The sequence below is a fragment of the Pontiella desulfatans genome (assembly GCF_900890425.1).
Lineage (GTDB): Bacteria > Verrucomicrobiota > Kiritimatiellia > Kiritimatiellales > Pontiellaceae > Pontiella > Pontiella desulfatans.
This window is the reverse complement of the sequence record NZ_CAAHFG010000001.1, coordinates 749,192-979,877: the sequence shown is the minus strand read 5'-3', so window position 1 is coordinate 979,877 and position 230,686 is coordinate 749,192. Positions and strand designations below refer to the sequence as shown.

Here is a 230,686-nt window from a genome sequence, read left to right as displayed (position 1 = left end):
GCCGCCCGGATATTCCGGCGACCAGCTGTTCTTGATATGGATCGTCCCGTCATCGGACTTCACCGGATGGTCTTTCAGATAGTTGCGGTAGCTGTTCACGACGCCGCGCAGCTTGGGGAACAGCCCGTCGCGCATGCGACCGCGGTCGCCGGCAAACTCGCAATGCAGCCAATAGTTGTGCATGATCCAGCACAGCATGTCCGGCACGCTCCCGCCCTGGTGCGCCACCAGATCCTGCGGGAACAAGGTGGCCAGCCCGGCGCTGTTTTCCCAATGATCCGGCACATTCTTGAAAAGCTGCTCCTCATGCTTGTCGAACCAGTTGCACAGGGAGGAGCCCACATCCAGCCGGTTCGCCGTCAGATGCGTCCAATACTGCAGCTCCACATTCAGATCGCCCCAAACCATCGGCCAGAAGGTCTTGTGATACCACGGCCCCATCAGATCCATCACCGGCCCGTTGCCGCGGGTGGCCGACGCAAACTTATACATCTGGATCCAGTAGAAGGCCTCCTTTTCCGGATCGTTGATCGTCAGGAAGCTCAGCGGGTAATAGGCGTTCCACCATTGGCGGTGCGAGGCGAAGAAGCTGCCGTCCTCCAGCAGCGCCCGGGCGTTGCGCAGATTCTTCTTCACGACATCCAAGCTGTCATGCCCGGGAAAACTGTGGTGAATGCTCGCAAACAGCAACTGCTTCCCGTTCGCCTTGCCCGCAACCTCCCAGCCCGTCGTGGTCTCGCCCCGGTTTTCATGCAGGGGCTGGAAACAAAACCGCATGCCGTCTTCTTCACTCAGGGTCGGCTCCGGCGGCAACGCATACGGCGCCTTGCGCATTCGGTCCCAGCTGCCCCCCTTCGGCCCGCCGCCACCCTCCAGCGTGGTGCGCACAGGCGCCTTCGGAACCTCCGGATGCCACGAAACCTTCACCGATTCGTTCTCCGCATCGGTCTCGAAATAGATCACATCATGCAGGCTGTGCGTGAAGCCCCGCACGGCATAGGACCCCTTCGAGGTTCTAACCGTCCCCCTCAACTCCGCGTTCCATAGATCCAACCGCAGGTCGGCTTCCTGAATCTCACCCGCCGACTCCAGCTTAAAGTGCCCCAGCGGCAAGCGGCTGCGATAGATCCACAACAGTTCGTTGCCCTCATGCGGCTCGCGGTGGTCATAATAGTCGTGCCGGCCCGCATGGATCGAGATCACATTCTTCGCTTCGCCCTTGTCCTGGTAGAAGAGGAACCCGACATTCCCGTTGCCGGTATACGGCGAAACCTCCCAGCGATTCGGCACCCGATCCCACACCATGTCGTGCCGCCCCAGAAACGAGGCATAATCGATCTCCTCAGAAAACCCCTGCACCGCAAACATCATCGCCAACATCGTGGCCATCCATCCAAGTCTCATCGTAACTCCCGTTTAAAATTGACGCATGAATCTACCACATGCGGAAAGGATTCATATCCTGTAGATAGGGGACGCCGTGCATGCTTAAAATCCCAGACCAACACCACAAACCTCCTTCGCCAAGGCTACGGCGGTCAAGCATCGCGCAGGGAAACGCAAGAACGGGGCGGGAATAAATTCTGGTGCGGCGGGAACTGAAAGGCCACGCCGCTTTAAAAACCGGTGCGGGCGGTTTTGCTACAGGACAATTGAACGACAAGACTATTTCGGTGCGGGTGGATTTTTTGAACCACTGCGCCCGCACCGGAAATAGTCCTGTTATAAATCGTCCTGTAAAATCTCTCCGTCCGCACCGAGAATCATTTTGCTCCAAATCAATTTGCCAGAATCCTGCCCAGCCCGGCCATGAGCAGGCAAGAAAGCCCGCTCCACATATTGGAGGGCGAGGTTCCATCCGAGCCGCCGCACGGTTCTTTCGTGGAGGGGCGGACGCCGTCCGCCCAGGCGCACGGCGTGCGCCCAGCAAGGCATCGCAGGTGTTGGATGGCCACACAATTGAGCAGCAATTGCGCGCAAAATTCACAAGACAGGATAATGGAATGACAGGATCATTGGATGACAGGATGATTTTACTTGCCCGCACCGAAAATCGTCTTGTCATCAATCGTCCCGTAAAAAATCGGCATCCTCATATGGTTCTCATTTTCGTCCACTCGCGTGCATTCGCGGTTCTATTATATGCGGTTGCCGAGGTTGATGTTGGGCGTTTAAAAACATAGGATTTATCCATGTTACCCATATTAATTATCTTCTGTTTGCTGGTTGGGATTGTTGCTGCGGTGGCAGTGATGAAAACGTTGAAGCAGCGTAGGCGGGCCAAGCTGCGTTCTATTCCCGCCCCCGATTCGTGGCTGAAGATTTTGCATAAGACGCTCCCGATGGTGGACAAGCTTTCGATAGCGGAGAAAAAGCGGATCGCGGGATATATGAAAGTTTTCCTTGCGGAGAAACACTTCGAGGGTTGCGGCGGGCTGGAGGTGACCGAGGAGATGAAGGTGACGGTGGCGGCGCAGGCCTGCATGTTGCTGCTGGGCCGGGAAGACAAGGTCTACCCTCGCCTAAAGACGATCCTACTCTATCCCCACACCTACACCGACGGGGAGCAAGCACGCCTAGGGGAATCGTGGAACAGCGGCGTGGTGGTGCTTTCGTGGAACAGCGTGGTCGGCGGTGCGCGCAACTTTGCCGACGGACACAATGTGACGTTCCACGAGTTTGCGCACCAGCTCGACCAGGAAAGTGGCGCGGCCGACGGGGCGCCGATTCTCGGGGATCGGTCGGCCTATTCGACCTGGGCACACGTGTTCGGCGATGAATACAAGCATCTGGTCGATACGACCAACCACGGTCGCAAGAGCACGATGGATCAGTATGGAGCCACCAATCCGGCTGAGTTCTTCGCCGTGGCCACCGAGACGTTTTTCGAGAAGCCCCGGCAGATGAAGGAGAAACATCCGGAGCTTTACGAGGAGTTGCAGCAGTACTACAAGCTTGATCCTCTACAGTGGATATAAAGGATAAACGGGATGGTTTAGGCGAAATGGATGGGAATAGTAAATACCCTCGCTGGGTGGGCGTCGTCCTTTCCCTCTTTGTGCCGGGTTCCGCGCAGTTCCTTTCGGGAAGAAAGGGGGGTGGATTCTTATGGTTCGTTGTCCTGTCGCTAGTTCCCTTCGCGGGTTACGGAGTCGCGATCGTTCCTCGGGAAGCGTCCGTGCATGCCATGTATGCCATCAACTTCATTCTGCTTCCGTTACTTTTCATCACCATGTTGTGCGCATCCTACCGCCCGGTTCGGCGGCTCCGGCTTCGAGGAAGGATCGGCTTCGTTGCCGTTTTCCTGTCCTTGACCGTCGGCACGGCACTTCTTCGCGGTTTTCTCCCCTCCAGCCCCTTCCGCGTCCCGGCCGGTGCAATGGAACCAACACTTCGCGGAACCACCACCTCAAGGGAAAAGACCCAGGGTTCGTCCATGGAGTGGTTTTGGCACGGCAAAAAACAGGTGGAGTTCCGGGCCTCGGCCTCGGGCAGCGTGAGCCAATTGCGAATGAGCCGGAACGACATTAAGTTTTCCGTTGGTGATGTCCCGCACAAGTTGCCGGCCTACTGCATGGGAAGCTTTTGGCCGACACAAGAGCTGAAGGAAGGCGACGTCATCTGGTCGGGCACGGTGCAAGCCGGCGACCTGATCCTGGTTGACCGGCTGTCCTATCTGTTCCGCGATCCGCGCCGAGGCGACATTGTTGTGTTCAGTACGGACGGCATATCCCACAAACAGGTGCGACCGGGTTCGGTTTATGTGAAACGCATTGTTGGCCTCCCGGGGGAAACCATTCGAATCAATCCGCCCCACCTGGTGGTTGATGGCAGGACGATTCGCAAGCCCATCCCGTTCCGAACGCTCGACTATGAAAACGCCGGCCAGCTTGCCACGCCAGACGATTACATTGAGCTGGGCAAACACGACTATCTGGTATTCGGCGACAACACCGGAAAAAACCAGAGCCTGGATGGCCGCTATTTTGGGGCGATTCCACGCAGTTGCATCATTGGGCGCGTAAACACGATCTATTGGCCATTCAGCCGCATCCGCGTGGTGGAATAGTTGGCAAAAGCCAACTGACATGGCTGAGCCCGACCTGAACCATAGTCCGCAAACCATGAAGCACCCTGAATACTCCTTGAACTTCTTTTCTTTTTACTATCACAGTTCGCGAACTATGATAGCCTTTGCGCATGGAACCCCTTCGCCCTACCTTATGGAGAACCTGCCGGGTGATTGCCCAGCCAACGCGATTGACCTTGCTACGAGCCCTGATCTCCCACCCCGAGTGCACCGTGTCCGGCCTCGCCGAAGCGATCCATGTTTCCAAGGGAGTTGCCAGCACCAATTTACGCGCCATCAATGCACGCGGACTCATCACCTCCCGGCAAGCGGGCAAATATGTTTTTTATTCCGCGCAAGCCAACCCCCATGTGGATAACGCACCGGAAATCCTGGAGGCGCTTGAGGCCGCCTTTTCCGCCGGCATGAGCAACGGGCAAATCATCCATTGCGCAACGGCTTTCACCAACCGGCGGCGTATTGAGATTGTTCGTGTTCTTAGGCACGGCGTCCGGTCGCTGCGAGGACTGCTCATCGAGACGGACATCCCGCATCCGGCTCTCCATCGCCATTTACGGAAACTCACCAGACGCGATGTGGTTTTCCAGGAAGACTCCCTTTACAGCCTGAAAACGCCAGCCCATCCGTTCGCCGGGGTTTTACTCGAAATTGCCACCGCATAGCCGCACCACCCTTTCGCGAAATGGTTCGGAGAGGCCTTCCATCAACCGCGCCGTTCGATCTGCTTGATGAGGTCTTCAAAAATGAAGTGGTGGAACGGCAGGAAAATATACCAATAGGTGCGCCCCCAAAGTCCCTTGGTCTTGTAGTAGGCATTCACGGAGAGCCGGTTCTTTTCCCCCGACACGGGATCAACACGAAACTCCAGCCATGCATAGCCGGGCACCTTCATTTCGGCTCGCAGAAGCAATTGCCTATGGTAATGGATCTCTTCGACGCGCCAAAAATCAACCACGTCGTTCACGCGCAGTCCCGAGGCGCTGCGCCGGCCGCGCGTGGTGCCCACGCCCCGGAGCAACCGGTCGATCGCTCCGCGGATGCGCCACAGGAATGTGCTGTGGAACCAGCCATTGCGCCCGCCAATGTGGGTAATGGATTTAAAGAGTGCCTCGGCGGTTTTGCTCGTGACGAGTGAATAGGAGCTGGTGTAGGTCGGCACCCCCTCGATTTCGCTTAACTTGATGGCCAGCTCGTAGTCCGGCGGATAGCTATCCGACCACCGCGTTGAAACGGAATCCTGCTCCTCGCGCGAAAGCGCCAGCACGAGCGCCTCTTTGCAGGAAATGCGACGAAACGGGATGAGATCGACGATATCATTTTCCCCACAGACCACATCGTGGGTCACGCTTTCCATCAGGCACCAGGTGATGGCCGCCGGCACCGGGGTGAGCAAACTGGTTATGTAGGAATAGAAACCGATGCTAGAAATTGGGGACGGGACGAACGCCCGTTTTTTCCCAAGGATGCCGGCATGCATCTTCAGCATTTCCTCATAGGTCAGGATATCGGAGCCCCCGATGTCGTATGAATGCCCTGCTGTTTCCGTCAACTCGAGCACGCCGACCAAATATTTGATTACATCGCGCAGGCCGATGGGTTGGCACCGGGTCTTGGCCCAGGCCGGCACCAGAAAAACGGGGATCCTGCGAACCAGGTGGTTGATCATTTCATAGGAGGCGCTTCCGGAACCAATGATGATGGCGGCACGCAGGATGGTGGTCGGCACCTGGCCCTTGCTGAACTCCTCGGCCACTTGCGACCGACTGGCGAGGTGGGGCGAGAGCGTGGTTTGCGTGTCGCCTAGTCCGCCGAGGTAGATGATGCGATTCACGCCCTGCCGCTCGGCCGCCATCCGGAAATTCCGGGCGGCCCGGATATCGGCATCCTCGAACTTGTGAAGGCCAATCAACATGGAATGGATTAGGTAGTAGGCGGTGTCCACGCCTTCCAACGCCTCGGAGACCTCGTCCTCGATAAGGGCATCCGCCACGGCGACCTCGGCATCCGGCCAGCGGTCTTCATGCTCCGGCGACTCGGCGCGCACCATCACACGCACCTTGTAGCCCCGGCCGATCAGTTCGGGAACCAGGCGCCCGCCGATATAGCCGGTTGCCCCGGCCACCAGCACCCGGCCCATGTCCGGGCAAGGTTCCGTCGGCAGCTCGGCGGACACCAACTCTTCCAAATTTTCAGCCATCTATTTGCATTCCCATGTCCACAAATACTAATCATCCTGCAACAAAGCGCAAGCTCCACAAACACCGACAAATGAGCGCGGATTAGTAGTCTTTTCAAAACCTAAAAGACTGCTCGACAGGCGGCCCTCCTGTTTGCAACGCTTGTATCCAGTTATGGAAAAAAACCGTCTAGATGAACTAATTGAAAAGAGCATCGCGCTCGAACTCAACGCCGCAGGGCTCTACAAGCTTTTCTCGGAAGCCTTGCCGGACGACGCCGATTTTTGGTGGAAGCTTCACTTGGAGGAAAAGAGCCATGCCTCGCTGATACGCGCGGCCAAGGAATCCTTCCTAAAGCGCGGAAAGTTCCCCTACGACATCGTGGCCGACTCCATCGACGAGTTGAAGAAATCCAATGCCAAGACCTTGGAAACGATTGAAAAATACAAGGCCGTCAAACCGACTCGCCAGGAGGCCTGCAAAGTGGCCATTGCACTGGAGAACGAGTCCGGCGAATGCCACTACATGAAGTTCATGGAAAAGGATGCCGAAACGGTGGTCGAAACGGTTTTCCAGCAGCTCAACCGCGGCGACAAGGATCATGAACGCCGGATTCGCGAACATCTCGATTCGCTTGCGATCGAATCCTAACGGAATTCGATGAGCAAACCCGGACTCCTCCGGCTCAATCTGTTGGCAATTTTTGCGTGCCTGCTTTGGTCGACGTCGTTCGTCACCTCAAAGCATGCACTCGACTTCCAGGAACCGCTCAATCTGGCCGGCCTACGCTTCGTGCTGGCGGGCCTGATCCAGATCCCGTTGTGCGGGAGCCTCGCCGCTCCCATCCGCATGCTCCGCAAGGAATTCACCACGGTCTTGCTGGTGAGCCTTTTTCACACGATCTTCCTCTACGGCACCTTCTTCATCGGCCTCAACTGGGTGCGCGGCGCGGAAGGAGCTATCATGATCGGGGTGGGTCCATTGGCCTCTGCATTGATGGCGCACCTGCTCATGCACGACGACAAAATGCAACGGCGCACCTTGGTCAGCATCGTGTTTGGCATGGTGGGCGTGGCACTGATCAGCCTGGCAACCAAGCCCTGGAGTCCGGTCGGGCTGAAGGAATTCTTCGGCTTGATGCTCCTGCTCAGCGGCGCGGTGGTCTCGGCCATCGGCAACATTGTGGTGGCCAAGCGCAAGGGCGGCCTGCACCCGATTGCCCTCAACAGTGCGCAGATGCTACTGGGAGGGATCGTGCTGCTGCTCATTGCGCTGCCCTTCGAAGGCCCCCCGCAAATGAACCAACCCGCATCGTTCTTCGGCGCATTGGCCTGGCTTTCCATCATCTCCGCCACGGCCTTCGCCATCTGGTTCCACTTGCTCAGCAAAATCAAGGTTTCCAAGCTAAACCTCTGGAAATTCCTAATCCCGCTCAGCGGCGCGGCCTTGAGCTGGTTGCTCCTTCCGGATGAATCGCCAACCCTGCCCAGCCTGATCGGCATGGCGTTCATCATCGCCGGCATCGTGATCGGGCAGGTTGAAGGAAAAAGGGTAAAGGCTAAGTCGACTCAGACCGCTTAATCTCATCCACATCCACCTTATCCTTAAGGCGATCAGTCGAAGATTTATTCAGCAGCAAATCCTCACGGCCGATCACCCGAATCCGCACATCCCCATACTTCGCAAAAATCGTATGCGCGGCGGCGTTGGCGTACTCAACTCCACTGATTTGATTCAGCAAGTCAATTTGGCACGGTGGAACACCGAACTGGATCACAGTACCCTCTTCGGAAAATAGCTCGTGCTTAAGTTGTTCCGCCGGGAAGCCGAAATAAAGCATGGCCCTTTTCAAGAGACGTCATATTTTTCTAACAGCCGTAAGAACTCGCAGAAGTCTAGCTGGATATTCATATATGAACTTTCCGGCTTCGAGACGCAATCTCTCCACCTCATCCAAGCGCTCTTCGGGAGTCGTGGCCTTGAAAAGAGGCCGCATGTCGTCGAATCCCTTCGATACGTTGACAATCATCTTTTGCATATGAACAGCCTAGGCAACAGGTGCCACCGTCTAAATAGATTATGCAGGGAAACGCGGGGCAATGAATACCGGCGGGTGCATGTAGAGCGGCTCAAAGGGTTCGGATTGGGTCCCGCGCTCCAACCGCCCGGCAACCAGTCCACCCAGCTTGCCCGCCGTCGGGAAAACAGGCACGGGTTTCTCCATCGTCCTAAAGCCGGCCAGCAGTTCCTCCAACCGGTCATGGTCGGGACTGACAACCAGTGCGTCTTCGGGCACGAAGGCGCGGAGTTCTTCAAGTTCCATCAACTTGAATTCCTTTACCAGCTCGGATCCGTCGAAGACCCCCGCCCAAACCTTGTTGCGGCGGGCATCGCCGACCACGGCGGTTTTGGGCGCCCCCACCTGCGCGGCCAAGGCCGCGCCGCTGTTCAGGGCATAGACCGGCTTCTTCAACGGAGCGGCCAGGGCGTTGACCACGGAGAAACCGATCCGCATGCCGGAAAAGGCACCCGGCCCGCGGCCCACCGCGAAGAGATCCACGCCATTCCAGTCGATTTCCATATCCGCCATGGCATCGAACAACTGCTGGCGGTTCTTGAAATTTTCCTCCCAGCTTTTTTCGGCGACAACCTTGCCGTCTTCCACCAGGGCAACACTCCCGAAGCGGGAACTGAGTTCAATGGCAAAAATCCTCATGCGTCGGTCTCCCTGAAAATGCGGAACGCACGGGTTCCGGTATGTTCGTCGGCCTTGATTTCAACATGCAGCAAATCGGGGGGCAGCAGACCTTCGGCGCGCTCCGCCCATTCGATGGCCGTAATGCCGTTGACGTCGAAATATTCCTCGAGCCCCAGGCCCAATGCTTCCTCCGGCCCCGATAGGCGGTAGAGATCGATGTGGTGCAACGGCAGGCGCCCTTCGTATTCGCCGATCAACGTATAGGTCGGACTGGTGATGGGTTCGTCGATGCCCAGCGCGGCGGCAAAGCCCTGGATGAAGCAGGTCTTTCCCGCGCCCAGGTCACCGTGCAGGGCAATCACCGTTCCGGGCCCGATCTCGCCGGCCAATTCGGCGGCCAATTCCCAGGTTTCCTCTGGACTGTTAGTTTCAACTATCCGCACGGCTTCAACTCCTTTTCTAAAATCGCGGCCACTTCATCCATGCTTTCGACATGGAACTCGGCCTTGGTTCCTTCATCCAACGGACACACCCGGATCGTTTTACAACCGGCAAGGCGCCCGGCCTCCACATCCTTCTCGCTGTCGCCAATCATCCACGACCGCAAAAGATCCAGCCCGTGTTTTTTCGCGGCATCGTGGAACATGCCGGCCTTGGGTTTGCGGCAGTGGCAGTTGTCGGAAGCAAAATGGGTGCACTGGAAAATGTCCAGCACATCGACCCCGTGGGCCCGCAGCTGCGCGCGCATGTTGCCATGGATTCCGGCCAGCTCCTCTTCGGAATAGAGCCCCTTGGCCACGCCCTGCTGGTTGGTGATGATGACGGCGGGGTATCCCTTGGCTGCGACCGTCCTGAGCGCTGCCACAAAGCCGGGCTGAAGATGGAAATCCTCCCACCTTTCGACATAACCGGGCCCCGGCGATTCGTTCACGATGCCGTCCCGGTCAAAGAATATGCATGGTTTGTCCATTGGTTTTTCCTTAAATGCGCGGCACAACGTACCGTTCCGCACCGGCCATTTAAAGGTTTATTTATTCCCCGGAACCGCGTCCCCTGTCGCAAGGATTATGAATCGGTACTGAAGGTGATTCCGAAACTAACCGGCGGGCTGGAAACCTCCATGCCATCGGCGTAGATGGCGATGGCGCGCACCTGGTTTGGGCCTTCGCCAACCATCAGTTCATCGAGCACCAGCTCCGCATCGGCATCATAGATCTGCTCATCGAGCACCCGTTCCCCGGAAACCAGCCGAATCTTTTGGGGCATTTGCTGGCCGCCAATCTGCACCTTGATTCCGTGTTCGTGCTTACCGAGCCGGGCAAGGTTTGGACGAATGGTCACCGACCGCCCCATTTTATTGACCATGATGGGCTTATCGAACGAGGCGTTGAATTCAACCATATGCTTGATGCGCGCCACGGCCCGCAGCTCGTGGTAGCCATCGGCGAGTCTCAGCAAGCGGATATGCACGGAATTATCCTCGGAAACTTCGCGGATCTCCTTCCCGTCCAGCAGGAAGGAGTAGAGAAACTGGGCATTCTGCACTTGGCACGCGGCATTGGCAAGGTAGGTGAAGTCGTTCTCAATGTTATCCGCCCCGAGAATGTTCACGGAAAGCGGCAGTGCATAGGGCTTGGCCATCGGATCACCGAGCAGGAGCGACTGCAACGGGCAGGCGATCGACTGGTAGAAGCTTTCGAGCATCGAACACCCCGCGGCATAATGTGCATAGAAACGCGCCGAAGGAAACTTGTTGGGGTTGGAATAGGGTTCCACCACCGCTCCGGCGGAACCGGTTGCCCCGGCCTCGATCCATGCCGTGAGCTTCGTCTGCGGCTTCTGGAATTCCGCGCTCCAACTGGTCAGGTGCTCCGCCATGGCGCCCGGCCAGAACGATTTGACCTGGGACGGATCCACCTTTTCCGCCCCCATCAGGATACCCATCACATTTTCGGCACCGGCCGGAAAGTTGGTGGTCACCGTTGCGGTGATCCCCCGGTTCTTCAGTTCGTTGACGGCGGGGTAGTATTGATATTCGCGGCATTTGGAACGGACATCGTCGGATACCACGAAGTTGATCCCGCTGCGCATGCCCCGGTGGTCGGAGCGTTGGCCGCGGACGAGGGAATCGATTACGGTCTGGACGTCGTTTCCATTTTCACCGGTATAGCCCAGCATCATGCTGGGGAGCGGCATGCGCTCCCCCAGCCCCCGTTGCAGCCAGGCGGCTTCCGGCGGAACCTTGGCATCCATCCCCAATCCCTTTTTCTGCATGCCAAGCGACATGGAGTTGAGGTTGAGCTTGATCCGCTGGTTCGGGCCCGCAAAGAGCTTCGAAAGGTATTTGCCCTCCTCCACCAGGCTCAATCCGGGCATCTTGTTGCGCATGAAGGTCATGCCGCCAACGGACATTTGCTTGCGGTCGTAGGAGTCGGTCTTGACGCGGATCGGGAAGTCGACGGAATAGACCCAGGCCAGGATTTGCTGGTCGATCCCCCGCTCCTTCGCCACGGCGTTGGCCGGGGCCCAGATCAGCTCCGTGAATTGCTCCGGCGTGATGGTGGCGCTGCCGCCATAGGCACTTTCCGGAATATCGAGATAGACGACATTGCGCCGTGGAACCTGCCGCGCCGCTAGGAACGAGTTGGCCACCTTCAGCGAATCCTGCGACTGCTGGTTCACCAGCAACAGCACCTCGTGCGGCATCTGCGCCCAAGCGAAGACGGAAAACATTATAGACAGAATGATTTGGTGACAGAATAATTTCATGACTGACATGACAACTCCCGGTTAAACAGGGACAAACTATGAAGACTTGCCCTTCGGATTTCAACCCACATGCGGAAAAAGAGAGGAACCACGAAAGACTTAGCGCGGCCTAGCCGCAACCAAACCTGAACAAATCTTATTGGCAACGAATGAATGTAAAGCAACGAATATTTCTACCTGCTTCTCGATTCGTTGCTTTACATTCATTCGTTGCTACTCCTTTTCCTATGAATCCGTTGCAGATTCCAAAATTCAAAACGTGCATAAAAAACAAGAAATGCGCGGATAGTCGTACGAAACGGTGCGTACGGATTTTGGACAGAATATTTACCGGCGGAACTGTTCTCGCTTTCGTGTATTTAGTGTATTTCGTGGTTTGCCCCTACTCTTTTATCTTCACATCCACCTTGTAGAAGCCGGACTGTTCGACGGCATGGACGGTATCGGTGTAGCTGTTTTGCGGGTGGTCGATGCCCGACTCCAGTACTGAATAAGCACCTGCGGGAACGGATGACCAGAGTACGCTGTAGGTGCGCCCCGTCACCGACACCCATTCCACCACGGTTCCGAAAGGAGCACTCCAAACGTGAGCGGCCTTGAACAGCGATGCCGCATTGGTCGGATTGGTTCCGGCAATGAATTCCTCGGCATTGCTCTGCCCGTCGCCATCAAAATCGTAGGCGGCGACGGCGGCCACCGCATCGGTGAAATATTCCGCCTCCCAGACATCCGGCAAACCATCCCCGTCCGTGTCGCCGTTCATGCCCGGCAACCGAACCGCCACCATATAATACCCGCACGACTGCACCGCATGCACCCTGTCCGTGTAGCTGTTGCCAGGATAAGGAATCCCCGCCTCCAGCAGCTGGAATCCACGATCCAAATCAGGCGTCCAAAGCACATCATAAACCCGATCCTCGACCGCCGTCCACCGCACCACGAATCCTTCAGCAATCCGCTCCACTGGCTCAACACTGAAACATGACGCCGCATTCGTCGGATCCATCCCCGCAATATATTCATCGAAGTTGCTGCTGCCGTCGCCATCCGAGTCGATGTCGGCCAGACAATTGGTTGGATGCCCGAAGTAGGCGGTTTCCCACAAATCCCAAACGCCATCCGCATCATCATCCAGCATGACGACATGCACGGTTTGAGTGATGGAGAATCCACCTGAATAATCATCGTTGAACGCTGTCAGCACTACGGGATACTTACCGAAAAACCGCCACTCGTTCGTTGCAGAATAGCCATCCGCAACCATATGGCCATTGCCGAAGTCCAGTTCGAATCCGGAAACCCTGCCTATGACAACGCTGGAACAGATAAGATTCGTATGGATGGTCGTTTCCGACGGAAGGCCAAGCAACTCCAACTGGATCGAGCCGGATAGTGTCGCGGCACCATTATTCTCGTCTACCCCCATGGACGGTGGATTGAGCCAAGGCTCCCCGTCAATATCCAATCCCGACGCATAGGCGGAACTGCCCATGCCTCGGCAGGGAGAACCGTTGGCAATGTGGGAAGAGGAAATCATCATTGGATTATTGGTGATATTTCCATCAACACCATGTTCCAGATCCGGCGAACAGGAATATGAAGCACCTGCATTGTGCAGGTTTTCCCCTTCGATCCCGGCTGTGTTATGCCAAACAATACAATTGGCCGTGGTTCCTTTTATCTTTCCGCCACCTCTGGCACCTGCTGAATTCCATGTAATCGTACAGTTATGAGCCGTTCCGAGGAACATTCCGCCACCTTCATTCCCCGCCTCGTTGCCAGCCAGTAAACAGTTGAAAAGATCCGACCTGTTCGCACCGCCGCCGTCACTGGTCGCTTTGTTGCCTATGAAAAGACAGTTGTGCGCAATCCCACCACTCAAAGCGCCGCCATGTCTGTCTGCCGTGTTTTCTTTCAGAATGCAGTTATGCAGAGTCCCTTGATCAACTCCGCCGCCATTGCCCACGGCCTTGTTCCCGACAATAATGCAATTGGCGACAACCGAATTCTTGTCGCCACATGTTATGCCGCCCCCTTGATCATCCGCGTAGCCATTAGTAATGGTTAATCCATTCAACGTAGACGAACCAATCGGAAGCCTGAAGCAGCGGTTGTTGCCATCGCCAACAACCGTAGTCGATTCGGCACCACTGACGCCAACAATGGTTCGATCCTTATCCAGATAGATTTCGGATTTCACCAGATGGGTTCCGTTGGAGACATAGATGACGCCCCCCACGCATTTCTGCGCCCGAACGCCCCACCAAAGGGTTTGCTTGGCCGTTTCCCAGCTTTGGCCATCGTTGGAATCGTTTCCATCGGCCGCCACATAGGTCGCGGACTCGTGCAGTTCAGCCACCTGTACTTGCTGGGTAATGGAGAAACCAGATGGATAGTCGTTGTTGTAGGCGGTTGCAACCACGTCGTACAGACCGGTTGACCCCCACGAAACCGACATCCGGTAGTCGTTGTGAATGATGGCACCATTATCGAAATCCACCTTGAAGCCGGATACCCTGCCGACCACGGCGAGGATGCATTCGACCTCCTTGCCGACCACCACATGCGCAGGCAGTGTCATTACCAAGCGAATATCGCCATCCACGCCCGCCATACCGTTGTTTTCGTCACATCCCATCGAAGGCGGATTGAGCCACGGCTCCCCGTCAACATCCGTGCCCGACGCAGAGGCAATGCTTCCCGCGCTGCGGCAAAGCGAGCCGTTGGAAATATGCGAGGAAGAGATGAGCAAAGGATTAACAGCAATGTTGCCGTCCACCCCTGGAACCAAATCGGAGGAGCAGGAAGACACCGCTTCGACATCGTACAGGTCGCTCCCATCGCTGGCCGCGTTGCCCCATGCAATGCAGTTGGCGGCTGAGCAATCGAACATGCCCCCTCCATCGTTGAGCGCAATGTTTTCGGTAAAGGTGCAATTATATGCGTCGATCCAACGGGCACCACCACCATTGCTTCCTGCCCAGTTCCCGCTAAAAACACAATTTCTTGCACTGCCCTTATGGATGCCGCCCCCTGTCAGCCCGGCAGAGTTGCCACTGACCACGCAGTTATACGCCTTCACGTTATGCATTGCACCGCCATAGAAAACCGCGGAGTTCCCCTCAAATACGCAATTGCTGGCCACGCCGTTCATCATGCCACCTCCATGGGTGGTGGAATTATCATGAAAACTGCAATCAACGGCAGTTCCGTGGTACATCCCTCCTCCCCAATGGACTGCTGTATTGCCCGAGATTACGCAGTTGGAAACCAGCGGGATAGAGCTACTGCATTTGACGCCGCCACCGCCACCGGGAGCATGGCCATTGGTTATGGTAAAACCACTAATCCGGCACTTCCTGCTACGCAGAACGAAACAATGGCTGGTTCCGTCGGAATTGACCTCGACTGCCGATGGTTCCTTCCCTACGCCAACAAGATCAAGATCCTTCAAGAGCCCAATCTCCGATGTCAGCCTGTATATCCCATTCGAAACATACACCACGCCGCCGACATACGCCTGCGCCTCCACACCGGACGCAATGCTCGCCTTGGCCGTTACCCAGCTCTGCCCGTTGTTTGTGTTGTTTCCATCGGGTGAGACAAAGATGGCCGTATCCTCGTACTCCGCCACATGAACCTGCTGTGTCACGTAGACTCCAAGCGGGTGCTCATCATTATAGGCCATGGCAACCACATCATGGTATCCGGGGACATCCCAGAAAACCGTGGATGAGAATCGGTTTGAAACCACCTCACTATTGCCCAGATCAATCTCAAACCTCGTGGCGCGCCCCACCACGGCGAGAAGGCATTCCACTTCCCGACCGACCACCACTTTGCTTGGCACATTCAACCCAATCCACAATGCTCCGTTGTTTGTAACCGAGCCATTGTTTTCATCGCAACCGATCGAGGGCGGATTGAGCCACTCCTCCCCGTCGATGTCCGTTCCCGAAACGTGCGCACTACTGCCCGCCCCCCGACAAGGCGAGTTGGTTGAAATGTGGGACGACGACACCTGCCATGGCACATTGGTCATGTTTCCATTTGAACCATGCCCCACATCCGGGGAACAGGAATGCGCAGTCTTGCAATCATAGATATTGCTTCCCCCGACCGTAGCCCCGTTGTGCCAGGCAATGCAGTTGGTTGCCGTTCCGAACGAAAGCGCACCGCCATATCTACCAGCCCAATTCCCACTTAACGTACAACGGTTTGCCGCACCAGAATTCATTCCGCCGCCATCTTCCCCGGCACAGTTGCCCCCGAAGACACAGTTATTGGCCGTTCCGTGCTGCATGCCCCCGCCAGACAGGGCGGCCGAGTTACAGACAATGATGCAATTGTCAATTTGAGGATTCGCATTATCGCAATAAACGCCGCCGCCATTCGCCCACGAATGCCCATTCGCAATGGTGAAACCTTCGAGCACACAGTCGTTCGTTCCCAGATTGAAGCACCGCCCGCTTCCACCTCCATCGATGATCGTTGCCTGCGCCCCGTTGATGCTCTTGATGGCCACATCTTTCCTGACGAGGATTTCCGCCCCCACGGCATAGGTGCCGTTGGAAACAAACACCGTTCCCCCGGTCTCAACGACCGCATCCACGGCTGACTGGATCGACGCCTTGGCCGAAGCCCAGCCGAGGCCGTCGTTTTCATCACTACCGCTTTTGGTGACATAGATCGTTTCCGGCATCGCCACATGGACGGATTGTGTTATGGCCAAGCCATGGGGAAAATCCAAGTTGAATGCTGAGAGTACCACTTCGTAGTCACCGGGCACCATCCATACATGGGAATTAAACAGACTGTTCGAAACCACATGGCCATCTCCGAAATCGACATGGAAGCTGGAAGCTTCGCCAATCATGATTGCCAGGCATTCGATCTTCTTGCCGACCCAGGTATTCGTCGGCACACCGTCCAGTTCCAACCAAATATTCCCCGAACGCGAAGGCGTTCCATCGTTTTCGTCGCATCCCATCGATGGCGGATTGAGCCAAGGCTCCCCGTCAATGTCCGTACCCGAGGCATATGTGGAGTTGCCCGTCCCCCGGCACGGCGAGTTGGTTGAAATATGCATTGAAGAAGCCAGCATGGGTTCGTTGGTGATGCAGTTGATCACTCCATGCGGCAGATCCGGTGAACAGGAATGGGAAGCTGTATTGCCATGAAGGTCGTTTCCACTTCCGCCCGCCTTGTTATACCAGGCAATACAGTTGTCGGCAGATCCTTGGCTCTTTCCCCCGCCCGTCGAGGCTGCGGAATTCCCGATAAAGGTGCAATTGCGCGCGTCGCCATGGTATGCACCCCCACCGTCTTCACTGGAAACGTTGCTTAGCAGGAGACAGTTGTATAAATCCGACCATTCGGCACCACCACCATCCCGCCCGGCTTCATTGCCCAGGAACATGCAGTTGTGCGCGATGCCGTTGTTCAAGGCACCTCCATGCGAAACAGCGGCATTGTCCTTCAGGACACAGTTGTACAACGTGCCCCGGTCAACCCCGCCGCCTTCGTCGCCTGCCGAGTTGCCAACAATGATGCAGTTGGAAATGACCGAAGACGTGTTGCCGCAAGATATACCGCCGCCATCTGCCGCTGCATAACCATTCGTGATGGTGATTCCACTTAGGATGCATTTTCCGATTAGCCAGAAACAGCGGGAAGATCCAATTCCGTCCACAATAGTTTTTTCATGGGAACCAAATCCCACAACTGAAATGTCAGGAAATACTACAACTTCCGAATCAACCACGTAGGTGCCATTGGATACATAAACCAACCCTCCGACATATTCCTGCGCGTCCACTCCGGCCTGAATGGTTGCCTTCGCCGTAGCCCAGCTCAAGCCGTCATTGAAATCATTTCCGAATGGTGCAACGTGGATTTCTGTGTCAGTAACTTCCGCCACGTGTATAGCTTGGGTAATGGAATGTCCATGAGCGTAGTCTTCATTGAAAGCTGTTACCACCACATTGTATAAGCCTGTAGTGCTCCATGCATGGGACACGTTGTACTGATTGGAAACGACAACGCCATCACCGAAATCCACATGGAAGCCAGTCACCCTGCCGATCACCGCAATAGCACAATCGACCTCCCGTCCCAATACAACACCTGTAGGTAGACAGAGTAGCAAGTCAATCTCGCCATTGATCGCGGCAACTCCATCATTTTCATCGCAACCAATCGACGGCGGACTCAACCAAGCGTCACCATCAATATCTGCTCCAAAAGCCGAGATCGAGCTCCCCGTGCCACGGCAAGGTGACTCTTCTGCAATGTGTGCAGAAGAAACCAACAAGGGATTATTCGTTATGTTCCCATCTACTCCGTGCATTAAATCAGGTGAGCAGGTATAGGCCACCTTACTGTAATGGATGTCTTTCCAAGCATTATTAGCCGTGTTATCCCAAACGATACAGTTGGTCGTTGCGCCACCAAAGATCCCCCCGCCGTTCAGGTCAGCCGAATTCCAGGAGAGCGTGCAGTTATACACCTTTCCCCCATGCATCCCGCCGCCGTTCCGGGCTCTGTTTCCTTGAAAGACACTATTATATGCTACACCCCCACTTAACCCTCCTCCATTGTAAACAGCTGAATTTCCGACAAAGATACAATTGGACGCCACTCCACTAACCATCCCCCCGCCATATTTAGCGGCGGAATTGTTGAAGAATGTGCACCCGATGGCCATCCCCTGCTTCATGCCGCCGCCAATTTCAGCCGACGAATTTCCGATAAACGAGCAATCAATAGCCGTGCCATGATACAATCCACCACCGGCATAATCATATGCCGTATTGCCGATGAATACGCAGTTGGAGATAACCGGAACAACCCCCTCGCAATTAATACCGCCGCCCCGGTGGGCATACCCATTGGAGAAGGTGAAACCACCAACGAAGCTACGGGAACTTCGTAGGTTCATGCAGCGGGTGGTTCCATCAGATACAACCAGCGGGCCATCGGGACCGCCAACCCCTACAAGGTCAACATCCCGAACAAAATCCACTTGATTACCCACGAGATAAGTTCCGTTGGAAACATATACCACACCACCAATATAGTCCTGCGCATCGATTCCTGCTTGGATCGTTGCCTTCGAAGACAACCAGCTCCCCCCGTCATTTAAATCATCCCCGGCCGGCGAAACAAAAAGAGCCGTCGATTCACGTTCAGCAACATGCACCTGTTGCGTCACGGATATGCCCAGTGGATAAGTCCCGTTAAACGCCGTTGCAATAATTTCATGCCATCCTGGCGCGCTCCATGACGCGGCAATGGCATATCGGTTCGAGACCATTTGCCCGTTGTTAAAATCGATTTCGAACCCGTCCACTCTCCCAATCACTCTCAACAGACAAGGCACCTCCATACCGACCACCACCTTTTCCGGGACATGGATCGAGAGCAGGATCGTTCCATCATTCGCAATGGAACCATCGTTTTCATCGCAGCCCATCGAAGGAGGATTGAGCCACGTTTCCCCATCAATATCCGTTCCCGAAACCAACAATGCACTGCCCGCACTCCGGCAGGGCGAATTTGTTGAATAGGGGTATTCACTTCGCTGGACTAAGTCTGTATCTTGTGGTTTCTTCCCCTGACCGACAGGGATATTTCCTTGAACCGAACGGGTTCCATAGCGACTGCATTTTGTAGCAGACGGTAAAGCAGCATTCCCCGCGAGCGGGAAGTGCGCCGGTTGAAGCGGAACGTGTATTCGTCGAGATAGTATGCCAAATGCTCGTGACTTACTGCGCCCTGATGTGTTCCGCCAAGCCACCGCTTAAGCAAACTGGCGACTCGATGGCAAAGGGGGAGCAGGTTCGCGCCAACATCCTCGGATTTCCGAACGACTTTATGGTCGTAGCCCAAAGCTCCCAAACCATTGTACCCCTTCCACCCGTCCGTCTTCACCTGCGTACCCGGATCAACCGTTTCTCGGATGGCCCCTTCAAGGCTTTTGGATGAGGCATCGGGTATTTTTACAAGGCGAATGCGACCGACGGCCTTACCATTCTCCTTCGCCACGATTAGCACAAGGGTCTTGCCTTCGGCTCCGCGCCCCCGTTTCCCGGGCCTTGTGCCGCCTATGAAGGTTTCATCCACCTGCACGGTTCCGGCCAGTCTTTCCCGTCCCGGACGTACCATCGCCCGGCGGAGCTTGTGCAGCCACGTCCATGCGGTCTTGTAGCTTCCGAGGCCGAGAACGCGCATCAGTCCCAAGGCGCTGGCTCCGTTCTTCTGGCTTGTCACCCACCAGATCGCCCTGAACCAGGACGCCAGCGGTTTGCGGGTGCCCTCAAAGATCGTACCCGAGGTTACAGATGTTTAACGACTGCACGTCTTGCACTTGAAAAGGCCGTCTGACAGTCGCCACGACTCCCCATGGCCACAGGCCGGGCAAAGGAAGCCGTTCGGCCATCGCAATGATGCAAGATAGTCGCGACATGCTTCTTCACTTGAAAAGTTCAGTTCCAATTCTTCCAGATCCTTTGGATACGCTTCCATGAAACGTGTGTACCACAACATGTGGGTCTAGTCCATCGAAGTGAATACCCCTATTGTTGAAATATGAAAAGACGAAGCCATCAATGGTGCATTGGTGATATTGCCACTTGCACCATGCTCCAACTCCGGCGAACAGGAATGCTCGGCAGTGCAATCGTAGAGATCCGAAGAAACTTCGAAGGCTATGTTGTCCCAGACAATGCAGTTCGCAAGGAAGCTATTGATCGCCCCGCCACCGTGGCGCAACGCCCAATTGCCGACAAACGAGCAATTGGTTGCTGTGCCGAAGCTCAAGCCGCCTCCCCCCGATCTCGCCATGTTGCCTGAAAAAGCGCAGTTCCGGGCAGTTCCCCCGCGCATTCCGCCACCCGCCATGCAGCTCCAATTATCCGTGAAGATACAGTTTTCCACCAAGGGGATTCCATCATCGCAAAACACACCGCCCCCATTCCCGGAGGTATGGCCATGCGTAATCGTAAAACCTTTGACAACACACGCGCTTGCTCCCAAATCAAAACACCGGACTGTTCCCCCGCCATCAACAATAGTGCTTGCCCACCCGTTAGAGCTCACAATTACGATATCTTTGGCAACGCTAATCTCAGCCGAGAGAATATAGTGCCCATCACCCACCAAAACCGTGTCACCATCAATCGTAGCGTTCACCGCGCTCTGGATAGTGGTGGCGGCGGTTTCCCAGCTGTCGAACGGCGGGGTGTGACTGCCGCCGGGCGAAACATGGAGGGTTGCGGCTTGGCTCAAGATTGCATACATGCTCCCCATTGCAACCAAACTTTTTGTTGCGACAACGGACTGAACGATTCTCTGGCTACCCCACATGGCATTCTCCTTATTTAGAAAAAAATGGAACCAATGGCAGCACAACCCAATGGATGCCTATAAACCGATTACGCATGCACTGCGGATTTCTTTCATGGGCGCGGTGTTTTTTTTCCCGAAACCACGGCCCATACACGACCTGCACGACAGTAATAGCTTACGTAAAGTACGTAATTTAACAAGTATTTTGTGCCGATTAACTTTCGGGGCAAGAAAGGGTAAGAAATGCTGAATTTACCAACAACGGGACACGGCGAAGAACCGTGCGCCGCGCTAATGGAGGCACTAACTTAAGCAGGAATGGCTCTTCATGGAGCAGGCGGGCCGCCTGCGGTACAATTCTCCTGGCGGATACGCGGAGCCCGCAAGACGCGGGCGTTACGGCAAACGTACCGCAGGCCGCTGGCCTGCCCTAGTATCCGACAGCTTCCCTACTCGGACTTTTCGCTGAAGACAATAGCCTCGAAGACGTGGAATTCGCAACCGGATTCCCAATCATTGGCGCCGAGGCCGGCTTTCATGGCGAGGTGCGACAAAGTGGTTTCGAGATCCCAGCCCTGCTCGGGGGCGACCTGCGGGAGAAAAACGGCGGTGTGCATGCCTTTGTAGAGCACCACGCCATGCCTGCCGATTTCGATGTCTTCGTGCGACTCGACGCTGTGCGGGGCGGTGAGGGCGGAGATTTCGATATCGATCTCTCCGAGTTCATCTTCACGGAGACGGGGAAAACGCGGATCGTGGAAGGCGGCGTTGACGGCCTGTTCGGCGACGGCTTCGAAAAGCGCGCGGCGCGGGAAGATTTCGCCAATGCACCCGCGCAGCTGGCCCTGTTTATGGAGGGTCACGAACGCCCCCATGACCTCCTGCATGGCCGGGGAAATTTCGAGGCTCAGATCTGGTTCGTCCTTCCTGATCCGCTCGGCAATCTTGTGGCGGGCAAGCGCGAGCAGTTGGATCTTGTCGGAGCTGGAGAGCTGTTCTTGCGCAACGGAGCTGGAAGCCCCGTCTACATTTTTCCACCGGCCGGAGACGGCGGCCGAAAGATAGCTGACGCAATGCGACCAGTCGCCGGTGAGGTTGCCGGAGGTGTCGTATTTGAGCAGCTCCACGTTCACCCCGTCGGGCAACATGGCCAGCAAAACGGCAATGGGGCTCCGTCCGCAAATGGTGGCGCCGGTGTTTTCGATATATTGAAGGAAGTCGGGAAGCTTTTTCTCTTTGATCAACCGGAACGCCCCCAGATCCAGGCTTTCAAGATTCTGCTTGATGTCGTCCTTGAACGGCAGATAGCCGAAGGATCTTCCATAGTGCGTGAAATCGGAACTGACAACCACCAGGGTTTCGGAATCCAGGTTTTCAAGCAGTGTTTTGGCGATCCCCTTTGCCCCCGAAACACCGAGTTCGCCGCAGACCACCGGCACCAGCTTGAACTCGCCCAACGCCCGTTGCAGAAAAGGCAGCTCGATCTGAACGCTGTGTTCGCCCATATGCGCATGGATGTGCGATTGGAACGCCTCGTCCCCCCTTAGGCCGGCAACGAATTCGCGGTCGATTTCAATGCGCCCCAAGGGGGTTTCGATATGGGAAACGTCGGGAATGCTTACCGCTCCGAGCATGGGCATCCGATGGCTGGGCCCCATCACGATGACGCGGGAATAGGTCCGGGCCACCAGCTGCTTCACGCCGTGCGCGGCAACCATGCCGGAATATCGGTAGCCCGCATGCGGCAGGATGAGCGCCATTAGGTTTTCGATGGGCCTTGCCTCGGCCACTTCAAGATAGGCATCGATTTCATGCGCCAGGCGATCGGGATTGTCCGTGTACCAGGTTCCCGCCAGCTCGGATTTAAGTACTTGCGCTTCCATGGGTTGCTTCTCCGTTTCATGGAAATCTACACGCCTTCCCATGCCTGGGCAATCTCCTCGCGATGGAATCTTTCCGTTGCACCGAATGGAAATGGATTCTATGTTTCCCCCATGACCACCGGAATTTTCATTCGAATCGCAGTCTACGGGGGAGGCGTTTATCTCTTCCTGAACCTTCTTGCCTTGTTCGTCTCGGACAAGCTGCTCTTCCAACCGCGGAGCCGGGGCTATTCCCACTTGCCCAACGAGGTGAAAATCAGAACCGCGGACGGGGAACTAATCAATGCCGTCTACCACGGGAATCCTTCGGCGGAATACACCCTGCTCTTCAGCCACGGGAACGCCGAGGATCTGGGGAATGTGGAACCCTTCATGCGACAATTCCACGCGCTTGGCTATTCGGTGTTAATGTACGACTACCGCGGCTATGGAACCAGCGAAGGACGCCCTTCCTACCGGAAAATCCTGGACGATGCCGCCTCCGCCTACCGCTGGCTGGTGGAGGAAAAGAAAACCGCGCCGCAACGCATCATTGCCCATGGCCGCTCGCTCGGCGGAGCGGTCGCGGTCTGGACGGCGGCCCACCACGAGGTGGGGGGCTTGATTGTCGAAAGCTCGTTTACCTCCGCCTTCCGGGTGAAAACCATCGTCCCCCTATTGCCGTGGGATAAATTCAACAGCGTGAAATCGATGCGCAAGGTCGATTGCCCCGTATTGGTTATGCACGGCACCCACGATGCCGTCCTCCCGTTCTGGCACGGCAAGGCGCTCTATGAAGCCGCCCCCGAACCCAAGCAGCACCTGTGGATTGATTACGGCGAACACAACAACTATGCCTATGTTGCCGAGGACGCCTACTTTACTTCCTTCCACTCCTTCATGGAACGCGTGTCGGAATACCACAGCACCAGGGCGGAATAATCCATCGTTCCCGCCCCCATGCCATGCGCCTCGAATTCGAAACGGGCGCGGTTTTGGAACGGGAGGGTGTCGAGGAGGTGATAGCGATACATGGCTGCCGTGCGCGTTTGCCCGCGGAGCGGATGGCTGAACTTCGTTTCCGAACACCAGGCAAACCCGAAATAATCCTCGGTGCCCGTACCCCGCCACGCCGGGCTCCCATCCAGTTCCACGATCGGATCGCCCTCGCCCCACCACGCGTCGCTTCGGTTCTCGACCTGCACCATGCAACCGGCAATCGCCCCCCCTCCGGAAACATCGAGCAGCGTCAGCACGTTGGACTCGTCCGTCCGCAAATCCGCATGTTCCGAGAAATTCGCGTGGAAGCGGTATGGGGAAACGCAGACCGGGTCTACCGCAACAGCGGTTTTCAGATGTGCATTCCCCTCCCCATTGTTAAACAGGGAAATCCACGCACTCTCGGAAAAAGGCATAGGCCACCGAATTGAAACGCTTGCCCCCTCCACGGTTACCGGGATGGAGTCGACATCCTCGAAGCGGTCCGACACCCCGCAAAGCAAATGAAGAGGGCATGCCACGGCCTCGCCGCGTTCGTGGTCCCACCCCATTTCAATGAACAGCCCTGCCAGCTCCTTTTTTGAACGCGCTTCGATCTCCAAACACCGGATCGTTCCGGAACCATTTGTAGAGAACGCCAGACTGTCCTGCCACCTGGAAGCTATCGCTTCGCAGGTCGCGATGGAGCCCAACCGCCGAGGATCCGTCCACAGTCGGGCCAACCGCTTCAGCGCGTTTCGATTGATTGAATGGATATCGAACGATTCGATGACGGCCGAGGAATCCATGGCGTTCCAGGCAATCTGGTAGAACAATGCCCCGAGTTCGGAACGGGACTTGGCGCGGATGGAAACCTTGCAGTGTTCCTTGTGGATGATGGGAAAATGAAGGTTCCAGCCACCGGCGGTACGAGCGGCAAACGGAGAGCGAACCGGCAGCCACTTTCCGGAGAGGAATGCGGAAAAGGGATAGACGGTTTCCGTGCCATCGATCTCCAGCACCATGTCGCCGACGGGATTGGCTGAATTCATCCAGGTGATGGCCCCGGCCCCATCCACCTCCGCCAACACGGCCTCGACGCCCCCGGGAATGTCGCGGAAAGAAAGGAAAGAACCGTGGTCGATGTCCCCGTAGGTTTGCGGCGAAAACCCGGTCAGCGCCACCGAACCCGACGAGCTGGAAAACAGGCGGGTTTCGCCCTGGGAAGAGAGCCGCATTCCAGCGGCATCGGCCAGCATCGAGCGCCACGAAACAAGGTGGGCTGGCTCGGGAGAAGGTGGTTGCCTGCCGCATCCGGCAAGCATCAAGAGCAGACTGGCCAGCAAAAGGCGCATCAGCCGGCAAGAACACCCATGTAGGTTACGACCAGATCGGCGCGTCCCGTGTTGATGATTTCGTGCACCTCGCCCGGCTCAACCACAACCGTTGTGCCAGACGAGAATACATAGCCCACATCGTTCACCCGGATTTCGCCGGCGCCCGACTCGCAGGTGAAGATTTCGGTCATGTCTTCGTGCCGATGGCTTCCGGTCTTCTCGCCGGGCGGAAAGATGGCCCGGGCATGGTTGACGAGATTCTTCACAGCGCCATTCGCCACCATCACTCGCTTTTTGATTTTCGCGTTGTGCGACACTCCTTGACTGGGCAGCCCGTTGATCTTGGTCAGTTTCATTGCCTAAAGCAGAGCATAGTTGATCGGCTTTGAAAAGACTGCAAGCGGCTTAAGAATCATCGCGCAGCAGGCGCTCTTCCCCGATTCGCGCTGCGGGATCGAAGATGGTTGTCTTGCGATAGACGGTGGTTTCCGACCCCAGTTCGGCCATGAAATCGAAAGGGATCGTCTCGCCGATCTCGCCCGACTCCCCGTGTTTCGACGTCAGCAGGATTCCACGTGCGTGGAAACGCCCTTCTCCGGCGGGTTCGACTTTTACGGTAAAGTTTTTTCCGGGCATGCCGGATACCTTGGCCACTTCCTCGCCCATCAGGCATTCGGTGAACGCGGTATAGCCAATGACCGTGGCACTGGCATTGATCTGCGCCCATTGGCCCGCCTTGACGACAATCCCCATGATGGTCTCGTTCTTTTCCTCAACCGTCTTGTCCCCTTCGAGGACCGTCTTGCGGGGATGAAGGCTCACATGATAGTCGCCGTTTTTTTCGTATGGGGCGGTCTTGTTGATTTTAACCACCAACTCCTCGATTCTTGTGCAGGATTCCGGGATGGCTGCCGGCGGCGCCGGTGTTTTGCATCCGGAAAGGGCGATGAGCATTACAAACGGAATGTATTTAACCATTACAACCTCCTTTAATGGATTTGGGATCAAAAGCGGCTCAGTTCCCGAGGGACTCGACGATGGTTTCGAGCCACAGGATTTTTTTCTTCTGCAGCATGGGGCTCGGATGGGCGTTGAGCAAGGGGTGGACATCGGAGGCCACGGTACAGGTCGGCTCACCCTCGATCCGCCCCAGGCACTGTTCCACCAGGGGAAGCAAGCCCAGGTCCTGCCCCCACCCCAGCAGGATCGGGGTGCGGTTTTTCCGTTTGAGCGAGTGGGCGCACTCCTCATTCCGCTCGGGACAAAACAGGCTATGCACATGGCCGCCGATGATTCCGGCCAAGGCGTCCACCTTCTGCAGGAACTTGCCGGACTTGGGATCGCGCAGGTCTGAAAGATTGAGTACCCGGATATGCCTCCACCCCTGCGAAACCGCAACGCGCATCACTTGATACTGCGTGTTGTCGGGTTGCGTCAGTACCAGCTCCTTGCGGTTACCGCCGCCAGGCCGGGGATATTCGATCCGCCCAACCACATGCGCATCGTCCTTCGGGTGCGACGATCCCGGATTCATCATGATCACCACCACATCCGGCTCCATTTCCGATATGTCGGAGGGGGTTTCCTGGGGGATGGAGGTATCGACAATCTCGAGCACACTGCGGCATTTGGCCGTTTCCCCGTTCATGAGCACGAGCTCATAGAAATGGCCATAGCAGGTGAACTGCTTCTTCAGTTCGGCGGCATATTTAAATTCCATGCGTGGCGTACTCCGTTTTGCGTGATGCGTATTGCGTAATGCGTATTGCGTATTGCGTATTGCGTATTGCGTATTGCTAAAAGGGAACCTCATCCTCCAAGGGACTTGCAACCTGATATTCTTCCATTTCCTCATGCAGCACCCATCCGCGTTCCTCCGGAACGATGGTCAGGAGCATCTTGATGATTTCCGTTAACAACCATGCCCGATGTTCGAATACTTTTTCGCCGAGGATATGGCGTCCCCGATAATACCAGCCCCGGCTTTCCCGGGCTGAACCAAGGGAGTATTCATAGAAACGAGCACGATCTTTTGAGCTGTGTTTCGAATATCCTTCCTCAAGATTGGCCGCCACCGATCCCACGGCCCGATAGAGTTGGTTGGAAAGCGATTTCGTTCTGCCATCCTTCGAAAGCTTCGACACATCCTTCCAGGCGACGTTCGACAAAAAGAGCGAAAGTCGATAGACCTTCATCTTCCACAGCACGTCTTCCTTAATAATTGCAGGAACATTGGCCTCCCACTCCACATAATGCATCCCAGTCCCCCAATCAGAGTAATACGAAATACGCAGTACGTAATAAAGAGCTACCATTTTAGGCTTTCGGCGTTGGATATAACAAACTATCTTTTACTAGAGATCAATTTATCGGGGGTTCGTATGCATTTTGTAATCGATATCGTTGCGGCGATCGTTCTTCTTTTTTTCCTGCTGGCTGGCTGGCAGAAGGGCTTCCTTCTTTCCCTGCTGGGGATCGTTCGCGTTGTACTCGCCTACGGCATGGCCTTCCTGGCGGGGCGCTACCTGGGAGCCTGGCTGGGCGAAGTGGCCCACCGTCCGCGAATCGTTACCATCCCCGTCATTGCAGGATTAACGTTCATCGTCATCACCTTTGTCTTTCACGTCATCATGACGAACATGCGCGATGAGCAGAAGCACAAGGAAGAGAAGGAGGATTATAAACATCCGTGGCACATCGCCCTCGGCGGGAGCGCCATCAACCTCGGCATCGGCCTGTTCTCGCTGGTGTTCCTGTTCTGGCTCGGCGACCTTTTCCTGGTCGGCATGACCGGCACCTCCATCCCCGGAACTGAAAAGGCCGTTTTCGGCCGTTTTTCGCGCCGGGCGGTCTATGAAACCGCCTACGTGGTTGCGAAGCGCGATGGCAGGGAATCGCAAGCAGCGGCGACGGCGCGGGTGGTCAGCAATCCGGCCAAAGGGATGCAACACCTTGAAAACGTGATCTCCGCCGACTCGGTTCAGCAGCTCATGACCGATAAGCAGTTTGCCGAAGACCTGATCAGCGGCGATGCACGGCGCATTGAACAGAATGCTTCGCTCCAGCAACTCTTCAACGACAGGGACACCCTGGGTGAACTGCGCGAAATGGGCATTGTCTGGGAAGGCGATAAAAAGTCCGAACTCTGCCAGAAGTTGTCCCAGTTCGGAAGCAATGAAAACATCCAGAAGAGCATCCAGAGCCTGAAGAAAAAGAAGCTGTTCAGCACCGACAAGATCACCCTCCTGATCCGGGACCCGGACTTCGACGTGATCATTGGCGAGCTTTTGAAGTAGCCAGCTTGCGGTTGACCTCCCCCGTGGCAATCTATACTCTTTTGATGAGTTTCAGGACCATGCAACCCAAGGAGAGTCTGCCATGAAAAGAAGTAAACTGTTGTTCGTATTCGCGCTTGTTTCCCTTGTTGCCCTCACCGGCTGCAAAACCAAGGTAAAGCGCGTTGCCACCGACGAAGCCATTGATCTTTCAGGACGATGGAACGACACCGACTCCCAGCTCGTTTCGGAGCAGATGATCGCCGACATCGCCACCCGCCCCTGGATCGAGGAATACACGGCCAAGAACGGCAAGAAACCGGTCGTCATCGTTGGCACCATCCGCAACCTGAGTTCCGAGCACATCGAAACCGGCACCTTCGTGAAGGATCTCGAACGAGAACTGATCAACAACGGACGTGTCACCTTCGTGGCCAACAAGACCGAACGCTCCGAGTTACGCGAGGAGCGGAAGGAACAGCAGACCTGGTCGCGGGAGGAAACGCAGAAGCGACTCGCCGCCGAAACCGGCGCCGACTACATGCTGCAGGGAAGCATCAAGACCATCATCGACCAGGAAGGAAAAACCTCCGTCAAGTTCTACCAGGTCGACATGGAAATGGTTCACCTCGAATCCAACGAAAAGGTTTGGATGGGCGACAAGAAGATCAAGAAGGTCGTGAAAAAAGCCAAGATGAAGTGGTAGCGCGAAGCACGGCTCGGAGTGCGGCACTTCCTGTGCCGCTTTCCAAAGCGTTCCGCCTATTCCAAAACAATGCCCACCCATCCCAAAGATTGGCACCACGCCCCCCACCATGTCTTCGTCCCGAATACGACATACATGGTGACGGCAGGTACGCTTCACAAGCAACATCTGTTCAGAGGTAATGAACGACTCAAGCTTCTGGAAAAAACCTTATTCGACGTCATCAAATACCGGGGCTGGAAAATCCGAGCATGGGCACTCTTCTCCAACCATTACCACTGGATTGGAATTTCCCCGCAAACCGGCTCCATCCGCAAACTCATCCAGCACCTTCATTCGGAATCCGCCAAATTGCTAAACCAACTTGATGGATATCCCGGGAGGAAAGTCTGGTTCCAGTATTGGGACAAATGCCTGACCTTTGAAAAAAGCTATTTCTCCCGGTTGAACTATGTAACGAACAATCCGGTTCACCACGGTTTGGTTCCGGTTGCCAACTTGTATCCGTTTTGCTCCGCGGGCTGGAACGAACGCAACCTTGCCACGCCGGAACAAAGGAAGATTGCATCGTTCAAGTTCGACCAACTGAACGAACCTGATGAATTCAAGCCCACATGGGAGGAAAGCGGCACAGAAGTGCCGCACTCCGAAAGATAACATGCGCGCCCTCCACTCCACCGCCCTAATCTGCGTACTCCTGCTGTCCGGGTGCGCAAACATGCGTACCAGCAAATCGCACTATGCGGGAATGGATTCGATGCTGGCGAAAGCGGACTATCCCGCCGCGATCTCGCAGATCGAGAACGCCAAGGAAACCTCCTACAGCGCCAAGGACCGGGTGGTCTACTATCTCGACATCGGGATGCTCTACCACTGGAACAAGGAGTATGAAAAAAGCAACGAGTTCCTGGAGCAGGCCGAACGCGCCATCGACGACAACTTCACCAAGAGCCTGACCCGGAAAGCCTCCACGCTCATCCTAAACGACAACGCGCAGGCCTATGGGGGTGAGGACTACGAAGACATCTACGTGAATGCCTTCAAGGCGCTCAACTATCTGGCGCTTGGCCGCAACGACGAAGCCTTCGTGGAAGTCCGGCGCATCAACAACAAGCTTCTGCAGCTCGAAGACAAGCATGCGAAGATGGCAAGGAAACTTAGCGAAGCCGAGGAGGCCCACGAGGAGTTCAAACCGGGCAAAAGCCACTTCCAGGAATCCGCCCTTGGCCGCTATCTCAGCATGCTGCTCTACCGCAACGAACTCAAGTGGGACGATGTCCGGATCGACCTGGAGAAAATCGATAAGGGCTGGAAGCTGCAACCCGACATCTACACCTTCGACAAGCCCGACTTCTCCCGCTCGACCGACCGGGTTTTCACTCCCAAGGCCCGTCTTAATGTGATTGCCTTCAGCGGCCTTGCGCCCGACAAGAAAGCCAGCACGTTCAGCGTATACACGGAAGAAAACGTGATCATCCTTGCCGGCACATCCGAGAACTATCTCGGGAAGCAAAACCTTTCCGGACTCAGCATTCTTCCATGGCCTGGCGTGGAACCGGGCTACAATTTCAAATTCCAACTCCCCCACATGCACAAGCGCCCCTCGAAGGTCGGCCGCATGGAGGTGGAGATTTCCAACGGACCAACCGAAAACCTGCAGCAACTCGACAGCCTCGCAAACGTGGCCCTCGAAACCTTCAGCATCAAGAAACCACTGATCTATCTGAAAACCGTGACCCGTGCGGTGGTGAAAGGCCTTGCCGCCCAGCAAGCCACCGACCACATGACAAAGAGCATGGATGGAGGCATGGCCTTCCTCACCCGACTGGCAACGACAGTGGTGGTTAGCCAAACCGAAAACGCCGACCTGCGCATGTCGCGCTTTTTTCCGGCCGAGTCTGCCATTCGCGAAATCCACCTCGACGAAGGCATCTACGACATCAAGGTCAACTACTATTCCGCCAACGGCGCCCTGCTCCACTCCGATAACCGGCCCGGCGTTCATGTGGAAGCCGGCAAACTCAACCTGGTTGAATCCTCATACCTAAACTAGGAACCTCCAATGAAAGCAAACCCACGCCAATCGGATTCAAGCAAACACCCCCGGGTGCATCTGTGCCTATCCATGGTTCTCATGCTGCTGGCCGGATGCAAAACCTTCACCGGCGGCACCCCGAAATGGGTGGAGAACCCCAAGACCGTCTACCCCGAAAACCAATTCCTCGTTGCGGTTGGCGAAGGCGATACCCGCCGTACCGCGGAAAATGCAGCCGCCGCAAACCTATCGCGCATTTTCGAAGCGCATATCGAGTCGGATGAAAGGCTGGTCGATCAAACAACGGAAACCGCGAAGTCCCTTATACGCACCACCGATTTCACCTCCGACGTCAACATCCTCTCCGCCCAAACGCTGTTCAACATCCAGCATGCCGAGGCATGGAAAGACAGCAAAGGGCGCTACCATGCCGTTGCCTACCTCAACCGCCGCGACACGGCCGCCATCTACCGCGACAAGATCGAAGAGCAAACCTCGCGTGTCAACTTCCTGCTGGCCAGCGCAGAAAACACCGATAAGGTTTTGAAAAAATATGCCACGTTGCGCGCAGCCAATACCCATGCCAACGAAGCATCCTACCTTTTGCGGCAGCTCAAGGTGATCCACCCCCCATCCGTGGCCGACTCCACGCCCAGCTATTCCGCAAACAACCTACGCAAGGCCCTGGCCGATACCGCCAAACGAATCAAGGTACGGATCAATCTCAGCGGCGATGAAGACAAACGCATGGAAGGCACGCTTGAAGAATTCATCACCCAATACGGCTTCGTCGTTGGAAACTCCTTCGTGCTCGATTTTTCAGGAAGCGTCTCCGTCAAGGATACGGGCGAACGCAACCAAGGCCTGGTCTTTGTCCGCTATGAGCTGGCCCTTCAGATTAAGGATGACGACGGCGATGTCCTCGTTTCGGTCGGCGACAAGGGGCGCGAGGCACACAAAACGTTGGAACAGGCGCGCATTCGCTCCTTCCGAACACTCGAAAACGCCATCAAATCCAGCGGCACCCAACGGCTCGACGCCTATTTCGATTCCCTCATCGACCAGCAGTAAAACCACACAAAAAAAACGGCGCATAGGTGGGGAAGATTACCCATGCGCCGCCGGACATCCCTGGATGTCTCGTAGATTCTATTTGGCTCCCTTGCCCTGCCCTTTCTTTTTCTGGAAGGCCTCGCGGGCAGCGGCGCGCTCTTCTTCACTCAACTCGCCATCGCCATCGGCGTCGAATTTCTTGAGCATTTCCTCGCGATCCACACCCTTGCCAGGTCCGCCACGGCCACCCATTTCCTCACGGAGCGCGGAACGTTCTTCCTCGCTCAACTGGCCGTCGCCATCCTTATCGTATTTAGTCATGATTTCTTCACGGGACGGTCTCTCACCACCACGTCCACCGCGTTTTTCCATTTCCTCACGCATGGCAGCGCGTTCTTCTTCATTCAACTCGCCATCGCCATCGGCATCGAACTTCTTGATGATTTCTTCCCGGGAAGGCCGCTGTCCCTGCCCCGCACCTGCCGAGCCGCGCTCTTCCTTGAGCTTCTTGAGTTCGTCCTCGCTCAGCTTCCCGTCGCCATCGGCATCGTATTTTTCGAGCATTTCTTCGCGGCTGGGGCGCTGCCCCCCGCCTTTTTTTCCCTTACCTTCACCCGAAGCGGCTTCCGCGATCGTGAAGGATCCAATTACTGCCAAGGCCAATCCGGCCAGCTTCCATGTGTTCGTGTCCATGCCTTACCTCCTGGGGTTGCGTTTGATGGATGTTAAACGACAGGTCGGAAATAATATTGCATCAAAAGATTTCGAGGCAGGAATCGTCGGGCTCCGGGTGAAATCCTTCGACGCCCGACATCCGGGCGAAACACCGTCCACCGCAAAGGCGCGCAAATTTCAAGGTGCTGCTTGCCTGCCGCAAGCGACTAAATCAGGGATAACTCCGGATTACCGATCGTTGTGCACCCGCGTCAAAGACGCATTTTCAGAAGCCGGAACATCATACTTGCATAAGTAAGAAACTTAGTTTCATGAATGTATGCATGAACAATATAGGATTTCCTACTTATGCAAGTATGATAAAGCCACCCTGCGTCCATCCCTTTTCAAGCAGAAACGGAGGTTCAATCCTAGGCGGGGCGGGGAGAGGGCATTTGGCGAACACGCAGCGGGAGGGCGGCCAGGGCAACGTCGTCGATGGCGAGGTTGATCTGGTAGTCCGCATATTCATCAAACTTGACGTGTTGGAAGTTGAGGATCAGGTTGACGGCAACCGAGCCAACATCGGCGCCCATGCGAGGATGCACCTCGCCCTCCATGGGCTGGAACACCGGAATGCCGTCGGGATTGACTAGCTGAAGGTTCACCTTATGGACGCCCTCCTCCATCTTGTCGAACCGAAGGCGCATTGCGATGGCGCAGGCGGGATGGACAACCGGCACCTTGGCGGAATAGATCTGGTCGAATGTACCAAGGATATTCAATTTACCGTGGTTGTCGGTGGCGGCATCGCAAAGGGCAAAAACTTCAATCTTCATAGTCAATCTCCATCGACTACGGTAGGCGATGCCCCTCCAGGAAAAAAGCGAATAAGTTCCAAAGCTTTGATGTTAGCAAGTCACGGCCCCCTCGGAAGCCGGTCCCACGAGCTTGGCATATTTTGCCAGTGCGCCCGTCTTCACCTTGGGGCGAGGGGCTTTCCATGAGGACAACCGGCGAGTGATTTCGGCCTTCGGCACCCCCAATTCGATGGATCGTCTCCTGGCATCGATCAAGATCGGATCGCCATTCCTGACAATGGCCAACGGTCCGCCAACGTAAGCTTCCGGAGTAATGTGGCCAATCACGAAGCCGTGGCTGCCGCCGGAGAACCGGCCATCGGTGATCAGCGCAACATCCTGCCCCAATCCCCGGCCCATGATGGCCGATGTTGGCGCAAGCATTTCACGCATGCCGGGCCCGCCCTGGGGGCCCTCGTGGCGAATCACCACCACGTGGCCTTGCTTGACGGTTCCATCAAGAATCTTCCCGAGCGCCTGTTCCTCGGAATTGAAGACAATGGCCTTCCCGGAAAAAGAGAGTCCTTCCTTACCGGATATCTTGGCGACCGCCCCACCGGGAGCAAGGTTTCCCTTGAGCACCACCAGATGTCCCTCCTTCTTGATGGGGCGACTGAATGGACGGATGATATCCTGCTTCCGGGGGTAGGGCTTAACATGTACAAGGTTTTGCTTAAGGGTCTTGCCTGTTACCGTCATGCAGTCCCCGTCGATCAATCCCTCCTTCATCAAACGGGCCATCAGCGGGGCAACGCCTCCTATCGCGGCAAGATCCGCCATGGAATATCTACCGCTTGGCTTTAAATCAGCAACAACGGGCACTTTTTTACCTACCGCAGTGAAATCGGATAGGTTGAGCCTGACGCCCGCCGTTTTGGCCATGGCCAACAGGTGGAGCACTGCATTGGTGGATCCCCCCAACGCCATCACAACCGCAATGGCATTGAGGAACGACTGGCGCGTCATGATGTCGGATGGCTTGATTCCTTTCTCGATCAGCTGCATGACCGCGCGCCCGGCGGCGTGGGCCTCCTGCATCTTCTCGTTCTCCGCCGCCATTCGTGAAGAGCTGTTCGGCAAACTCATCCCCATCGCCTCAATGGCCGAGGCCATCGTATTGGCCGTGTACATGCCTCCGCAGGCACCCTCCCCGGGAATGGCCGCCCGCTCGATTTCCGACAGCTCGCGGGAACTGATCTCCCCCTTGGCATGCTGGCCGACCGCCTCGAATACAGAGACAATATCGACATCCTTCCCGCAGTAGCACCCGGGTTTGATGCTGCCCCCATAAACAAACACCGACGGACGATTCAACCGGGCCAAGGCCATCAGACACCCCGGCATGTTTTTATCGCACCCTCCAAAAGCAACGACTCCGTCGAATCCTTCGCAAGCAACCACCGCTTCAATCGAATCGGCAATCACCTCTCGCGAAACAAGCGAATATTTCATGCCTTCGGTGCCCATTGAAATACCATCTGAAATTGAAATGGTATTAAACAGAACCCCCTTCCCACTGGAGACCTCGACGCCCTTTTCGGCCTCCTTGGCCAGCCGATCAATATGCATGTTGCACGGGGTAACCATGCTCCAAGTGGAAGCGATGCCTATTTGCGGTTTCCTGAAGTCGGAATCGCTGAAACCAACCGCGCGCAGCATGGCTCGGCTCGGGGCTCGTTCGACTCCATCAACAACAACAGACGAATATGGACGCTGATCCTTGCGGAACGATTTCGGACTCATACACAACTCCTTCGTTGTTGGACGGCAGTTTAGGCGGCTTTCAAGGGGTTTCAATCCAATTTAAGATAATTCCTTCATAACCGGGAGGTGATTCCCCGTTAGCCCGCAAGCATCAACAGGAAGGGTTCATGAAAGAAACATTGGAAGATCACACTTATGCAAGTAAGATATCCAACCATCCGCATCTATTATTGACCAAATCGGCATTTCATACTTATGCAAGTATGATCATAGCGTTTGTAAACGCAGGACAGCATATCGACAAGGCATCCGCGCCCTTTCATCCGCAACAAATTTCTGACTGTTTGGTACGCCCGTCCTCATTCTTGGAATTGCGCGGTGATCGGTTGAAATATTCTCAATTATGGAGCACGGGATTCCGCCCTGAAGCCCGGCTTGCGGAAAATAAGGGCGTTTTTAAAGGGAAAACCATCCTTCAACAGAACTGGCCCAAACATTGCTATATATCCGAGGTAACGTAGATGAGGTAGCAATGAAAGTATGGTCCATAGTAGCAGTTGAAGTGTCGATGGCACTTACAGGAATCGCCATGATCGGCCTAATGATCGTTGTTGCCCTCTATTAACCGATCATCTCCCCGGTTCCAATGGTTGGAATATCCACTCCTCCCGGAATTCCAATCATTGGAACCTTTTTTTGACCAAATCGTCCAGGAATTCCGCCAGCTCGTCCTTCATGTCGGGATGCTTGAGCGCATATCGAATGTTGGTCTTGATGAAATCCAGCTTGTTGCCGATGTCGTGGCGCTTGCCCTCGATCCGAGTCCCGAACATGGGACGGCTCTGCGCCATGGTACGCATGGCATCGGTCAATTGGATTTCGTTATGCTTGCCGCGCCCCGTCTGCATTAGGAAATCGAATATGTCGGGCATGAAGACATAGCGCCCGGCAAATGCCAGATTTGAGGGGGCTTCGGATGGATGGGGTTTTTCGATGAAATCGTTCACCCGGAAGACGCCGTCGTCCATTTCGGTTCCATCCAGAATACCGTATCGGTTGACCTTTTCCACCGGCACCTCTTCCAAGGCAACCACCGAACCCTGGTGTTTTACAGCCACATCCATCAGCTGTCGGGTCACGGGCACACCCGAATAGGATTCGAGTATGGTGTCGCCCAGCAACAACGCAAACGGTTCGTTGCCGACGTGGTTCCGCGCATAGGATACCGCGTCGCCGAGACCATTGAGTTCCTTTTGCCAGACAAAGTGAATATTGGCCATGCTCGACACCTGCCGGACTTGGTCGAGCAGATCGTTCTTTCCCTTTTCGGCCAGCTCGTGCTCCAGTTCGAAGTTGCGGTCGAAATGCTCCTCGATCGCACGCTTGGATTTTCCGATGACCATGAGGATGTCGGTGATGCCCGACTCGACGGCCTCCTCCACCACCAGCTGGATGGTTGGTGTATCGACGATGGGCAGCATCTCCTTGGGTTGCGCCTTGGTGAGGGGCAGGAAGCGGGTGCCGAATCCGGCGGCAGGTATGACGGCTTTACGAATCATGGTTGTCCTTTCAATGAAGATTTAGGAATTCAGAATGTAGCATTGTTCCGTGGCCTTTGTGATTTTTAGGTGACACAGCTTCGTTAGACAATGTTGGGTTTGAGGATGGAGATGCGGAGTGGTTCCAGCACGCTTTTCAATTGATCAAACATGGCGTCGTCGGCATAGGTGCCGACAATCGCCCCGCCCGATCCCGTAAATTTTGCGCTCGCCCCGACCGAACGGGCCGCTTCGACCATGGCAATATTGTCTGGGTGAATGTTGTATATCCTGCGGCGGAGATCGAAATTGGCATTGAGCAATTCCCCAACGACACCGGAGTTGCCCGATAGCAGGGCATCGCGCACTTGATCCGCCAATCCTGCCCATGTTTCCATGGCATCGACCACCTGCTGGTCACCCATGTTATACCTTGCGCGGATGTCGTTGTGGAACACCTCGGAGCCTTCGCTCAGTTCGCGCTTGTAGGCGATGTATATATTGGGAAGCAAGGAAGGGTCGAGTGGCTCATAGTTCCCGAAACCCTGGGCTTTCATTGCAGCTTTGTCGAAATCCATATAGGTCAGGCCCTGGTAGACCTGCGCAACCCGGTCCTGCAAGCCTGCGCCGATGCCGAGTTCATCCGTTTCGACCGAAAGAATGATATTGGCCATTTCAGGTTTGGGGATATCCACTCCGTAAAACTGCATAAGCCCGCGGAAACACGCCGTGATGATGGCGCTCGATCCCGCCATGCCGACATGATGCGGAATGTTCGAGAAATAGCGCATGGCAAAACCTTTGCCAGACACATCGATGCCCTTGCTCCTGCAATATTCATGGAACCGCTTGAGCGAGGCCTGAAGCAAACGGATGCCGCCATAGTATCCGCACTCCCGGACGTTTTGCTCGAGATCGTCCAAGGTTCGGTAGATGGAGCGGTCGCGCCGGTTGGGCAGCAGCTCGATGTAGGGAGCCTCATACATCACCGTCTCGGCATAGAAATTGTCGAAGGTGAAGGAAATGGTCTTCCCGTTGTAGCCATCCGATGGATTGCCGATAAAACCAGCCCGGGAATATGCCCTGCTTCTAATGATGCCATTGTTTTCCATGCTACGGAGTATCTGTTTTTTGCAAACGAATGATCAAGCGTTTTTCACCATTGAAGGCCGCGAGAAGAGGGCCATCCATTATCACACCTCACAAGGTGTGATAATTCCGGGAGCAAATCTTCGGTTCATTGCGCATGTAATCACTGCGATTGGAAGCGCGACACATAGGCCTTAGCGTCTGCAACGATTTCTTCCTCCCCCTCGACACGCCCGTTCTCCATCAGGATTTCCCCGTCGCAAATCACGGTGTCGATGCAGGAGGAATCGGCGCTGTAGACGAGGTCGTCGATGAGTTGATAACCGGGGACCAGCCGTGGATTGTCCAGGTCAACGAGCATGCAGTCGGCCAGCAACCCTTCGGCAATCCGGCCGCAGTCCAAACCGAGGGCCTCCGCCCCCCTGGTGGTGGCCATGTCGAACGCTTCCGCGGCGGGAAGCACGGTGGGATCGTTGTGGACCAGCTTGGCATTGAGGGCGGCAAACTTCATCTCCTCCAGCATGCACAGGTTGTTGTTCGAAGAGCATCCATCGGTACCGAGGGAAACATGCACTCCGGCATCGCGCAGACGGGCATAGGGAAAGCGGCCGGAAGCCAGCTTCATGTTGGAAGCCGGGTTGTGCACCACCTTCACCTGGTTACGGGCAAGGATGCCGATCTCTTCGTCATCGACGTGAATGACATGCGCGGCAACCACGTTGGCTCCGAGCAACCCGATCTTTTCGAGCCATTGCACGGGCCGCAGGCCATGCAGGGCGCGGCAGTCCACCACCTCCTTTTCCGTTTCCGAAACATGGATATGGATCAGCAGCCCATGCTCATCGGCGAACGACTTCACCCAACGAAGCGACTCTTCCGAAACGGTGTAGATGGCATGTGGTCCCAGGGTGAACCCAATGCGGTCGGAGTAGCGCCCCTGCTGCTCGAACAGCTTCGCGGCCTGCTCCCGCTCGGTTGCCGCGCGGGCTTCATCGTTGAAATCGATGAACACCGAGGAGAGCATGGCACGCATGCCCATTTCCTCCACGGCGCGGGCGACACCGTGGTAATGCCAATACATGTCGTTGAAACAGGTTGTTCCCGACTTGATCATTTCCAGGCAGGCCAGGCGTGCACCGGTATAAATATCCTCCTCGCCCATCTTTGCTTCGAGCGGCCAGATATAGTTGGTGAGCCAGTCGTGCAGCTCGAGATCGTCGGCGTAGCCGCGCAACAGCGCCATGGAAGCATGCGTATGCATGTTGACGAAGGTCGGCACGATCGCCTTCCCCCGCCCGGCCACAACCCGCGCACCGTCGGCATCGAGGTTGGGCCCGATGCGCTTGAAGCGGTTGCCCTCGATCAGCACATCGGTTTCCAGTCCGCCGAGTTCAACATCCTTTATCAACAATCCCATAGCTTTAACCCGATTTGATTTTTTAATCCTTTTCCATTTATCCGCTATTCAGGATGGGAAATGCAATCCTGGTCGGAACACAACAGAACATAGCGGAACACAATTTCATTCTTTTGCCCCTATTCTTGGTTCTTCGTGGAATTTTGTGGGGGTAAATGTGCCAACGGCACAACACAATTTAGCATGGGGCGAAGCCCTATGGTTCGGGGCATCCCCTGTTTCTGCCCTGTAGGGGCACAACTGCCGTTTTGTGTTGCCCATTCAGGGCAAATATTTCTCTTTCGCCAGCCCCCTTGGACTACGTCCAAGGCTAAGTTGTGTTGTGCCGTTGGCACATGCGCTATGGATTGCTCCCATAAAAATCTACGTAGACCCCCTATTCTTTCCGCTCCCGTTTGATTTTTCTCCTTGGATTGTAGACGGAACAGAATCCGTGCCTGCACCATAAAATGGAAAATCAAACGAAGGAATCGAAATGGAGACGGGACAATCGAAAAAGACAAACCTGACGCCCCGGCAGGAGCGCCTGCTGGTTGAATTGGTCAAGACGCCGGATATTCAAGCGGCGGCCAAAGCGGCCGAGGTCGGGCGAACCACGGTGTATCGCTGGCTGGAGCAGCCGGAGTTCGCCGCCGAACTCGATCGTTGCAGGAACCAGGCGATGAACGAGGCGTTGTGCAATATAAAATCCCTAAGTTCAAAGGCGGTGCAGGTCATGCAGGAACTGCTGGACTCGGAAAACCATAGTGTCCGGCGGATGGTCTGCAAGGATGTCCTGAGGCATGCCCTCCAGCTGCGGGAGATGGAAGAGATCGAGCAGCGCCTTTCGCGGATCGAAAGGGAAATGGAAAAACTAAACCCCGGAGGACGATCATGAAAAACTACGACAAACGAATCGATAAGCTGGAGGGGCACTTGCCCGACGAGGATAACGAACCCCTGTTTGTCCAACTAGTCGGCGCCCCGTGGACGGAGACGGAAAAACAGGCGGCGCTCGCCAAATATCCGGACTGCGACTGCTTCATAAAGCCGCTCTCGATGCAGCGACCCTATGAAGAGATCGAGGAGCGGCGCCAGGCTGGCCGACCGTTCGACATGCCGGCGGAAGACTTCCGCGCCTTCCACGGATCGAGCGCATACCGGGACGCAATCCGCAGGATGGAACGGTTTCGGAATTCGGCTTTCCCTGACGAAGGGGAAATGCAATAAATATTGGGATAACAATTAGGGGATAAAGATGAAGATTTTCGTGCCAGGAAGAATCTGCCTGTTTGGCGAGCACTCGGATTGGGCCGGCGGCTACCGCCGCATCAACGCCGATATCGAGAAAGGCTATGCCCTGATCGTCGGAACCAACCAGGGCCTCTACGCCGAGGTCAAGCCCCACCCCGACAAGCTGATCATCAAGGCCTCGTTCGAGGATGGCCGCCGCAAGGGCCCCTTTGAGTTGCCGATGGATCGCGAGGCCTTGCTGGAGGAAGCCATGAAGGGCGGCTTCATGAGCTATGCGGCCGGCGTGGCCTACCAGATCGTGACGCACTACCGCGTGCGCGGCCTGGAGATCGACAACTACCTGACCGACCTGCCGGTGCAAAAGGGTTTGTCATCCTCCGCCGCCATCTGCGTGCTGGTGGCCCGCGCGTTCAACCGCATCTACGACCTGAAGATGACCGTGCGGGGGGAAATGGAATATGCCTACCTCGGCGAGATCACAACCCCCTCCCGCTGCGGACGGCTCGACCAAGGATGCGCCTATGGCAACCGACCGGTCAAGATGACGTTCGACGGGGACCGGCTGGATGTGGAGGAACTCAATGTTCCCGAAACGCTTCACTATGTCATCGTCGACCTCAAGGCCCACAAGGACACGGTTGAAATCCTCTCCAAACTGAACCGCTGCTATCCCTTCGCCGAAGACGACATCCAAAACAAGGTGCAGGACTACCTGGGGCCGATCAACCGGGACATCAACCGGCGCGCCGCAGAAACGATCCGCGATGGCGATGCCGTCGCCCTGGGCCAACTCATGAACGAGGCCCAGGCCAAGTTCGACGAACACCTGCAACCGGCCTGCCCCTCGCAACTCACCTCCCCCGTGCTGCACCGGTTGCTGGCCTACGAGCCGATCCAACCGCTGATCCTGGGCGGAAAGGGCGTTGGCTCGCAAGGCGACGGCACCGCGCAGTTTCTCGTGAAGGACAAGGAGGCGCAGCAGAAGGTCATCGAAATCATCGAGCGCGACCTGAAGATGCCGTGCATGAAACTCGACATTGAATCGCTCAATCCGCTGCGGAAAGCCGTCATCCCCGCCGCCGGCTTCGGCAACCAGCTATTCCCGGCAACCAAGACGCTGAAAAAGGAAATGTTCCCGATCATCGACCGCGACGGGCGCACCAAGCCGGTCATCATGGCCATTGTCGAGCAAGTATTGAGCACCGGGATCGAGGAAGTCGGCATCATCATCCAGGAAGCCGACCGCGAACTGTTCGAGGATTTCTTCCACCAGCGCCTGCCGGTCGAACATGCCAACAAGCTCTCGAAGGAAGACCAGCACTACATGCAGCACATCATGGATATCGGCAACAAGGTGACGCTGCTGGTGCAGGAGTCGCAGGAAGGCTTTGGCCATGCGGTGCATTGCGCGAAGGAATGGGTTGGCCACGAGCCCTTCATCCTGATGCTGGGCGACCACCTGTTTGCCTCCGACACCGACACGTCCTGCATCGACCAGCTGATCGACCTCTATGAACGCACCGGCCGCAGCGTGGTGGGCTTGCAGGAAACCCCGGAAGAAGACGTGAAGCATTTCGGCTGCGCCACAGGGGTTTGGGAAGAAGGGGGGCAGATGCTCTCGATCACCGAATTCGCGGAAAAACCGCCCGTGCAATATGCGCGGGAGCATCTCGCGACACAGAACGTGAAGGAGGGGCACTTCCTGACCATTTTCGGACAGTATATCCTCACCCCGCGCATCTTCCAGCTGCTGGAAGAAAACATTAGCCGGAACATGCGCGAAAAGGGCGAGTTCCAGCTCACGTCGTGCCTCGACAAGCTTCGGCAGGAGGAGGGTTTTGTGGGCTGCCCCGTCAAAGGGCGGCGGTTCGACATCGGCATGCCCGAAGCCTACCGCCAAACCATCATCGACTACCCCAAAAGCTAGAGCGAATCCAGCAGGTCGTGCAGCTCGTCCAAGGAAACGCGTTTCCGATCCGGCCTAACATCCATCGAAGGATCCGCCGAGGCGGGGGCCTTCGCCTCAACAACCGGGTTGAGTTGCTTTTCCAGCCACTGGATGTTCTTTCGGATGGATTGGGTGTTCCTGATGGTTGCGGCGGTCTGGAAGATCCCGAGCGCTTTTTCATATTGGCCCGCCTTGCGCAGCTCGACGCCATATCGCCACCAGACATTGTCGTTGAAAGGTCGTAGCACCGTCGCCTGCCTCAGCAGCTCCAGGCCCTGCTCCCGGTCTCCAAGAAACAAGGTGACCAGCCCCAGCAACATCGCCAGCTCGGCATCCATGGGATTGTGGAGGTATCCCTCGGCCAGCACCTCGTGCTCCACCTTGGCCACCTCCACCTTCACCTCGCGCTCCAGTATCAGGCGCCGATCCTTTGCATGCAGGTTGCCCAGATTCTTGTACGCCCGCCAGTTCATGGCATCCATCCTGATGGCATTTCCGTAGAGCGACTTGGCGGATTCCACCCGGCCGGCCGCGGCCACCCGGTCGGCCAGCGCTCGCGTGAAAGCCGATGCATGGGTTTTAACTGAAATTGCAAGGCCGGTGATCGCGACCAGCATAAGGGCAACAGCCCCCACCCGCCGAACCATGGATGGCTTTGCGGCCAGTTGCTCCTGCCGCCGTCCGCACATCGGCCCGACGGCAATACCGGCAAGCAAGCTGAACACCAGGGCATTCTGGAACACATGCATCTGGAAATCGAAGAAAGAGTGCAGCATCGTCCCCGCTGCGGTTCCCAGGAACGCCATCGCCATGAAGGCATGGTGCTCGTTCTGCGTCTTGAGCGAAAAGACCAGGATACGAATCAATCCCCAGCACCAGGCCACGGCAAACAGCCCGAACCCAACCCATCCATATTCGACAGCCAGTTCAAGATATTCATTGTGCGGATGGCCCGTTACCATACGCACAGCTTCGCACCGCTTGCGGAATTCGGGAAAGGCATAGCGGTAGCTGCCCGGGCCGAAACCGGCGACCGGCTTGGCGGCCACCATGTCCATGGAGTCCAGCCACGTGAGCGGGCGGAAATCCGTGGTCGTCGTATTCGCGAACCCCTCGGTTTTGGCCTCGACCAGGAAATCGACAACGGGTGCCATGCGCCGTTTGAACATTTCCGAAGAGTTCCATGCCGCGACTAGCAGAATGATTGCAGAAAGCGGAACCACGACAACCAGGGCCCAAAACAGTTTTTTGTTTTTCCGCAATGCCACCAACAGGGTCGTGACACCGATGGCGGCAATGGAACCGAGCATACCGGCGCGCGACTCGGTCAGCGTGATCGTAGGAACGAAAACGAGTATGCAGTAGCCGGAAAGGATGCGCAGGAACAGTCCGGCCTGGGGAATGAACAGCAGGACAAAACAGAACGGCAGGAGCATCTGCAACAGGTGCGCAAAATGGTTTGGGCAAATGTAGGTGGAGGCCAATCGCCCCGTGTAGTCGTAATACCGTTCGGTCCAGAGCACCATGTCCGGTTGCTTGAAAAAGTTGACCAGCCCATAGAAGCACCCCAGCAAGGTAAAGACGAGCAACCAGCCCAGCACCGTCCGGCTATCTCGGAACAGAACGAGGGAATTGCTGCAAAGATAAAAAACGCCCATGCATAGTCCAACCACCAACATGCGCAGCTTGGCTTCATAGGTAATGGGACAACTAAACACCAGGGCCACACCGAAGGCCACAAACAGCAGCCAGAGGTAAAACGATGGTGGAGCAACCGCGGTTTTCCATTTTGAAAAAGCAACCGACACCAACCAGCCGGATAGCAAGACATACCCGGCAATCATCAAGGGTGACAGCAGCAGGAACTTATCCTCCCCCACCACCCCATAGAAGAATGCGGCGACAAGCGGAATTGCCACCAGCCATTGCGCCAGCAGCTGGCCGTTGGGTTTCCACTCCAATTCTTTGTCGTTTTCAGCCATATCGCTTCAATCCAGTTCCATGCGTTGAACAATAGTGATAGAGGAGTTGTCTCTCAATTCAAGCCCCATCTTCCTTGCCCAGTTCCCCTGTTCGGGATAGCGGAGCATTAGGCTGGAGGGCGGATTGCCTAAATCATCGAATCCATATACCTGCCCCTGCACACCGGCTATCCGGCATTCCAGGTCGGCGGAAGCATCCACCGCGAAGAGGTAGACGACGTCGCACGGGCAGTGGTAGCGAAGATACTGGTAAAAGATCCAACTGCCGCTGGAAAGCACAAGATCGTCCGCTTCCACCCGAGCCAACAGCGGACTCGCCTTAACGGCATTGTAGTCGGCATCGGCCCTTTTCAACGGCAACATGCCAACCAGCCCATTGTGCAGCAGCATGCAGACGAGGAATAGCACAAAGGCCGCGCGCAGGTGGGGGAACCGCCCGCCCATGGACTGCAGGGAAAAAATAAACAGGAAGATTGCGGGAATGGCCTGGATCCAGAACTCAGGCGCAGCGGGATCGTAGCGGAAAACGATGAGCGCATACAGCAACAGCCAAAGCCCTGCCACCGCCGCCAAGGTTGCCGACGAACCGTGCTTTTCCGGCAAGCGCCAGCCCTTGATGGATTTAAACGCCAACCCTATTGCCGAAACGAAACAGGCAACCAGCGTTGCCGTCCCTATTACCGCGAGGCGCATCCCCAGCACTTTTCCGAAAAACATTTCCTCGGCAATCCCCATGCCGGGAAACGCCTGGGCAATCCAATGCCCAACGGTTTCCCAGGCAAAGACAAACTGGGAGGAGAGCACCCCGCTTCCAATACCCACCACCGCCCGGGGATAGCTCCTGGGAGAGAACAGGCTACCCTCATAGGCAAATTGCGAAACGTCGTGCATCCCCTCCGCATCCCAGCCCAACGCCACGAGGACGCCAACAACCGCAAGCAACACGATAACGTATGCCATCCCGTAGACCACCGCCCCCCGCCACTGCTTACGGCAAAGGCACACCACCCCCACCGCAAAAGCCGGAAGGACATTCATGATATGGATACAGGAGCCCATTGCGGCAATGATGGCCGAGACCACAGGACTCCCGATCCGACCATCGCTCTTTATGGCAACCGCAAGCAACCAAACCGCGAACATGCCGCTGAGTGCATAGATTTCGGCCTCTGCCGCGTAGCGCCAAACGCCGTAGCTCACCCCGGGAACCAGGGAGGCAACGAGAGCATCCCTTGGGCGAACCCCCAGTTGGCTATGAAGCACCCGATAGAAACAATAGAGCATAAGGGCGGTGGCCACGGAGCCGATGAAGCCGAGCACGCCCAACGCACGCGCATGCGGCACGACTGTGGAAACAACCTTCGCCAGCGGCAGGAAGAGCAGGTGATGGGCATCCAGCAAGGCCATGCCCGATTCATTTTCCAGGCGCCAGGCATACTCGTAGGCATCTTCAGCCTCCGTTCGGTTGACGGGACCGGATGCGAAATAAAAAAGAGCCAGGAGACCAACCATCCCCACGGCACGAAACCAATGCCGCCCCTCCTTGCCCTGTAGGATATTTCGACTCATGCCTTCTCCCAAACCGCCATGTAGTGGGCACTATAGGCGTTCCAGCGCGAACGTTCCAGCCAAGCCTCCAACGGGCGAAGCAACTTCCACAACCCCATCGGAACAAAGTCGGGAACAAAAGTGAAATAGTGCTTCTCCTGTTTCCATTTACCGCCATCGATCCCGGGAAGCCGACCGGGGTCGATCCACCACTCCGTCCCCTCATCGATGGCGTTCAGCACCGGGAACAGGTATCCCATGTAGAAGCGGAAAAGCGGATTGAACGGGTTCATCTCATGCACAAAGATTCTACCTCCGGAACGGAGCACCCGCCCCATCTCCCGAAGAGCTTGCAGCTGCGCCTCTTCGCTTTCCATATGGTGGAGCATGTTCACGCAATAGACAAAATCGAACCGGGCATCGGGGAATGGGAGCTTGTCTGCCGAAGCCTGCTCCCACCCGGCCTTCAGTTCCGCAGCACCGGCATTTTTCCGAGCCCACTCCAACTGGTTCCTTGACAGGTCAACGCCCACCATTCGTGCGCCCTTTTCCGCAAATTGCAACGCATAGGCTCCTTGTCCGCACCCCACGTCAAGCCCGTCCTTGCCCCCGACGCCGCCCATGCCGTCGAGAATGGCATCGATTTTTCGGTGCAGCAAATGATCGCGGATATGCCCTGGGATTTCGTCCACATATTGATCGGCAATCGCATCGAAATGGTTTCCGGATCGAGTCGCAGAACGCAACCGGGCCACCAGCACAATCAAGGCCGCCAATCCGACCGCCAAGGCAAACCATGTCGTGGCCATCCGGAACCCGGTGGTCATCCATACCGCATCCGGTCGCGCAATTCCAGCGTCCAAGAATCCACCGAGCAGGGACGACCCCGTCACCCCGGCCCCCATCGGAAGCCCGGTCAAACCACCCAGCAACGTGCTTCGGCTAAAAAGTTGCGCCATATCACGGATGCCAATTCCTCCGTCAACCATGGCATCGAACACGGCCAGCGAAACAACCGGGAGGCTCCAGGCAAGGATGGACAGCAGCACGGCAACGCTCCAGCCAGCCCGGCGCCCTCCCCGAAGGAAAAACGGCACGGCAATACACACGATGGCCAATGCCGCCAACACCGGTAGGTTGCCGAGGGAAAGAAGGCAGACCAAAGCAAGGGCGTCCGCACCGCGCTCCAGCAGAAAAATACGAACCAGGCGATGGAAGGTCGGACGGACAGGAAGCCCCAGCATCGGAATCCGCATCAGCTCCCCGATATAGAACGGGGTCAGGATGGCTGGCAACGTGGCCAGATAAACCCCCAGCCCTTTTCTGGCGGGCATGCGTATTCCATTCCGCCGGCAAAGAAAGCGCCACTTCACCCAACGAACCAGGATGTTCGCGAAGGTCAGACAAGAGGAAACCAAAACCGTGCCGAACCACCGCACGAAAGGCAGGTCGGCGCCGACGCCATCCGACCGCCACCATGCAAACGTGGCCATGCCACCAACAGCAACCGCCAAAATGAGCAGAATCAATAAAAGCCTATACAAACGCATATACAAAAAAACCAGCCATTCAAATGGACTGGAACCTTTACACGAACCTTCGGTTTGAGCAACCCATCATTCACTAGGCTTGACCTTGCCACGACTGGTCAACACCCGCCAATAAAACAGGGGGATGCCGACCACATAGCGCCGGAAATGCCGGCGGGGTTGCGCAACCAACCGGGCCAGCCATTCCAGCCCACAGTCCGTAATCCATCTGGGGGCGCGGCGTTCCATGCCCGTGTACCAGCGGAACAAGGCACCGGTCGCAATGAACACCCCCTTGTCAACATGATCCTTGGCCTGCCATGCCCAAAGCTCCTGCCGCGGCATGCCCATGCCGGTGATAATGATATCCGCGTTGGCATCCGAAACCTCGGCCACGACGCCCTTGTCCTCTAAATCAAAAAAACCATTTCGCCATCCCGCCACCTTCAGTTGAGGATGCCGTGCCACAACCGTCTTCACGAACGCTCCAACCACTTCGTCTTCATCGCCGATGAAATAAACGGAAAAACCATCCCTTTCGCACATCGAAAACAGGTCGTCGATCCAATCCGGCGGCGTCATCCGCGGCCCAAGCCGGTTGCCCGTCAGCACCCCGGCCAGTTTGACCCCGAATCCATCGCAAAAAACAATCTCGGAATGGTTCAGCACATCGCGGAATTCCGGGTGTTCATAGGCCAGGTTGCAGGCATGGACATTGACGTTGTTGACCAAGGCCGGAGTGCCGCCCCTCGCCAGCTCGGCGATGGCTGCAAGCAATTGCAACTGATCCACGACCGACACACCAATCCCCAGAACGCTCTTCTTTTCAAAACAAGGACTCATGCTAGAACACTCTTCCCCATCACAACTTTATTCCATCAACAATAAGCGAGTCGATCCGTTGAATATATGTTGTGCTAAACGCCAGTTCCTCTTCTGGACAATCCTTGTAGAACGCCTGGTTATCTTCGGGATTGGATTTTATATATTGACCATGCCGATCGCAATATCTTAGCGGATAAGTAGCGAAACCGGCATGCTCCAGGGCTTCGCACAATGAATATACCGACCATCGGCTCTTATGCTTGTCAGGGTGGGAATAGGGCAGGCACTGATTCGGATACCCCACGCTTTCCACCGGTTCGTAGGTTCTCAAGTCGGCATCTGGAACACAGGTTCTTATGAGCCCATTTGGCTTGAGCACACGATGACATTCCCGAAATAGATCAACCGCTTCATCCAGGAACAAATGTTCGAAAAAATGTTCCGAAAAAATAAAATCCACCGTTTCATCGTCAAATGGAAGACGCCCGCCTTTTTCAAAATAGAATTCTGAAAAATTGGTTTTTTCATAAAGCGCTTTCCTCGAAAAACCATGCGGCCGCCTTTCGGCTCCTCGCCGAGCAAATCGACGTTTAATAATTTCGTTAAGCTCTGCGAGGCTTAAAGCATAGAGTCTGGCCACCACCATTTCCCAAGCCAAACCGCCCTTCTGATCACTACCACTCCCCTGGCATGGTTCTCCAAGATGGATCCATGATTTATCCAGAAAGGTGTCTAGCGCCTGGGCTTCCAGATTTTCCAATCGTGAGGTACCAATCTGAACTCGCGTTACCATATGCAATCCATCCAATTTCCGATCCGATATGCTTCAGATTTCCTAAGCAATCGACTCATGCCGTTGTTTCCCCAACCAGAATGTATGATTTTGCAAAACCGCATATCCACTCCACATGAATTTGGGCATCATCGAACAACAATTCCAATTCCCTACGCGTCAGTAGACGAATCTGGTCGCAATCAATTCGAGCTTGCAGGGGATCGGATTCGGCCATCAACCATCCGAGCTTGAATCGCTGGTGCAACCACGAACGGATTCCTAAAGGAATATAAGGGAAGAAAGGGACATAAAAATGGGGCTCGATCGGGAAGCGCCGGTTCGGGGTCTGCATGATATAGCGCCGGGAAATCCGGCGGATTTCTTTAGCAAAAAGGGATTGGGAATGCAGATTACCCACATGCTCGATCACGCTGTTCGAAAAGGCAATATCGTATTCCGTTTTCCCAATCTCAAGAAGGTCGGTCACATCGGCATTGAACTCCCGGATCTCGACATCCCCGATTCGCAACACCCTGCCGGAAGAGGATTCCAGATTAAACACATCAATTTTGCCAATACGTCCCTCTTCGGCAAGATGTTCCAGGTTCATTTCCCAAAAGGAAAGCGTCCCTCCGAGATCGGCAATCGACAACGGTTTCCCGTTGGATGCGGAAATGACATCATCCAGAAAACGCATTCTTCTTTTACGCATTCGGGCGGATATGCTGCCTTTATTTGTGTGGGAAGAAACCATCTACCACCCCATTGCCATAACAGTTATATTCATAGCCGGAAAAACCCGTTGCCAACTCATCAATCACGGTCATTTTCCAGCGTTATCCTTAGCTCACCAATCAAATCAATCCATCTCCCAATGTAGCGCCCCTCAGTGAAACAAGATTGATAGTGCTGATAACCGGCATGCCCCATTGCTTTACGTAACCGGGAATCCTTGCATAACTTAACCAAGGCACCCACATAATCATCGATGCAACCGGCACGACACAATATGCCGGTTTCACCATCCTTGACAATATCGCACGGGCCACGCCAGTCGCTGGAAACAACAGGAAGGGAAAAGGCCATGGCTTCAACAACAACCATGCCTTGTGTCTCATATACATAATGGGTAGGAAAGAAGAGCACATCTGCGTGGAGATACTCAAGCCACAAGTCTTCCCCCTCCAAATGTCCGCAGAACTCTATGATCTGCTGCAGATTACAACGCTCAACCCTTGCCACCACCTCTTCTTTTTCCTTTTCAGAGCGCCAAACACCTACGCAACGAACCGCCACCTCCATACCTAAAGCGACCAAACGAGCAACGGTTTCCACCAATTCAAATATTCCCTTGCCTTCGGTGAGGATGCCGACAAATAGAATTCTATAGGTTCCCCCTCCCCTTTTTTTATGCTGGCTAGTGGTGCCAGGCAGGTCACGTCCATAGGGCACAGCCTCTATCCTGCGGGGGAAAAAGATCCGGGGTTCTTCAGCACAGGAAGGCGTGGGTACCACAGCCAAATCAGCACGGGCGTACGCCTTTCGAGCCAACCAAAGAAGAAGTGGCCGGTTTTCAAGGAAACCTGCCATACCGTAGGCATGATAGTGAAAGACCACGGCTCCGGCCAATGACCGCACGCTTAGCAAAAAAACAATATCACGGACCAAAGGAACCAGCGAGGGCGAGGCGGGCGGATAGTAAAGCACAGAATCGGGATATCGACGGAGAAGCGAACGCGTCTGCAAAATGAGCGAAACCAGCGTTTTTACCTTCCTCAAACTGAACGTCCCCATCTCCTGAACGGAAGCACTGAAATCCATCCGGACAAATTCAACATGCAAGCGCCTCTTCAATCCATCCAGCAAAACCTGAATCATAACCGATTGACCGGTTGTCGGAGGAGGAGTCTGCCCCACGAAGACAATTGTTGGATCGGTATTTATTTTGTTTGCCATGAAAAATTACCCATGATTTCTACCTGCGGAAAGAAAAGGGTATCTGAGTTGTGGGGTATGGGAGTAGCACCGAAATATCTCTAATCCAACAAGCCCCGACCCGCAAACACCATCACTCCCATACTCCCCAACTTATTACGCTCCTACTAATACGCTCCGAGAGGAAAGAAAACGACGCGGACGGTGCGGGCCATGATGTAGATATCCATCCAGACCGACCAGTTGCGCACGTAGAAATTATCCCACAATTCCATTTCCGCAAGACTGCAGTCGCTACGCCCCGAAACCTGCCACTGGCCGGTCATGCCCGGCCGCACCTTCCCCCGCAACAACCGGGCTTTTTCCGGGAGCTCCTCTTGATGGTAGTCCGGTAACGGGCGCGGCCCCACCAACGCCATTTCGCCAGCCAGCACATTGAAGAGTTGAGGCAGCTCATCCAATGAGAACCGGCGGAGGAAACGACCAACCGGGGTAATGCGCGGATCGGTCTTCAACTTGAAATAGGTCTCCCATTCCCGCCGCGCACCCTCATCCTGATCCAGGACATCCTGCAACACCTGGTCGGCCTTCGGAACCATGGTTCTCAACTTGATGGCCTTGAACGACTGTCCGGTTTTTCCAATGCGGGATTGGGAATAGAACGGGTTCTTTCCATCGGTACAGAACAAAACAAGAGCCAACACCCCCACAAGGGGAAGCCAGACTGGCAGGAAAAGAAGCACCAACATGGTTTCATAGATCCGCTTGACCAGGGTTGCAATGGGAACGAGCAGGTTGCGGGAAACCTCCAGCCCCACCAATCCATTGAAGTCGCGCGGCGTCACCCAGGCAAAGACCCGTTCATTGATATCGGGAAACAGAACGACCTTGCGGTATCCGGCGAGATCATGGTCGACAAAATCGACCAAGTCATGCTTGCGCAGATGGGCGATGGATGCCACGGCCACACCGATGTGCGACGAAGCTTCATGCAAACCGCCCAGCACCGGGATTTTCCCCACCCGGGCACCCCGCTCCAGGTCGTCCGAGAAGATGCCTGCCGGACGGTATCCAATGTTCGCTTCGGCCTTGAATACCTGAACCATCCGCTCGATGGCCTGGGTGTCGCCATAGAGCGCCACATTGCATCCCCACAAGTGCAGGCGGCCGAGAAGACGGCGGCAGGCAATGCGCCCGAACGGGAGCAGGAAGGCGGAAAACGCATAGGAACTCAGGTAGACGATACGGCTGGGCAGCATGCGGTCCTGCCCAAGCACGTAGGCCACACCGGCAATACCGAAAACGGTGATCAGCAACAATTCGATGCGCCGAAGCTCTTCGATCATTCCCAGCCCCCAACCGGGAGCTTGCCCGGAAACCAGGGCACCCACCCACCAAACCGGAACAATCAGGGCGGAATATTGAATGGAAACGGGAATCCCCTGAATATGCAATAGGAGAATATTACCCAACAGCAATCCAGCAAACAGGATGACACTATCGGTCACCAACAACCAGAATGAGTTCCAGAACTGGTGGAACGCCATTGACCGGCCTTTGAGAACGTTATTCATGTGTGTGAGCCGGAGGGGTAAGGGGGTGAAAGAGTATAGGGGTCAGGGAGTTGCGGTGTATTTGAATGTGGGGGCAAGGGAGTATGGGCGTTATGGCGTATGGGTGTAATCGTGTGAGAATGCGCAGGAACCTCTACCCCCATAAACCACAACATGCATACCCCACTACTCATCGGCACCATTTATCAGCTCCATCAATCATGGTCACTATTTGTGATATGATCCTTTCGTATCGTCGATCAAAATCCGAATACTTTGTCTGATCCATATAATTCGCTTTCAAAGAGAAATCCAGCCAGCATTGCATCTCTGCGGCTTCAGTCTCCGCATCACTCAGTTTTGCGATGAATGCAGCTTTATAGCGCCGCTTACGCTCTCCAAGCTGTATGCGAACTATATTTTGTGTTGTTGCAACCATTTTAAACGTCGCCCAAGTGATCTCTTCAGCAAAGTCTCGCACCAGCGAGCTTGATCTCTCGTTTCAAAGCTTTCCAGTGCTACAAGATGCCACACTCCACCTTTAGATGTTGATTTAACGCGCCCGAGATTATGAAGCCTAAGGCGAGCATCAATATCTTGCGTCTGGCCAATGTATACTCGCCCTGTCGAATAACTTTCAATTGCATACACAACAAACATACATATCTCTACGAGCAGGAAGCCAAGCCTCGGAAATATTGGCAGGCACGGAGCGAGAAGCTCGACGCATTTGATCCGCGAGAACGTACCGCTCTTCAGACGGGAGGGTTTTGGCAAATTCATGGATTTCCAAAGTAAGAGCCAAAGACTCCTGATACACGTCCAAATCCCGAAAACTTTTCGCAAACTCACCCATGGCTTATCTCCTACCGTCGATGTATGAGGGTAGCTGAGTATCGGGGTATGGGGGTAGCAACCGCTCGCACGTTGCCAGTACCCAAGCACTCCCACACCCCCTCACGCCCTGACCCCCACACACCCTTACACCAAACACGCCCCTAATCAAAGAACGCCCTTACCGCGTCCACGACGCCACCTACCTGCTCTTCCGTCATGGTCGGGAAGATGGGCAACGAGAGGATTTCCTTCGCGGCTTGCTCTGCAGCGGGGAAATCCCCTTCTTTCCAGTCCATGAACGCATAGGCCTCCTGCAGGTGGATCGGGATCGGATAGTGGATAATGCAGCCAATGCCCTGCGATTCAAGGTGCGCCTTCAATCCATCACGCCGGGCTGAGCGAATCACATATAGGTGGTGGACATGGCCCGCCGGGTCGTCGGAGCGCGGAAGTCGAAGGTCTCCAACCCCGGATAGACCTGCCGCATACTGCTCCACGACACGGCGGCGGCCGGCATTCCATCGGTCCAGATGCTTCAGTTTGGCCGACAACACCGCCGCCTGTACGGTGTCGAGCCGGCTGTTTTCCCCCAAGAGTTCGTGGTGGTATCGCCGTGGAGAACCATAGTTCCGGAGCGACAACAGTTTTTCGGCCAAGGCATCGTCGTTGGTGGTGACCGCCCCACCGTCGCCAAAGGCCCCCAGGTTTTTTCCGGGATAGAAGCTAAACGCAGCGGCGTCGCCCAGCGAACCGCACTTGCGCCCGTTGTAGAGCGCACCGTGCGCCTGGGCAGCATCCTCGATCACCTTGAGGCCATGCTGGCGGGCGACCGCCATGATGGGATCCATGGCGGCGGACTGGCCATAGAGATGAACGGGGATGATCGCCTTGGTCCGGGGTGTAATGGCGGCCTCCAGCAGTTGGACATCGATCAGGAAATCCGTGTCGTCCATGTCCACCAATACGGGTTGAGCGCCAACCGAAGAAACGGCCAGTGCTGTTGCAATGAACGAATTGGCCACCGTAACAACTTCGTCTCCCGCCCCGATGTCCATTGCCCGGAGAATCAGTTTCAGGGCATCCAATCCCGACGCCACGCCAATGGCGTGCCTGCAATCGCAATATGCCGCAAACTCCTTTTCGAACATCTCGACCTGATGGCCGAGGATAAAATTGGAGTCCTCGACAATCGTTTGCCACACATCCGCCACTTCGTCCGCCACCTCGGCCGACGCCGCCTTCAAATCCAAAAAAGGTACGTTCATAGTTTTCTTCCAATAAAGATGGATCCCATCTTCAGGTTTAAGGTTTTAGGTTTTCGGTTTTCATACCCAATTAAACCGATTTGTTTATTACCACAGAGGTCACCGAGACACAGGGCAATTGAACATTCCCGCTCCTCTGTGCCTCCGTACTACTATCCGTCAATTTCTTGTTTTCCTGGCAAATTTTTTTACCACCCGCTGCGCTAGAGGACTCTGAGGCACAGAGGGTTAGGATGCTCTGTGTCTCTGAGATCTCTGTGGTAAAAAATCCGTGTCTTCGGTGTTCATCTGTAGCTTCAAATAATTTGGTTGCGGCACCGCTGCTCCAAGTCCTCTGTGGTGAAACCATTCAAGTTAAGTTCATATCAGTCAATTAAATGCGGGAACCATCTGTATTAAAAAGTTTTAATGAGTCGCTAGACAACCTACTTGAATGATTTCACCCAGGTGGGGTTTATGGGTTGAAGGCGGACAGGAATGATACAGGATCCATGGCCTTGACCGGGGAATTCCGGAAGTCTTTTGTATTCCGCGTAACCACAGTCGTTGCGCCAACCAGATGTGCCGCATGAGCCAAAACAGCATCTTCAAAACCATCCATGCGCCCCCGTAGCGCTTCCTCGATTACCGGGCGGTTAACGGGAGCGATTTCAAAGAGTACCATGAGGCGTTGCAACGCTTTCTTCGCGGCCGGGCGGGGCATGGATTGGGTCAACAAATAGTCGATGGTTGTTATCGTCGTCGCGCAGAGAAACGCCTCTACCTCAGATTTTTCGATCAAAGAAAAAACATGAGCGGCGGATTCCGAAAAAGGAACGCGATCCAGTAGCAAATCCAAAACCACATTGGTATCGACCAAAATGATCACCCGTATTTTTCCCTCAGGTGCTTTTTATGCGACTCTTCCGAAACATCTGATCCCTTGAGCACACCGCGCAGCGAGGACGTCACCGGCGGAAGTTTTCCTTTCGATTTCTCTGCATGGCCAAGCACATCAATAAACTCCCCAATCATCTGCGATACCGATTTTCCGCGTTGCGCCGCCTCGGCCTTGGCCAAGGCAATCAACCCCTCATCCATGCGTAATGTAAGCTTTGAGTTCATGTGACGTACAATATGCCCACCCAATACGTCTGTCAATATGCATAACATGTCCGCTATCCTCCGTCCGCAGTCCGCAGTCCTCCGTCCTCAGTCCGCAGTCCTCAGTCCTCAGTCCTCCGTCCGCAGTCCGCAGTCCTCCGTCCTCCGTCCTCCGCCCCCTGACCTTTGATTTCCTCACAACGCCCTTACTCCACAACCCCCTCACACTCATACACCGTAGACCTCCGATTTCCATCCACAACCCCCTCACACTCATACACCGTAGACCTCCGATTTCCATCCACAGCCCACTTTACTTTTAGTATTTTTTACTACACCATGTTTTCCGTTTTTTGAACCACAGATTCACGCGGATGGACGCAGCATGCGAGGCAGTTAACAGGACTAGTTTTTGAACAGGACGAAAAAGAGAAGCGCCTATTCGTTAGTGATTAGTGAAGATTAGTGGTTTGTTCAGCCCAGAGGTAGGTTGGAGAAAAGAAACAATAGTCTTGTTATCAATTGTCCTGTGAAATACATGAATGAAACTAGGCAAAAGCGAGGGAAGGCAGAATAATTTGGAGGCAGAACCATTTCTCTCCGGCCAGCTAAGATCATTTTGTCCTACGATTTTAAAATGGAACCACTAATGGGCACTAATACTCACTAATTGATAACATGCTAGGAAAGATCGTTGTCTCACCCGGCAAGGAAGCGGCGGAATAAAGATGCTTTCAAAGGCATGTCCTGCAGTTCGTAGAGATTAGTGCCCATTAGTGAAGATTAGAGGTTTGTTCAGCCCAGAGGTAGGTTGGAGAAAAGAAACAATAGTCTTGTTATCAATAGTCCTGTGAATACTATCCACGGGGTTTATTAAGGGGATGCACCACCGATGAAGCGAAGCCGCACATTTCTATACCTGATGGCCACCGACTGGATAATTCTGGTCGGAACATTCGCCGTCGCGCTCTATTTCCGCCCCTATGACCCGGGCATGAACATTGTTTCGCGCCACCACATTGTTCCGGAAATGGTGCTGGTGTTCATCCATTCCTTCGTGATGCTCGGGGTTTTCAGCGCCCTGGGGCTCTATAAGCGCAAAACACAGCTGGTTCCGCTTCAGCACTTTGTCGCCATCATCAAGGCCATCGCAATTACATTGGCGGTCTATATTTTAGCCAAGGGATTCTCCAAATCCGACCTGTTCATCCATTCCCGCTGGGTCATGATCTATTGGGGAAGCCTGCTGCTCCCGGCCCTTGCGCTCCACCGCTTGCTCATTCTACGCATCCTTTGCACCGTTCTTTCCAGAACCGACATGCGCCGCAGGGTGGTCGTGATTGGCGACACGGCGCTTTCCGAAGAGTTTATAACCGGATGTTGCAAAAAACACGACTGCGGAATGAAGGTCGTTGGAATGATGGACGATGTTGAAAAAGCGGCCAACGTATCATCCGTGCCCTTCATTGGAAGCCCCAGCGAAATGCCCGATGTCACCGATCTCTACAACCTTGAAGGTGCGGTCATCTGCAACCCCGAACTATCGCACCAGAAGCTGATGGATCTAATCGAAAACTGCATCCGCCTATTCGGCTGGGTGGATGTCCATTCCGACAAATCAGCAGCCCTGCAACGCTCCGATAGCGCCGACGCCCACTTCGATATCCCCTTCATCCGCATGCATGGCATCCCGGGGGGATTCCTGCTCAAATCGTGGAAGCGGATTTTCGATTTTATCGCCTCGCTGATTGGGATCATCCTGCTGTCCCCGCTCCTCATCGGCACGGCCATTGCCATCAAGCTCACCTCCCCTGGCCCCGTGTTTTATACCAAGGATCGCATTGGCCGGAACGGGAAACCCTTCCCCTTCTACAAATTCCGTTCCATGGCCGTCGGCGCCGACCAGGACCAAAACCGCAACGACCAGATCAAGAATTTTATCCAGAACCAACAGGAAGGGGAAACGCTCAGCAAGGTCGTCAACACCGCCTATGTCACTCCCGTTGGAAAGTTTATCCGGAAATGGGCGATCGACGAGCTCCCCCAGCTGTTCAATGTGCTCAAGGGCGATATGGCCTTGGTCGGCCCCCGCCCCGTACCGCCGGGTGAATATGAGATGGAAGACGAATGGCACCAGCGCCGCTTTGCCATCAGCCCCGGTTGCACCGGACTCTGGAAGCTCTATGCCGCCAAAACCGGCGTCACCTTCAACGATACCGTGCTCTACGACATCTACTATGCCCGGAACATGAATCCCGCCATGGACCTGATGGTCATCTTTGGCACCGTCTGGATCATCCTTGCGGGACGCGCGGATGGCTAGCGACTGAAAGGCGCTACGCCGAAGATCAGACCCCAGAAGTCAGCGAGCAGGACTTTTTTAGCCACTAAAAGGCACAACATCCACAAAGAAACAGAAAGTGCTAGGCGTTAGGTTTTAGGTTTTATACTAAATTAAACTGATTTGAATTTTTTACCACAGAGTTCACAGAGACGCAGAGGGTGGCAGATATATTGGTTGCTCTGTGCCTCCGTGCGCTCTGTGGTGAGACTCTTCAAGTTAATTGCCTATTAGGTGCTAGAAGCGTCTGGTTCCGAGGGTCGCTCGTCAACCCGTCTGCCCAGCTTATCGACAAATCCAATCTGGCGCGCTGGGTTCCCCACCACCAAGGCAAACGGAGGCACATCCTTTGTGACCACGCTTCCCGCACCGACCAAGCAATATCTCCCAAGGGTCACGCCAGCCAGGATGGTGGAATTCGCACCGATCGACGCACCTTCTTCCAGGTGGGTTTCGACGAGCCAGTCTTCTTCAGCCAATGCCAGCTCTTTCATGAGCGGCATGCGGGGGCTACGGGGACGGAGATCGTTGGTGAAAACCACATTGGGCCCAAGAAAAGCATAGTCGGCAACGTGAACCCCCTTCCAAACCAAAACATTGTTCTTGATGGTTACACCATTGCCGATCCTCACTCCGGACTCGATAAATGCGTGGTCGCCAATGTTGCAGTCTTTTCCAATGGAAGAGCCGGACATCACATGCGCAAAAGCCCAAATGCGAGAGCCCTCGCCAATGGTCTCCGTTTCAACCAATGCTTTTTCGTGGATATAGACGTTGTTCATAAAATCGCTCCCTACCACAGCAATATTTCAGGCAAAATAATTTAGAGGCACAATTAGTATTCCTATGCCTGTTTTACAGGACGATTGATAACAAGACTATTTACTAGCGATGAAAGCAGCAGTGCCAGAATTATTTTGCCCCAATCATTTTGCCAAAACCTCATCCTTCATCGACCAACCGTTGTCCTTCAACCCCTGAGTTCTATGCGTTCTCTCGCGGCCAAATACAAATCAACCGAAAGAAAAGCGGTATCGAGCTACCGCACCAAAGCGGCTGCGCCGCATACTATAGATCCGGCGACTTAATATTGGGATTAACCGCGAAAGAACGCAAGGAACACAAAGATGCCTATTGCCAAGTTTTCTGCGTTCTATGCGTTCTTTCGCGGTTAAAAAAAAACCTGTTCAGTCACAACATTTAGTTGCCGGAGCAATATGCTGACTTCTGTCATCTGTCCTCAGTCCGCTGCATACCGCCTACGGCGATGCGCTCCCACCCAGCCCGGCCCAAGTCTTCGCGATGCGCTCAAACTCAGCCCGGTCACGAATATAGTCTTTTTCATCGTAGGTGATATTAGCCACCACCAGCAAGACCGTCCCCGGTTCGAAATCATAGAACGTGCGCCAGACGTGGGGATAAAGCAGCAAAGCTGGTTGTGTGTCGGAGTGGTTGGGTATGGGTGTTTCGGGGTTTGGGCGTATGGGGGCTAAGGCAGCGGCGTCTTTACTCCCACACTCCACTACTCCCTTACACCCACACGCAGCAAGGCGTACGCGTTCCCGCGTGCCCTTGCCATCATCCAGCTCAAAGGTGCAACCACCGCTGAGGGCAACCACGATCTCCTCGGTTTCGTGGTGGGCATGGTTGCCACGCACGTCACCGGGCTGCATGTCGGAGGAGACCAGAACCTTGCCAATGCTGAACGGCAACGCGTTTTCCGCGTCCTCACCCTGCTGGAACTGCACCAGCGATCCGCCGCAATTTCCGTGTTTTATGTCGAACGGAATTATTTTGTATAAAGTGTTCATAAATTCACGTCTGGGGGTTGTGGGGTATGGGAGTACCGGGGAAGTTGCGTAAGGGAGTATGAGTATACGTGTTTATGGGAGTGGCCGTTCTTCCATCAGACATCTCTGCACGCACAACGGTTCGAGTCGAGAGCTTCACACCTAACGACACCATTTTTCGGCTCCGTCGATCATCGTCACAAGTTGACCGATAATGCGTTCATATCGCTTATCAAAACCTTCATACACGGCCTGACCCATAAACTTGGCTTTTAAAGAAAAGTCCAGCCAGCACTGCATTTCAGATGCCTCTGTTTCAGAATCACTCAATTTAGCAATAAATGCGGCTTTATATCTACGTTTGCGCTCTCCAAGCTGTATGCGAACTATATTTTGTGTTGTTGCAACCATTTTAAACGTCGCCCAAGTGATCTCTTCAGCAAAGTCTCGCACCAGCGAGCTTGATCTCTCGTTTCAAAGCTTTCCAGTGCTACAAGATGCCACACTCCACCTTTAGATGTTGATTTAACGCGCCCGAGATTATGAAGCCTAAGGCGAGCATCAATATCTTGCGTCTGGCCAATGTATACTCGCCCTGTCGAATAACTTTCAATTGCATACACAACAAACATACATATCTCTACGAGCAGGAAGCCACGCCTCGGAAATATTAGCTGGCACGGAGCGAGAAGCTCGACGCATTTGATCCGCGAGAACGTACCGCTCTTCTATTGGAAGGGATTTAGCAAACTCATGAATATCCAAGGACAAGTTTAATGCATCTTGATACACATCCAGATCTCGGAAACTATTAGCAAATTCACCCATGTTTCACTCCGTTTCTTTTTGTATCGGAGCAATGGTGTAACATCCAAAACTCCTTACTCACTACGAGCCAGAGGAAAAAAACCGACACCTTTACTCCACAACTCCCTTACCCAAAACTCCCGTACACCCACACTCCACAACTCCCTTACTCGGCGATGCCGAGCTTCTCCTTATAAAGCCGAATGTACTCCGGAATATATTCCTTCAGCGTCGTCTTCGGTGCCCAGCCCAGGGCGCGGGCTTTTGAGCAATCGACGGAATAACGCAGATCCTGTCCGGGACGATTGGGAATGTGCACCACGGCATCCTCTTCTTTCATGCCCATGGCCTCCACCACCATGCGGACGGCATCCATCACGGAATGTTCCTCGCCGGATGAAATATTGTAAACCTGCCCCTCTTCGCCCTTTTCCAGCACGGCCAGCAAGCCTTCGCAGTTATCCTCGGCATAGATCCACTCGCGCAGATAGGTTCCGTCGCCATGCACCGTCATTTTCTTGCCGTTGAGCAGGAACTCGATCGTCTTGGCCAGCAGTTTTTCCGGATATTGGCCAAAGCCATAGTTGTTGCAGCTGCGGCAAATGATCGCCTTGATGCCATGGGTGTGGCGCCAGCCAAAAATCAACTGCTCCGCCGCCGCCTTGGTGGCGGAATAGGGATTGGACGGCAGCAGCTTGTCCTCTTCCGTGAACGAGCCGGCGTGCGCCGTTCCGTAGACTTCATCCGTCGAAATATGGAACAGAATCGGACGGTCGGTTTCATCCTTGGCACGGATCAGCTCCAGAATATTGTACACCCCGCCAATGTTGCTGTTGTAGAACGCCTCGTTGGCATGGATCGAGTTGTCCACATGCGACTCCGCCGCAAAGTTCACCACATAATCCACGCCCGGCGGAATATGGGTCATGGTCGAAATATCTTCTTCGATAAATTCATAATGATCCCGACCATCAAAATCGACATCCGTCCGCGCCGCATAGGTCTTTTTATCCACGTTAATCACGTAAAACCCACGCTTGAGCGCCAGATCCACGAAATAGGAACCGATAAATCCCAGACCGCCTGTTACCAATAATTTTTTCATATATCCCCTTCCTTTCAGCTAATTCCAGAACCACAGATCAACACCGATTTACTCAGATTGTTAACCACATAATTTAAAGTAATAACGAGCCTCTTGCAAAACCCTTCGAGTTTGCGAGGCGGTTTTTTGTTAAAAGTTATTGGTTATTGGACTAACCCGCTGGTTGCGTATGACTTGTCCTGATAACCAATAACCAGTACCTGATAACTGGAACGGCAAAACCAGAGGTTTTGCAAGTTCCTCATAACGACTTATATTTTAAAAGCATTCGAATAGTTAAAGCGGTGTCGAGCCACCGCACTCCAAAGCGGCATTGCCGCAAACTGCACTCAATCCTCTGTCAGCTGTCTTCCGACCTCGCTCAGCCCCCGTCTCTCGGGGTGTATTCTGGAACAAAGTCCCCCCGGTACCAATAGCTTTTTCATTCTCTCACTCTCCTGTTTATAACCGTTCAAAGTTGAATCGTTAAAACGATGAAGTCGACACCCGTTCAACCCCCATACGCCCTCACACCTAATCTCCCAACAACAGCCCAACGCCCATACCCAATGTTCGTTTATCTCCATGCCAACCCGGCAGAGCCAGAACCAAAATGGATTTTCTACCACAGAGACACAGAGGAACGGAGCAATACAAAACTCTGTGCCTCCGTACTACTATCCGTCAATTTCTTGTTTTCCTGACAAGTTTTCACCACCCGCTGCGCTAGAGGACACTGAGGCTCAGAGGATTAGGGTGCTCTGTGTCTCTGAGTTCTCTGTGGTAAAAAAAAATCTGTGTCTTCGGTGTTCATCAGTGGTTCTAAACAATTTGGTTGCGGCTATGCCGCGCTAGGTCCTCTGTGGTAAAAAATCCGTCGCATACTTGATAGGATTCGAATAAAGAGGGACTAAAACCAGATTATCAACCACGAAATACACTAACCACACGAAAACCAAAAGAACAGCGAATCCGTTGCACTATGGACAATTTACAATGTAAAACGGAAACGTCAGCCCCTTTTATCAAAAAACCCAGCCCTGTCATTAGGACGGTTCTGGAAGACCTGAGCCCCGTATATTGAGGCCTTGGAGCAACCCGCCTCAGTCCCCCTTTAGCAGATCTGTCCCGCGGAGGCCTTAAGGCCGTGCGATTGGGCGTGTTATTGCACGGGGCATCTTCACCTTCTGCCAAGTCGCCACAGGCCATTATGGTTCATCCAGACTGACTTGGCGTGCCTTTTCGGCGCACCCGACCAGTTCCTGTCCGAACAGCCCCATGATGTCATCATACATGATTTTTATTTCATGCGGCAGATAGTCATGCACGATCCGGTTTCTCACATCCCGCATTCTGAACCAGACCTCGACCGAGCTGATCATCTCAAGCTTTTCCATCCGATTGAGTAAATCGCGCAACGCGTCCGAATTTTCGGCGAACTGCAACCGCTCATAACTCCGGAAAAATTTGATGCCCACCTCAACCGCCCGGATAAAGCGGTCGCTGAGCGCATCATACGGCTCGCTCTCGTCGGCACTATATGCATGCTTCTCGTCGTAAGGCTTCAGCTTATTTAAAGACGCCTGAACCAGCGCAACCGCATCATTCATTTTTTGCCGGCCGTGGCGGGTAATCTCAGCTTGTTTATTCGCACTCATTGTATTGCAACGGCATCCTCCTGGATCAGCGAGATAAAACTCTTCTGTGATTCAGGGATGGAATCGGGGTTGACCACTAAAACGTCGATTTTTTCATCGCACTCCATTCGGAACCGGACAGAAATGTCTTGGGAAAGACGATATGGCGAGTCAACGCGGGCGAAAACAAGCACATCAATGTCCCCGCCTTTTTTGCTGTCATCCGTGCGCGACCCGTACAAATACACCTCTCCATTGACTCCAGCAAGCGCATGGGCTAACGCCTTCTTTTCCTGTTTCAACAGTCTCATTTCCGAGTATGTTTATTGCTTTTCAACACAAAAGCAAGCGTTTCACGCCACAGTGGCAGTTTTATATCTCCATCCCAACCCGGCAGAGCCAGAACCAAATGGATTTTCTACCACAGAGACACAGAGGAACGGAGCAATACAAAACTCTGTGTCTCCGTACTACTATCCGTCAATTTCTTGTTTTCCTGGCAAGTTTTCACCACCCGCTGCGCTAGAGGACACTGAGGCTCAGAGGATTAGGATGCTCTGTGTCTCCGAGTTCTCTGTGGTAAAAAAATCCGTGTCTTCGGTGTTAATCAGTGGTTCTAAACAATTTGGTTGCGGCTATACCGCGCTAGGTCCTCTGTAGTAAAAATCCGTCGCATACATGATGGGATTTGAATAGAGAGGGACTAAAACCAGATTATCAACCACGAAATACACCAACCACACGAAAATTAAGCGAACAACTGATCCCAGACATCTGTCTTCAGACTTCTCCTGTTTAAATCCCGTTCAACCCCCATACGCCCACACTCATACACGCCCTTCACCCAGCTTCTAGTCTCTAGTGTCCAGAACCCAGCCCCACAACTTTTTGATGTTTCTTCATGGCATACCCATACGCATGTTCAAGTTCATCCAAGATTCCATCCCATGCAAGTTCATTTTCAGCCACATGGCGGGCATTCTGCCCCATGCTCCGGGATTGATCCAAATCTTCGAGCACGTTTTTGATTCCTTCGGCAAATTTGTCTGAATCAAAATCCGTCAATATCCCAACCTGATGCTTCTGCATAAGCTCCCGCACCTCACCGACTGGATTGGAAACAATGGGACGGCCCGCCGCTAGATAATCCCCAATCTTGCAGGGCCAACGACCGCGATTATAAATCTCGTCCGCAAAGGGAAGCAGGAATACATCCGCACAGGTCAATGCCTCGACAAATTGTTCCTGCGGCAGGCGCCCCAAATGAACAAAAAAGTCTCCAATACCAAACGCCTTGGCCTGCTGCGTTAACCGCTCGGCACCATTGCCTGTCATCACCAGCTTGAACTCCGGACACACGGCATGGACTCGTTTTGCCGCACTGAAAACCAGCTCCACATCCATCACGGCATCCATCGCGGAAAACAGAGCAATTCGATCCGTTTCCAAAAAGTCGAATGCGGAACGGTGCGTAGCAGGATCGACAAAAGGTATGGCTTCCGTGTCTGCACCGATGGGAACCTTGAAGATGGAATCCGGATGCACTCCAAGCCCCTCGGCCCGATGCCCCAACGCCGTGCAAATCACGGTTGTTGCGTTGGCCAGCGTTCGGTAATGCTCCTCATAGAACGTTTCGAACGGACCAAACAGGACTTGGTACCATTTAGGGCGATTGGTGGTGATGATGCCGCCCCGCCCCCACCAGTCGATCCAGTCGATGACCAAAGGAGCAGGATGCTTTTTTAGAAATCTCAGAACAGGATATATCGTTGCCGGCCGTGTTTCAAAAACATGGACGAGGTCGAATACACCAAGCTTGCCGAGCATTGTACGGCGACGCAACACGCTTGCCGGATCCCATCCCGACCGCAAACTACCAAATAACAAATCGGGCGTTTCAATGAAACAAACACCGTCTTGCATATATTTTTTCATGCGAAACTTGGCGTGGTCGGCGATGCACAGCAGAGTCACATGATGACCCCGCTCCGCTAAAAACCGGGCCAATCGCCCTGGCCGCAGATCCGCCTTGAAACGCCTTTGGTGGCAGACGAAAAGCAAATTCATGAGCCCCCCTGCAACGTTGCCTTTTCGTAGACCTCGATTAAATTCCGATACCCCACGTTTTCACTATACCTTTGTTGATAGCACTTCCGCGCGCACTCACCCATGGATTTAGCCAGCACCTCATCCCGCATTAAACCAACACAACGAATCAAATCAGTAGCGTCACCAGGATTGAAGAGCAATCCGTTCACGCCGTCTTCCACAAGTCTCCCCAACGCCCCGATGTTCGCCGCGACAACCGGTTTTCCAGCGGAAAAAGCTTCAACCACAATCAAGCCAAACGTCTCATACCATTCGGAAGGAACAACAAGAAAAGAGCATTGCCGAATTTCCTTCATGACTTCCGCCGGATTGAGGTATCCCCGGAACTCGATATGGGTCAAATCTTTTGAGCGGCATAACTCCATTAAGCCATCCTTTAGTTCCCCATCACCAACCACAACGAGTTCGATGTCGGGAATGCGCCCCCAGGCGTCCAGAAGCGTTCGAATTCCCTTATGAGTCATCAGGCTTCCAATAAAGAGCGCACGAGGCTTGGATGGTAGGTTTGTGATTCCAGCAAAATGGTCGGCAACAAAGTTGTTTTTCACCCAAACCCGGTCCGAGGGGAAACCGGAACGCACAAAAATGTCACGGCTATGCTCGGTCAAAGCCAAATAATAGGCCGGCACATTGATTAGTTTCCTAAACCCCCGTTGCATTCGATACACAAACCATCCATGAATTCTGGAACCGTGATAACACCGTTTCAGCACCCCCTTGAGCGCGGTTCTCCCCACGCAATCCTCACAAGGCTTGCCGTCTCGCAACAACAAGGCGTTAACACAGATTGTACGGAAGTTATGAAGGGATTGCACAACAGGTACGCCCGAATCAAGGCATGCAGCATAAACCGATGGAGAGATGCTAAACCAAAAATTGTGTACGTGAACCACATCCGGTTTTTCTATTTCGCAGAGTCGCCTAAGCTCATGATAAACAGTTCGATTGAACCTGGATTGGAACAGCATTTTTATTGTCGCGAGCCTACCACGCTCCAAAACATCCAGATTGCTTTGGGCATAGGTGAGCACTTCATGGCCGTGGCGGCGGAGTAGCTCGGTCTCGGCCATGAACACCTGATGCTCTCCTCCGCCCTTCTGGCCATATTCATTATGAATCACCAAAACTTTCATGAGGTCGCCTTCTCTCCGATCCCCAATGCCACAGCAATGCCACCGGCAAAGTTTTTTGCCATGCTTGCCGTTGTATATTTTTCGCCGTCCTTGGTTGCGGCCTGCTTCATGGCGCTCAAATGTCCGGCATCCAGACAAACCTCCACCACCGAAGCAGCAAACTCCTTCGGGTCATTCCCGCACAGCCCTCCGTTGCGGCCATCCTGAAGATAAGCGATCTCAGGGGAATGGATACCGCTGTCGACTGTAAAGAAGGGCATACCCATGGCAAAGGCATCCAGGATGGACAATCCCGTCATTCCCGGATTCAGCCAAACGTCTCCCAGGGCAAGAAGCTCCACCCGCTTGGTGCCATGCACCGCCCCCGCCCAATGGCACCAGGGATGTTCCGTGCAAAAGTTTTTCACCTCATCCGCGTAGGGGCCATCACCGATAATGATCATGGTAAATCCGGGCACCCTTGCCTTAATCAGCAACAAAGCCTCCAACAAAAAAGGAATCCATTTCAGCTCGGTCAACCGGGCACAAAAGATGCCGGTAATTTCTTTTCCTTTTGGGAGCCCAAACAGCTTTTGATAGGTTGCATCCAAATCCCCATCGGAGAGCGCATTCCGTGCAACGCGCAGCTCATCGGTATCGATGGCATTGTTCACCACGGTCATTTTTTCCATAGGGAAACCGTCATTCAACACAATATCCGCTGAAAGCTGCGTATAGGCGAACCACCAATCAACCCGGGTGCTCCAGAACCTGCGCCAAGCATCCCTCATAGGGTGTGGCTTGCTTTTGTTGAGATGCGCCCCATGTCCATAAAATGCAATCTTTTGCCCCCGGTGGTGAATCCCCAACAGCAAGGGATATAGATGCAACGCCGCGTTGGCCTGCTCGAATATGACCAGATCCGCATTCTTGCACGCAGCAAGCGCGCCCTCTTCCCAATATACGTTCTTGAATAGCCTGATGTTCCGTAGTCGCGTCCCGAACGGCAACTGATCGAGAACATCAACGAAACCTTCCCCTTCCCACGGCAAACCGGCCACCAGCTCGAAGGCAATGCCCTTCTCCTGCAACCCGGCATGCAGCTGCTGGAAAAAAGCAAGGCGGTAGTCGCACGCCACCCGCTGAATCATTACAACTTTTTTCATAGTGCTCACTGGTTTTCCATCCGTGTAGAAAAGAGAATCCGGATGTAGGGTCTTGGCCAATAGAAGACCCATCTGATCCCCGCATGCTGCCGGAGGAAACGATAATAATCCCCCGGGGGAAGTCGCGTCATCATGGTTTTCCAGCGCTTATCCAACGGCATGCGCTCCATGCTATGCGCATTCTTACTACAGGTTGCCACAAATCCAGGTGCCACATAAATTGCGCATCCCGCTTTTTGCGCCCGATATCCATAATCCGTATCCCCAATGGCATGCTTAAACGACTGCAGGTTCCCGGCCTTTTGATAAGTTCCCCTGGAAACCAGCACGATATTACCCTGGAAGGTATCGCAGACCACGGGTTCTTCCCCCGGTTCAACAGGCACCAGCTTCGAGGGATGCGCTCCCGACCGCCTCTGCCCTCCATAGGTAAAACCACCCGTCGATGCATCGCAGCAAGATCCCACCACAATGCCGGCATCATCTGCACTTGAAGCGGTTTCAAGCAGGATGGATACGGCGTGGGGCTCCAGCATGGAATCATCGTTCAACCACAAGTAAAAATCAGGATCTTCCTTTGCGGCCACATCCCACGCCAATCGCATTCCGTTGCACCAAAACAGGGAACCATCGCCCTGGAGTACAGTAATATCGGGATAAGCCTTTTTAACCGCCTCGCCGGTTCCATCCGTACAGCCATCATCAACCAGATATACGTTGAAAGAGACTTCTTCAGGCAACAATTGGGCATAAAGCAATTCCAGGCACCGCAACGTCGTTTCCTTGCGGTTATGGCAAGTCATCAGTACTGCAATCTTCAAGTCAGCTCCCATACATCTCATCGCACCCCATACACATTGCCCTAATCGTCATAAACAAATTGATAACCATTTTTTTTATCGAGTCGGAAATCACCCAACGTTTATCTTCCGAATCAGACGCGCAGGATTACCTCCCCATATTTCATCGGGCGGGATAGATCCGGATACGATTGATCCCGCCGCAATAATCGAACGATCCCCAATCGTAGCCCCCTTCAGAATGATGCTGTTCGTCCCAACAAACACGTCATTCCCTATTTTGATTGGGGAAGATTTGGTGCCGTTCACATCCAATGCCCCGTCCCGACGATCCATGTAATTAAGTGAATGATAATCATGATCGAAGATGCGAACATTGCCTCCTATATTTACGTGTTGCCCGATATCAATCGAAGACCGAGAAGAAAGTATGGCAAACGAAACCCCGCTATTATTTCCAATCGTTATCCTCCCATTCTCCGTGCATTGAAGAACGACAGGATTCATTCTCCCTACGAGGTTTGCCCCAAATCGCGAATTGATCTTGCAGTTATCCCCCAAAACTATCTGACCTCGTCTCCGACAACGAACCCAAACGAATCCATCGACCTGTAGATTTCGTCCATAGCTTCCATGATGCACTCTCAGCATGATCTTGGCCCACAAGGTTCCAGCAAGGCAGAACAACTGCGACATCAGCCGATCCCAGGCCACCACAAAATGAATCGGAAAATCATATTTCCTATTAAAGCCGCTCAATTTTCCCTCACTCTCCCGCCATATTACCTTCAATAGATATCGAGACCCAAATCCTCAATCAGGGATGTTACCATTGGTCATCCAAAATTTTCTGGTAAGCCTCGAGATAACCTTCCGCCATTTTATCAAGGGTAAAGTTGCTCAAGACAAACTCTCGCCCGGCCTTTGACAACTCCCCACGTTTCGCGCCATCGTTCAAAAGTTGCAATAGAGCCCGGGCAATCGCGTCGGGTGACTGAACATCAACAAGTAAACCCGCCTGCCCATCATTCAGGACATAAGGGACTGCACCGCATCGCTCTCCAGCAACGACAGGCACGCCTAACGCCATGGCCTCGGCTATACTCATTCCAAAGGACTCCTCGAGTGCCGGATGCAAAAAAACAGAACTCCCAGCAATTTCCTCCATCAATGCAGCAAAAAGAACCTTTCCGCAGAATTCAACCCCTTCGGAGAGGCCTTGAGTAGTCGCCCAAGTACAAGCAGCACCTCCAACCTCATATCCGGTGCCGAAAATACGATATTTTGCTGTTGGAAATTGTTGCCGAACAAGTGCGAATGCCTTCAAGGCAGGCTGAGCATTCTTAAGTTTACCCCAACCGGTCATCACACTACAAATTACCGGCGGCGCCATATCTTCCTTCCTCGCACACCTTGCTATAGATGGGTCTACTCCGTTGGGAACAACCATGATCTTTTTTCTTGGCCTAAAAAACCGCTCAATGTGTTGTGCAACATATGGAGATACGGCGGTAAGATAGTTGGCGCAATGCATCACTTTTATGCCTAACATAATACGCATAATCCAATGCAAAGAACCCCGATCTCCTAGATAATATGGAAGAATGTTCAAAGGTGCATCATGTGCAGTAATCAAAGTAGGCTTTTGAGACTGCATGGCTGCTGCGGCAAACTCATATGTCCAATGCGCATGGATCAAGTCGCAGTCCGACTCTCTCATGGCCTCAGCAATGAAACGCCGCTCAGTCCGGTAAAAATCCAAGGCCATCCGTTTATGACGCCTTGGAGTTATGCACAAGAGAATTCCATCACCTTGAATCCATTGCGTCGATTCGATTTCATCACTTCCGCAAAACACTGTTACTGCATGCCCTAGCTCTATTAATTTCAAAACATAATTAGAAAGAAGAGGAAATGAATATACGTTAGGCAATACTTGACCTCTAAAGAAACCAACAAGAGGGTCTATTGCAACGGGGCCAGCGACACCAACTTTCATCATATGCTCCAATATTTGTATTGCGTATTACTTCAATGAACATACTAAGTATTCCATCGACTGGCATTCATGCATCTTCATCATTTCTTTGGTTCTACGATAATCAAGATGAATTGAGAACTCTTTGTCTACAGCCTCTCTAAAGCTACCGACTACCGCTACGTCGATTGCATAGCGGTTTGCCAAATCAATAAGGCGAGGAGCCCTTACTGGATCGGTGTAATATGCCAACAAGGGCTTCTCATACTTCAACGCCAGGACGGCCGCATGAAATGAGTCTGTATAGACATATTTAGAATTAACTAGTAAATCAAGCCACTCTCCCGGATCAGCATCCCAGATCACTATATCCGCCCAGGGGCATTTTCTAGGATGTGTAGCAGAAGGAACCACGGCAAGTACTGGTATATCGCCAAAACGTGTTCGCAGTTGCTTAATGACTTTTTCATGGCCACCTATAATTTCATCTCCTAAGCTATACATAAAAATGTAATCTTTAGGTACCTCCAAGACCTGTCTCCGGACAAAATCCAAATCACTCAACAATACTGGGTCTGCCACAACATCAACTGCTCGTCCAGATGCTCGCTCAATCCACTTCCGGGAAAATTCGTTGCGAACCGACAAACAATCAACTTGCCTAATCCACGGAGCAACGATATCCAACCTTTCCTCTGATTGCAGATCACTACCACAACAAGTGGCATAACTTATCCGCTTCCCATCAAATTTGCGTCCCCATTCCATAAAATACACAGCATCACGATTCAGATGCCAAATCTGGTCACTCCCCGCGACAATCGCATCATAGCATTCAACCATGTCGGCGACATCGGACGCTCCATAACAGCGAGAAGTTAACTGCATGAAATCGCCCCGAAAGTCATCAAACTTACGCATCATAGCAGGCCCCTTTAAAAACTGAAGCACTCGTCTTTGTGCGGTACCAGCAAATGATCCGTCTCTTAATCCCCATCCTTTCCAAAAAGGCGGCGGTTCCATGCCCTGCGGATAAAAATGTATAACCTCGACTTCGGCTCCCAGTCCCTTTATTGCTTCCTGCAGCGCAATGCATTGAAGCACTGCCCCAAAATTATAGGCATATTGATAAGTTAAAATCCCAACACGCATGATCCATATTCCCCACTATAAACGACAATAACTCGCTTGCTCCATACAACAAAAAGTGATGCCGACACTGCTACAACAGCAACGCCTCAATCTATCTCCACAAGTGTTTCAAACCAACCAATTGTCGCCACCCCAACGCCAACGCCTTGGTTTGAACCGTAAAAAGATAGCGATAGGGCCGAATAATCAAATGTGAAAAATAACCAGCAAAAATCATGGCTACGATCGTCGCGATGGCCGATCCGGCAATCCCCCAAACCGGGATGAGATAATAATTGAGCACCACACTAAAAACACACCCCGCCAGATTACGCAACACGACATACTTGTGTAGATTTTCAATAACAATCAACTGTCCCGATGCGCCAAAGAGAGCCGTTGCAAGGGCTTTCCAGGACATAATCTGCAATACCGGAATAGCCTCCAAATATTTTTCGCCAAACAGGATTCGAATCCCCGGGGCCGCTAGCAGGGCCATCGCAACCGAAATAGCAATGGAGCTCCAAACCATAATATCGACAAAATACTGTTTTTTTTCCAAATACTTTTGAGGATCCGCCTCGTGGGCCTTAACCAGAAGCGGCGTTATGGACTGGGCTATAACCATGGGAATAAAAATCGCGATTTCCGATATTTTTGCCGCTGCTGAAAACTGTCCAACCGATGCATTATCGATCATATTCCGAATCATCACTGCATTGATCCGCTGGTAGATAATTACGGCGGCTCCGGAAAGTAAGAGCGGGAACGAGGCTCGGATCAGCATTTTTGCCACACCCCAGTCAACATTCCATTCCAGAATCGTACCGACTTTCCGCCGATAGGAAAACAAATACCCCGCTCCGACCAGGAAAAAGTCAAACATACTTGCAACGATAAACCAGCCCACCGAACAATTATTTATCAGCAACACTATTTTGATCAACGCACCCAAAACCGTGCGCGATATTTCTGTCTTCACCACATATTCGTTAAGAATAATTGAGGTAAAATAGTTGCGAATAACATTGAGCGAACTAAACACCAATGAGAGCGAATAGACCATCACCATCACGAACGTAAAGTGATCTGATTCAAACGACAGCAACGTCCCCAATATCAGCAGAAGCGCCACCAGAGCAAATCCAATACGCAGAACAAACGCAGTACCCATCAGCGTATTCCGGTCAGCCCCGGTTCTGGACAGCTCCCGAACCTCAATATTGTCTAGCCCAAAAGCGGCCAATACCGAGAAGAGGGTCACATAACTGATGACATAGTTCATCAGCCCGAAATTTTCAGGCCCGAGATTCCGTGCCACCAACACGCCGACTAGCAGTCCGCTGGCAATGTTAACCAGCTTCCCGACAACGGCCCAGTAGACATTTTTGACAACTTTGCGCCGATTACCCGACAAATTAGTCCGAAGGAGGAGCTTATCAAGTATCTTCATAATGCCGATCCGTCTCCGCGCAGGCCTCAGCCTTTTTCGCCAAGCAGCAAAAGCTTAATTTTGCGAGCCAAACGACGGGGGAAGGAAACATAGAGTCGGCTATACCGATTCAGCAGATTTCGCATTCCCTTTCTAAAGTAGTTAAAATCGCCCTGAGCAACCGCATCTCTCCACAACTCGTGGCTACGAACACGAAGATCTTCACGCAGCGCATAAATCTTCCGCCGATGCTTGCCGACTGCATTGCAATTAACGGGCACTCGCTTTAATGGAGCCCATTCCCCAGCATCCCTCTTCATTGCCAGTCGAAAAGAAAGCCCATCCCGCCTATGCCTCAAACCACCGGACTGAGACTCAACAGCATCCTCAACCGAACACTCGACAAAATTTAAGCGGGTTTCTTTAAGCGCAATTTGAATAAGGTTATCAAGATCTCCCGTACGGCTAATAACAACACTGTTCCCTAGTGGATCATCCATGTATTTTGCGAGCCATGCATCACCCACCGCAACATCCGCTGTTTCGGCAAATACATCATCACAATACTCGCATGCCGAGTATTTAAAGAAACCCAGCCCCCAGTCAGTTCCGTAATAGCTTGCGACGGGAGCGGTTTTTTCAACTCCATCTCCGCACACCTTGATCCCATACTCGGAAACACGCCCCGCAGGTAGCTTAACCCGGAAATCAACCGACTCCAACTTTCCAGGTTCAATGCCTGCCTGCCAAGCCACACAATCCGCAAAGGCCTTGCTCTTAAGATGTCCGCATACCAAACCAACATAATAGCGAATCCGTTTATTTATCTCAGGATCGAGACACGCGAGATTCCGAGCGGCTTTAATAAAGCAAGGAATCCCCACAAAAACAAAACGTCCTTCTCGGGTTCGAATTTCATCCATTACCCGTGACATCTCAATTGGATAATACTTTGACTTCGCTCCCGCCAGCACCTCTTCGACAGAAGTGGAAATCGTGTACTCAAACAAGCGATCTGTTGGCGACGGACCTGCTTTTACATGAATGACTCCATCAACCAATCCCTGTTTAAGTAGTTCGGCTAATATCCATGATACGACTCCTCCCGACGAACCTCGGCTACGGTAATCCCCTTCCGTTACATGCCCTGTATATATTGATTCATAATGACCGAGATGGACATCTTTCTTGCCTTTTGGGAAAAACAATTCTGCGAGTTGATCCTCATTGGAACCTTCGTCGGCGAACGGACACACATTGAGTAATTCTTCCTCATCCAACTGTTCTGGCAACACAGGCTTAAACAATCCATACCCGTCAAATTCCATCGAAATTTTGGAAGGAATAACGGATGCACAGGCCCCACAGCCGATGCAAAAGCCCCCTTTAACAATTTGTGCTAGCATTCCCGACCCCATAGCTTTTTTCATAACAGCGTTGATCCATTACTCAATTTTCACTCGCAAAACACAGTAAGCCAGAGAACTTCTCATCAATCATAATCAGTCCGACGAGCGGCATCTGAGATAATTATAATAAAAAGGCCCTAAATTCGCCGCTCCTCAGACGCCGTAATGATATGCGAAGCCAACACGCAACCCTGCAAATAGAAGAAAATATTTAAAAGACAATCAAAAGAATCAAAATAAAACCAGATCACATAGATCAAGAAACAAGTGATTCGCCATCAACCCTATCGACATCAAGAAAGTTCTTCTTTAGTATTCGCATTTGAGCTGCAATCAAAAGCAAATCCAATAGTTGTGAATCCACGTCTCCAAAAATCAAATAGAAAGCAACGAGGTTATAGGTCATGAGCAAGGTAAGAAAGACATAGTATCGCGCTGCGAAGGAATCCAGATGCATGGCATATTGCTTAACCGTCTTCCACCCATCAACGACAACCATGATAAAGAATACCGTAAAGGAAACCGTACCTAACAAACCATAGTCCAATAACAAACTAAACGGCCCGCTATGGTAACGCCCCATATGGTAATAGAATTCATAGGTCCCATACCACGAACTACTCAACCAAGCGAAACTAGTGATATCCCTAGACAACCCGCGACCAACAAAAAAATATTTTGGTACGTTGGGAATACAATATTCCTTCCACATATCAAAGCGCCAAGTGGCTGAGCCCGTCGCGGTTCGCGCGACATCGAAATCGATCTCAAGGAAGGGAAGAAACGAAACCGCTCGCTGCATGGCTGGCGGCAGATAGGGTGCCGCAATGACCAGGACGACCAATCCTGCCACGCCGACCAGAACCCATCCCATGAATGTTTTCATCCGGTTTTTTGAATAATACATGCTGGCGAAGAAGATGAGAGTCCCAACCTTCAAAACCCGGTTGCGAAATCCCGTCATGCCTACCAACAGGACTGCCAGCACAATCAATATAAAGCGAAGCTTCGCGTTGCGACAGAGCACATAGATGATCGGAATCAGCGCGAAAGCGAAGTTGGAAAATGTTCCCCAGCGTTCGACGCCACCCTCCATACCCTTTTGCCCCAACGCATATTCAGGAGCCACGTCAAAATAAGAGGTTAGCCACCAAGACTGCCCCGGAAAATGGTACACCAGAATCTCGACGGCCATGGGCAAAATCGATGCAATAACGATTCCCATTAGAACCAGTTTAACGTGTTGATCAGACAACCGGATTCGCACCACAGAATAATAGAACAGTATTGCGGCAATCAATCCAACATAGGTCGCTCCTCCATAACTTGAGCCTCCGAGCATGCGGAATCCGGCCCCCCGAACCGCCATGATGAGAAAGATATCCAACAGGAAAACGCCCATCCAAAAATCCATCCCCGGTACATATGAGTTTTTAGCCTTCTCTTGGCGAAGTGCACTTTCCACCATTGCCCAGCCAATCATCATAAGCAGCATAAGGCGTGCAAGTGTAAGCGTACCGGGCAACCCAGGAACCATAAAGTTGCCCGAACGAATAAAAAGAATCAGAATAAACAAGGCGGCAGGACGGCTTATCAGGGCGGTAACAACGCCCAAAGCAGGAATCAACAATCCCATCCATGGCAGGTTTTTTGAAAGACCAAACCAGGAAAGATAAACCGAGACCGCAATGAGGAACAATACCAGCAAACTTCGCTTAATTCTTTCCGCATCTACCGATTGACTTGTCATTTAAACCAAAATCCTACGTTAAACATCTTATTGCTCGCGATAAGCCGTAACCTTTTCACCATGCCGCTCGAAGCGGTTGAACGACCGGGTCGCCAAATAAAAGGCGCGGTCGCACCCCATGCATATATAATCGTGGAGCTCAACCGTCATTACCTGAACGCGATCGATCCATGCACTGGAGTTTTCCAAAACATCCTTTTCGCCGCCCTCGATATCCATTTTCAGGATATCGATGGTCTCTATGCCATATTCCTTCATTAAATGCGGCATGGTGATGCATTTTGTCGCTTGTCCCATGCTTTCCGCTCCATCGACGCCATCGGCGATGGTGTAGCCCCAGGCTCCGGTTGCACGGTTTTGGATAAACTTCTCCCCCTCCGCGCCCCAGATGGCCGCCTTGATTGGAACCACATTGCCATAGCTTTCCGTATTTTTCACAAGCAGGCCATAGTTCCCGTTTTCGGGTTCGATGGCAAATACCTTTGCATGCGGATATTTCCGGGCAAAGGAGATCGCGGATGTCCCAATGTTGGCCCCGGCATCGACGATAATCCGGGGATTGGGGCAATCCAAATGGCCGTATTCATCCTCTACCAGACTACTGATGACCACGTCCAGATCCGATGATCCCGACCGAACCTGCAGATCCACGCCGTTGATGGATATGTTGCGAATCCTTTCACGACCTGCCCATTCGTCAAAAAAGAAGGTCATTCCCTCCCAAAACTTCAGCAATCGACACAGCACCACGGCCCGGTGCGCCTTAGCCAAAAATCCGTATGCCAATCTCAAAACCATTTAACCAAAAAGAAATAAGGTCTAACCACTAATATACGCTAATGAACACTAATCCTAATTGACCGCGATGATACAAAGTTGCGAAGATCTATTTTCTTTGTTTCTTAGCGTCTTTGCGGTCAAACATTCCGCTCGAGCAGAAATCGTATGCAGGACAGTTATTTGATGACTATGTACCTATGTGCCCAGTACCACTTAAACTTTCGCAAACTCAGGCTTCCGAGTTTTGGAACCACTAATCTTCACTAATCAACAGTAGTCGGTTCGTATCCTGCAAAAATTAGTGACGATTAGTGCGAATTAGTGGTTTGCATATCCGAATGTTTAAGGTTTTCTGTGTACTAGCTCACGAAAAATATGCCCACGCTTTCCTGCAAAACCTTGCCATTTTCAGGGAAAATGCTTTGAACATCCCTACGACACCAAGGGCAGAAAAACCATATCGCCACCAGTCCATGGCCAGATATCCCGTTCCCCGCACCCCGGCATCGATCCAAGCCATGCCCCTCAACAGACCGACATCCGAATCGTTAAACCGCGAAATTGCCTTAAGCTGATCAAGCCGTTCCATTTTCAGTTGCCATCCTTTGGAACCAAAGGAACCATCATCCAGAACCATCTGTTCCAATTCCGCGGAAGTTAAAGCCCCATCGCCAAACAGACTGCAATTCATTTGAACAACGGCACGTAAGGCATATTCCTGTTGCGACGCAGCCTTTGCCTGGGAAATGCTGTTTGCATGTGTTCGATATTTCAACAATACCTTCGATATGACGGTTCCCTTGGAATGCAGCAGGAATCGCCCCCACAGCTCCTTGTCCTGAGAGTGGGGATATTCGGGATTGTAGTGCAGATTGTACTGCCGAACCAAGGATCTCCGAAACATTACCGATGGATGCACCATGGAGGAGGAAAGCTGGGTTAATTCCCGCCAAACGATCTCGGGGGCCGAGGCCGCATATCCCCCAATCATGCCCAAACGCTTGCCGTTTCCATCAATCATGCGCACCAGCGATGCCACAACCCCAATCTCCGAATGGTTCTTTAAATATTCAACCTGCGTTTTCAAACGATGGGGATAGGCGACATCATCCGCATCCATGATCGCGATAAACTCACCGGTTGCCTGTTCGATCGCCGCATTCCGGCTTTGGGGTTGCCCCTGGTTCTTTTCATTGCAGATGAAGACAATGCGATCATCACGCGCGGCAAATTCCTCGATGATTCCACGGGTTCCATCGTCCGACCCATCATCAACAATGATGAACTCAAAATCCGTCCATGTTTGCTTGAGTATGCTTTCTATCGCATCGCCCACATGGGCATCGGCATTAAACGCCGTCAGTACTACGGAGACAATCGGATTCATGGCTTAACCGAATCACGCATTACCCCAAAAATCCAGACGGGTGACAAAGCGCGCCATGCCGACAGGCTGTTGATCCGATATCGGCTAAAGGCCAAGTCCTGGAAGAGGACAATCCACACCACGGTTACAACCTGGGCCCCGATGGCCCCCCAAACCCCAAACAGTTGAATCCCAAGATAGGTAAGCCCCAAACTCATCAGTGCCGACGCAACGCCTACCCACATGTTATATTGGTAGGCCCGTTGCGTGATGATGAACCAAACCCGGCCTTGACCAACACTGTAAAAAGGAAACGTGGCAGCCATCCCCATTAGATAGAAACCGGCCTTGGGGTATTCATGGCCATATAGAACCGGCACCACAAGCCATCCGACAAGCGCCAGAAGAAGGCCCAGTCCCAAACCCAGCAGCATTAGATAGCGGTAGAGCCGAACCAACTGCCTTTCATATTCTCCAGCGTCCCCTGATTCCTTGGCCTTCACCAACGAAGGAGCCAAGGATTGGGTTATAATTCCCGGAGCAAACAAAAGAAAAAACAATAGGCGCTTGGCCACCGAAAATTCACCCAAAATCTGTGAGGCCAGAAGGTTTCCCACGAAGATCGTGGATAGATTATTGATCGCGGACGTAGACATTCCACTGATGATTCGAGGCCAGCAATCGCCCAGCAATTTTCTCGCCCAACGACCGCTCCACGTCCAGCGATGCCGAAGTTGCCTGTTTTTTCTGAAGTACAGAAAAAACAATATTCCACCGGCCAACACCACCTGGGCAACGGACGCAACAACAAAATAGACCACATCCTGCTGATAGCGCACCATCAACAGTTTTGCCACCGAAGCAATGCACAAACCAACCAGGGTCGCTATCGTGACATATTTGGCTAGAAGTTGGGAAGCGAACCACTGCTGCACCATCAAAAAGAGCTGCCCGACATACATGCCACAGGCGATCAAAACCAGGATAACGGACACAGCATCGTCTGGCCGCGAAAGATATACACTCAACAACGCAACAACCGAGGCAACAACAACGCCGCAGCAGCGCAGAATGAAGGCCGTGCAAAGAATCCTTCCTTCCTCTCCTTCCGCCGCAAGCAGTTCGCGCACGAGAATTTCCTGACTCCCAAGCGTTCCGATCATTTCGAACATGGCAACAAAGGCCAAGGCATAGCACATCAAGCCATATTTTTCAGGGCCAAGGTAGCGGGCAACAACCAGGCTAACGAGAAACGCGATCGCGACCGTGCCCAGTTTTTCACCCAGCAACCATCCCATGTTTCCAACAATACGCCGAGCGGAAGGCCCAGTTTCAAGCCTGCTTTTCAGCCTCTTTGGAATGATTGTACTTAGCTTGGCCATCAGGCTAGTTTTCGATCCATGCATTTACACGTAACGAAGAAAGAAAACTCCCCCTGTAATTGCGCACCATCCGTCCGACGCGGAAGTTATCCTCGAAATGCTTTCTGGCATCATTCCCCATACGGGAACGGAGATCCGCATGATCGAGTTTTTTGAGTGCAACCAAACCCTCATCTGGATGGGCTGGATTAAAAACAAAGCCGCTCGCATCCTCCCGAACAATTTCCCAAGCGCCTCCATTCGATGACGCAACACATGGAATGCCAGCCCTGGCCGCCTCGATCAGGACGGTCGGAAGGGAATCGAAACCCGGTGTGGCATGAACAAGGATATCGATGTTCTCGAATATTTCCTCTCGCGGGCATTGCCCGCAGCATTCAACATCGGCGTAGGCCTTCAATCTTTCAACCCGACGGAGGGAACGAGCGGAGGCATTGCCATAGAGCTTCCATTCCGCCTTATCCCCAAGTTCTTTTATCCATTTTTCCACAATTGGAAACCCCTTGGCCCCCGGCATGGACATTCCCAGAAAACCGATCCTCAGCCGTTCACTGGGTGCCCTCTCGGGGACAGGGATGTCAGCAAGACCATTTCGAATCACGGTCATTTCACATTCATAGCCTTTTCGGATGCAGTCTTTCCGCACGGCTTCACTGACACATATCAACATTGAAAACCGATTCGCCACCCGATGCGCCCACTGCCATTGCCATCCCATGCGGAAAACAAATTCACCACTGCACCAAAGCATATCCGCCCATGCACTCATATTGCGAAAGTCCAGGCCTCGCAGGTCCCACAGAACCGGCCCAAGAATTTTCTTGGGAAAGGGATTATCATGCAATACGCCCATCGATGGCACCTGCCACTTTGCAGCCAACCACTCGACTGCGGGATAGGTTCGAATCGTCCAGCCAACGACTTTGTCGCATTTTTCAATGCCGGCCACAGCGGTCTTCACCGCCTTCAAGATATCGCGCATGTAGTTTCCGTTCCTTCTGATCGGAAGCTTATGCCACTCAAATCCAACAGCCTTGGCCACGGAGTGCATACGGCTATCTTCCGGTGCCAGCAGAACAAGTTGCAGCTCCTCGGATTCCCATGCCCGCAGCAGCTCTTCGAGAACCACCTCGGCCCCTCCGCCCAATCCGGGACACGGGGAAATAAGAAGTATTCGCTTCATTACAACTATTTTCTCTCACAAAGGCACAAAGAACACTAAGTATAAATTCCGTTAAGCCATTCCTCTGTGCTCTTAGTGAACTCTGTGAGATAGATTGCTCTCACGAAGGCACGGAGGACACCAAGTTTCCTAATTTATATGTTTCTTATCCAGCGGAGACCATTCCTCTGTGTTCTCGGTGAACTCTGTGAGGTAGATTGCTCTCACGAAGGCACGGAGGACACCAAGTTTCCTAATTTATATGTTTCTTATCCAGCGGAGGCCATTCCTCTGTGCTCTTAGTGAACTCTGTGAGGTAGATTGCTCTCACGAAGGCACGGAGGACACCAAGTTTCCTAATTTATATGTTTCTTATCCAGCGGAGGCCATTCCTCTGTGCTCTTAGTGAACTCCGTGAGACAAATCCGTATGGGGGGGTTCTCACAAAGGCACGGAGGACACGAAGTTAGTTTGCTATGCGGGTAATTCCATCCTTTAGCAGAACTTCATTAAAGTTAATCAGCAATCCGAGTCGACAGTCGGTCAACTTTAAATATGTCAGTAACTGTTTCTTATGAACCGGCTTCACCGCCTCAACTGATTTCAGCTCGACAATCAAACATTCCTCAACAAGTAAATCCAACCGATAGCCCATGTCATTAACAGTCTGTCCACGGTACTCGACCTGCACTGGCACCTCCACCTCCACTTTGATCCCCATTAACTTAAGCTCCAGCGCGAGGCAGCTCTGATAAACTGACTCAAGCAATCCGGGCCCGAGTTCCCGATGAACACGTATCGCAGCTCCGATTACTTTTTCCGAAAGTTCATTCAGCTTCTCGTCCATTTAGCACCTCTTTGTGCACTTTGTGACCTCCGTGAGATCACACCTATATTTCTCGCCACCCCGGAAAGCTTCTCCCACTCTTTCATCAAAATATCCACGTGCTGCTTCCACGTGAAGCGCTGGGCGTTACGGAATCCCTTCTCGCGCATGCCAGAGCGCAAATCCTCATCGCCATAGACTCGTTCCAGCTGATCGGCCAACATGTCCACATCCAACGGATCGTGGTAGAGCGCGGCATCACCGCCGACTTCGGGCAATGATGATGCATTCGAGATTACACACGGTAATCCACATCGCTGTGCCTCAACCACCGGCATCCCGAAACCCTCGTAGAGCGAGGGGAAGGCCAGTACATCGCAGAGGTTGTAGAGGGAAATCAACTCGTCTTGGTTCACGAACCCGAGATTGATCACTTCTAGGTTCTGGACACTGGATGCTGGATGCTTGGCGTTGGGTGCCGGGCTTTGAGCAGAGGGTATTAGGCTATCGGGCACCGCCTCACCAACCTTAACCAAGGTAATCGGGACTCCCCTACGCCCCAGCTCCTCCACCGCTTTGATGAGCGTTGGCAGATTTTTCCGATGAATGTTGCTTCCCACGGCCAATATCCTGAATCGCTCCTCCTGCGCTTCCCCTCTTGTCCGCCATAGGCTTGCCGAAGGAGGAAGTGCCTCAGTTCCTTTCAAGACCTCATCTTCAGATAGCTTCCGAAAAGCTGGATCCACCCCATTGTAATTAACAACAATCTTGTCCGCAGGGACACCCGCCTTTTCAACAAGGTCTTTTTTGGTATGCCCCGAAACCGCAAACACAAGGTCGGCCTGCTTTACCAGATCGATCCGCTTCTTCCATCGCTTAAACTGTGCAGGGGTATACCCCTCGGGATAGTAAAACTCCGCCACGTCATGGACGGTGATGGAAACCAGAGGCGCTGGATACTGGATACTGGATACCGGGGATTGAGTGCAGGACGGCCTGGCTGTAAGTGCTGCGGGGATTAGGTGGGCATAGCATTGGGAGCTAATGTGTACAACAGGTGGCAGGTGGCAGGTGGCAGGTGACAGGTGCTTTTTTGCTGGGTGTATTGCTTTCGAGATCAGACGGGGATAGAAGAGATTGCGGTTAAGTTTTCGGAATACCTTCCCTTTAGGCAACTCCTTATGCAACTCCCTTACTCCCGCACTCCCACACTCAAACTCCCCTACACCTCTACTCCTCAACTCCCTTACAACAAACCCGTCGCACTGCTTCAGACAAAACCAGGGATCGGAGTCTAGGCAGCCACTGAATAATAGTTTGGTAAACACCCGCCTGTCCCCAACCTACAACCGGGCATCGACTAGGTTGCGGGGCAAAATGTTCTTAATATCGAAGATGACACTCTTTTCAGCGCAAAGCATCTTGAGTTCGGGCTCCCCCATCTTCTTGAATTCGTCGTGGGCGACGGCGAGGACGACGGCGTCGTATTGGCTGGTTGCTAATTGCTGGTTGCTGGTTGCTATGGAGAGCCCATATTCATGCTTGACCTCGCCGGGATCGGCCCATGGATCGTAGACGGTGACGTTCGAGCCGTACTCTTCAAAGGCGCGGACAATATCGACGACTCGGGTGTTGCGGACATCGGGACAGTTTTCCTTGAAGGTGATTCCCAGCACCAGCACGTTGGCCTTATCGACATGGATTCGCTTCTTCAACATCAGCTTGACGGTTTCATCGACCACAAACTGCCCCATCCGGTCGTTGATGCGGCGTTGGGCGGAAATCAGTTCGGGATAGTAGCCGGCCTGCTGCGCCTTGAAGCTGAGATAGTACGGATCGACCCCGATGCAGTGCCCTCCGACCAAGCCCGGGCGGAACGGAAGAAAGTTCCATTTCGACCCTGCCGCCTCCAACACATCGATGGTATCGATGCCGACTTTGCTGAAAATCATGGCCAGCTCGTTGACCAGGGCAATATTGACATCGCGCTGCGTGTTTTCGATGACCTTTGCCGCCTCGGCAACCTTCAAGGACGGGGCTTTGTGGGTTCCAACGGTCAAGATGCTGCGATAGAGCGAATCGACATAGTCGGCCACTTCCGGCGTAGAGCCGGAGGTGATTTTTACAATATTGGTCAATCGGCGAACCTTGTCACCGGGATTGATGCGTTCGGGGCTGTAGCCGGCGAAGAAGTCCTCGTTGAATGTGAGACCGGAAACCTTTTCCACAACGGGGATGCAATCCTCTTCGGTGGCACCGGGATAGACCGTTGATTCATAGATGACGACATTGCCTTCGGATATAACCTTACCGACGGTTTCACTGGCTTTGATGAGCGGTGTTAGGTCGGGGCGGTTGGAGTTGTCGACGGGGGTTGGGACGGTGACGATAAAACAGTTACAGGTTGATAGTTGCTGAATGTTGGTGGAGTAAGTGAGGGAAACGGCTTCAGAGAGCTCCTCGGGGGAGCATTCGAGGGTGGAGTCGGTTCCGCCTTTTAGTTCATCGACACGCGCCTGATTGATATCGAATCCGATGGTTGGAAACTTTTTGCCAAACTCGACGGCCAGCGGCAGGCCGACATAGCCGAGTCCGATAATTCCAACTTTTGTATCTTCTAATTTCATACCGGCCTCTTGAGTTGTTTAACCAGGTAATTTCTAAAGCGGAAAAGCCGCAAAAAAATGCTGAATATTTTACAGGACGATTTATCGACAGGACGATTCTCCTGTTCAGGATCTGTTCAACCGAAAATTTCCAGCAAGAGTCGTTTTCATGACCGCGAAGACGCTAAGAAACAAAGGATTCTATTCTGCGAACGGGATGACACTAAGTTAACAGTTTTTTCATGGTTTTTCTGTTCGGCGGGGCAGGCGGGGCGCCTGCGATACCATTGCCGAAAAAGGGAAAAGAAAAGGGGGTCCCGCCGGCGCGTAAAGCTCTGGCGGACAAGCTGTCCTTGTGTGTTGGTGTTAGTTTCTTTGGACAAGTTGATCGCGTATCCACGCCGGATTACTGCGCATGTCGAGAATGGCTACTACCCTCGCAATCCGTCCATCGTATCCATAGTATATCGCAAAGGGGAAGCGACTGGCGAGCATACGATGGAATCCAAAATGAATCGCATGCACCCCGGCAGAGAGTCTAAGGGATTCCATATCTGAAAGCAGTGAATCGAAGAAGTAGGTTCCCAGTTCGTTCTTCCGGGCTTCGTAGAAATCGATTCCCTGATCAAGGTCGGCGGCGGCTTCCTCCAGAACGAGCAACTGTTCTGCCATCATGGACGAATCCTATTCTTGAGGTCCTCGATGGTTAAGTATTCGGCATTCCCCTCGGCGATCCGGGCCTGCCTTTTGTCCAGTATATCCTTGTGCCACTGTGGAGATTCCGGTTCCTGACCATGATGACAAAGTTCGTCCCACAGCATTTCCATAGCGAGGAGTTGTTCGTCTCGCGACATGGACTTTATTTCGGTAATGCTCATGGTTTTTTTAATAGCACAGGGTCGTGGCGGCATCCAATCTTAAAACGGGGTCAAAAAGGGGGCAAACCTTCGCCAAGGCTACGGCTCGCAAGCAAAAAAAAGGGTCAGGTCCCGTAATATAGTAATCAAAAAAAAGGTCCCGCCGTTGCTGAAGCTATGGCGGACAAGCGGAGGTCAGAGATCAGATTTTTTGTCCATTCCTATTCGCCATCGAGGAACTGTTGTGGATTCCGTATCTTGATTCCGTGGTATGGATGCAGGACCAACAGATCTTTATCGCCGGAAAGAATACAGTTTGCACCGGCTTCGAGGGCGAGTTCCAGGTATTTGTTATCTTTGGGATCGCGACAATCTTCGACAACACGGTTACCACGCACGATCCGGGATTCACGCAGCAACATCATTAGGAACTGGATTCGTTCTTCTTCATGGACATAGTTATTGAGCTTTGGACGACGCAGAACTTCGTCGAGCTCATTGACCACGGCTTCAGAAACCACAATTTCCCCATCACGAAGGACTTTATCGAATGCTTTGCGGGTCAGGGATCGAGGCAGCAACACAGCACTTACAATAATGTTGGCGTCGAGGACAAAAACCTGTTTATCCGGCATGGAGGATGGACTCCAGCTCTTCAGCAGTTAGGCCGCGTTCTTCGGCTTTATTTCCGATTTCGTCCATCAGTTTGCCAAGGGAGGAGGGGGCCGCCTGATATTCACGAATGAGCACGCCCCAGAGCACGGACAGTCGGTTTCGATCCTCAGCCGGTGCTGCTGTGTAGATGTTCGCAGTCGTTTCGTCTATTTCCATATTGATGGTCGTTGTCATGCTTTTTCCTCGGTATGTTCCGCCTTTATACGCTTTTTTTACTGATTCTGAAGCCTTTTCAGCGGCAGAAAAGGAAAAGGGTCAAGAAAAGGGTCAAGACGCTTTTCTCGTCATTTTCGGCCAAAGCCTACGGATGAATAAACCAAATAAGAGGGCAAAGTTTCATTCATCGGTTTCACTATCTGGATAATCCTCGACGGGGGTTTCGTTCCCGGTGCGGCGCTCCGTGCAGACGCCGACGATTTCGGGGACGGCGCCGCCGGCCCGTATGACCTGGATCCAATCGCCGATGCGCAAATCGAGGGCGCGGAGATGGTCGGCATTGTGCAACGTGGCGGAACGGACGGTTGCCCCGGCCATCTCAATCGGGGCAAAGTGCGCCACCGGAGTCCATTTTCCCGTTGACCCTTGCGACCACTCAACGCGCAGCAGTTGCGTGACCACGGGATGCCCCTTGTATTTCCGGGCCAATGCGCCCCGGGGATGGTGTGCGGTGGCCCCCAGCTCCGTAAAACGGTTCCGGTTGTCCACTTTGATTACAATGCCATCGGTTTCAAAAGGTAAACCACCGAGGCGTCCATTCAAGCGGGCGATTTCCCCAACAACCCGGTCGGACGGAACCTGGAGGGATTGAATCGTTGGCAACCCGAGCTCCCATAGCAGCGCCAGCGACTCCGCATGCGACTCGGGTTGCAAATCCCCATCGATCCATTCGAAGACCCGCGCGTCCAGCCCCCGGCGGGAAATCTCGGCATAATCGGTGAGCCGCACCGTTCCGGAAGCCGAGTTGCGGGCGCTCTTCAACACGGGCATCCCCTTCTCTTTCCTGCGGGCATTCAATGCCGAGAACGCTTTCTTGCCCAAAAACAGCTCGCCGCGCACGGAGAGATTGGCGGCGGCTCCGGTCAGGGCCGGCGGCACGCAACCGGCCGCCAAAACCGCCTTGGTGATATCCTGCCCGGTCGCCCCATCCCCTCGGGTCAATGCCCGCACCAGCACCCCGGACTCATACTGAAGCACCACGGTCAAGCCATCGATCTTCGGTTCAATGCAATACGTTTGGTTTGTCCCGCACGCCGCAATGAATTTTTCCACATCCTCATCGGAATAGGCCTTCTTTAAACTCAATACGGGCTGCGCATGGGGAATCCCGTTGCCTTCATCGACCGCACCGACAACCGTGTTTACCGACAATTCGGGATAGTGCTGCACCAGCTCTTCGTGGCGGCGGCGCAGAGCGTCGTAGGCTTCGTTGCCCATGATCGACTCATGCTTGTTGTAGTAGGCATCGTCGGCCTGGGCGAGGATGGCCCGGAGGCATTCGGCCTGCCGGGCGATCTCTGCCGGAACCGCAAGGCCGGGCAGCGGCAACAACAGGAGACCTCCCATCAAGAGCAGTTTATTCAGATGGAGAGACAGCGGTTTCATGTGGCAATAAGAGATGGGTGCAAGGCGTTGAAGACAATAGGCATTGAAACCGTTAAAGGCGAAAACTCCCGACCGGCTTATTCTTTCGTCAACTCAAGGGCGGTTACGACAAGCCCCGTAAATATTCAAAAACCATTGGCCTTAACTTTTCCCCAGAACAACGATCATCGGTTTTTCCAATAAGGGGCAGCACAACAGCCGTCTTGTGTTGCCCATTCAGGGCAAATAGTTCTTTTTCTCCATGCCCCTTGGACTGCGTCCAAGGCTAAGTTGTGTTGTGCCGTTGGCACATGCGCTGCGGATCACTCCACAAATCTGCGTGCAACCAGCGCCCCGATGCCAACCAAGCCGATGAATCCCATCACCGCCGGTTCGGGGATGGCCTTGAGCGTGCCGTTGACGACGAGGTCGTCGCCGGACAGGTTGCGGATGTAGGTGACTCCACTGCCGGAGGTGCTGTTCCATCCGTAGATGCGGAAGGTTACCGTACTTAGATCCTGATACCCGGAAGCCGTTAGATCAATGGGACTCCCCCATCCACTACCATCCGTATCGAAGCCGCCCGTCACACCTTGACGATTGGCCAACTCCATCATTGCATCGGCGTCACTGAATCCATCCACACTCGACAGGATGGCGACATTATCGCACCCACTTCCAGTGGATTCGCCATTCAGGTCGATGGAAAACAGATCGAATCGATAACCGGAATCGGCCACAAGCGTAAACTGGATATAGTGGTTTTCCGCGATTGCCCCGGACAGTGTCGTCTGCTCGTTGGCTTCAGACACCTTGAAGCCGTACTGCCCAGCCGTGGTGCTGGGATTGACTCCCCCTCCAAGACTCAGCATTCCCGAGATCTTTCCGGAGACGTGCGGGGTTGTTGCACCCAATCCATAGGAATCCCCCGGAATAAGACCGGCTTCAACATCGATCCCATCGACATTCCAAGCCACCAGCTGATCCGCCACCCCGGCCATGGGCAACAAAACCAGCAAAACCATGAATCCCCAGGCTCTCATGGCTAGTCGATGATGGCGCGATAGTATTCAACGTCGTTCGTGGCATTGAACACCCAGTTGGTGTCGCCGACAAAAGACGATACATTTACCCAGGCATTCGAAACCATGTTCGTGCAGGATTGCAGTATATAGTTCGTGGTGGCGGCTCCATCAAAGTGGGCAGTCACATGGGTCATATGATTCGATGGGATCAGGGACAGGAGCAATTCCCCCGATCCTCCAAGAACCGTTAAGTCGATGCCATCCAACCCTACCACGCTGGAACCGGTCGTATAGAATTCAATCTCGGCACCAGCGGCAACCACCAGGTTGGTATCGAGATAGTCGCTACCTCTATGGGTCAATTCTAGATCGTGGATCTCAAAAACGTCACCTGCAACTGAGACCGTAATGGATTCCCCTGCGGTAAACTGGTTAAAGTCCAGCCTATTAACTTGAATATCCTTGCTAAAAGAAATGATCATTCGTTCGCCAACATCAAAAGCATCCGCCACATCATTCGTGGTCAACGTATCGTTGATGCCAAAGTATGAATTATTGGCATTCAGTTGCTGATTGGTCTCACCCGAACGCGCAGAAATCAACAAACCCATTATTTCCTGGACATTGGTTGTAATCCCCAGGTTCCGAACCCCTTCCAAAAGGTCTCCCGTTGTAATGGTCGATGCATCAATCCCTTTAAAATAGACCATTTCCGCATTCACACCTAAACCCAACCCAACAACAAACAACACAACGACCAACTTATTCATGATGTTTCCCCTTCAGTGATTAGATTCAACAACCAACATTCGCAACCGCGAACAGGTAAACCTAATAGCCCAAAGTCAAAACCATCACAAACAAATTCTTACATTTTTACGAAACTCGTTGTTAGTATTTTTTACTAGATGGAAGGAAAAAGAAGCCGACCGACAGGGAACGCGGTTAATCCAACAAATCAGATCCTTCCCGAACGGTTCCATCAACGGCAGACCCGAGCAACAGGCAGAATGCCACATCGCCATAACGCGCTTGGATGACATCCGCGAGTCGCTGGACATCAAACCCGACATCGCCCGTGTGTGTATTCAAATGTGCCTTGGATATTCCCATGGAACGTAAATAGCTGTTTTACAAAGACTATTACAGATATCTCTGTTTAAAATCCTCATAGGCGCGGGCGATGCCTTCCCGCATGTCGATCTTGGGCGACCAGCCGAGGCTCATGAGCTTGGAGGAGTCCATCAATTTGCGCGGGGTGCCGTCGGGTTTGGAGGTATCCCACTCGATTTCGCCTTTGTAGCCAACAACAGAAGCAACAGTTTCGGCGAGCTCCTTGATGGAGGTCTCCTTGCCGGAACCAACATTGACGTGCGACTGCACCGTGCCGGTTTCGTCCTCGAACGCCACATCGGAATAGTCGATCTTCTCAAGCAGGAAGACACACGCTTCAGCCAGGTCGTCACTATAGAGGAATTCCCGGAATGGCGATCCACTGCCCCAGCAACTCACCTTTTCCACCCCTTGTTCTTTCGCCTCATGGAAACGGCGGATGAAGGCCGGGAGCACGTGCGAGTTTTCCGGGTGGTAGTTGTCGCCCGGGCCATACATGTTGGTCGGCATGGCGGAAATAAAGTTCGTGCCGTACTGCCGGTTGTAGGCATCGCACAACCGGATGCCGGCGATCTTGGCAATGGCGTACGGTTCGTTGGTCGGCTCCAGGGGCCCGGTCAAGAGATGCTCCTCCTTCATCGGCTGCGGCGCGAGCTTGGGATAGATGCAGCTCGACCCCAGGAACAGCAGCTTTTTCACGCCATGCTTTTTTGCTGCATGGATGACGTTCATCTCGATCATCATGTTTTCATAGATGAACTGTCCTCGGTAGGTGTTGTTGGCGACAATGCCCCCCACCTTGGCGGCGACCAGCACGACATACTCCGGCTTTTCCGAAGCAAAGAAATCATCGACCGCCTGCTGGTTGATCAGATCGACTTCATCGACCGACTTGCCAATCAAATTGGTGTAGCCATGCCGTTCCAGCGCGCGCCAGATGCCGGAACCAACGAGCCCCAAATGGCCGGCGACGTAGATCCGCGCATCGCGCGGGATGCTGGTTGTTGGTTGTTGGTTGTTGGTTGCTGAGTTCATGTCTAAGAATCCAAGTTGCTGAGTTGTTGACTTGCTGTTCAATTATCGGGAACACCATTAGCAGCACAACGCTTGAGATAGGAAATGTACCCATTAAGCACCTTCCATGCATCTTCAAGCAACACCCTTAGGGTGCCATATACTTCTGCCGTTAGATATTCTTCGTCCAAAGCTACATTCAGGTGTTCCAACGTCTCAGTTAGGGAACCACGCGCGGTACGGCAGAACTGAATATTTTCCTGATGATGGTGACGCCCATAGCCTTCGGCGATATTCGCGGTAATGGAACGGGAAGACCTGATGATCTGATCCTTGAGCCGATATTCCTCTTCTCGCGGAAGGGTTTTGCAGAACAAAGACACCTCTTTGCGGAGCTTCCTTGCCAACATATAGCACTCCAAATCCTCAAACGTATTCATTCCGAGGAACCTCCCCAGCAACCATCAACAGAACAACCGACGACTAAAAGCCCACCTCATACTTTGGATCATCCAGCAGTCGAAGATCGCCGTCGGTCATGATCTGGACGAGTTCAGCAAACTTGACCTTGGGTTCCCAACCCAGCTGGCGCTTGGCTTTCGAGGGATCCCCGAGGAGCTGCTCAACTTCGCAGGGGCGGTAGTAGCGCGGGTCGATGCGGACCACGGTCTTGCCGGTCGAGGTGTCGATGCCCTCTTCGTCCACCTCGGAGCCCTTCCATTCGATCTTCCGGCCCACGTGCTCGAAGGATTTTTCAATGAATTCGCGCACGGTATGCATTTCACCGGTGGCCACCACATAGTCGTCGGGCGTGTCTTGCTGAAGCATCATCCACATCATCTCGACATAGTCGGGCGCATAGCCCCAGTCGCGCAGGGCATCGATGTTGCCCATGTAGAGACAGTCCTGGAGACCGCGATGGATACGGGCCACGGCCATGGTGATCTTGCGGGTTACGAAGGTTTCGCCACGGCGCGGGGACTCGTGATTGAACAGGATGCCGTTGCTGGCGTGAAGATTGTACGACTCCCGGTAGTTCTTGGTGATCCAGTAGCCATACTGCTTGGCCACGGCATAGGGTGAGCGCGGGTAGAACGGCGTGGTTTCCGTCTGCGGAACCTCCATTACCTTCCCGTAAAGCTCCGAAGTCGAAGCCTGGTAGAAACGGGCATTGATCCCGGTCTCCTTGATCGCGTCGAGAAAGCGTAGCACGCCCAGCGCGTCGGCCTCGGCGGTGTATTCCGGCACCTCGAACGAAACCTGCACGTGCGATTGCGCCGCAAGGTTGTAGATTTCGGCTGGCCCGATCTGCTCGATCATGCGGTTGAGGTTGCTTGAGTCGGTAAGATCGCCATGGTGCAGGATCATCTGCGGGTTTCCTTCGTGCTGATCCTGGTAGAGGTGATCGATGCGAAGCGTGTTGAACGTACTCGCCCGACGGATGATGCCGTGCACCTCATAGCCCTTGCCGATCAAGAATTCGGTCAAGTACGATCCATCCTGCCCGGTGATCCCGGTAATCAATGCCTTTTTCATGTGTTCCCTTTTTTTTACCTAATAACGTCGTTTAACCAAGCCCAACAGGTATTGGCCATAGCTATTGTTCTTCATCGCCAGTCCCAAAGCCTTCAACTGGCCGACTTCTATGTACCCTCGACGAAACGCGATTTCCTCGATGCAGGAAATCTTCAAACCCTGCCGCTTCTCAATCGTTTCAACATAACTTGCCGCATCGTGCAAAGCATCATGCGTACCGGTATCGAGCCAGGCAAATCCTCGCCCAAGGTTGACCATATCCAGCTCACCCCATTCCATGTACCGGCGGATCAGATCCGTTACCTCCAATTCGCCGCGCGCGGAAGGTGTCAACTGTTCGGCAAGAGCCACCACACGACCATCGAAGAAATAGAGGCCGGTAACGGCCATGTTTGATTTTGGCGCCGCAGGCTTTTCCTCAATCGAAATCGGTTGCCCGGTTGCATCGAGTTCCACAACCCCATAGCGTTCCGGATCCCGAACGGGGTAAGTAAAGATGGTTGCCCCGCACTTCCTCCCGGCAGCCTCTGCCAACATTCCGGGGAAACCGTGTCCATAAAAAATATTGTCGCCCAGCACCAAGGCCACCGAGTCATCACCAATGAACTCCTTGCCGATAATGAAGGCCTGCGCCAAACCATCCGGACTCGGTTGCTCGGCGTAGCTAAACTTCATGCCGATCTTTGAACCATCCCCCAATAGCGTTTTAAACAAGGGAAGGTCGTGCGGTGTGCTGATGATCAACACATCACGGATCCCCGCCAGCATCAGGGTCGACAGCGGATAATAGATCATCGGCTTGTCGTAGACCGGCAGCATCTGCTTGCTCACCACCTGGGTCAGAGGATAGAGCCGGGTCCCCGATCCGCCCGCAAGTATAATTCCCTTCATCCCATTTCCCCCTTTATGCCTTCCCCAAACGTTCGCCCGAGTAGCGTCCCTCGCGGATCGGGCGCCACCACCAGTCGTTGTCGAGATACCATTGGATCGTGCGACGAATACCGGTATCGAAGTTTTCCTGCGCCTTCCAACCCAGCTCGGTTTCAAGCTTGGTGGCGTCAATCGCATAGCGAGCATCGTGCCCGGGGCGGTCGGCAACGAAGGTGATCAAATCCTTGTAGGAACCTTCGGTGCGCGGGCGGAGCTCGTCGAGAATGGAGCAGATGGTTTCCACGACTTCAAGGTTGGTGCGTTCGTTGCGGCCCCCGACGTTGTAGGTTTCGCCCAACTCGCCGGACGCGACCACGGCCACCAGGGCTTTTGCGTGGTCTTCAACGTAGAGCCAGTCGCGAATGTTGTCGCCCTTGCCATAGATCGGCAACGGTTTTTCATCCAGTGCGTTCAGGATCACGAGCGGGATCAGTTTTTCGGGAAAATGGTACGGGCCATAGTTATTCGAGCAATTGGTGATCACGACCGGTAGTCCATAGGTGTGGAACCAGGCCTTTACCAAATGATCGCTCGAGGCCTTGCTCGCCGAATAGGGTGAACGCGGATCATAGGGTGTGGTTTCCTCGAACAAGCCATCGTCCCCAAGCGAGCCATAGACCTCGTCGGTTGAAATGTGGTGGAAACGGAACCTCTCTTTCTTTCCTTCCGAAAGCCCATTCCAATAGTCGCGGGCACATTCCAGCATCGTGTAGGTGCCGACAATATTGGTTTCAATGAATGTCGCCGGGCCATCGATCGACCGGTCTACGTGCGATTCCGCCGCTAGGTGCATCACCGCGTCGGGTTGGTAATCCGCAAAAATTGCCGCAACGGCGGTTTTGTCGCAAACATCCGCTTTCTCAAAGCGGTAGAGCGGGCTGTCCTCGATTTCCTTCAACGACTCCGGAACCCCGGCATAGGTCAGCTTGTCGAGGTTCAGCACCTCGCATGCCTTGTCCTTCACCAGGTGGCGGCAAACCGCCGACCCAATGAAGCCAGCTCCTCCAGTTACCACTACTTTCAACACGACGGCTTGTTTCCCCTACCCTATTCCACCGTAACGGATTTTGCGAGGTTGCGGGGTTGGTCGATCTCGCAGCCGCGTGCGGCGGCGATGTGGTAGGAAAGCAACTGGAGCGCCACCACGGTCGGGATGGGGGTGATGCAGGGCGGGCAGTTGGGGACAACAATCACATCATCGAATTCATCGGCGATTGCTTCGTCGCCTTCGCTAACGACGGCAATGACCGGCGCATTGCGCGCCTTGCACTCCTCGGCGTTTCCAAGCGTCTTGTCCTTGCCGGGAATATTGTTGAGCAACGCCACAACCGGGGTGTTTTCCTGAAGCAGGGCAATCGGGCCGTGCTTGAGCTCGGCGGCGTGGTAGCCCTCGGCATGCACATAGCTGATTTCCTTGAGCTTGAGCGCCCCTTCGAGCGCCACCGGGAAGAGATACCCACGCCCGATGAAGAATGCGTTTTCGCACTGGGCATATTTTTGCGCAACCACCTTGATGGCTTCGTTCTGCTCCAGCACCTTTTCGACCAGCTCCGGCAACTTTTCGATCCAACGGGAAAGCTCTTCGCCCTCGTGCCGGGGCAGTCGACGCGTCCGGGCAATCTTAAGCGCCATCATCAGCATGACCGAAACCTGGCAGGTGAAGGCCTTGGTGGAGGCAACGCCGATTTCGGGGCCGGCATGCAGGTAGACGCCCCGCCCGGTTTCGCGCGCAATGGTGGAACCGACCACATTGCAGATGCCGGCGACAATCGCGCCCTTGTGCTTGGCCTCGCGCACGGCGGCGAGGGTGTCGGCGGTTTCGCCCGACTGGCTGATGGCCAGCACGAGGTCGTGCGGGGTGACGATCGGGTTGCGGTAGCGGAATTCGGCGGCCTGCTCCACTTCTGCGGGAATGCCGGCCATTTCCTCGAAGGCATACTCGCCCACCATGCCCGCGTGCATCGAGGTGCCGCAACCGACCACGAGAACGCGCCCGATTTGCGCGGCGTCGCGCGGGGAAAAATCGAGCCCGGAAAGGATGGCCGTTCCCATGTCGAAATCGAGGCGACCGCGGATGGCGTTACGGATGGCATCGGGCTGCTCGAACATTTCCTTGAGCATGAAGTGGTCGTATTCCCCCTTTTCGGCGGCGCCGTCTTCCCAATCCATTTTCGTGGTTTCGCGGTTGATCGGAGCGTGCTGGAGATCGAACATTTGCACGCCGTCCGCGGTGATCACCGCCATATCGAAGTCTTCGAGATAGACCGCATCGCGGGTGTGCGGGATAATGGCGGAGGCATCGCTGGCAATAACGGTTTCCTCCTTGCCCAAACCAAGGACAATCGGACTGCCGCAACGGGCCGTCACCAGCTTGCCCGGCTCCTTGTCGGTCATAACAACAATGCCATAGGTGCCCTTGACCTTCTTCAGCGCTTCGCTAACCGCCTTCTCGAGGTTGTCCTTGTAGCAATAGGCAATCAGTTGGATGAGGGTTTCGGAATCGGTGTCGGAAATGCATTCGATCCCGTTTTGCGCGAGCTTGGCGCGGATCTGCTTGTAGTTCTCGATGATCCCGTTGTGCACCATGGCGAAATGGCCGGAGGCATCGAGGTGCGGGTGTGCGTTGACCTCGTTGGGCGGGCCGTGCGTGGCCCAGCGCGTATGGCCGATGCCCAGCGTTGCTGCCCGAAGCGTCTCCACCCCGGAGGCATCCACCTTTTCCCTAAGCGCCTTGATCTTCCCGGGGTTCTTTACAACACCGATTTTCCCGCCGTGCAAACAGGCCACTCCAGCCGAGTCATACCCCCGGTATTCCATCCGCCGCAGACCGTCGACCAGAATATCCGATGCATTGCGTTTTCCAAAATACCCTACGATTCCACACATGACATAACTCCATTTGTACAGGCTTCCGCCCTCGGTCGTTCAGCCCTTTTGGCTGAAACCTTCCATGCATCCTCAAATTGTTTTGAATACCCAACCATGGGATATCCGGTGTGGCGGAATCAGTCTTCCGTCGCCACCCTGTGCTTGGGGCGGTGCTCCAAGGCTTCCGACGGGAACTCGGCTTCCACCAGTGTGCCGAGCATCTCCAGCAGAACCGCAACTCGATCCTCCGCCGGCATAACCTTGATCACCTTCACCTTAAGGCCGCGCATCGACCCTTCCAAAATCGTGGTTTCGTCGCCCACTTCGAGCGGAACACCGCCGTCCACCACATCGCCTTCGTCGAGATCGCTTTTCAGGGCTTCGATCATGGGGTCGGGAACGGGCACATATCGGTTGTTGAACTGGGGAATGTTCATGACGCCGACCGCGTAGGAAACGGCGCGCTTCATGTCGAACATGTCGAACCGCGCAAACAGATAGCCGGGGAACATCGCCTCCTGGAACCAAACGGGGCCGCGTACGGTTTTGCGGCGGAAGCGGATCTGCGGGCAGAAAACCTCCAGCCCATGCATCGAAGCCAGGTTGGCCGCCGCCATCCGCTCCTTCTTGGGCTTCGCGCGCACGCAATACCAATGCTCGCCCTTTTCAAACTGGAAGGTCTCTTCCATGGCCTAGCTACCGCCTATCAACTTCAACACGAGCGGCAGCGTCTTCCCGGCCCGGCGCTGCCAGTTTTCCAGCAGATCGATTTTTTCCAGCAAATCCTCGCGCTCTTCGCCCACATGCCGATCAAGCAATGCGCGAATGCGGTCGATGCGGTCCGCGCCGCTGGCGACATGCGGCTGGATCTGCTCGCTGGCGAAACCCGACGCAATTTTGCGCAACGAGGTTTCGGCCACATAGTAATCCTTGCGGTCGCCCGGAATATAGACCGTCCGGATGGCCCCGAACGAACGCAGGATCTTTAGCCCCTGGCTCGTCGACCCCTTGCTGATGTTCAATCTCAGCCGGCAATCGTCGAGACAGAGCGGATCGGTGGAAATGAACAGGATGCCGTAGAGCTCCCCCACCGAGCGCGGCAGGTTCAGCACATCGGCCATACGGACAAACAGAGCAATCACTTCGCTCTCGAGTTCGTTCAACGTTCGTAGGCTGTCGGTCGCACCATTCATGATGTTCAAAATTTACTGAACAAATCGGGCTTTGCAAACACAATTCCCCGACTTTTCCGCCAACCGCCTCCGAAACGGCATCAAATACCATTAATACACACTATACATTATAATTTTACTCACTTTTTACTTTACTATTCCGATCATCTATTTAGGTTATTGCCCTGTTGACACGAAAAGGACCCGAAACCGATCATGGAAAAAATTACCGAAAACCTAATCGAATCCCTGCAAAACGAGCTTTCCGAAGCATCTGCGCAGGAGATCGTCGCTTTTGCCGCCACCCACCTCGAATTCCCTGTTTTCGCGACCTCGCTCGGGGAGGAAGACCAGGTCATCACCGATATCATTGCAAAAGGCGGGTTGAATATTCCTGTTTTCACCCTCGATACTGGCCGGCTCTTCCCCGAAACCTACGAGCTGATCGCCACCACCGAGTCAACGTATGGCCTGAAGATCAAAACCACATTCCCCGATGCAAACGAGGTGGAGCGAATGGTGGCCGAGGAAGGCATCAACCTTTTCCGCAAGAGCATCGAGTCGCGCAAGCGCTGCTGCGGCGTGCGCAAGATGCAGCCGCTCCGGCGCATGCTCGGCCAATCCAGCGGCTGGATCTGCGGGCTGCGTCGCGACCAGTCGCCCACCCGCACCGGGATGCACGCAATCGAGTGGGATGCCGCCAACAACCTTCCCAAATTCAACCCGCTCATCGATTGGTCGCTCGACGATGTGCGCGCCTATATCCAGCAAAACGGCGTGCCCTGCAATCCGCTGCACGCCCAGGGCTTCGTGAGCATCGGCTGCGCCTGCTGCACCCGGGCCATCCAGCCCGGCGAGGATATCCGTGCCGGCCGCTGGTGGTGGGAAGCGCCGGAACAGAAGGAATGCGGCCTGCATGTGGCCGATGGAAAAATTGTTAGAACCAAGGATTTAAACCAATAGGAAACCATCCATGAAATATCAGCTCAGCCAGTTGAAACAGTTGGAAGCGGAGAGCATCCGCATCATCCGCGATGCCTACAGCCAGTTCGAGAATCCGGTCATGCTCTATTCGATCGGCAAGGATTCGGGCGTCATGGTGCGCCTTGCGCAAAAGGCGTTCTATCCGGGCAAAGTGCCCTTCCCGCTCATGCACATCGACTCCACCTTCAAGTTCAAGGAGATGATCCAGTTCCGCGACCAGTTCTGCAAAGACGAGGGTCTGGACCTGATTGTTCACCAGAACGCTGAAGGCAAAGCGGCGGGCGCCAACCCCTTCGAGCTGGGAAGCCGCAAATATACCGACCTCATGAAAACGCAGGCGCTGCTGGCGGGTCTGGATAAATACAAGTTCGACTGCGCCTTCGGCGGCGCCCGCCGCGACGAGGAAAAGTCGCGCGCCAAGGAGCGCATCTTTTCCTTCCGCGACCAGCATCACCAATGGGACCCGAAAAACCAGCGCCCCGAGCTCTGGGCAAACTACAACGCCCGCATCAATCCCGGCGAAAGCGTCCGCGTCTTCCCGCTCTCCAACTGGACGGAGCTCGACATCTGGCAATACATCCGACTCGAAAACCTTCCGATCGTGCCGCTCTACTTCGCCAAGAAGCGCACGGTGGTCGAATACAACGGCATGACCGTCATGGTCGACGACGACCGCCTGCCGCTCGACGGCCAAACGCCCCGCGAAGAGATGATCCGCTTCCGAACCCTCGGTTGCTACCCCCTCACCGGCGCCATTGCCTCCGAGGCCGACACCGTCGAAAAAATCGTGGAGGAAATGATGACCACCCGCCTCAGCGAACGCTCCACCCGCGCCATCGACAAAGACTCCGACTCCTCGATGGAACAGAAAAAACGCGAAGGCTACTTCTAAACCCAAATTACGCATCACTCGTTACGAATTACGTAAGGACAAAACCATGGATATCGATAATTTCTTGAACCAACACGAAAACAAAAGCCTGCTGCGCCTGCTGACCTGCGGATCGGTGGACGACGGGAAATCAACCCTGATCGGCCGCCTGCTCTACGACAGCAAGCTGATATTCGACGACCAGCTCAGCGCCCTGCACGCCGACTCCGAAAAAGTCGGCAACGCCGGCGAAGGCGAGATCGACTACGCCCTGCTCCTCGACGGCCTCAAGGCCGAGCGCGAGCAAGGCATCACCATCGATGTCGCCTACCGCTACTTCGCCACGCCCAAGCGCAAGTTCATCATTGCCGACACCCCCGGCCACGAGCAGTACACCCGCAACATGGCCACCGGAGCCTCCACCGCCGACCTGGCGCTCATCCTTATCGATGCGCGCTACGGCGTCATCACCCAGACCAAGCGCCACACCTTCCTCGTCTCGTTGCTTGGCCTCAAGCACATCGTCGTGGTCGTGAACAAGATGGACTTGAAGGATTACGACGAAGCCGTCTTCCACTCCATCAAAGCCGATTTCGAGGAATTCAGCGCCGACCTCAATCTGCCGAACGTCAGTTTCATTCCCATTTCCGCGCTCAAGGGCGACAACGTGGTGGAGAAATCCGATAAGACGGCGTGGTACAAAGGCGAGCCGCTGCTGCCCATCCTCGAGGAGGTCGATGTGGCCGCCGGACTCAACCTCGACGACTTCCGCTTCCCGGTGCAGCTCGTCAGCCGCCCGAACCTCGACTTCCGCGGCTTCGCCGGCACCGTGGCCTCGGGCACCGTCCGCCCCGGCGACAAGATCAAGGCGTTGCCCTCGCTCAAGGAATCCACCATCAAGCGCATCGTCACGGCCGACGGCGACCTCGAGGAAGCGTTTGCGTCGCAGGCGGTCACGCTCGAACTCAACGACGAGATCGACATTTCCAACGGCGAGATGATCGTGCATGCGGAAAACGTCCCGCACATTTCCAGCCATCTCGAAGCCTCCATTGTCTGGATGACCGAAACCCCGCTCAAGGAGGGTAAGACCTATGTGATCCGGCATACCAGCCGCACCACCAAGGCCAGCATTTCCGAACTCAAGTTCAGCGTCGATGTCAACACCTTGGAAAAGAATCCGACCACCGAGCTGAAGCTCAACGAGATCGGCCGCATTGTGCTGGCCACCCACCTGCCGCTCTTCTTCGACCCCTATGCGAAAAACCGCGAAACCGGCAGCTTCATCCTCATCGACCCGATCTCCAACACCACCGCCGGAGCAGGCATGATCGAAGGCCGCCTCACGGTGGACAAACCCGGCGCCGACGTCGGAGGCGAATCCGCAACCGTGGGCAGCGTCGACCGCCGCGAGTTCCTCTGGGAAAAGAGCCAGATCGATGCCGGGGTGCGCGCCAACCGCAACGGACACAAGGGCAAGGCCGTACTCTTCATCGGAAATGCCGCGAAGAAAAACGACCTGGCAAAATTCCTGGAACTCAAGTTGTTCAACAATCGCAACCAATCCTTCTACCTCGGCGTCAACAGCCTGATGGAAGGTCTCGACGCCGACCTGGAAAACAACTTCCAGAACCGGGAGGAGCACATCCGCCGCATCGGCGAGCTCGGCCGCATCCTGACCGATGCCGGCCTGATCTTCATCAGCGCACTGGATCGGATCGATGCCTATGAGTTGTCGTTGCTCAAACACCTCAACTCCCCCAACGAACTGCTGGTGATCAGCGTCGGCCAAAGCCCGGTCGATGACCACTTCATCGACCTGAAGCTTGGGGAAGAGATCGACCGCAACGACGCCATTGCACAGATCACCACCGAGCTCAACCGCCAAAACGTCTTCCCGGAATACACCATCTAGGAGACCGCGTTGAAACTCTCCACCAAGCCAAGATACGGCTTGCGCATCCTTGCGCAGATTGCCGCCGACGGGGGCGATGCCTCCCCCGTCAGCGGCAAGGAGGTGGCGCGCAAGCAAGGGATTTCGATCGCCTACATCGAGCAGATCCTGATCCCGATGCGCAACGCCGGGCTGGTGAGAACCGTGCGCGGGCGCAATGGCGGCTATATGCTCGACCGTCCCTCCGCGGAAATCACGTTGCTCGAAATCATCGAGCTGTTCGAAGGCAAACTCGAACTCGTTTCCGACCACGACACAAACACGGCCACCGAGATCTGGAACCGGCTGACCCACTCCCTGCGCAAACAGACCGGGGCCATCACCGTGGCCGATCTCGCCGAGCTCATCTCCGCCGAAAACCCGCCCATCATCGACTTCATGATCTAGCCGAAACACGGAAAATGTCATTGTTTCTTGCGGATTAATCCACATTCCCCTAAAACTCCAACTACAAAACAAAGGAGAAGCAGCATGTCGTTAATGAATGAACTGAAAACGGAAATCGGCCGCCTGGCCCGCAAGGAAATCAAAAAGGAACTCGAGCCCATCAAGCGAGTCAACGCGGCCCAACGAAAATTGATCGCCAACCTCCGGCGCGATGTTACCGAATTGCAAAGTGAAATCGCATGGCTACAAAAGGCGAGCGACAAGCCGCTTCCCGTTCAAGCCGACGATGAGTCCGCGCAAAATTTCTGGATCTCCGGCAAAGGCGTCCTCTCGTTGCGCAAGCGCCTCGGCATCACACAAATGGAATTGGCCAAGCTCGCCGACGTCTCCCACCAGACCGTGGTGCGCTGGGAAAAAACCTCGGGAAAGATTCCCTTCCGCAACAAACTCACCCCGCCGCGCATGCAGCAAATCCGCGCCATGGACAAACGCTCCGCCTGGGCCGAGCTGGAAAAAGAGCCGAAGAAAAAATAATCCAGCCCATCGAAGCGTGCCGTATTAGCAAGGGAGACCCTCGGGTCTCCCTTTTTATTGCGAACCCCAGGGTTAATCTATCCGTCAATTTCTTGTTTTCCTAACAAGTTTTCACCACCCGCAACGCTAGAGGACACTGAGTCGCAGAGGGGCTGGATGCTCTGTGGTTTAAAAAAAATGGTTGCGGCCTTTGCCGCGGCTACGTATTTCGAGGTTCATTACCGGTTTAAGGTTCACGGGTAATACGGAACTTTGCTGATAGGCAATTAACCTGAAGAGTCTCACCACAGAGCGCACGGAGGCACAGAGCAACCAATATATCTGCCACCCTCTGCGTCTCAGTGAACTCTGTGGTAAAAAATTCAAATCAGTTTAATTTGGTATGATTCCTTTTTTTACCCCAGGGGGTTCGAACACCCAGCAGCCGAAGGTTTCCAGCAGAATGGACTTGCGTTGAAAGCACCGGTCTTTATACATTCCGCCTCTTCCAAACGGAGAGATGTCTGAGTGCAGACGGCCGCGTTTGGCTCGAAGAGCCATCACGCGGGTTTAAGGCACCGCCCGATGAGCGCTTAAAATCGCACAATGCGGGCCGAGTAAAATCGACCAAGGCTTTCCGCCCTTGGGAGCGGGTTTTTCTGGAGGAACATCCAGACAGGAACACAGCGGAAAAGAGAGAGCGGTATCTCAAGTCAGGTTGGGGACGCCGTTGGCTCAAAAACAGATTTAGGAGAGATGTCTGAGTGGTTTAAGGTACCGGTCTTGAAAACCGGAGAGGCGCAAGCTTCCGGGGGTTCGAATCCCTCTCTCTCCGCCACCTTCCCTTTTTCTCTAGGAAATACCTAAAAACCTAGAGAAAAATGCGTTTTGCTACAAATTTATGCTACAAAATTTGGAGCAATTATGGTTATTACTATTACCATGAAAAACGTCATCCCACGGGGCAAGACCCTATACTTCCGACTAGCCGTTCCGGCAGACTGCCGTGAGGCGATTGGAAAGCGGGAAATCCTCCAGCCCCTGAAAACGTCAGATGAGTTAGAAGCTGCGGTAGGAGGAGGTGAAGGGAATGCTCCACCCTTCTTTTTTGCTCCAAGAAACCCAATGTCAGTCATTAGTCAAGTTTCTTATTTTTAACAATACACTTTAGCTGGTTGGTCTAATGGGCTAAATTAGAAACGAGTAGGTTTGACGCCTTGTGATTTCACTGGTGAAGGGTTGTTCGATAATTTAGTTAGGGGGAAATGTGAGGAATTTGGTATACTATTACGCACTCATGAGTGCTGAAGAGGTTCGTGAGCTGCTCATGGATATGGCCGAAGATGTTGCTGTTAGAAAGAGTGCTAGAACGGCATCCGAGAGTGAGCTGCCTACGATATTCTTTAAAGAATTGCAGACAGCTGCAAACATTTCCGACCCCACTGCTGAGCAGAGCACCATCCTGCGAGCCAGCACAGAACTTCTCATGAAGAAATTAAGGGTGCCATTTACCAGCAACCTGGATGATGAAGCCTTGTTTCGGTTGTTTCGGCGACATATTGGGGAAAAGATTATCAAGCAGGTTAAGCCCATGCTTACGGCCGGATACTTCATGACCAGATGTGATGACGAAGTTGACCAAGAGGAAGAGCGCATCCTTACGTTTTTCATTAAGAATCTGGATGTGCTCGAAGAGGTTAAGAAGGAGTTCTTAGCCGTTTTCTTTTCCGAGGCGGAAGCTTTGTATAAGAAAGCTGAGTCAAGCTCCATGGAAAAGGTTCTGGGCAAGATATGTGCATCGCAAGATGCAGGTGGCAAGGATCAGATTCTTCGGTTTACCTATTCAATGGCTTTGGCCAGCGATACTGTTAAGCGCAAGGAGTTGGCATTACACGAAACCCTTGCTCGGGTGATGAAGGTTGCACCGGATCGTGTGCTTGAAATTCGGGATGATGTTGAGGCGGAGCATGCACAGGATGAGGACGACAAACAATTAGGGAAAATCCTGGGATGCCGACACTTTAATGAACTTATTGTTTTTTCCGAAGTAACGAAGTTTTCACGGGGAGCAGTGGTTACGGGAGTGGCGGCTCTAACTGGTGTTGTCGGGATGGTGATTGCCTCAGGAGTCTTGTCTAAAGTGGATTACAAGAAGCTGAATGCAATTCTGTCCACACTCGCCCTGAAGGCCGAGGACGAGGTAAGGGAGGAGCGCATTATAGAGGTACGTAATATTTTCGAGAAACTCGCGGCGGAAACGGGTGAGATGTTGACGTTATGCTCGAACATTCACCTTTATCTGCAGAACATGAATAAAGCCTATTCTGAGGTTGCCGAGCAGGCTTGGCTCAAGGGGCTTTGGAATCAGATTTCTTCGGAGAATCGTCAAAATCTCACGGCAGGCGGTGCAATGTTGACTGTTGTAGCTCACGACGTTGGTAATCTTTTGTCGAAGATTGTTCAGCACCAGCAGACACTGACGACAGCTATCGATGAGCACTTCCGTTTGATTTCGTTGTCAGAAGAGCTTCAAGGGGCCGTTAAGCAGTTGGCCACACAAAATAAGCAGTTGGTAGAAATCGTGAAGGAAGCAGAATCCGCTGGAGTGACAGCCAACGCAGCATAAGGGGCACGCATGAGTATCGACACACGTGGAGCAGAGGGCATTGCCCCTGCTGTTTATTTCGCACACGACGCCGGGATATGGCGACATGTATCAGATCTGTTTAAACCCGAGTGGTTTCAGTTGCTCATGAAGGGCAATGGGGCTGGTTCAATCCAGACTGTTGAAGAATGGGGTAAGTGGTTGGGTGACTCCAAGAACTATGGTTCCTATCAGGGCCAAAATACCGGCCGTGTCGTCTTCGAGAAGTTAGTGTCTGAAGGGCATGCTCCTAACCTGTCAGGAGGAACTCTTTCAACGAGTGGCATTGATCAATACGTAGACTATGTTTCCAAGACGGGCGAGAATATTCAGCTAAAGCACTCTATTGGCGCTCATGTCGATCCCCAGATCCTTACAGGGAAATATAGTATCGCCAACGGAGTTGATGGGGTTGGAGTGAACTCCGAGACCTATCAGGCAATCTTAAATAAACCCGGTTTTATTGAATCATCTCCCGGCTCTGGAATCGCGGTTAACAGTGATACCGGAACCACGGTGATTGACAGTGGGATGAACAGCGATACATCGCGTGACATCCTCCTCAAGGCGCAAGATCATGCTCGCGACAATCTAGAAGCTTTCGATCTTACAGAGCACTTGGCGATCAACGCACTCAAGGCTGCGGGCATTGCTGCAGTGCTATCTTTTGCTATCAAGGGCTCGATCAACCTCTACAAGTGTTCGAAGGGAACCATGCGGAGCGATGACGCGGTGGATAATACTGTCAGTTGCTCTGTTCGTGCAGCTGTTACAGGCGGTGTCACCTCATTTGCAGTAGGTGCAACCATGGCGGCCATAGGTATCCCAACCGCAGGCCTTGGTTTGGCGGTAGCCATACCAGTCGGTGTCGCGACCGGTGCCGTAGTGGGAAAAACCGTCAATACGGCTTTTGACGCAGTGTATAACAACCTCATGGGAGGTGAGTTCATAACCATGGCTCGTAAGCAGAACGATGTATTGAACGCCATGTTTGGGAACTTAGAGCAACACTTCAGCATAGCAGAAGCCTACCAGGCTGAGCTTGATCGTAAGGCCGCGGAGTTGCCGGATGTGCCGTGGAATGAGCTTGAGTCAACAGTATTCATGGCCAAGAGCCAACTCAGTGAGACCCAAAGGTTTCTATCAAGTAGAGTTTGAGGTCATAATATGTCTCGTTTCCCAATACATGAGCTAACAGATGCAGAGTTTGAAGATTTGGTCACTCTTATATGCAGGGAGCTGCTCGGGGCAGGAGTTACCTCTTTTGCACCAGGGAAGGACGGGGGTAAGGATGCAAAGTTTGTTGGCAAAGCCTCATGCTTTCCCAGCGATACAGAGCCAGCGGAGGGTAAGTTTATTATTCAGGCAAAGCATACTTCATTTCCCTCTTCTTGTTCGGAATACGACTTTTCGACAACGATTATTAACAAAGAAATACCAAAGATAAAACGGCAGCATGAAGACGGGTTGCTAACCCATTATCTTATATTTACCAACCGCCGAAAGACTGGCGGTGCAGAGGATAAAATACCTCAGCGGATTAAAGATGAGACCGGTGTTGAGCATGTGTGGTTAAGAGGGTTGGAGGACATCGAACGCGAGTTGCTTGTTCACTCTCATATCGTAAGAATATCCGGCCTAGATAAACTCCGTTCTTCTATTCAGTTCACGCCTGAAGACATACGTGATGTGATTGTGCAGTTTCACGAACAACGGGACAACATCCCCACCTCGTTCGATAGTCAGCATGACTTTGAATATCCCGGTATGGCCAAGAAGAATGAGATCAACGGTGTTAGCGAGGAATACTACAAATACATCTGCGATGACTCGATGATGCACTTCTCAGATATACGGGCCTTTCTTAAAAACCCACGGAATCAAACAGAGGCTGACCAGTATCATGCAGTAGCTGATGAACTCAAGGGGCAGCTCATATTACACAAAGAACGTTACCCTAATTTTGATCATGCCCTCGAAGAGGTTGCCAAGCTCGTCCATCAACGCAGTCCCGAGTTGCAACCTGCTTCGAGGAGACGGTTGTCTAAAGTGTTGGTTCACTACATGTATGTCGACTGTGACATTGGAGAGAAAGAGTGATCCGGGCCGCTAAACATTTGAACTTGAATTCGTGTGTGCTACGGGCCGCCAGTATTCTACTGAAGAGCCTGCAGCGACACCGCATATGCAGTTACTCAGAGTTAAAGCAATCTCTCGAGCCGTTGGGCAACGATGGTGATGTTGTCTTTCTGCCGACGATTCACTTTCTCTATCTCCTGGGGCGCATAGAATACCACTCCCAAACCGACTGCTTTGAATACATTCACCCTAAAGGGAAGAAATGAAACTAAGTCGCCTATATACAAATCTACCAGAGTTGTTTGAACCCATCGACTTTGGGGACGGACTGAATGCGATACTTGCTCGTGTCCAATATCCTAAAGATCCGAATAAGCATTCTCACTGCCTAGGTAAGTCACTGCTGATCGAGGTAATAGACTTTGGACTGCTCTGCAATATGGGAAAGAACCACTTCTTAAAGACGCAAAGAACGCGGTTTGGAAAGTTCACGTTTTACCTGGAATTGCGTACGCATGTCGGGGGCTATATAACAATTCGCCGTTCTGTTTCAGAGCCGACGAAGATATCATTTAAACGCCACTCGTCCTCTCATCAGGACTTCTCCTGCCTAGACGATCTTCAGTGGGATCATGCCCGTATTACCTTTAAGCGTGCTCGCGTAATGCTGGATGGATTCCTAGGGCTGACATCGATTAAGCCCTGGGAGTATCGCAAGGGGGTTACGTATTTTTTAAGAAGTCAGAAAGACTACGGTGATGTCTTTCAGCTGGCCAAATTCAGTCGGGGTAAACATGCCGACTGGAAGCCTTACCTTGCGGATATACTAGGATTCAACGGAAAGCTGGTCAAAGCAAAATACAAAGCGGACGATTTTGTCTTGGAGCTTGAACAAAAGCAGGAGCAACTCCAGGCAGAAGTAACGGTCTCCGCACCTGAGTTTGAGAAACTGAAGGCTAATGTGGCCGTACTTCGTGATGGTGTTAAGGCTAAGGTCGAAGCCCTAGATCGATTTGATTTTCACTCGCAGGAAGCGGACCTTGCTAAATCTACTGCAGAGCAGGTAGAGGCCGACCTCGCAGAGGTTAACACTCTCGTTTACAACGCTCGCCACGATCTTGCTCAAATCGATCGCGGACTGCAGGAAAATGTTGAGTTCAATCTAGCTGATGTAAAGCGCGTGTTTGCTGAGGCAGAACTCGCCTTTCCTGGCCAGCTCTCTAAGGATTATGATGAACTGGTAGAGTTTAATCATCGTATCCTTCAGGAGAGGAAGACCAACTTAAAGCGTCGTGCCTCTGATCTCCGGCAGACTGTTCGCGACTATGAGGCAACTTCCAGTAAACTGTCGGAACAGCGCAGGAAGGCATTGGCGGTACTTGGTGGGACCGACAGCCTAAGAAAATATAAAGACCTGCAAAAACGGTTGGATGAAGACCGTGCTGCCCTAGCCCTTATGGAGCAAAAACTTAAGAAGGTTGCCGAGATTTCCTCGTTAAGTGAGAAGATACATAACGCTAAGATAGCCAGAGACAACCTGGCTTTCGATATTGAAAGAATGGTTGGAATGGCTCGGGGTGGCATACCGATCTACGAAGAGATCTCGCGAAACTTCAGCCGTATAGTAGAGGAAGTGCTACATCGAACAGCGGTGTTCTATGTGCAGTTGAATGGTAAGGGCAATCTGGACTTTATCGCACAGTTTACAGATCCACGATCCGAGACCACGGAAGAGCATCGGGGAAATACCTTTAAACAGATATTGTGCATGGCCTTTGATCTGGCAGTGCTCATTGCTTACAGGGAAGATCCTTTTTACCATTTCGTATACCATGATGGTGGGTTGGAGCAGAAGCAGGACAAGGTTAAACGGGCACTGCTTAAGATTGTGCGTGATACCGTGGAGAAGCATGGAATCCAGTATATTTTCAGTACACTCGATGAAGATCTACCAACGGAAGTGGGTGAAGAGGAGCTTAACCCACAGGCCTCCGAGCTGGTGCTAGAGCTACACGATGGTGGTCCCGATGGACGACTCTTTAAAATGGAAAGGTTTTAGGCTGTGTTAGGGTTCGGTAAAGAGCATGTGCGGAGAGCGGGATCTAGTCTTCATCGTGGCGGGTAACAGATCAAGCCCTTCACCGGATTCTGGAGGAGAGTGGTTCATCCCTATCCCGGGAACAGGTTGAAGAGGAATGGGACGGAGTAATTCGCGAGCGGATCGCGCGCTATCGCTGTTCCGGTCATCCATCAATCCAAACATCCACTCATCCATTTTCCATCGGTACGGTTGCGTCAAGTGTTTGTGCTTTTGGTTTGAGGGGGTTATTGCAACGTGGTAGGTATTTGCCCCATGTTTTTGCAAAATAGATATCGATGCGTCCTCGTTGCGGTGGCTGGCCTGCTGGTTGCCACTGCGTCCCATGCCAAAACCAACTATGTTGACGGTGCGGCCAAGGCCTCGATCGCGACGGGGGAATCGTGGAAAACGGCGTTCCCTTCCCTGCAACAGGCGATCGACGATGTGGCGGCGCTGGGGGGCGGCGAGGTGTGGGTTAAGGCGGGAACCTACAAGCCGGATGGCGACAACCGCCACACGACCTTTGCCTTGAAGCCGGGCGTTGCGGTCTACGGCGGTTTCCGGGGCAGTGAAACGGCCCTGGACCAGCGCAACCCCAAGGGGATCCGGACGATCCTTAGCGGCGACATCGGGCGCGCCGGTAGCAGCTCGGATAACTGCCACCATGTGGTCACCGGCGCATCGAACACGCGCCTGGATGGATTCACCGTATCGCGCGGCAACGCCAACTCGGGCGAAAACAACCAATACGGCGGCGGCCTGTTGCTTCCGGCGGGGACCGTGAACGCCACGGTGGCCAACTGCATCTTCGAAAAGAACGCCGCCATTTCGGGGGGGGCCATCCATTGCGAATCCTCGGCACTCACGGCCACCAACTGCACGTTTTTCTCCAACTCCGGCAAAACGGGGGGCGCGGTTTCGTTGTCGAAGGGTAGCTGGTTCGATTCGACCGACTGCGTATTCACCTCCAACTTTGCCCCGAAGGGTGGCGGCGCCATCGTGCTACCGACGGATTCGGAAGCCCGGATCAGCGGGGCCAGCTTTGCCTACAACTCCACCGACGCCAGCGGCGGCGCCATTCTGGCATCAACCGGCAAGAAGGCAGGCATTGCCCTGGAGCTGCATAAAACGAAATTCAGCGACAACAGCGCAAAGCTCAACGGCGGCGCCATTGCGCTCAAGGGCGAGTTTGTCCCGATCATCGCCAACTGCAGCTTTAGCAAGAACCTCTGCAGCAAGGGGGCGGGCGCCATCGGCATCGAGGCCGGCACCTCCGTCGTCGTCACCGACACCAGCTTCTTCAAGAATGCCGGAGCGGCCGGGCAGGACGACATCGGTAAGGACGATGCTTCGCGCGTCCTCCGCTCCGCCGACCGGGCGGACAAATATGCCGCCGCCAAAATAAGCGCCTCCATCCCCCGCTCAAGCTCGGCATCGCCGGCGGCCGCGCCAGCGGAATCGAAGCCCAAGCGACAGCTGGCCGATGTCTATGTGCACGATGCGCAAAACATTAAGGTGAAACTCCGTAGCATCGTGGCGGATGCCGGCCATACCGCCATTGCCCTGGGCGACCTGACCGACCCGGACTTTATTGGCCACTACCGGAATGTGGAGGCCGCCGCGCGCGACTACACGGCAAAGGGTGTCAACTTTTTCTACCTCTACCGCTTCCTGCGCCATCCCGAAAGCAATGGCTACATCGAACCCTTCATGCAACAGGAACGAGCGCGCCACGCCAAGGTGGCCGAAGAACTCCTTTTCACGGCGGTGCCGTGGTTGTACGACCTGATGGACAACCAGGCCGCCGAAGCGCTGGCCCCAGCGAACAAGAGCAACCTTTTCATCTTTTCGAATGCCGGAGAGGAAGTCTATGCCGGTGCCATTTCCGACGAAGCCGGCCTGCGCAAGGCGCTGGCGGAAATCGCCGGCGAAGTCGAGATCCCGACCACCGCGAGCGCCTTGCCCAACACCGAGCTGGGCGCCGGCTCCCCGGACAGCAAACTGGTCGAGCGCGCGAAGGTATTGATCGCCAGTGGCTTCCTGCCGCTGGAAACCACCCCGCTCGATCCCAATTCGCCCCACTATGTGAAGCTCCGCTTCGAGGGCGACAAGGAGCTGCTCGCAAGCGGCAATGGCAAGATCTACCTCGGCTTCCACATCGACCCGCTCTACGGCGTGGCCTGGAACAACCTGGGCGAACCGATGAAATATGCCCTGAAGACCCCGGTCGGGGTGGTTGCCCCGTCCATGAACAGCGCGCCCCGCGTGTCCGACCAAGCCACCGATGCCGAACCCCGCGAGTTCCTGCTGGAAGCACGCAAACTCGACCCCTCCAAACCGCTCATCCTGCAGGTCAACTATTCCGTGCACTCCCTCTCCGCGCGAAAGAACATCGAAGCCACGCAGCAATACCACATCTATCTCCAACCGGATCCGTTCGGCGGGCAGGTCATTGGACGCCAAGTTTCGGCGTCCAAGCCGGTGACCGGAGCCACCAAGACCGCCCAACCGAAAGGCAGCGCATTCGATGCCATGCTCCGGCGGTTCGATCTCGACCGCAACGGCAAGCTCTCCACCGACGAAGCCCTCGGGACGTTGCTTGAAAAATTCGGGACCATCGACGCCAATGGCGACGGGTTCATCATGGAAAACGAGTTCCTGCACTACCTCGAAACACGGCAATGACACGCTGCGGGGTTTTTTAAATCTTCGTTACGCCTTGCGCCCGGGGAGCGCCATGCCATGCATGGAGTTCCAGATGACGACGAGGTTGGAGAAGACCATCCCGACGGCGCAATATTTGGGCGAAAGCCAACCCACCCCCGCGAGGAACATGCCGACGATGTTGTAGAGAAAGGCCCAGCCATAGTTGAGGCGGATCTTGTGGCGCACCTTGCGCTGCATGAAGGGGAGATCGCACAGCTTGCCGATTTCGGGGACCATGAAGACGCCGTCGGCACTCATCTTGGCGGGGATTTGCCCGGAGAACACCGCGAGGCCGAAGTCGGCCGCGGCCAGGGCCTGGGCGTCGTTGATGCCGTCTCCCACCATCAACACGGCCTTGCCCTGCGCCTGAAGCGCGGCAATCTCGCGTTGCTTGTCGGTACTGCCCATTTCGCCATGGAAGTCGGCAATGCCCAGCTCGCCGGCCACCTGTTCGACCACCGCCTTGCGGTCGCCCGAGAAAATGTACGATTTCACCCCCTGCGCCTTGAGATCGGCCACCAATTGCTTCGACTCATCGCGCACGGTGTCCTTGAGGCCAACAATGCAATGGCAGCGCTCGGCATCGCCAAACATGACGATGGTCGACTCCTTCAGATCGGGAGGAATGCCGACATCCGGAAACAGGTCGGCACTGCCGGCCAGCCAGTGCTTTCCGTCCACCTTGGCGGAAACCACGGTACGGGCGATGGTGCGGTCGGCCACCGGGTACGGCGTTCCAACCAGCGCCAACGCACGGGCAATCGGATGCTCGATGCCGTTTTCGAGCGAGGCCAGGATGTCGAGCTGCTTCTGGTTCTTTTCAACCAGCCAAACCACCTTGTGCACTTCGGGTGCGCCGCGCGTGAGCGTACCGGTTTTATCGAAGACCGCCACCGCCGGCTTGAGCGCCAGCACGGTGCCATTGAAGATCTGGATGCCTAAGCCGCGCACCTTTTCGATGGCGGCGGTGAGCACCAGCGGCTCGGCGATCCCGAATGCGCAGGGACAGGCGACGATCAACACGCTCAGCATGCGGATGATCGCGTCGCCGCGGTCGCCAATGACGAGGTTGCCGAACAACACCACCAGGGCAACGCCGACCACGATGGGGACGAAGTATTGGCTGATGCGGTCGCCGAACGAAAGTTGCTCCTTGCGGGTATTGAAGGCTTCGATGGTGCTTTCGACAATCTTTTTGATGAGGTTGCTCTGGCCGGATGCCGGAACGGAAAGACGCGCATCCTCGGAAAGCAGCTTGGCCCCGGCGCCGACATAGTGCCCCTGCTCCAGCGAAACGCCGTGCGACTCGCCGGTGATCAGGCTGAAATCGAACTCGGCCGGAGCCATCAGGATGCCGTCGGTCGGAACAAACTCGCCGCGCTTCACGAGGAACTCCTGCCCCGGGCTCAGATCCTCAACCGCCGCATAATCCTCATCAACATCGATGCTTTCAACCCGCGCCTTTTTCGGCAACTGCCACGAGAGGGAGCTGACGCGGCGGCTGAGCTTTTTATAGAACGAGCCGGAGATCAGGTTGCCGGTTTCGATGAGCATCAACAGGAGCGTCACGACATCGAAATAGAGCCGGTGGAAATCGCCGGTGACCATGGAATAGACCGAATAGATCCACGCCGCCGTGGTGGAGAGCACCACGAGGCTCTCCATGCGGTATTGGCGCATCATGATTTGGCGGAAGCCATAGATCATGGTGGTGCGGGCGGCATAGAGCGGAACGAGTGTGCCGAAGACGGCGAGCAGGATCGAGCAGACCAGCTGCATGGCAAAGGGGACATCCCAGGTCTCGGCGGAATAGACCACGAACGAGATCATCATGTTGTTGAGCGCAAAGAACCAGCCGGCGCCGAAGCGGAAATAGTCGAAACCATCGCGCCTGGCATCCTCGCCCTCGTAGTATTTATAGCCGAGTCTTTCGACGTTCGAATGGATGTCGTCCTTGCCGATCTTCATCGGGTCGTAGGTGAGCGTGCAGGTTTCGGCGATAAAGTTGAGGTTGACGTTCCCCACGCCGTTGAGCTTCCCGAGGCTGTTGTGCACCAGCCACGAGCAGGCGGGGCACACCATGCCGCCGACGAGGAAACAGAGTTCCTGTCCATTTTCGATTTCGGCTTGCTCGGCATCGGCTTCCTCCCCTCCGGGAAAGACGCCCTCGAGCAGCTGGGCAATGCGCTCGTCGCGCTCGGAGCCATCCAGCCCCATCTTGCCGACGATCGTGTAGACCGCCGCGCAGCCCGGGCAGCAAAACTCGCCTTCCCCGCCGGGAACACTCCGATTACAAACTATGCAACGATCCGCCATTTTTTCTAACCACAAAGACACGAAGGTCACCAAGTTGCACAAAGCTGAATTCTTCGTGTACTTAGAGCCTTCGTGGTGTAAATTATCCCGTCGCCTCGGCAGGAATGAGCTTGAGGACAAACAAGACGCAATAGACAACACCGATAACCAAACAGATCCAGGGGAAGGCCTTTTCGAAGCGGGCGCCCCATTTCTTGTCGACCAAGCGACCGAGGGAAATGCCGAGCTGCATGACGAAGGTCTGGGTGACGACGAAGGCGAACATGAAGCCGCCGCCTTTCCACCAGCTCCCCTGTCCGACCGCCATGGCATAGGCGGCGTAGAGCATGCCGCAAGGGATCAGCGACGAACAGACGCCGCCGACCGTCAGCTTGCCCAAACTGCCGCTAAAGAGCTTCGACATCCAGTTGGTCTTGGGGGCCTTCAGTCCCTTTTTCCGGAAGGCATAGAACGCGATGAAAAACATCATGACACCGGGAAACAGCAACGAAAGCAATGCGCCGCGCAATGGATACTGGCCTTGCTGGCAACAAAAGTGCGCCGGGCCAATGTTGACGAATTCGCCAAAGGCGCCAAACAGGAACCCGGCCAGCGTATAGCCAACAATCCGACCAAGGTTGAACAGCGACAACGCCTTAAAGCTTTTCTCTCGATGAAGCGCACAGACGGAAATATGCAGGGGTCCGCACATGGCGTAGCAATGTGGAATGGCGACCCAGCCCAAACCGGCTCCTAGCATGATGGCGGCAATGAGTTCTTTCATAATTGCGTGTTACCCTATCACCTATCAGAGCAATTGCAATTCGAACCCGCACAAAAAGGACTATTCAGGTACTGAATGGCAAAATCAACGCCCGGCTTCCCCACTCTCAACCTGTGGATCGGTGAGGAGGAAGAGGGTGTTTCCTTCGCCGAGCTCGGAGGTGCAGGCCTCGGCGCAGAGGTTGCAGTTGGTGCAGTCGGTGCCTTTGCTCTCGAAACGGGCGCGCAACAGCATTGGGCAGACATCGTCGCAGCCCCGGCAATTGGTGCAGGTTTTTTCGGGGTTGGCGAATTCCATGTAGCGCGTGGTGTCGGACTGCAGCAGCATCTGGATCAGTGCGTAGGGGCAGCCCTTCTTGCAGAAGTGCTCCTGGTAGTGCACAAACAGGCCCAGGAAGCCGAGGAACAGCGCGGATGCAATCCCGATGATGGGCAAGTGCCCGGAGGCGATCAGCCGGAGCTGGTTATCCAACGGTTGGAAAAACGACAGGATGACCTCGACGGAGAGCACCGCAAAAAAGACCGACCAGCCCCAAACCTTTGCCGGACGCGAAGCCGCCGTTTTGTTTTTCGGGCTATTGACGATCTCCAAAAAGAGATGCATCGGGCAGAGGTGCGAGCAGAAGATCCGACCCTTGCTCATCCCCCGGAACACAACGAAAAGGATCAGCGCCACGATCGTGAACAACGGATAGAACATGGTGGAGAGACCAAAGCGCGCGCCGAAGACGCGGATGCATTCATTCTCCAAATCAAAGCAAACCAAGCGGAGCGGGATGCTCAGGAGCATGATCATCGCCACTGCCTGGATGATCCGTCTCCGGTTCGTGTATTTGGACTTAGCCATATTGATTGCAACGCATGAATGGAAAGCAACGAATCTCAACGAACGAACATTCGCGGCCTTCCATGCATGCGTTGCCAAATCTTAAGGATTGAAGTTGAGGATCAGATAGACGATGCAGACAATCGTCAGGACCACCTCGACGGCAATGTTGAACTTGCCGATATCGGCATGGCCTTGCTTGATCTCGGTGGTGGACTCGAGTTCGTATTGTTTCTCTCCCATTGCAAACCTCCATACGTGGATTTCTATTAACCGCGAAAGAACGCAGAGAACGCAAAAGCAGAGCAAGAAATAATTCCAGATGGTTTCTTTGCGTTCCTTGCGTTCTTTCGCGGTTTCATCACATTCGCCTGTTTATTACTGCTCGTAGTCGTTGAGCGGGTTGCCGTCTTTATCGACACGCCAATCCTTGTTGCGGCCGAGCGTCTGGATGTAGGCGGTGAGATCCTTGATCTCCTCGTCGCTGAGATAGTCGAACGCGGGCATGATGGAAACCTTTTCATAGATCCCTTTGCGGTCGGGAAACTTTTCGCCCATGTCGCGCGGGTTCTTGAAGTGGGCCCAGTGCCACTCGGACGAATATTTCCCCCCCACGCGCGCCAGGTCGGGCCCGCTGCGCTTGGTGCCGAGGAAATGGTATTTATCGTTCACATATTCCCAGGCCTCGGAGTCGGGCGCCTCCACCAGCCGCCAGCCATAGCGGCGGCGGTCGGAATCGAGCTGGCGAATCTGCTGGGTGTGGCAATAGACGCACCCCTCGCGCTTGTAGATTTCGATCCCGCGCTGCTCCTGCTCGGTGTATTCATGCACATCGTATTCGGACGTCCACAGCGTCTTGTCGACGATCGGCGGAACAATGGTGGTGAGCACCGCGCCGATGGCAAAGAGGATGAACGCGCCTGCGGCCGTCCAGATCAGGCTTTTTTCGACATCGATTTTCATTATTCCGCCCCCTCTTCAGCAGGATATTTCCCGAAGAATGTCATTAGGATGTTGTACAGGAACAGGAAGTAGGCAATGAAAATAACACTGCCGGTCGAGAAGCGCATCCAGTGCGCATGCTTGAGCGCTTCCAACGTTTCCACAAACGTGTTTTCCGGGTTGAGCCAGGCATAGCCCTGGATCACCCCACCAATCCAAAGGACGGCGAAGAACGGAATGCTGGCGAGCGTCATCAGCCAGAACTGGAGATCGCCGAGCTTTTCGGAATAGAGCTTGCGGCCGGCCATTTTCGGGGCCACGTAGCAGATGCCCGCCATGGCATAGTATGAAAATGCGCCGAACAACGCCATGTGCGCGTGGCCGACCACCCAGTCGGTCTTGCTCACGATTTCGCTCACCGAGCGGATCGACTGGAAGGGCCCCTGGAGGCAGGTGAAGATATAGTAGACCGTGCCCATCATCAACAGCTTGGGGATCGGCCCCTTCATGCGCGTATGGCGCGGCGCCGTGGCAAAGGTTCCGAAAAAGTTGGTCACCACCGCCATCACCGGAATGATGAGGCTGAACGAAAAGACGCTGGCCACGGTTTGCAACCAGTTCGAGATGGGGCCGTTGAGCATGTGGTGCGCCCCCGTCCAAACATAGACGAAGGAGATCACCCAGAAGCCGACCATCGAAAGCTTGTGCGAATAGATCGGGGTGTCGAGCTGCTTCGGGATCATGTAGTAGGCGATCGCCACACCCAGCGGGGTAAAGATGAGACCGACGGCGTTGTGCACGTAGAACCAGATCAGGTTGGCCTGGTTGATGCCGGTGACCATCGGCATCTGGCTGAGCATGTTGCCCGTGATGTAGACGAACGTCGTCCAGATCACCGCGCCCAGCGTGTACCAAACCGTGACGTAGAGGTATTTCACCTTCCGGATGGCCACCGTACCGAACACGTTGATGGCGAACATCACCCAGCAGACCGCGATCAGGTAGTCGAACGGTGCCGGGATTTCGCCATACTCGACGTTCTTCACGTTGCCCATCACAATGGCGGCGAAACCACCGAGCACCGTCAGGTTGTAGAGCACGCCCATGGCCATCCCAAGCTTTTCGGAGAAGAGCCGGGTGTGCAGGATGCGCGGCAGGATCCAGAACAGGATGCCCATGTTGGCCTGCAGCAGCCAACCGAACAGGTTGATGTTCGTGTGCAACATGCGCAGGCGCGGCATCGATAGGTATTCGATCTCCCCGACCGTCGGCACCACGAACTTCAGCGCCGTCAGGATTCCCATCGTGAGCGCCAAACCGAAGTAGACGCACGATGCAATGACCATCGTTTTTGCAGCAGTATCTTGTTTCATTATTCGGCTTCCTCGGTGTTGGCCCGGATAAAGGCGATGATATCCAGAATGGTCTGGTCTTTCAGGTGGTCGTGCGGCGGCATCGAGGTATCCGGCACGCCCAGCAGGATCGACTGGTAGAGGCGCTCATCCGAGACGGCCACTTGGTTCATGAAATCCTGGTTGATCAGGTTGCGCGGCAACGGATGAACCAACGTGTAGGCGTTCGGCCCCTTGCCGTTGGCGAGCTTGCCATGGCAGGAGGTGCAATATTTCTGGAAGGCCTCGAAGCCCTCTTCCGGATCGCCCGCTTCCAGCAGCGTTCCCTTGCCCTTGAAGTCGAGCCGTTCCAGGTCGCCGGTCTTCGGCAACGCGACCTGCATGCGCGTGTAGGATTTCTCGGCGGCATGGCTCTTTTCCTTGATGAAGGCCACCAGCGTTCCAACCTGTTCATCGCTCAGGATGTTTTTCCAGGCGGGCATCGAGGTTCCGCCCACACCTTCCATGATCGAATCCGTGAAGCGCGTTTCATAGGAGCTGACGAACCGGCCCTTGCTGAAGTCGCGCGGCAATGGGTCGAGCATGGGGGCCAGCTTTCCGCGTCCGTTCAGGTCGTCGCCGTGGCAGGAGACGCAATAGGTGTCGTAGAGCTTTTGCCCGTCGGCCTCGCCCAGCTCATAGTCGAGCGTGGAGAGATACGAAACCACGCTTTCGAGTTCGGCATCGTTGTAGTCCTTGAAGGTCGGCATGATTGAATCGGCCACGTGCGAACGCGAATTGACGATGTGCTCCTTGACATAGTCGCGCCCGCGCTGGCGGATCGTCCACGTCAGCTCCGGGCCGATGTTGCCGCCGGCCAGGTTGCCATCGGAATTGCGGATGGCATGGCAGTTGACGCAGCCGCCCTTGGCCACGGAACCCTCGAAGGGCGCGCCCGCGAAGAGGCTCATGCCGGCCGCCACGCTGGGCTCGGTGATCCGGGCCAGCTCGGACTTCGGCTTGATGTAGCCGATCGGAGCGCTCTCGGCGGAACGAAGGCGTTCTTTCTGCTGCCCTTTCAAATAGGTTGCAATGGCGGCAACGGTCTCTTCGTCGTGCGCCCAGTCGAACAACGGCATCTTCGAGTTTACGTCGTTGGCCTTAGGGTCGACGATCGACTCGACCAGGTATCCATACGAAAACTTGCCGCCCGCATCGGTCAGCTCGGGGGCCTGCGACGAGGAGGAGATCCCTTCGATCGTATGGCAGCCCCAGCAGGCCTTTTCAAGGAAGAGGGTGCGGCCCTTTTCGTAGAGCTCGGCGCCGGCCAGATGGCCGCTCTCCATGGCATGGCACCGGACGCAGTTGGCCTGCGACAGCTGCCCGGAAAGCAACGGGGCCGGCCAGCCATGGTATTCGCCATGGGCATCGTGGATCTCCACGGCGCGACCGTTTCCATCGTGGCAGACGGTGCAGCCGATCTTGGCAAAGTCGTGCGGATCCTCTTCCGCTCCGGGCACGATCGGCGGATGTGTGGTCAAGGGTTGCGCAAATCCGGAGGCATCCGGATTCGATGCCCCGACGTGGCACGTCTGGCAACGGTCGATCATGATGCCTCCCGACGTCTTGACGTTGATCTGCTTGTATTCCATCCCCGGAAACTCTTCGCCCAGCTCGGCATAGTAGGCCTTCTGGTGCTTCACGAATTCCAGATCCATCGACTTCATCATCGAAAGGGCGAAGAAGATGAAGCCGGCGAAAGCCAATGCGGCAAGTATGCGATAGTCCTTAATCATTAGTGACCTCCCCCCGACACGTCATGCACCCACGGATAGATTACGTCCCAGTTTTCGCCGCGGAAATAGACCCCGATAATGATCAGCGTCAACATGAACAGATACATGCCGATAAAGAGCACGTTGAGCAATCCACGCTCGCGGGCGAACCAAACGCCCGGAACGTTGGTTTTCCAGGTTTTGGTGAACGTCTCGAAAAACATTTCAATGTAGGGAAGCACCATCACGCCGCCGGCCAGGATGCCGGGGATGACAATGCCGCCGATGAAGCCGTGGTAGGAAACCAGCTCTTGCAGGCCGAGGAAATACCACGGGGCCTTCGACGGGTTGGTCGGGTGGTTCGGGTCGGCCGGCCCTTCGAGCGGCGCATCGAATAAAACCGAGATGGCGCTTAGCACAGCCACCACGCCAAGCAGCACGATCAATTCGCGCACGATCAGCTTGGGCCAGGCAAACATCATTTGATCGACCTCCTCGTTCACCTTGGGCTCCTTGCCCTTGACGATCTCCACCAGCTTGTAGCTGCGGGCCGTCTTGAAAACGGAGTTGTTTTTCACATCGCCGAACTCCTCATCGGGAATCTGTTTTTCCTTCGAGGTATCCGCCGGCTTGGCCAGGCCGCCATCCTTGCGGATGCGGAAAAAGTGGACGGCGATCAGGAAGCCCATCACGGCCGGCAAAACGGCGACGTGCAAAACGTAGAAGCGGATGAGCGCCTCGCCGCCGACATCGGTGTCGCCCAGCAGGATGCCGCGGATCAACGCGCCGCCAGGTGCGATCTTGGCGATCTCGGTGCCGACCTTGACGCCCCAGAAGGCCAGCTGGTCCCACGGCAGCAGATAGCCGGTATAGGACAGGAAGACGGTCAAGAGGCCGAGGATGCAGCCGATCACCCAGTTGAATTCGCGGCCGCCGCGGTGCGCGCCGGCGAGATAGACGCGCAACATGTGCAGCGCCACGAAGGCCACCATGCCGTGCGCCGCCCAGCGGTGCATGTTGCGGATGAAGCCGCCCCAGAAGACGTTCGAGCGCAGGTTGAGCATGCGGCTGTAGGCGTCCGGCAACCCGTCGGGGCCGATGGCGGTCGATGGCACATAGTGGAACATCAGCAAAATCCCGGTCAGGGCCAGGATCAGGAACAGATAGAAGGTAATCAGCCCCAGGCCCATCGTGGTTTTGAACTTGACCGTGCGCTTATGGATTTTCACGGGCTGGATATGCAGCAGCACATTGCTGAACATGATCTTGGACTTGGTCAGCCCCGTGTTGTCGAATCGATGCCGGAAGATCGAGTAGTAGAGCTTGTTCCCGAACTCCTTGGCCTGTTGAATTAGTTCATTCATCCACTTCCCCTTGTTAAGCGACTTCGAAGAAACTGTTTTCCGGCAGCGAGGTGCCCGTATCGATCTCGATCTGCCCGCCGGGAACGATCTTGATATCCAGCCAAGGCAGCGTTTTCGGGGCGGGGCCACCGACCACGATGCCGTCGGAATCGTATTGCGAACCGTGGCACGGGCACAGGAAACCGGTCTCCACGCGGTTGACCGTGCAGCCTAGGTGCGTGCAGACCAAGGAGATGGCGGCAACTTCCTTATCGGTCTGCCGACGGACCACAACCTTCATGTCGTCGAAAATCATCTCATCCCCGACATCCGGCAGATCTTCGACCGGAACCAGGAATTTTTGCGGTGTACCATAGGAAACCACGGGCATCATGTATTTAAACAACGCCCCGGCCGATCCCAAACCCGCAATCCCCATCAAGCCGAAGGCCGATCCCAATGTAATCAGCTCGCGGCGACTCCTACCGTCTTTCTTTTCCTTATTCGCCATATCCTATCCTCCAAATTGAACCCCGGCTTAGTGCCGTTAGTGCCTTTGTGGCTTAACGCCCTTCCCTGCTTCATCTTCCCGGAAAATCACATACTTCGCCTCTTCGGGATCGTCGAACTGGCCATCCTTCACCGCCCAGCGGAACAACACGAAAAAGATGCCGCCCAGCAGGGTTGTCGTGATTAACAGAATGATCGTCAGCCAAATCATGCAAAGCAGTCCTCGAAACTATTCACCGACATTTTGCAGGCACCCGTCGGGCACTTTTGCGCGCACATGCCGCAACGAATGCACTTGAGCGGATCGAACAGCATGACCGACCCTTCCGCTTCCGCCACTTCCATGCTGCCAAATTCCATTTCGGCCAGCACCTTCAACTCTTCGCCGCCATCGACGCGATCGACCGTCTTCATGGAAAGGCAATAGGACGGGCAGACATCCACGCAACCGCCGCAGAGGATGCAGATGTCGCCCTCGAACGTCGGGTGGATGTGGCATTCGAGGCAGCGTGCGGACTGCTCTTTCGCCTCTTTTTCGGGATATTCGACCGTCGTGTTCAACTCGGGCTGTTCGGCGGTCTTGACGGGAAGCTCTTCGCGCTCCTCGCGTTCTTCGTCCACATAGACGGAACCGCGTCCATAGTCCGGTAGATCGGTAAAGGTGAGCTTGCGTTTGAGCGACAAGGGCTTGCTTCCGGAAATGTAGGCGTGGATGCCCTGCGCCGCCTTGCTACCGGAGGCCACCGCATCGATGAACAGCTTCGGCCCATGGGCAATGTCGCCGCCGACAAAAACGTTCGGTTTGCTGGTCTGCAGCGTTTCCTCGTTTTCAACCTTCACCCAGCCCTGCGGCGTCATTTCAACGCCTGAGTTTTCGAGGAAGGCGAGGTCGGATCCCTGCCCCACGGCGAAGAAAACGGCATCGCCTTCGATCAGGCGGGTTTCCTCTTCCATCTGCGGGGAAAACTTTCCGTCTTCATCAAAAACGCGGATCACCTTGCTGACGACCAACCCCTTGATCTTGCCGTTTTCAACGACAATCTCGCGCGGTCCCCAGCCATCGTTGATCACCACGCCTTCGCGGCGGCCGCCTTCGCGTTCATCAACCGAACCGGTCATTTCGTTGAGATGCTCCCGCTCCAAGCAGGCCAGCTGCACTTCCGGCGAACCGCAGCGCAAGGCCGAACGGGCAACGTCGAACGCCACGTCGCCGCCACCAATCACGATCGATCGCCGGGTGCTCAGATCCCACTTTTCACGCATGTTGAAATCAAACAGGAAGGCCAGGCCGATGTGGACCTCGTCGTGATCGGCTCCCGGCAACGGGATTTTCTTCCCTTTTGCAAGGCCAACACCAACGAAGACCGCATCGTGTTTTTTCTCCAACTCGGCGAACGTGATATCCTTGCCGACATCGACGCCATTCTTGACTTCGATATTGTCGAACAGCTCGATGGAGGCGAGTTCGTCGGCCACCACCTTGCGGGAGAGTCGGTTGATGGGAACGCCCTGCACCAGCTGCCCGCCGGATTTTTCCCAGCGCTCATAAACCGTAACGCTGTAGCCCAGCCGGGCGAGGTCGTGCGCGGCGGTGTAGCCCGCGCATCCACCGCCAATGATGCCAACGGATTTTCCGTTCAGTTCCGGCTCAAGCGAACCGGGGGCGATGGAATAGGTCAGCGGGGTTTTAAGATCCCCGGCTTCCGGGCCGTGCTTGTCGGTCAGGTATCCTTTGATGTTGCGGATGACGACAGCTTCGTCCACATCCGAACGGCGGCAGCCCTTTTCGCAGGGGGCGCCGCAGACCTTGCCGCAGATGGAGGCGAACGGGTTCGTGGCGCGGGAAATGGCGTACGCTTCTTCATACTTTCCGGCGACGGTGGCCATCAAATAGCCTCGTGCATCCGTCCTAACCGGACATGAATTACGGCATTTCACCTCGGCTTCATAGTAGTCGGCGGTGGGTAATTCGACCTTGATCCTCTCTAATGCCATGGTGCGCGCCTCCTTGGTTGCAGAATACCCTAATAAACGTGCGCACTTTAATCACGTCTTTATTGGTGCGTTTTATCGCACCACTTCGGTTCAACATCAATCTTAATTTGGTATTTATATACCGATTTGATGGCCCGGACCGTTTCCAACCGGATGCCCAGGGCCGATCCCACGGCTACGCGCGGCCTTTCCCGAAAGGAAACCCTAACAAAATAAAGCAAAAACAGTTCTCGCAATTCGTCTTTTGCCTCTTTAGCCTTTTATTTGTATTAAATACAATACGCCCCTCCGGGGATGAGTAATGAACGACCGGTTCTTTAAGGGGGATTGGTCAAAGAAGAAAGAATGGCCGGCAACGGCCCGTTTAGGAGCAAAGCAAGTTATGTCAGACCAGCTAGAGACCGGTACCGTAAAATGGTTCAACGACGAAAAAGGATATGGATTCATTGCCCGCGAAAGCGGTGAAGACGTATTCGTTCATTTCACAGCAATCCAGGCCGAAGGCCGCCGCACGCTGCTCGAAGGCCAGAGCGTCCGCTTTGAAGTTGAAAGCGGACAGAAGGGCCCGCAGGCGAGCAACGTCAGCATCATCGGCTAACCACCGCTGATCCCCATTCTCAATGTTCCAAGGGCTGAGGCCATGCGCCTTCAGCCTTGGAATTTTTAGTGCCCTTCAAATACGCAGCTGGCACTAAAACTCCAGCGCTTATTCAGGAGTAGGCGGCGGATCCGGCGGTACTGGATCCGGTGGAGGTGTTGGCCCTCCACCATCATCACCCCCGCTACCGCTGGCCAGCGCAGCCGCCACCACAACGCCAACCACTACCGCTTCGCCCAGCAGCACACGTCCGGTTCGGCCGGCATCCTCGTTCCAGGCCGCCGGATTCATCCATGAAAGGCTTCCGCCGGTTTGGGTCGGTTTTTTCCAACGGGTTGGAGCGAATAGCGCAACAAAGTCGCCCCCGGTCGAAAACTCAACCCCCACTTCCGCATAATGCGCGCCGGACGGGGTGCTTCGGCCCGATCCAACCAGCCTGGGGCCGTTCGCCCCGCCTTTCGGCCCGGTGGAGGCGCACCCCGTGAGCATTGCAATCGATATGATAAAGCTTGTTGCCTTGATAAGCGTCATGTGAATTTCCTCCCAAATCAACCAAACCCTACTATTCCCTGCCGACAAGACAATCCATTTCAACGGGTATCAAGAGAAAGATTGCCCTCAAACAGGTATTGTGTTACCTATTTGATGCGTTCAAGCACATGCATCCGAGGTTTTAATGAAAACAACCCTTCCTGTAATTGCGGCACTATCGCTCCTCGCCCCCCTCTGCCAATCGGAAAACGAGCTGGGCCAGACGGTTTCAAACGGCCAATTCGCGGTCATCCTCCCTTCGGCGGCAACCTCCAACCAGCTCCGGATGGTCGAATGGTCGACGGACTTGGTCAACTGGGAACCGGTTGCCCGCGACTATGGCTTCGACTGGGGCAACGCCTTCCCCCACGCCCTGCCCATTTCAACCGGTGGCGTCCACCAGGTGCTGTCCGATCCTACCAGCGGGATGAGCCGGTTCTACCGCGTGGTCAGCTCCGCCACCAGCGGCCTGGACAACACGAACTCGGTATCGCGCTTCCTTCAGCAAGCGACCTTCGGCCCCACGCGCTCATCGATCGCCGGCTTCCCTGGGCTCGATGATCCGAATCTCAATGATCCGCCCTACACCAACTACCTGGCCTGGATCGACGACCAAATGGCCCTGCCCACCAACTCCCACCGCGCGTTTTGGCGGGAACGGAGCAACCCGGCCTTCACCAACAATCCGGCCAATGCCCCCCTTTATGAAATCGGGCACAACACCAGCATCGGCCAACAGTTGACCTACTATTGGAACAACGACGATGGCAACGGATCCATTCCCTACAAGGCGGACACAAACGATGCCATTGCCGTTGGACGAAAATACAACGACGTTGAGTTCAACACCGAAAACACCAAAAAGATCGTCTGGTACCAGATGGCGATCACCGCCGAGGACCAGCTGCGCCAGCGCATGGCCTGGGCGCTGAGCCAAATCTTCGTGGTCGGGGAAAACGGGTCTAACCAGGCCAGCTACACGGGACGCTGGGTGACCTATTACGACATCTTCGTGCGGAACGCGTTCGGCAACTTCCGGGACATCCTGGGGGAAGTGACCTACAGCCCGCACATGGGGCGCTACCTCACCTTCGATAGCAACAAGAAAGCCGACGAGTCGGCCGGAACCTTCCCCGACGAAAACTATGCCCGCGAAATCATGCAATTGTTCACCATCGGCCTCTGGGAGCTGAACCAGGACGGCACCCCGGTTCTGGACGCCGGCGGCAACCTGATCCCCACCTACGACAACGACGACATCACCGAGTTCGCAAAAATATTCACCGGACTGAAGCGGCACCCCAAACGCGGCAACACCGAGAATGCCGACAACTACATCGACCCGTCGTTGATCCGTCCGGACTGGCACGACCTCTCACAAAAAACGTTGCTCGACGGAAGCGTCCAGGGCCCCTTCCCCGAAACCGAGCAAGGCGTGCGCGACGACATCGACGGCTTGCTCGACCACCTGCACAACCATCCCAACACACCGCCGTTCATTGCGCGGATCCTCATCCAGCGCTTCACCATTTCCAACCCGTCGCCCCAATATATCTTCGATGTGGCGCAGGCCTTCATCGACGGAACCTACACCGGGGAAGGTTCCGGAATCCGAGGCGACCTGGGAGCGGTGGCCAAGGCCATCCTGCTTCATCCGGAGGCGCGCGAAACCGCGCTGGCCAACGATGCCGCCCACGGCAAATTGCACGAACCGCTCATCCGCCTCATGAACTATGCGCGCGCGTTCGAGATCACCTCCCCGCAAACCTATGGGTTCTTCCCCTTCCACGACTTGGCCGAGGTCTTCGCCCAATCCCCCTACGACTATCCATCGGTCTTCAGCTTCTACCTGCCCGACTACCAGCCCATCGGCCCCCTTCTCGACCGCAACCTGAACGCCCCCGAATTCCAGATCCACAACGACGTCACGGCACTCAGCCTACCCAATGCCCTTTGGTGGCTGGTCCATGAAGGCATAACCCGCGACCTGGAGGTGGGAATCGGGCAACGGTGGTATAGCCAGGGCGACCTCGACCTGACCCACGAAACCGCACTGGCCGCCGATGCCGCCGCATTGATCGACCATCTGGACACCATGCTAACCGCCGGCCGGCTGCGTGCATCCAACCGCGCAACGCTCATCGGGGTTGTCGATGCCATGCCCGGTGGAACGGAAGCCGAACGGGCGGAACGCGCCCGGCGGGCGCTGTGGCTCTTTTCAATGTTGCCTGAATTCAATGTGCTTTACTGAGGACTCCCCATGAACACACGACGACACTTCTTCAAGCAAGCCGGCTACGCCGCCTCCAGTACGGCCATGGCCTCCGCCCTGTTCTCGCTTAAAATGACCGCGGGCGCCGCATCCGGCGAATCGTTCCCCGATCATAAGGCACTGGTCTGCCTCTTCTTCCTGGGCGGCAACGATTCGTTCAACATGCTGGTCCCAACCGACACCGAGGCCTACGGCGAATACACCACCGTCCGGGGAGGTCTTTACGACATCAACACCAACCCGACCGGACTGGCGCTGGACACAACCGGCGAGCTGCTCCCGATCCTCGACACCGCGCAACCCTACTCCGGGGGCTACGGCATCCACCACAAGCTTCCCATCCTTCAAAGCCTATACCACTCCGGCAACTGCGCCTTTGTCAGCAACGTCGGAACATTGATCGAACCCACCACCCTCGCGCAATACCAAGCCAAAAGCACCGCCTTGCCCGTGGGCCTGTTTTCCCACGCCGACGAACAGGTGCACTGGCAAACCGTGGTGCCCCAGGTGCGCGGCGCCAGCCCGAAAGGCTGGGCCGGCCGCATGGCCGACTGCCTCACCCAGGCCAACCTCAACAGCACGGTCGGCATGAACATTTCCGTCTCCGGCAACAACACCATGCAGATCGGCCCCGCATCCATCCCCTACATCACCGACCCCGCCGGCGTCGTGTTGCTCAAGACCAAGTTCAACGAAACCGCTTCGGTCACCAACGCCATCGACTCCCTCCTCGCCCAGCCATACGGCAACCTCTACCAATCCAAGCTGGCCACCAGCAACCGAAGCGCAATCGACACCTCGGTCGCGTTTGCCGACGCCGTTTCCCCCTTCGATTTTGCTGCCGACTTCCCGGACACCCAAACCGGGAAAAAGCTACGGAACGTGGCCGAAATTCTCGCCGCCAAAGACAATCTCTCCATGAACCGGCAGGTCTTCTTTGTCAGCCGCGGGGGATGGGATCATCACAACGAAGTCATCCTGGCCCAGGAAGGCCTGTTCACCGAAATCAACGCGGCCATCGAAGCCTTCTGGAACAAGCTGGTGGCACTCGGCATCGAGAACGACGTTGTCCTGTTCAGCGCCACCGACTTTGGCCGCACGCTAACCTCCAATGGCCGCGGCTCCGACCACGCCTGGGGCGGCAACGCCTTTGTAATCGGCGGCGATGTCAACGGCGGGAAGATCTATGGCGAATATCCGGTGCTGGCGAGCAATGGCCCGCTGGACGTCGGACGCGCCCGCTTGCTTCCCACCACCTCGATCGATGAATATTGCGCCGACCTCGCATCCTGGTTCGGGGTTCCGCCGAGCGAGATCGGCACCATCTTCCCCAACGCCGAAAACTTTTTCGACCCCGTTGCAACCCCCCACCCGCTCGGCATACTGCAACCAAGCGCATAGGCTCCGGGATAGAGGCCACCTAGGCATCGGCGATCGCGCAACGGGTCATGGCGACCGAGTTCAATTCAACATCGAACTCCGTCCCCGCCGTATAGCGGATCAATTGCTTATCGGTGTAGCCGGGTTTCGAAAAGCGCCACGCCACCGGTTCCCCAATGCGATAGTACACCGTGGACAATTGGCAATAATTCCGCGAACTCTTGAACCTTTTCCGGCTTCGCCCGCACGGAATCCACTCCGAATGCCCCACCCGGTAGCTCACCTCGACCCCGCCCAACGGATTTCCATCCACGTCCGTAATCCGGAACTGCCCGCGGCATTCGCCATATCCGGCCAAAGCGGCATCGAACCGCCTCACCACATCCTTAATCACCTGAATCACCATGGCCCGTCTCCCTCGCATCTACAAACAAGTACGCACCACATCCGGGAATCTTACACGGGAGATGAAAAAAAACAGGAAACGCGGATCGGATATCCACGCTACGGGCCGGCTTCCACGGTGCAGTTTTGTGCGTCGTTGCCGGATTCGCCCGCGCGGTTGCCCTTGAAGAGCGTGTTGGTCACCAGGCAGTCCGAGCCGTTGGCGTTCGCCCAGATGCCGCCGCCCTCCTTGGCGGCGGAACACCTCCCTTGCTTCGACAACAAGGTACGCACCCATCCGAGAATCTTATGTGGAATTCTGTTTAATTTTGGACATTCGGCAAATGGATCGCCATTCGGAATGCAATGGTTCTTATGGTGCTTCCGGCATCTGCATGCAATAGAGCTTTCCGTCGGACAGCAGGTAGAGACGGGTGGCGTCGGTGCTGAGCACAGCACGTTCGATCTTTGGAGCCAATGCGCGGGGGTCGAAGACAGGGTAGAGGTCTTGCTTCAGTGCCACCTGCATTCGGCCGTCCTCCATGGGGAACACAACCCGTGGATCCGATGCGGTGAATTCCGGGTGGCGGAGCCCTGTACGGACCCAATGCGTCTGGAAACGCGATGCCTCCCCGGTGCCGGCATCGTATTGCTGGAATTGCTTGAACCAAAGTTGGCACCAGTAGCTTTGCTCTCCGGTGCGGGGATCCAAGAAGGGAATGATTGCAGTAGGTGTGCTCCCCGTATCCACACTCCAGTTCTCGACCGGGGCTTGCCCGTCCACGCCGATGGAATAGGAACCGAATATTTTAGGGGAGGGATGTAGAAACAGGAACCGCGTCGATCCGCCACACCGGTCGAACACAATGTCGTTGAACTGCGACCGGGCTTTGCCCCCGTGGGGGCGCGCGAGTATTTCTTCCCACGTTGCGGTGGAGAAGAGCCGCATTCCCTTGCGCCAGCCGGCATCAATTCCCGCGCCAATGTAAAAATAGCGACCGGTAGCGTCGAAACCGGCTTCCGAGGGCGGCTCGCCGCTCTCGACCCTGAACCGATGCAACAGCTTATGGGATTCGACCTCGAAAACGGCGGTGGTCTGGCCTTCCAGGCAGGCCAGGTATTTTTCATTGGAATCCACGCAAATAAAGGAGCAATCCCAATCGATCAGGGGATCGGTGGACCACGCACCGCTGTCCCGAAGCGTTACATTGCGAACCGTCTTTTTTTGCCCATCGTTTTCCAGCACATACACCCGCCCCGCCTCGGGAGTTCGGCACAACGCCTCGACATCCCCGCCAAGGTCAACGGCGGATAATGCATAGTCCTGCATGTCGTACACGTGGACTTGCCCATCGGATGAGAGCAGAGCCACCTTCCGCCGTTCCATAAGGAGGCAAGCTGCCGGATCGTGATCCACAATGCGCCGGACCAATTCAAAGCCAGGTTCCCCTCCCGCGCCGCCGACATACAGCAGTCCGTCTTCGGTGAGCGTGCAACACTGGCCGCCCTGGGGCGAAAACGATGCAAACGCGATATCGGACTGGTGCAACTCCCGAACATCGGCACGCTCCCTCCCCCACCGCACGTGGTTTTTCGCGTCGGGGCCTTTAAAGAAGGTTGAAAAGGCCGCCCGGTATTCATCATCGGGTGAGAACACGAAGCCATCCATGGTAATCCCGCGTACGTCGTCGTCCCCGCCGGCGAACGCAATCGACTGGATCGGATAGTCCCGATTATAGACGTAGCAATCTCTCCGCATGGAAGGCAGTTCAAAGGAGAACACAAATGATTCGCCCCTGACGGGAGGCTTGTAGGCCAGCCGGGTTTCGTCCGGGGAGAGGGCGAGTTCCACATCCCCCGGCTCGCCGCCATCCAGCAATTCGCCATAGCGGGTACCATGCCCAACCGCCAACCACCCGAGGCACCGTTTGTTCTCCAGGTCAAACCATCCGACGGTGTTGTTGCCCAAGGCAACCGCAGCGTGGGTCTGGCCATGATTCAACACTATGCCGGTGATGGGCTGCAACCGGCCGGCCGACCCCATCCATTCCTCGACCTGCTTCCGTTCGATGTTGTAGGTGGCCGGAAGCGGCGGGTAGTCGATCTTGCCGGCATCCAGGACGACCTTCCATCCATTGCCTATCCGGTGGTAAATACATGAACCGCTGGCGAGCCATAGGGTTCCGTCAGCGCCCTCATGCATGGCAGCGCTGCCTGCAGGAGGAAACGGCAACCCAACTTCGTCAACCACCACACCGGGAGCCATCCTCTTGCCGAAACAGTATTCATGGATGCCAACCATGCTCTTCGGTTCATAGCCCTGCGCCGGTTGAATTCGGACTTTCGCCATACGGTCTCCCCCGACAACCCACACGCAATCCATCTCCGCAGCGCGGGCCAATCCGACGGGTTCATTGATCCCCGTTACAATGGAGCCGCACCACGGATTCATGGCGGCGGCAACGCGGACATCGAGCAGGGCTTCGGGATCGAGCGTGTCCATGCCGTATTGGTCGTGCAGTTCCCAGAAGGTGGCCACGGTGGCTTCATGGTTTTGTTCGCCATAATAGGCGGAGATCAGGTTGGCCAGCCCCTGTCGGTGCTGGTCGGCGGTTCTGCGTTGCTCGACGCGGATGAGCAGGAAGGCCAAAAGGAACAATAGCAGGAGGAAGCCGCCCAGAATCTGGGCAATCAGCAGGAAACGTTTGCTGCGTCGCTTGTGGGCGTCGCGGTCGCGAATGGCCTTGGCGATCAGCTCCAGCAGTTCGCGGTGCGTCGCATTGCCGGAATCGAGCAGCGACTGGGCGAGTTCGAAATCGGCGTTGCCGAACGCGCAGCGGGCATAGCCCAGCACCGCTTCCAGGCGCAGGGTTTCGGCCTCCTCGTTTTCCGGCCACAGCTCCAGCGCCTCGCGGAAGGCGTAGATGGCGCGGTTGAACAAATCGTAGTCCTGCTCCTGCCGGGCCCTTGCCAAGCTGACCTTTGCGTTTTCAAGCAGCAGCAGGCTTTCGGAGTGCGAGCGGTAGTTGCGGATGGCTTGCTGGAAGTCGCGGACGTGGGGAAAGCGTTCGGTCGGGAGGGTGGCCATGGCCTTGAGGGCAATGCGCACCAGCTCGCCCTCCTGCCCGAGCGGATCGATATGGTTTTCCGAAGCGAGGTTGATGCAGAGCACGGCATCTTTTTCGAGGCGCGGCGGATGGCCGGAAATGATTTGGTAAAGCATGGCGCCGAGCAGGTAGACATCGGTGCCCTCCCCCTGCCGGTTCAGGTCGCCGCGCGCCATTTCGGGCGGCATGTAGGCGGGCGTGCCGCAGAACGAGGAATCGGATGCCTGTGCCCCCGTCCCGATTTCGGTGGAACAGGATGCACCCCAGTCCATCACCATCACCTCGCCAAACTCGCCGAGCATGATGTTGTGCGGCTTGAGGTCGCGGTGGAGGATGCCGCGCGAATGGGCGAACGAAATCGTGTCGGCCACGCGCAGCAGGATGTCGAGGTTTTCATCGAGGCTTCTTGTGGCCATCCGCTTCGACCACGGGGCGCCGTGCACCTCCTTCATGGCATAGAACAGGTTGCCCTCGGCATCGACGCCGAGGTCATAGACCGGAATCACGTTGGGGTGCTCCAGGTGGCCGGTCACGACCGCCTCGGCCATCAGCGCGTCGGCCGCCGCGGCCGATGCCTGTCGATCCGGCTTGAGCATCTTGACGGCCACCTCGCGGTTGAAGGCGGTCTGGTTGGCGGAATAGACCACGCCCATGCCGCCGGAGCCGAGCTTTTCGCCCAGCTCGAAATCGGGTTCATCCTCGGCCCGCGGCTCAAGCGTCCGGAGCCGGGGTTTGGTTTTGCCAACCGAGGAAAAGGTATCGTAGCCGGTGCGGATCGAATCTTCGGAAGAGGCACCGGCGGGAACCGATTTTTGCCACAGGGTCACTGTTGCATCCGCATCCCATTTCTGATCACTTCCATCCATATTCAAACCTTAGAAAAAGAAAACTGCAAATGAACGTCAATAACTACAGATTCGTTATGAGCCTAACCCGACAGAACCGGAACCATTTTTTAACAGAAGGACGCAAAGTTCGCGAAGCATGGTATTTGTTTCCTTTGCGCACTTTGCGTCCTTCTGTAGAATAAATCCTTCGCAAGCATGATAGCATTTGAATAGAGAGGGACTAAAAGAAATGTTTCCGATCATGCGCGCCGGATTCGCAGGAGAACGGAGCCGAGCTGGAGTTCGTCGCCGTCGCACAGATCCTCGAAATCAATCTTTTTTCCGTTGAGGATCGTTCCGTTCTTCGAACCGGCATCGCAAATGCGCACCAGGTTGCCAACCCGCTCCAACCGGCAATGCAGGCGGGATACCCCTCCGAAATCGAGCTTGCAGTCGGCCTTCTCCCCGCGTCCGATGGTGGCCGGCATGCTGCTCAATTCAACACGCAACGCCTCGTTGCCATCCCGCTCGAAAGAAACCAGACCCTGCCGGTCGAAATAGTCGCCGCGCGAATGGATCGAAAGGCGCATCTTTTCCAGGCTCCACTCCCGCGTTGCCGAGAACACATCCTCCGCCTCGGCGGCATCCTGCAACCGCTCAATGATCTGGTTGTCCGAAAGATTCCTGCACTGTGCATCCGCATTCATTCCATCACCTCTCAATCCTTCGAACAGCGAAGCCGAACTCCGCCTTCAAACAGGACTATTGATAACAGGACTATTCCCGCAATCGCCATTGTTAAATAGTCCTGTCATCCATCGTCCTGTAAAAATCACTCGTCTTCGAGAATATCCGCCACCTCCTGGCGGATGAATTTCAGTACGCGGTGCTTCACGGCATAGATGGCGTTGGCATCCAACGTGGTCTCCTCCGAAACCTCCACCGCCGACTGGTCGTCGAGCACATAGCGCTTGAACACGTCGAAGGTCGCCTCGCCCACGCGCTTGCGCACCCGTTCAAGCGCGGTTTCATAGACCGCCTTCTCCCATTCCAACCGCCAGATTTCCTCATCCACCGCCGCCTTGGCATCCAGCTCCTGCTCCAACCGCGTCCAGTATTCCTTCGAGGTTTTCTGACGACTGTTCTTGCGGCGGAGGTAGTCCACCACCGCATGGCGCGTAATGGTCTTGAGCCAGCCACGGAACCGGCCGCGCTCCGGCGAATAGTCGAACCGGATAATCTGGCGGAACACCTTGATGCACACCTCCTGCACAATATCCTCCGCCTCGGAATGGCTGATGTCGTAGTGGAGCGAATACCCGAAAATCAGGCGACCGTAGATTTCGTAGAACTCCCGCCACGCCACGCCGTCCTCCCCCTGCTTCAAGCGCAGCAGCAGGCTTTCCCGCGTGTGGTAGGCCGATAACAGTTCGCTGGTTTCCGTCGTTTCCATAACGTATGTAAAACCCCTATACGCACGCCATGCGAGAATCTTACACGAGTTTCCAGAAAAACTTCGCCGCTTACCGGAATTGCCCACAGCCACAGATGAACACCGACCCACACGGATTCCTTCCTTCTGTGTTATTCCGTACTACAATCCGACATTTTCTTGTTTTCCAGAATGTTTTAAACACCCGGTGAACCGTGGCTCCGCCACTATTTGCTCCGCAAATTATCTTCGCTTCGCTCGGCGCTCAAGACACCAAGAACACTAAACTTGGTGTGCTTTGTGTCTTCGGGTTTAAATTCGGTTGCTGAGAATCTGCGCTGGGATTATCCGTGGCTACTGTTTTTGGTGCCTTGCCCTAGAACCCAGCGAAGTAACGAATCATAGGGCCGCCAAAGTTGTAGTCGTCGATTATCCCGGACTCAGTTGCCTCGACATTGACCGGCAAATAAAAGTAGCCAATCTCAACCTTTTGCCTTCCATCAAGGAATGCCACCCCGAGGCCTCCTCCGGCGCCAAAACCACCGGTGGAATAGTCGAAATAATCGCTATTGGTAAACGGAAACGCAATGCTCGCGCCAACCGAGAGATACAGCAACCTGTCCCCGGCAAAAAACCACTGTCCGTAAATCGATGGAACCACCATGGTATTCATGTAGGAGCCATCGGCATAATCGTAGTCGTCACCACTGAAAAGAACGTCGCAACTCCCGCGCACCGAGATGTTCCGACCCACCCAATGTTCAAAGCCCAAGCTAACCCCTAGCCAGCCATAGTCGTTGAATATCTCGTCGGAATCGGCGAAGAAGTCCTTGGAAACAAAACTCGCCCCAACCACGAAATCCCATTGGTTTTCCTCCTCCGCACCATACCCCGAGGCAACCACCAGCATTGCCATCAACAGACCAATCCATGCTTTCATTCTCATCCCCGTATCCTTTCCCTGTTCGACCGCCATTATGCCATTTCATCCGGAGCGGCGGCTTGCACCGGAACGTGACTGACAGCCTAACGATTCAACAAAGCCCGTCAAGAAAATCAACATCCTTGCTCATACGGAAGTATTCTTATCCTAATTGACATATTTTGGATTAATCGCATAACCGGCCTTGGGCAAAGGCTCCAGCAACTCGATCATTAAGAGCGGATCCGGCTTGGCGGGAACGGTCTGCAACCACATTCCCGACTGCCAGAGAACCTCGCCGGTTGCCACCTCCATGCATACTACAATGGCCTCGGTGGTTTCCTTGGGAGTGGATGAGTTATACGATCCCAACGCAGCGGCAGCCACGCCCAACATGGCGACACCCACCTTGCGTTCAGCCGTGTACTCGATTCCTCGCATGCGTACCAGCGCCACGGTGTCCGCGCCGGTGTATTTCCGGACAACCGCAAGGTCGTCCACCGAGGGTTCGAACCGATGCCCGTCGTTCAGCCCACGATAAAGCTTGCGCAGCGCCTGCTCCAAATCCGGGCGGGTTTTTACATAGGGATAGACATAAACCGGAACCTCCGTATCATGACGCACCTTTGGGCTGTTCCCTTCCAAATCGCTATAGGCCCAATAATCCCTATGCGCTGTATCGAAGAACCCGATGCCCGCCGGTTGCGCGAGGACAACGCTGTAGCCCTTCATCTGGAACGCCGTGGTCGTCTGCGCCAGCAAGGCCTTGATCGCCCGGTCGGTCTGCGTTGAGCACAACAACACCCCCATGCCCATCTGTCTCGGATAGAACACCCGCCCCCCGCCGAAAATCGCAATATTCCGCATCGGGTTTGAACTCTTCATTTTTTCCGCCGACCGCACCTTCCGCCCGCTCACGCATCCCGACGACAGCACTGCCATCCCCAACAACAGAACCATCCATCCGCACTTTTTCATCGCTCCGCCCTTTCCTGTTAATTGGAAATCCTGGTGGCCGTCCATGTGCCGCCGTTGTTTCCACCTTTAAGTTCAACCGTCCCCGACATGGTTCCACCACTAACAACACCCGTCATGAGCGTGTCGTAGTTATAGTAAATTCCTATCTGGTCTCCGGTCAGGTGGTATTCGGCCTGCCCCGAACCTCCTTCGGGAAACTCCAAACCAACCAAATCCCCGTTGGTGAAATTGAGGACAAAATAATCGACTTGCGTGCTGAACTTCCATTCGACCTGCCACCTTCCGGCAACACGCTCATCAACAGGGTCGTGGTGTTCCTCGTCGCCGCATCCCGAAAACAGTTCCACAAAGCAAACCACCAGCAACATGGCCAGCCATCTTGTCCATTTACCAGAATTACTCATCATACCTTCTCTCCCTTGCGTCGTATCTCTCGGATGAGGAAACGGTGCCCTCGCAACACACCACCCGCCCTACACTACCCAATACGCACACCCTGTGATTTCCTTTTATGATGCATGCTATTTTATTCCATTTTTTTGCATATCCAAAGTTATCACCATTCACACATTAACCCAGTTCTTCGCTTAACAGGCCATTGCGCCCGAATGCCGGCAACCGATACATGGATGTGGACTCCACCGGCGGCTTGGACTCGTCCTGTTACGTCGACGCGGTGCCCTCACCGCTTGGCCGATGGAACGGCATCCAGAAGATGGGAAATTGGACAGGATCATGGGATGACAGGATTATTGTGTAGGAAGAAAAAAATATTGAGTGCGGCGTCACACGATAAAAAGGTAATCCACAAACAAGCCCTCCGGACTAGCAGAAAGTCGGGAGGGCGCAACCTAGCGATCTACTGTCGGATGCCCGTAAAGGTGCCACCATCCATATCCGTTCCCCGAAGGGTGTCGCCATCAATGGAGATGGTAGTGGTATAGGTATCTCCGCCTCCCCAGTCCAGATGCAGCTTGTTGCCAGACACGGTGAAGGTTCCTTGATAGATTTCCACCGGATCACCGGGGATATGCTCTTCCGATAGCGTCGTTCCATCGTCATGGTAGGTGTTGATATAATAGAATCCCGTTGGATTGTTGTCGGGCATTACTTTCCACGTTCCAATCAAGTCCGCCCTCAATTCTCCGTTGTCCCCACCACCACCGTCATCGCCACCGCACCCCGACAGGGCAAATACACTGATGATCGCCGCCGCCCATACCATTCGTCTTGTCCACTTGTTCATCTGCTGTCTCCTTTGTTGGGTTTCGTTACCGCATATAGGTTGCAATCCACGAAGCAACGGGCCTCCCCCCGAAGGGAAAGACCCGCGCTTTGGGGAAGATGAATTCCTGCTTTCTCACGACCTACCATTTTACGTTTAAAAACAAACCATCCGTGACCTGCTGAGCGACAGTAAGGTTTGCAAAGCAAATAACGAAGTGGGTCAAATGCTGGCTTCGACTGAAATGATTGAGAGTTCAACATTTTGCTCATAATCATTTTGCTTAACTCCCCGTTGCTCCTTCGAGGTTGTGACCGCAAGACGCAAAGAAGCAAAGTTGCCTGTCCTTCACGCCTTCGCGTTGCTTAGCTGCCAATTTCCGCGCGGGTGCTGGGCAGGCAGGAATGCCTGCACCACATGGCTTCTACGGTTGCGATTTCACCTGGTAGAATTTCGACGCCTGGTTCGCCGGTTCCGGATCGAACCAGACTTCGTTGTCGAACGCCGCTTCGAAGTTGTCGATCTCGACCCAGTTGGTGGCGGTCAGCGAATAGACGCATTGCACGGAATAGTTGGTGCCCACCACCAGGTTGGTCATGTGCAGCCCAGCGTGCATCATGATGTCCAGCCCGATCTCCGTCACCCGCAGGTTGGCGGTCGCGCTGTTCACCACGTCATACACATTCGATACCGTACAATAATAGTTGCCCGCATCGTCATAATCGACCGACAGCAACTCCAGCGTATCGCTCGTTTCGCCCGCCAACTCGGAACCGCCAAAATACCACTGGTAGTAGAGGTCATAACCAACCGCCTCAACCGCAAATGTTACATCCTGCCCAATGAACACCGACAGACTCTGCGGTTGCGCAATAATCACCGGCGGCGACGGCGGAACTCCTGCCCCAGGTTCTTCTCCGCCATACGCCCCCATGTCGGATATTTCGCCACCTAGGATCGGGTCATAATAATCCAAGATTGAAGGATCGCCAGCATCGATGCAGGGGGAATCAGCTCCTAGATGGAATGGATCATTTACTCCGTCATAAACAACATTGGTAAACTGCGGATCGAGAAAGATGTTGAACAACAGGTCGCATGGATCGCCGTTGTAATTCGTGATCAAGATTTGTCCGTACGTGGAAGGATAGTTAACAAAGTCTGTTAGATTGCCGAAAAAGCAATTGTAGTAAACTGCTTGGTTATTAACATTTCCGGTGGATGGCCCAGGACGAGAAACAGCATTTGAACACGCTACAAAGATGTTGTTAATCACTTCCGTATCGAAATTATTATGCCGAATATTCACTCCACCACCACAATCAATAATCACATTGTTTCGGATTGTTGGAGTTCCCTGTGCATTCGGATGGCTGGGATGGTAATCAACACATATTGCATCAGAATAAATATTACTGAATAGGGGTATTCACTTCGCTGGACTAAGTCTGTATCTTGTGGTTTCTTCCCCTGACCGACAGGGATATTTCCTTGAACCGAACGGGTTCCATAGCGACTGCATTTTGTAGCAGACGGTAAAACAGCATTCCCCGCGAGCGGGAAGTGCGCCGGTTGAAGCGGAACGTGTATTCGTCGAGATAGTATGCCAAATGCTCGTGACTTACTGCGCCCTGATGTGTTCCGCCAAGCCACCGCTTAAGCAAACTGGCGACTCGATGGCAAAGGGGGAGCAGGTTCGCGCCAACATCCTCGGATTTCCGAACGACTTTATGGTCGTAGCCCAAAGCTCCCAAACCATTGTACCCCTTCCACCCGTCCGTCTTCACCTGCGTACCCGGATCAACTGTTTCTCGGATGGCCCCTTCAAGACTTTTGGATGAGGCATCGGGTATTTTTACAAGGCGAATGCGACCGACGGCCTTACCATTCTCCTGCGCCACGATCAGCACAAGGGTCTTACCTTCGGCTCCGCGCCCCCGTTTCCCGGGCCTTGTGCCGCCTATGAAGGTTTCATCCACCTGCACGGTTCCGGTCAGTCTTTCCCGTCCCGGACGTACCATCGCCCGGCGGAGCTTGTGCAGCCACGTCCATGCGGTCTTGTAGCTTCCGAGGCCGAGAACGCGCATCAGTCCCAGGGCGCTGGCTCCGTTCTTCTGGCTTGTCACCCACCAGATCGCCCTGAACCAGGACGCCAGCGGTTTGCGGGTGCCCTCAAAGATCGTACCCGAGGTTACAGATGTTTTACGACTGCACTTCTTGCACTTGAAAAGGCCGTCTGCCAGTCGCCACGACTCCCCATGGCCACAGGCCGGGCAAAGGAAGCCGTTCGGCCATCGCAATGATGCAAGATAGTCGCGACATGCTTCTTCACTTGAAAAGTTCAGTTCCAATTCTTCCAGATCCTTTGGATACGCTTCCATGAAACGTGTGTACCACAACATGTGGGTCTAGTCCAGCGAAGTGAATACCCCTATTACTGAATATATTGCCTTCAACAACCGAACTCTGAAATGCCACGTGATAGTAATGTTCGGAAATCAAGTAACAACCATAATTCAGCTCTTCGAACCTACAGTTTCTTATCTTCGCAATACAATGAGGTGGCTGTGTAGAACTATTGCCAACTATGTATGAATAAACCCCACTACCTATTATGTTTTTGAAGGTACAATTTTGGATTTCCATTTCGGAAACTCCAATACTATCGACGTGTAGAAATATCGCATTCGATGAATCGGAAAAGTTGCAATACTCAATTTTACTTTCGGATCGTGTCTGGTTGTAGTTTATTCGGATAGTGTTCCAATAGTTCGAATCAGTGACCCCCCTAAAAGTAATAGGAACATCATAAGTTCCGACAGCATTAAGTTGCCCATTCACAAGCATTTGAACCCCAGGGCCCATAACTACTTCTACTCCAGGCTCTATGACTAGGGTCTTGCCTACCTGTATCTCAATATCCGAACTCACATAATATGGATTCCCCGCCGATGTCCACGTTCCCTCAGGATATGGAGGAGGAATCGTGGCCGCCTGAACGACCACAGATGATGCGATAACCGCCAGCAATGCGGCACCCAAGACCACCGCTGATTTATTCCAATGATGTTTTCCCCACATGGCAATACTCCCTTCGGTTTTGGTTTTCGGGCGGGGGTTGCGGCTCTCCCGGATGGCATCCCACTGGCCCTATACCCCCTATACGCAGCCATCTGGAATTCCTTTCACGGGTTGTGATATTTTTTATTTATTTATTTTTGTTGAGCAAAGATATCACCATTAACACATTTATCATGTTCGTATATGAAAGGGGTATACTGACGGGGGTTCGCCAAAATGATGTAGAGTAAGCGTCCCGCTTGCTTTTCCAGTGCGGGAAACAAGCGGGACGCTTGTTCTACCTTCCGAACAACCGCCTGGCGCAGCGAATCAAACCGCAACTTCGGTTTAACTTGTCGCATTGGACTGATAGGAACTTAACTTGAATGGTCTCACCACAGAGGACACCGAGGCACAGAGAACTATAGCAACCCCGCTCCTCTGCGCCTCAGTGCCCTCCGTGGTAAAAAACGAATCAGTTTAATTTGGTATGACGGGTCTACGTAGATTTTTATGGGAGCAATCCATGGCTCATGTGCCAACGGCACAACACAACTTAGCCTTGGACGCAGTCCAAGGGGTCTGGCGAAAGATAAATATTTGCCCTGAATGGGCAACACAAGACGGCTGTTGTGCTGCCCCTACAGGGCAGAAATAGGGGATGCCCCGAACCATAGGGCTTCGCCCCATGCTAAATTGTGTTGTACCGTTGGCACATTTATCCCCACAAAATTCCACGAAGAACCCAAATTTAAACAAAAGATACCCTACCGAAAACCATGCGTCACTGCTTTTGGATGGTTCCCCAGGCGTCCCAATCGTGATTGCCTTCGCTTGGTCGACAGAAGGTTACCCTGCTAAAGGTGATCGTTTTCTTATCCGAAGAGAGCGTGCCATAAATGGTACCGGTTTCCGTCTCGTCGTACTCATCGTCATAATACGAATAGTTGATCTGAATCTCGGAACCGGAAACAGTGATCGTTGCATTCCAGTTATCGGGCCCATTTTGTAAATCGACATTGCCGGAACCCGAAAAGGTTGCATCGAAGGAATGGGAAGCTTCCTTGTTGTTAAAGTCGCCAACCCATCTTCCGGCAATACCGTTGGAGTCGCCACCACCGTCATCGCCACCGCACCCCGACAGGGCAAATACACTGATGATCGCCGCCGCCCATACCATTCGTCGTGTCCACTTGTTCATCTGTTGTCTCCTTTGCTGGGTTTAGTTACCGCCGGGTGGCTTGCCACGTGCCGGATCTCCCGTTCGTGCACGTCCACGTTCCTTTCATGGTATTGCCGGAAATGGTTCCGGTAAATTCGCAGTCGTTTCCATCGGCATCCAGGAACATAAAGGTGATCTTTTCGCCGGAAAGCGTGTAGGTTCCACTTCCACTGCGCCCCGAGTCGTTCATCACCAGCTTAAAGCTGCTACCATCCTCGATCGTGAAATCGGCCGACTGACCATTTTCATCGGTAACCCTCCAGGTCGATCCGACAAACTCCCCGTCGCCACCGCCATCGTCGCCCCCGCATCCCGATAGCATCACGGAAGAGCCAATCAAAACCAATGCCACCGCCAACCGTCTCGTCCATCCATTACTATTCTTTTTCATGATCGCTCTCCTGGTTATTGCCGTTTCCAGACCATCGAATCGCCGCTATCGGAATAGACGATGGTCAACGTGTCGCCGCTGATCGAGTAGGTTGCTTCGTCAAAGCCATCCAAAATCAACTTGTTCCCGTTCACAACCCAGGTGCCGCTACCACCCATGATCAAGTTATGATAAGCATAGGCTTCATAGTCATACGAACCACCGGAATTGAAGGTAAACACGGCATACCGTCCCTCTGACGCATCTTCCGTATACTTCCAAGTCCCGACCAATGCCGAACCGTCGCCACTGCTGCCACCCCCGCCGCCATCGTCGTCGCCCCCGCAGCCGGCCAACAACCCCAGCAGGCAAAATCCAACAAGCATGAGCAATATACGTTTACTGATTCCCCGGATCTTCATAGTCCAACTCCCATTCATGGATTCACGGGCGGAGGAGGCGGCTCTCCCGGATGGCATCCCACCTGCCCTATACCACCCCATACGCACGCGCGCTGAATTCCTTTCACACTATACGTGATTTTGTGCGTTTTTTGGCTCTTCGAATATTTTCATGGTGCGGCTTTGCAACGACTGGAACCATGAAGACTGTTGGCAACGAATGTAGGAAAAGCAACGAATCCAATGGACTGGGATGATTCCGGTTTTCCAAAACGGAGGCTAAAGACAGGAAAAATGCTGGTCTATGCCCGGGAACCGTATCCATAGCGAATCCATTCCGCCGAATCATTCGTTGCTTTTCCTACATTCGTTGCCAAAAAATTCCAGATGAGCGGATTCTGAGCCGCTTGAAAGGGATCTTTCACCACAAAATTATACGGAGAACCGTTTTTTTTAGCTGGAGGGCGAGGCTCCGTCCGAGCCAGTGCTTGGAACGGCTCCGACAAAGCGTCGCCCTCCAAGGATTGGAGGGTTCAGGGAGAAAAGGTGCAGTCGATCAGTTTCGCGCCAACCACATTCTTCCCTTTGCCGGAGCTGTTTCCTGTGAAAACGGTGTTGCTGATGGATGTGTTCCCCTTGAAACCCGTAACGCACACGCCACCCCCTGATTTTGCGGTGTTGCCGGAAATCCGACAATCGACCACCTCCACCCGTCCTCCAGCGCTTTTATGGTCGGCGCGGATCCCACCGCCACCCGCACCAGCGGAATTACCTGAAATCTCCGAATCGACGATCAGGAGCCGGCTGTTCACATGGGCCTCGTCAACAAAATTGATCCCTCCCCCCGGATAAACCGCGTGGTTTCCGCGGATAACACAGTTCGAGATGATCATGAGCCCGAAGTCGTCCTGAACGGCTTTTCCCGCAGCCAGCAAATCGTTGTCCGAAACGCCGGCTTTGAGAGACGTCTCCATGACCACATCGATCGCCCCACCATTTCCGGCCGTGTTGGTTGCGAACACACAGCCGCTCACCACGAAATCCCGGCAATTCCGGAAAAGAAGCCCGCCACCGCCCCAGCTGCTGCCGCCCGTCAGGGTGAGTCCCTCAATGCGGCATGGCCCGTCAATCCACATCAATTCAAAGACCGGAGCGCTTCCGCCCGCATCGATTACAGTCGATTCCGCCCCGTCGCGACCGCGCAAGGTCAACGGCTTGCACACGTCGATCTTTTGGTTGATTTGGAACACCCCCCGGTCAAAAACCACCTCGTCGCCCTGGTCTGCCGCAGCCACTGCGGCGTGGGGGCTTCGGGCGGCGGTTGCCCACGAAGCATAGGGCCAGAGTCCTAATCCGTTAGGGGAAACATAGTGCACCGGCGTCTCTTCCGTTGCCCGAGGCCATAGCGCTCCGTCGAGATTCATGAGCACCAAGCTGCTGCCGTTTGCCATAACCGCCGTGGATGCATCGGAATTCATCACCGTTTTCTCCACCTTGACCGTCTCGGAATCCATCGCCGTTCTCTCCACCTCGTGCTTCAAGAAACTGGAATCAAACAGCGGATACAGATCCGATTTAAGGATGATTTCCAGCTGTCCGGTTTCCAGGGGAAGCAATGCGTGTTTGTCTTTCGCGTTGGAAACCGGAACACGGGAACCCTTCATCCGCCAATACTCCTGTCTGCCGGGATGGAATTCACCGGTTGATGCATCAAAGTTCTCGAAACGATCATATCCGTCCTGGTGCCAATACCGCAGTTGCCCCGTTTCCGGATCGGTGTAAGGCAGGATCCATTTTGACGAACGACCGCCCGGAACCTTCCACACCAAGTTGGTTTGCCCGATGGGCCGGCACCTTAAACGATACTTATGGATTTCCAGGATGGTTCCACCATGAACCTCAACGTGCTCTTTTGCTTCATGCGTTGTGGCCTGATCGACAATCTTCCACGAACCGGTCTTGAGGATGCGTGAACTACTCCAGTCCCCACCCACGACAAGGTATTCACCCGCCTCATCAAACCGAACCGGACACACCGAGCTGACACCGCTATCCAACGAAACGACGGATGCCCCGGTTTTCAAATCGAGGACCTGCAACCCATGGGGTTCCAATGCAACCAACCACCGGCCTTGGGGGTCGCAGCATATCCTGGCGGCCGCGCTGTTGGTGGCCATGATCCGCGCCTGCGGTGCAGCAGACCTGATTCCCGTAATTTCGACCACATCGTTCTTCCCGTGCGGCTTTTCCACAATGGCAAAGCAATGATCCGGATGGTATCCGCTGCTAACATCCACCACAAAGCCCCCCAATTCCAGCTCCGCCACGGCATGGCGGTGAAGATGGTAGACGTGCAGCGAGCCGTCGGTTGCCAGGCAAAGGCCTTGCCCGCCCGGTTCAATTGCACTGTCCGCCCACTCCCGCTTTAAGATTTTGGCGCCAAGATCAAACCCCGTTCCCTCGATGGTTGATCCAGCAAACAGGGAACCCTTTTTATCGATGGTCAAACATTCCGAACCATCGGCAGCGAGCGCCACCGTACTCCAGTTCAGGGATGGCAGCTTTCGCTTTTCAAACAAATCGCATACGCGCCATTGGATCGGGAACCAGGGCGTATAGGTGCCCCAATATTTGGACAGGGCCGAAACCGTGGGCGAAAAAACCGAACGTCCGTGGGAGAGCACCCCCCAGCACCGCCGTTCGTTCGGAAACACCAGATCAAGACATTCAGTCCCGCCTTGCAGAAAATATTTTTTCCGAAGGAATTGCGGAAGTTCCATGGCGTAAACATTTCTCTGCCAATATCCTTCGCGATACAGCAACCACTGCTCTTCCGGGGAAAACACCAACAGCGGATTGTTGCGAAGCGGCTCGGCTTTGTTGAGTTCGGATTCCCGATAGTCCAACCACTCTTCCCCATACTCCATACCAACAAAAAACCACCCTAGGCACTTCTTGTTTTCAACATCGATCCAGCATAGTGCCCCCCGGCCGAGCGCCACAGCAGCCCTGTCCTGGCTTCGGTTCGCGATAATCCCCGTAACGGATAGCGTTCGCCCCTCGCGTTCCATCCATTCGCGATACGCGTCGCGCTTGGAATCATCGGCGGTTTCAAAGTCCGGCGACAGCGGTGAAATGTCCAGTTCGGCAATATTCAACGCTTCCTCCCACCCACCGGAACTCCGTCGCCAAACCAGCGATCCACTGCCCGCCCAGAGCGTGCCGTCGGGGCTCTCGTGGATGGCCTGACCGGTGGCGAGGGCGAAGGGGAGTTGGATGGATTCGACCACCTGGCCCGGCGGGAGGTGTTTGCCGAATTTGTAGTGGTGGATGGCAACGGTCGTTTGAGAATCGTAGCCGGTTTCAGGATGTAATCTGATTTTCTTCAGCTCTCTTTCGCCAACGACCCAGACGCAGTTGGATTCGGCAGCAGGCATGATGCGGAGCGGGTTTTCGATGCCGGTCTCAATTTCACCACGCCACGGGTTCATGTTGGCGGCGATGCGGACATCGAGCAGGGTTTCGTGGTCGAGCGAATCCATGCCATAGCGGTCGTGGTATTCCCAGAAGGCGGCGACGGTGGCTTCGTAGTTTTGTTCGCCATAGTGCGCGCCGATGAGGGTGGCGAGGTTTTTGCGGTGCTCGTTGCGAACGATGAAGAAGGCGATGGCGAAAAGAACCAGGAACAAGACGATGAATAGACGGACTGCAAACAGCAGCCTTCGGTTGCGCCGCTTGTGGGCATCGCGGTCGTGGATGGCGTTGCCGACCAGATCAAGCAACTGCCGGTGGACGGGATCCGCGGGATCAAGCAGGGACTGGGCGAGCTCGTAGTCGTTGTTATCGAACGCGCAACGGGCATAGTCGAGTTCGGCCGCAGTGCGACCGCTCGGGGCATCGGGATTTTCCGGCCACAGCTCCAAGGCCTCGCGGAACCCATGAATGGCTCGGCTGAACAGGTCGTAGTCCTGGTTGGCTTTCGCCTGTTTCAGGTTGGCCTTGGCATTTTCGAGCACGCGCAGGCTTTCGGAATGGGAGCGATAGTCGAGGATTGACTGCTGGAAGCCCCGCACATCCGGGTAGCGGTCATAGGGCGCAGTGGCCATTGCCTTCAATGAGATCTGAAGCAGCTCGCCGCCAGCCTCCACGGGTTCGATATGGTTTTCAGCGGCCAGCGACAGGCAGAGCAACGGATCCGGCTCGGTGCGCGGCGGGTGGCCGGCGATAATCTGGTAGAGCATGGCACCGAGCAGATAGACATCGCTCCCCGTCCCCATTCGGTTCACATCGGCCCGGGCGACTTCCGGCGGCATGTAGGCCGGCGTACCGCAATAGGAAGAATCCGCCGGGCAGACGCCATGGGCTCCGGAGTCCGGCACGGCGCACGATGCGCCCCAGTCCATCACCATCACCTCGCCGAACTCGCCGAGCATAATGTTGTGGGGTTTGAGGTCGCGGTGAAGAATGCCGCGGGAATGGGAAAACGAAATCGTGTCGGCCACCCGCAGCAAGATATCGAGGTTCTCATCGAGGCTCTTTCCCGGCATCCGGTCCGACCATGGGAATCCCTGCATCTCCTTCATGGCGTAAAAAAGGTTGCCGTCTTCATCGATCCCCAGATCGTAGATGGGCACCACGTTCGGATGCTCTAGCTGACTGGTCACCACGGCCTCGGCCATCAGCGCATCGGCGGCGGCTTGCCCGCGCCGCCCCGGCTTGGCCATTTTCACGGCCACCTGTCGATCGAAGAGGGTTTGTTTGGCGGTATAGACCACCCCCATCCCGCCGGAACCCAGCCGTTCCCCCAACAGGAAATCAACATTCCGTCCGGCGGAATCCTTCCTAAGGCTACGGCTGCCGGGCATGCGGCCATCTAACAAAGCAACGGACTTTCGCGGTGCGCGGAGGGAGGTCTCGGAGGTGGCATCCACTGGAATATTTTCCTGCCAGAGGGTAAGCGTTGCTTCCCAATCCCCCAAGTCCCCCTGTCGCCATTCAGCCATGGACAGACCCTAAGAAAAACCAAGCCCAAAGAAACGAAAAATATTCAATCGATTTCTTTCTCAACCATAAAAGATTCAGACGCGGCCAACCCGGAGTTGCACGGTGCCGAGCTGGAGCACATCGCCATCGCACAAATCTTCGGCTTCAATGCTTTTCCCATTCAACCGCACGCCGTTCTTGGAATGGTCGTCGGAAATGCGCACCAAATTCCCAACCGCCACCAACCGGCAATGCACCCGGGAAATCCCGGCATAATCGAGGCGGAAGTCGGCGTATTCGCCACTGCCAATGGTGACCGGCAGGCTGTTCACGCTGATTCGGAAAACCTCCCGGCCCTCCAGTTCAAACACCACGGCTCCGTTGCGGTCGAAATAGTCGCCACGGGAATTGATGGACTCACGCATTTTTTCAAGGCTCCACTCGCGGGTGGAGGCAAACACATCCCCGGAGTCGGCGGCATCCTGAAGGGTTTTGATGATCTGCGTGTCCGAAAGTTCGTCGTTGTTGGTTTCATGTTGCTTCATCGCACCACCTCACTCGTTTTCCAGGATATTCTTCACCTCTTGCTTGATGTACTTCAGGACGCGGTGTTTCACCGAATAGATGGAACCCACATCCATCGAGGTGTCATCGGCCAATTCATCCGCGGGGCGCTGCCCCAACACATGCTCGTTGAAAATCCGGAAGGTTTGCTCCCCCACCCTTTTGCGCACCCGCTCCATCGCGGTTTCATAAAGCGCCTTGCGCCATTCCATTCGCCAGAGTTCCTCGTCGGCTTCCGCACTGGATTCGGCTTCCAGCTCGCTCAACTCGCGAAACTCGCGGCTGGTGTTCGTTCGGCTTCGGCGGCGACGCAGATAGTCCACAACCGTATTCCGCGTGATGGTCTTCAACCATCCCCGGAACCGGCCGCGCTCCGGCGCGTAGTCGAACTGGAGGATCTGGCGGAACACCTTGATGCACACCTCCTGCACAATATCCTCCGCCTCGGCATAGCCAATGCCGTAGTGGAGGGAATAGCCGAAGATCAAGCGCCCATAGATGGCGTGGAACTCGCGCCACGCATATTCATCGGCCTTGTCCTTCAAACGCAACAGCAGGCTTTCGCGCGTCTGGTAGCGGGCAAGCGTTTCGCTGGAATCAAGATTTCGCATCGGTACCTTTGAAACCATATACGCAGAACCTGCGGGAATCTTGCACGCATTCCCTAAAAAGATGCGGCACCCCCCGCCAAGCACACTTGCGCAAGTGTGCTTGGAAGCCTTCCGGCGCACGACAAAAACCGGCGTTAAATGGTATTTTGAGGGCTGATCCCGGATTGCCCATGCTCACACCCCTGCGCAGGTGTGAAACTAGAGCAGGTCGATGACGGCGTCGAGCATGCGGTCGCCGTCGAAGATGTAGCGGGCGGAAAAGGGGCGGCCTTCGAGCATGTGGGGGAACCAGGTGGAGTCGTCTTCCCACATGTGCTCGAACGGCAGCTCGTCGATCGAGCACCAGAGGGGATCGGCTTCGTCGGTTTCGGTGGGTTCGCCCTCGTAACCGGTTGCGGTGTAGACATAGCCATGGATGGAGTTGTTGTCGGTGAACTGGAAATGGAGCTCGCCGGCGAATTCGACGCCGGTCGGGGTGATGCAGAGTTCCTCCTGCGTTTCGCGGATGGCGCACTCTTCCGTGGTTTCACCGGGTTCGAGTTTGCCGCCGGGGCCGTTGATCTTGCCCTTGCCAAACCCCCGTTTCTTATGGATGAGCAGGATCTGGCCGTCTTTGATCACAAACATCAAGGTGGCCACCGTGACCGGATCCCAGTTGGCCCAATCGACATCGTTTACCGTTTTGTACATGGGAGCCTACCCTTCCTTATGTTCGTGAGATGCACACCGCGCTGCGGGAACGGAATGGTGACGCCGGACCTGACTGTGAAATAGTCGGCTGGCTTGCACCAGGGACGCACCTTGAAGGTGACGCTGCCATCGGCCATTTCGGGACTGAATTCCACTCCTGCGATTGTATTTGTTTCCATCGATTGTCCGCCTATGACTTAAAACAGTCCGGCGGAGTATACGGATGGGGAACTGTGAAACAAGGCTTTAGCGAAATCCTTGGAAGCGGCGGTTGTTTCGCAACGGGGTATGGGTTATGTTGCCGCAACCATTGGAACAGAGGAACCTCATTATGCACACGACCGTTGAAAAACTACTGAACGAACGGCCCGTCCTGATCGACGGTGCCTGGGGCACCGAACTACAGAAGCAGGGGTTGAAGCCAGGGGAATCGCCCGAAGCGCTGAACCTGGAAAAACCGGAGATCGTGGAGGCCGTCGCAAAGGCCTACGTCGAGGCTGGAAGCCGCATCATCATCACCAATACGTTCGGCGGCACGTCGTTCACCCTCCAGCGCCATGGCTTGGCCGACCAGGTGGCGGAGGTCAACCGCCTTGGCGCGGAGATTTCGAAACGGGCCGCCGGCGACCAGGCGCTGGTCTTCGCTTCGATGGGCCCCACGGGCAAGATTCTCATGATGGGCGACGTCGAAGAAGACGAACTGTTCGCCGCGTTCTCGGAACAAGCCCAGGCGCTGGCCGCCGGCGGAGCCGACGGACTGGTGGTGGAAACCATGGCCGACCTTGAGGAGGCAATCCTTGCGCTCAAGGCCGCCAAGGAAACCGGCCTGCCGGTTTGTGTTTCGATGATCTACGACTCGGGGGCCGACCTCGACCGCACCATGATGGGCACCACCGTTGAACAGGCGGCCGAGGAGCTGACCGCGGCGGGCGCCGACATCATTGGCTCCAACTGCGGCCAGGGCATCGAGGGTTTCGTTAAGCTGGCCGCGCGCATGAAGGCCGCGACCCACCTGCCGATCTGGATCAAGGGCAATGCGGGCTTGCCGCAAATGGTGAACGGCCAAACGGTCTACAAGACCACGGCTGCGGATTTCGCGGTTTATGCAACGCCCCTGCTCGACGCCGGCGCCGACTTTATCGGCGGGTGCTGCGGTACAAGCCCGGACTTCATCCGGGCGCTGAAAGCGGCCCTTTAACTCCGCCGAAAGAGGCACCGGCGCGGACGCCGGGCGCACCCATGAAAAAAGCCGGAGCGCATGGCCCCGGCTTTTTTCATCCATTCGCGTGGAACGGCTAGCCCTTGATGGCTGCCTGCGCGGCGGCCAGACGGGCGATCGGAACACGGTACGGCGAGCAACTCACATAGTTGAGGCCGGCCTTCACGCAGAACTTCACGCTTTCGGGGTCTCCACCGTGCTCGCCGCAGATGCCGCACTTCAGGCCCGGACGGGTTTCGCGACCGCGCTCGACGCCGATCTTGACCAACTGGCCGACGCCGGTTTGGTCGAGATGCTGGAACGGATCCGAAGGCAGGATCTTTTCGCCGAGATAATCCGGCAGGAAGGTGCCGATGTCGTCGCGGCTGTAGCCGAAGGTCATCTGCGTCAGGTCGTTGGTGCCGAAGCTGAAGAACTCGGCGGTTTCGGCAATCTCGTCGGCCGTCAGGGCGGCCCGCGGGATTTCGATCATGGTACCGACCAGGTAGGTTACCTTGGAGCCGGTCTTGGCGATGATCTCTTCCGCATTCTCGCGGACGATCTTTTCGAGGAAGTCCAGCTCGGCCTTGGTGCCGATGAGCGGAATCATGATTTCCGGAAGCACCTTGACCGCCTTCTTCAGCTTGGCCACCTTGCAGGCGGCGCCGATGATGGCCTTGGTTTGCATGACGCAGAGTTCCGGAAAGGTGATCGACAGGCGGCAACCGCGGTGGCCGAGCATCGGGTTGAATTCGTGCAGTTCCTGCACGCGTTCGGTCACCTTTTTCAGCGGAACGCCGAGGCGCTTGGCCATTTCCTGCTGGTCCTTCTTGGTGTGCGGCACAAACTCGTGCAACGGGGGATCGAGCAGGCGCACGGTGACCGGCAGGCCGTCCATGGCCTTGAAGATGCCTTCGAAGTCCTTCTGCTGGTGCTTGAGCAACTTGGCCAAAGCGGACTTGCGGGATATTTCGTCCTCGGCCAGGATGAACTCGCGGATCGCCCAGATGCGGTCGCCCTCGAAGAACATATGCTCGGTCCGGCAGAGGCCGATACCCTCGGCGCCGAATGAACGGGCGGCCTTGGAATCCTTCGGCGTATCGGCGTTGGTGCGCACGTTGATGGTGCGGTTGGAATCCGACCATTTGGAGACTTGTTCGTACATTTTGTAGATCGGGTCGTTCTTGGCGGAGGCCTTGCCGTCGACGACGGCGGATACCACCGGGCTGACCTGGGTCGGGATTTGGCCGTCGTAGACGATACCGGTGGATCCGTTCAGGCTGATCCAGTCGCCCTGCTTGTAGAGCTTGCCACCAATGCCGACCGTCTTTTTCGCATAGTCGATCTTGAGGTCGCCCGCACCGCAGATGCAGCACTTGCCCCAGCCACGCGCAACCACCGCTGCGTGGGAGGTCATTCCGCCGGTGGAGGTCAGGACGCCCTGCGCCGCCCACATGCCGCCCACGTCTTCCGGGCTGGTTTCGTGGCGGACGAGGATCACTTTCTCGTCGGGGTTCTTTGCCACGGCCGCTTCGGCCTCGGCGGCTTCGAAGACGATTTTACCCACGGCGGCGCCGGGGCCCGCAGGCAATGCGGTGGTGAGCACCTTGCCCTTCTTCTCCGCCGCAATGTCGAAGATCGGGAACAGCAGCTGTTCGAGGTCGTCGCCGGAAAGCGTCATGAGCGCTTCCTTCTGGTTGAGGATCTTCGCTTGTTTTTCGCCGGTGAAGAAATCCATTCCGGTCGCCATTTCAACCGCCCAGCGAACGCCGGCCAGGCCGGTGCGTTTTGCATTGCGGGTCTGCAGCATGAAGAGCTTGCCTTCCTGCACGGTGAACTCGACGTCCTGCGGATACTTGTAGTGCTTTTCGAGGCGCGCCATGATTTTCTGGAGGTCGGCATAGGCCTTTTTCCAGATGGGCGATTCCTCGTTGGGCATGTCGTCGAGGTGCTTCGGCGTACGTATGCCGGCCACCACGTCTTCGCCCTGGGCATCGACCAAATATTCGCCCATCGGCTTGCTGTGGCCGGTGCCGCCATCGCGGGTGAAGGCCACGCCGGTGCCGGATTGGGAGCCCATGTTGCCGAAGACCATCACCTGGACATTCACGGCGGTGCCGAGCAGGCCGCTGATCTTGTTGATCTGGCGATATTTCTCGGCGCGCTCGGACCCCCACGAACCAAAGACGGCACGGATGGAGAGATCGAGCTGTTCAACCGGATCCTGCGGGAAGGGTTTCTTGACCTTGTTTTGGTAGACCTTCTTATAGACCTCGGTCAGCTCCTTGAGCTGTTCCGCGGTCAGGTCGGTGTCTTCGGCGGCCTTGTATTTTTTCTTGATGGCTTCGAGCTCGACTTCGAAGTCGTGGTGGGTCAGGCCGGTGTAGGGGCCCATGACCACATCGCCGAACATGTCGATGAAGCGGCGGTAGCAGTCCCACCCGGTGCGTTCGTTGCCGGTCTGCTCGATGAAGCCGAGGACGGACTTATCGGTCAGGCCGAGGTTGAGGACGGTGTCCATCATGCCGGGCATGGAGACGGCTGCGCCGGAGCGGACGGAAACGAGCAGCGGGTCCTTGGGATCGCCGAGTTTCTTGCCCATGTTGTCTTCAAGTTTTTTGAGTTGCGCCTTGAGTTGCTTTTCCATTTCGGGGGCATATTTGCCGCCGGTCTTGGAGTAGTATGCGCAGGCTTCGGTTGAAATGGTGAGACCCGGCGGTACGGGGAGGTTTGCGTTTGCCATCTCGGCCAGGTTGGCACCCTTGCCGCCGAGAATTGCCTTCATGCTGCTATCGCCTTCCGTGAGTTCTTTCGAAACACCATAGAAGTAGACATATTTTTTCTGAGCCATTTGAATTTCTCCTTTGTTTTACAACGCCAATTAGAGCAAAAAACGTCCTATATTTAACAGAGCGCAAAACAGAGTCAAGGCCACCCCATGTTTAAAACAAATTACGGGTGGAAACCCGCGTAATTCCATCGGCTTGAAATTACGCAAAAAAACATACGCACAGCGGCTGGTTTTGGGATATGTTTCATTCCCCATGGAGATGAAGGAACAAAACAGGGCCAGTGCAGGGTTCACGCTCGCCGAGTTGCTGGTGGTGATTGCCATCATCGCGATCATGTTCCTGGTCGCCCTCCCGGCCGTCACCAACATTGCCGGACAATCCAAGCTCGAAGCCGCCGCCAACGCCGTGCATGCGGCGGCCAAGATGGCGCGCCAACACGCCCTTGCCAACAACCAGCCCACCTACCTGGTTTTCAACGATGCCCTCTCAACGGCCGACCCCAACCTGCAATTCCGTTCCTTCGCCGTCTTCACCATCAACACCCACCGCGACATCAACAACGTCCGGCAATCCGACGGCCTGTTCCTCACCGACTGGGAGGTGTTGCCGGAGGGCGTGGTGTTCAACGCCACCGCGAAAGAAGACGACGACGACAAACAAAACGTGTTTTATGTGGGCGGAGGAAGTTGGGGCGGCGGTTTTAGCCGGAACCGCCAGCTGAAAATCGGTAGCCAAAACCACATTGCCCTAGGCTTCAAACCAAGGGGGACGCAACGGCAAGACTGGGAACACGACATTTTTCTGGCGGAAGGCTTCTTCACGGAAACCGGCGCATTGGTGAATGCTTCGGAACAAGGGATGCGCATCCGTTTCCAAAGCAATGGCGACAGCCGGATTACCGCCGTCGTCTTCGACGATGACGGCGGATACGGGGAGGTTGCCCAATGACCCCCCTCCAGAAGAAAGGCGGCTTCACGCTGATTGAGATCCTGCTGGCGCTCTTGGTCATTACGATCGGCGTTGTGGCCATTACGGGTGTGCTGGGCAGCTCGCTCGATGCCACCGCCAAAACCCACAGCGACCTGGACGCGGTCTGCTTTGCCGACCTGGTGCTCAACTATTGCCAGGCCGCGGACTTCGATGCCATCCCGACCAGCGGAAGCCTCAGCCTGCCCGACCACGAACAATCCGACGTGAGCCTGTCGCTGGGCGCCGTGGCACAATTCCCCGGACGCCTGCCCCGATCCACCATCACCTTCGGCGGCCAGGCGCAGGAATATACGGTGACCTACCGGCTCGACATCGTGGCCGACGGCAATGTTAAAGCGGTCACGCTCCAGGTGTGGCCGGGCTTCAGCGCCAACGGAACCTCCCGCACCTTCTATACGGAACTCTACAACTGGGACAGGCTCTGATGGCGAACGCAAACAACAGGTCAGGTTTCACGCTGATGGAGCTCGTGGTTTCGATCTCGATCCTCGCGCTGATGGCCCTGATGCTCGCGCATATCTTTTCCGCCAGCGACCGCGCCGTCAACCAGGGCAAGGACCAAGCGATGCTCGACGATGCCGCGCGCCGGCTGCTCGACTATGTGGAGCAGGACATTGGCCAGGCGCTCATCCGCAGCAACGTTGCGTTCCGGGTTCATCAGGACGACGCTGCCCTCGAGCTCGATTCCCTCTATTTTGTCTCCACCGGCGCGCGCCGCCAGCTCGAAGGCATCCTGCGCGACACCGCGCCCATGCGCTGGAAGGCGGATGCCGCTGGAACCTGGCACCATTGGCTAACCATCGAAGCCCCATACGAGGGCGTGGATGCGAACACCATCGACAATGTGGTTCGCATGTCGGACTACTATCACAGCGCCCCCGGCCAGAAGTCCATCGACTTCCGCGCCGCCCACGCGATGGGGGGCGAAAACGGCGAAATCACAAGCACTTCAATCGACTACACCCAACCGCTCCTGGGCAATATTGCCGACCACGCCGTGCTTACCACGTTCCAGATTGCCGTGAACGGCGACGATGCGTGGACGGGCGGAAGCCCGGACGGGCTGCCCGACCCCGACGACTTGCCGCGCTTCGTCGATGTTACCATCGGCCTCGTGCCCTCGACCACCATGGAGAAGGCGATGCAATTGTTCAACGCGGCGACCCCCCTGCGGGGGCGCGACCTGGTTGCCGAAAACGAACGGGTCTATTCCCGCCGGATTTTCATGCCCAACCGAGGGGTTGAACGGCTTTCCTATTAAAATGAAAAAACAACAACCATCCAAAAGCGGGGCGGCTCTGGTGATCGCCCTCGGGTTCCTGGCGATCCTGACCATCATGATTATTGCGTTCGCCGTGCAGACCCGGACCGAACGCATTTCCGGACGTTCGTTCCTCACCTCGGCCCACAACAACCACCTGCTTCAAACCGCATTGGCCCGCGCCATGGAGGATATCGACCAATCCATCGGAACCGCCCCCCCCTCTTCCACCAACCTGGTGCTGGGCACCGTGGGCGACACGTCCGAACCGATTGCCGACACGGTGGACTTCACCATGGAGAAGGCTTTTTTCCAGTCGGGCAACGCGGCCATTGCAAGCGCCTTCCGCAGCGAGCAGGATGTCGCCACATGGGAAACGGTACAGGCCGGAAACGGGGACGTGGTCGGGCGCATCGGCTATTTCATCATCAACTCCTCGGGCTTCCTCGATGCCAACCAGGTGGGCGGAACCGATGGCGCCGGCGACTACATTGCACGCGAAGCCGGCCTGTCCCCGAAAGAGATCCAGCTCTCCAACTCGGCCAACATCATCCCCGAATTCTCAACGGGATCGTCTTTCAACCACTATGGCATGGACCACCAGGACGGTAATCCAGGCCAATCCGCATCCGTTGCCGAGCTCTCCCCCGGACTGGCCTTCGCCCACAACCGCAACAATGCCTGGCGGCGCTTTGAATCGCTGCGCGACGTGCAAGCCCTGAACGATACAACCGGGAACAGGATCATCCCCTCCAGCGTCGCCTCCTTCTCCACCTTCTCGTTCACCCGGCCGGGATGGGACGACGGGCGCACGTTCATGGGCACGAACCAAAGCACTCTTGCGGAAAAAACCATCGAAGATGAACTTGTAAAAATCCCCGGAGTCGACAGCCAATATGTCATGAACCAGCTCACGGACTATCTCGACACCGACACGGAACCCACGGACATCGACTATTCGGTCGAACCTGTTCCACTGATCAACGAGTTCGCACTCACCAGCACCTTTATTTTCACGAACGAAACCGAGGTGGTGGACAACGGCGACGGCTCCTTCGACACGAATATAACCGTCTATGTGACCAACAACTATGTCCTCGAAATCGAGGTCTGGTATCCGTTCGCAGGCTATACCAACCCGGACGACTTTTCCATCCGCAGCACCATGGCCCCGATTGAAACCGGAGCGTTGCCCACCGACTTGTTCGGCGATATTGGCGAATGGATGAATGCCGAGGTTGCACTAGGCAATGGCTGGGAACCCAACTCCGCCCCGATCGACTTCATCTTCTTCGAGAACGAAGAACCCTACAGCGTCTCCTTCGATAACCCCGAAGATCTCATTGATATCTTCGAAGAGATGCGCAGCGACATCCAGTTTCCGCTGATCGAATGCTGGAACGACTCCAAGAACTTCCTGGCCGACCGCGTGGTGGCTCTCGAATTCCCGATCGACGAGGCCATCGACAAAAGCGGGTTCATGGACTCGGTCGATGACTATGCCGCCTACCTGTTCAATGCGAACAACCCGGAGACGATCACCTCGCTGGTCTTCAACATCAGCATGTCGGTCAACGATCCCCGCCTCAACTGGGATGGCGATGGCAATGAATTCTCCGACCACCAGTGGGTGGATGAGTCCAGCGCCTACCCCTCCAACGAAACCGCCAGTGTCGCCGACACCCTCGGCGCCGTGAACTCAACCATCTCGAACCAAACCACCGTCATATTTGTCCGCAACGAAGACCGGATCGACACCCCGTGGGAATTCACCTATTTCCTCTACGACACCGCCCAGCCTTGGCAAACCAAGCAAATGCTCAAGGCCAATGATGGCAACGGCTCCCGGATGATCATGGAAAGCCTCTCCCCGCATCCCTCGGGCACCAGGCCGCGGCACGGCTTGGTGAACCCCTATTCCCCGCACACCAATGTCATTGCATCGGTGTTCATGGGCATCCCTCTCGACGAGTTCAACATGCCGGCCAAACGCCACCTCAGCTCGGCCCAAGCATCGCAGGCCGCAGGAATGTTCATGGACTATGTCGCCGAACATGGCTGGCCCGACCATGCCGCCGACCTGTTCGAGAACGACGAACCCATGGACGCCGGCTTCATGGAAAAACTACTCAATCTGGCCAAGGACCCCGACTCCGACACGGCCAACCCATGGGAAATGGAGGCCTTTTTCCGCAACACCTTCGAGCTGTTCAATCCGCACGACACGCTCTACACGATCCTGCTCGCGGCCCAGACCGGAACCGATGTCGACGGCGACGGCACCATTTCCGACGACGAGGTGCGCGGCACGCAAAAGGCCGTGGCCTATGTCTGGCGCGATCCTGTGGAGGAAAAAGCCGCCGTCGTTTTCTGGGGATTGGGCGACACCCTGCAAAAATTTGAAACCGGCGAAAGCTGGGGCACCATCCTCGACCAATTCAAGCCCGACTAACGCTTTTCCCCGTTTGAACATTTCCAACCTCCGCGAATTTCCCTATACACACGGGACTCAACCAGGAAAAAACATGCCGATATTCGAATACCAATGCAAAAAATGCGGCACCCGCTACGAGGCGCTGGTGCCAACCGCCGATGCCAAGGCCGCCTGTGAATCGTGTGGTTCCAGGCAGGTTGAAAAACAGCTCTCCACCTTCAGCGCCACCACAGCCGCGCCCACCGCCTCGCCCTGCGCCGAAATGGGATGCGGCAAAGCCGGCACCGGCTGCGCCGGCAGCTGCCCGGTTGGTGGTTAGCATTACGAAATACGGATTACGTGCCCATGAACATCGCAAACTACCTCAAGCAAAAACAGGCCATCATTGAGACGGCCCTGAATGACTGCCTTCCCCCCGCAAGCACCCGGCCGGCCCTGCTGCACGAAGCCATGCGCTACAGCGTACTCAACGGCGGCAAGCGCATCCGCCCCATCCTTTGCATGGCCGCAGCCGAACCGTTCCGGGTTCCTTCCCAAACCGTCATTTCCGCCGCCATTGCCGTCGAACTGTTCCATTGCTCCACGCTCGTGCACGACGACCTGCCCTGCATGGACGACGACGACCTGCGCCGCGGCATGCCCACCTGCCACATCAAGTTCGGCGAAGCCAACGCCGTGCTGGCCGGCGATGCCCTGATGATCCATGCCTTCCAAATGCTGGCGGAAACCGGCCAGTCCAGGCTGTCGCTCGAACTGGCCAAAGCCGCCGGCTCACTGGGCGTGATTGCCGGCCAAGTGGAAGACCTCGCGGCCGAAGGCCGGGCTCCCAACGCCTCCCTGATCGATTTCATTCACATGAACAAAACCGCCGTCCTCATCCGCGCGGCCGTTCGCATGGGCGCCATCGCCGGAGGAGCCAAGGAAGACGAGCTGGAAAACCTCAGCAGCTTTGGTGAAAAAACCGGCATGGTCTTCCAAATCATCGACGACATCCTGGACGAAACCTCATCCGACGAAGTGCTGGGAAAACCCACGGGGTCCGACCTGGAGCTCCATAAAATGACCTACCCCGCCGTGCATGGAATGAAGGCCGCACACGCCGAAGTGAAAAAACTCACCCGCGAGGCCATCGCTGCGCTCGACATGCTGCGGCGCGAAACCTCCGCCCTGCGCGCCATTGCCGAATACCTGATGGATCGGGAATTCTAGACCGCCAAAGCGCCCCCAACGCATGCACGTCCGCGCTCACGATCGTGAGCATGGACGGACGCCACAACCTGGCATGGGGATTGCTCTAAACATGTACATCTCCTCCTCATCGGGCGGCAAGCTGGTCAAGGACCAGTTTGCTGCCCGAATTCTTTTCCACCCAATCGAGCAGCTCCCGGGCGCGAGGCGTCTTCCTCTTCTTTAGCACCACCACGGCATTTTTGCGCAACTGCGTCACACCGGCATAGGAAACCGCATTGCCTTTGAGCAATCTACGCAACGCCCCGGCCGGGGTTTTCAGCAACCATTCGAGATCGACCGGGATGCGGGTATCGATCTTGTCGCGGGGTGGACAGACCTTCGTGCAATCATCGCAACCAAACAGCCAGTCGCCGATCATTTCGCTTTCTTCGCGATTCAAGACGCTTCGCTTCTCAATTGTGAGATAGCTGATGCACTTGCGCGCATCGATGGGCTTTCCAGATTCAATGGCGTTGGTCGGGCATTTCTTAATGCAGGCCAGGCAGTCATCGCACGTGAACGGCATGCGGGTTTCGTGGATCACCTCCGGTAGTTCGGCATCGATAAACAGGCAGCCGATGAATACGCGGACATTGGTACGGTCGGGCACCCGCAGCAAATCGTTGCCGCCGATGATCCCCAAGCCGCCAACGGTCGCAAACAACCGCTCATAGACCGCCTTGGTGTCCACCGCCGCCTCGGCCTCGCCCCCCCCGCCCAGCAACGCTTTCAGCTCGGCCAGCATCGCCTGACCGGTCGAATGGTAGTCGACCTCCTTGGCATAGGCCGAGATGTAGCCCAGCAGGGCATCGTCGGCCGGCGCAGGAAACGGGTGTTTGGCCTCCGGGTCGCCCCACCGGTTGGTGAAGGCCAGCACAATCACCGACTTGGCGAACGGGAAGGTTTTCCACGGATCTGCCTTTTCCGGAAACATGCGCTCGAGATAGTCCATCTCCCCGTGTAGCCCGGCTTCCAGCCAACGGGCCATCAGAGCATTGTTTTCCTCAATCCGTTGCCTGAGCAACGGGTTGTCCATACGGATACAAGCCGCCGAATGGGCCCCGCCCCGCATCGACGTTTCCTGCAACCACTCCTGAAAGTTTCCAAAATTCATTTTGCGTCCAGCACTGAAAATCGCTAGCAAAGTACCCAACATGACCGATGATTTGAAGATCATATTCATTTTCGTGGACGGGGTCGGGCTGGGTTCCGATGATCCGGCCATCAATCCCTTGCGCGACCCGCGCTATCCGGATCTCGCAAAACTCCTGGATTCCGCCATTCCGCTCGATGCAAACCTTGGCGTTGAAGGCAAACCCCAAAGCGCCACGGGGCAGGCCGCGTTGCTGACCGGCGTGAATGCGGCCAAGGCCATGGGCCGGCACATCGAAGGCTTCCCACCGCCGACCTTGAAAAAACTGATCGAGCACGAAAACCTGTTTGGCAAGCTTCGGAAGATGGGAAAAAAACCCACCTTTGCCAATTCCTACTGGATCGACGATCCTCACAAGATTCCGTTGCGCCGTCAGTCCGTTACCACCGTCATGACGCTTTCGGCACTTGGAGGAGTACGGCATAAGGAAGAATTACTCACGGGCATGGCCGTTAACCACGACATCACGCGATGGACCATGCACACACGCGGCTACGATGGAGAACTGGTCTCGCCGGAAACCGCGGCCGGCCATCTACTGGCCGTGGCAGAGGAACACGACTTTACCCTCTTCGAATATTTCCTGACCGACCGTGCCGGTCATTCAGGCAACCCGGAACTGGTCGGCCAATGCCTTGAAACGCTCGAACGTTTCCTGCCCAAGGTGGCGTCTTTCGCCGCACAACCAGACCACCTGTTTCTCCTATCAAGCGACCACGGGAACATTGAAGACCTCTCCACTTTCACCCACACCCGCAATCCCGTCCCGCTCATCGCCTTGGGAGCAGGTGCGGAACGCTTCCGAAACCTGGAAAGCATCACCGACGTCACCCCGGCCATCCTTGAACGGTTCATGGAACCATGAAAAAGGGAGCCGAACGGCTCCCTTCAAAAAAATAGCCAGACGGTTTTTCTAGAACTGGATACCGCCCTGCAGCAAAAGGCCTTGCATGGAGAGATCCTTCTTGCTGACGGTGCTGCCATCTTTCGCATCAAACCAGACATCGACATAGTCGATCGAAACCACACCGCGGATCTTTTCGCTGCCCCAGGTGGCCTTCAGGCCAACCATCCAGCCCGGTTCCAAATTCTCAAACTCGACGTAGGCATCATTGTCGCCCGTCCAAGTCGGAAACAAATACCAATTATAGCCGGCATGCGGCCCGATGGCCAAAGAACCCGTCTTTTCACTGACCTTGAAACGGAAAGAGGCATCGGCACCAACATTCACACCAACGACCGGTCCAATGTACGGACCAACGAGTCCGGCAATATCGGCAACATAAAGGTCATCCTCAAACTCCAAGCCCACCTTAAAGTCAATATTGTAGGCCAGGTCGGGGCTGTAGTTTTCCCCGTTCACGAAAAATTGCTCGGCATCGGGAACAAACCAGACGCCGCCCACGGTCTCCAGCAACAGATTCGGCTTTGGCCAAAGCCCTTCGGCTTGCGCAAAAATTCCAGACAACACAAAAACAGATGCCACAATGGCTACACGATTCATTTTCATTGAACTCTCCCTTGGTTAAATCCTTTTCCCCTCAACATGCACAATGCCGACGTATGGAGCGAGTGTTTCAAATCCGAATGATGACTTCAACAAGAATATATGCCGCTTGAACACTCGCAAATCCGGAAGTATGGTATGCGCCCTATGACTCAGGAACCAACCAAACGTCCGGACTGGGACGAATATTTCATGGATATCGCACATGTGGTCTCCAAGCGGGGGAACTGCTGCCGGCGCAAGGTGGCGGCGCTGATCGTGCGCGACCGGCGGATTATTTCCACCGGCTACAACGGCACGCCGCGCGGCATCGACAACTGCTACGAGGGGGGCTGCCCGCGTTGCGCGTCCGACGCCCCCTCGGGCAAGAGCCTCGGGGAATGCATCTGCGCCCATGCTGAGGAAAACGCCATTGTCCAGGCGGCCTACCATGGCATCAGCGTGAAAGATGGTTCGCTCTATTGCACATTGAGCCCGTGCCTGATGTGCACCAAGATGATCATCAATGCCGGCATCAAGGAAGTGGTCTACGAAACCGAATACCACTTCACCCTGCAGGCGCGCGACCTCTTCGCCGCCGCCGGCGTCCTTTGCCGACAGTTCAAACGGAAGCAGGAACCATGTTGAAGTATGGGAGAAGAGGCGACCGGGCGAACAAGACCGCCCCGCATACCCGTATGCGTCCAACCGCTCTGGGATTCATGTTCACCCTGGCCGTTGCCTTGTCTTCCTGCGCGCCAAGCGCCCTTGGAAAGACCGCCAACTTCGCCAACTGCTTCATCCCCGGCGAAGTAACGGAATACAAGGTTTCCTGGATGGGCATCCCGCTGGCCTGGTCAAAATCATCCACGGAAACCATCACCGAAAACGGACGGGAGCTGATCCGCATCCGGATGGTCTCGCAAACCTATAAAGCCTATACGCACATCTACAAGGTGGATGATGTAACCGAAGTGATCGTTGACCCTGAAACCGCACTCCCGTTGCGCCTAGACCTCGTCCTCAACGAAGGTAGCCGTCAAAAAAGCCACCTGACCCTGTTCGACCATGCCAACAAAACGGCTACCTTCCACGACCGGATTGCCGGAACGACCCATGTTGTGGCCATCGAAAGCCGGACACAGGATATCCTCTCGTTCATCTATTCCATCCGCAACGACAACCTCGAGATCCTGGCCGAAAACGTTCACACGGTCTTTGTTGATGGAAAGATCCATGAAATGGGCCTGGCCATCCGCAAGGATGGGCAGATCAAACTTCCAGACTATGGAAAAATCGACTGCAGCCAGGTTGAACCCATTGCCGAATTCGATGCCCTGTTCCTGCGGGAGGGGAAAATCTTCTTTTGGATTTCAAAGCAAAACCGCCGTATGGTTACATGTGTCCATGCCAAGGTAGCCGTCGGGAAAATCAGCGTCAAACTGCAGCAGGTTTCGGGGCCCGGCAACGATTTCTGGGTGAGGAGAAAAGAATAAGATGAAGATAACCATTCAACGCGCAAAGGACTTGCTTTGCTGCGCACAAAAAAAACGGATCCTGGTGGTGGGCGATCTCATGATGGATCGCTTTGTTTATGGATCCGTCTCACGGATTTCCCCCGAAGCCCCGGTGCCCGTCGTGCATGTCTCCCACGAAAAGGCCATGCCCGGCGGTGCCTGCAACGTCGCCTCCAACCTGCTCGCCCTCGGCGGCAAGGCCGCCATGGCCGGCGTGGTTGGCCACGACGCGGTTGGCGCCGAGTTGAAAAGCCAGCTCACCGAATCCGGCGTATCGCTCCACGCCGTCATCGACACCGAAAACCACCCCACCTGCGTCAAAACCCGCATCGTCGCCGAGCGCCAGCAGGTTGTGCGCGTCGATCGCGAGGAATACCTCCGTATTTCCGAGGAAGAGATGGCCCGCTTCTGCAAACTGATCAAAGAGGAAATGGCCAAGGCCGATGGTGCGATCATCGAAGACTACGGCAAAGGCTCCGTCCAGCAGCAGGTCGTCGATACCGTACTCGCTGCCGCCGAACAATCAGGCATCCCCGTTGGCTACGACCCCAAGGACGACCACATCCTGAAAATGGAAGGCGTCTCCGTCGTTACCCCCAACCGCAAGGAAGCCTTCGGCTCCGCCGGAATCAGCGAAGGCAAGCCCTGCGACAACCCGCTCGTAGACACCGCCCTGCTCGAAGTTGGCCGCATCCTCGACGAAAAATGGAAAGCGCGCCACACCCTCATCACCCTCGGGCCGCACGGCATGCTCCTGCTCAATCAGGGCGACGAACCAAAGCACATTCCCACCCGCGCCCGCGAGGTGTTCGATGTCAGCGGCGCCGGCGACACCGTCATCGCCACCTATGTCCTCGCCCTCGCCTGCGGTGCCACCTATCTCGAAGCCGCCGAGCTCTCCAACTTTGCCGCCGGCGTCGTCGTCGGCAAACTCGGCACCGCCACCTGCTCCCAAAAAGAGCTCATCGACTACATGACCACCCATACGGAAGAGTTGTAACCATGCCAACCATCAGGACGAACTTAAAGCGGACTGGGAACTTGCCTCGAAGGGCGAGCTTCCCTTTAAAATCGAACCGTTGAAGTAGAGGAACGCCCGTGCAACCCACCCTTACCAAAGTCCATCCCATCTCGAACCACCGATTATTGCTCACCTACGATAATGGTGAAGAGCGCGAGTTCGATGTCGCCCCCTATCTAGATACCGGGATTTTCAAGGAATTAAAGGATGACACCCTTTTCAATAGCGCGCGGGTCAGCTTCGACACCATCGAATGGAACAACGGGGCCGACCTATGCCCGGAAGTGCTCTATGACGAGAGTGTTCCGGCCGGAAACCATGGACGAATGGTCGCCGAGAGCTCTCCGACATACATTGCCAAAGATAGAAAAATGAAAATAGTTGGCGTAATTCCGTCGCGGTGGGGCTCGACGCGGTTTCCGGGCAAGAGTCTGGCGATGATTTCGGGCAAGCCGATGGTGCAATGGGTGGTGGAGCGCGTGAAGCAGGCGCAGAAGCTGGATGCCGTGATTGTGGCGACGGACGATGAACGGATTGCCGATTGCGTGAACGGCCTGAACATGGATGGCGTGACCGTGGCCATGACGCGCCCCGACCATCCATCGGGCACCGACCGCATTGCGGAGGCGGTGCAGGACATGGATATCGATGCGGTGATCAATGTGCAGGGCGACGAGCCGCTGATCGACCCGGCGTTGATCGATGACTTGGCCGATGTCATCTCGAGCGGCGAATGGGACATGGCGACCGCCGCCACACCGATCGACAACGAAGACCAGATCGAGGATCCCTCCGTGGTGAAGGCGGTCTTCAACCGCCATGGGCAGGCCCTCTATTTTTCGCGCTCCTCCATCCCCCACATCCGCGATGTAACCGGAGAGCCGGAACCAGGCATCTATTGGCGGCACATCGGCATCTACGCCTACCGCCGCGACTACCTGCTCAAGCTGGTGGCCGAGCCCCCCTGCGCGCTGGAAAACCTCGAAAAGCTCGAACAGTTGCGCGCCCTCGACATGGGGTGCCGCATGAAGGTGATCCAAACGCAGGATTTCGGCATTGGCGTCGATACCCCGGAAGACGTGGTAAAGGCCGAGGTGCTTTTGAACAACCTGTAGAAAACCCCGGAGGGGTTGCCCCATGTCAACGTATACACAGATCCTGTACCACATCGTCTTTGCCACGAAAAACCGCGAACCGGTTTTACGGAAAAACCATCGCGCCGATCTCTATACCTATATTGGGGACATCGTGCAGAAACGGGATGGCCACCTTTGTTGCATCGGTGGCGCGGAGGATCATGTGCACATCCTATGCTCCCTTCACCCAGCGCTCGCCTTGGCGGACCTTGTGAAGGAAATCAAAACGGCGTCTTCGAGCTGGATCAAATCGGAAAACGTCTTCCCCGACTTCCGTTATTGGCAAAGCGGCTATGGCGCATTCACCTGTTCTCCCGAAACGAAGGAACGGATCGCTGAATACATCTTGAACCAGGAACAACACCATGCCACGGAATCCTCGGCGGACGAACTGAAACGATTGCTCGCCGAAACCGGCGTGGAATATGATGTGGAATATTTTGAATGATGTTGGGAGACCCTCCGGGGTCTGGTATCAATGTCGTTCGGTTCGTTGGCTGTAACAACACATGAATATCAAAATGGAATTTGACCATGACTAAGACAATAAACGTTAATGGGGTGAAGTTTGGTGGCAAGAATCCGCTGGCGATGATTGCGGGGCCCTGCGTGATCGAAAGCCGCGAGGGCTGCATGGCGATTGCCGACAAGCTCGTGAAGCTATCGAAGAAGCAGAACATCCCCTTCGTCTTCAAGGCTTCGTACGACAAGGCGAACCGCACCTCGATCCATTCCTACCGCGGCCCCGGCATCGAACAGGGTCTCGAAATCCTCGCCGAGATCCGGGAAAAATACAACGTGCCGGTACTGACCGACGTGCATAGCGTCGAGGAGATCAAGATAGCCTCGAAGGTGGTCGACATTATCCAGCTGCCCGCGTTCCTGATCCGCCAAACCGACATCGTGGTGGCGGCGGGTGAAAGCGGCGCGGTGGTGAACGTGAAGAAGGCGCAGTTTGCCGCCCCGTGGGACATGGCCAACGTCGTGAAAAAAATCGAATCGACCGGCAACACAAAAATCATGCTGACGGAACGCGGTGCATCGTTCGGCTACAACACCCTCGTGGCCGACATGCGCAGCCTGATCATCATGGGCGAGATGGGCTATCCGGTCATCTTCGATGCCACCCACTCGGTGCAGTCGCCCGGCGGCCAAGGCGACACCTCCGGCGGCGACGGGCGCTATGCGCCCTACCTCGCGAAGGCGGCTGCGGCAGTGGGCGTGGACGGCATGTTCATCGAAACCCACCCGAATCCGGCGGAAGCCCTCTCCGACGGCCCCAACATGATTCCGACGAAGGACTTGCCGAAGCTTTGGAAAAAGCTGGATGCGATTGATCGGATTCGGTAGGGACGGCTGCCCCAGCCTCCCGGCGGCGAAAGGACACACCGCCCACCCTTTATAGGCTCAACAGCTCCTGCACGTCTTCCCAGGTGAGCTTTTGCATGACCTGTTCGTCGGTCGTGAGGGTGGCATCGATAACCATCTTCTTGCGCTGCTGCATGGCGACGACCTTTTCCTCGACGGTGCCCTTGGTGATGAGCTTGACCGAGTAGACCGTACGCTTCTGGCCAATGCGGTGCGCGCGGTCGGTGGCCTGGTCTTCCACGGCCGGGTTCCACCACGGGTCGAAATGGATCACCATGTCGGCGCCGGTAAGGTTGAGACCGGTTCCGCCGGCCTTGAGGCTCATGAGGAAGATCGGGATGGAGTGGTCCTTGTTGAACCGACGGACGACCTCCTGGCGATCCTTGGTGCTGCCGTCGAGGTAGCAGTATTTAATGCCGCGTTCATCCATTTCCTTTTTAAGGATGGCCAGCATGGAGGTGAACTGGCTGAAGACAAGCACACGGTGCTTGCTGTCCAACGCCTCGTTCATGAGTTCGAAGAACAGCTCCATCTTGGCGGACGGGTGCTTGCTCTTGACCCCTTCGAGCTTGAGCAGGTCAATGTGGTTGCAGGTCTGGCGCAAGCGCAGCAGCGTCTTGAGGATTTCCATGCGGCTCTTGTTGAAGCCTTCCTTCTCGACCATTTCGTTGATCTTGGCCTTCGACTCCTCGAGCAGCGACTTGTAGACCTTGTGCTGATCCTGCGTGAGCTTGCACGGGGCGATGCGCTCGATCTTGGCCGGCAGATCCTTGGCAACGTGTTTTTTCAGGCGGCGCAAAAGGAACGGATGCAACTTGCGCCGCAACTTGAACTGGGCGTGGTCGCCATCGGCCCCGCCGTTGAGGATCGGCAGCTCGTAGTATTCGCGGAAGTCCTTGTGGTGCCCGAGGTAGCCCGGCATTAAATAATCCATGATCGACCAGAGGTCGGTCACGCCATTTTCAATCGGCGTTCCCGTGAGCACCAGCCGGTGGTCGGCCTTGATCTTCTTTGCGGCGAGCGCATTCTGCGTGGCGCGGTTCTTGATGTGCTGCGCCTCATCGAGAATGGCGATGGAATAGACGTATTCCAAGTGCTTATCAATATCGCGTCGCATCAGGGCATAGGACGTGATGACAAGATCGACCTTTTCAACCTTTTTCCATTTGCGATGGCGGTCGGTGCCGTGGAGGGTCAACACCTTGAGATTGGGCGTGAACTTGGCCGCTTCCTCCCGCCAGTTTTCCACAAGGCTGGTCGGGCAGATGATCAGGGCGGGCTTGCCCTGGTGGTCTTCGTCGGTACGGCCGAGCTGGATCCAGGCCAGGGTTTGGAGGGTTTTACCCAATCCCATTTCGTCGGCAAGGATGCCGCAGAAGCCGCGGTTTTCGAGGAAGCGCAACCAGTTGACGCCTTCCTGCTGATAGGAACGCAACGTCGCCTTCATCTGCGGATGCAATTGTACATCCTCTACCGATTCCTGCTCGTTCTGCTGCTTGGCCCGCTCCATCCAGTTTGGCGTGGCTTCGATGCCGATGCCTTCGAGCGCACCGAGCGACGATTGGACATAGCTACCATAGATTCCGCTCATGCGGAACGATCCGGGCTTGTCGCCGGTGCCGACCGCGCAGTCCTCGAACACCTCGCGCGCCTGCAGGATGGCATCGCCATCGAGCAGTATGGTGCGTCCGTTGCGCTCGATGAACGAGTCGCCTTTCATCAACGCGCGTTGGATGTCGCGCTCGGAAATGCTGCCGGTTCCAATGTCGTATTCGTAGCTGACATCGAAATAGTCGCCGCCCTCGGACTCATCCACATGGACGATGGGCATCACATAGTCGGCCTTTTCTGCAAAGGGCTTGACGCGGCCTTCAAGTTCGACCCGCCAACCGAAGCGGCGCACCTGCGGCACCCCCGTTCCGAGGAAGTTAAGCACTTCGCGCGGCCCGACGATGTTCTTGAGCGTATCCCCGGCCCGGCCATCGAAACCGACCGCATGGAGCTTTTCAACGGCCTCCTTTTCGGCGGCCATGTTGCGGATACGGTAGCGCAGCAGGTCGCGCGGGTCGGGGATGGCGAAGTTGCCCTTCATGTCGGCCCGGCCCGCAACCAGCTCGACTTCGTCGTTGTATTCGGCGTAGAGCGTGGCGGCCAGCGATGCGGGACTCCCCCGCACCACAAGCCGGAAGGTGGGTTTGGCGGGCTTCATGTGGAACAGGTCGGGAGTGATGTCGGTACGGACCGCCATCAGCTTTTCGACCTGTGCGAGTTCGGTCATCAGGAAGGCGGGAACGCTTTCGCGCGGGATGACCAACCGGTTGCGATAGACCTCCTGCAGTGGTTTGGGCAAAATGCTGCTGATCGGCCAAAACTGCCCGGCGCTGAAGATCCATCCGGTGCTTTGCCCGATGATGTAGGTGGGGAACATGTCCACCAAACCATCCGGGAGTTGGGTTGCAACATTGAGCAGCAGCTCGCCATTTTCCCGGTCCATATCCATTTCGACCACGGAATCGAGCATGCCGTTATTGACCGGGTAGCCCTTCTTTTTCCCTTTGTGGTGGATCGACTTCCCGTGGTGCAGACGGAGGATGTTGATGAGGTCGTAGACCGAAATCTGCATCTCGCTCTTGATGGCGCCGCCGCAAACATCCTCTAGCACATAGAGCAGGTTTTCATCGCGGTAGGTGAAGGAGAACGGGACATCGGTCGGCACATCGGCGGCCGGCTTCCGGGCGCCTTCGTATTCCACCGAAACATGGATTCCAATGCGTTGCCCCTGCAGCTGCTCCTGCCACTGCTCGTCCAATTCAATGATCAGGAGGGCCTTGACCGCGCCGGGGGCTGTTTTTTTGACGCGCTGGATGCGGGTACCTTCCGCCGCCTTGGCAATGCGGTCGATACGCTGTTTTTCGGCGGTTGCCCGTTCGTTCCGTGCGGGGTCGGTGTGGCGGCGGATCACCTCAAGCCCCATGGCAACGAGATGCGAACAGATCAAACCGCGCTCCTGGTTGTCGCGGCAGGGGCAGTGGTTTTCCACCAACCCGTTCTTGAGAATCTCGAATTTGCTGCGCATGCCGCGCGGCCCGAGGTTCAGGATGCCGGTGATGTACGGGTGCTCAAAGGTCACTTTTTCCACAACGCCGCGCTCGAACAGGGCCTTTCCGTCGCGGTATGCCCGCCAACCGGCCCAATCCTTTAGCTTTTTTTCGGTATATGGAAGTGTATCACTCATTGTCTACATTGATTTCTAACTAGCGGGAAATAGGCTCCATTCTCGCCACTTTCGGGTAGAAATCCACAAAAATTTATCTTTTTTACACTAACAAATCCCTAACATTGTTTTTTGCAGGCGTTTTTGTTGAGCATTCCGGGGGAAATCGACTCAAACTAGTTATTGACGCAGGGCGCAGGGTGGGCACATTATGCGCGCCGTTTTTGAACCAGAGGATTTGTCCATGCAGCGAATCATGAAAAAATCGAAAATACACACGGCCACCATCACGGGACTGGAGTTGTATTACGAAGGCAGCGTTACGATCGACCGCGATCTGATGGACCTGGCCGACATGCTGCCGGGCGAACAAGTCCAAATCGTCAATCTCAACAATGGCCAGCGCTTTGTCACCTACACCATTTCGGGCGAACGCGGCTCCGGTGCCATCGAACTCAACGGCCCCGCCGCCCGCCTGGCGGCCCGGGGCGACAGGATCATCATTATTTCCTACGGGAACTATGACGACGAGGAAGCCCGCAAGCTGGAGCCGATCGTGGTCTTCGTTGATGAAAACAACCGCCCCGTTCAGAAAGATTAAACAGGACTATTTAATGACAGGACAATTTACCGGTTTGGAGAAAAATAGTCCTGTCATTCAATTGTCCTGTGAAATAAATCCCTCATGAGTGAATACCTTTACCAAAAGACCCAACAATATTTCGGGCAGCTCGCGGGCGGGGCCGAAGCCTGCGGCGAAGCCGAACTCAAGCAGCTGGGTGCCACCAAGATCAGCAAGGGCTATCTGGGCTACTATTTTTACGCCGACCAGCGAACCCTCTACACCATCGTCTACCGCACCCGGATCTTTTCGCGCATCCTCGCCCCTTTGCTGGCGTTCGACTGCCATTCCGAGAAATATCTCTACAAGACCGCGCAGAACATCGACTGGTCGGAGTTCCTGACCCTCACCAAGACGTTCGCCATCACCTCCAATGTCGCCGATAGCAACATCCGCAACTCGCAGTATGCCGGGCAGATCCTCAAGGATGCCATCGTCGACCAGTTCCGCACAAAAACCACTAAGCGCCCGGATGTCGACACCCGCTTCCCCGACCTGCTGCTCAACCTCTACATCCACGAAAACAAGGCGCGCATCAGCGTCGATCTCGGCGGCGGCTCGCTGCACAAGCGCGGCTACCGCACCGAATCGGTCGAAGCCCCCATGCAGGAAACCCTCGCCGCCACCATCCTGCGGCTCTCCGAATGGAACGGTGAGCGCCCGCTCTACGACCCGTTCTGCGGTTCCGGCACCATTCTTTGCGAAGCCTTCATGAAAGCCGGCAACATTCCCGCCGCCTATTTGCGCCGCAAATTCGGATTCCTGCGCCTGCCCGACTTCGATGCCGCCGTCTGGAACCAGGTCAAAACCAAGGCCAACCATGAGACGGTCGAAATTGCGGAAGAATTGATCAAAGGGAGCGACCTCAGCGCCGACGCCGTCAAGGCCGTCCGCGCCAACCGCAACGAGCTTCCGGAGATTGGAACCATCAAGGTGCGCCGCGCCGACTTCCGCGACCTCGAAGGCTTCAACAACACCACCATAGTCACCAACCCGCCCTACGGCATCCGTTTGGGCAATACGGCCGAGGTGGCACACCTGCTCAAGGAATTCGGCGATTTCCTGAAACAAAAATGCACCGGCTCCACCGCCTTCATCTACTACGGCGACAAAACCCTCGTCAAAAAACTCGGCCTCAAACCCGAATGGCGCCACGAGCTCCGCGCCGGCGGCCTCGACGGCGTGCTCTGCAAATACGAGCTGTATTGAGCCCTCCTGCGGCACAAAGAAAAAAGGCGCTGACTCGTAAGAATCAGCGCCTTTTTAAGGTGGTGGGCGATAGAGGACTCGAACCTCCGACTTCCACCATGTCAAGGTGACACTCTAGCCAACTGAGTTAATCGCCCAATGAAAGAAGCACGGAATATACGCATGGCCCCGGGGTGTGTCAACCGGAGGATGGAGAAATTTTTCATCCCGGTTCCCCTCCCCGGAAAGCCCCCGGAAGCCGTGCGTTTCCACCCCGGCATTCTACTCGGACGGAGCGACCTTCCCGTCCTCAAAATTCACACTTCTGGTTTTAAAGCGATTGATCCAGTAGACCCAGACATCGTCGTCGAGATCCGGCGTGCGGTGCGAGGGCGGATAGCCATAGGACGCCAGCACGGCTTCGCGCGCCATGCCATCCTCAACCTTGCCTTTCTGGATGGCGGAAAGGGTCTTCTCGTCCAGCTTCTTGGCCAGCTCGGAAAACGTGTTGGTCTTGGAAAACAGGCGGGCGAATTCCTTTTCGAAATCCAGCGAGCTGTGCTTCACAAAGAACGTCCACAGATACTCCGCATCATTGCCCTTCACCTTGAACGCGACTCGGTTCCGGCTGATGGAGGAAACCTCGATCTCGGAACCGGCGGGAATAATCCGCCCCACGTGGTAGTTGGTGGAATAGATTTTTTGCGGCACCTCGTACCAAATGTTGGCCGTCGTGAAATAGGTGCCTTTCTCAGCGGCAAAGGCACCCAGACCTGGCAAACAGGAAACCGCACCAAGAGCAACCATCCGCCTTCTACTTAATGTCATTGATCTTCTCCTAACTATTTTAGTTTTCACTCATCAACGACGCCGCGCAGGCCAGCGCCGAACCCGTAAGCATGTTTCCGAAGAGCGGAGTCCAGGCCTCGTCCGCACCCGCCAGTAGATTTCCATCGCCTTTCCCCACCAGGAAAAAGGCGGCGCCCTCGCCCGGCACATAGGCATCCGCCGTAATCCGGCCATCGGTGGCGATCAATAGCTTTTGGGAACAAATATATTCCATGACCGTACCGCACTCGTCGCCGCCTCCCAGCAGCACCTGGTCGCACCGGCCTTCCTCGAGCCAGGCCTGCGCAAGCAGCACCGCTTCCTCGAAAGGGTTTTCGAATCCGGTCACCGTCCAGGTGGGACCCTTGATCTTCAACGTACGCGAAATGTAGGAAACCGCGGCATTGTGCACCGAGTTGGAAAAAATGGTGGGCGAAACGCCGGCATCGCCATAGTCGATGATGTCGTCCTGGAACTTGAACGTCGTGTTGTGCGGCCCCAGCGCCGTTGCAAAAATGATCCCGACCCGATCGGAATCCTCGACCGCCTGCCCGCTATCGGCCACGGCATCGCAAGCCGCCAACGTCGCCATCTTGGAAAAGCGATCGGCGCGGCGCATGCCCTTCAACACCGGATCCTTCAGCGTTTCCGCATCGATGACGTAAGCCGGGAACGGCTCGTCCTGGAACGGCACCTCAAGAAACGTCGGCTCCCGCCACTCCCGCGAAGCGGCCTCCGCTCCCCGCCCCCGCGCACAAACCAAACCTGTTCCTAAAACCTTCATGAGTCGTCCCGTCCCAGCACCAACGCCGCATTGTTGCCGCCGAAGGCGAGCGAGGTGGAGAGCGCATAGTTTCCGGTGATCTCGGTTTTACCGGTTGTTGGAACCAAACCGATTTCCTCATCGACCGTCTCGAAGCCGGCACTTCCGGGAATCCAGCCTTCGGCGAGTCCGGCGGCGGAAAAGACGGCCTCGATCCCGCCGGCCCCGCCCAGCGTGTGGCCGGTGTAGCCTTTGGTGGACAGCACCTTGATGCCGGCGCCGAACAGTTTCAGCAACGTGCGGCCCTCGACCTTGTCGTTGTCCGGGGTCGATGTTCCATGGGCATTCACGAAGGCGATTTCATCCTTCGAAATACCCGCCTGGCCCAGCGCCATTTCGATGGCGCGCACCAGCCCCTCCCCTTCGGGATGCGGCGCGGTGAGATGGTAGGCATCGGCATAGGAGCCGTAGCCGCAAACCCGCAGGTTGGCTTCAGCACCGCGCCGGGCGGCGCTTTCGGCGGTCTCGAGAATCAACACGCCGGCCCCTTCCCCGAGGTTCAGGCCCGTGCGGTTGCCGTCGAACGGCATGCAGGGTTTATCGCTGGCGACACCGAGGGCGTTGAATCCACAGAGCGGAATGCGGTTCATCTCGTCGGAACCGCCGGCAAAGGCGATATCGCACAGGCCGGCCTTGAGCCAGCTCAGGGCCGCGCCGATGGAGTCGGTTCCGGAAGAACAGGCGTTGGCCACCACCAGCTTGGGGCCGATGGCCCCCAACCGCCGGGCGGTTGCTTCGGCCAGATTCCCCTCCAGGAAACCATCCACCGAATCCATCGCGGCGGAACGCTTGGCGCGGAACGTGGAATAGAAACCAAGATCGTTGAGCTGGCAAGCGACGGTGGTTCCCATCGCAACGCCCACTCGCAGCCCCTCGAGCGAGCCGAGTCCGGCCTGGGCCATTGCTTCATCGACCGCCATTTCCAGCAGATCGAGGGTACGCATCTTTCCGGGTTCGGTGCGCGGCGGCAGGCTTTTGACCTCGAACACCGGCAGGTCGATCGGCGAATCGAACACCGAAACCGGGCCAACGTTGCGCTCGCCGGCCGCCATCGATGCAACCGATTCGGCCACCCCGACCCCGGCGGCCGAAACCACGCCCATTCCTGTTATTAGAATGTTCCCCATTGGCCCCCGTTCCCTTCAGGTTATTCAATGGCCACAAACGAACGCAAAGAACACATGGATTGTTTGTTCTGTGTTCTTTGCGCTCCTTCGTGGCCAAATAACGAAGTTATGCTTCTTCGGTCTTTTCGTAGACATAGTCGGCGAGCGTGCCGATGGTGCGGAAGACCTCGCGGTTCTTCTCCATGTCCTTGACTTCGAGGTTGAAGTTGCGCTGGAGCATCACGACGATTTCCACGGCGTCGAGCGAGTCCAGGCCAAGCCCTTCGCCAAAGAGTTCGCTATCGTCCTCGATCTCTTCGGGCGTTACATCCTCAAGCGCCAGTTGATCGACCAACAACACTTTGAGCTTTTCGCGAATCTCCGCCAGTTTCGTTTCCTTATCCATTCGATCTTCCTTCCTGTTTAAATCAATAAGGACGCAGTCTAGTCCGCATCCATCCATATGTCGTGAAAAATAAAATATTGAAGCGGGTGAGCCAACAAATAGTTTTCGAGAATGTCGGCATATTTCTGCACCCATTCCGCCAACTGCGCCCGGCGGTCGAGCCCGCGCTGCAGGTTGGGCCAGAGCACCTCGGCCATGTTGACCGAATAGGCGTTCACGCCCTCCTTGCTTGAAAGAAGCACCACCACCGGGCACTTGGCCGCGGCGGCGATATGGAATGCGCTGTAGGGAAAATGCACCTTCGCCCCCATGAAATCGACCTGCACGCTGTCGGCCCCATAGGCGCGGTCGCCCATGATCGAGACAATATCGCCCTGCTCCAGGGCATCCATCACCTGGAGCACGCCGCCCATCTGCTGATCCGGCGAAATAATCCGGATGCGCGACTCCTCGGCATCGACCTGCACCGCGTCGCGCACCGCCACGTTCATTTCCGGCTTCATCAGCAGATGCACGGTCCGGTTCAGCTTCCGGAGCGAATCCATCACCGTTTGCCAGTTTCCAACGTGCGAGGTCAGCAGAATGAACCCTTGCCTGCCGTCGCTGAGGGCTTTCACCTGTTCATAACCTTCGATGGCGGTATCGAACTCAACCGCCCCGGCCACCAGCGCATGGCGGTCGATCAGATTCTTGCCCTGCGAGATAAACAGCCGGTAGGCCATCCCCCACTTTCGGAACGCCGACATTTCCGGAAAGCGGCGCGAAAGGTAGGGCAAGGCCGACCGCACGGCGGAACGGTCGAAAATGGCATAGTGGAGACAGACCGGATAGAGCAGTGCATAGGCGCCACGCAATCCGGAAATCCGCATCAGGGTTTTGAAAAACCAGATGCCCAAACGGTTGCCACGTTGCCGCGGTGGGTTTGCTTCAGGCATGGCCAACCGCCCCCTTCCGTTGCAATCCATTTGCAATGAAGAACACGATCAATCCGCCAACAATCGCCAATACAGGAGCCAGCACCAGCGATCCGACCAACCAATTCAGCAGATGCTGGTGCAGGTTGGAGGCGAACGTTTTCAGCTCCTCCATGCCCAGCCAATGCCCGTTGCGCATGTAGAATCCCAAGGCGATGCAGGCCATCGGCACCAACGGCGGCGCGCAAAGATGCTGGATGTTCAGTGCCAGCAGCCGGTTGAGGTTGAGTTTGGTCGAGACATAGAGAATTGCGATGGTGTGGCAGGCAATCAACGGAAGCGTCGCCAAAAGAATCCCAACTCCGGCAGCGACTCCAAGCTCAACCGGCGTTGAGTTTTCCTTCAGCAGCATTGCGAGAAACTTGCCGGGGTGCTTGAGCAAATATTTCCAATCCGTGGAGTCCGGCTTCACCAGTTTCTTGTGCGGCCACGGCACCAGGCGACGTGCAACCAGCAACGTATGCCGCCCCGACAAACGCACATTGTCCTTCCACTGGTCGAAGTGGGAAATGCGCTCGTCTTTCGGTGGATAGTGGACGCCGATCGGCACGTCCACCAATTTGAGTCCGTGCCAAACCGCCTTGGTCAGCACCTCCACCTCGAAATCGTAGCGGCTCCCCTTCAGCTTCATTTGGGTGAGCAGCTCCACCGGATAGACCCGGAAGCCGCTTTGCGAATCCGAAACGGTCGTCCCGCACTCCAGCTTGATCCAGAAGTTGGAAAACTTGCGGCCAAACCGGCTGCCCCCCGGAATGTTCTCGCCCGAAAAATCGCGCGCGCCGATCATGATGCTGTCCGGATGTGCCTGCATGGCCGGAAAAAACTTTGGGATATCGCCCGGATCGTGCTGCCCATCCGCATCGACGGTGACCATCCATTTCCCGCCACGCCCATGGACAAACTCCAGCGCCGACAGAATCGCCTGCCCCTTGCCCATGTTGGACTCGTGCCGAAGCACCTCGATATCCGAACCTTCGAACAGCGCGCCCACATCCACGTCCGTGCAGCCGTCGTCCACCACCAGCACGTGGTCGAGCTGCTCCCGGCACGCGCGCGCAACGGCCTCAACCGTCCCGCCGTTGTTATAAACGGGAACCACGCACCATACGGAATCTGATAGAACTTCGTTCAAGATACTAATCCAATGAAACCTAGGTTGTACGCTTGCGCCGCTTGCGTTTTCCGGCGCCGATGAGCATGTCGTAGGCGGTGCCGCCGTAGCCTAGCTTGTGCAGGAGGTGCAACTTGTCGTCGAGCGCGTCGGGCGGGAAAACGCAGTTAAACTTATCGGCAAAGCCCTCGGTCAGCGTGGTTTCGAGCCAATCGCGATCGACCTCCTTCGAGATGTAGTAGATCGGTTCAACGATGTCGGTCTTATCCGTCACCAGCCCTTCGCGCTGCGCAATCTTCATCAGCCCGGTGCCCGGCAGGATGCGGATGCCCATGAACATGAAGTTGGCGGTCTGTTCCAGGTTGCGAATGTTTTCAATGCCTTCGAGCACCGTCTCCTTCGTTTCGCCCGGCCCGCCGAACATGTAGTAATGCGCGGTCGTGATGCCATGGCGCCGGAATAGGTCGTTGCAATCGATGACATCCTGCCAGGTAAAATCCTTGCCGATGCCTTTGAGCGCGATATCGCTAGCGGCGTCCGCGCCGATCTCGGCGGCATCGAATCCGGTCGCTTTCATCAGCGCGAACATTTCGTCGTCGAGCTCCCCGCCCGGCGAGATATAGGCCGTCCACGGAATGCAAAGTTCCCGCCGGTGCATTTCATGAACGATGTCGCGATAGTTCCCCCCGTTGTCATTGAACACCGAATCGACAAAAAAGATATAGCTGTCCTCGCGGTCCGCCACCAACCGCTCAATATCGTCAACCACATCCACCGCGTTACGCATCCGGAAATTCCGTCCCTCCAGAAAGGGATAGGAGCAGTAGATGCAGTGCTTATCGCAGCCGCGCTTGGTCTGGATCGAAATCGTCTTCCCGTGCGCCATGTAGTAATCGACCATGGCGGGTTCATAATACGCCGACGGAATCGCATCCTTCTCAAGATTCTGGGGGGCGCGCAGAATGCGTTCCGCCGGCAGCTGCCCGGCCTCCAGCAATTCCATGAAGCTGCACATCAGCACTTCGCCCTCGCCGACCACGCCATAATCCGCTCCGACCTTCGCCAGGATTTCCTCGGGCATGATGGAAAAGGCGGAGCCTCCAAGAATGATGGGGGCCGGGCTGGTTTGGCGCACGCTTTCGGCAATCTGTTTCACACTATCGATGTAGCGGTGCTCGTTGACGGCATTCACATTGTCGATGTTGCGCAGCGAAAGCCCCACCACATCCGGCCGCACGGCGGCAACACGCTCCTTCAGCGCATCGAAGGAGCACCCGCTTTGCAGGAAGTCGAACAGTTCCACCTGGTGGCCGGCCCGCTTCAGCGCGGCGGCCACCATGCCCATCCCGATCGGATAGACCGGATACGGCGATGTTTCCCAGTTGGTGGAGATCAATAGTATTTTCGAGTTGTCACTCATCCATCATCCTCCATAACTTCCCAGCGCCCAGCCTTCGTCGGCCCGACATGCCTGATCAATCCCGCCACCCGAAGCTTGGTCAGATGATATTTGATGCCATCAGGCGTAATGCCGATCCGGGATGCGAGTTCGTTCCTCGTGGTTTCGGGGTTCTCTTTCAGAATCGCAACGATCTTTTCTTGGGTAGTTTCTTGGGTAGTTTCTTGGGTAGCCTCCAGAGCACTTCCCTTCGGATCATTCACTGGCGCGCACTCTACTTCTGCTGGCAGTTCAGCGGGAGCAAAAGGTAATTCAACGCATATCCCCCCCGCATCGCCGCGTATCTTCGGTCTGGGCAATCCCGCAGCTTGGCAGGAATCCATAATCATCTCGATGCCACGCCCCCATGCCTCAATCATGCCCGCCCGAAAAAACACATTGGCAATGTCGGGATTAAAAGGGTGTGACGCATGTTTTTCAAGAAGCTGGTCGATACTCCAATCGACCGGAAGCCCCCCCGGATTCCAGATGGTTATTTTATCCGTGTAAACCCTGATCTGGACCGGCGCCCCACTGGAATAATCCTTGTGAACAACTGCATTGTGGAGGGCTTCCCGTAGAGCTTCTGCGGGCACAGGATAACGCTCTACACGCTGGGCGCCCCTGTATGAAATGGTCGCTTCTGTGTACTTTGTCAGCAGAAAATCAAGCGCTTTGCCTACTTGCGAGAACAGGTCTCCATGAACTTCATCCTGAAAACGCAAATCCGAATCGGTGCGGAAAAATCCAATCTTAAGAAAAGCCCCTGTAACAAATTTTTCTGGATCCGGATAGAACAGCAGGATTGCGGCTTTTTTGAGATAATCCCCTTCTTGAAGCTTCAATCTTTCGACCAGCAGCTCCCCACTGCCGACAAGATCCGCCGCCTCCATGCGTTTGCTTTCCGCAGCACGGAGACGAAACCCGTCAAGAGCCTCCTTAGAGAGATCTTCGGCCTTCAAAAAGGGTACGGGAACGCCGTCCCAATGCCTGCCCTGCTTTTGAAGGAGAAATTTATCAAGTGCAGCCCCCTTCAGTTCCTGCTTGGTGCTGCCGCTTCGAAAATAATAACGCCCCCGCAAACTGACGGGAGCCGGATAAGCTTCGACGTCCAACTCCAGATAGTCTCTGCCTCCCGACGTCTTCAGGTTCACAGCAACCATAATACCTAGCAGGTCACGGATTTTATTGGGAAGATCCTCGAGCAGTTTCCTTGCATTAGGGAGACCGACCACCGAACCATCGTCACCCATTCCGATAACAAGCCGCCCCCCCTTGGCGTTGGCAAAACCACATATCCATTTCAGATATTCATCATGCCATGATTCCTTCCACTCCATGTTCTGGTGTTCTTTCATTCAGCTATCCATCTTCACAGCCGCCTCGTCGGACTGCCACTGCTTGCGGCGCAGGCGCGGCGACTTGTAGGTTCCATCGGCGACCTCGCGCTGGATCACGTCCATATAGAGCTTGCCCATCGCCAGCTCCTTGCCGCCGGGACCATAGAACGTGTCCCACGCATACTGGTGCATCTCGTCGAGCTTTTCGGGCGACATCTTCGCCGGCTTGAAGACCGTCTCCGCGCCGGTATATTTTTTCCAATCGTTGTGCAGGATGCGGCCATCCTTCTCCATTTCGTCGCGGATCGGCGTGTGCGGGAACGGGGTCATCACCGTGAATTCGGCCAGGTCGAGTTCGACCTCCAGCAGGAAATCCACCAGGCGTTTGATGCCATCCTCGTCGTGGTCGTCGGTGCCGAGGATGATCGTGCCCTCCACCCCGATGCCGCGATCCTTCAAACGCTTGATGCGGTTGCGGATGACGTCCGAGGTGTCGAAGACGGCCTGGTAGACATACCAGCAACCAGCCTCCGCCGCGAGGTCGAGGATTTCGTCGTTGTCCTTGATCGGGTGCGACACCCACTTTTTCTTGAGCGGGATCATCGCCTTGAACAATTCCTTTTCCCACTCGTCGTCCTGCGCGAGCGAGTTATCGACCACGAAGAAGCGGTTGTTGTCGACGCCGGCCATCTCCTCGATCACCTTGTCGATCGGGCGCGGGCGGAACTGGCATCCACCGAGATACGGCGTGCAGCACGGGAAACATTTGAAACGGCAACCGCGCGAGGCGTGGATCAGGTCGACCATCTGGACGCCGCGGAAATTGTAGAGCTCGCGGTCGAGGATGTCGCGCCGGGCGGGGCCGATAAGCGCGGTGTCCGGATAGTTGTTGCGGTAGTCGTAGACGGGCTTCAGCGCGCCGCTCTCGAAATCCTTGAGCACCTGTTCGGTGCGGCCTTCGGCTTCGCCCAGGAACACCGAGTCGGCGTGGGTCATCGATTCCTCGGCATGCAGATGGGTGGCGATCCCGCCCATCACCACCTTCTTGCCCATTGCCCGGAATTGGTCGGCAATTTCCCAACCGCGCGGGATCTGGCAGGTGAGCATGCAGGAGATGAAAACCAGGTCGCACGCTTCGTTGAAGTCCAGCGTTTGCACATGCTCGTCGGTGAACGAGATTTCGACGTCATCCGGAATGGTGGCGGCAAAAACCACCGGGCCATGGGGCGGCAGGTGGAACTGGGGTTGGTTCGGCATTTTCGGCCATTTGGGGTAGATCAGCTTAATCTTCATGGTTTCATCCTTTGTTCAATTTCCAGAGCGTATCTATTTTAAAGTTTAAAAGCACGTCGCTTCCTCTCGCTTGATTTTTCCGCTCGCCGTCCGTTCGAGGTGCTCGACGATTTCAATGTTCTTGGGCACCTTGTAGCTTTCGAGATGCTCGTAGCAAAAGCGCCGCAGCGCCTCCTCCGCCAGACCGGGGGCCACCACCTTGGCGCAAGGCAGCTGGCCGTAGTGCGGATGCGGGCGGGCATAGACGAGCGAGGCCTCCACGCCTGCGCACCGGGCCAGCACCGCCTCGACCTCGTACGGAAACACCTTCATCCCGGCAAAATTGATCAGGTTCTTGGTGCGTCCCAGCAGATGCAGCGCCCCGACCGCATCGAGCATGCCCACATCGCCCGTTGCGAACCACTCGTCCGGCCGGCGAACGCGCCACGGATGCAGATAGGCCGAATACATGCCCGGCCCGCGCAGCCAAACTTCGCCCACCTGGTTTTCATCGGCATCGCGGATTTCCACTTCGAAGCCCGGCAACGGGCAGCCCACGGAATCCCCTTCCCCTCCCGTGTTCACGAACGGCAGGCCGGCCTCGATCAGGCCATAGGCTTCCTTCAAGGCGACTCCGAATTTTTCCAGAAAGGCCGACGCGGTTTCGGCCGGCAGTTTCATGGCGGTGGAAACAGCCATGCGGATGCCGGCCAGGGCTTCCGCACCAATCGACCCGTTTTCCGCCAACGCACGGAAATGGAACGGTGTGCCGTAGATAAAGGTGCCACCCCGTTGCACCGCCGCGAGGAGCGAACACGGGAAGGTTTCGTTGCACAGATTAATCGTTGCGCCACGCCGCAGGAACAGCAGGATCGTCACCACGAAATGGAAACTCATCGAAAGCAGCCAAACCACCGTGTCGGCGGGAGTGATCCGCAACGCCTGGTCGGCCACGCGGGTGCGCTCGGCAATTTCCGGGTGGCTCAGCAATACGCCTTTGCTAGTGCTTGTCGTGCCCGAGGAAAACCGGATGAAGGCCGGTTGCAGGGTCTGGAACTCATCCGGAAGCGCAACGGCCGGCTCCCGCTTGTCCAAGCGGAAGCCGTTGCCTTCCGGAACCAATAGCCAGGAAGAGGAGGTCTTTTCCAGAATGTCCTCGACCACCTCGGTTGCAACCCCATGCGGGACGGGAACGATCACCGCACCGACCGAAAGAATGGCCAGGCTTAAAACGATGTAGTCCACGCCATCCGGGAAGGCCAGGCCAACCACATCGAATGCATCCACGCCCCGCAGCTTCAGGGCGGCGGCGGTTTCATCCACGGCTTCAAAAAGGCCGCGGTAGGACAGGTCGCCGCCATCGGTGCGGACCGCAATTTTGTTTTCGGGCAATCCGGCGGTCTCGGAACGGATCAGGTCGACGATATTCATGCCGCCTCCCTTGCCGCCGCGCGCCCGGCGGCCTCGCCGGTGGCGATGCAGGTGCCGATCACCCGCGCAGACGAGAGCGCCATTGAATCGGCCGAAATGGCGCGGCCCGCCGCCCAGAGGTTTGCGATGTTTTCCGACTTCAGCGCGCCCATCGGAATGTCGTACGAGCCGCCCCCCTCGACATAGGCATATCGAACGCCGCGTTCGGCATCCCAGAACTCCATCGGCCAGCAACCGCGCGCCGCACTGTTTGCGAAGCCGCGGCCCGTTCGGACATCCTCTTCCGAAAGTACGGTTTTGCCCTTCAGGCGAATGCCTTCGCGTTGCAGTGCCACGCCGGAGGTTTGTTCGATTTCCACTTTTTGGAATTCCGGCAGTTCGGCTTTTAATTCCCGCAGGATTTCGGAGGCCAACCATTCGGCGGACGCTCCTTTCCCGACGCTGATCTTAAGAACCCCTTCATCGAAAACCGTGTAGCGAGCAGCCAACGGAAGTCGCTCCGTGTCGACGGCACGCCAGAGTGTGTGCGGCACTTTGATGGGTAGCATATCGTTAAATTCTACGTCCCGAAGCCGGACGAGGAAACCCGCCAGCGCCGGTTCTTCGGGGACGATGGTTAAAGCGGAACTGTTGCGCACAACAGCCGCGCAGCCTGTGCAGTCGACAACGGCACCAACTTCAATCTCGATGTCACCAAAACCCAGCCTTGAGATTCGGCCTTCGGCTTCTCCAACGCGAAGATCTCCAGCGTCGGCATAGAGCCGGATGCTGGACTCCGCCTTAATCCAGCGCTCATAGGTTTCCGCGAATTTCCTGGCGCCGCAACGGAACAAATGTACCCGCCCCCGGCGTTCAACCTTGGCCGATGCTGACTGGATAAACTCGCTGGCCAAGCCTTCGTTGGTTGCTTGCGGCTCTTCGGTATCGGCGAGGAACAGGCCGCAAACCGGGAACCCGAGTCCGGCACACATGGCCCCGCCAACGGAAGACGTTTTTTCGAGCAGGGCAACCCGCGCGCCTTCGCGCGCAGCGGCAACGGCGGCCGGCACGCCACTCGCGCCGGCCCCTACCACTGCAACATCGAAAACCTCTACCGCCATTACCCGTCCTCTCCCTATGCCGATTTCATCCGTTCGATCGAGCGCGCCAACGCGGCGATGGAGGCGATGTCTTCGCGCTGCATCCCCGACTTCATCAGATCGATTCCATAGTGCGTTTCGATGAACACCAGGATTTCAACCATGCGCATCGAGTCGAGCCCCAGCGTGTGCAACGGCGCCTCCATATCCAGCCCGTCGGTTTCCAATGAAAGGATGCCGGCGATCCGTTCCCTTAGTTCGGTCTCAATTTTTTCCATCGTGCATATATCCTTTAAAAAGCGAGGAAGGCGGCTTCCACGTCCTTGATTTCCCGATCGGTGAGCGCGCCATCGCGCCAGGCCATGCCTAAGGTGAGCCGCCCGTTGATCTGGCTAAAGAAAAAGCCCAGCCCCACCTGGGGCGGAATGAGGGGCATGTGGTAGAGCTTTTTAATTGCATGGCCACAAAAGGTTTCGCCTTCGAACAGGCTTTTGCCCACCGAGCCAAGGCTGAACGAAGCGTGGTTCCACGCGTTCAACCCTTCGAACAGCGGGAGCGGCACCAGGCGCATCAACGCCATGAAGCGCTCGAACTGGCGGGGGAAGCCGGCCTTGGTCTGGTTGAAAAACTGGCTCTTGAACCGGGCAATCAGTTCCGCCCGGTCGTTGGCCACCGCGGCATCGACCTTGAAAAAGAAGATCGAGCAGTGGTTGAAAAAGGTGTTTTTCCACGAGAGCCCCGTCGGGCGCAGGTCGGTTGTGCAAGGGACGATGAAGCTGCCGCTTCTTTTTTTCAGCGCTGCAATCTTCCCGAACGCCGTGCTGGCCGCTGCCAGGGCGTAGGGCATGAACATGAGGTAGCCGGCGTCGCGGTCAACCCGGCCCAGCCAGTCCGAAGTTTCCTGCTCGGTGAGCGTATGCAGCAGGAAGCGCCCACGGTTTCCCTTGGCCTTGCCGCCTTCGTCGAGCCGGATCATGCCCGAACCAATCACGTTCCGGTGCACCGTCTCGCCCACGCAACGCGCGCTTGAAATCCCTTCCTTGATCGGGGCAACAAGCCCTTGCGGCGAAGGGTCGGGCATGGCATCGATCGCGCCCAGCGCAACCTCCCCGGAAAAAAAACGGCTAAGCAGCAGCAAGAACTGCTCCGCTCCGCGGGCATCGAGCAGGCGATGGTCGAAGGTGAGGGCAACGAGGCAACCGCCTTCGGAGGGATAAAGCAGGTGGAACACGACATATTCATTGCGACTGCGGAACGGTGTGTTGACCAGAGCCTCCAGCGTTTGGAACACCGCGGTGGCTTTGATGCGGTGGACGTCCACGCGGATCTGCGGGGGCTCCGGCTTCCGCGGCATCCGCCAAAAGGGCAACACCGACCCCATGCGCGACTCGCGGCCGTCCAGGACGGGGAAGGCCTTGGCGAACTCGCGCACCGCAGCGGAGAACAACCCCTCATCCAGCATACCCGAGAGCTGCAACACAATCTGGGAGGCGTTGCCAACCCCGCCCGTGTGGCGCATGGTGGCGCGCCACATGGTCTGGATCATCCAGTCCAATCCCCCCAGATAATATTTCCCCGTCTTTGTCAATCCACCGTTCCCATCACGTCTTTTCGACGAATAATATTGAAGTATATTTAGAAGATAGTGATCTCAAAAAAGGTAAGCCATGCAAATGAGAAGGAAACCGTAATCCTTGCGGAACCCGAGAAGCATTTGAACAATACAACTTAAGCTTCATTATGCCTCAGAGAGTACCACAAGATTAAAATGAACATCATGAAGGCACACCGGATCAAACCTCCCAAGAGAACAGTGAACTATATATCCAGTTCTGTTAACACATCGACAGTTCCGCTTGCCGACAGAAAAGCCAACTCTTCCTCAAACTTCTTACGCTCCTCATACGGGATTGACTTATTGGAAACCAACTTTTCTAAACACATTTTGCGGTGATGCCTATATTGTATACATTGCTTATCCACAAATTTATCAAGCAGGTCATAGGCAGCTTTCGCCTTACTTTGGGTTAATAGAAAGTTGACTTTTAGCGACAACCGAACATCCAAGTTTCTATTATTAAAATCCGAATCCAAACGTTCAATTTCAACATTAGTGAGTTCAGGTCTGGCATTTATCCGAATCATGCATTTAACCAGTTGAACTCGAGCCGCAAAAAAGCGTTCACCACCATACCTCAGAGCCTCTTTTGCAGCAGTTTCAGACTCTAGATATAATCCCTGAGCAAAAAGAAATGTTGATAGGCGCAAGTTATAATGATCGCCTTTATCCAGTACACTAAGCTTATCCAGCACCTCTCGTGCTTTTTCCTCATTCCCACTCTTAATGTAAATATTTGCAGCGATGTCGAGTACAACATTATTTTCGGGTCTTGCCTTAATCGCTTTATCTATGTACCTCTCCGCTTCTGAAAAATTGCGTTCGACCATATGGCAATGAGCCAATTCACGATTTAATGCAGCCCCTTTCTTTCCATACTCGGATGACATCTTGTAACTCTCTATCGCATTACGAATCCGACCTCTTTTTCTGTTATAGAAACCTTCAAGAAAATAAACATCACGAGGTCGCGCAATTCGCTTCATCTCGGATAGCTGAACTTCAGCTTCATTCCAGCTTCCCAACTGAACAAATGCCCGAACTGTGAATTCCCGAAGTCTTATGTTATCCGGCAACTCTTTCAATGCCTCGAACGCATACTCGATTGATTTACCATAGTCTCGTTGGTGGTACGCATCTTCAACCAATCTAATATAATCACTACGTAATTTTACGCCTTGCCTTATAGATTCACTATCCTTCACTTCCATTCCTATCCGGAATAGGATTCGAGAAAGATCCAGTAATTGATGATTTTTTGCGTCTTCCACAATCTCGAGGATTGCAGCGCCAACCTTTCTCAAATCATCTTTACTAGGCCACCCAAACAGCTTAACAGCAGCATCCCTAACGGGCTGGGCGATGGAATAGCACCCATTTTTATCACAATAAACTAAGGAATGATCCATAAGAGAGTAAAGAGCATCATGACCAGCTTCCATGTTGTCTTGATAGAGAGCTGAGATCACCGATAGAGGAAGAGGGGAATACATTGCGAGAACACTCAATAGAGCTTCTTCGACTTTTCCCATTTTTTTATCCTGTAAATGCTGAATAAACTTTCTTGTACTAAACTGTACTAAGCTATGCTTATCAGACAGGAGTAATTCAGCGCCATACTCCTCAGCTTGCTTAATCGCAAAGTATGCAGCCGGTGGATATCCACCAATATATTCAGACAACTCATTTATTTGCTCAGCATTATAGGAAACATCGTAATCGTTCGCGAGACTGAGGAGAAGTTGCTTTGTTGCCTTGTCCGATAGTTGAATTATGGAAAGACTTGGCACATCGAACTTAGAGTTAAAACGCAACTTTCTCGTTAATATCAATATTACATAAATATCTGCAGAATCAGGAATATTGAAAAAGAGCCTCAAATACTCTGGACAAAGGTTCCCGTCGTCATCCAACAGTCCTCCAGCATCAACGAAAACAGGCAATTCTCGAGAAGTCACCAATCTTTCAAGGTTATCAACAATACGCTGTCTTAAACCTTCTTCATCCAAAAGAGAGAGTGTGCTTAGGATTTCCTTCAATTCTTCAACACACGAGTAAGGCTCAACTTTATCCACCAATTTTGCACACAACTCAAATAACGAGTCACCGTTTTCAATATAAATCTCAGTAATAGCATCCAAGGTATATATCTCATTCACACTCCTCTTAATCAGCGTTCGTCGTCCATAACCAGGCAATCCTGTAATCGAAATAACTTTGGGAGGATCCATACCAATCGGAACAGCAAGATCTTCTAGACGCTCGCGATCCTGAGCTCTACCGAAAAAATACTTATCGGTGTACTTTGAAGATAGCGATTCTAAGTGACGTTCGATATTCCGCGCAATTACACTCGGGGAATTCTCGGTTGTAACAAGTGCGCGCCGCATCCAATCAGGTATGTCCAAAGGATCGATTTCTTCATCAATTATAAATACCAAACATTTCTTAATCCGCCCCTGTAACTTACGATAAAAAGCTTCATCAATTTCATACTTACACCAAAATGACTGCAAAGAAGATGAACTGGCAAAAAAAACAAATATTGAACTTCTATCAAGATGCTCAAGAATACTTGCCTCGAACTCCTTCCCATTATCAAAACATGTTTTATCAAATATGCTCTTAGTCCGAGTTAGCCTTTTCTCAACACTTCCAACAAATTCCTTATCAATTGACGAATGCGACAAAAACGCCTTCATAATTCAACTCCCATGGTTTTTAACCTTTATCTCCCACAACAAAGCAACGATCGATTTCGCTTCCGAGTTCATAGACGAGCACCTGCTGGGCCTGGCCGTCCTCAATCATTCTGCGCGCGGTCACCATCAACTCCCCGACCGAGGCCTGCTGGTTGCGGTAGTAGAAGAGCGGCCCCTGCAAACCGAAATGCACGGCGGCTTCGGCCAGCGGGCTTGAGGGGAGCGTGTAGATGAACAGATTGGCGCGCGCCATGGAGCGGCCGCCGTCCACATAGTCGTTGAAATAGTCGAAGTTGGCCTGCTCGCAGCCATATTCATCCATGCCCAGCAAACCGATGTCCTGCTTCTCGCCCTTGGCATATTCCAGCCCCGCATCCTGCAGCGCCAGCGCCGTCACATAGCAGACGCGCTGGGCAATCGCCGGGAAGCGCCCGAAGTTTTTCACCGGATAGGCAAAGAGCCCATCCTCCTTGCCGATCCCGCGCAACGCGGTGCGGGAAGCCCACTCCACCGAGCGGTTCAGCTTGTCCGAACCATAGGAATCCTGGGTCAGCCATCCACACCCGATCACCTCGATGCTCATTGGGCACCTCCCCTCTTCAAAACCAGCGAGGCATTCACGCCGCCAAATCCGGCATTGGTTGAAAGCACATAATCGGCCTCCAGCTCCATCGGTCGGTCAAGCACCCAGCCGGCCGCCGAGGCTTCCGGATTCTTCATCCGGACCGAAGGGGGAACCATCCCGGTTTCAAAGGTTTTCAACGCCAGCATGGCTTCCACCAGCCCGGCGGCCCCCATGGTGTGGCCAATGCCGCCTTTCACCGAATAGGTCGGGCGGGGCGAGGAAAAGACGGTATGGAACGCCGACATTTCCATCAAGTCGTTATAGATCGTACCGGTGCCGTGCGCGGCGATGAAGTCGATTTGCGCTTCATCGATGCCGGCGACCTTCAGCGCGATATGGATCGAACGCGCCAGGCCGGAACCGTCGCGCAACGGGCCGGTCATGTGGTTGGCATCGTTGCTCATGCCCCACCCGAGCAGCTCGCCGAGGTTGGCGCAGCCTTCCTCTCTCGCGCGCACATCGCTCATCAGCACGGCATAGCCCGCCGCCTCGCCAATGGTCAACCCGTCGTGCTTTTCATCGAACGGACTGGAGGCCCCCGAATCGAGCGCCATCAGCGAAGAAAAACCGGAATAGAGGAATTCGGTGACCGGATCGCAGGAAACCACCACCGCGCAATCGATTTCGCCCGAGCGGATGGCCGAGGCCGCCAGGCCCAAGGCAACGGTCGAGGAGGCGCATGCCGAAGAAACCACCACCCCTTCGTCCTCCACGCCCGTGAGTTGCCGGGCGGCCTCCAGCAGCACCGTCATGCAGCTATCGTGCGGCTCGCCGCGGTCGTGGAGCACCTTTTCCTCCACCTTGTCCATCTCGCCGTTGAGCGTGGCGATGGAGAGTTTGGCATCCTTCGGAATCCGCTTCCCCTCCAGCACTTTTTCGAGCATCTGCACTACCAACGACTGGCCGGCGTGGTAGGAAAGCCCGGGGACAATCCCGCCCATGCTGCTTTTGAACTCGGAGGTATCGAACCGGTCGAGTTCGGCCAGTGCGCTCACGCCGCTGAGCAGCCCCTGCCAGCAGACATGGGCACCGAGGCCATAGGGTGTAATCAGATCATAGTCCGTAATAACCACCTTGTTCATTCCCCACCTCCCAGCCGGCCGCCCTTCCAAAGCTCCTGCTGTTTTTCGAGCAACGGCGGCACCGTGAAACACGGCTCCCCCGTCGTCGCCGAACTGAAGAGCTGAACCGTGAATCCCGTCGCGGCCAGGCTCCCGTCTTCCTTGTGCACTTCATACTCGATATTGATGCGGGCGGCATCCGTCCACAGCATGCGCGCCTTGACGGTGAAGAGTTCGTCGAGCAGCAAGGAGCTGAAATAATCGACGTGCAGCTGGACGATCGGCGCATAGACCTCCGCCGCAAAGAAATCCTCATAGCCCAGGCCGCTGAGGCGCCGCAGCTCGGAAGAGGCCTCTTCGAACAGGGTCGCATAGTGGCCATGCCACATCACCGCCATGGCATCCACTTCCCCGAAACGGGCACGCCGCTGGAAGGAAAACTCCAGCGGATCGGGAGCGCCCGGCTCGCGCTTGAAATAGTGCTTTTTCCTACGCATGTTCCACCTTCAACTTAAACTGGCCCACCCGCTCGCCCTTCGAGGTCAGGCTGGCGCTGAGCGTGCCATCGGCCAACGTACACTTGATTTCCAACGGCTGATCCGGAACCACCATCGCAACAAACTTGGCATTGGTTGCGGCCCCCATTTTCATGCGTTTGCCGCACATGCGGTCCGCCATCACCATGGCCAGCGTCAGTTGGCAGACGCCCGGCAGCACCGGCTGTTCCGGGAAGTGCCCCTGGAAACCGGAAAAGCCAGCGGGGAACGCCAGCTCGGCCGAGGCGGCATCGCCGTCCGAAACGAAGTTTTTCAATAAAGCGTCTATTTCTTTTCTCACCTAACTACCTACTTTGTTTTGCAAAATCATTTGATGCAAAATGTTGCCTTCGAAGATGCACGCAGGGCGTTCAACTTTTTGAATCCAATCATTTTGCCTCCTTATCGTCCTTAAACGGATAAATCTCCTTCACGCGGAAAACCATTCGGTAGTGGAAACGCTTGTTATACAGAACCACGCCCATCGGATACAACTTTCCGCCGTGCTCTTCATAGTCGTAGTAGCGCACGACGGCATCCGTCCTCCAGCCCCGGGCAAAGCGTTTTTCAGTCAACCGTTGCCGTTGTCCGGAAAAAACCCACTCGATGGTTTCGCCGTCCGCCTTATGCACGAAAACCATGCTCCGCTTGCGGTGTTTCACCGCTGCGTTTTCGGGAGGCACCCAGTTCAAATAGATTCGCCGCAGATCCTGCCCGATGGCGGCGAAGATTTTGTCCTGGTGTTTTTCCATCTGCGGCGGAACAAAGAGCGGCTCCACCACCTCGCCCTTGCCTTGCAAACCGAACAGCGAAATCCCCGCCGGCGTCATGCACGAGAGCGCGTAGGCTTCGTTGGCCGGTTCGATGGAAAGGTAGCCGAGCCCGGTGAAGCCCTGGGTGAAAAACCGAAAGACCACGCTTTCGAGCAGTTCGAACTCCTGGGCAACCGCCGCGCCGAACGTTTCCACAACGCCGGAGGGTTCCGCCTCCCGGAAATCGCCCTTGGGCGCCGCCTCGAACGGCACCGTGGCGCACCCGGTCAAGAACATCAGAATTAGTCCGACAGAAGATCGCAAAGTACGCAAAGACAGGCAGGCCCTATCCCCCTTTGCGTACTTTGCGGCCTTCTGTTTAAGAAACCTCATGCCTGCTTCTCCTGTAAAAAGAGGGAGCAGAGGGCGGGGACGACGAGCATCGAGGTGGCATAGCCGGCCGAGATGCCACCGACGAGCGTGAGGCCCACCGCAAACAGCGCCGGGTGCATCGTGAAGAGCAGCGCCCCCGCCCCGATCAGCGTGGTGCCGGCGGAAAGCGAGATGGCGGTACGGGTGCCGAGGTTGAGCGAATGGGTGAAGGCGTGCACCTTGAAAATGCCATAATCGACGCAGAGGCCAATGACGATGATGCCCGAAACCAGGTTCATCACGTTCAACTCCGTTCCGACCAGCCGCACCAGCGCCGCCACACTTGCCACCCCCGCCGCGGCCGGTGCCAGCACGATCAACACCTTGCGGACGTTCTTCAGCAGAATGGCACTCATCAGCAACACCAACCCGAGCGCCACCAAGGTGATGCGCCCAAACTCGCGGGTATAGTCCTCCGCCAGCGACTCCGAGATCGCGGTGCGGGAAATCAGCAGCACATCCTCCAGGCCGGCCAGCGCCTGAATCAGTTCGGGCTCATCGGGGAAAAAGGAAAAGACCCGCGTTTCGCCATCGACCGTCGCCACGAAGCGCTGCTTCAGCTGCCCGAACAGCACATTGTCCTTCGGATCGGCGGGATCGACTTCCGGAAGCTCCAGCGATTGGAAGAACGGTTCAAAGGCATCGACGGCGAACCCATACGGCTCGCCCTCTTCGGCAAAGAGCGTCTTTAGGTTGGCCACCTTGGCTTCGCTCCAGAAGGCGTTCCAGTTTTCGGCGTTGGCCCGGCGGTTCGCATGCGATTTCCAGATGGCGCTGAAGCTGGCGAGCCGATCGGGCAGCGCATCGTAGACCCGGTCGTTTTTCGCCAAGGCTTTTTCATAGTCGGCATCGGCCACCACCGCGACCGCCTGCCCGGCGCTACCGCCGCCGAAGGATTCCGCGAAGCGTTGCTCGGTCTCGATGATGTGCCGTTCGGTGCCATCGAGCCCCATGATGTCGGAATCGAATTCAACTTGAAGCGCCACCGGAACCGCCGCCGCCAAAAGCACAATGAAAGCAGCGAGTATGACGTACGGATTATTTAACCGCGAAAGAGCGCAAGGAACACAAAGATTGCTTTGCGACTGTGTGTGTTTTGCGTTCCCTGCGTTCTTTCGCGGTTTCAAATAGACCGGCAGGATGAAGAGCGCGCCGAGGACGGAAAAGACGACGCTGAGCAGGGCGAAGGTGGCGAGCTGGTGGTAGCCGGGAATCGTGCTGGAATAAAAGGCGGCGAAGACCCCTGCCGTGGTGAGCGCACCGAGCATGATCGGCTTGGCCACCGAACGGACGGCTTCCAGGGCGGAGCTGGAACGGCGGACGGCGACATAGACATGGATGCCATAGTCGACCGCAATCCCGCTGACCACCGAGCCGAAGCCGAGCATCATCGGCGATAGGGTTCCGAGCAGGAGTGCGGCAAGGTTGACGGCAACGAGCAAGGCCGCGAACGGAACGATGAAGATGAGGTTGGCGCGGAGATCGCGGAAGAACAAGAGGAAGAGCAGCACGAAGGCAACGGAGGCAATGGTGACGGTTAGGCTGATGTCGTGGCGGATCACCTTTTCGTTGCTGATGGTGTGCAGGTGGCCGCAGACCATCTCGGCATCGATCGCAGGCGGCAGGGCCTCCATGCGTTCGGTCAGATATCCGACCAACGCGTGCGAGCCACCGGCATCGGTGAAGGGAATGTCGGTTTCGAGCACCAGCAGGACCTGCTTGCCGTCGGCGCTGACGAGGTGGCCTTTTTCGATGCGCATGTCGTAGCCGAACGACGAGGAGAGCGCGCGGATCTTTTCGATCATCGCCATTTGGATATCGAGCGGGTCGCGCTGGATCATGGCGGCCATGAACGACCCCTCGGGCTTGAGCAACTGCACATATTTTTTGCGCAGGCTTTTGGCGACCCCCTCGCGGGTGGTGTTCTTCTCCAGTTCGGCCAGCCCGCCCGGCCCCAGCAGCTCGGGGGCGCGTTCGAGGAACACGCCGATGTCGCGGATCATCTGTTGTTCATCGACCGTGCTGAGCACCTGGGTGATCATCGGCGGTTCGAGCGAGTCGACAAATCCATCGACCGCCGCAAAGAGTCCGGCCGGGTCGGCCCCGCCCTCTTTCAGCGAAAAGGAAACGGCCACCTTGGCCGAGAAATCGATATCCTGCAAAAAGCCGACGGCCTTCTGCGTGTCGCTGCCGGAGGGCAGCATGACTTCCATGGAATGGCGGAAGGGAATGAAGAGCAGACCGGCGGCGGAGAGCAACACCAGCAGGGCAACACCCGCGGCAACCCGGCGCGGGTGTGAAAGAAAATGATTGAACAAGGCTGGAAAACGCCCCTCACCCATCCTGGCCAACCTCCCACTCCTTTTCGGGAACCGGGGCGTTGAGCACCGTGTCGATGAAGGTGATGGAGGTGGTGTCGCCCCCCATGTCCTCGATCACGATTTGCTCAACGTAGGTGCGGTCGTCGCGCACGTTGATGGTCAGGCTCTTGATCACCTTGCCCACCATGCCGTCGGCCTTTGGAACAAATTGAAGCACGGGCGGTTGCCGGCTTTTCACGGTCAGGTCGTAGTCGTCCAGCAGCGAGGCAAACTCGCCGGAGAACCATTTTTCAATTTGGCCGATCACTTCTTCGAAGACGGGATCGCCGGAGGTTTTCTGCTTCTGGATCTGGTTGCTGTCTTCGTCCCACTGGATGGCGTGCTCGCCGTTGAGGATCAGCACATAGCGGATGGGCGAGTTGATGCGCCACGCCATCTTGCCCGGGTTTTCGAGCACCAGCCGCCCATCCATCCGGATGGTGCGCTTGAAGATCTTGAGCGCCTTTTCCTGCTTAAAGTTGGTCTGCACCGTTTGGATCGAGGAAAAGCTTTTTTCCAGGTCCTGCAGCAGCGCCGCCTGCCCCTCCTCCGCAATGCAAGTGATTGAGATGAACCACGGAATACACAGAATACACGGAATGATTAGACTTTTTCTCTTCCGTGTGTTCTGTGTGTTCCGTGGTTTAAACATGGTGTTCATGCGGAGGCCTCTTCGTGGTAGATTTTGATCTGGCCTTCGGCCATGCACTCTTCCCCCCGCAAGACCCGGCCATTCACAATGCTGAACGCACCGAAGCCGGTGTCCTTGGTGGCCTCGACCACCAGCCGGTCCCCTGCCTGCACGTTGCCATGGAACGTGAAACCCTTGGCGCCAAGCAGGAAGCCGGCGGGATCTTCGTCGCGGTGCCGGGTACGGAACCCGTTGAACAGCGCGGCCGCCTGGGCCACCATCTCGATATAAGCCACTTCCTCCAGGTTACCGTCCTCATCCAGGAAGAGGTTCGATTCTCCAACAACCGTTTGGACCAAGGCCCGTCGCTCGCCCAGGAAAAGAAGCGACTCCACCATCTGCATCGGCGCTTGCTGCGGGATCAGGCCTTCGGCGGCGATCGGCAAACGGTCGATCTCGTGCTGCTTGTCGATGTTTTTCCAGCAGAGCGGATCGGACGCGAGATAGTCGCCGGTCATTTGGTAGGCCGCGCCGCGGCACCCGTAGCATCCCTCCTTTTCCGGGCATTCGGCGCATGGCCCCTTGATTTCCTGGAGGTGGTTGCGCAGATCCTGGATGACTTCGCTTTCGGCAAGCACCTGCTTGAGCGGCTTTTCGCGAATGTTCCCGACCGGGATGTCGACACCGACGCAGGGCATGACGTTCCCGACGGCATCGACGTAGCACGAAAACTGGTGGCGCATGCAGCGCTCGCCCGCAAGCGGCGGCTGCGGTTTCCAGTCCACCCCGAACCGCTTCCGGTCGGACTCGGCAAACTTTTCGAACAGCTCCTCGACCTTCTTGGGATCCTCGTAGACCCAATCGTTTTCGACCGCCCCGCCCTGCGGGGTGATCATTTCGAAGTAGGGGTCGATCCGCTGGTCGCGCAACCAGTTCCACATTTCCTCCAGTTCGTCATAGTTCAGCGCACTGATGATCGAGCTGGCGGCCATGGGCTTTCCACCGTCGCCATAGCCGGCGCTCTTCAGATTCCCAAAAGCCGAACTGATGATGGCGTGGGCGTTGGGAATGCCGCAGAGCTTGTTCTGCACCTCGGGATTGCGCGAGTTGAGCTTCAGCACCACCTTCACGTCGAGATCGGCAAGACGCTGCGCGTTTTCGGCGGTGATGTTCGAGCCGTTGGTGAAGAGTTCGACCTTCATGCCGCTTTCGCAGATGTATTCGATGACCTCGAAGATGTGCGGATAGATCATCGGCTCGCCACCGAGGATAATGATGCCCTGCGCCCCAAGGTCGCGCGCCTGGAGCACCAGCGCCTTGATTTCGTCGAGGGTCAACTCGTTGTGGGTTTCGGCATCCTGGTAGCAGTAGGGGCATCGGAAGTTGCAGACACGGCTGCATTCGATTTCCATGGTCAGGAGCCGGCCGTCCGCGGCGGCCGCCTTGATTTCCTCCAGGCTGAACCCGGCTTCATCGCAAAATGCATGGCACGACATGGCTATCCTCTCAAATCAATGAACCGGACGGGCTTGCGCGACTCCGGTGTAAACACAACGCGGCGGATATCCGCCATGGGCTCGATAATCACTTCGGGCTTCACCCGCAAACGCGCCTGCAGGCGGCGCAGCACAACATCAACCTCGACCGGGCGGGCGCTGAACGCGAGGTGCACCACCAAGCGATCCGAAAGCGGACCGTCCGATAAAACCTCCAGGTAATATTCGCTCACCTCCGGCATCTCGTCGAGCGCGGTAAAGACGGATTGCGGATAAAGACTCGTTCCCTGCACTTTCAGCAGCTGCAGCTTGCGCCCGATGATCGGCCCCAGGCGCGCCGAGGTTCGCCCGCAGGCGCAGGGGGCGAGGTTGATAAAACTGATGTCGCCGGTGCGGTAGCGCACCAGCGGCATGCCCTGCACTCCGAGGGGGGTGACGACCACTTCGCCGGGTTCGCCATCGGGCACTTCGTTGCCCGCCTCATCGAGGATTTCCACCAGCCCCAACGCGGGATGCAGGTGGCCGCCCGCCTGCTCGGTGCATTCGCAGAAGGTGGTTACGGTTTCCGACGAAGCATAGGTGGAATAGACCTTTGCGCCCCAGATGCGCTCAAGATCGGTCGCCACGGAGAGCGCCGCCATGGCGGCATCGCGCAGCGGCTCGCCGATGCAGACGAGCTTCTCAACGGAAGAGCCGGGCAAATCGATTCCCTTTGCCGACAGGTGTTCCCCCAGCTTTCGCAGGAACGAGGGCACGCCGACAATCACGGTCGGGCTGGCGTGCTTGAGCACCTCGCCATGCCCCTCCATCGTGCCGTGGCCATTGCGGATGGCGGCGGCGCCGACCGCGCGGGCGCCCAGGAAATAGGCCAGTCCCGCAATGAAGCAGCGATCCATTGTGCAGGTGAGCAGGACAATGTCGGAGGAGGTTATGCCGCAGGCATTGAACGCGCGCTCTTCGTTATAGGCGAGTCGCTCCAGATCCCCCTGCGTATACATGATTTTCGTTGGCCACCCCGTGGTTCCGGATGAAAAAACGATGTCCGCCACCTTTTCGGGGTCCACGGCAACAAACTCCGAATTGCGAATCGAAACCGCCATTTTATCGGTGAGTGGCAGCTCCTCCAGGGAGACCGCTCCGAGATCCAGCCCGGCGAGCTGCTCCCGGTAGAACGGGGACGCTTCAACACAATATTCCAAATGCCGCCGAAGCAGTTGCTCCTGCGCCGCCCGGACATCATCCGGAGAGGCAAACTCGAGGGCATCGTTTCGGGCAAAGGAAGTCATCCGGCCAGCTCCATTCGATCCAGTTCTTCGGCAATGAGCCCGCGCACCAGGTTTTTCAGCTTGAACGGGGACATGTCGCGATAGGTTTCCTGCATAACGGGTTTGAGCGGCCGCACCCGGATGGTGGTGGGTTGCAAGACCAACGTCCCCTTGGGCGGCGACTTTTCGGTGCCGGAAAGACAAACGGGAACAATCGGAGCCCCGGTTCTCAAGGCCAACCGGAACAAGGCGCCATGGAACGAGCCCATCTGGCGGGAGGTGGCGCGCGTGCCTTCCGGGAAGGCCGCAATGGAAACCCCCTGCTCCAGGAATTTTTCACCGCGCCGCATGAATTCCTCCGGCGGCATTTCGCGGATGCTCATGTAGCCCGCAAACTTTGCAAAGAACCCGAGCACGGGCAGCTTGAACGGCCAGACATTCACCACCTGAACGATTTCGCCCGGTAGCATGGCCATGGTGAAGGCATCGCAGGCGGAGCGGTGGTTGCAGATGTAGATGCACGGTTGCGGCGGCTTGCCATGCATCCGCTCGCCCTTCACGCGCAGCAGGGGAACGCCCATCACCATCATCACGTGGCCATAGACCTTGATGAGGAAACGGGTGCGCCCCATGGTCCTGCGCCACGGGCCGAACGGAACAAACACAACTCCGATCACAATAAGAACAGGAATGAGCAGGGCCGAAACGGCGAGGAAAAGGAAATAGAACGAAAGGTTCAGCCAAACAGTCTGGAGGCGGAGCAGCATGCCGGCCGGATTATTCGGAATCCATTTCCGTGCCGAGGGTCTCGATAAAGTCGTAGAGGTCATTCAGGGTCCGGATATCGCGGATGCGTTCGTCGTCGCGGATGGACACATCGAATTTTTTCTGCAAGGCCACCACCAGGTCCACCACATCCAGGCTATCGAGCCCGAGTTCGGTGAACAGGTGGACTTCCGGAACCAGCTGGTTCGGTTCCATTTCAAAATCTTCCAGGAATACCTCGTTAACGAGTTCAATGATTCTATCACGTTGCATTCCAAATCTCCTTTATTGCGCATGGCATAAATAACCTTTAAAAATAAAGAACGAATAATATATAGCCGGTGATTTCATTACAACTGAAAACACCCTGAACCCCAGATGGAAAACATGAAAACACGCCCCGCAATTCTATTGATTTACCTGGCATCAACCTTCGCGAGCTTGGCCGAGGAGGCCAAAACCCACTACAACCAGCTATTTCTGGGGGGCGGGACGTCCATCAAGGGATTCGGCGACACCGACCAGGAAGTCCGCACCGTCGATATTCTCTTCCGGCATGCGCGGGTTTTCTACGAAAAGGATGCCGGATGGATCCGCGGCAGGCATGAATTCTGGATGGAAACCCCGCTTTCGATCATCGTCGAAGATTCAGACAACCAGGACTCGAACGATTTCGGCATTATCGGGCTCAACTTCCTGGCCGCGTGGATCTTCCCGCAAACCGCCATCGGCGAGCCCTACTTCATGATTGGCGGGGGGCCGGAATATGTGATGGCCGACATCGAGGGAGTCGGCTCGGACATCTGCGGGAACTACCAGGTCGGCCTCGGCACCAAGTTCATGGTTTCCGGCACGCACGAGGTCAACCTAGAAATCCGCTACCACCACATTTCCAACCTCGGCATGGCCGAACCCAACGTCCCGCTCAACTCGGTTAAATTCTTCGTCGGCACCACCCTGCCCTTTTAGCCGCAAGGCCTGCCCCGGACGACGCCCAAGGCCCCCGTGATCCCCTCAAGCCTCACTCATCACGCCAACGGATATCCGACCCCCAGCAATTTGGTGACGGCCCGGTTGAATACCTTGCGCTCCTCGCGGACGGTTTCCTTGACGGCCGCAGTCCGATCCGTGAAATAGTCCCAGTCGAGGCCGAACGGCGCGCCGAGGTGGGTCTTGAGCTGGATCGCCTCAACCGGATCGATGCTTTCGAGCTCGTGGAGGTTTTCCTTGATATAGTGGTAGGCATCGCGGAAGGGCATCCCCTCGCCCACCAGCTCAAGCGCGCGGTCGGTGGCGAAAACATCCGGCGAGAAGCCGTCGATCAATGCCTTTGCATTCACCTTGGTGGCCTTGATCATCGGGGTAACGATACGCAGGCAGGCGCGCGTGGTGGCCATGCCTTCCATGAACAGTTCCTTGGCTTCCTGCAGATCGCGGTTATAGCCCGTGGGCGAGCCCTTGATGAGGTCGTAGACGCCCAGCTCGGCGGCCTTGACCCGCGAGGCCTTGGCGCGAACCAGTTCGCACACATCGGGATTCTGCTTTTGAGGCATGATGGAGCTCCCCGTGCAAAACTCGGCAGGTAGCAGGAAATAGTTGAATTCAGGCATGGTGAAGAGCATGAAATCCTGCGCCAGCCGCGAGAGCGTCAGCATCACCTGACTCATGGCACTCAAGACAATGTTTTCCATCTTGCCGCGCCCGTTGTTGGCATAGAGCACATTGTGGGTTGGGCGGCTGAAGCCGAGCAGGTCGGAGGTCAGTTGGCGATCGATCGGCAGCGGAACGCCGTAGGAGGCGGCGGAACCCAGCGGACATTGGTCGTTCAGTTCGTAGGCGTTGACGAGCGAAACGCAGTCGTCGAGCAGGCTCTCGGCATGGGCGGTCGCCCACAGCCCCACGCTCGAGGGCATGCCCGGCTGCATGTGGGTGCGCCCCACCATCGGAACCGCTTCGTGCTTCTTCCCGAACGAAACCAGCGCGGCCACCAACGCGGCGGCCTCCTCCAAGGTTGCAAGAATCTGCTCCTTGGCATAGAGGCGGAGATCGACGGCCACCTGATCGTTGCGGCTGCGGCAGGTGTGGATTTTCTTGCCGAGGTCGCCCAGCTTTTTCGTGAGCGTTCGCTCAACGGCCAGATGCACATCCTGGTCGGCCAGCTTGATCTTGAACTTGTTATCCTGAGCCAGGCCAATGATCTCCACCAACCCTTCGATCACCTGCTTGCGCTCGGCCTCGGTAATGAGCGCCGGCTTGAGCGGCATCTTCGAGAGCATCGTCACGTGTGCGGCGGTACCAATGCAATCAACCGTGATCAACGCTTGATCCAGCTCCACATCCCGCCCGGCGGTAAACGCCAGCGTTTCATTATTAATTGTTCCTACCGTCGTCTTTTGTTTTGCCATAACCTTAAACCCTTCCGCCGGACTCCCGGACCATCCACCTCTTTATTTCAACAACTCGAAACAGGCATCCTTCGCCGCCTTGCGGTCGAAGGTCACCGTTGCCGAAGCTCCGGCTCGGCGATTTTGAATTCCAATGAGACCATCCGCAAATCCGGCCGTACCCTGCTCATACACCTTCAATGCCTGCCATGCCGCTTCATCGCCCTCAACGCGCAACTCCGGCGAAGAAAGAATACCGCGCAACACGGCTGCAACGGTATCACGCCCATAGCCATAGCCCCTTGCCAGCACCCAGGTCAACTCGCACAACACCACCAGATTCACAAAACCCGGGGATTCAGAAGTACACCGTTGCTCAATGCACTCGGTGGCCAGCTTGGATTGCTTCGGATCGTCCTGGACAATGTAGCGCACCAGAACATTGGTATCCAGACCAGTCACGAAGCGCTCCCGCCAGCAATCGCCTGTTCCATTTCCTCAAGGGACAATGGTTTTTCCGGCTTCGGCACCATGCCCTTGAGCCCCTTCACGGAATCCGTTAGAGGAATCAGCTCCAACCGCCCGTCCTCGGTGGTAACCAGATCAACCTTCGTGCCGGCCTTCAGTCCCAGCCTACGCCGAGCCTCGACCGGTATGGTCAGCTGCCCCTTGGATGTCATCGTCGCAACCATTCTTACCTCCAAACCAATTCCTTACCTTCGCTCCTTACAATAGGAACGCGTCCAGCTTTGTCAAGGATTCCGCGTAGGTCACGCCCTCGTCCGCCCGGTCGACTCGACAATGATCGTGACGGGGCCATCGTTGAGGAGTTCGACCTTCATGTCGGCGCCGAACTGCCCGGTGTGCGGCTTGAAGCCGAGGGCATCGAGCGCCAGAACATACTCACTGAACAGCGCCGCCCCCTTCTCCGGCCGGGCGGCATGGATGAAGCTGGGGCGATTGCCCTTGTTGCAGTCTCCATAGAGCGTGAACTGGCTAACGGAAAGGATTTCGCCACCGACGTCGCCAACGGAAAGGTTCATCTTCCCCTCGTCATCCTCAAAGATACGCAGGTTGGCGGTTTTCTTGGCCAGGAACCGGGCATCGAAAGATGTGTCGTCGTGCGACACCCCGACCAACACCAGCAGCCCCTGCCCAATTTCAGAGATCCGCTCCCCGTCCACGGAAACCGAGGCCTGCCTAACCCGTTGAACCACCAGTTTCATCAACCATCCCCCAAAATAAAAAGGCCGAACACCGCAAGCGACATTCGACCTTCGGACTTTTGCCCTTCGACCGAATTATTCGGTCACGTGCGAGACGCGGAAGGCCGGCAGGCGGTTGAGCGCGGCGGCAACTTCGTAGCGGCGCGGGCGCGCCAGGTCGCCGCGCGGATCGCGAATGAGGGCGTTGAGGCCCTCGTTCGAGAGGTCGCGGTCGACGAGGTCGAGGATTTCGCGCAACGGATAGCCTTCGTCCATGTAGCGGAGTTTGGCGTAGTAGAGGACGAATCCAATGGCGCGCGCCTGGTCGGCGTCGGCAATCTGGCGGACGGCATCGAGATCCACAATGGAACGTCCGAACTGGAGGTAGTCCCCTTCGTCGGACTCGATCACGAGGTCATCGCGGCCCACGCTCGGATCGATCGAGCTCGGCATGATCCAGCGCGAACGGCTGAGCATGGTGCCAAGGTTCACGGTGCTGTCGGCCACGGTGGACGGAACGATATCGAGCGCCTTGGCTACCTCGGTGATATCGGAGACACAGAAGTTTTCAACCTTGAGCACCTTGTCGGCGATCGGAATGAATTCGGCCACCAGGCTGCTGCCGGCCACAACGATCGAAATACCCAGTTCGTCCACCATCTGGCGTGCGCGGGCGGCCAGCGTATTGCGGCTGGACTCGCCAATCAGCGAACTAACGCGGGTATCGGACGAAAGGAAGGTGGACGAGGAGCTGTGCTCGTCAAACAGCAGAACACGGGCACCGGCCTCGAGGGCCTCGACGGTGGAAGCGGCCTGCGAGGAGAAGGAACCGGACGACTTGCTGGAATAGGATGCCGGGTTTCCGCCATCCGGGAGCGCTTTTGCGAAGGCGGAAATATCCACCTGCTGGATGGAACGACCGACTTCCGAGCGGATGTTCACGGCATCGGCAACGGTAACGACGTGCTCACGCCCATCGCCGGGAACATGGTTGTAAATGCCCTGCGCAATGGCATCCATCAGGTCAACGCGACCGCTATTGGACTCGCCAAGGATGAGGGTAAGGCCGTTCGGAATCCCAAGACCGCTTACCGTGCCGGCATGCGGAACTTCCACTTCCTCGACCAGGGAAGCATCCACCTCGACCGGGGAGAGGCGTTCGTAGTCCGGAATGTCCTGCCCAGGCAGGCGGGTAACGAGCGCTCCTTCGGCAACGAAGGCCACCTGGCCACTGGCGCCGAGGTACTGGCGCAGACGGTCGGCATCTTCCATGTTGTTCACGTGTTCATCGGCATCGGCGGCTTCGATGTTGCAATAGAGCAGACTGTTGCTAACGACTTCCGGCAGGTCTTCAAAGAAAATCTGCTGGGCCATTTCGCCATCGATCGAAAGAATATGCTCTCCATCAACCACGACCGACTGAACCGGCAGGGACACCTCGAGGCGCACCTCGATGTACTCCTTGGTCAGGAGCAGCGCGTTGCGGGGAAGAATCTTCTGGTTCGGTGCCGAAACCCCGACGTGACGGCGGGCAACGCCGTTATGGTCGTAGTTGGCGATCTTGTTGATATTGGAGGCCAGGCGGCGGAGGAGCAGGTCTTCCATCGCTGTGCGGCGCACCGGGCTATCGAACAGGTATTCGGGAATCTCGGCAATGGTCTGCGGAATGCGGATGCTGAAAACCGGACTCGCGAGCTCTTCAGACTCGAAGTCGATACCGGTACATTTGATGACGTAGCGCGAGAAATCGAAATCGCCGACCAGCTGTTGGTATTCGGAATAGGGCTGCCCATCAAGTCCCGACAGCAAATTGTAGAATTCCTTCTTATCCTTCATAGTCCAATAATCCTTCGTTTATTCAGTTACACAAACCATCCCAACCAGAAATCGCAATTGGTGGGTTACTGTGCCTTTTTCACATCTTTTTTGGAAGCGGTCTTTTTATCCTTTTTAGGGGCGTCGGCTTTGGGCTTGTCGGCGGCGGCCTCCTTTTGGTATCCGGAACTGCGATAGTCGGTTTGATAGAAGCCGGAACCTTTGAACAAAAAGCCTGCGCCACCGCCGATCAGGCGGTTCACCTGCCCGTCGCACTTCGGACACTCTGTCAACGGATCGGCCGACATGCTCTGGAAAGCCTCGAAATGGTGGCCGCACGCATTGCACTCATAGTCGTATGTAGGCATGAAATACTCCTGCATTCAAAGAAAGAGGCGGAATGTAGCGCATTCGCCCCTATTGTCAAAATCATTCTTGGCAGGGCCGTGAAACCTCTTCAGTCACGTCCGCGCTCACGATCGTGAGCGCGGACGTGACTCCTCTGGGACCAATTCGTTTGACACGCAAACCATGGCAAGGCGAAGATACGCGGAACTAAAGGAGTATTTGCATGGACTTTGAATTCGCCACCGCCCAACGCATTGTTTTCGGGGCGGGCAAGCTGCAGGAACTTCCAGCCCTGGCCGCCGGACTCGGCAAAAAAACAGCCTTTATCACTGGCCGGAACGCCGAGCGCATCGGGCCGGTCTTCCAACTATTGAAGGAAGCCGGAACCTGCCCGGCGGCGTTCTCGATCTCTGGCGAGCCCACCTCCGGCCGCATCGCCACCCTCGCCGCCCAGGCCCGCGAACAGGGTTGCGACCACGTTGTCGCCTTCGGCGGCGGCAGCGTGATCGATGCCGGCAAGGCCATCGCCGCCCTGCTCACCAATACGCGCGACCTGATGGACTATCTCGAAGTTATCGGCAAGGGCGAGCCCCTCACCGAAGATCCCGCCCCTTGCATCGCCATCCCGACCACCGCCGGAACCGGTGCGGAAGTTACGCGCAACTCGGTGTTGCTGTCCCCGGAGCACAAGGTCAAGGTCAGCATGCGCCACCCCCGGATGCTGCCCACCGTCGCGCTGGTCGATCCGGAGCTCACGCTCTCCATGCCTCCGGAAGTCACCGCCAGCACCGGTCTCGACGCCTTCATCCAACTCTTTGAGGCCTTTGTATCGAAAAAAGCCAATCCACTCACGGACGGCATCTGCCGCGAAGGGCTCAGGCGGGTCTCCCGCTCACTCTACCGGTGCTACATCCATGGCGACGACATTGCCGCGCGAACCGACATGGCATTCGGAAGCCTCTGCGGCGGCCTTGCGCTGGCCAATGCCGGCCTCGGGGCCATCCACGGTTTCGCCGGCCCCCTTGGCGGCATGTTCAATGTACCCCACGGCATGGTCTGCGCCGCCCTACTACAGGCCACCACCAGAACAAATTACGATGCGATGATCCAACGCGACCCGCAAAACCCCGCCCTGGACAAATTCCATGAAGCCGCCCGAATCATGATGCAGGATGAAAACGCGACCATCGAACAGGCGCTCGAACATCTCAAAGGAATCGCCGCACAAATGTTTGTGCCCGGCCTCAGCGAATACGGCGTGTCCGAATCCGACATTCCGGCTATCGTGGAAAAGGCGAGGAATGCGAGCAGCATGAAAGGCAATCCCATTGTTCTCACCGACGAGGAACTCGCCTCCATTCTCGAAGAATCCCTTGCACCACCGGTCGATGGCGACGCAACGCTCTACCTCTAGCCCATGCAAACGGTGCAATTCGGAACGCTGAATTATCTCGTGCTGGCGATTTATCTCGCCGGCATGCTGGGCATTGGAGTATTCTTCGCTAGGAAGCAGGAGAGCGGGGAAATGTTTTTCCTTGGCGGGCGCAAGCTTCCATGGCTGGCCGTGGCCATGAGCATGTATGCCTCGCTCACCAGCGCCGTCACCTATCTCGGCCTGCCGGGCACGGCCTACTCCGAAAATATTGCGCTCATCATCGTCTGCATCATGAGCCCGGTCGTGGCGCCGTTCATCCTTTTGCTCTTCTACCCGATCTACCACCGGCTCCAGGTCACCACGTCCTATGAGTATATTGAAAAACGCTTCGGCCAACCCGCCCGCTATGGCGTGGCGGGACTGTTCGTGCTCGCTCGCCTCGGCTGGCTCGGCACGGTGGTCTACGCCCCGGCCATGGCGATGTCGATCGTCACCGGCATCCCGCTCTGGGGTTGCATCTGCATGATGGGCATCCTCGCCACCGCCTACACCGCGCTAGGCGGGCTCGCCGCCGTGGTGTGGACGGACGTCATCCAATTCGTCATCCTCATCGGCGGCGCCATCTGGGTGGCGGTCAGCCTGGGCAATGGCGTCGAGGGCGGGACGGCGGAAATCTTCGCCCTCGCCAAGGAGGCCGGACGGCTGCACATTGCCGACTGGAAGTTCAACCTCTTCGCCATGTCCGGTCCGGTGGTCGCCATCTCCTTCTTTTTCCAGCTCATGCAGGACTATGGCACCGACCAGGTCACCGTCCAGCGACTCATGGCCACCGGATCGCTAAAAAAGACCGTCAAGTCCGTCGCCTTCAATGCCTGCACCGACTTCTTCATTATCGGCCTGTTGCTCTTCATTGGACTCGGCCTGTTCGCCTTTTTCCATGGAACAGAAATAGTGAACGGCATCGGATCCGACAAAGTGATGCCCTACTACATTATCCACTATCTTCCCCAGGGCATCTCCGGCCTGCTCATCACCGCCGTCTTCGCCGCCGCCATGTCGTCGATGGACTCCGGCATCAACTCCATTGCCACTGTCTTGATCAATGATTTTAAAATCACGCCTCACGATTCACGAATCACGGATGTTGCCCTCGCACGAATCATAACTGTCGGCTTGGGCGTTGCGGCAACATCCTTAGCCTTCTACGTTTCAACCATCGGCGGCATCATCAAGGCGTTCGCCTCGTTCATGAGCCTGTTCAGCGCACCGGTGCTGGCCCTGTTCCTGATGGGCGTACTGACGCGCAAGGGCAACTTCCAAGGATGGCTTGTGGGCCTCGCGGTTTCCGTTCCGGCAACCCTCTGGCTCCAGAAGATGGTCGAGGCGCACTGGGTCTATTATTTCCCCGTTTCGTTCCTCGTCGCCTTCGGGACTGCCCTGCTCGCCAGCCGGTTCTTCAATTCGGCACCGGCACCGAACGAACTGACCGTGTGGAAAAAATAACCGACTACAGAGAGGAACAGTAGGCCTCTTCCGCCTGCTTGCGCAGGTCGGCGATGGCTGCCGCCATGTCGTCCTGCTTAAAGAGATAGGATCCGGCGACATACAGATTGCACCCCACCGCGGCCGCACGGGCCACCGTCTGGTCATCGATGCCCCCGTCGATCGCAAGATCCACCCAATCGGCCATGCGCCGGATGGTGGCGCACTTTTCCTCGACGTAGGCGATATAGCTCTGCCCACCGAACCCCGGATGCACCGACATCACCAACACCTCGTCCACCCAACGGTTTTCCAAGCACTCGAAAATACTCTCCACCGGGGTTTCCGGATTCAGGGTAATGGCCGGGCGCCTGCCCATGGCGCGGATGGCGGCCAGGGTTTCGGGAACATCGCACTTGGCCTCAATGTGGATCTGGATCGTATCCGACCCCGCCGTCACGAATTTCTCCAGATGATCCTGCGGACGCTGCACCATCAGATGCACATTCTGGGGAATCTTCACATTCGCCGCCGACATCCTCACCACATCCGGGCCGAAGGAAATGTTCGGAACAAACACTCCGTCCATCACATCCACATGAATCTGGTCGGCACCGGCCTCCTCCGCGCGTTTGCACCCCTCGGCCAAACGGCCGAAATCAGCGGCTAGAATGGATGGCATAATCTGGATCTTTGGCATGGGACACTCCTTGAAAATGAACGCGAAACGTAAACAACCTAACCCGCCCCGTCAAGAATCCCCGCAAAAATCAGGCAAATCACCCACCCAACCAACCGGAATCAAAAAAAAATCACTTTCCCACTTGCATCGCCCCAGAAAACCGCTACTTTCTACCGCCTCTTAACGAGAAAAGATTGCGGGGTAGAGCAGCCCGGTAGCTCGTCAGGCTCATAACCTGAAGGTCATTGGTTCAAATCCAATCCCCGCTACCAATTTCAAGGCCGGAACACACGTTCCGGCCTTTATTTTTAGGGGTTTTGTGGGATTATGGTGTTTTAAAGAAATTGATGCGACCGTTTGAAAAAGTCCTGAAAACCACCAACAAAAACAAACACAAGTACAAACACACCAACGCGAACTTAGGGGTACAACACCCCGAATTTGCGGGCTCAAGAAGCATTCTCGCAGAAAAAAAAGTTTTTCAGGTGCCCGTGTGTTGGCCCTGGAAATCGATTGGTTGGTACCAACCACCCACAAACACGGTACAAACACACGAAAAAGGGAGCGCGTGAACGCTCCCCTCCCTGCCGATTCTGAATCCCTCTATGGAAGTTGGGCTTCGAGTTCTTTGGCGGATTTGCCTTTGCTCCAGGTCTGGAGAATTTCAAGGCGCGTCTGGTTGACGTGGTCGTACATGGAACGGGCCTCGTCGCCGGTGACGGCCTGGTCGTCGAGCATGGGCTCGATGAGGGCGGTCAGCTCGTTGAGGTGGGTTACGGTCTTGCGGACCCGGGCGACCAACTTGGTGGCCCGGCGGGACGCCAGCAGCTTCTGGATGACGGATGTGAGCAGCTTGGCCACGATCTGCTCCAACGGCAGATAGCGGAACAGGCTGATTCCGATTTTTGCGAGTATGACTTTAAGCATGGTTTTTACCTCCTACTTAAAGCCGGGAAATCAAATGGTGATGCTACCAAGTGATGGTTTCGAGGTTGGTGGGTGATCGGATTTCACCGTGGAAAATGACGAGAAAAGCGTTCTGACCCCCGCATGGTATTGACTCCTTATTTGAAGGAGGGAAATCACGTGGCACCGCGAATGGACGCCAATGAACGCGGATACCCTTTTTAGAACTTCACCACATAGGTCGCAGAGTATACGGAGGCAACATCATTTCATAGGACTCAGCCCGTATTATGTCCTTGCATACATCTAAAGACAGGAGTAGTGAAAGCGAAGCGGTTTGAGGGTCGAATGTGAGATAGAGGTTTCAAGAAGCTTTCTGCGCTACCGATTTCACCAACCATTCAGGCCGCTTCTACAAACTCAATGTGCCATAGAAAAAATTGCATATACAGGAGGTGCTAGATGAAAACGGCATGGAAAACAGTTACAAGGCGATCTTCAATGATCGCGCTGAGCATTGGCCTTGTCTTCATGTTGACTGGCTGTGGCGGCGATGATGACGGGGGCGAAAGAGATCTTTCTGGAACCTTCTGGGTTAACAATGATGATCCGTATTTCGAGGTCGCCTTCAATGGGTATGGAGATAGAATACTGATTGATTTTTTCACGCAAAAATTCACCGTATCCGGAGTCTGCACTAAGGTATCAGGAGGGGTTTCTTTTTATTACAGCCAAATATGGAGCGGAATGGACTATTATAGTGAGGGAAGCGCCACCGTCAACGGTGACACCCTGACACTAAATATCACCACGACTGCCGACGGCGTAATTGATGAAAGGTTTACTGGAACATTTATTTTCAAATTTCGAGGTGAATACGAACATTATTAGTCCGACTGCGACAACTGATTGCAGAGTCCTCGACTTGCTCTTGAAGCAAACTTGACCGTTACCACAATAGCGTGGACAACAGAGGGCGGAGATGTGGAAAGCATTATTTCATAGGACTAACCCCTGCCCCGTGCCCCTGCCCCTGCCCCTATTTCAGCCATGAGAGATTGGGCCTCAAAACCTAATCGATCCTCAACCATGTCGAAGGAGCATGGGAAGACGTTTGCTTTACACCATCCCTCCAAGATTCCGTATCGGCACACCCATCCATAAATCCACGATCTAGATCAACCACTGACATTGTGTAGGTGACCTTATAGTGATAAACATAAGAAGACACATCATAGTCATATTCATAAACAACCACGACATTGTCTCCTGCCATTTCCCACCGCCATGATTCGTTTGTATAGTAGTACTCATGGTCGCATGCCCGCAGGTTCTCAATCACCCCACCATCCTCAAATCTGATTCTTCCCGACCAGTACCACTCCGACCCAATAAGACTTCCGGAATCCACCTCTTGAGAGCTGCCGGCGCCAGCGGAGCCGCTGCTTCCTCCATCATCGTCTCCTCCGCAACCCGTTGTTCCGAGCACAGCGCCCCCTACCAACAGCGCAAAAGTTGCCAGCTTGATTCCTTTAACGATATCGTTTCCCATATTTCCCCATCCGGTTTAGTTGTTAACACCAAGTCACCTTCCTGCACAAATCCAGAAATGGCGAAGCCCCACCCCAGGGCCTATGCTGTCCGCACACAGTACAGACAATATTCCAGTTTATACAGAATATGATGGGGATCAAGTGCAATGGGAGTCCGCATGTAAATCGGAGGCGGGTGGGACGCATAAGACGGATTGGACGGATCGGATACTGACTACCGAAACCAGGTGGGTGACGGTCTTGCGGACACGATCCACCACCTTGGTGGCCTTGCGGGTCTTCAGCAGTTTCTGTATTGCCCCGGTCATCAGCTTGGCCACGATCTGCTCCAGCGGCAGGCAGCGGAACAGGCTGATTCCGATTTTTGCGAGTATGACTTTAAGCATGGTTACTACCTCCTACTTAAAGTCGGGAAATCAAATGGTGATACTACAAAGTGATGGTTTCGAGGTTGGTGGGTGATCGGATTTCACCGTGGATAATGACGAGAAAAGCGTTCTGACCCCTGCGCTGACCCCTGCGCTGTGGAAGGGTATTTTGTGTTTGACCGGAACCTCTAATGGGTGACCCCTGCGCTGACCCCTGCGCGGATGCTTGAGTCTGTCTTTGCGGCCAAGCCCGGACATGGCCTCACGAAAAGGGTCGACACTAATATGTATAGAAATATTCGCAACCCGCTTCTTTTAAAAATCTGAGCGTTTCTGAGTAGCTTAAGCTCTCTGACAAGGCATTCATGTCAAGGGTTCCTTCAAATTTAAGATTTGCAGTAAGCGCCTCGAGGTGGGTTAGTTTTGAGCAGTTCTGTATCACTTCGCTCAGCTCGGAATCGATTTTTTCATTTTTAGGCTGGGCTCCCCGTGCAACGCCAACCGCTCCGGAATACCAGAACATGTTTCGGAATGAGGATGATTCAAACGCCAGTTCAGCAACTTTCAGGTGTAGATCCTTTGGAACCGTTGTCGGAGGCAGACCCTCGGGCGTATCCTTGCCGGTAGCGGCACGCACAATGCCGGCTCTTAACCTCAGCAGGTTGATGGCCAACAAACTCAATGAAAATTCCTCGTATGTGGCCTTATAGTTGCCGCAAGCTTTTGCTCCAGCATTAATCAGTTGAGATACGACATCAGGCACGCCGCGAAGGACGGCATACAGCAACGCATCATATCCAGACTTATCCTTTTTCGACACATCTGAGCCGGCCTCAATAAGGATTTCCGAAATTTTCGAATGCCCGTAGTATGCCGCCAACATTAATGGTGTCGTTCCATTGTGCAGATCCCCGTTAACATCCGCTCCTTCCTCTATGAGAAAAGAGAGGGTTTCTTGTTTGTCTGCAAGAACGCAGATTCTGAGAAGCTGGCAGCAATCGATCTCTTCATTCTGTTCTTTCAGTGCATTAACCAAAGTTCGGGCAATTTGCATGTGATCATCGTATATTGCCATTGAAAGTGCGGTTGATCCATCTTTATTGGCTGGGGCAATGGATGCGCCCTTTTTCATCAACAGATCCACGGTCTGTTCATCTCCGAGGCCTGCCGCTGCCATCAGCAGGGTGGTTCCGCTGTCATCCGCCTGGTTAACGTCTGTCCCTGCATCAATGAGCACCTCCAGCAGTGCGGTGTCCTGCAGCAGCAGAGCCGTTGTAAGCGGTGTAGCCCCCTCGTTATCATGGACATCAACATTAGCTCCCAGGCTCAGTAATGCCTGAGCAGCAGGCAGATTACTTATCATTGCCGCAAAATGAATGGCACGTTTTCCTTTATTGTCGGCAGCCTCAAGGTTGGCACCGGCTTCTGCCAGAATGCGGATAACAGTTTCTGATTTAGTTATTACTGCGAGCATCAGCGCGGTTTCTCCGCTTGCATTAACGGCATCCAAGTTTACCCCTGCAAAGACCAGAAACCGAACCACATCTTCAAGCTCCATTGTGGCAGCCTTGATTAAGGCCGTTGTCCCTCCGGAAGGCGCTGCATTGATGTCTGCGCCGGCTTCAATAAGTCTCCGGGCTTCACCTTCAAACCTGGCATCCATATTCAGGATGAGATCTTTAAATTCGCGGGTTGCCGCATTTCTCGTAAAGGGAAAAAGTTTTTCCCAGAAGCCCAGAGGTTTCGGCATTTTAATGGGCTCAAAAGTATGCGTTCCCGCTGAGTCTGCGACCGGTTCCCCGGACGGTTTTGTTGGTGCAGCATCATGTGAATCCAGGGGCAGAATGGGGTTTGTCCCCATCGGCATGCAATCATATATCAACTGTGCCGAGCTGTAATAATCGCGTTCATACGCAGGAAGGCTGTTGTGATATTCGAGCAGCGATTCCATTTCCCCCATGAGTTTTGACCGACATTCTTCCGATAATTGTAAGTTTATATCATAGCACCCCATAGGAGCTACAGCCTCGCATGACTCTCCCGTGGCCGGGTCATACCAAGAGCTCGTACTGCTGCTTTCATCTGCGAGTGTGATGGTCATTTCTTTCTGTGAAATCGCATCCTGAATCAGCTTCACAGTGGTGTCCACCTCATCTAGGCCGTGAAGCATTTCCAGAAAAGGACATTCATTCTCCAATGCGCGTTTGAGGGAATCTGACATCATGCTGACATAGATGCCGAACACTCCTCCGGTTGCTGTGCGGTAAAAGGAGAATCCGATCCGGATTTCAGCGTCGATTAACTCATTAACGAAGCCGTCGAGCCGTATCATCAGACAGGGATTCGGGTCGGAATCCAGCCTGAAAAATCCGGTTCCGTGAACCGCCTGTGTTAAATAACGAAATTTATCTGAAAAAAGAAGAGTTCCGAATTTTGTATCACCGATAGAGCATTTAGGAATCGGTATAACAACCTGCCGTCTATTTGTGGCGATATCTTCGGCAAAGTACCATGAATTATCTGATGCGCTACAGGACATATAACCCCCCCATTAGAGATGCAACTGTTATGCTGTAGATATAATAACTGAATTACCGGAAGTCAATTATACGGATATTCTGCTAAGATGCAAAAAGGTATCGAATCGAAAACAAGCACCCTTTCTTAAAATCCTGAAACTGCCCGAAGGCATTCTCGGTGCCGGCATGACCATCCACACCATCGGTGAACACCTCGGTTTTCATCCGCATCTGAACGCACTCGTGGCCGACGGCTCTTTCAACGCGACCGCCGATTCCATAATCGACCCGAATCAGGTAGGCGGGAACCGAAAAAAGCGTTTTGATCCTTCGATTTAAAGCCGGGAAATCAAACCGACGGACAAGAATGGGATGACACTCAAAGCTTCCTGCACGTTCGTTCCGGGGCGCGACACAGGACTATTTCAGCCAAGGGATGAACTTTAGGGCTCTCAACACCCCATCTGGATTCGTCGAAAGAAAGACCACAAGTGCGGTGATGAATACCAAAGACCAACGCTCCAATTTGGTGACGCGGCCGTTGGTTTTGACGGCGTGGGTGTGGATATCTTCGAGCTTTTCGTCGATACGATCGAAGCGTTGTTGGCAGCCGTCGGGGAGGTCGTAGCGGATTGACCCTAAGCCCTACCCAGCCAAGGACGAAATCAACACCAAGGGAAGGATGAGTACCGCGACGACCAACAGCGTCTGAACCAAAACCACCCCCATTCCTTTGCCGAAGCCGATGGACTCGCTGTCCGTATTCTTGAGCATCCCACCCACGATGCCAGACGAAATGAAAAAGCCGATTACCAACGGAACGATTACCGCGGCCTCTTCCGATTCCGCAGCCAAGGCAAAACCAAGGATCAACCCGACAAATCCACCCGCAATGGATGACCAGAAACAGGCCCCGTAGGCCGTGCCGTACGGCGGCGAAAACTTACAGACCATCTTCGATGCGCCCTGAAGAAACAAGGCCCCGATCAACGAACCGACCACGGCCGAAAACACAATTTTCACCCCGGCAACCACCATTATAATCCCCATATCATCCATCGACTTCTCCACTGTTAACAGGAAATCGCTACTTCAGGCGACATGGGCATTCGCCCAGAAACGTCGTTCTGGAGAACGGTTTCACCCTGAAAGGTGTACTGTATTACAGGGTTTTTGTCAACGTGAACAGCCCGATAAAACAAGGGTGGTAATTTCCGGAACAGGTTATTTAATCCAAAAGCCGACCAGCTTCAGAACCGAGATAAAACCCTCGGGGTTGGTCGATAAGAAAATGACAAGGGAAGTGACCAAAATCAACGTTGTGCGTTCGAGCTTGGTTACGCGGCCATTGGTTTTGACGGCGTGGGTGTGGATTTCCTCCAGCTTTTCGTCGATGCGGTCGAAGCGTTGTTGGCAACCGTCGGAAAGAGATTCGCAGGATTTCATGAATTGGCTCCTTCCGGTTCCGGGATGCGGTGGTGTTGGATGTAGCTGCGGAGCCGGTTCTTTAGTGTCCGGTTGTTTTGTTTGCGGGCGGCGGATTCGCCGAGTTGCTCATCGCGCAGGATGGCGGAGAGGGTGCGCGCGGAGATGAGCGATAAATCGGAGGGGGCCACGGACAAACACGGACGGAAACGGGCAGGCTGCGCGGACGTGGCAGGCGGGCCGCCTGCGGTACGTTGCAGTGCGGGTGAAGACAATCTGGAAGCATGTCCTACATTCGATGGGTTCACGGGGTGGCCTCGGTTTCGAAGAGGACGCGGAAGAATTTGTAGTCGGTGCGGGATTTGAATACGACGGGCTCAAACCAGTCGCCGGAGTCGAGGCGGTCGCGGACCTGGATCCGGATGACGGTGTTGGAGGGAATGATGTAGACGGTGTTGGTGACGTAGACGACGGGTGTTGGTGAGGCCAGGATTAGGCCGTCGGCTTCGTTGGTTTCCACGATGGATGTTGGGAACGGCGGTGGCGTGATGCCTTGCTCGACGGGTGTTGGGGGCGCGGTTGTTGAGGCCGGGGCCACTACAGGAATGATGATTGCCACGAAGAGGCAGAGAGCGGAGAGGAGCTGGATGCTGGATACTGGATGCTTGGATGCTGCTTTCTTTACCACGGAGGGCACGGAGAGACGGAGGCGGTGCGGGATATTTTTGATGGCCACAAAGAGGCGCAAGAAGCACGAAGACAAGAGCCGGTGCGGGCGAGGGCTTGAACCACGAAAAACACTAAGTACACGAAAACGGTGCAGGCGGGTATTTTTATTTGCCACAAAGGAGCGCAAGGAGAACAAGGGCCGGTGCGGGCGGGATTTGATGGCCACTAAGAGGCTCAAGAAGCACGAAGACAAAACATGGGAACGATGCGGGCGGGATTTATTTGCCGCGAAGGAACGCATAGACCTCAAAGAGAAAAGATTCATTGGGCGAACTCCTGGAATTCGTGCGGGCCGGCATAGGACGGGGTCTGAGTAACGGCGGCTGAACCGGCGGGGATGGATTCCATCCAGATGCCGCGCAGGAAGACGTCGGCGCGGATGGCGGCAGCGTTTTCGGCCTCGGTGAGCGTCTGCTCCATCTCCCCTTTCAACTGGAAGATGATGATATTGGATGCGTGGCGCAGGCAGGACGGGGGTAAAGTGCCGGCAGTCGTATCCATCACGGTTTCCGGGTTGGATTCAAGCGCGGCACGGAACTCCCCCACCACCATATCAACGATCTCATCCAACCGCCCGACCTTGCCGGGATTATCAACGAGCCATTGTTGATAGTCCGCAGTCAGGGAGGGGCTGAAGGCGGATAGGATGGAGGATGCTGTCACTTCGTTCCACATAGGCACTAGGTTTTAGGGGTTAGGTATTAGGGTAAAAGCGTCCGGGGTCATGGGCCCCGGCTACAGGGCAAGGCCGGCTGCACAAATGACCGGGGTCAGCGACCCCGGCTACAGCAACTAGGCCGATGCGATGTTGAGGCGGTGGGCGGCGGCGTTGTTGCACACCTTGACGTCCTCGGACCAGTCGAACTTGGCGACTTCGACGCGGCCGTCGTCACGCATGTAGGATCCCGGCACCATGAACTGGTTCATGAGGCGGAAGGTTTTCATGAACGACGGGTCACGCCGGGAAGGCTGCGCCTTGCGGGCGAACACAAGGACGGCGGAGTCGAGCAGGAAGTTGATATCCTCGTCGATGCCTTCGGGCGCGTCGTCGTACACCATGTAACTGGTGCGGACTTCCGGCGAGCCGATGAACATCTGGCCGGCATTGGCCTGGGTGGGCACGGCGAGACCGACGCCGGTACGGGCACCGGAACCGACGACGAAACGTCCGCGTACCTTGGCCTGGTTTTTGAACACGTTCCATGCGCTGGCACCGAACAGTACGCCGACGCCCATGAGCGAACCATACTTACAGGTTTTGATGACATCGAGGATGGCGTCGTCGATATCGGCCACGGGATCGGCGGCGTCGTTCCACGTGAGGTCGCTGCCGGGCCCCACGGCTTCGACCGCGAGATCGATGACCGATTTTTCATGGGCCAGCGCGGCGACTTCGGCCACGGCGACGGCGCCTTCGCGCAGCATGTTTTCCAGCCCCTGGGACTCGAGCTGCTCCAGGTTGTCGACCGGGTAGTCGAGGGCATGCGGTTCACAGTTGTAGGTTTCGTCGGACACTTCAAAGCGCAGCTCGGACGCACGGCCACCGAGGGTGCGAAGCGTCTTCGGAATGTGGAAGCGGTTCTTTTCGGTGTATTTCTTATACCGCCCGGTCGAGGTGGGCACCTCGATGGTCGGGGCGATGAAGTCGGCCACGGGCATGATGGCGCTTTGCGCGGCACCCTGGGCGAACTGGCGAAGCATGGGATTGGTACTGATTTCAGAAAGGCGGGACATGATTTACTCCTTACTTGTTTAAATGGAACCACTGAAAAACACCGAGGCGGTGCGGACTGATTTTGTTTAACCGCAAAGAGCGCAAAGAAAACAAAGTGCTCTGCGGAGCGGGATTTGGATTATTGAAATTTGGGTTCATAGCGGCTGGGCAGGCGGGACGCCCGCGATACGTTAGGTGACGATGTAGCGCGGGCTGATCGGGCGAACAAGGACGAGCTGGCCGTCCACTCCGCTCTCCTCCGCGATACCAACTTCGGTAAAGTCTGCTTCGGCATCGATCACCTTTACGGCCCCGGAAGATTCGCTCAAGATGAGGGTTTGACCGGCAACGCAGGTTCCTACGAGAGGGACGCGAATATTCTGCAGCGGTGACAGCGGCAGGAAGGAACCCGTTTCCCCCGCAGCTGCGCCTTCTAAAACCAAATAGTGCGGAAGGTCATCGTATTGAGGCAGGGCCATCCCTGTCGTAGTCAGCTTTACCAGCCGATCTTTTGCTGCGGACAGGTCGGTGGCGCAAACATGTTTGATAGGGCCGGTTTTTACATTGGTTTGGGACATGGGGGAAACCTCCGGTTTCTATTTGGTTGATGATTGATGAGTGAGGGTTGATTGGTTCATGGCTGCAGGACGGCGCGCTCGGAGAGCACGCCCTACCCTTCGGACATCTCCTGTTCGGCGCGGCGGAAGGCATCGGTGTAGCCCACGCCTTCGGTCTTCTGGATTTCGCTGGCGCGGTTGCGGATCTTGACGGCCCGGGCCTCGCCGCTGGGCTGGGCGTCGCGATTATGCGTCGCCTTGATTTTGGAATCGCGGTTGTGGAGGGGCTTCCGCGTAGCGGAATCTCGATGCTGGATACTTGATGCTGAATCCTGGGGCGTGGGGGTTTTCAGGTTTTTGAAGAGGGCTTCGGTTACGGTGCGGTTGGCGACAAACTGCTCGCGGACTTCGGCGCGGTTTTCGATGACGTCGGTATATTCGTCGAGAAAGGCATCGGCATCTGCTTCGAGCTGCGCCTTTTCGAGATCGGTAATTTTAGTTTCAGCGGTTTCGGCGCGGTTAAGCAACGCTTCGACTTCGGCGGGCGGAGTGATGTTTTCAATGGCGGACTGAATCACTTCAGCATCGGCCTCCGGCGGGAGATCCAGCTTCTTGAGCAAGGCATCGACAATGGCTTTCATTAATTCCTCCTGTGTTAAATCGGGTTTCTTATTAGAAGAAGCGTTTTCAAATCCGCCGTCGCCCAAAGGGCTATGGCGGACAAGCGGGGAACGATTGGAAAGGGGCAAAATTCCCTTCAAATTGGGGTCGTTGGTAACGGCGGCATTGAGCAGGCGAACCGGGCGAAGGCGGTTGTCGCCAAGATCCTCACAATCCGCTTTGGCCCATACGGGCGAAAGGAAGCGATAGCGCCCGCCCTTTACGGCGGCCTCGCCGATGTCGCTCCAGCGGATGTTGGCATACAGGCCAGCGGAGTCCCCGCCTTCGCGGAACTGTAGATCCGTAATCCAGCCGGCAGCTTCGGAATGCTTTTCGGCATCGAGGGAAAAGTGATCAAAGTCGATCAGCAGGCCGGGAAAGTTTTCCGACTGGCCGCGCGCGTTTTCAAACGCGGCTACCATGCGGGTGCAGGCGTCGGAATCGATCAGCTGGGTGATCCCGGCACCGTTGTGCGGGAATTCGCCCAGCGGCGCGAGCTGATACCAGTCGTCGGCGGGCAGTTCAAAGTTACGATTTAGAATCAAGTTCATATGCTCACGTCAAAAAAGAGAGATGCTCCTACTTATAGATGTTTTTTCAAACGGGGGTGGATTCACCACGAAGAATCGAAGGACACAAAGGGTGATTTTCCACAGAGAAATGGAGAAAACCGGAGGGATTATTTCGCGCAAAGGCGCTGAGGCGCAAAGGGGTGTTTAACCACGAAGATGGGAAGAACACGAAGGGAAGAATTTCACCACAGAGGGCTCAGAGGATCACAGAGGACGGAGGGCAGCGGACAGAAAACAGCAGGATTATTTTGCACAAAGGCGCAAAGACGCGGAGAGGGAGTTTAAACCGCTGATCACGCTGATTTCGCAGAAAGAAGATTCGGATCAGGGAGAATTCCCTGCCCACGGAGGGCAGAGAAAATGGAACAAGGGATTTATGAAATGGGACAGGGTGCGAGGAAAGGGGGAGACCGCATCTAGAACATTAAATTACTGGTTCCTGCTCCACTCCCCCGCGCTGAGAAATGATGAAATAATAGAACTGGTATCTTTCTCGAAATCCAGTAGAAGCTTTTTCAAAGATTGGAAGAATGGCGGGAACGGAGCAGCGTCACAAATGGCAGGGGTGGCAGTAAAATACTTAAATCCGAGGACTGACCCCTTTTTTTTCTATTCACCATCGCCTCCTCAAAACATTCCATCGAGAGTGCCTTTCCCCTACCTCCCGGAGTATTAAATCCAGTCGGAGTTCAGACTGGGATATATAGTGACAGAGAATGCCGGAAATGACATCTATCAGAATTAATAGGAGGCTTCTTCCGGCCAGCGGATTTCAACAACCCATAAACCAACGGATCGGGATGAATATTCCATCATACTCCAGACATGTTTCAGGCCGTTCGGTTATATGAAACGGCCCGAATCAATCTTCTTTAACCCGCAAGCGAATAAATGTCTGCGGTTCCCCGTCCTGCACTTCATTCGTGACCGCTTCAAAATCCATATCATATGTCCCGACATCCGGAATCTCGCTGTATCCAGCATTGGTCCATGAACCGGAAACCAGGTTCGTGCTGGTCTCCAGCCAGTAGGTCAATCCGGCATCTTTGCGGCGCGGATAGACATAGACCATATTGGACATCCCTTTTCCAAATACTGGAACATAGCCGTTCTCAGACGGGTTCGTCGGATTACCGCCCAGCGCAAACTCGGCGAGGTTATTCAGACCATCCCCGTCATCATCAGTTCCGGTAAGCTGATACCCCGACATCCAGATTTGATACGGTGAAAGACTGAAGTTCGCAACATCATTAAAATTCGTACCATAAAGCAGCATGTCTATTCCGACTGCATTTACCCCGGTGAATTGCGTATTTCGGAAATACGGCGCAGCAACCGAGGCCGCAGCAATGCTCAACGCGGTATCGGCATAAAGAAGCATGTACGTTCCGTTTCGCCCGTCATCCCACCACAACGAAAAGGTATCTGCATCCAGATTAACTCCCAGAATAAGGCTCATTCCGTCAGCCGAATTCCCTGAGATACCCTGATCGTTGGCATTACCCACGCCGAAGAAGGCATTATTCGCCCGGCCTCGAAGCCGCACATACACCTCCTGGTTATCCAGTTCAAACCCGGCGCGGATCTGGCAGTCGCCATCAAAGTTCCACACGGCATAGTCAATCCGCATGAAGACATTCCCATTTGTTACCGCTGTAAAAGGTGCGGCATGACGCTCATTCACCACGCCTGAAACCTCGGCCTGTCCATTACCATTCAACATCCAGTCCGCCTCGTCAGTCCACACCGCCAACCCGGCCGCGTTGTGTGCTGTAGAAATGGCTCCGGCCGCCTCGTCAAACTGCCAATTGGCCAATAGAGGCGAAACTTCCGGGGGGGTGTAAACAGAGTCCGCATAGCGATAATCATACATCGTCGCACTGACCGTGCGGATAGCATCCACCATCGACTGATGCGGCGTGTCACAGCCGTCGACCAGGCCCTTGGCGGCATTCTCGGAATCCTTAGGTCGCCCGGCCAGCGGCCCATCTATATAGGAGAACCAGTGCGCGCCGACACATCGCGGATCCTCAAGTCCACTGCGGACATAATGCCTATACGCCTCGCCGCGGTTGCGCTGATCCGCCGCATATTCAATGCCCGTCCAGAATTTCCCTCGGTCCAGTGCCCCGAAGTTGAATTCGCCCACAAAAAACGGCTTATCTTCCGGGAAAAACGGCTTATTCTCCGCCGTTACCCCCTGAAATTCATAGAGGTCCTTTTGGTAGATATTGAAACTGACCACATCACAATGCGCAGCCGCTGCTGATGCAACTTCCTTCAGCATGGTCGATCCTTTAATCCGGCTTCCAACATAAAGCTTCTGAGGAGCCACCGACTTCATTGCGGCCCGGAATTCACGGTAATAGGTATCCGTCAGATGCGCATAAAAAGCCTTCATATCCCCGCCGGCACCAGACCAGTTAAAGCTTCCGCTACCCAGCGCGGGCAGCAGGTCGTTAAAGCTTCCATAGGAAGAGCCCCAGGCCGCGTTTGCGGCTGAGATAGAGCCGTAGGCCGTCTCCATGAAATCGACCATGGCCACTTTGGCGGCGAGGCCGGAGCCGCACTGTTCCATGATATCGCGTGCTTCCTGTTCCGCATCATTGCCCCATTCGATTTCATTCTGGTCAAAGAACCCAATACAATAGGGATCGTCTTTGGCATCGCCGGTCCACCCGATCGCAGTAATCACATCATTACGGAAATCAGCATCAAACGGATCATTCAGCTTGTCCATAGTCGGTATCGTAACGCCCGGAGTCCAAATAATTTTTACGTAGGGCGTTTCCAGTCCGGCCGGCTGGCCATTCGATCCACCAGACCAGGCGCCCAGTGTATTCAGCCCCCAGTTGCGGGCGCGCTCAAGTGAGCGTTCGTGAAAGTCGGTTTCAAAATCAGCACCGTATTTTTTGTAGAGGATGGGATAGAACGATTTAAAATAGTCCCCGGAAGGAAGGCCTGAACCCGTAGGGGTATAAAATGCGCCATACACCGGATCGCTCCGTGCAGGAAGCGCCTCATAGAAATGGTTTTTCAGGCTGGATACATCTATCAACTCCTCGGTCAGTCCGACATCCGTGCAGCCCAGCGACCAGAACAACTTACCGGCCGGATCAACAAACCACCATTTTCCATCAATTTTTTCAGTCCGGAAATGACCGGTAGCCGGTAGCGTCGGCCCATTGGCCCAACCGCCGTACTCATTATATTCCATCGTTCTTGGATGGGCGGCCATGTCGGCATCTTCGGCCGCTTTCGCCGCTGTCAGATCAGCATCGGATGAAATTTTTCCCGGCCAGTCTTCATGCTTATACTGGAAGTATTCATCGATAAACGGAAAGAAGGTACTGTTCGTTGTAGGATCTGATTCCAGTGCCAGTGGCGCAGCACGGCGCTTTCCGCGCAGGTTATCAATCTGCACCGTCTGCGCATACTCCTGCGGTTCGAGCTGCAGGACCACTTCTGTGATCTGCGAGACATCCACACCATACCAGACGAGCGGCTGGGCATGCGGCAGACCATTCATATTAGGAAACAGGTCAGTATATCCTGGCACTTGGCCGGGACCCTTGAACTTGTGTCTCGGCATCATCGCATTAAAGATACGCGTTTCGGCCGGTTGCACCCAGGCATTGTGCGAACAGCTGGGCATATAAAAGATATCGTTTGCACCTGTACTGGAATCTTTAATCAGAATACGAACCCAGACTTCATTATTGCCTGGATTTTGGAAATCCATCGTCATATTGACATAATCCATCAAGTCCCAGCTCCCCGATGCCGGGCGAAGTCGAACCTTAACCCGTTCCCCCACGGCAGCGGTCAATTGCAATGCACTGGTGCCGTTCGATGAAACCACGGTCGCGCCCCCCTCTTCTACCACCAACTGCCCGGGGCTGAGCGGGCTGTCAAAATCGATTAACGACAGATCGGAAAGAGTCGGTTCAACAATGGGAACGGATGACGCTTCGATGAGCTGTACACCACTGATAAAGGCCGAACCGCCCATCGCGCTATCCAGCGTAAGGGTTACCACATCGTTCGTGAGCGGATTGGCCGCACTGCCGAATACCGCATAGCTGGCTTCATCGATTCCATCCGCGTCTGTTATATCGAAGGTTCGTGTAAGTATTCCCGATGCCGGGGTCGCCGTTTTATACCAGAAGGTCGAGGTACCGTCGCTAATTCGCGCACCGGCATTGGCCTCTTCACCGCTCAGATACACAATCGCGGCATAGCCGTTGGTAAAATTGGCATTAAGATTATTCAGGGTGACGGTTGCCGACCCATTGGTCCAGGCCACGACACCGGCCCGCAAAGGCGTGTCATTGTGAGCGGCTTTCCAGGTCGCATAGGTACTTGCCGATTTGGAGAAACTTACCGAGCTTGGATTACCATCCTCCCATACGAGGTTGGACATCGCGGCATTGGTGTTATTCCAGTTTCCCACAACCGTGCCCAGTGATGAGATACCATACGTTTCATTGGTTTCGAGCGTTTCTTTATCAAAGTTCCAGCCCGGCCCCGCATTGTGAAAGACATTCACACTGATGATATTGCCGGTATTGGTGGAAGACGGCGGTTCAGGCGGTGCAATCGATTCAGCGGTTAACACCACATCATCCACATTGATCAGGTATTTAATTCCACCGGCAGGGCGTGAAATTCGGAATTGAAGAAACTCTCCTTCAAAACCGGCCAGTGCAGCTTCATCAATCGTACCGGAGAACTGTTCCCATGTATTCGACGTACTGTTCTGACCCACCACAAAGGATCCTCTATGCGAGTAGGTTCCATCAACCGTCGGACAACTGAACAGCTCAAGTTCAATGGTGGATGACCCATTGAGCGCTCCGGGACTATGGCTGAGCATCCAGAATGAGGCATGATACGTTGTGTTGGAGGCCAGAGGCACCGGGAGATTCTGTGCGACCGACCCGACATCCCACACCTGCTTAAAGGTCAAAGACTGCGTATCGGAATGTTTATAGGCTCCGTCCTGACGATAGGACCACACATTATCTTCATTAATGCTAAACCAGGGGGCAGTTCCCGCATCGGGCTCTGAGACGGAAATACTTTCAAAACCGGGATCGTTTAACAGGTTATCGTTTGTTGAAAGAAACCCGGGAACCAATGTAAAGAGTTCTGCCTCCATTTCATCACGCTTGGCCTGCACGGCCGAATCGGCCGAATCGACCACATTCGTCCATTCGTGCGGGTCATTCGTCGTGTCGTAGAGTTCTTCCTGCCCGTCTTCATAGCGGATGTAGCGCCAGTTTTTCGAGCGAACGGAATAGTTCTGCTGTTCCGGCAATCCGCCGTAGCTCGTGACCATGGAAAGGGCCACATCGGGACCGGTCCAGATACCGGCATCCGGATCCACCAGCAACGGCTTCATGCTGTGCCCATCCAGATCGGCACCGGAGGCATTCTTTTTGGTATCGCCGGTAAGGCCGCACAGATCCATAATCGTTGGATAGAGATCAATCAAAGCGACGGGTTCATCCACCGTCTTTCCAGCCTGGGCTTCAAGGCCGGGAACGCGGAAGACCATCGGCACACGGGTGCTGTTTTCCCACAGCGTGTCTTTGGCAATGCTTTCCTTTTCTCCGAAATCATAGCCGTGATCGCTGGTAAGAATCACCATCGTATTGGATGCAAAGCGACTGCTGTCGAGGGCATTCATTACGACGCCGACCTGGTCATCAACAAATGCTACACAGGCCAGATAGGCCTGAAGATACACTTTCAGCCCCGCTTCAAAGGTCGGCCAGGAATCCTGCATGGCCCGGTATGCAACCTGACCGCCGGTATTGGTACCGAAATTATCTGTAAAATAACAGTCGGCCAAATCGTTTGAAATACGCGGCGGCAGCACCAGCGTATTGGTCGGAAACAGATCAAAATATTTCTGGGGTGCAACGAGCGGGGTGTGCGGATTTGAAAAACCAATCGTAAGGAAAAAATTAGTGTCCGTACCCTGCGCATCGAGCTGTGCAATTTTGTTCGTCGCCCAGATAGCCGACTCTTCGTCCTGCATGGGATCACGATTCGTATCATCAATGTAGTGATAGGGTCCCGAACCGGCCCAGTTGGAATTATACCAACCCGTATAACCGTTGACACTCGGAACATTGGTCAGCGAACAGACCGTTCCATTCAGAATGCCGATTTCATTAAACGGTGACGGTACGCCCGGATGAGCCGCGACATCGGTCCCGTCAAACGCCACCGGCCCGGCTCGGCCAAAACTACCGTATTCCGTCCATTCACTATTCAGGCGGTGATGCATTATTTTTCCGGTACCGTAAGCGCCATAGCCGTTATCGCGGAAATAATGCATCAGGGTTTTTGAATTGCTCAGCACCTCATTTTCATACCATGTGCCAAAGGCATAGTTGCCGGATGTGTGCGGGTATATGCCCGTCATAAAGGATGAACGGCTGGGGGCGCAAATGGGTGCGCTGCTGTGGGCATTGATGAAGGTGATGCCGGAAGCCGCCAGCGCATCCATATTCGGCGTCAGCGCCTGCGGATGCCCGCCGAAAAAGCCTTCATAATCATTCAGATCATCGCAGATAATCAGAACGACATTCAGGTCGCTGGAAACCTGTCCATATCCGGCAACCGCAATGAATAAGGCTGCAGACAATGCTGCAATTCTTTTCCACATCTTCTCTCTCCACTCTTTTACATAGTTCTTAAAAAAAACACTGCCCGTTTCCAGACAGTGCTTTCTCTCGACTGATCAAACCATTCTACTGTTCTGCATTTACCCGCAGGAATTCAGTCGTTTTTCCATCCGTCGGAATCCAGTTGGTAACCGATTCAAACTGGTTGGAAACCACGATACCCGTTCCCATTTCAATAGCATCTGTGCTGTTGGTCCAGTCCCCTAAGGACAGATCGAACCGCTGTTCTATTTTATAGTTAACCGAGCTGCCGTCAGTTACCCGTTTGGTATAGACATATTCAATATAGTTGGTCATGCCATCCGTTGCCTGACCTGCGGCATAGGGAAGATAACCCACGTTGTTTCCATTAGTCGGATTTCCTCCGAAGGCATATTCGCCAAAGTTATTCAGATCGTCGCCATCCGGATCGTCAGTATCCGAACCGATATCCCCATAAGTATAAGCCCAGCCTTCATAATGACTGATCGGTTCCCCGAAGAAGGCGGTATTATCCAGATAAATATTAGCATCATTGGATACCGCGCCGGATCCCACCAACAGGAACCGCAGGTTTTGGCCGTCGGCCAGCACATTGTCGGAAATATTGGTCAGCATAATATCAATATCATTAAAGTTACCCGTTGAACCCGTAACCGGAAGACCGCTTGCGGTGTAGATCAGGTTCGTAACAGCATTCGTGGTCGGCCCGGTGAGTTCATAGAGCGTTACCGTATCGAATGCATTTGATTGTCGGCCAATGTCAAAATGAAGAGAATCAATGCGCACCGGAACTGCATCTTCATAGCTGACCGTGATATTTATTGTTTCGTTCCCGTTTGTCACGTTATTGAGCACAGTCGACATGGTGAACAGATCCGTGGCACCGGCCTGGGTTCCAAAGGTGCCGTCCAGTGATCCTGCAAAGGCATTGGCCGGCCAGGGGCCGCCCCACATATTACCGACCGCGTCGGGCAGTTTATAACTGAGTGTAGCTCCGGCATCCCAGCCGGCAACAACACCGGCCGGAGGCGGCACTTCGAAGGATCCCTTTTCACCGATAATCTGGAAGCCTCCGATGGAGGTCCCATTAGCAACACCACTCAGCGTAAATTGAAGTGCATTTGCACTGAGGTTTTTAAAGACGGCATAGGTCGCCTGAGGAACAGTTACCCCTGTCGTGTTCGTGGTCTCAATCAAGTTGGTGGCGTACGTATTGGGAGTATTATAGTAGTACGTAGTCGTACCGTCGCTGATCGTCGCATCCCCTGACCAGCTCTTACCGGTCAAATAGACGATAACGCTGTACCCGTTTGAGAAATTATTGGCCATCCCGAAAATGGTAAATGAGGGATCGTTCCCTCCCCAACGCGTAGGCCCGGCATACAGGACGGTATTGGCCATATTGGTGTTAGTTCCATGATGCGTCGACATCCCGCCGGGTGCACTCACTACAGCACCTACGGTGCTGGTTGAGCCATCATCCCAGATTGCATCACCCACCGCATTGTATCCAACATTATGCCAGTTACTCACCACCGTACCCAGGGCCGAAATTCCATAGGTTTCTCCGGCATCGATGGTTTGGTCAGCATTAGCAGTATTCGCCGCATAGTTGACGCTGATAATTCCCTGTTCCGCCATTGCGGACCCCGTAGATACTGCCACGACTGCACTTACAATATACTTCCATTTCATCATCTCATTTCTCCTCGTTGTTTAGAGCGCGATTTTGCGACGGATAAAAAGAACCGCTCCACCGAACGCGGTCACCAAACCAAGCGTGGTTGGCTCCGGAATTGCGGTCAATGCGATATTGTCGTACGTGACAGACTTGTGCCAGGTCGGATCGGCGGGGGCCGTTGAGCCATCCCAGGTCACCACCATGGTAAATGTCGCGGTGGCTCCATTCGCAATGGAATAACCGGACAGATCGATATCAACACCCTGGCTGAAATAATTAGGGGTACCGATATCTCTGGAATGCAAGGTCGATCCGTCTGTCGCACCCGTGATTCCTGAAACAGCGATCAGATCAATATCGCCCCAATCCGTGGTATCCGATGTACCGGCACCTGCCGCGGTTTTTTTGTAATCATAGAAAAAGTTCTCCAAATCAACATCCGCGCCGGTGCTGTTCAGGAACGTAAAGGTTGTGGTCGCATTGCCTGTATTGGCTATGTTGGCCTGCAGGCCGGATATGTCACCCAACCCCGGATCAACGACCGGGCCGGTCGCCCCGGCATCCAGCGTGGCCGACTGAGTGGCCGCAACCTGTTGCGAACCTCTCTCACTGGTTGTCAAATTTGCGGTCCAGCCTGATGCGGTCGAGTCCGCTGCTTCCGTGTGCTGGGAGTTGTTGGCAGCATCAAATGCATACCAGGATCCCACTATATCCGCCTGCACCGCACCTGCAACCGTTAATGCCGCAATTATCATTCCTATATTTCTCATTATATACCTCTTCTATTTTATCATTTCCACGATTCACTGGACCTACATCCTCAACCTCATGAAAACAGCTGATTGATGTTGGATATAGGTATACAGATGCTGACAGTTTTCGCGCAACTATCAGAATTAATAGGAGGTAAGCAAAGGTGCTCTCTATGGAACAGAACACCATTTAAAATGATATTCGTTAACAAAAAGCCCGAAGGAAAAATCGGTAACCGTATGAATTCACCGTTATAACTGGAGCTCGACTGCCCGATGGAACAAAGCCCAATCAGCAGCAAAGACGTTTACGGAAAAGGGCTAAATAATATTTGAGCGAAGCGCTTTGGCTACGGCGCCGGACTGAGACGGCACATCCAGTTTCTTGTAGATGTTCTTGAGATGAAAATTTACCGTGGGGGTGCTGATGCCGAGTAATCCGGCAATTTCTTTGGATGCCAGGCCGTCAGCAAGCTTTTCGAGTACCTGGATTTCGCGCTCGGAAAGATCAAACTGTTTTTCCGGAACCGGCTGCTGCATGGAATCCAGCACAATTTTTGCAACCGCCGGGCTGAGGGAGGCCTTGCCCATAAATATATCATTGATGCCTTTGACGATATCTTCATCAGAAGCGGTTTTCAGCAGGTACCCGCTTGCCCCGGCCTCCAGCGCCTGCAATACGTTTTCTTTATCCTGAAAAACGCTCAGCACCATTACCGTAATGTCGGGCGCTACCTGGGCCAGCTTTTTAATGCCTTCCACGCCCCCCATTTCAGGCAGCCCGAGATCCATCAGCACCATATCCGGATGTTTTTCGCTTTTCAGCGCATCGAAAAACTCAATGCAGGAAGGAAAAATCTCTTCACAGGTAATATGGTCGGTCCAGTTTAAAATCTGCTGCAGCATACGCCGGTAACCGGCATCATCTTCAACAATCCACAGGGTGATGGGGATCATAGCGTCTCCTTTATTCACACATTCAGTTCGATGTTTTATACGCTTTAGCGGGTTCTTTCGAGAGTTTACTCAGCGGCACACGTAAAATCACAGACGTACCTTCTCCAAGGGCCGAGATCAAGGAGACATCGCCCCCCAACTCTTCCCCCCTTTTTTTCATACTCTCAAGACCCCAGCCCTTATTCTTTTCAGCCGGGTCAAACCCGCAGCCATAGTCCCGAATGGAAATCTGAAGCTCCACGTTGTCTGCACATACCGAAATCTCCGCCCTGTCCGCATTTGAATGCCGGGCGCAATTATGAATGGCCTCACGGAAAAACATGATCAGATGCCGTTTGACATTCCATCCCACTTCCACCTCCGGAATGTTTGAACCGATATCAACCGTAAGATCCATCCCGTACAACGTACGTTGAGCCCGTTCCATCATTTTCTCCAGCAGGGCCGGCAGAAGAATCACCTCCTGGTCGGTGAGCCAAACCACCTCACGCAGGGATGAGCAGGCCTCGCGCGCCATTAGGGCCAGGCCCCCAAGCTCTTCTTTAACCGTTTGATTAACAGCCATCGTCTCAAGCTTGGTGGACATCAGCGAAATACCACCGAGACTGCTGCCCACATCATCATGCAGATCCCGGGTGATGCGCTGCCTTAATGTGCTCAATTCCTTTTTACGTTTCCGCTGCTGACTGCGCCATACCAGAAACAACACCAACAGGAGCAGAACACCGCCGGCTATACTGAGCCGAAGCTGCAGAACGCGCCATGCATTTTCAGCAAGGACCAGTTCCCGTTCCACTTCCTTCAGACGCATGTCTAACGGGCGGCGCATAGCCAGGCCTTTGATCCGTTCCGATTCCGACAGAATTCGACGGCCCCGGCTGAACCCATCGACAAGCCGGGGAAGCTGGTCCAAGGCCCATTCGGGCAGGCCGGTTCCCGATATCGCGCAGCCCGTCGACCAAACCGTATTGTATTCTCCAACCCGTATTTCACCCAATCCGAGAATTTTACGGTTCTGGTACATCGTAAAATCATCCAGCGTCACCCTGACATATCGGGCTTCGTAGGCGCGCGTAGCCATTATCAGGAGATTGTCCCGATACATCTGCTGGCGGGCATTGCTGACTTCCGCCATGCGGACTTCTTTAAAATTCCGATCCGCAGAAAACTCCACCTTCACCTTTCCCGGGAAACCAAACAGTGGAACCTCCATCCCATGCGGAGCCTCCGCCGGCCAAATGTGCAACCCTCCAACCTGCCGCACCTCACCCAGATCCAACATTATCTCGACGGGAGCACAGGGTTCTCCATCATCCCAGTAAATCATGAGGTCATCCACAGCGGCAATTTCTTCGCTGAGAGGAAGCCCAAGACCGGCAAAACCATCTTTTAGATACTGCACATCCCACAACGGAGGTTTAGATAGAGAATTGGATGCATTAACTTTCACATCAGCTCCCCATCCCATCATGTTGTCACTCATTCGCTCCTTCATGTCGCGGCGGAAAAGGTAGAGTTCACCGAGCGCGTGAAAATCCCCCATAGATGCAGCACTTCCCTTCGGGAACGATATGCGGACCTGATATACTTTCTGACCCGAACATTCGAAAAAAACCGGATAAGGGCCAGGATCAGGAAAGTCCCGGTTCATCCAGTTGACCACTTCGACCCACTCGGCCTCATCAGGACGCTCTTCCCACCGACCAGGATCTCCACCAATCCACACCCCGCGATTTTCCAGCACCTCAATTTTAAAGCGTTTGGGAAAGGCATATGATTCAAGCCCGGTATCTGCAGCAACCAGCGCCGGCATAAGAGCAATTGAATCCAGTTTAGAATGAAATGCAAACTGTATGTCAATTCGTTGCACATCATCCGACGGGATCTCGATCGGCACGGAATGATATCCACGCCGGTCGGACAGCGGTTTCGGGGTATGCTGAGGAAGTGCAGAAATTTGTTTCCGCAGCATTTCCTGCTCCGCCTTCAGGCCCCGGATCCGCCCCGGCAGAAACCTTCTGCTGTAGGATTCTTTCTGTACTGACGTTTCACCGGCCTCATCAGAAAAACTGAGATCAACTGCACCCGTCACCTGACTGATTGCCGGAGTCAGACCTGATAACAACAGGACCAGGATCCAAAACACTATTTTCCTTTTTCTTCGCATATCAAATAACGTAACCAAATGTCCGACTAAAGAAAAGAAGATCGACGGACACGATCTCAAGACAGGACAACTCCCGCCCAGCTTCAGATGAAGAAAGAAATTTCCTTTTATAATCGATAGCCTATGGCCCTTGGAGTCCGCAGCGGAGAACCATTAGAACGAAACCGGGCTCCACGTTTGACTGAATACACCAAATTTTCAGCGTTCACCCTTGGCACAGGCCCAAGCGTAATACCACTCATTCCGTTACCAATTTGCAATCTCTGCGATACGGATACATCTCCGGAGCAAAACCGCGAATCGCTTCGATCAGTTCCGGATAGGGCGAATCCGTGGAGTCAATCAATCCGCAGTTTGCATTCTCCGCATCCTGATAG

Annotated in this window: 216 protein-coding genes, 3 tRNA genes and 1 pseudogene (2 of these 220 cut by a window edge); 57 read left to right on the top strand and 163 right to left on the bottom strand. The window is 55.2% G+C overall.

Annotated features, from left to right (window positions below):
- Positions 1-1,404, bottom strand: the 5' portion of a protein-coding gene (locus tag E9954_RS03800; protein ID WP_187357945.1) for a glycosyl hydrolase family 95 catalytic domain-containing protein. The gene continues 954 nt to the left of window position 1, outside the view; 1,404 of the gene's 2,358 nt are visible here — the first part of the coding sequence; its start codon is at positions 1,402-1,404; the stop codon falls past the left edge of the window.
- A gap of 182 nt (positions 1,405-1,586) precedes the next feature.
- Here E9954_RS03800 and E9954_RS03795 point away from each other — a divergent pair, with 182 nt between their 5' ends.
- The 4 genes from E9954_RS03795 (at position 1,587) to E9954_RS03780 (ending at position 4,752) form a co-directional block, all read left to right on the top strand.
- A complete protein-coding gene (locus tag E9954_RS03795) occupies positions 1,587-2,183 on the top strand; it encodes a hypothetical protein (protein ID WP_136077906.1) in 597 nt (198 codons plus the stop codon).
- A 9-nt stretch (positions 2,184-2,192) separates the two neighbouring features.
- On the top strand, positions 2,193-2,978 hold the full coding sequence (locus E9954_RS03790) for a M90 family metallopeptidase (RefSeq protein WP_136077905.1): 786 nt from the start codon (positions 2,193-2,195) through the stop codon (positions 2,976-2,978).
- A gap of 209 nt (positions 2,979-3,187) precedes the next feature.
- Positions 3,188-4,069, top strand: a complete 882-nt coding sequence (gene lepB / locus E9954_RS03785) for a signal peptidase I (protein ID WP_246046716.1) — start codon at positions 3,188-3,190, stop codon at positions 4,067-4,069.
- Positions 4,070-4,260: 191 nt separating this feature from the next.
- Positions 4,261-4,752 (top strand): ArsR family transcriptional regulator, encoded by a 492-nt coding sequence (locus E9954_RS03780; RefSeq protein ID WP_168441939.1) that lies wholly within the window; start codon positions 4,261-4,263, stop codon positions 4,750-4,752.
- Between the two features lie 41 nt (positions 4,753-4,793).
- Here E9954_RS03780 and E9954_RS03775 read toward each other — a convergent pair whose 3' ends face one another.
- Positions 4,794-6,287, bottom strand: a complete 1,494-nt coding sequence (locus tag E9954_RS03775) for an SDR family oxidoreductase (RefSeq protein ID WP_136077902.1) — start codon at positions 6,285-6,287, stop codon at positions 4,794-4,796.
- Between the two features lie 154 nt (positions 6,288-6,441).
- On the opposite strand from E9954_RS03775, the gene E9954_RS03770 reads away from it, so the two are divergent.
- Both E9954_RS03770 and E9954_RS03765 read left to right on the top strand, forming a co-directional pair.
- Positions 6,442-6,918 (top strand): ferritin family protein, encoded by a 477-nt coding sequence (locus tag E9954_RS03770; RefSeq protein ID WP_136077901.1) that lies wholly within the window; start codon positions 6,442-6,444, stop codon positions 6,916-6,918.
- Positions 6,919-6,927: 9 nt separating this feature from the next.
- Entirely contained in the window at positions 6,928-7,848 is a 921-nt protein-coding gene (locus E9954_RS03765) for a DMT family transporter (protein WP_136077900.1), read from the top strand.
- Here the strand turns inward: E9954_RS03765 and E9954_RS03760 are convergent.
- The 9 genes and pseudogenes from E9954_RS03760 to amrB all read right to left on the bottom strand — a co-directional run bounded on the left by E9954_RS03760 (position 7,826) and on the right by amrB (position 22,965).
- The gene (locus tag E9954_RS03760; RefSeq protein ID WP_136077899.1) at positions 7,826-8,107 is read right to left on the bottom strand and encodes a hypothetical protein; all 282 of its coding nucleotides are present in this window, start codon (positions 8,105-8,107) and stop codon (positions 7,826-7,828) included. The two genes, E9954_RS03765 and E9954_RS03760, sit on opposite strands and share 23 nt — an antisense overlap.
- A 237-nt stretch (positions 8,108-8,344) precedes the next feature.
- Positions 8,345-8,983: a tRNA (adenosine(37)-N6)-threonylcarbamoyltransferase complex dimerization subunit type 1 TsaB gene (gene tsaB, locus E9954_RS03755; protein WP_136077898.1), complete on the bottom strand. Its 639-nt coding sequence runs from the start codon at positions 8,981-8,983 to the stop codon at positions 8,345-8,347.
- Positions 8,980-9,408 carry a tRNA (adenosine(37)-N6)-threonylcarbamoyltransferase complex ATPase subunit type 1 TsaE gene (gene tsaE, locus E9954_RS03750; RefSeq protein WP_136077897.1) on the bottom strand — a complete coding sequence of 143 codons (429 nt, stop codon included), beginning with the start codon at positions 9,406-9,408 and terminating at the stop codon, positions 8,980-8,982. The genes tsaB and tsaE overlap by 4 nt, the downstream gene beginning before the upstream one ends.
- Positions 9,399-9,935: a D-glycero-alpha-D-manno-heptose-1,7-bisphosphate 7-phosphatase gene (locus tag E9954_RS03745; protein WP_136077896.1), complete on the bottom strand. Its 537-nt coding sequence runs from the start codon at positions 9,933-9,935 to the stop codon at positions 9,399-9,401. Before E9954_RS03745 ends, tsaE begins: the two co-directional genes overlap by 10 nt.
- Before the next feature lie 95 nt (positions 9,936-10,030).
- Positions 10,031-11,734, bottom strand: coding sequence for a hypothetical protein (locus tag E9954_RS03740; protein WP_136077895.1), 1,704 nt, complete (start codon positions 11,732-11,734; stop codon positions 10,031-10,033).
- 382 nt (positions 11,735-12,116) lie between these two features.
- Positions 12,117-19,262, bottom strand: coding sequence for a PKD domain-containing protein (locus E9954_RS03735; RefSeq protein WP_136077894.1), 7,146 nt, complete (start codon positions 19,260-19,262; stop codon positions 12,117-12,119).
- A gap of 59 nt (positions 19,263-19,321) precedes the next feature.
- Positions 19,322-20,260, bottom strand: a pseudogene (locus tag E9954_RS03730) (IS1595 family transposase).
- A 27-nt stretch (positions 20,261-20,287) separates the two neighbouring features.
- Positions 20,288-21,034 carry a right-handed parallel beta-helix repeat-containing protein gene (locus E9954_RS03725; RefSeq protein WP_136077893.1) on the bottom strand — a complete coding sequence of 249 codons (747 nt, stop codon included), beginning with the start codon at positions 21,032-21,034 and terminating at the stop codon, positions 20,288-20,290.
- Positions 21,035-21,531: 497 nt separating this feature from the next.
- Positions 21,532-22,965, bottom strand: a complete 1,434-nt coding sequence (gene amrB, locus E9954_RS03720) for an AmmeMemoRadiSam system protein B (RefSeq protein ID WP_168441938.1) — start codon at positions 22,963-22,965, stop codon at positions 21,532-21,534.
- A gap of 111 nt (positions 22,966-23,076) precedes the next feature.
- Here amrB and E9954_RS03715 point away from each other — a divergent pair, with 111 nt between their 5' ends.
- Complete coding sequence (locus tag E9954_RS03715; RefSeq protein ID WP_168441937.1) at positions 23,077-23,886, top strand: alpha/beta hydrolase; 810 nt, start codon at positions 23,077-23,079, stop codon at positions 23,884-23,886.
- Here E9954_RS03715 and E9954_RS03710 read toward each other — a convergent pair.
- The 5 genes from E9954_RS03710 to E9954_RS03690 form a co-directional block, all read right to left on the bottom strand.
- Positions 23,820-25,277 carry a DUF2961 domain-containing protein gene (locus E9954_RS03710; RefSeq protein ID WP_136077890.1) on the bottom strand — a complete coding sequence of 486 codons (1,458 nt, stop codon included), beginning with the start codon at positions 25,275-25,277 and terminating at the stop codon, positions 23,820-23,822. The two genes, E9954_RS03715 and E9954_RS03710, sit on opposite strands and share 67 nt — an antisense overlap.
- The gene (locus tag E9954_RS03705; protein WP_136077889.1) at positions 25,277-25,615 is read right to left on the bottom strand and encodes a cupin domain-containing protein; all 339 of its coding nucleotides are present in this window, start codon (positions 25,613-25,615) and stop codon (positions 25,277-25,279) included. The genes E9954_RS03710 and E9954_RS03705 overlap by 1 nt, the downstream gene beginning before the upstream one ends.
- Before the next feature lie 49 nt (positions 25,616-25,664).
- A complete protein-coding gene (locus E9954_RS03700; protein ID WP_136077888.1) occupies positions 25,665-26,237 on the bottom strand; it encodes a hypothetical protein in 573 nt (190 codons plus the stop codon).
- A 37-nt stretch (positions 26,238-26,274) separates the two neighbouring features.
- A complete protein-coding gene (locus E9954_RS03695; RefSeq protein ID WP_136077887.1) occupies positions 26,275-26,979 on the bottom strand; it encodes a DUF1643 domain-containing protein in 705 nt (234 codons plus the stop codon).
- Between the two features lie 76 nt (positions 26,980-27,055).
- Positions 27,056-27,574: a four helix bundle protein gene (locus E9954_RS03690; protein WP_222847036.1), complete on the bottom strand. Its 519-nt coding sequence runs from the start codon at positions 27,572-27,574 to the stop codon at positions 27,056-27,058.
- A 66-nt stretch (positions 27,575-27,640) separates the two neighbouring features.
- Here E9954_RS03690 and E9954_RS03685 point away from each other — a divergent pair, with 66 nt between their 5' ends.
- The 5 genes from E9954_RS03685 (at position 27,641) to E9954_RS03665 (ending at position 32,346) form a co-directional block, all read left to right on the top strand.
- Positions 27,641-28,555, top strand: a complete 915-nt coding sequence (locus E9954_RS03685; RefSeq protein WP_168441936.1) for a CvpA family protein — start codon at positions 27,641-27,643, stop codon at positions 28,553-28,555.
- Between the two features lie 82 nt (positions 28,556-28,637).
- Positions 28,638-29,240, top strand: coding sequence for a penicillin-binding protein activator LpoB (locus E9954_RS03680; protein WP_136077884.1), 603 nt, complete (start codon positions 28,638-28,640; stop codon positions 29,238-29,240).
- A 69-nt stretch (positions 29,241-29,309) separates the two neighbouring features.
- Positions 29,310-29,897 carry a transposase gene (locus E9954_RS03675; protein WP_136080131.1) on the top strand — a complete coding sequence of 196 codons (588 nt, stop codon included), beginning with the start codon at positions 29,310-29,312 and terminating at the stop codon, positions 29,895-29,897.
- 61 nt (positions 29,898-29,958) lie between these two features.
- Positions 29,959-31,293 carry a hypothetical protein gene (locus E9954_RS03670; protein ID WP_136077883.1) on the top strand — a complete coding sequence of 445 codons (1,335 nt, stop codon included), beginning with the start codon at positions 29,959-29,961 and terminating at the stop codon, positions 31,291-31,293.
- 9 nt (positions 31,294-31,302) lie between these two features.
- Positions 31,303-32,346: an LPP20 family lipoprotein gene (locus E9954_RS03665; protein ID WP_136077882.1), complete on the top strand. Its 1,044-nt coding sequence runs from the start codon at positions 31,303-31,305 to the stop codon at positions 32,344-32,346.
- Positions 32,347-32,424: 78 nt separating this feature from the next.
- Here the strand turns inward: E9954_RS03665 and E9954_RS03660 are convergent, their stop codons facing one another.
- Entirely contained in the window at positions 32,425-33,021 is a 597-nt protein-coding gene (locus E9954_RS03660; RefSeq protein ID WP_136077881.1) for an EF-hand domain-containing protein, read from the bottom strand.
- A 25-nt stretch (positions 33,022-33,046) separates the two neighbouring features.
- Here E9954_RS03660 and E9954_RS03655 point away from each other — a divergent pair, with 25 nt between their 5' ends.
- A complete protein-coding gene (locus E9954_RS03655; protein WP_136077880.1) occupies positions 33,047-33,301 on the top strand; it encodes a hypothetical protein in 255 nt (84 codons plus the stop codon).
- 112 nt (positions 33,302-33,413) lie between these two features.
- Here the strand turns inward: E9954_RS03655 and E9954_RS03650 are convergent, their stop codons facing one another.
- Together E9954_RS03650 and ilvD are read right to left on the bottom strand one after the other, a co-directional pair.
- Entirely contained in the window at positions 33,414-33,821 is a 408-nt protein-coding gene (locus tag E9954_RS03650; protein WP_136077879.1) for a DUF6941 family protein, read from the bottom strand.
- A gap of 72 nt (positions 33,822-33,893) precedes the next feature.
- On the bottom strand, positions 33,894-35,585 hold the full coding sequence (ilvD, locus tag E9954_RS03645; RefSeq protein ID WP_136077878.1) for a dihydroxy-acid dehydratase: 1,692 nt from the start codon (positions 35,583-35,585) through the stop codon (positions 33,894-33,896).
- A gap of 128 nt (positions 35,586-35,713) precedes the next feature.
- Between ilvD and E9954_RS03640 the strand changes: the two genes are divergently transcribed.
- Positions 35,714-36,067, top strand: coding sequence for a hypothetical protein (locus E9954_RS03640; protein ID WP_136077877.1), 354 nt, complete (start codon positions 35,714-35,716; stop codon positions 36,065-36,067).
- Positions 36,068-36,226: 159 nt separating this feature from the next.
- Here the strand turns inward: E9954_RS03640 and galU are convergent, their stop codons facing one another.
- The 3 genes from galU to E9954_RS03625 all read right to left on the bottom strand — a co-directional run bounded on the left by galU (position 36,227) and on the right by E9954_RS03625 (position 39,590).
- The gene (gene galU / locus E9954_RS03635) at positions 36,227-37,105 is read right to left on the bottom strand and encodes a UTP--glucose-1-phosphate uridylyltransferase GalU (protein WP_136077876.1); all 879 of its coding nucleotides are present in this window, start codon (positions 37,103-37,105) and stop codon (positions 36,227-36,229) included.
- Between the two features lie 83 nt (positions 37,106-37,188).
- Positions 37,189-38,196, bottom strand: a complete 1,008-nt coding sequence (locus E9954_RS03630; RefSeq protein ID WP_136077875.1) for a mevalonate kinase family protein — start codon at positions 38,194-38,196, stop codon at positions 37,189-37,191.
- Between the two features lie 140 nt (positions 38,197-38,336).
- The gene (locus E9954_RS03625; RefSeq protein ID WP_136077874.1) at positions 38,337-39,590 is read right to left on the bottom strand and encodes an amidohydrolase; all 1,254 of its coding nucleotides are present in this window, start codon (positions 39,588-39,590) and stop codon (positions 38,337-38,339) included.
- Positions 39,591-40,065: 475 nt separating this feature from the next.
- Between E9954_RS03625 and E9954_RS03620 the strand changes: the two genes are divergently transcribed.
- From E9954_RS03620 to E9954_RS03610, 3 genes are read left to right on the top strand one after another with little or no spacing between them, the layout of a single operon-like run.
- The gene (locus E9954_RS03620) at positions 40,066-40,467 is read left to right on the top strand and encodes a hypothetical protein (RefSeq protein ID WP_136077873.1); all 402 of its coding nucleotides are present in this window, start codon (positions 40,066-40,068) and stop codon (positions 40,465-40,467) included.
- On the top strand, positions 40,464-40,799 hold the full coding sequence (locus E9954_RS03615) for a hypothetical protein (protein WP_136077872.1): 336 nt from the start codon (positions 40,464-40,466) through the stop codon (positions 40,797-40,799). The genes E9954_RS03620 and E9954_RS03615 overlap by 4 nt, the downstream gene beginning before the upstream one ends.
- Positions 40,800-40,827: 28 nt before the next feature.
- Complete coding sequence (locus E9954_RS03610) at positions 40,828-42,750, top strand: sugar phosphate nucleotidyltransferase (protein ID WP_136077871.1); 1,923 nt, start codon at positions 40,828-40,830, stop codon at positions 42,748-42,750.
- Here E9954_RS03610 and E9954_RS03605 read toward each other — a convergent pair.
- The 14 genes from E9954_RS03605 to E9954_RS03540 form a co-directional block, all read right to left on the bottom strand.
- Positions 42,747-44,753: an O-antigen ligase family protein gene (locus E9954_RS03605; protein WP_136077870.1), complete on the bottom strand. Its 2,007-nt coding sequence runs from the start codon at positions 44,751-44,753 to the stop codon at positions 42,747-42,749. The two genes, E9954_RS03610 and E9954_RS03605, sit on opposite strands and share 4 nt — an antisense overlap.
- A 6-nt stretch (positions 44,754-44,759) precedes the next feature.
- Positions 44,760-46,322 (bottom strand): DUF2723 domain-containing protein, encoded by a 1,563-nt coding sequence (locus E9954_RS03600; RefSeq protein ID WP_136077869.1) that lies wholly within the window; start codon positions 46,320-46,322, stop codon positions 44,760-44,762.
- On the bottom strand, positions 46,319-47,794 hold the full coding sequence (locus E9954_RS03595) for a methyltransferase domain-containing protein (protein WP_168441935.1): 1,476 nt from the start codon (positions 47,792-47,794) through the stop codon (positions 46,319-46,321). The genes E9954_RS03600 and E9954_RS03595 overlap by 4 nt, the downstream gene beginning before the upstream one ends.
- 123 nt (positions 47,795-47,917) lie before the next feature.
- Positions 47,918-48,673 carry a WecB/TagA/CpsF family glycosyltransferase gene (locus E9954_RS03590; protein WP_136077867.1) on the bottom strand — a complete coding sequence of 252 codons (756 nt, stop codon included), beginning with the start codon at positions 48,671-48,673 and terminating at the stop codon, positions 47,918-47,920.
- A 19-nt stretch (positions 48,674-48,692) separates the two neighbouring features.
- Entirely contained in the window at positions 48,693-49,415 is a 723-nt protein-coding gene (locus E9954_RS03585; RefSeq protein ID WP_168441934.1) for a class I SAM-dependent methyltransferase, read from the bottom strand.
- Positions 49,416-49,503: 88 nt separating this feature from the next.
- Positions 49,504-50,082 (bottom strand): methyltransferase domain-containing protein, encoded by a 579-nt coding sequence (locus E9954_RS03580; protein WP_136077865.1) that lies wholly within the window; start codon positions 50,080-50,082, stop codon positions 49,504-49,506.
- A 161-nt stretch (positions 50,083-50,243) separates the two neighbouring features.
- On the bottom strand, positions 50,244-51,386 hold the full coding sequence (locus E9954_RS03575; protein ID WP_136077864.1) for a glycosyltransferase family 4 protein: 1,143 nt from the start codon (positions 51,384-51,386) through the stop codon (positions 50,244-50,246).
- Between the two features lie 146 nt (positions 51,387-51,532).
- Complete coding sequence (locus E9954_RS03570; RefSeq protein WP_136077863.1) at positions 51,533-52,939, bottom strand: exopolysaccharide biosynthesis polyprenyl glycosylphosphotransferase; 1,407 nt, start codon at positions 52,937-52,939, stop codon at positions 51,533-51,535.
- Positions 52,940-53,108: 169 nt separating this feature from the next.
- The gene (locus tag E9954_RS03565) at positions 53,109-53,357 is read right to left on the bottom strand and encodes a four helix bundle protein (RefSeq protein ID WP_136077862.1); all 249 of its coding nucleotides are present in this window, start codon (positions 53,355-53,357) and stop codon (positions 53,109-53,111) included.
- Positions 53,333-53,578 (bottom strand): GIY-YIG nuclease family protein, encoded by a 246-nt coding sequence (locus E9954_RS33815; RefSeq protein WP_136077851.1) that lies wholly within the window; start codon positions 53,576-53,578, stop codon positions 53,333-53,335. Before E9954_RS33815 ends, E9954_RS03565 begins: the two co-directional genes overlap by 25 nt.
- Complete coding sequence (locus E9954_RS33615) at positions 53,556-53,774, bottom strand: four helix bundle protein (protein ID WP_136077860.1); 219 nt, start codon at positions 53,772-53,774, stop codon at positions 53,556-53,558. The genes E9954_RS33815 and E9954_RS33615 overlap by 23 nt, the downstream gene beginning before the upstream one ends.
- A 142-nt stretch (positions 53,775-53,916) precedes the next feature.
- Entirely contained in the window at positions 53,917-55,020 is a 1,104-nt protein-coding gene (locus E9954_RS03550) for a DegT/DnrJ/EryC1/StrS family aminotransferase (RefSeq protein WP_136077859.1), read from the bottom strand.
- A gap of 454 nt (positions 55,021-55,474) precedes the next feature.
- Positions 55,475-55,888: a type II toxin-antitoxin system VapC family toxin gene (locus E9954_RS03545; RefSeq protein WP_136077858.1), complete on the bottom strand. Its 414-nt coding sequence runs from the start codon at positions 55,886-55,888 to the stop codon at positions 55,475-55,477.
- A complete protein-coding gene (locus tag E9954_RS03540; protein WP_136077857.1) occupies positions 55,885-56,124 on the bottom strand; it encodes a DUF6364 family protein in 240 nt (79 codons plus the stop codon). Before E9954_RS03540 ends, E9954_RS03545 begins: the two co-directional genes overlap by 4 nt.
- An 871-nt stretch (positions 56,125-56,995) precedes the next feature.
- On the opposite strand from E9954_RS03540, the gene E9954_RS03530 reads away from it, so the two are divergent.
- Positions 56,996-58,426, top strand: coding sequence for an exopolysaccharide biosynthesis polyprenyl glycosylphosphotransferase (locus tag E9954_RS03530; protein WP_136077855.1), 1,431 nt, complete (start codon positions 56,996-56,998; stop codon positions 58,424-58,426).
- 248 nt (positions 58,427-58,674) lie between these two features.
- Here the strand turns inward: E9954_RS03530 and E9954_RS33430 are convergent, their stop codons facing one another.
- The 41 genes from E9954_RS33430 to E9954_RS03330 form a co-directional block, all read right to left on the bottom strand.
- On the bottom strand, positions 58,675-59,226 hold the full coding sequence (locus E9954_RS33430) for an acyltransferase (protein ID WP_136077854.1): 552 nt from the start codon (positions 59,224-59,226) through the stop codon (positions 58,675-58,677).
- A gap of 477 nt (positions 59,227-59,703) precedes the next feature.
- Entirely contained in the window at positions 59,704-60,255 is a 552-nt protein-coding gene (locus E9954_RS03520; protein WP_136077853.1) for a sugar 3,4-ketoisomerase, read from the bottom strand.
- Positions 60,256-60,396: 141 nt separating this feature from the next.
- A complete protein-coding gene (locus E9954_RS03515; protein WP_136077852.1) occupies positions 60,397-60,645 on the bottom strand; it encodes a four helix bundle protein in 249 nt (82 codons plus the stop codon).
- Entirely contained in the window at positions 60,621-60,866 is a 246-nt protein-coding gene (locus E9954_RS33810) for a GIY-YIG nuclease family protein (RefSeq protein ID WP_136077851.1), read from the bottom strand. The genes E9954_RS03515 and E9954_RS33810 overlap by 25 nt, the downstream gene beginning before the upstream one ends.
- Positions 60,844-61,062, bottom strand: coding sequence for a four helix bundle protein (locus tag E9954_RS33610; protein WP_136077850.1), 219 nt, complete (start codon positions 61,060-61,062; stop codon positions 60,844-60,846). The genes E9954_RS33810 and E9954_RS33610 overlap by 23 nt, the downstream gene beginning before the upstream one ends.
- Positions 61,063-61,207: 145 nt before the next feature.
- Positions 61,208-62,146: a dTDP-glucose 4,6-dehydratase gene (locus E9954_RS03500; protein ID WP_136077849.1), complete on the bottom strand. Its 939-nt coding sequence runs from the start codon at positions 62,144-62,146 to the stop codon at positions 61,208-61,210.
- Between the two features lie 1,187 nt (positions 62,147-63,333).
- On the bottom strand, positions 63,334-63,783 hold the full coding sequence (locus tag E9954_RS03495; protein ID WP_136077848.1) for a nucleotidyltransferase substrate binding protein: 450 nt from the start codon (positions 63,781-63,783) through the stop codon (positions 63,334-63,336).
- A complete protein-coding gene (locus tag E9954_RS03490; RefSeq protein ID WP_222847035.1) occupies positions 63,780-64,064 on the bottom strand; it encodes a nucleotidyltransferase domain-containing protein in 285 nt (94 codons plus the stop codon). The genes E9954_RS03495 and E9954_RS03490 overlap by 4 nt, the downstream gene beginning before the upstream one ends.
- A 556-nt stretch (positions 64,065-64,620) precedes the next feature.
- A complete protein-coding gene (locus E9954_RS03485) occupies positions 64,621-65,829 on the bottom strand; it encodes a glycosyltransferase (protein WP_136077846.1) in 1,209 nt (402 codons plus the stop codon).
- Positions 65,826-67,004, bottom strand: a complete 1,179-nt coding sequence (locus E9954_RS03480; protein ID WP_136077845.1) for a glycosyltransferase family 4 protein — start codon at positions 67,002-67,004, stop codon at positions 65,826-65,828. The genes E9954_RS03485 and E9954_RS03480 overlap by 4 nt, the downstream gene beginning before the upstream one ends.
- Positions 67,001-68,149: a glycosyltransferase family 4 protein gene (locus E9954_RS03475; RefSeq protein ID WP_168441933.1), complete on the bottom strand. Its 1,149-nt coding sequence runs from the start codon at positions 68,147-68,149 to the stop codon at positions 67,001-67,003. Before E9954_RS03475 ends, E9954_RS03480 begins: the two co-directional genes overlap by 4 nt.
- A gap of 5 nt (positions 68,150-68,154) precedes the next feature.
- Positions 68,155-68,970: a glycosyltransferase family 2 protein gene (locus E9954_RS03470; RefSeq protein WP_168441932.1), complete on the bottom strand. Its 816-nt coding sequence runs from the start codon at positions 68,968-68,970 to the stop codon at positions 68,155-68,157.
- A 90-nt stretch (positions 68,971-69,060) separates the two neighbouring features.
- Entirely contained in the window at positions 69,061-69,285 is a 225-nt protein-coding gene (locus tag E9954_RS33805) for an acyltransferase (protein WP_407947752.1), read from the bottom strand.
- 490 nt (positions 69,286-69,775) lie between these two features.
- Positions 69,776-70,951, bottom strand: a complete 1,176-nt coding sequence (locus tag E9954_RS03460; RefSeq protein WP_136077841.1) for a glycosyltransferase family 4 protein — start codon at positions 70,949-70,951, stop codon at positions 69,776-69,778.
- A 24-nt stretch (positions 70,952-70,975) separates the two neighbouring features.
- Entirely contained in the window at positions 70,976-72,079 is a 1,104-nt protein-coding gene (locus E9954_RS03455; RefSeq protein ID WP_136077840.1) for a polysaccharide pyruvyl transferase family protein, read from the bottom strand.
- A gap of 91 nt (positions 72,080-72,170) precedes the next feature.
- Positions 72,171-73,511 carry a flippase gene (locus tag E9954_RS03450; protein WP_136077839.1) on the bottom strand — a complete coding sequence of 447 codons (1,341 nt, stop codon included), beginning with the start codon at positions 73,509-73,511 and terminating at the stop codon, positions 72,171-72,173.
- 26 nt (positions 73,512-73,537) lie between these two features.
- A complete protein-coding gene (locus E9954_RS03445) occupies positions 73,538-74,920 on the bottom strand; it encodes a Coenzyme F420 hydrogenase/dehydrogenase, beta subunit C-terminal domain (protein WP_136077838.1) in 1,383 nt (460 codons plus the stop codon).
- Positions 74,921-75,155: 235 nt separating this feature from the next.
- Complete coding sequence (locus E9954_RS03440) at positions 75,156-76,649, bottom strand: O-antigen ligase family protein (RefSeq protein WP_136077837.1); 1,494 nt, start codon at positions 76,647-76,649, stop codon at positions 75,156-75,158.
- Positions 76,650-76,676: 27 nt separating this feature from the next.
- Positions 76,677-77,363, bottom strand: a complete 687-nt coding sequence (locus E9954_RS03435) for an FkbM family methyltransferase (RefSeq protein ID WP_168441930.1) — start codon at positions 77,361-77,363, stop codon at positions 76,677-76,679.
- A 430-nt stretch (positions 77,364-77,793) separates the two neighbouring features.
- The gene (locus E9954_RS03430; protein ID WP_136077835.1) at positions 77,794-78,816 is read right to left on the bottom strand and encodes a glycosyltransferase family 2 protein; all 1,023 of its coding nucleotides are present in this window, start codon (positions 78,814-78,816) and stop codon (positions 77,794-77,796) included.
- A complete protein-coding gene (locus tag E9954_RS03425) occupies positions 78,813-80,093 on the bottom strand; it encodes an oligosaccharide flippase family protein (RefSeq protein ID WP_168441929.1) in 1,281 nt (426 codons plus the stop codon). The genes E9954_RS03430 and E9954_RS03425 overlap by 4 nt, the downstream gene beginning before the upstream one ends.
- An 88-nt stretch (positions 80,094-80,181) precedes the next feature.
- On the bottom strand, positions 80,182-81,360 hold the full coding sequence (locus E9954_RS03420; protein WP_136077833.1) for a glycosyltransferase family 4 protein: 1,179 nt from the start codon (positions 81,358-81,360) through the stop codon (positions 80,182-80,184).
- A 445-nt stretch (positions 81,361-81,805) separates the two neighbouring features.
- Positions 81,806-82,186, bottom strand: a complete 381-nt coding sequence (locus E9954_RS03415; protein WP_136077832.1) for a GxxExxY protein — start codon at positions 82,184-82,186, stop codon at positions 81,806-81,808.
- Positions 82,171-83,352 carry a glycosyltransferase gene (locus E9954_RS32255; protein ID WP_187357944.1) on the bottom strand — a complete coding sequence of 394 codons (1,182 nt, stop codon included), beginning with the start codon at positions 83,350-83,352 and terminating at the stop codon, positions 82,171-82,173. The genes E9954_RS03415 and E9954_RS32255 overlap by 16 nt, the downstream gene beginning before the upstream one ends.
- Positions 83,353-83,508: 156 nt before the next feature.
- Positions 83,509-84,792: a Vi polysaccharide biosynthesis UDP-N-acetylglucosamine C-6 dehydrogenase TviB gene (gene tviB, locus E9954_RS03405; RefSeq protein WP_136077830.1), complete on the bottom strand. Its 1,284-nt coding sequence runs from the start codon at positions 84,790-84,792 to the stop codon at positions 83,509-83,511.
- A 345-nt stretch (positions 84,793-85,137) separates the two neighbouring features.
- Complete coding sequence (locus E9954_RS03400) at positions 85,138-85,446, bottom strand: hypothetical protein (protein ID WP_222847034.1); 309 nt, start codon at positions 85,444-85,446, stop codon at positions 85,138-85,140.
- The gene (locus E9954_RS33605) at positions 85,443-85,625 is read right to left on the bottom strand and encodes an addiction module protein (RefSeq protein WP_342793747.1); all 183 of its coding nucleotides are present in this window, start codon (positions 85,623-85,625) and stop codon (positions 85,443-85,445) included. The genes E9954_RS03400 and E9954_RS33605 overlap by 4 nt, the downstream gene beginning before the upstream one ends.
- Before the next feature lie 224 nt (positions 85,626-85,849).
- Positions 85,850-86,263, bottom strand: a complete 414-nt coding sequence (locus E9954_RS03390; RefSeq protein WP_136077828.1) for a putative toxin-antitoxin system toxin component, PIN family — start codon at positions 86,261-86,263, stop codon at positions 85,850-85,852.
- A complete protein-coding gene (locus E9954_RS03385) occupies positions 86,253-86,477 on the bottom strand; it encodes a hypothetical protein (RefSeq protein WP_222847033.1) in 225 nt (74 codons plus the stop codon). Before E9954_RS03385 ends, E9954_RS03390 begins: the two co-directional genes overlap by 11 nt.
- Before the next feature lie 162 nt (positions 86,478-86,639).
- Positions 86,640-87,905: an NAD-dependent DNA ligase gene (locus E9954_RS03380; RefSeq protein WP_136077827.1), complete on the bottom strand. Its 1,266-nt coding sequence runs from the start codon at positions 87,903-87,905 to the stop codon at positions 86,640-86,642.
- Between the two features lie 302 nt (positions 87,906-88,207).
- Complete coding sequence (locus tag E9954_RS03375) at positions 88,208-88,909, bottom strand: hypothetical protein (RefSeq protein WP_168441928.1); 702 nt, start codon at positions 88,907-88,909, stop codon at positions 88,208-88,210.
- 20 nt (positions 88,910-88,929) lie between these two features.
- Complete coding sequence (locus tag E9954_RS03370; RefSeq protein ID WP_136077825.1) at positions 88,930-89,679, bottom strand: hypothetical protein; 750 nt, start codon at positions 89,677-89,679, stop codon at positions 88,930-88,932.
- 175 nt (positions 89,680-89,854) lie between these two features.
- Entirely contained in the window at positions 89,855-90,001 is a 147-nt protein-coding gene (locus tag E9954_RS32250) for a nucleotidyltransferase family protein (protein ID WP_168441927.1), read from the bottom strand.
- A gap of 51 nt (positions 90,002-90,052) precedes the next feature.
- Positions 90,053-91,057, bottom strand: coding sequence for a GDP-L-fucose synthase family protein (locus E9954_RS03365; RefSeq protein ID WP_168441926.1), 1,005 nt, complete (start codon positions 91,055-91,057; stop codon positions 90,053-90,055).
- Positions 91,058-91,095: 38 nt separating this feature from the next.
- On the bottom strand, positions 91,096-91,476 hold the full coding sequence (locus tag E9954_RS03360) for a four helix bundle protein (protein WP_136077824.1): 381 nt from the start codon (positions 91,474-91,476) through the stop codon (positions 91,096-91,098).
- A 43-nt stretch (positions 91,477-91,519) separates the two neighbouring features.
- A complete protein-coding gene (gene gmd, locus E9954_RS03355) occupies positions 91,520-92,572 on the bottom strand; it encodes a GDP-mannose 4,6-dehydratase (protein WP_136077823.1) in 1,053 nt (350 codons plus the stop codon).
- Positions 92,573-92,590: 18 nt separating this feature from the next.
- Positions 92,591-93,463 carry a glucose-1-phosphate thymidylyltransferase RfbA gene (gene rfbA, locus E9954_RS03350; protein ID WP_136077822.1) on the bottom strand — a complete coding sequence of 291 codons (873 nt, stop codon included), beginning with the start codon at positions 93,461-93,463 and terminating at the stop codon, positions 92,591-92,593.
- A gap of 13 nt (positions 93,464-93,476) precedes the next feature.
- A complete protein-coding gene (gene rfbB / locus E9954_RS03345; RefSeq protein ID WP_136080127.1) occupies positions 93,477-94,526 on the bottom strand; it encodes a dTDP-glucose 4,6-dehydratase in 1,050 nt (349 codons plus the stop codon).
- Between the two features lie 23 nt (positions 94,527-94,549).
- Positions 94,550-96,388 (bottom strand): glutamine--fructose-6-phosphate transaminase (isomerizing), encoded by a 1,839-nt coding sequence (gene glmS / locus E9954_RS03340; protein WP_136077821.1) that lies wholly within the window; start codon positions 96,386-96,388, stop codon positions 94,550-94,552.
- A gap of 119 nt (positions 96,389-96,507) precedes the next feature.
- Positions 96,508-97,059, bottom strand: a complete 552-nt coding sequence (locus E9954_RS03335; RefSeq protein ID WP_136077820.1) for a transcription termination/antitermination NusG family protein — start codon at positions 97,057-97,059, stop codon at positions 96,508-96,510.
- A gap of 3 nt (positions 97,060-97,062) precedes the next feature.
- Positions 97,063-97,563: a GbsR/MarR family transcriptional regulator gene (locus tag E9954_RS03330; RefSeq protein WP_136077819.1), complete on the bottom strand. Its 501-nt coding sequence runs from the start codon at positions 97,561-97,563 to the stop codon at positions 97,063-97,065.
- A gap of 195 nt (positions 97,564-97,758) precedes the next feature.
- Here E9954_RS03330 and E9954_RS03325 point away from each other — a divergent pair, with 195 nt between their 5' ends.
- The 14 genes from E9954_RS03325 to E9954_RS03270 all read left to right on the top strand — a co-directional run bounded on the left by E9954_RS03325 (position 97,759) and on the right by E9954_RS03270 (position 111,739).
- Entirely contained in the window at positions 97,759-98,505 is a 747-nt protein-coding gene (locus tag E9954_RS03325) for a phosphoadenylyl-sulfate reductase (RefSeq protein WP_136077818.1), read from the top strand.
- Between the two features lie 10 nt (positions 98,506-98,515).
- Positions 98,516-99,418 carry a sulfate adenylyltransferase subunit CysD gene (gene cysD, locus E9954_RS03320; protein ID WP_136077817.1) on the top strand — a complete coding sequence of 301 codons (903 nt, stop codon included), beginning with the start codon at positions 98,516-98,518 and terminating at the stop codon, positions 99,416-99,418.
- A 46-nt stretch (positions 99,419-99,464) separates the two neighbouring features.
- Positions 99,465-101,312 (top strand): sulfate adenylyltransferase subunit CysN, encoded by a 1,848-nt coding sequence (cysN, locus tag E9954_RS03315; RefSeq protein WP_136077816.1) that lies wholly within the window; start codon positions 99,465-99,467, stop codon positions 101,310-101,312.
- 9 nt (positions 101,313-101,321) lie between these two features.
- On the top strand, positions 101,322-101,738 hold the full coding sequence (locus tag E9954_RS03310) for an RrF2 family transcriptional regulator (protein ID WP_136077815.1): 417 nt from the start codon (positions 101,322-101,324) through the stop codon (positions 101,736-101,738).
- 84 nt (positions 101,739-101,822) lie between these two features.
- Positions 101,823-102,272, top strand: coding sequence for a helix-turn-helix domain-containing protein (locus tag E9954_RS03305; protein WP_136077814.1), 450 nt, complete (start codon positions 101,823-101,825; stop codon positions 102,270-102,272).
- Between the two features lie 503 nt (positions 102,273-102,775).
- On the top strand, positions 102,776-103,015 hold the full coding sequence (locus tag E9954_RS33800) for a GIY-YIG nuclease family protein (RefSeq protein ID WP_136080126.1): 240 nt from the start codon (positions 102,776-102,778) through the stop codon (positions 103,013-103,015).
- Positions 103,002-103,089 (top strand) — tRNA-Ser (locus E9954_RS03295). Before E9954_RS33800 ends, E9954_RS03295 begins: the two co-directional genes overlap by 14 nt.
- An 86-nt stretch (positions 103,090-103,175) precedes the next feature.
- Complete coding sequence (locus E9954_RS33795; protein WP_407947710.1) at positions 103,176-103,409, top strand: DUF6538 domain-containing protein; 234 nt, start codon at positions 103,176-103,178, stop codon at positions 103,407-103,409.
- Between the two features lie 139 nt (positions 103,410-103,548).
- The gene (locus E9954_RS03290) at positions 103,549-104,877 is read left to right on the top strand and encodes a hypothetical protein (RefSeq protein WP_168441925.1); all 1,329 of its coding nucleotides are present in this window, start codon (positions 103,549-103,551) and stop codon (positions 104,875-104,877) included.
- Positions 104,878-104,886: 9 nt separating this feature from the next.
- The gene (locus tag E9954_RS03285; protein WP_136077812.1) at positions 104,887-106,053 is read left to right on the top strand and encodes a hypothetical protein; all 1,167 of its coding nucleotides are present in this window, start codon (positions 104,887-104,889) and stop codon (positions 106,051-106,053) included.
- 9 nt (positions 106,054-106,062) lie between these two features.
- Complete coding sequence (locus E9954_RS03280) at positions 106,063-106,995, top strand: ABC-three component system protein (RefSeq protein ID WP_136077811.1); 933 nt, start codon at positions 106,063-106,065, stop codon at positions 106,993-106,995.
- Positions 106,992-107,240 carry an ABC-three component system middle component 8 gene (locus E9954_RS33790; RefSeq protein ID WP_407947709.1) on the top strand — a complete coding sequence of 83 codons (249 nt, stop codon included), beginning with the start codon at positions 106,992-106,994 and terminating at the stop codon, positions 107,238-107,240. Before E9954_RS03280 ends, E9954_RS33790 begins: the two co-directional genes overlap by 4 nt.
- Positions 107,237-109,033 (top strand): DUF2326 domain-containing protein, encoded by a 1,797-nt coding sequence (locus E9954_RS03275; protein ID WP_136077810.1) that lies wholly within the window; start codon positions 107,237-107,239, stop codon positions 109,031-109,033. The genes E9954_RS33790 and E9954_RS03275 overlap by 4 nt, the downstream gene beginning before the upstream one ends.
- Positions 109,034-109,327: 294 nt before the next feature.
- Positions 109,328-111,739 carry an EF-hand domain-containing protein gene (locus E9954_RS03270; protein WP_136077809.1) on the top strand — a complete coding sequence of 804 codons (2,412 nt, stop codon included), beginning with the start codon at positions 109,328-109,330 and terminating at the stop codon, positions 111,737-111,739.
- Positions 111,740-111,766: 27 nt separating this feature from the next.
- On the opposite strand, the gene E9954_RS03265 is transcribed toward E9954_RS03270, so the two are convergent.
- The 11 genes from E9954_RS03265 to E9954_RS03220 all read right to left on the bottom strand — a co-directional run bounded on the left by E9954_RS03265 (position 111,767) and on the right by E9954_RS03220 (position 123,560).
- The gene (locus E9954_RS03265) at positions 111,767-114,076 is read right to left on the bottom strand and encodes a heavy metal translocating P-type ATPase (protein WP_136077808.1); all 2,310 of its coding nucleotides are present in this window, start codon (positions 114,074-114,076) and stop codon (positions 111,767-111,769) included.
- An 82-nt stretch (positions 114,077-114,158) separates the two neighbouring features.
- Positions 114,159-114,839: a sulfite exporter TauE/SafE family protein gene (locus E9954_RS03260; RefSeq protein WP_136077807.1), complete on the bottom strand. Its 681-nt coding sequence runs from the start codon at positions 114,837-114,839 to the stop codon at positions 114,159-114,161.
- Between the two features lie 84 nt (positions 114,840-114,923).
- Positions 114,924-115,685, bottom strand: coding sequence for a 4Fe-4S binding protein (locus E9954_RS03255; RefSeq protein ID WP_136077806.1), 762 nt, complete (start codon positions 115,683-115,685; stop codon positions 114,924-114,926).
- An 81-nt stretch (positions 115,686-115,766) separates the two neighbouring features.
- On the bottom strand, positions 115,767-115,907 hold the full coding sequence (locus E9954_RS32245) for a hypothetical protein (RefSeq protein WP_168441924.1): 141 nt from the start codon (positions 115,905-115,907) through the stop codon (positions 115,767-115,769).
- A 135-nt stretch (positions 115,908-116,042) separates the two neighbouring features.
- The gene (locus E9954_RS03250) at positions 116,043-116,627 is read right to left on the bottom strand and encodes a cbb3-type cytochrome c oxidase subunit II (RefSeq protein WP_136077805.1); all 585 of its coding nucleotides are present in this window, start codon (positions 116,625-116,627) and stop codon (positions 116,043-116,045) included.
- Positions 116,627-117,979 (bottom strand): cbb3-type cytochrome c oxidase subunit I, encoded by a 1,353-nt coding sequence (locus E9954_RS03245; RefSeq protein ID WP_136077804.1) that lies wholly within the window; start codon positions 117,977-117,979, stop codon positions 116,627-116,629. The genes E9954_RS03250 and E9954_RS03245 overlap by 1 nt, the downstream gene beginning before the upstream one ends.
- Positions 117,979-119,733 (bottom strand): c-type cytochrome, encoded by a 1,755-nt coding sequence (locus E9954_RS03240; protein WP_136077803.1) that lies wholly within the window; start codon positions 119,731-119,733, stop codon positions 117,979-117,981. The genes E9954_RS03245 and E9954_RS03240 overlap by 1 nt, the downstream gene beginning before the upstream one ends.
- Positions 119,733-121,076, bottom strand: a complete 1,344-nt coding sequence (locus E9954_RS03235) for a cytochrome b N-terminal domain-containing protein (RefSeq protein WP_136077802.1) — start codon at positions 121,074-121,076, stop codon at positions 119,733-119,735. Before E9954_RS03235 ends, E9954_RS03240 begins: the two co-directional genes overlap by 1 nt.
- Before the next feature lie 13 nt (positions 121,077-121,089).
- Positions 121,090-121,566: a QcrA and Rieske domain-containing protein gene (locus E9954_RS03230; RefSeq protein ID WP_136077801.1), complete on the bottom strand. Its 477-nt coding sequence runs from the start codon at positions 121,564-121,566 to the stop codon at positions 121,090-121,092.
- 36 nt (positions 121,567-121,602) lie between these two features.
- On the bottom strand, positions 121,603-121,776 hold the full coding sequence (gene ccoS / locus E9954_RS03225) for a cbb3-type cytochrome oxidase assembly protein CcoS (RefSeq protein WP_136077800.1): 174 nt from the start codon (positions 121,774-121,776) through the stop codon (positions 121,603-121,605).
- Positions 121,773-123,560, bottom strand: a complete 1,788-nt coding sequence (locus tag E9954_RS03220; RefSeq protein ID WP_136077799.1) for an FAD-dependent oxidoreductase — start codon at positions 123,558-123,560, stop codon at positions 121,773-121,775. Before E9954_RS03220 ends, ccoS begins: the two co-directional genes overlap by 4 nt.
- A 382-nt stretch (positions 123,561-123,942) precedes the next feature.
- Here E9954_RS03220 and E9954_RS03215 point away from each other — a divergent pair, with 382 nt between their 5' ends.
- Positions 123,943-124,158 carry a cold-shock protein gene (locus E9954_RS03215; RefSeq protein ID WP_136077798.1) on the top strand — a complete coding sequence of 72 codons (216 nt, stop codon included), beginning with the start codon at positions 123,943-123,945 and terminating at the stop codon, positions 124,156-124,158.
- Positions 124,159-124,266: 108 nt separating this feature from the next.
- Here E9954_RS03215 and E9954_RS03210 read toward each other — a convergent pair whose 3' ends face one another.
- The gene (locus E9954_RS03210; protein ID WP_136077797.1) at positions 124,267-124,689 is read right to left on the bottom strand and encodes a hypothetical protein; all 423 of its coding nucleotides are present in this window, start codon (positions 124,687-124,689) and stop codon (positions 124,267-124,269) included.
- Between the two features lie 145 nt (positions 124,690-124,834).
- On the opposite strand from E9954_RS03210, the gene E9954_RS03205 reads away from it, so the two are divergent.
- Both E9954_RS03205 and E9954_RS03200 read left to right on the top strand, forming a co-directional pair.
- The gene (locus tag E9954_RS03205; protein WP_136077796.1) at positions 124,835-126,940 is read left to right on the top strand and encodes a DUF1800 domain-containing protein; all 2,106 of its coding nucleotides are present in this window, start codon (positions 124,835-124,837) and stop codon (positions 126,938-126,940) included.
- A 9-nt stretch (positions 126,941-126,949) separates the two neighbouring features.
- On the top strand, positions 126,950-128,362 hold the full coding sequence (locus tag E9954_RS03200; protein ID WP_136077795.1) for a DUF1501 domain-containing protein: 1,413 nt from the start codon (positions 126,950-126,952) through the stop codon (positions 128,360-128,362).
- Between the two features lie 19 nt (positions 128,363-128,381).
- On the opposite strand, the gene E9954_RS03195 is transcribed toward E9954_RS03200, so the two are convergent.
- The 19 genes from E9954_RS03195 to E9954_RS03110 form a co-directional block, all read right to left on the bottom strand.
- Entirely contained in the window at positions 128,382-128,747 is a 366-nt protein-coding gene (locus E9954_RS03195; RefSeq protein WP_136077794.1) for a hypothetical protein, read from the bottom strand.
- Positions 128,748-128,845: 98 nt separating this feature from the next.
- A complete protein-coding gene (locus E9954_RS32240; protein ID WP_168441923.1) occupies positions 128,846-129,007 on the bottom strand; it encodes a hypothetical protein in 162 nt (53 codons plus the stop codon).
- Positions 129,008-129,098: 91 nt separating this feature from the next.
- A complete protein-coding gene (locus tag E9954_RS03190; RefSeq protein WP_136077793.1) occupies positions 129,099-132,698 on the bottom strand; it encodes a protein kinase domain-containing protein in 3,600 nt (1,199 codons plus the stop codon).
- Between the two features lie 221 nt (positions 132,699-132,919).
- Positions 132,920-133,366: an FHA domain-containing protein gene (locus tag E9954_RS03185; RefSeq protein WP_136077792.1), complete on the bottom strand. Its 447-nt coding sequence runs from the start codon at positions 133,364-133,366 to the stop codon at positions 132,920-132,922.
- A gap of 125 nt (positions 133,367-133,491) precedes the next feature.
- Positions 133,492-134,112 carry an RNA polymerase sigma factor gene (locus E9954_RS03180; RefSeq protein ID WP_136077791.1) on the bottom strand — a complete coding sequence of 207 codons (621 nt, stop codon included), beginning with the start codon at positions 134,110-134,112 and terminating at the stop codon, positions 133,492-133,494.
- A gap of 355 nt (positions 134,113-134,467) precedes the next feature.
- Complete coding sequence (locus tag E9954_RS03175) at positions 134,468-135,031, bottom strand: hypothetical protein (RefSeq protein WP_168441922.1); 564 nt, start codon at positions 135,029-135,031, stop codon at positions 134,468-134,470.
- A gap of 150 nt (positions 135,032-135,181) precedes the next feature.
- Positions 135,182-135,991, bottom strand: a complete 810-nt coding sequence (locus tag E9954_RS03170) for a hypothetical protein (protein ID WP_136077789.1) — start codon at positions 135,989-135,991, stop codon at positions 135,182-135,184.
- Between the two features lie 17 nt (positions 135,992-136,008).
- The gene (locus tag E9954_RS03165; protein ID WP_136077788.1) at positions 136,009-136,398 is read right to left on the bottom strand and encodes a hypothetical protein; all 390 of its coding nucleotides are present in this window, start codon (positions 136,396-136,398) and stop codon (positions 136,009-136,011) included.
- A gap of 452 nt (positions 136,399-136,850) precedes the next feature.
- Positions 136,851-137,237, bottom strand: coding sequence for a hypothetical protein (locus E9954_RS03160; protein WP_136077787.1), 387 nt, complete (start codon positions 137,235-137,237; stop codon positions 136,851-136,853).
- 403 nt (positions 137,238-137,640) lie between these two features.
- Entirely contained in the window at positions 137,641-138,342 is a 702-nt protein-coding gene (locus E9954_RS03155; RefSeq protein ID WP_136077786.1) for an immunoglobulin domain-containing protein, read from the bottom strand.
- Positions 138,343-138,658: 316 nt separating this feature from the next.
- Positions 138,659-139,597 (bottom strand): IS1595 family transposase, encoded by a 939-nt coding sequence (locus tag E9954_RS03150; RefSeq protein WP_136077625.1) that lies wholly within the window; start codon positions 139,595-139,597, stop codon positions 138,659-138,661.
- The gene (locus tag E9954_RS03145) at positions 139,545-140,297 is read right to left on the bottom strand and encodes a hypothetical protein (protein ID WP_136077785.1); all 753 of its coding nucleotides are present in this window, start codon (positions 140,295-140,297) and stop codon (positions 139,545-139,547) included. The genes E9954_RS03150 and E9954_RS03145 overlap by 53 nt, the downstream gene beginning before the upstream one ends.
- Positions 140,298-141,060: 763 nt before the next feature.
- Complete coding sequence (locus E9954_RS03140) at positions 141,061-141,477, bottom strand: hypothetical protein (protein ID WP_136077784.1); 417 nt, start codon at positions 141,475-141,477, stop codon at positions 141,061-141,063.
- A 25-nt stretch (positions 141,478-141,502) separates the two neighbouring features.
- Entirely contained in the window at positions 141,503-141,889 is a 387-nt protein-coding gene (locus E9954_RS03135) for a lipocalin/fatty acid-binding family protein (protein WP_136077783.1), read from the bottom strand.
- A gap of 14 nt (positions 141,890-141,903) precedes the next feature.
- Entirely contained in the window at positions 141,904-142,290 is a 387-nt protein-coding gene (locus tag E9954_RS03130) for a hypothetical protein (protein ID WP_136077782.1), read from the bottom strand.
- Positions 142,291-142,802: 512 nt separating this feature from the next.
- A complete protein-coding gene (locus tag E9954_RS03125; RefSeq protein WP_136077781.1) occupies positions 142,803-147,272 on the bottom strand; it encodes a protein kinase domain-containing protein in 4,470 nt (1,489 codons plus the stop codon).
- 75 nt (positions 147,273-147,347) lie between these two features.
- Complete coding sequence (locus tag E9954_RS03120; protein ID WP_136077780.1) at positions 147,348-147,797, bottom strand: FHA domain-containing protein; 450 nt, start codon at positions 147,795-147,797, stop codon at positions 147,348-147,350.
- A gap of 9 nt (positions 147,798-147,806) precedes the next feature.
- Positions 147,807-148,445 (bottom strand): RNA polymerase sigma factor, encoded by a 639-nt coding sequence (locus E9954_RS03115; RefSeq protein ID WP_136077779.1) that lies wholly within the window; start codon positions 148,443-148,445, stop codon positions 147,807-147,809.
- Between the two features lie 180 nt (positions 148,446-148,625).
- Entirely contained in the window at positions 148,626-149,117 is a 492-nt protein-coding gene (locus E9954_RS03110) for an 8-oxo-dGTP diphosphatase (RefSeq protein WP_136077778.1), read from the bottom strand.
- Positions 149,118-149,448: 331 nt separating this feature from the next.
- On the opposite strand from E9954_RS03110, the gene E9954_RS03105 reads away from it, so the two are divergent.
- Positions 149,449-150,315, top strand: a complete 867-nt coding sequence (locus E9954_RS03105) for a homocysteine S-methyltransferase family protein (protein ID WP_168441921.1) — start codon at positions 149,449-149,451, stop codon at positions 150,313-150,315.
- A 97-nt stretch (positions 150,316-150,412) separates the two neighbouring features.
- On the opposite strand, the gene ppdK is transcribed toward E9954_RS03105, so the two are convergent.
- Entirely contained in the window at positions 150,413-153,166 is a 2,754-nt protein-coding gene (gene ppdK / locus E9954_RS03100; RefSeq protein WP_136077776.1) for a pyruvate, phosphate dikinase, read from the bottom strand.
- Positions 153,167-153,359: 193 nt separating this feature from the next.
- Here ppdK and E9954_RS03095 point away from each other — a divergent pair, with 193 nt between their 5' ends.
- The 6 genes from E9954_RS03095 (at position 153,360) to E9954_RS03070 (ending at position 159,001) form a co-directional block, all read left to right on the top strand.
- On the top strand, positions 153,360-154,055 hold the full coding sequence (locus E9954_RS03095; protein WP_136077775.1) for a pilus assembly FimT family protein: 696 nt from the start codon (positions 153,360-153,362) through the stop codon (positions 154,053-154,055).
- Positions 154,052-154,522, top strand: coding sequence for a type II secretion system protein (locus E9954_RS03090; RefSeq protein ID WP_136077774.1), 471 nt, complete (start codon positions 154,052-154,054; stop codon positions 154,520-154,522). The genes E9954_RS03095 and E9954_RS03090 overlap by 4 nt, the downstream gene beginning before the upstream one ends.
- Positions 154,522-155,358, top strand: coding sequence for a PulJ/GspJ family protein (locus E9954_RS03085; protein ID WP_136077773.1), 837 nt, complete (start codon positions 154,522-154,524; stop codon positions 155,356-155,358). The genes E9954_RS03090 and E9954_RS03085 overlap by 1 nt, the downstream gene beginning before the upstream one ends.
- A gap of 1 nt (position 155,359) precedes the next feature.
- Positions 155,360-157,810, top strand: a complete 2,451-nt coding sequence (locus E9954_RS03080) for a hypothetical protein (protein WP_136077772.1) — start codon at positions 155,360-155,362, stop codon at positions 157,808-157,810.
- Between the two features lie 73 nt (positions 157,811-157,883).
- Entirely contained in the window at positions 157,884-158,111 is a 228-nt protein-coding gene (locus E9954_RS03075; protein ID WP_136077771.1) for an FmdB family zinc ribbon protein, read from the top strand.
- A gap of 26 nt (positions 158,112-158,137) precedes the next feature.
- A complete protein-coding gene (locus E9954_RS03070; RefSeq protein ID WP_168441920.1) occupies positions 158,138-159,001 on the top strand; it encodes a polyprenyl synthetase family protein in 864 nt (287 codons plus the stop codon).
- 106 nt (positions 159,002-159,107) lie between these two features.
- Here E9954_RS03070 and E9954_RS03065 read toward each other — a convergent pair whose 3' ends face one another.
- Positions 159,108-160,136, bottom strand: a complete 1,029-nt coding sequence (locus E9954_RS03065) for an epoxyqueuosine reductase (protein ID WP_168441919.1) — start codon at positions 160,134-160,136, stop codon at positions 159,108-159,110.
- Between the two features lie 40 nt (positions 160,137-160,176).
- On the opposite strand from E9954_RS03065, the gene E9954_RS03060 reads away from it, so the two are divergent.
- Positions 160,177-161,040, top strand: a complete 864-nt coding sequence (locus E9954_RS03060) for a peptidase (RefSeq protein ID WP_136077768.1) — start codon at positions 160,177-160,179, stop codon at positions 161,038-161,040.
- 48 nt (positions 161,041-161,088) lie between these two features.
- Here the strand turns inward: E9954_RS03060 and E9954_RS03055 are convergent, their stop codons facing one another.
- Positions 161,089-161,685, bottom strand: a complete 597-nt coding sequence (locus tag E9954_RS03055; RefSeq protein WP_136077767.1) for a hypothetical protein — start codon at positions 161,683-161,685, stop codon at positions 161,089-161,091.
- A gap of 144 nt (positions 161,686-161,829) precedes the next feature.
- Between E9954_RS03055 and E9954_RS03050 the strand changes: the two genes are divergently transcribed.
- The 6 genes from E9954_RS03050 to kdsA all read left to right on the top strand — a co-directional run bounded on the left by E9954_RS03050 (position 161,830) and on the right by kdsA (position 166,685).
- Positions 161,830-162,309: a deoxycytidylate deaminase gene (locus E9954_RS03050; RefSeq protein ID WP_136077766.1), complete on the top strand. Its 480-nt coding sequence runs from the start codon at positions 161,830-161,832 to the stop codon at positions 162,307-162,309.
- Entirely contained in the window at positions 162,303-163,157 is an 855-nt protein-coding gene (locus E9954_RS03045) for a DUF3108 domain-containing protein (RefSeq protein ID WP_136077765.1), read from the top strand. Before E9954_RS03050 ends, E9954_RS03045 begins: the two co-directional genes overlap by 7 nt.
- A gap of 1 nt (position 163,158) precedes the next feature.
- Positions 163,159-164,178, top strand: coding sequence for a D-glycero-beta-D-manno-heptose-7-phosphate kinase (gene rfaE1, locus E9954_RS03040; RefSeq protein WP_136077764.1), 1,020 nt, complete (start codon positions 163,159-163,161; stop codon positions 164,176-164,178).
- Positions 164,179-164,276: 98 nt separating this feature from the next.
- Entirely contained in the window at positions 164,277-165,314 is a 1,038-nt protein-coding gene (kdsB, locus tag E9954_RS03035) for a 3-deoxy-manno-octulosonate cytidylyltransferase (protein ID WP_136077763.1), read from the top strand.
- A 22-nt stretch (positions 165,315-165,336) separates the two neighbouring features.
- Positions 165,337-165,783 (top strand): IS200/IS605 family transposase, encoded by a 447-nt coding sequence (gene tnpA, locus E9954_RS03030; RefSeq protein ID WP_136077762.1) that lies wholly within the window; start codon positions 165,337-165,339, stop codon positions 165,781-165,783.
- A gap of 86 nt (positions 165,784-165,869) precedes the next feature.
- Complete coding sequence (kdsA, locus tag E9954_RS03025) at positions 165,870-166,685, top strand: 3-deoxy-8-phosphooctulonate synthase (RefSeq protein ID WP_136077761.1); 816 nt, start codon at positions 165,870-165,872, stop codon at positions 166,683-166,685.
- Between the two features lie 49 nt (positions 166,686-166,734).
- On the opposite strand, the gene E9954_RS03020 is transcribed toward kdsA, so the two are convergent.
- The gene (locus E9954_RS03020) at positions 166,735-169,938 is read right to left on the bottom strand and encodes a DEAD/DEAH box helicase (protein WP_136077760.1); all 3,204 of its coding nucleotides are present in this window, start codon (positions 169,936-169,938) and stop codon (positions 166,735-166,737) included.
- Between the two features lie 223 nt (positions 169,939-170,161).
- Between E9954_RS03020 and panD the strand changes: the two genes are divergently transcribed.
- Positions 170,162-170,518 carry an aspartate 1-decarboxylase gene (gene panD, locus E9954_RS03015; protein ID WP_136077759.1) on the top strand — a complete coding sequence of 119 codons (357 nt, stop codon included), beginning with the start codon at positions 170,162-170,164 and terminating at the stop codon, positions 170,516-170,518.
- Positions 170,519-170,602: 84 nt separating this feature from the next.
- Entirely contained in the window at positions 170,603-171,748 is a 1,146-nt protein-coding gene (locus E9954_RS03010) for a THUMP domain-containing class I SAM-dependent RNA methyltransferase (RefSeq protein WP_136077758.1), read from the top strand.
- Between the two features lie 60 nt (positions 171,749-171,808).
- Here the strand turns inward: E9954_RS03010 and E9954_RS03005 are convergent.
- The 26 genes from E9954_RS03005 to E9954_RS02880 form a co-directional block, all read right to left on the bottom strand.
- Positions 171,809-171,885: transfer RNA gene (locus E9954_RS03005), tRNA-Val, on the bottom strand.
- Between the two features lie 124 nt (positions 171,886-172,009).
- The gene (locus E9954_RS03000) at positions 172,010-172,555 is read right to left on the bottom strand and encodes a hypothetical protein (RefSeq protein WP_136077757.1); all 546 of its coding nucleotides are present in this window, start codon (positions 172,553-172,555) and stop codon (positions 172,010-172,012) included.
- Between the two features lie 19 nt (positions 172,556-172,574).
- Positions 172,575-173,339, bottom strand: a complete 765-nt coding sequence (locus tag E9954_RS02995) for a beta-ketoacyl synthase chain length factor (RefSeq protein ID WP_136077756.1) — start codon at positions 173,337-173,339, stop codon at positions 172,575-172,577.
- Entirely contained in the window at positions 173,336-174,505 is a 1,170-nt protein-coding gene (locus E9954_RS02990) for a beta-ketoacyl-[acyl-carrier-protein] synthase family protein (RefSeq protein WP_136077755.1), read from the bottom strand. Before E9954_RS02990 ends, E9954_RS02995 begins: the two co-directional genes overlap by 4 nt.
- 106 nt (positions 174,506-174,611) lie before the next feature.
- Positions 174,612-174,890 carry a phosphopantetheine-binding protein gene (locus E9954_RS02985; RefSeq protein ID WP_136077754.1) on the bottom strand — a complete coding sequence of 93 codons (279 nt, stop codon included), beginning with the start codon at positions 174,888-174,890 and terminating at the stop codon, positions 174,612-174,614.
- Between the two features lie 38 nt (positions 174,891-174,928).
- On the bottom strand, positions 174,929-175,825 hold the full coding sequence (locus tag E9954_RS02980; protein ID WP_168441918.1) for an LpxL/LpxP family acyltransferase: 897 nt from the start codon (positions 175,823-175,825) through the stop codon (positions 174,929-174,931).
- Complete coding sequence (locus E9954_RS02975; protein ID WP_136077752.1) at positions 175,818-176,996, bottom strand: glycosyltransferase family 2 protein; 1,179 nt, start codon at positions 176,994-176,996, stop codon at positions 175,818-175,820. Before E9954_RS02975 ends, E9954_RS02980 begins: the two co-directional genes overlap by 8 nt.
- A 19-nt stretch (positions 176,997-177,015) precedes the next feature.
- Positions 177,016-178,395 (bottom strand): lipid biosynthesis B12-binding/radical SAM protein, encoded by a 1,380-nt coding sequence (locus E9954_RS02970; RefSeq protein WP_136077751.1) that lies wholly within the window; start codon positions 178,393-178,395, stop codon positions 177,016-177,018.
- Complete coding sequence (locus E9954_RS02965; RefSeq protein WP_136077750.1) at positions 178,392-179,771, bottom strand: ATP-binding protein; 1,380 nt, start codon at positions 179,769-179,771, stop codon at positions 178,392-178,394. The genes E9954_RS02970 and E9954_RS02965 overlap by 4 nt, the downstream gene beginning before the upstream one ends.
- Positions 179,772-181,046: a B12-binding domain-containing radical SAM protein gene (locus E9954_RS02960; protein ID WP_136077749.1), complete on the bottom strand. Its 1,275-nt coding sequence runs from the start codon at positions 181,044-181,046 to the stop codon at positions 179,772-179,774. It abuts the gene before it with no gap.
- 45 nt (positions 181,047-181,091) lie between these two features.
- The gene (locus tag E9954_RS02955) at positions 181,092-182,456 is read right to left on the bottom strand and encodes a class I adenylate-forming enzyme family protein (protein ID WP_136077748.1); all 1,365 of its coding nucleotides are present in this window, start codon (positions 182,454-182,456) and stop codon (positions 181,092-181,094) included.
- Positions 182,453-183,556 carry an FAD-dependent oxidoreductase gene (locus E9954_RS02950; protein ID WP_136077747.1) on the bottom strand — a complete coding sequence of 368 codons (1,104 nt, stop codon included), beginning with the start codon at positions 183,554-183,556 and terminating at the stop codon, positions 182,453-182,455. Before E9954_RS02950 ends, E9954_RS02955 begins: the two co-directional genes overlap by 4 nt.
- Positions 183,557-183,570: 14 nt before the next feature.
- The gene (locus E9954_RS02945) at positions 183,571-183,813 is read right to left on the bottom strand and encodes an acyl carrier protein (protein ID WP_136077746.1); all 243 of its coding nucleotides are present in this window, start codon (positions 183,811-183,813) and stop codon (positions 183,571-183,573) included.
- A 14-nt stretch (positions 183,814-183,827) separates the two neighbouring features.
- Entirely contained in the window at positions 183,828-185,123 is a 1,296-nt protein-coding gene (locus E9954_RS02940; RefSeq protein ID WP_136077745.1) for a hypothetical protein, read from the bottom strand.
- A gap of 230 nt (positions 185,124-185,353) precedes the next feature.
- Positions 185,354-187,855, bottom strand: coding sequence for a TIR domain-containing protein (locus E9954_RS02935; RefSeq protein WP_136077744.1), 2,502 nt, complete (start codon positions 187,853-187,855; stop codon positions 185,354-185,356).
- Positions 187,856-187,874: 19 nt separating this feature from the next.
- Complete coding sequence (locus tag E9954_RS02930) at positions 187,875-188,438, bottom strand: beta-ketoacyl-[acyl-carrier-protein] synthase family protein (protein WP_136077743.1); 564 nt, start codon at positions 188,436-188,438, stop codon at positions 187,875-187,877.
- Positions 188,435-189,562, bottom strand: coding sequence for a beta-ketoacyl-[acyl-carrier-protein] synthase family protein (locus E9954_RS02925; RefSeq protein WP_136077742.1), 1,128 nt, complete (start codon positions 189,560-189,562; stop codon positions 188,435-188,437). Before E9954_RS02925 ends, E9954_RS02930 begins: the two co-directional genes overlap by 4 nt.
- A complete protein-coding gene (locus E9954_RS02920; protein WP_136077741.1) occupies positions 189,559-190,038 on the bottom strand; it encodes an acyl-CoA thioesterase in 480 nt (159 codons plus the stop codon). Before E9954_RS02920 ends, E9954_RS02925 begins: the two co-directional genes overlap by 4 nt.
- Complete coding sequence (locus E9954_RS02915; RefSeq protein WP_136077740.1) at positions 190,031-190,378, bottom strand: hypothetical protein; 348 nt, start codon at positions 190,376-190,378, stop codon at positions 190,031-190,033. Before E9954_RS02915 ends, E9954_RS02920 begins: the two co-directional genes overlap by 8 nt.
- Before the next feature lie 88 nt (positions 190,379-190,466).
- Positions 190,467-191,126 carry a hypothetical protein gene (locus tag E9954_RS02910; protein ID WP_136077739.1) on the bottom strand — a complete coding sequence of 220 codons (660 nt, stop codon included), beginning with the start codon at positions 191,124-191,126 and terminating at the stop codon, positions 190,467-190,469.
- Between the two features lie 92 nt (positions 191,127-191,218).
- Positions 191,219-193,603 carry an MMPL family transporter gene (locus E9954_RS02905; RefSeq protein ID WP_246046715.1) on the bottom strand — a complete coding sequence of 795 codons (2,385 nt, stop codon included), beginning with the start codon at positions 193,601-193,603 and terminating at the stop codon, positions 191,219-191,221.
- The gene (locus E9954_RS02900; RefSeq protein WP_136077737.1) at positions 193,596-194,282 is read right to left on the bottom strand and encodes a LolA family protein; all 687 of its coding nucleotides are present in this window, start codon (positions 194,280-194,282) and stop codon (positions 193,596-193,598) included. The genes E9954_RS02905 and E9954_RS02900 overlap by 8 nt, the downstream gene beginning before the upstream one ends.
- Complete coding sequence (locus tag E9954_RS02895) at positions 194,279-195,748, bottom strand: radical SAM/SPASM domain-containing protein (protein ID WP_136077736.1); 1,470 nt, start codon at positions 195,746-195,748, stop codon at positions 194,279-194,281. The genes E9954_RS02900 and E9954_RS02895 overlap by 4 nt, the downstream gene beginning before the upstream one ends.
- A 2-nt stretch (positions 195,749-195,750) precedes the next feature.
- On the bottom strand, positions 195,751-197,034 hold the full coding sequence (locus E9954_RS02890; RefSeq protein ID WP_136077735.1) for a phenylacetate--CoA ligase family protein: 1,284 nt from the start codon (positions 197,032-197,034) through the stop codon (positions 195,751-195,753).
- Positions 197,031-197,843 (bottom strand): lysophospholipid acyltransferase family protein, encoded by an 813-nt coding sequence (locus tag E9954_RS02885; RefSeq protein WP_136077734.1) that lies wholly within the window; start codon positions 197,841-197,843, stop codon positions 197,031-197,033. The genes E9954_RS02890 and E9954_RS02885 overlap by 4 nt, the downstream gene beginning before the upstream one ends.
- Positions 197,791-198,051, bottom strand: coding sequence for an acyl carrier protein (locus tag E9954_RS02880; protein WP_136077733.1), 261 nt, complete (start codon positions 198,049-198,051; stop codon positions 197,791-197,793). Before E9954_RS02880 ends, E9954_RS02885 begins: the two co-directional genes overlap by 53 nt.
- A 114-nt stretch (positions 198,052-198,165) precedes the next feature.
- Between E9954_RS02880 and E9954_RS02875 the strand changes: the two genes are divergently transcribed.
- Positions 198,166-198,747: an acyloxyacyl hydrolase gene (locus E9954_RS02875; RefSeq protein ID WP_168441917.1), complete on the top strand. Its 582-nt coding sequence runs from the start codon at positions 198,166-198,168 to the stop codon at positions 198,745-198,747.
- 59 nt (positions 198,748-198,806) lie between these two features.
- Here E9954_RS02875 and argH read toward each other — a convergent pair whose 3' ends face one another.
- The 6 genes from argH to E9954_RS02845 form a co-directional block, all read right to left on the bottom strand.
- Positions 198,807-200,183, bottom strand: a complete 1,377-nt coding sequence (gene argH, locus E9954_RS02870; protein WP_136077731.1) for an argininosuccinate lyase — start codon at positions 200,181-200,183, stop codon at positions 198,807-198,809.
- A gap of 42 nt (positions 200,184-200,225) precedes the next feature.
- Complete coding sequence (locus E9954_RS02865; protein ID WP_136077730.1) at positions 200,226-200,624, bottom strand: PIN domain-containing protein; 399 nt, start codon at positions 200,622-200,624, stop codon at positions 200,226-200,228.
- On the bottom strand, positions 200,621-200,854 hold the full coding sequence (locus E9954_RS02860; RefSeq protein ID WP_136077729.1) for an AbrB/MazE/SpoVT family DNA-binding domain-containing protein: 234 nt from the start codon (positions 200,852-200,854) through the stop codon (positions 200,621-200,623). The genes E9954_RS02865 and E9954_RS02860 overlap by 4 nt, the downstream gene beginning before the upstream one ends.
- 78 nt (positions 200,855-200,932) lie before the next feature.
- Entirely contained in the window at positions 200,933-201,388 is a 456-nt protein-coding gene (gene dtd / locus E9954_RS02855) for a D-aminoacyl-tRNA deacylase (RefSeq protein WP_136077728.1), read from the bottom strand.
- Positions 201,389-201,463: 75 nt separating this feature from the next.
- On the bottom strand, positions 201,464-203,203 hold the full coding sequence (locus E9954_RS02850) for a P-loop domain-containing protein (protein ID WP_136077727.1): 1,740 nt from the start codon (positions 203,201-203,203) through the stop codon (positions 201,464-201,466).
- Positions 203,204-203,268: 65 nt separating this feature from the next.
- Positions 203,269-203,550 carry an FmdB family zinc ribbon protein gene (locus tag E9954_RS02845; RefSeq protein WP_136077726.1) on the bottom strand — a complete coding sequence of 94 codons (282 nt, stop codon included), beginning with the start codon at positions 203,548-203,550 and terminating at the stop codon, positions 203,269-203,271.
- 203 nt (positions 203,551-203,753) lie between these two features.
- On the opposite strand from E9954_RS02845, the gene E9954_RS02840 reads away from it, so the two are divergent.
- Positions 203,754-204,944: an iron-containing alcohol dehydrogenase gene (locus E9954_RS02840; RefSeq protein ID WP_136077725.1), complete on the top strand. Its 1,191-nt coding sequence runs from the start codon at positions 203,754-203,756 to the stop codon at positions 204,942-204,944.
- Between the two features lie 3 nt (positions 204,945-204,947).
- Positions 204,948-206,408: a sodium:solute symporter family transporter gene (locus E9954_RS02835; RefSeq protein ID WP_136077724.1), complete on the top strand. Its 1,461-nt coding sequence runs from the start codon at positions 204,948-204,950 to the stop codon at positions 206,406-206,408.
- 4 nt (positions 206,409-206,412) lie between these two features.
- Here E9954_RS02835 and rpe read toward each other — a convergent pair whose 3' ends face one another.
- Positions 206,413-207,087 (bottom strand): ribulose-phosphate 3-epimerase, encoded by a 675-nt coding sequence (gene rpe / locus E9954_RS02830; protein ID WP_136077723.1) that lies wholly within the window; start codon positions 207,085-207,087, stop codon positions 206,413-206,415.
- A gap of 177 nt (positions 207,088-207,264) precedes the next feature.
- Between rpe and E9954_RS02825 the strand changes: the two genes are divergently transcribed.
- A tRNA-Met gene (locus E9954_RS02825) sits at positions 207,265-207,341 on the top strand.
- Between the two features lie 331 nt (positions 207,342-207,672).
- Here the strand turns inward: E9954_RS02825 and E9954_RS02820 are convergent.
- Entirely contained in the window at positions 207,673-207,996 is a 324-nt protein-coding gene (locus E9954_RS02820; protein ID WP_136077722.1) for a hypothetical protein, read from the bottom strand.
- Between the two features lie 441 nt (positions 207,997-208,437).
- Between E9954_RS02820 and E9954_RS02815 the strand changes: the two genes are divergently transcribed.
- Positions 208,438-208,866, top strand: a complete 429-nt coding sequence (locus E9954_RS02815) for a hypothetical protein (protein ID WP_136077721.1) — start codon at positions 208,438-208,440, stop codon at positions 208,864-208,866.
- A 181-nt stretch (positions 208,867-209,047) separates the two neighbouring features.
- Here E9954_RS02815 and E9954_RS02810 read toward each other — a convergent pair whose 3' ends face one another.
- The 3 genes from E9954_RS02810 to E9954_RS02800 all read right to left on the bottom strand — a co-directional run bounded on the left by E9954_RS02810 (position 209,048) and on the right by E9954_RS02800 (position 212,435).
- A complete protein-coding gene (locus tag E9954_RS02810) occupies positions 209,048-209,527 on the bottom strand; it encodes a hypothetical protein (protein WP_136077720.1) in 480 nt (159 codons plus the stop codon).
- A 138-nt stretch (positions 209,528-209,665) separates the two neighbouring features.
- Positions 209,666-209,914 (bottom strand): hypothetical protein, encoded by a 249-nt coding sequence (locus tag E9954_RS02805; protein ID WP_136077719.1) that lies wholly within the window; start codon positions 209,912-209,914, stop codon positions 209,666-209,668.
- Positions 209,915-210,176: 262 nt separating this feature from the next.
- On the bottom strand, positions 210,177-212,435 hold the full coding sequence (locus E9954_RS02800) for an ankyrin repeat domain-containing protein (RefSeq protein WP_136077718.1): 2,259 nt from the start codon (positions 212,433-212,435) through the stop codon (positions 210,177-210,179).
- 166 nt (positions 212,436-212,601) lie between these two features.
- Between E9954_RS02800 and E9954_RS32230 the strand changes: the two genes are divergently transcribed.
- Positions 212,602-212,754 carry a transposase gene (locus E9954_RS32230; RefSeq protein WP_168441916.1) on the top strand — a complete coding sequence of 51 codons (153 nt, stop codon included), beginning with the start codon at positions 212,602-212,604 and terminating at the stop codon, positions 212,752-212,754.
- A gap of 306 nt (positions 212,755-213,060) precedes the next feature.
- On the opposite strand, the gene E9954_RS02795 is transcribed toward E9954_RS32230, so the two are convergent.
- The 14 genes from E9954_RS02795 to E9954_RS02730 form a co-directional block, all read right to left on the bottom strand.
- Positions 213,061-213,474, bottom strand: coding sequence for a hypothetical protein (locus E9954_RS02795; RefSeq protein WP_136077717.1), 414 nt, complete (start codon positions 213,472-213,474; stop codon positions 213,061-213,063).
- A gap of 165 nt (positions 213,475-213,639) precedes the next feature.
- Positions 213,640-213,861 carry a hypothetical protein gene (locus E9954_RS02790; RefSeq protein WP_136077716.1) on the bottom strand — a complete coding sequence of 74 codons (222 nt, stop codon included), beginning with the start codon at positions 213,859-213,861 and terminating at the stop codon, positions 213,640-213,642.
- Positions 213,858-214,115 (bottom strand): hypothetical protein, encoded by a 258-nt coding sequence (locus tag E9954_RS02785; protein WP_136077715.1) that lies wholly within the window; start codon positions 214,113-214,115, stop codon positions 213,858-213,860. Before E9954_RS02785 ends, E9954_RS02790 begins: the two co-directional genes overlap by 4 nt.
- A 29-nt stretch (positions 214,116-214,144) precedes the next feature.
- The gene (locus E9954_RS02780) at positions 214,145-214,528 is read right to left on the bottom strand and encodes a hypothetical protein (protein WP_136077714.1); all 384 of its coding nucleotides are present in this window, start codon (positions 214,526-214,528) and stop codon (positions 214,145-214,147) included.
- A 302-nt stretch (positions 214,529-214,830) separates the two neighbouring features.
- Complete coding sequence (locus E9954_RS02775) at positions 214,831-215,232, bottom strand: hypothetical protein (protein WP_136077713.1); 402 nt, start codon at positions 215,230-215,232, stop codon at positions 214,831-214,833.
- Positions 215,233-215,361: 129 nt separating this feature from the next.
- A complete protein-coding gene (locus E9954_RS02770) occupies positions 215,362-216,303 on the bottom strand; it encodes a hypothetical protein (RefSeq protein ID WP_136077712.1) in 942 nt (313 codons plus the stop codon).
- A gap of 171 nt (positions 216,304-216,474) precedes the next feature.
- Complete coding sequence (locus E9954_RS02765; RefSeq protein WP_136077711.1) at positions 216,475-216,861, bottom strand: hypothetical protein; 387 nt, start codon at positions 216,859-216,861, stop codon at positions 216,475-216,477.
- Between the two features lie 92 nt (positions 216,862-216,953).
- The gene (locus E9954_RS02760; protein ID WP_136077710.1) at positions 216,954-218,051 is read right to left on the bottom strand and encodes a phage protease; all 1,098 of its coding nucleotides are present in this window, start codon (positions 218,049-218,051) and stop codon (positions 216,954-216,956) included.
- A gap of 883 nt (positions 218,052-218,934) precedes the next feature.
- Positions 218,935-224,751: a sulfatase gene (locus tag E9954_RS02755; RefSeq protein ID WP_136077709.1), complete on the bottom strand. Its 5,817-nt coding sequence runs from the start codon at positions 224,749-224,751 to the stop codon at positions 218,935-218,937.
- A gap of 85 nt (positions 224,752-224,836) precedes the next feature.
- Positions 224,837-226,450 carry a hypothetical protein gene (locus E9954_RS02750; RefSeq protein WP_136077708.1) on the bottom strand — a complete coding sequence of 538 codons (1,614 nt, stop codon included), beginning with the start codon at positions 226,448-226,450 and terminating at the stop codon, positions 224,837-224,839.
- An 18-nt stretch (positions 226,451-226,468) separates the two neighbouring features.
- A complete protein-coding gene (locus E9954_RS02745) occupies positions 226,469-227,203 on the bottom strand; it encodes a PEP-CTERM sorting domain-containing protein (RefSeq protein ID WP_136077707.1) in 735 nt (244 codons plus the stop codon).
- Between the two features lie 303 nt (positions 227,204-227,506).
- A complete protein-coding gene (locus E9954_RS02740; protein WP_136077706.1) occupies positions 227,507-228,142 on the bottom strand; it encodes a response regulator in 636 nt (211 codons plus the stop codon).
- Positions 228,143-228,164: 22 nt separating this feature from the next.
- Positions 228,165-230,288 carry a sensor histidine kinase gene (locus E9954_RS02735; protein WP_168441915.1) on the bottom strand — a complete coding sequence of 708 codons (2,124 nt, stop codon included), beginning with the start codon at positions 230,286-230,288 and terminating at the stop codon, positions 228,165-228,167.
- Between the two features lie 259 nt (positions 230,289-230,547).
- Positions 230,548-230,686, bottom strand: partial view of a hypothetical protein gene (locus tag E9954_RS02730; protein WP_136077704.1) — the 3' portion only. Its footprint extends 1,919 nt past the window's final position; 139 of the gene's 2,058 nt are visible here — the last part of the coding sequence; its start codon lies beyond the right edge, outside the window — the gene reads right to left on this strand; it ends in the stop codon at positions 230,548-230,550.

Coding starts and splice junctions, on each gene's coding strand:
- E9954_RS03790 (WP_136077905.1), top strand. CDS start 2,193: ATGTTACCCATATTAATTATCTTCTGTTTGCTGGTTGGGATTGTTGCT.
- lepB (WP_246046716.1), top strand. CDS start 3,188: ATGTATGCCATCAACTTCATTCTGCTTCCGTTACTTTTCATCACCATG.
- E9954_RS03775 (WP_136077902.1), bottom strand. CDS start 6,287: ATGGCTGAAAATTTGGAAGAGTTGGTGTCCGCCGAGCTGCCGACGGAA.
- E9954_RS03770 (WP_136077901.1), top strand. CDS start 6,442: ATGGAAAAAAACCGTCTAGATGAACTAATTGAAAAGAGCATCGCGCTC.
- E9954_RS03765 (WP_136077900.1), top strand. CDS start 6,928: ATGAGCAAACCCGGACTCCTCCGGCTCAATCTGTTGGCAATTTTTGCG.
- E9954_RS03760 (WP_136077899.1), bottom strand. CDS start 8,107: ATGCTTTATTTCGGCTTCCCGGCGGAACAACTTAAGCACGAGCTATTT.
- tsaB (WP_136077898.1), bottom strand. CDS start 8,983: ATGAGGATTTTTGCCATTGAACTCAGTTCCCGCTTCGGGAGTGTTGCC.
- E9954_RS03745 (WP_136077896.1), bottom strand. CDS start 9,935: ATGGACAAACCATGCATATTCTTTGACCGGGACGGCATCGTGAACGAA.
- E9954_RS03740 (WP_136077895.1), bottom strand. CDS start 11,734: ATGAAATTATTCTGTCACCAAATCATTCTGTCTATAATGTTTTCCGTC.
- E9954_RS03725 (WP_136077893.1), bottom strand. CDS start 21,034: ATGTATGCAATCTTGAGCCAAGCCGCAACCCTCCATGTTTCGCCCGGC.
- amrB (WP_168441938.1), bottom strand. CDS start 22,965: ATGGAAGCGCAAGTACTTAAATCCGAGCTGGCGGGAACCTGGTACACG.
- E9954_RS03715 (WP_168441937.1), top strand. CDS start 23,077: ATGACCACCGGAATTTTCATTCGAATCGCAGTCTACGGGGGAGGCGTT.
- E9954_RS03710 (WP_136077890.1), bottom strand. CDS start 25,277: ATGCGCCTTTTGCTGGCCAGTCTGCTCTTGATGCTTGCCGGATGCGGC.
- E9954_RS03705 (WP_136077889.1), bottom strand. CDS start 25,615: ATGAAACTGACCAAGATCAACGGGCTGCCCAGTCAAGGAGTGTCGCAC.
- E9954_RS03700 (WP_136077888.1), bottom strand. CDS start 26,237: ATGGTTAAATACATTCCGTTTGTAATGCTCATCGCCCTTTCCGGATGC.
- E9954_RS03695 (WP_136077887.1), bottom strand. CDS start 26,979: ATGGAATTTAAATATGCCGCCGAACTGAAGAAGCAGTTCACCTGCTAT.
- E9954_RS03690 (WP_222847036.1), bottom strand. CDS start 27,574: ATGGTAGCTCTTTATTACGTACTGCGTATTTCGTATTACTCTGATTGG.
- E9954_RS03685 (WP_168441936.1), top strand. CDS start 27,641: ATGCATTTTGTAATCGATATCGTTGCGGCGATCGTTCTTCTTTTTTTC.
- E9954_RS03680 (WP_136077884.1), top strand. CDS start 28,638: ATGAAAAGAAGTAAACTGTTGTTCGTATTCGCGCTTGTTTCCCTTGTT.
- E9954_RS03675 (WP_136080131.1), top strand. CDS start 29,310: ATGCCCACCCATCCCAAAGATTGGCACCACGCCCCCCACCATGTCTTC.
- E9954_RS03670 (WP_136077883.1), top strand. CDS start 29,959: ATGCGTACCAGCAAATCGCACTATGCGGGAATGGATTCGATGCTGGCG.
- E9954_RS03665 (WP_136077882.1), top strand. CDS start 31,303: ATGAAAGCAAACCCACGCCAATCGGATTCAAGCAAACACCCCCGGGTG.
- E9954_RS03660 (WP_136077881.1), bottom strand. CDS start 33,021: ATGGACACGAACACATGGAAGCTGGCCGGATTGGCCTTGGCAGTAATT.
- E9954_RS03655 (WP_136077880.1), top strand. CDS start 33,047: ATGGATGTTAAACGACAGGTCGGAAATAATATTGCATCAAAAGATTTC.
- E9954_RS03650 (WP_136077879.1), bottom strand. CDS start 33,821: ATGAAGATTGAAGTTTTTGCCCTTTGCGATGCCGCCACCGACAACCAC.
- ilvD (WP_136077878.1), bottom strand. CDS start 35,585: ATGAGTCCGAAATCGTTCCGCAAGGATCAGCGTCCATATTCGTCTGTT.
- E9954_RS03640 (WP_136077877.1), top strand. CDS start 35,714: ATGAAAGAAACATTGGAAGATCACACTTATGCAAGTAAGATATCCAAC.
- galU (WP_136077876.1), bottom strand. CDS start 37,105: ATGATTCGTAAAGCCGTCATACCTGCCGCCGGATTCGGCACCCGCTTC.
- E9954_RS03630 (WP_136077875.1), bottom strand. CDS start 38,196: ATGGAAAACAATGGCATCATTAGAAGCAGGGCATATTCCCGGGCTGGT.
- E9954_RS03625 (WP_136077874.1), bottom strand. CDS start 39,590: ATGGGATTGTTGATAAAGGATGTTGAACTCGGCGGACTGGAAACCGAT.
- E9954_RS03620 (WP_136077873.1), top strand. CDS start 40,066: ATGGAGACGGGACAATCGAAAAAGACAAACCTGACGCCCCGGCAGGAG.
- E9954_RS03615 (WP_136077872.1), top strand. CDS start 40,464: ATGAAAAACTACGACAAACGAATCGATAAGCTGGAGGGGCACTTGCCC.
- E9954_RS03610 (WP_136077871.1), top strand. CDS start 40,828: ATGAAGATTTTCGTGCCAGGAAGAATCTGCCTGTTTGGCGAGCACTCG.
- E9954_RS03605 (WP_136077870.1), bottom strand. CDS start 44,753: ATGGCTGAAAACGACAAAGAATTGGAGTGGAAACCCAACGGCCAGCTG.
- E9954_RS03600 (WP_136077869.1), bottom strand. CDS start 46,322: ATGAGTCGAAATATCCTACAGGGCAAGGAGGGGCGGCATTGGTTTCGT.
- E9954_RS03595 (WP_168441935.1), bottom strand. CDS start 47,794: ATGGCCACGTTTGCATGGTGGCGGTCGGATGGCGTCGGCGCCGACCTG.
- E9954_RS03590 (WP_136077867.1), bottom strand. CDS start 48,673: ATGAGTCCTTGTTTTGAAAAGAAGAGCGTTCTGGGGATTGGTGTGTCG.
- E9954_RS03575 (WP_136077864.1), bottom strand. CDS start 51,386: ATGGCAAACAAAATAAATACCGATCCAACAATTGTCTTCGTGGGGCAG.
- E9954_RS03570 (WP_136077863.1), bottom strand. CDS start 52,939: ATGAATAACGTTCTCAAAGGCCGGTCAATGGCGTTCCACCAGTTCTGG.
- E9954_RS03565 (WP_136077862.1), bottom strand. CDS start 53,357: ATGGTTGCAACAACACAAAATATAGTTCGCATACAGCTTGGAGAGCGT.
- E9954_RS33815 (WP_136077851.1), bottom strand. CDS start 53,578: ATGTTTGTTGTGTATGCAATTGAAAGTTATTCGACAGGGCGAGTATAC.
- E9954_RS33615 (WP_136077860.1), bottom strand. CDS start 53,774: ATGGGTGAGTTTGCGAAAAGTTTTCGGGATTTGGACGTGTATCAGGAG.
- E9954_RS03550 (WP_136077859.1), bottom strand. CDS start 55,020: ATGAACGTACCTTTTTTGGATTTGAAGGCGGCGTCGGCCGAGGTGGCG.
- E9954_RS03540 (WP_136077857.1), bottom strand. CDS start 56,124: ATGAACTCAAAGCTTACATTACGCATGGATGAGGGGTTGATTGCCTTG.
- E9954_RS03530 (WP_136077855.1), top strand. CDS start 56,996: ATGAAGCGAAGCCGCACATTTCTATACCTGATGGCCACCGACTGGATA.
- E9954_RS33430 (WP_136077854.1), bottom strand. CDS start 59,226: ATGAACAACGTCTATATCCACGAAAAAGCATTGGTTGAAACGGAGACC.
- E9954_RS03520 (WP_136077853.1), bottom strand. CDS start 60,255: ATGAACACTTTATACAAAATAATTCCGTTCGACATAAAACACGGAAAT.
- E9954_RS03515 (WP_136077852.1), bottom strand. CDS start 60,645: ATGGTTGCAACAACACAAAATATAGTTCGCATACAGCTTGGAGAGCGC.
- E9954_RS33810 (WP_136077851.1), bottom strand. CDS start 60,866: ATGTTTGTTGTGTATGCAATTGAAAGTTATTCGACAGGGCGAGTATAC.
- E9954_RS33610 (WP_136077850.1), bottom strand. CDS start 61,062: ATGGGTGAATTTGCTAATAGTTTCCGAGATCTGGATGTGTATCAAGAT.
- E9954_RS03500 (WP_136077849.1), bottom strand. CDS start 62,146: ATGAAAAAATTATTGGTAACAGGCGGTCTGGGATTTATCGGTTCCTAT.
- E9954_RS03495 (WP_136077848.1), bottom strand. CDS start 63,783: ATGAGTGCGAATAAACAAGCTGAGATTACCCGCCACGGCCGGCAAAAA.
- E9954_RS03485 (WP_136077846.1), bottom strand. CDS start 65,829: ATGAATTTGCTTTTCGTCTGCCACCAAAGGCGTTTCAAGGCGGATCTG.
- E9954_RS03480 (WP_136077845.1), bottom strand. CDS start 67,004: ATGAAAGTTTTGGTGATTCATAATGAATATGGCCAGAAGGGCGGAGGA.
- E9954_RS03475 (WP_168441933.1), bottom strand. CDS start 68,149: ATGAAAAAAGTTGTAATGATTCAGCGGGTGGCGTGCGACTACCGCCTT.
- E9954_RS33805 (WP_407947752.1), bottom strand. CDS start 69,285: ATGGATCGTCGGGACGGGGCATTGGATGTGAACGGCACCAAATCTTCC.
- E9954_RS03460 (WP_136077841.1), bottom strand. CDS start 70,951: ATGATGAAAGTTGGTGTCGCTGGCCCCGTTGCAATAGACCCTCTTGTT.
- E9954_RS03455 (WP_136077840.1), bottom strand. CDS start 72,079: ATGCGTGTTGGGATTTTAACTTATCAATATGCCTATAATTTTGGGGCA.
- E9954_RS03450 (WP_136077839.1), bottom strand. CDS start 73,511: ATGAAGATACTTGATAAGCTCCTCCTTCGGACTAATTTGTCGGGTAAT.
- E9954_RS03445 (WP_136077838.1), bottom strand. CDS start 74,920: ATGAAAAAAGCTATGGGGTCGGGAATGCTAGCACAAATTGTTAAAGGG.
- E9954_RS03440 (WP_136077837.1), bottom strand. CDS start 76,649: ATGACAAGTCAATCGGTAGATGCGGAAAGAATTAAGCGAAGTTTGCTG.
- E9954_RS03435 (WP_168441930.1), bottom strand. CDS start 77,363: ATGACCTTCTTTTTTGACGAATGGGCAGGTCGTGAAAGGATTCGCAAC.
- E9954_RS03430 (WP_136077835.1), bottom strand. CDS start 78,816: ATGAATCCGATTGTCTCCGTAGTACTGACGGCGTTTAATGCCGATGCC.
- E9954_RS03425 (WP_168441929.1), bottom strand. CDS start 80,093: ATGGGATGGTTGCTGGGTGAAAAACTGGGCACGGTCGCGATCGCGTTT.
- E9954_RS03420 (WP_136077833.1), bottom strand. CDS start 81,360: ATGAAGCGAATACTTCTTATTTCCCCGTGTCCCGGATTGGGCGGAGGG.
- E9954_RS03415 (WP_136077832.1), bottom strand. CDS start 82,186: ATGGACGAGAAGCTGAATGAACTTTCGGAAAAAGTAATCGGAGCTGCG.
- tviB (WP_136077830.1), bottom strand. CDS start 84,792: ATGAAATTAGAAGATACAAAAGTTGGAATTATCGGACTCGGCTATGTC.
- E9954_RS03400 (WP_222847034.1), bottom strand. CDS start 85,446: ATGATGGCAGAACAGTTGCTCGTTCTGGAGGAAGCCGCCGCCGACCTT.
- E9954_RS33605 (WP_342793747.1), bottom strand. CDS start 85,625: ATGTCGCGAGACGAACAACTCCTCGCTATGGAAATGCTGTGGGACGAA.
- E9954_RS03390 (WP_136077828.1), bottom strand. CDS start 86,263: ATGCCGGATAAACAGGTTTTTGTCCTCGACGCCAACATTATTGTAAGT.
- E9954_RS03385 (WP_222847033.1), bottom strand. CDS start 86,477: ATGACAACGACCATCAATATGGAAATAGACGAAACGACTGCGAACATC.
- E9954_RS03380 (WP_136077827.1), bottom strand. CDS start 87,905: ATGAAACCGCTGTCTCTCCATCTGAATAAACTGCTCTTGATGGGAGGT.
- E9954_RS03375 (WP_168441928.1), bottom strand. CDS start 88,909: ATGGTTTTGCTGGTTTTGTTGCCCATGGCCGGGGTGGCGGATCAGCTG.
- E9954_RS03370 (WP_136077825.1), bottom strand. CDS start 89,679: ATGAATAAGTTGGTCGTTGTGTTGTTTGTTGTTGGGTTGGGTTTAGGT.
- E9954_RS03365 (WP_168441926.1), bottom strand. CDS start 91,057: ATGAACTCAGCAACCAACAACCAACAACCAACAACCAGCATCCCGCGC.
- E9954_RS03360 (WP_136077824.1), bottom strand. CDS start 91,476: ATGAATACGTTTGAGGATTTGGAGTGCTATATGTTGGCAAGGAAGCTC.
- gmd (WP_136077823.1), bottom strand. CDS start 92,572: ATGAAAAAGGCATTGATTACCGGGATCACCGGGCAGGATGGATCGTAC.
- rfbA (WP_136077822.1), bottom strand. CDS start 93,463: ATGAAGGGAATTATACTTGCGGGCGGATCGGGGACCCGGCTCTATCCT.
- glmS (WP_136077821.1), bottom strand. CDS start 96,388: ATGTGTGGAATCGTAGGGTATTTTGGAAAACGCAATGCATCGGATATT.
- E9954_RS03335 (WP_136077820.1), bottom strand. CDS start 97,059: ATGGAAGAGACCTTCCAGTTTGAAAAGGGCGAGCATTGGTATTGCGTG.
- E9954_RS03330 (WP_136077819.1), bottom strand. CDS start 97,563: ATGAATGGTGCGACCGACAGCCTACGAACGTTGAACGAACTCGAGAGC.
- E9954_RS03325 (WP_136077818.1), top strand. CDS start 97,759: ATGGAAAAAATTACCGAAAACCTAATCGAATCCCTGCAAAACGAGCTT.
- cysD (WP_136077817.1), top strand. CDS start 98,516: ATGAAATATCAGCTCAGCCAGTTGAAACAGTTGGAAGCGGAGAGCATC.
- cysN (WP_136077816.1), top strand. CDS start 99,465: ATGGATATCGATAATTTCTTGAACCAACACGAAAACAAAAGCCTGCTG.
- E9954_RS03305 (WP_136077814.1), top strand. CDS start 101,823: ATGTCGTTAATGAATGAACTGAAAACGGAAATCGGCCGCCTGGCCCGC.
- E9954_RS33795 (WP_407947710.1), top strand. CDS start 103,176: ATGGTTATTACTATTACCATGAAAAACGTCATCCCACGGGGCAAGACC.
- E9954_RS03290 (WP_168441925.1), top strand. CDS start 103,549: ATGAGTGCTGAAGAGGTTCGTGAGCTGCTCATGGATATGGCCGAAGAT.
- E9954_RS03285 (WP_136077812.1), top strand. CDS start 104,887: ATGAGTATCGACACACGTGGAGCAGAGGGCATTGCCCCTGCTGTTTAT.
- E9954_RS03280 (WP_136077811.1), top strand. CDS start 106,063: ATGTCTCGTTTCCCAATACATGAGCTAACAGATGCAGAGTTTGAAGAT.
- E9954_RS03275 (WP_136077810.1), top strand. CDS start 107,237: ATGAAACTAAGTCGCCTATATACAAATCTACCAGAGTTGTTTGAACCC.
- E9954_RS03270 (WP_136077809.1), top strand. CDS start 109,328: ATGTTTTTGCAAAATAGATATCGATGCGTCCTCGTTGCGGTGGCTGGC.
- E9954_RS03265 (WP_136077808.1), bottom strand. CDS start 114,076: ATGGCGGATCGTTGCATAGTTTGTAATCGGAGTGTTCCCGGCGGGGAA.
- E9954_RS03260 (WP_136077807.1), bottom strand. CDS start 114,839: ATGAAAGAACTCATTGCCGCCATCATGCTAGGAGCCGGTTTGGGCTGG.
- E9954_RS03255 (WP_136077806.1), bottom strand. CDS start 115,685: ATGGCTAAGTCCAAATACACGAACCGGAGACGGATCATCCAGGCAGTG.
- E9954_RS32245 (WP_168441924.1), bottom strand. CDS start 115,907: ATGGGAGAGAAACAATACGAACTCGAGTCCACCACCGAGATCAAGCAA.
- E9954_RS03250 (WP_136077805.1), bottom strand. CDS start 116,627: ATGAAAATCGATGTCGAAAAAAGCCTGATCTGGACGGCCGCAGGCGCG.
- E9954_RS03245 (WP_136077804.1), bottom strand. CDS start 117,979: ATGAAACAAGATACTGCTGCAAAAACGATGGTCATTGCATCGTGCGTC.
- E9954_RS03240 (WP_136077803.1), bottom strand. CDS start 119,733: ATGATTAAGGACTATCGCATACTTGCCGCATTGGCTTTCGCCGGCTTC.
- E9954_RS03235 (WP_136077802.1), bottom strand. CDS start 121,076: ATGAATGAACTAATTCAACAGGCCAAGGAGTTCGGGAACAAGCTCTAC.
- E9954_RS03230 (WP_136077801.1), bottom strand. CDS start 121,566: ATGGCGAATAAGGAAAAGAAAGACGGTAGGAGTCGCCGCGAGCTGATT.
- ccoS (WP_136077800.1), bottom strand. CDS start 121,776: ATGATTTGGCTGACGATCATTCTGTTAATCACGACAACCCTGCTGGGC.
- E9954_RS03220 (WP_136077799.1), bottom strand. CDS start 123,560: ATGGCATTAGAGAGGATCAAGGTCGAATTACCCACCGCCGACTACTAT.
- E9954_RS03215 (WP_136077798.1), top strand. CDS start 123,943: ATGTCAGACCAGCTAGAGACCGGTACCGTAAAATGGTTCAACGACGAA.
- E9954_RS03210 (WP_136077797.1), bottom strand. CDS start 124,689: ATGACGCTTATCAAGGCAACAAGCTTTATCATATCGATTGCAATGCTC.
- E9954_RS03205 (WP_136077796.1), top strand. CDS start 124,835: ATGAAAACAACCCTTCCTGTAATTGCGGCACTATCGCTCCTCGCCCCC.
- E9954_RS03200 (WP_136077795.1), top strand. CDS start 126,950: ATGAACACACGACGACACTTCTTCAAGCAAGCCGGCTACGCCGCCTCC.
- E9954_RS03195 (WP_136077794.1), bottom strand. CDS start 128,747: ATGGTGATTCAGGTGATTAAGGATGTGGTGAGGCGGTTCGATGCCGCT.
- E9954_RS03190 (WP_136077793.1), bottom strand. CDS start 132,698: ATGGATGGAAGTGATCAGAAATGGGATGCGGATGCAACAGTGACCCTG.
- E9954_RS03185 (WP_136077792.1), bottom strand. CDS start 133,366: ATGAATGCGGATGCACAGTGCAGGAATCTTTCGGACAACCAGATCATT.
- E9954_RS03180 (WP_136077791.1), bottom strand. CDS start 134,112: ATGGAAACGACGGAAACCAGCGAACTGTTATCGGCCTACCACACGCGG.
- E9954_RS03175 (WP_168441922.1), bottom strand. CDS start 135,031: ATGAAAGCATGGATTGGTCTGTTGATGGCAATGCTGGTGGTTGCCTCG.
- E9954_RS03170 (WP_136077789.1), bottom strand. CDS start 135,991: ATGAAAAAGTGCGGATGGATGGTTCTGTTGTTGGGGATGGCAGTGCTG.
- E9954_RS03165 (WP_136077788.1), bottom strand. CDS start 136,398: ATGATGAGTAATTCTGGTAAATGGACAAGATGGCTGGCCATGTTGCTG.
- E9954_RS03160 (WP_136077787.1), bottom strand. CDS start 137,237: ATGAACAAGTGGACAAGACGAATGGTATGGGCGGCGGCGATCATCAGT.
- E9954_RS03150 (WP_136077625.1), bottom strand. CDS start 139,597: ATGGAAGCGTATCCAAAGGATCTGGAAGAATTGGAACTGAACTTTTCA.
- E9954_RS03145 (WP_136077785.1), bottom strand. CDS start 140,297: ATGTGGGGAAAACATCATTGGAATAAATCAGCGGTGGTCTTGGGTGCC.
- E9954_RS03140 (WP_136077784.1), bottom strand. CDS start 141,477: ATGAACAAGTGGACACGACGAATGGTATGGGCGGCGGCGATCATCAGT.
- E9954_RS03135 (WP_136077783.1), bottom strand. CDS start 141,889: ATGAAAAAGAATAGTAATGGATGGACGAGACGGTTGGCGGTGGCATTG.
- E9954_RS03130 (WP_136077782.1), bottom strand. CDS start 142,290: ATGAAGATCCGGGGAATCAGTAAACGTATATTGCTCATGCTTGTTGGA.
- E9954_RS03125 (WP_136077781.1), bottom strand. CDS start 147,272: ATGGCTGAATGGCGACAGGGGGACTTGGGGGATTGGGAAGCAACGCTT.
- E9954_RS03120 (WP_136077780.1), bottom strand. CDS start 147,797: ATGAAGCAACATGAAACCAACAACGACGAACTTTCGGACACGCAGATC.
- E9954_RS03115 (WP_136077779.1), bottom strand. CDS start 148,445: ATGGTTTCAAAGGTACCGATGCGAAATCTTGATTCCAGCGAAACGCTT.
- E9954_RS03110 (WP_136077778.1), bottom strand. CDS start 149,117: ATGTACAAAACGGTAAACGATGTCGATTGGGCCAACTGGGATCCGGTC.
- E9954_RS03105 (WP_168441921.1), top strand. CDS start 149,449: ATGCACACGACCGTTGAAAAACTACTGAACGAACGGCCCGTCCTGATC.
- ppdK (WP_136077776.1), bottom strand. CDS start 153,166: ATGGCTCAGAAAAAATATGTCTACTTCTATGGTGTTTCGAAAGAACTC.
- E9954_RS03095 (WP_136077775.1), top strand. CDS start 153,360: ATGGAGATGAAGGAACAAAACAGGGCCAGTGCAGGGTTCACGCTCGCC.
- E9954_RS03090 (WP_136077774.1), top strand. CDS start 154,052: ATGACCCCCCTCCAGAAGAAAGGCGGCTTCACGCTGATTGAGATCCTG.
- E9954_RS03085 (WP_136077773.1), top strand. CDS start 154,522: ATGGCGAACGCAAACAACAGGTCAGGTTTCACGCTGATGGAGCTCGTG.
- E9954_RS03080 (WP_136077772.1), top strand. CDS start 155,360: ATGAAAAAACAACAACCATCCAAAAGCGGGGCGGCTCTGGTGATCGCC.
- E9954_RS03075 (WP_136077771.1), top strand. CDS start 157,884: ATGCCGATATTCGAATACCAATGCAAAAAATGCGGCACCCGCTACGAG.
- E9954_RS03070 (WP_168441920.1), top strand. CDS start 158,138: ATGAACATCGCAAACTACCTCAAGCAAAAACAGGCCATCATTGAGACG.
- E9954_RS03065 (WP_168441919.1), bottom strand. CDS start 160,136: ATGAATTTTGGAAACTTTCAGGAGTGGTTGCAGGAAACGTCGATGCGG.
- E9954_RS03060 (WP_136077768.1), top strand. CDS start 160,177: ATGACCGATGATTTGAAGATCATATTCATTTTCGTGGACGGGGTCGGG.
- E9954_RS03055 (WP_136077767.1), bottom strand. CDS start 161,685: ATGAAAATGAATCGTGTAGCCATTGTGGCATCTGTTTTTGTGTTGTCT.
- E9954_RS03050 (WP_136077766.1), top strand. CDS start 161,830: ATGACTCAGGAACCAACCAAACGTCCGGACTGGGACGAATATTTCATG.
- E9954_RS03045 (WP_136077765.1), top strand. CDS start 162,303: ATGTTGAAGTATGGGAGAAGAGGCGACCGGGCGAACAAGACCGCCCCG.
- rfaE1 (WP_136077764.1), top strand. CDS start 163,159: ATGAAGATAACCATTCAACGCGCAAAGGACTTGCTTTGCTGCGCACAA.
- tnpA (WP_136077762.1), top strand. CDS start 165,337: ATGTCAACGTATACACAGATCCTGTACCACATCGTCTTTGCCACGAAA.
- kdsA (WP_136077761.1), top strand. CDS start 165,870: ATGACTAAGACAATAAACGTTAATGGGGTGAAGTTTGGTGGCAAGAAT.
- E9954_RS03020 (WP_136077760.1), bottom strand. CDS start 169,938: ATGAGTGATACACTTCCATATACCGAAAAAAAGCTAAAGGATTGGGCC.
- panD (WP_136077759.1), top strand. CDS start 170,162: ATGCAGCGAATCATGAAAAAATCGAAAATACACACGGCCACCATCACG.
- E9954_RS03010 (WP_136077758.1), top strand. CDS start 170,603: ATGAGTGAATACCTTTACCAAAAGACCCAACAATATTTCGGGCAGCTC.
- E9954_RS03000 (WP_136077757.1), bottom strand. CDS start 172,555: ATGACATTAAGTAGAAGGCGGATGGTTGCTCTTGGTGCGGTTTCCTGT.
- E9954_RS02995 (WP_136077756.1), bottom strand. CDS start 173,339: ATGAAGGTTTTAGGAACAGGTTTGGTTTGTGCGCGGGGGCGGGGAGCG.
- E9954_RS02990 (WP_136077755.1), bottom strand. CDS start 174,505: ATGGGGAACATTCTAATAACAGGAATGGGCGTGGTTTCGGCCGCCGGG.
- E9954_RS02985 (WP_136077754.1), bottom strand. CDS start 174,890: ATGGATAAGGAAACGAAACTGGCGGAGATTCGCGAAAAGCTCAAAGTG.
- E9954_RS02980 (WP_168441918.1), bottom strand. CDS start 175,825: ATGCCTGAAGCAAACCCACCGCGGCAACGTGGCAACCGTTTGGGCATC.
- E9954_RS02970 (WP_136077751.1), bottom strand. CDS start 178,395: ATGAGTGACAACTCGAAAATACTATTGATCTCCACCAACTGGGAAACA.
- E9954_RS02965 (WP_136077750.1), bottom strand. CDS start 179,771: ATGAAAGAACACCAGAACATGGAGTGGAAGGAATCATGGCATGATGAA.
- E9954_RS02960 (WP_136077749.1), bottom strand. CDS start 181,046: ATGAAGATTAAGCTGATCTACCCCAAATGGCCGAAAATGCCGAACCAA.
- E9954_RS02955 (WP_136077748.1), bottom strand. CDS start 182,456: ATGAATATCGTCGACCTGATCCGTTCCGAGACCGCCGGATTGCCCGAA.
- E9954_RS02950 (WP_136077747.1), bottom strand. CDS start 183,556: ATGGCGGTAGAGGTTTTCGATGTTGCAGTGGTAGGGGCCGGCGCGAGT.
- E9954_RS02945 (WP_136077746.1), bottom strand. CDS start 183,813: ATGGAAAAAATTGAGACCGAACTAAGGGAACGGATCGCCGGCATCCTT.
- E9954_RS02935 (WP_136077744.1), bottom strand. CDS start 187,855: ATGAAGGCGTTTTTGTCGCATTCGTCAATTGATAAGGAATTTGTTGGA.
- E9954_RS02930 (WP_136077743.1), bottom strand. CDS start 188,438: ATGAGCATCGAGGTGATCGGGTGTGGATGGCTGACCCAGGATTCCTAT.
- E9954_RS02925 (WP_136077742.1), bottom strand. CDS start 189,562: ATGAACAAGGTGGTTATTACGGACTATGATCTGATTACACCCTATGGC.
- E9954_RS02920 (WP_136077741.1), bottom strand. CDS start 190,038: ATGCGTAGGAAAAAGCACTATTTCAAGCGCGAGCCGGGCGCTCCCGAT.
- E9954_RS02910 (WP_136077739.1), bottom strand. CDS start 191,126: ATGTTCTTGACCGGGTGCGCCACGGTGCCGTTCGAGGCGGCGCCCAAG.
- E9954_RS02905 (WP_246046715.1), bottom strand. CDS start 193,603: ATGGGTGAGGGGCGTTTTCCAGCCTTGTTCAATCATTTTCTTTCACAC.
- E9954_RS02900 (WP_136077737.1), bottom strand. CDS start 194,282: ATGAACACCATGTTTAAACCACGGAACACACAGAACACACGGAAGAGA.
- E9954_RS02895 (WP_136077736.1), bottom strand. CDS start 195,748: ATGTCGTGCCATGCATTTTGCGATGAAGCCGGGTTCAGCCTGGAGGAA.
- E9954_RS02890 (WP_136077735.1), bottom strand. CDS start 197,034: ATGACTTCCTTTGCCCGAAACGATGCCCTCGAGTTTGCCTCTCCGGAT.
- E9954_RS02885 (WP_136077734.1), bottom strand. CDS start 197,843: ATGACCTCTACGACTTTATCGAGACCCTCGGCACGGAAATGGATTCCG.
- E9954_RS02880 (WP_136077733.1), bottom strand. CDS start 198,051: ATGCAACGTGATAGAATCATTGAACTCGTTAACGAGGTATTCCTGGAA.
- E9954_RS02875 (WP_168441917.1), top strand. CDS start 198,166: ATGAAAACACGCCCCGCAATTCTATTGATTTACCTGGCATCAACCTTC.
- argH (WP_136077731.1), bottom strand. CDS start 200,183: ATGGCAAAACAAAAGACGACGGTAGGAACAATTAATAATGAAACGCTG.
- E9954_RS02860 (WP_136077729.1), bottom strand. CDS start 200,854: ATGGTTGCGACGATGACATCCAAGGGGCAGCTGACCATACCGGTCGAG.
- dtd (WP_136077728.1), bottom strand. CDS start 201,388: ATGAAACTGGTGGTTCAACGGGTTAGGCAGGCCTCGGTTTCCGTGGAC.
- E9954_RS02850 (WP_136077727.1), bottom strand. CDS start 203,203: ATGAAGGATAAGAAGGAATTCTACAATTTGCTGTCGGGACTTGATGGG.
- E9954_RS02845 (WP_136077726.1), bottom strand. CDS start 203,550: ATGCCTACATACGACTATGAGTGCAATGCGTGCGGCCACCATTTCGAG.
- E9954_RS02840 (WP_136077725.1), top strand. CDS start 203,754: ATGGACTTTGAATTCGCCACCGCCCAACGCATTGTTTTCGGGGCGGGC.
- E9954_RS02835 (WP_136077724.1), top strand. CDS start 204,948: ATGCAAACGGTGCAATTCGGAACGCTGAATTATCTCGTGCTGGCGATT.
- rpe (WP_136077723.1), bottom strand. CDS start 207,087: ATGCCAAAGATCCAGATTATGCCATCCATTCTAGCCGCTGATTTCGGC.
- E9954_RS02820 (WP_136077722.1), bottom strand. CDS start 207,996: ATGCTTAAAGTCATACTCGCAAAAATCGGAATCAGCCTGTTCCGCTAT.
- E9954_RS02815 (WP_136077721.1), top strand. CDS start 208,438: ATGAAAACGGCATGGAAAACAGTTACAAGGCGATCTTCAATGATCGCG.
- E9954_RS02810 (WP_136077720.1), bottom strand. CDS start 209,527: ATGGGAAACGATATCGTTAAAGGAATCAAGCTGGCAACTTTTGCGCTG.
- E9954_RS02805 (WP_136077719.1), bottom strand. CDS start 209,914: ATGCTTAAAGTCATACTCGCAAAAATCGGAATCAGCCTGTTCCGCTGC.
- E9954_RS02800 (WP_136077718.1), bottom strand. CDS start 212,435: ATGTCCTGTAGCGCATCAGATAATTCATGGTACTTTGCCGAAGATATC.
- E9954_RS32230 (WP_168441916.1), top strand. CDS start 212,602: ATGACCATCCACACCATCGGTGAACACCTCGGTTTTCATCCGCATCTG.
- E9954_RS02795 (WP_136077717.1), bottom strand. CDS start 213,474: ATGGATGATATGGGGATTATAATGGTGGTTGCCGGGGTGAAAATTGTG.
- E9954_RS02790 (WP_136077716.1), bottom strand. CDS start 213,861: ATGAAATCCTGCGAATCTCTTTCCGACGGTTGCCAACAACGCTTCGAC.
- E9954_RS02770 (WP_136077712.1), bottom strand. CDS start 216,303: ATGTCCCGCCTTTCTGAAATCAGTACCAATCCCATGCTTCGCCAGTTC.
- E9954_RS02765 (WP_136077711.1), bottom strand. CDS start 216,861: ATGTCCCAAACCAATGTAAAAACCGGCCCTATCAAACATGTTTGCGCC.
- E9954_RS02760 (WP_136077710.1), bottom strand. CDS start 218,051: ATGAACTTGATTCTAAATCGTAACTTTGAACTGCCCGCCGACGACTGG.
- E9954_RS02755 (WP_136077709.1), bottom strand. CDS start 224,751: ATGTGGAAAAGAATTGCAGCATTGTCTGCAGCCTTATTCATTGCGGTT.
- E9954_RS02750 (WP_136077708.1), bottom strand. CDS start 226,450: ATGATGAAATGGAAGTATATTGTAAGTGCAGTCGTGGCAGTATCTACG.
- E9954_RS02745 (WP_136077707.1), bottom strand. CDS start 227,203: ATGAGAAATATAGGAATGATAATTGCGGCATTAACGGTTGCAGGTGCG.
- E9954_RS02740 (WP_136077706.1), bottom strand. CDS start 228,142: ATGATCCCCATCACCCTGTGGATTGTTGAAGATGATGCCGGTTACCGG.